The organism is Halomonas sp. KG2, from assembly GCA_030440445.1.
Taxonomy (GTDB): Bacteria; Pseudomonadota; Gammaproteobacteria; order Pseudomonadales; family Halomonadaceae; genus Vreelandella.
The window spans coordinates 1,435,916-1,666,601 of the sequence record CP098528.1 but is presented as its reverse complement, the minus strand read 5'-3'; the positions used below and the strand labels follow the sequence as shown (position 1 = coordinate 1,666,601).

Below are 230,686 nucleotides of genomic sequence, written 5' to 3'. Positions count from 1 at the left end.
GCGTAATAGCCGTGCCTTGGCTTCCGGTGAGCGCTGGGCATAGCAAGCCTCGCGCACCAGACCAACACGTTCGCCTAACCAACTAACCGCGCCCTGTTGATCACCACTGATCATTGCAACCAGATAACCTGACCCTAACAGGTGCTTCACGTTTAGCTCTGCATCGTCTACAGGTTGATCGGTCAGGTAGAACGTCGCCAGCCAGCCTGACTTATCCGCCAGCATTACCCGGGAAGCAAAAGCTAGCGTGGCCTCTTCCGCTTGGGAAGGAACATCAACCTGCTGTTTGGTCAGCCAACCGGCGCTACCTATCATCAGACATTCACCGTTTACAAGGCGAACACGGCGTCCTTCCCCGGGGAATTCATCAACGTCTTCTATGGAAGGCTGAGAGCTTTGTTGATCTTGGCCACCAGACCAGCGCGCCAATGCTTGCGCCAACGGGTGTTCGCTCCCGGCAACGGCGCGGGTGAGCTTGTGCTGCAGCGTGTGTTCATCCATGCCATCCCGCACTTGCCAGTGCAGTACCGCATGGCATCCTGTCGTTAAGGTTCCGGTTTTATCCAGCGCTACTGAACGAATACGCGCCAAGATTTCTAGCGCGGCGGGATCGCGCAGCGCGATACCTTGCTGCATAGCCTGACCGCTACCGGCAAGACTAGCCAAAGGCACCGCCAGCCCAACGGCACAGGGGCATGCCACCACGAGCACTGAGAGCGCACGCACCAGTGCATCCTCCCAGCCCAATCCAACGAGTAGCGCACCAAGCAGCGTCACTAGCGAGAGCACAAGTGCCAAAGGACTTAACCAGGCGGCAAAACGGTCGGCTAGTTTCTGCAGTTCCCCTTTTTGGGCCTGATAGCGGCGCATTTCATGACGCAGTCGATCCAATCGGCGTTTACCCACCACCGCAGTGACCTGCATTATCAGTGGCGTTGTGCCTAGGTATCGGCAGCCGGCATACACTTTCTGCCCTGCATTGAAGTGACGTGGCAAGCTTTCACCGGTCAGTGAGGCGGTATCAATCCAACCGGGAGCATCAAGAATGCCATCTAGCGTCACTAACTCCCCCGGCGCTAGCTTAACGCGCGTACCCGCAACCACATCATTAATAGGAAGTAAGACCCAGGCCCCCTTTTGCCAAGCGCTTATAGCTGCATCTGGCAACGCCAGCGCATCCAGCGCTTTCAGCCCACGGTGGCGGCACAGCGTTTCTACCAGTCGCCCAACGAGCAACAGCACAATCAGCATAACCGCCGTATCGAAATACACCTCCGCCGAGCCGCGCCACAACAACCCAGCCGATACACTCACCGCACCGATCGCGCCAAGGCTAACCAGCACATCCATCCCTGGACGTTTGGCAAGTAACGTGCGCCAGCCCGCTCGGTAGAACGGCCAGCCCGAATACACCACTACGGGTAGCGCAAAGGCACCCGATATCCACGCCACCACATGCTCTATCGATGCGCTCGGTAGCGCTCCCACATAAATAAGCAGTGATGCCAACATGGTCCACATACCGAATACGGCGCCTACTAACAACCGCAAGGTAAGGTAGCGGCTCTCCTGCTCAAGACGATCATGGGCATCATCAACGGCTTCTAATTCAGTTAGCCGATAACCCAGCCGTTTGACTACCGGCGCAAGCTCCGTCAGATCGACTGCGTCTCGCGCACCTTTCACCCACACGGTTGCCGTGGGGTAGTGGACGCTAACGTCGATGACCCCAGGCAGACGTGCTAGCGCACCCTCTACTGCCAGAGCACAGCTGGTACACCACATACCATGCAGGGTATAGAGGGGTGTGTTATGGCTAGATGTTTTATCGTCTTCTGGCCTCGAGCTAACGTGGGCGTTATGACTTATAGGCAAGGCGGCACACTGATAATCGGCATACCCGCAAACACCACACCGAAAGCGGAAAACAAATATAGCCACGCCGAGACAGTGGCATGAAAGCGCTGGCGACCTTGATGCTGCTTCGCCACTTGGCAACTCCCCCAGGCAAGCGCCGCAAGCCCTACGACAGTAATGAGACTAACACCACCTAGCGCGGCATTAAGACCTGTAAGCGCTCCCGCTTCTGGCGATGGTGGCGCCACCGCACAGGCTACTGAAAGGCCGCTATAAACGGCCACAAACCATAGGCTCCATAGCGTTAGTCCGATAATTAAGTGGATGGGATGAGTAAAATGTAGTCGTACCATCACCATTATCCTCCTATCACCCGAGGCAGTATCGCCAACGCCCCGACTAACAACCAGAATGTGACCACGTTATAGCGCCAAAGTAGTGCCACTACGGCGGGTTCAAACGGCGCCTGCGCACCCACGTAGCCATAACCAACGCGCATGCCTTGCAACACCGTTAAAATAACCGCTAGGCCACCATGAAAAAGCGCGTAAACAAGCCCCACCAACATCACCGCATCGTGGGTGGTTTGGGTTGGTGAAAGATCGGCTCGCCACAGCGCCCAGCCAGCGAGCCCCAATTGAAGTGCGCCTAACGCAGCGGCTAAATAGAGGCTTGCTCTTAACCCTGCATCACGCTGCTGACGCAGCCCGCGTACCAGCTTCTCTACCACCACGCACCCTGCTATAACCGCCCCGCCAGCCATGCCCATTATCAGCAGAGACAGCGGCGGTGTATCTGGCATTTGCCACTCAGGCGAAACAGTCCATAGATAAAACCAGCCAAACAGGTAGGAAAGAAAGAACGAACCATTGGCAATTAAAAACACCGCCATTGCCCAAAGCCCAGGGCCATCCATCGTACGCGAATGGAGCGGCGGATCGCCTGGCTTCACGCCTGCATCAGGAGCCGCATTCGGGTGTGCGCCGTTCTCCCACGACCAGCGCAGCAGAAACACACCTGCAATCACTACGAAGATGCCCGCTAGCGCATAGACTCGGGTTAATAAACTAATGCACACCACTGCCAGCGCTGCTGCGGCCAACAGCGGCCACCAGGAGTTACCAGGCAGGTGAATGATTTCGCGCACTTTGCCAGTAATCGGGTCGCTACCCCACATTTCACGTCGGCCGTGGGAAGCCACCGCTAAGCCGTGCATACCCTTCGCCATGGTATGTGGCAAATTCGGGTCATCCCACAACGGATGCCGTGTTTCTACACTAGGTAAGCTGACAAAGTTATAAGCGCTTGGGGGCATCGAGTTAGCCCATTCCAGCGTATCGGCATTCCATGGGTTCTGTTTGGCGGGTTTACCAAACCGGAAGTGCAGCGCGATATCCAGCAACACCATGGCAATACCCGCCGATAGCACAAAGCTACTGACGGATGAGAGCAGGTTATAAATCTCCCACCCGGAGCCAGCCTCATAGGTATACACACGCCTGGGCATGCCTAAAAGGCCCGTCCAATGCATAATCAAAAACGTACCGTTAAAGCCTAAAAAGGTTAGCCAGAACCCCCAACGCCCAAGGTTTTCAGATGGCATACGTCCAGAAAATAGCGGCAACCAGTAGTAAAGCCCGGCAATGAGTGGGAAGAACATGCCACCCACCAATACATAGTGCATGTGGGCCACCACAAAGTGGGTATCGTGCACCTGCCAGTTAAATGGCACTAGCGCCAACATCACCCCGGTTAAGCCACCGCAAACGAAAATAATCAAAAAGCCCATCACCCAAAGCATGGGCAGTTTCATTTTAGGTTTACCTAGCCACAGGGTCGCCAGCCAAACGAACACCTGAATCGCCGTTGGTACCGCCACCAGCATGCTAGCCGCCGAGAAAAATGCCTGAGCCAGCTGTGGGATACCCACTGTAAACATGTGGTGTACCCAAAGCCCAAAACTGATAAAGCCCATAATAGCGATGGCAGCTACCACCCACCCATAACCGACAATAGGCCGCCCGGCAAAAACCGGTATTAGCGTCGAAACAATGCCCGCGGCAGGTAGAAAGATGATGTACACCTCAGGGTGACCAAACAGCCAAAACAGATGCTGCCACAGGATGGGATCACCGCCTCCCGCAATCTGGAAAAACGGCATACCAACGGCGCGCTCAAGTTCCAGTAATACGCTGCCAAGAATCAACGGTGGAAACCCCACCACGATCATCAGCGCCATGGCCAAGATATACCAAGCGAACAACGGCATTTTATGCAGCGCCATGCCCTGAGTGCGAGTACGCAATATTGACACTACCAACTCGACACCCGCAGACACTGCGGAAATTTCCACAAACGTGATGCCTAACAGCCAAAAATCCGAGCCCAGATCAGGCGCGAACTCTTTGCTACTTAGCGGGGTGTACATAAACCAGCCGCTGGAAGGCGCCATTTCAATAATCAGGCTGGAAGTAAGAATAATCCCGCCAAATAAATAGCAGAAATAGCCAAGTGATGTTAGCCGAGGGCAGACCAGGTCCCGGGCACCAATCATCTTTGGGATAAGGTAAATCGCCAGCCCTTCCAGCATAGGAATGGCAAACAGAAACATCATCACCGTGCCATGCATGGTGGTGACCTGGTTATAAATGTCTGGCGACATAAAGTTTTGGTCGGGCATCGCTAACTGGGTCCGCACCAGCATTGCCAAAATGCCGCCAATCAGGAAAAACACCATCCCTGTGACCATAAAACGCAGGCCAAGCGTGGTGTGGTTGACGATAGTTAAGGATCTTAGACCTTTGGGGTTCCCCCAAATGGTGTGCAAGTCTTCGTGCAATTGCTGCGGGTCATGCTCAATGGCTTCTTGATTGACACTCTTCATGGTGACAAGGCCTCCAGCCAAGCACCCAGGGCATCCAAGGTGTCTGTTTCAATATCACTGTGGGTAGGCATCTTATTGCCTGGCTTTAGCATTTGGTGATGCTGCAACCAGTGGCTAACCGCTCCCTCTTCCATGGCAATCACCCCCGCGCCTAGCGTGGCGCGACCGCCCACATCTGAAAGCGTTGGCCCAATCCCCCCTTGGCTAACGCCCGCTACCTGGTGGCAGCGGGCACAATGCGTCATAAAAGCATCTCGCGCGTCGTCGTAGGTAGTATCGGCAACAGCCAGTTCGCTAAGCGTCGTTTCTTGTCTTGCAGTTAACCATGCCTCGAACTCGCTGCGCGGCAAGGCCTCCACATGCAACTGCATATGGGCGTGGCCCACGCCGCAAAGTTCGGCACACTGCGCACCAAACACCGCGGGCTCATCGGCTTGTAAACGAATTTGATTTACGCGACCCGGCAACATATCTATTTTCCCCCCCAGCCGGGGCACCCAAAACGCATGAATCACATCGGCACCGCTGACATGAAAATCCACTGGCTCTCCCGCAGGCATCACCAGTTGATTAGCGGTAACAACCTCACCGCCTTCAGCATCGGGATAGCGCACTTCCCACCACCACTGATGGCCAATCACCTCGATAACTTCTGGCGGTTCGCTCATGGGTAGCGTTAGCATCCGCTGGCCGGCGGGAACTCCAAACAGTAGCAGCGCGGTAATGCTGGCCACAGGCAACAGAATGCCGCCGCCAATAATCCATCGGCGAGCGATACGGCGCTCCTGGGCAGGTGTGCGTTCCACATTTCTTGGTTTAAAGGCGTAAAGCCAAAGTGCTGTCACCCCAATCAGTACCAGGGTGGCAAATCCGAGCATTACCCACCAAATTAGCTGCACGTCTCGCGCAGCAGGCCCAGCCGGGTCTAAGATAGATCTATCACCTGTGCAGCCTGCTAAGCTCACCAGTAAGAAAGTCCCCAGCAAGCACGCTGTTCGACGGCCCCATCGTGACGATAAATATGAAATGGTGGTGGACGTTACGCCATTACGTTCCTTCATTTGCAATTTTCCTGGCATACCGTTGGTCTGAATGACTTTTTCGCTTTGTCTAACCACAGGAAGTGACCATGACACATACTCCCCAACGCTCGATAAAAAGCCGTGCCGCGCTGGCTGGCCATCCGCTTCATCCAGTGATGATTCACTTTCCTGTGGCCGCACTTATGGCGCTGGTCGCCAGCGACCTGGCTTACTGGTATACCCAAGACCCATTCTGGCTGCGCAGCGGTTTGTGGTTGGCGGGGATAGGCGCGTTTGGCGGCTGGATTTCTTCGGTAGCGGGCATTATTGACCTGGTCACCGTGGCGCGGATCCGCCGCCTGATCACCGGCTGGAGCCACGCGATTGTGGCCGTTGTCATGCTTTCCCTGGCATCGCTTAATTGGCTTCTGCGATTTAATGAACCTGGCGCGGTACTGCCCTGGGGGCTGGCCATTTCGCTGGTCACTGCCTGCCTGATCGCGCTGGCAGGCTGGCTGGGCGGCCAGTTGGTATACGAGCATGCCGTCGGCGTCGACGTTGAGAAGTCGCCTTAACAGCGCAATGTCGGCAATAGTAGTGTTGGCACTTAAGGGAATAATCTTCATCGCATTAACTCCAAGCCAGCGGTTTGGAGAGCACAAACCCAAGCACACCCAATATCCCCGTTAACGCGAGAATTAAGGCGCATAGACTGGCAACTTTTACGCCTTTGAAAATCCCCATTTCCAGCCGCAAAATAAGCCAGCCGAAACAGCCGTGGGCAGCCACCATTAGCACCACGGCACCTAGCTTTAGAATTAACCACCCTCCGAGAAGGCCATGTAACAGAAACAGCAGCGTGCCCGACGCGATGGCGACCAGGGCAGCAGGTGTTGCAATGGAGTTGTAGAAAAATCGCGGCATCGGGGGCGTGCCTTGCGCGAATCCAGCGTCTTTACGCAGCTGGAGCGCATGCAAAAGCAGAGCGGGTAAATAGAGAAGCGCGCCGCACCAGATAACTAGCGCGGCGATGTGCAGCAGTTTTAGCCATGGCATTGAGGCTTCCTTGCGTTGCGTAAGGCGATAACGGGATTTGCCCCAGATAACCTTAGTTAACAAAAGCGACTCTAGCTAGGCAGGATAGCGAAGATAGGCAGTTATAATCAGTTAAAAGCCCGCGTTAGGAGATATAGCGAGGGCTACTCCACAGCGATTTCGTAACCGGTGAATTTACGCAGGTTGATAACCCCGGTATCAAAGATCAGGTACTGCCCTTTTACACCTTGAAGGGTACCTTCAATCAGCGGCTGTTTATCAAAGTTATGGGACGTCACTTTAGTTGGAAAAGTCGCCACGGGATAATGAAAGTCCAGTGGCGTTTCATCCAGCGTACGAATGGCATCCGCACCGTGCACGTCACGTAACTGCCCTAACCCATCGGCTAGCAGGTTAAAAAGACGGTCACGCTCTGCGCACAAATCCAATGGTTTCACTTCGCCTTTAAGCATGGCACGCCAGTTAGTTCGGTCGGCCACTTGCTCTTTAAAGAGCATTTCGACAAAACCAGACTGTTGTCGGGTATTTACCTCAAGAATAGGCAACGCCTGAATGGCCCCTTGGTCCAGCCAGCGGGTCGGCATTTGCGTTTTGCGGGTGATACCTACCTTCAAGCCGGATGAGTTCGCTAAGTAGACAATGTGTGGCTGGAAGCAGTGCTTCTCACCCCACTCGGGGTCCCGGCAGGTGCCCTGATGATAGTGGCACGTCTCGGGTTTCATGATGCAGGTATCACACTGGGCTAAACGCTTAAAGCAGGGGTAACAGTAGCCTTGAGCAAAACTTTTTTTGGTTGCCCGCCCGCAGTGGGTGCAAGCAATCGCACCGCTCCAGACAAGTTGCATCGGCGAGCCGATACGCTCATTCAGAGGCATTCGATGTTCGCCCGCGCGAAGGTGATACACCACCCGATCATCTTGGCGACTAGGCAAATCAGCCGCCATTTTTTGCAAACATCCTTGCACCGGGGATGCTACCGAGGCAAACAGATCATCAGTCACGCGTGGCATCCCGGGCAAGGCCTGCCATTTCAGGGGAAACACCGGCACCGGTCGCGCTAGCACCACAGGTACGCTGCTCCAGATAGCCAACACGGCTCTCTTCAGGAACGTTATTCTCCACCTCAAAACGCATCACCGCTTCCAGGCACAATTCGGTCTGTTCTGGCGTTAAATACCGGCCATCGGGCCATTTGCGCAACGCTACTGCCTGCTTAAGGCTTTCGTAAATAGCGGGCGTCATTTGGTTAATCATTTTATCGAAGGTCATGTCACTCATCGTAGGCACCTTTAATGTTTGCTTCGTTTGGATGAATAATACCAGCCTGTGACCAGCCCCACGAGCAGCCCGCCCAAGTGCGCTTCATTCGCTACGTTGCCAAAACCCACGCTACCGGCAATATCGGTCATGGTGAACACCATCCAGCCCAGCATGAAGACGACTAGCATCTGGGGGACGAAAAATCCGCTTTGCGGGGCACGATAAGACATCAGCCATACATGGGCCAACAGGGCGTAAACCACACCCGACATACCGCCAAACAGCACGGTGCCAGTGACATATTGCGCAATGTTAGCGCCAATACCGGCAACCAGAAGCAGTAGCAGCATGGTACGGCTACCCTGGAGCTGCTCGATTTGACGCCCGAAGTACCATACCCACATTAGGTTGAAGATCAAATGCATCCAGCCAAAGTGTAAAAACGCAGGCGACAGTAAGCGCCATACTTGGCCAGACATTATTGTGTCACTAAGGTTGCCATATACGAGCTGCCCACCTGAAACGCCCACTGGCACGATGGTCAGCCCTACAATGAGTAAGTCGCCAAATACCCCTGTTAGGGCAAAAATAACTAGGCTAATACCAATCATCAGCGCTGTAACCGGTACTTGGCGCAACATCGGTACCAAGCGAGTCATCCCGCTTCGGTGACGGGGTCGAACAGTCGTCGTAATCAGGGGCTCACCTCGCTCCCAGCGGCTCACCAACGATCTCATTTCATCATGCTGGCGCGGGTCGGCAACCCATAGCAGCTGGCCATCTGCTTCATCGGTAATGCGGTGACCAATGCGGTAGTGCCATAGCGCTTTACGCAGCTCTTTTGTGTCCGCGCCCGTGGGTAAAAGCATTACTGGATGCATGGCAGGTTCCTTTCAACCAATAAGAATCGGCGTAACATCACGCCGCGTCACCAACGGATAGACGAAAAAAATCCGGCGGAGGGGGCCGCCGGATCAAAAAGCAAGGGATCATTCAAGGGAACACTTACTCTGATAACCGACAACACCGTTAGTTCAGCTATTTTGAAAAAAATATGTAACCGAGTGTAAAGATTAACAATATCGCTATTAATCAAAATCTATTTCCCACGGTTTAGGCAGTGCACGCTCCTCTTTTGGCACTTGTATCCATACAAAATGATCAGCATTGAGCCGCGCTTCTCCGCTCCAGCGATAAGCCACTAAACGGCCAAATTTCACCGCACTATAATCCAAGCAGGCAATGTTGTGTGCTGGTAAGGCGGGAATACCCTCGCACCAGTAATGGCCGATAAATAAAGGGGGCTGTTCTGGGCCGTAATAACTAAGGCGCTGGCGTTCAGTATCGGTCAGCGTTCTGGTCTCTAGGTCACCAGGAAGGTTATCTGGCTGAAATACCACGTCCCCCCACTGCTGGGGGTTCGCTGACCAAAAGTGCGCACGAAAACTCTGCCTGGTAAAGCCATCGCCTGAGTGTATCGCAATGCCTTTTGGTAACGGTATATGAGGCCCACGGGTTAGGCGATCAAGTATACGAAAGGCTTGTGTTGAGGGGTCAGTGGACTCAACCAGAAAGTGGTTGTCCATGCAGGCGTTGGGCGCGCGCTGTTTAAGCTGTCGAATCAACTCGTCATCCCAGCAGGCATGCACCACACGAATCCCATCCAGCTCAAGGCAGAGTGGAATCGTCTTAAACCACGCCAAGGTGTCTTCCCACTCATTGGTATAATCTCGGTACTGGGCCAACGTGTCTTCAATAATACGGTTATGGCGCGGCGTATGTTCGCGCAGCCAACGTTTGTTGCTCCCAGGGGGCGCAGGATGCGTATAGGCCAGAGCATTATATTCATGGTTACCCATAACAATATATGCTTCGCCCTCTTCAACCATCCGGCGAGCGATGGTAACCGCTAGACGAATACGCGGACCACGATCAATTAAATCGCCTAAAAAAATCACTTTTCGGCGTGGGTGACGATACACCCCACCCCGCTGATGATAGCCAAGCCGTTCTAATAACGCTGCCAGTGTTGCACCACAGCCATGTACATCCCCGATTAAATCGTAGCCCTCCATATTAATCCCCTAGCCGATGGCTCCAGCCGAGTTTACTGCGCAACACTTCATAGAAGTTATGCCCAATAGGATGCACGAGCTGAACGCGCTCTGGTTTTCGTTGGATAACGAGCACATCGTCAGGTTTCGCCACGGCACGAGTTTGTCCGTCGCAACTGATATGGGGATAGGTCTGATTGGTTTCACCAATGTGGACACGGATTTCACTGGCAGCGTCAATCACAATAGGACGGCTCGACAGCGTATGGGGGAACATAGGCACCAACGTCACTACATCCAGTTTGGGGTGCATGATTGGCCCGCCGCCAGAAAGCGCATAGGCAGTTGAACCAGTGGGCGTGGCAATAATTAAGCCATCACTACGCTGGCTATACACAAACTGTCCATCAATAAACAGTTCGAACTCAATCATGCGCACCGCTTTACCGGGATGAACCACCACTTCATTGAGCGCAGCACCACTCCCCACCGCTTTACCATTTCGGTACAACACGGCATCTAGCAAGAAACGCTCTTCAACTTCAAACTCTCCCGCCAGCACTTCGCCAACCCGGCTTTCCAGCTCATCAGGGGAAATATCCGTTAAAAAGCCTAACCGCCCCCGGTTCACGCCTAACATCAACGTACCGCTAAGGCATAGCGTGCGGGCAGCCCCGAGAAGGCTACCATCCCCCCCCACAACGATGACCAAATCGCACAGCTCCCCCAACATGCGGCGGCTGGCTTCAGGCAGCCCATGGTTCGGTAGCACCGTTGCGGTCCGGTCTTCAATCAGAACTTTATAATCGTGGGCAACTAGATAGCTGACCAACCGCTTAAGCGAATCGACCACTTTGTCACTGCCTAAGCGGCCGATTAAGCCGATTGTTTTAAAGGACGTCGCTTTTTTAAGGGGCGCTTCTTCTAAAGGCTGCGTGCGTTCGGCCTGGCTCAAGGGTGCTAAACCTGACGATGGGGTGTTAGACATGGACAACTCTCGCTGGCATCAGCCCACATTATGGAGAGTATGAGGGTGTCGAGCAAATTGCCCAGCGCAACGCGAAACCGCTGGCTACTCTGGGCAAAAACAATAGCTTGAATTAGTTAGACCGGTATAGCGCGACGACGCTGCAACCACCAGTGATTTAACCACAGGGAAGCGGCCATGATAGCGGCACCCAATAGTAGCTTGCCTATATCTGCATCTCGGTTCCAAATCACCAGATTAACCACCAAACCAGCAGGCACCAGCGCATTGTTCATTATTGCCAGCGTTCCTGCATCAACCTTGGTGGCTCCTTGGTTCCAAGCGAAATAACCCACACCAGAAGCGACTAGCCCAAGCCATGCCAATACACTCCATTGCACCGGTGTACTGGGCAGCGCTGCCGTATTACCAAACAGCAAAAAGGCCGGGAGTGCCACGAGCATTGCGCCGATAAAGAACCAGCCAAACACGTTATGCCACGCCAAGGTAGGCGGCAAATCAGCCGCGAGACGACGATAGCCAACCTGACCTAACGCAAAACAGAGGTTAGCCCCCTGCACTACCAAAAAACCCAGCCAGAACCCACTATCAATACCATCGTAACGAATCACGCCTGCTCCAATCACCGCCAATAGTGCGGTCACTAGATAAATAGGCGTGAAGCGCTTAAACATTAGGTCATCTAGAAGCGCAATATAAACTGGCGTGAAAATCGTGAATAACAGAACTTCAGGAACCGATAGCAGCAAAAACGAGTGATAGAAGAAGGTGTACATGACGCCTAACTGCACCGCACCCAGCGCCATTAACGCTAAACGCTGTTTTCCACGCAGCAAACTGGGCCGTAAAAATGGCAGGAACACCAGCATGGCGAGCGTTACCCGTACAAGCACCGCAAAGTAGCTGTCTACTTGGCCTGCCAGATATACACCAATCAACGAGAATGAGAACGCCCACAGCGCCGTCACGCCAACAAGGTAGCCCATAGTAAACCCCACCCAAAAGAAAAGTTGACTGGAATTATACGCGCTTCACAACAACTGCCAATGGGCTATAGACGAAGAATCGCTAGCTTAGTGCTTTTTTAACCATATAAACGCATGCACTACGCCAGGAAGCCAGCCCAACAACGTCAACACAACACTAAGGGCAACACGTTTTGCCCCGCCCTCTGTTAGCCCAACGGCCAAAGGTGGTAGCAAAACGGCTAACGCGCGGTAGGCAAACAGAACCGATGTCGGTTGAGGCGATGCTGGCACGCCTTCAGAAGCAATGGGTGATGGGGTTTGATGCTTAAGCGCACTATCCGTCTCATTTGTTTGCGCGGTAGGCGTAAAGTGCTCTACCGCCGCTTGCGCTTGCTTAGCTTGCTGCTTCTCTTTAGCTAGTGCTTTTTGGTGAGCCTCTTTATCAATTTTCTGCTCTAGCGTTTCCGCGCCGTCTGCCAAATCGTCGTGATGGCGCTCCCAGTCTTCCCAATCATGTGGTGTACCGGATTTTGGACGCTGGCTACCTGCCCCACGAGCTCTCTCCCACGCTTTTTCTTCTAATGTGTTGGGCCGTTCAGGGTCTCTTTCTATGCCAACGCCTTTGCGATTGAGGTATTCACGTGCGTCCATACTGACTCCTTGCAGCTTCTGGAATGAAGCAAAGCGTTGAATGTATCAATAATAAGGACAACGCAGGGTGAGTTAAATCTTCTACATTAATAGAATTATAGGTCTCGTGGCTCATAGGTCTTGTGACTCATAGTTCTTGTGATTCATGGCTTTCATGCCGCAAGCGGTTATTGCTCTACTCTTCTTTAGAGTGAAACTGCGCGTATTACGTCAAGGAGTGTCAAGATGAATAATAAAACCCCCGATACCGTACGCGATGTCATGTCACGGGACTGCTACCGCGTCACTGGCCAAACCTCTATCACCAACTTAGCTCAAGGTTTGGCATTGCATCGCTTACCAGGCGCTCCAGTGGTAGATGCGTCTGATCGGCTGATTGGTTTTATATCCGAACAGGATGTGATGGGTCGCGTATTGGACAGCATCTACCACGATGATGAAGCGCCGCTGGTACGTGAGTTAATGCGCCAAGACGTGCTCACCACAACGCCCAATAAAAGTATCACCGACTTAGCGCAGGAAATGCTCGGAGCAAAACCAAAGGTTTACCCCGTTGTGGAGCAGCAACGTTTAGTGGGGATTGTCACGCGCCGCGACATCTTAATGGCGCTGCTAACGATTCGCCGACACTAACTACTGCCGTACTACGTCAGAAAAAGACCGATTGATAAGCAAAAAAAACCGCTGCTTGATAAGCAGCGGAAGCAAGGGATCGAAAACAATAGCCAGAACAACACTATTAACGACTGCTATCGCGATGTTGCCTGTACACACTCTGACACCTTGTAGGGGAAAAGTTCGCGAAACTGCAAAATTTTCGTCTTAACGAGCAGCAGGCGTATACTGTCGTGCATTGTTAAACGAATGCTGATACTGATTTTGCAGGGAGTGTAGTATGGCGCTGTACCTTTTAGTGTTTGGCGTCTGTTTGCTGGTAATAGGTGGCGTGCTGGTGATATTAATGACAGTAGGTACGCCACGCTACCGCACTGAGCCTAACGATCTGATCAATTTGTTCGACAAAGCGCTGGAAAGCAGCATCAGTGAAACGGAGTGGAATGCCATCATTGGTTACCCCATTCGCCACGATGAGTACCTAGAGAGTGTCCGCCGTCGTGCATCACATTTAATGGACACCCACGGGCGCCATTGGCAAATTGCTCGAAGCAAACCGTTACTTAACCAAGAGGGTTACGAGGAACTGAAAGCATTACGTGATCATTTAGCGGCACACACAGCGCTGCGCCAGCAGTAACAGGCCAGTCGTGTCGAGGAGACCCCATGCCGAGTACTATTCGTCAAATCCCTTTAGAAAGTGCCACAAAACATCACTCCCACGATTTTCACCAAATCGTCATTACGCTGTGCGGCTCTTCAGAATTTGAAATCGAAGGCCTCGGCGGCCGGGTAAACGCATTTTCAGGCTGCATTGTTCCCGCGAATCACGAACACTTCTATTCAGGTAATGGCTACAATCGTCAACTGATACTGGATCTACCTGAAGATGCGCCTGCTTTAACGGGCGAACACCGCGAGTTGGTAGCACTGTTTGATGCACCGCGTTTTTTTGCACTCGACAACCCATTGCGCCACTACCTTGCTTTCGTAGAAAGCGAGCTCGCCCAAGGATTTGACACGTCGGCAATGTCTTTTCAGCAGGACCGGCTTGCTGCCACGCTGTTAGGTTCATTAAAGGCTCGCCTGGGCGCCTCAGAGAGCGCATCACAACGGCGGCTCAATCTTGATCAAATCGATCGATTTATTCGCCACCACTTGGCCGATGAGCTGAGAGTAGCTGATTTAGCAAAATTGGCTTGCCTTAGTGAGGCACACTTTTCTGAACGCTTTCGCGTCCAAACGGGCCTGTCACCCTGGCAGTATGTACGACGCCAACGCCTACACGCAGCTCGGCAGCTTGTATTACAAAGCCGTCTACCACTCACTGACATAGCCATTCAAACAGGCTTTGCCAATCAAAGCGCTCTTTCGCATGCTTTTCGGCGTAGTTACGGCTTGTCTCCCCGCCAGCTACGCCAAGGAGTAGGTGCAACCAATCCGCCGCTCGATTCGGCTACCCACTTAGCGCCGTCTTCAACATCCGGTGCAACCTCGTTAGCATCTTCCGCGCCTTCTTCAGGAGCAAGCGTCAAGACTGGCGCACTCTCATTTCGCTAGTGATGAAGCAGTTAGCTTGGGCACATAACACGCTATTTTGCGTGCTGGCAGCCGTTTAGAGACTAAACTAAAGTCTTAAAAAGCGTTTCTTGCCGAGAATTTGACACGTTTTGCCATGAAAACGACATACACCTAATGGCAGCTCGCTCTACATTCGACCGTTATCTTGGGCGCAGCGCCCTACCATCGCTTTATTTCGGTTATTTGATTCAGCTTTTCGCTTTCTGTTTAGACTTATGGGGGCCTCAATGCTCAATGCCAAGAAAATGCGTGACCCTGCCATCTGGCAAACTGATCTTGATACGCTTATGGAGCGTATCAGTGATCATTATCTTGTCGATGAGGATGCCTTCGTCAGTGAATCAAGGCTCTCAACGCTGGCCCACACTACCTACAGCGTTTTGTGACTGAAAAAACAATCACCAACAGCACTGCCGGGCTGGGTGGTAACGCGTCGTTTCTGGCGCTTGGCGATAAGTGAACAGCTCAGCAATGCTGACGTGTCGACTTGCAAGGAGAACCCCATCATGAACAAAACTAATCTTAATTTGCATAGCGACGTGAGTGATCTTCGCTCACGCATCCGCAGCAACTATGACGCCGATGAAACAGCGGTGCTGCATGAGCTGATCGAACGCATCAAGCTGTCAGAGGATGACCGACGTAAAGTTGCTGCCGCCGGTGCCAACTACGTGGAGCGTGTGCGCAAAGAAAGGTCTCCCTCGATGATGGAGGCGTTCCTCGCCGAGTACGGCCTTTCCACCACCGAGGGCGTCGGCCTGATGTGTCTGGCAGAAGCCCTGCTGCGCGTGCCTGATGCGGAAACCATCGACGACTTAATCCACGATAAAATCGAGCCGTCCGACTGGGGCGCACACCTGGGGAAATCGTCCTCATCGATGGTTAATGCCTCGACCTGGGCGCTGTTGCTAACCGGTAAAGTGCTGGAAGAAGATCCCAAGGGCCCAACCCGGGCGCTACGTGGCCTAGTACGCCGCATGGGCGAGCCGGTAGTGCGTAAGGCGGTTGGTCAGTCGATGAAGATTCTCGGCCGCCAGTTCGTACTCGGCCAGACCATCGAAGAAGGCATGAAGAATGCCCGCGAGCTTGAGAAACAGGGCTACACCTACTCTTACGACATGCTTGGCGAAGCGGCTCGCACGGATGAGGATGCCGTCCGCTACCATGAGGCCTATGCCAAGGCAATCACTGCGATCGCCAAACAAGCCAAGGGCGATGTACGTGGAAGCCCTGGTATCTCGGTGAAACTATCAGCCCTGCATCCGCGTTATGAGTACACCCACCGTGACACGGTAATGGCAGAGCTCGTACCCCGTGCGTTGGAACTGGTAAAACAAGCGGCCAAAGCCAATATCGGTTTCAATATCGACGCAGAAGAGCAGGATCGACTGGATCTGTCGCTCGACGTGATCGAGGCACTGATGTCCGACCCCAGCCTCGATGGATGGGACGGTTTCGGGGTCGTTGTGCAAGCCTACGGGCGCCGCGCCGCACCGGTGATAGAAACACTTTACGAACTTGCCGAGCGGTTCGGCCGCAAGATCATGGTGCGCTTGGTCAAGGGTGCCTACTGGGATTCCGAAATCAAGCTCTCCCAAGAGATGGGCGTTAAAACCTTCCCGGTCTTCACTCGCAAGGTCAATACCGATGTCAGCTACATGGCCTGTGCCCAGATGCTGCTCGACCGGCGCGACCGGATCTATCCACAGTTCGCCACACACAACGCCCATACCTGCGCCGCCGTAGTGGCCATGGCAGGCGATGACAAGGACAGCTACGAATTTCAGCGCCTGCATGGCATGGGCGAATCGCTGCACCACATCGTTAAGGAGGCTGAGGGCACGCACTGCCGCATCTACGCCCCAGTCGGCGCTCACCGCGACCTGCTGGCCTACTTGGTGCGTCGCCTACTAGAGAATGGCGCGAACTCCTCGTTCGTCAACCAAGTGGTGGATAGCTCAATTCCCCCGAGCGAAGTATCAAGAGATCCAGTTGAAGGGTTTAAACAGCTTGGCGAGGCCATCTCAAGCCCATTGATCCGCCAGCCCGGTGAGCTGTTTTCGCCAGATCGCAAGAACTCCAAGGGTTATCGTATCAACGAACCCGCCTCGATCCTGCCGCTGCTTAATGCGCGGGAAACCTTTGCTGACAAGACCTGGACAGCAGGCCCCATGCTAGTGGGAAATCCTGCTCCCCAAGGCCCAGCTCGCGATGCAGTCTCTCCCGCCGACAGCTCGCGCATTATCGGCAAGGTGCATGAGGCCACCCCTGAGGAGGTAGCCGCCGCTCTCGACGCTGCAGAGGAAGGCTTTCGTGAGTGGTCAGCACGTCCTGTGGCCGAGCGCGCCGAAGTGCTCCGTCGTACCGCGGATCTCTATGAAGAACATATCGCTGAGCTGACCGTGATCACCACCCGCGAAGCCGGTAAGATGATGTTTGATGGCATCGCTGAAGTGCGCGAAGCGGTTGATTTCCTGCGCTACTACGCCAATGAGGGCGAGCGGCTGGAAGCAGAAGAACCCGGTAGCGCCCGCGGCATCTTCGTCTGCATCAGCCCTTGGAACTTCCCGCTGGCCATCACCACTGGGCAGATCGCCGCAGCCTTGGTGGCTGGCAACGCGGTACTTGCCAAGCCCGCCGAGCAAACACCGCTGATCGCCGCCCGCGCCGTCGAATTGATGCGTGAGGCTGGCCTCCCAGAAGCGGCACTTCAACTGCTGCCTGGCGATGGGCCCACGGTGGGTGGCCCACTGACTAGCGATCCACGTATCGCTGGAGTCTGTTTCACTGGCTCGACTCCCGTGGCACAGATTATCCACAAAGCACTGGCGCAGAACGCAGGGCCCGATGCGATACTGGTTGCCGAAACCGGCGGCCTCAACTCGATGATTGTGGACTCTACAGCGCTGACCGAGCAGGCAGTCCGCGATATCTTAATCTCCTCCTTCCAGTCGGCTGGGCAGCGTTGTTCAGCGCTACGCATGCTGTATGTGCAGGAAGAGGCGCGCGACCGGTTGCTCAACATGCTTTATGGCGCCATGGACTCGCTCACCATCGGCGATCCTTGGAATACTGACACCGACGTCTCACCAGTGATCGACGCCGACGCCCAAGCCGAGATAAGCGACTACGTAGCAGCGCACGAGAAGACAGGTAAGGTGTTGAAGAAACTGTCCGCACCGCAAACCGGCACCTTCGTCACCCCCGCGGTCATTGAGGTGGGGGGCATTGCGGATCTCGAACGCGAGATATTCGGCCCGGTTCTACACGTGGCTACTTTCAAGGCGCGAGACATCGACAATGTGGTCGACGACATCAATGGCAAAGGCTACGGACTGACCTTCGGCCTGCACACCCGCATCGATGATCGTGTGCAGCAAATCGTCGAGCGCATCCATGTCGGCAACGTTTATGTTAATCGTAACCAAATCGGCGCCATTGTTGGCTCCCAGCCATTCGGGGGCGAAGGCCTTTCGGGCACCGGGCCCAAGGCCGGTGGCCCGCTCTATGTCACGCGCTTCCGCCGCACTGCCACCGCCGAGCACCACAAGGCTCCTGAGGGGAAAACCATCTCACTCAGCGACCTCCAATCGGCTTTAGATGGGCTAGATGCACGGAACTGGGCGGTACGACCCAATCGGATCGAGGTACTCCGCAAGGCACTCTCCGGTAAAGGCGGCGTGATCCGTAAGGCCCTTAACGAGACAGCGGCCCTCGACATGACACCGCAGACGCTTCCCGGACCAACAGGGGAAAGCAACCGCTTAGCGATGTATCCAAAAGGCGCTGTTCTGTGCCTTGGGCCAACGCTGGATATCGCCGCTGCCCAAGCAGTACAGGCGCTTGGCGCGGGCTGTACGGCAGTCGTGATCGCACCAGGCGCAGCTCAAGCCGTCCAGCCGCTGGTCGATGCTGGCGCGCCCGTGATTGGGCTCGACGGTAGCATCACGGCAGATACACTAAGCGAGGTTGAAGGGATTGCCGCCGTCGCCGCGGCTGGCAAAAGTGATTGGACGCATGAACTGCGGATAGCACTCGCTAAGCGCGACGGTGCCATCGTGCCGCTCGAGACTCAGACCATTTCACCAGATCGCTACGTGGTGGAACGTCATCTGTGCATCGACACGACTGCAGCGGGTGGCAACGCCAGCTTGCTGGCAACGGCCGAATAGGCTCGCTGGCTTTGTCGGCGCCATGCTTCTCAACTAAACTTAGACGACAATAACCTCGTGTTGCCGGGAGGCGGCTAGTACAGGCGCCTCCCTAGCAAGGAATATCGAGGACCAAGCGGTAGCGCCTTGCTACACGAATAAGAAGCGGAGTTAAACATGCGTGCTACTAGCGGTTCTGCACGGCAAGCGCGCTAACCTGTCGGAGCTAGCTCCGTCCTGACAAATTGGAGAACTTTCATGGCTATCGGTGTTTGGATTAGTCTTTTTGCCTACTTTGCGCTCATGATCGCCATCGGCATCTATGCCATGCGCAAAGCGACATCTTCATCAGAAGATTACATGCTGGGGGGACGTGGCCTCAGTCCACAAGTAGCAGCGCTGTCGGCTGGCGCTTCGGACATGAGCGGCTGGCTGCTGCTTGGGTTACCCGGCGCAATGTTTGTTTCTGGTTTGGGATCAGCCTGGATCGGCATTGGCCTTCTGGTAGGTGCGTTCTTCAACTGGACCCTGGTCGCCCCCCGACTGCGTGAACAGACGGTTCACTACGGTAATGCGATTACCATTCCAGCCTTTTTGGCCAACCGATTTCCGACACGTGCGCTTTCACTGCGCACGGTGTCTGCTATCGTTATCGTCATCTTTTTCGCGGTTTACACGGCCTCAGGCCTCGTCGCTGGGGGCAAACTGTTTGAGAGCGCGTTTGCCGGTATTTTTAACATCGGCGGCATGAGCGACTACGCTATCGGCATTCTCATTACACTTGGCGTGGTACTTGTCTACACCGTTGTTGGCGGCTTTCTGGCCGTGAGTATGACCGACTTCGTGCAAGGCTGTATCATGATGCTAGCGCTAGTAATCATGCCTGCAGTGGTGCTATTTGGCGAAGGCGGCGGCGGGTTCTCCCAAGCATCGCAGACGCTCAATGAAGTTGACCCCACCCTGCTCTCCTGGACGTCAGGACTAACCTTTATTGGCTGGCTCTCTGCGGTTACCTGGGGGCTTGGCTATTTTGGCCAACCCCACATCATTGTGCGCTTTATGGCCATCCGGACGCTGAAGGATGTTCCTACTGCCCGTAATATCGGCATGAGCTGGATGCTTATCTCCCTGATTGGCGCAGTCTCGCTTGGTCTATTTGGCCGGGCCTATGCAATTCGCAATGGCATGGATATCGAGGACCCAGAAACGATCTTCATCATTCTGGCGAACCTGCTATTCCACCCGCTGGTCACCGGTTTCCTCTATGCGGCACTGCTTGCTGCGATTATGAGCACCATTTCCAGCCAGTTGTTAGTATCGTCGTCCTCATTGACCGAAGACTTCTATCGTCTGTTCCTAAGAAAAGAAGCCACCGATAAAGAGTGCGTAACAGTGGGCCGAATCTGTGTCGTACTGGTTGGTCTGGTGGCCGCTGTGATTGCGTCAAATCCAGACTCCCAAGTTCTTGGGCTAGTAAGTAACGCCTGGGCTGGCTTTGGCGCAGCATTTGGCCCGCTGATCATTCTGTCGCTAATGTGGTCTCGCACGAACGGAGCTGGCGCCATTGCAGGCATGGTAGTGGGCGCTGCTACCGTCATGATTTGGATTGCATTAGGCTGGAACGGAGAATTTATGGGTGGTCCCGGCGTGTACGAGATCATCCCAGGCTTCATCGCTTCCTTTATTGCCATCTTGGTGGTTAGTAGCATAACTGCCGATGCGGGTGAATATCAGCATATTGATCGCTAGACGAGCGTCAATGAGACACTCAGCTTAATTAAACATTTAGCTGATTATTGAGGCCTTCCCATACCACGGGAAGGCCTCTTTCACTTCTAATAGCCGCTTTTATAAGCCCATTATTTAGCGGCGGAGCTCCACTCTTTGCCCCAGGTCAATAACCTGCCTTCCTCTACCCGATACACTCTTTGCATGGTTCGCGATCATGTCGAACAACGGTTCATGTTAACCACTCACTGTAAAGACTCACATTAATGGTCAGGAGCGATGCTATGCGCCATAACTCTCTTTCAACACTGCTCACCACTGGACTTGCAGCAGCCACATTGATGGCAAGCGGCCAGGTTTTAGCTTACGGCGCTGGCGATTTCTTTACTCGCGTGGGTGTTGCCAAAGTGGAGCCAAAAAGCGACAACGGTTCATTAGCTGGCGGCGCGTTCGCGGTTGATGTTCAGGACAAAACCGATTTCGCATTTACCCTGGGCTACCGCTTCCATGACAAAATGGGCATCGAGTTACTGGCAGCCCTGCCTTTTGAGCACGATATTGCCCTGAATGGTGACAATCTCGCCTCTACCAAACACCTTCCGCCAACTCTAACGCTCCAGTACTATCCGCTAGGTGGCACTGATGCGCGCGTACAGCCTTATGTCGGCGCAGGTATTAACTACACCTTTTTCTCTGATGAAGAGCTAGCCATAGGCGAACTGGAACTGGACGACTCCTGGGGTGCCGCTGCTCAAGTGGGTATCGATTTGCTTATCGATGAGAACTGGGCACTTAACGCAGCAGCGTGGTATATCGACATCGATACTGACGCGACCGTTAACGGTGCCGCTGCAGGCACGGTAGAGATTGATCCTTTAGTGGTTATGGCAGGCTTAAGCTATCGTTTCTAACACCGCTACGGCTATGCTAGCGCCATAATCGTATGAAAAATGCCCAGTCCCGCTGCTTGCGGTGCTGGGCATTGTCTTTGCTGATACCCTCATCACACTAGGCTTCAGCTCCTCGTATTTGCGCGACCTAGCTTTCGGTAACTAGCCGATCTATCTTTTCAACGGCTCGAACAACCAGTAGCTGGTCACTGGCACGAACTTTTTCCTGCATTAGATATGCAGCTACTGCCGGCGCTACATCGCACTTGGCAGGCATAGCGGCCTGGGCATCAATCAGTGCATTTAGTCGAGCGATAAAAACAAATCGAATCCACTGAGGCAGCGACATCGTGTCGATACAGAAGGGTTGCTGACTATTAAATGCTGAAATTTCAGGCGTTGGCATACGCCATAAGTTAGCGGCCTTCATAGTGGCTTCAAGCTCAAGAAGCGCGGTTTGAAGCTGCTGATGGACGCTCATAAGCACCTTTTCCATTTGAATATGTGAACCTTTATTATCCCAGCACTGTGGGTAAGTTGCCAACCGTCTGGCAGAATCTGTGCCTTATTCACAGAAAACCTGCAAGAGGCTGTGGATAAACTATGGAAAGATGTCGCTACTGTTACTCTCATGCGGGTTACACCATGTTGTGCAATTTTTAACCATTTTGATAATAAAGCACGGATTAATCAGCGTTTGCGGCTGACAGTGACACATCAGCAAGGTAGAGTGCAGGCTTGAAATGCGGAAGGATGTCATGCAACCAATCCAGACACTTGATGAGTTTTTTACCCGAAGCGGCGCGGACGTTTCTCTCTACCATATGGGACGACGAGTAACAGACTGCCCACGAGAAACGCTGCGAGCATTTGAAAACGGCGAGATAGCCTGGCCAGAACCCTGGCAACAGCAGGCACGTCTTGGCGTAGTATTTCGTATGGGTGACATGCCTGAACCAGCCATCTGGTTTTTGGCGCTGCCGCTAGATGAACAAGGCAAGCTATCCCCCGCCCAACGAGACGGTTTCATTAATCGCTTGCTCGAAACCCTTGGGCGAAATGCTGCGCAGCTAGAAAATAAGCTAGGCCAGGCAGAAACTGCTGACGTGGACCATCTAATGAAGGATAATCCGCTCGCTTTTTCGCCTGAGATTACTTTTCAAGCAATGCTTAATGCTCAGGCCAGTTATGCATTAGAGCTTGCCGCTAGCCAACACTTAGAGCCTGTCGAGGCCTATCTTAGTGGCCAGCAGACCATTGACTGGCAAGCACTAGGGTTACAAGGCATCGCTGATTATGTGGTACGCCTCGACTTACCCACATCAGAAGCGCTAGCGCTGCGCCTTCCCCAGTTGCCCACTAGTGTCGCTCACTCGCTGTGCTATTGCCTGGAGCATAGGCCTCTTGCAGAGCCGCTGGTAAGTGCCTTACGGGCGCGTGGAGAGCAAGCAGCCATTGATGGTGATGTAGAAACCCTGTGCGCCTGCGTTCGCGCCGTGGGCTGTACTCCGTCAACTAGCGTCGGCAAATGGTACTCAAGCCTTTTAAATGACCCCGTTGCCTGCGGCCCAGATATTATCGCAGCCATCGCTGGCCGCGGATGGCTATTGTTAGAAGACGCTGAACGTTTACCGTTGCTTTTACAGCGTTTAGCAGAAGACAAACGCACTAATTTTAATGCAGTCGTACGCGACCTTGCACTGATACCCAAACTTCGCCTATTGGTTATGCTGACACTACGCGACGCGCCGCCTGACTCCGCGATTCAGCTAAGGCTAAGTGCGTTGATTAACCAAGCTAGAAGCTAGCTATTTATTTATTTATGAGACGCTAGATCGACTCATTTCTTGATGACAAACCTTCATTTGTCAGGAGTATGCCGTGAAGGAATTACCCTATCAGGCCAAAGCAGTCATCGGCCGCCGTGAAATGGTGACGTTACCTGAATTAGGGCTTCACCTTTGCTGCAAAGCCGATACTGGCGCGCGCACCTCTGCTTTGCATGCCGAAGAGATTGACACTCATGAAGATGAGGATGGGCAGCTGTGGGTAAGTTTTATTACCCATAGTGGTGGCCCGCAAACGCCTGCCCACCGCTACCAGCTCCACTTGCACGACCGGCGGCGCGTTACCAGCTCTAATGGGCACAGCGAGTGGCGTTATGTGATTCGCACCCCGATGCAATTGGGTGAACTAAATTTTCCGGTTGAACTAACCCTGACTGACCGTAGCAATATGCGCCATCCCATGCTGCTTGGGCGCCGCGCTATGCGACGCTTGCTTATAGCCCCTGGGGCTGCATTTTTGCACGGCGAGCCTTAAACTAACTTATTAGCCATATTTTTTGGCCCCGGAGCCCTGCATGCATATTGCCCTGCTTTCGCGCAATCGCAATCTATATTCTACTCGCCGCCTTATTGAGGCCGCCGAACAGCGTGGGCACACCGCTCGCGTGGTAGACACGCTGCGCTGCTATATGAGCATCGCCTCCCACCATCCGTCGATTCATTATAAAGGCGCTGAAATCGAGCCATTTGATGCCGTCATTCCTCGTATAGGGGCATCGGTTACCTTTTATGGCTGCGCCGTACTGCGTCAATTTGAAATGATGGGCACCTACGTTATAAACGACTCTGTTGCCATCACCCGTTCACGGGATAAGTTACGCTCGCTACAGCTTCTCTCAAGGAAGGGGCTGGGCTTGCCCATCACGGGTTTCGCCCACTCTCCTGATGACATTCCTGACCTTATTACCATGGTCAAGGGTGCTCCACTGGTCATCAAGTTGCTGGAAGGGACGCAAGGTATCGGCGTTGTACTTGCTGAAACCAACCAGGCAGCCGAGTCGGTTATTCAAGCGTTTATGGGCATGAAAACCAACATCATGGTGCAGGAGTATATTAAAGAGGCGCGCGGTGCCGATATTCGCTGTCTGGTGATTGGCGATAAAGTGGTTGCGTCGATGAAGCGTCAGGCAGCCGAAGGTGAATTCCGTTCAAACCTGCACCGTGGGGGCACCGCCAGCGTCATCCGCATTACCCCCGAAGAGCGCTCAACGGCCATTCGAGCGGCAAAAGCTATGGGACTGCGCGTTGCCGGTGTCGACTTACTGCGCTCAAACCATGGACCGGTGATTATGGAGGTCAACTCATCACCTGGATTACAAGGTATTGAGAATGCAACAGGCAAAGATATCGCCAGCATGATCATCGAACACATCGAAAAAAATGCCATGCCAGTGCGTAAAGCGCCACCCAAGCCTAAAGGCTAAGGCTTAATGCAAAAATAATCCGCATTAGGGGTGGCAAATTAGCGCTGCCACCCCCACAATCTGCGTCACCGAAGGAGGTAGACGCTCATGTTTCTCGACAATCGCCAAGTGGCGATGGACAGCGTGCTGGAAGCGCTGGCCGATAGCATTGATTATTTCCAGGATAATATTGAACGCCTGAGACCCACGCTGCGTGATGCACTGAAACCGCACTATACCGAGCGGTTAAACCAGATGCGTAAACTTCAGGAACTGGCCCGTGCGCACTTAAAAATGCTGCCTCGAGATGCTGACGTTGAGCGTGACGACTTTTTATGGCTATGGAGCCGTTTAAAAAGCTTTGTGGGCAACGATAGCCAGGTATTAATCAATGAGCTGTTGGAACAAGAGCGTGTACTGATGCAGGCCCTTTCAACGCTATTCACTCACCCCCTGCCCGACCCCATTGAGCCGGTAGTGGAAGAGTGCATGCAAGGTTGCCGCAAGCTAATACGCGAATTGTATAGCTTACAAAAGCGCAAAATGCATCGCTAGCCTATTGATCCCCCGCCGCCTGCTCATGTGACGTCTGCGCCGACCTCACAATGTAGTGGTAAATATCAAGTCCAACAGGGAGGCGAGACACTTCGTCGACGTTGCTACTAGCGTTTAATTCGATAGGTTCTGGAGAGCCTAGAAAGTAAGGCTCTCTTCCCCAAATATATAGATCACCTAACGTAGCGACCCGCGCCACCCATTCGCGCATTTTCAACCGCCACTCCCCAGCAGCAGATTTCTCTTCCGCTACACAGCCAGTTACATCCATTCCTAATGCGCGACCAATAAAAACCGCACGGGGAAGATGCCAACTCTGAGTAACCAGCAACGCCTTATCTAACTGAAAGACATCTCTAGCGCGCGCAAGCGTGTCATAGGTACTGAACCCAGCAAAATCCATGGTGAGCTGGTCTGCTGGCACACCGCGACGATAAAGATCACGCCACATGGCGCGAGGCTCGTTATAGGCTTGAGTACGATTATCCCCAGAGATCAATAAATGACTGACTCGCTGATCGGCAATCAGGCGCGCAGAGGTTCGCATACGGGCGTTAAAGTGTGGGTTGCGAAAGCCGCTGCGTGTCCAATTAGAGGTCCCAAACACGATCGCCACATCGGTTGGTCGGCACTCTGCAAAGCGCTCATCAATATAGCGTGCCGTACTGGCGACCACCCAAAAATTACCAACTATAAACAGCAATGTCGCCAGCAGCATAAGCGCTCCTAGCGACATCAAAAAACGTTTTATGTAACGTAATAGCAAGCTGTGCATCCAGCTCCCCATCAGGGGTTAAAACATGCCGAGCTCAAGCTTGGCTTCGTCGCTCATCATGTCACGGCTCCAGGGCGGGCTGAAGACAATTTCAGTATGTACCTTGTTAATCTGAGGCGCACCTAGGATTTTATTTCGCGCATCCGCCGCAATGACATCGCCCATTCCACAGCCTGGTGCGGTCAGCGTCATACGAATAGTGACCATCCGCTCGCCACTTATCAAGCGCTCAAGACGGCAACCATAGACCAACCCTAGATCAACAATATTAACCGGTATTTCGGGATCGAAGCAGGTACGCAACTGCTCCCAGACAAACTGTTCAATTTCTTCATCGCTGGCACTTTCAGGCAGCGTTGGGCGTGGCAATGGCTCCAGCCCCAATGCATCCAAATTACGCCCTTCAATAAGATAAAGCCGTCCTTCAAAGCCAACACTTACCGAGCTGCCCTTCGCTTGCATCACGCTGACAACGCTGTCTTCGGCCAGCGTCTCCGTTTTGCCAAACGGAATAGCAATGGCGTCAACATCACGCTGAAGCGGCAGTTTTTGACCACGTTCAAGGCTGGCCACTTGCTCAATATCCATAACGGTCCTTAAATGACGGCCTTTAACGTACCATTCCAATCACACGCTTTAGCGCTGCAACAAACGTATCTATCTCTTGAAGCGTATTATACGCCGCAAATGAGGCACGACACGTAGCATCTACGCCAAAATGATGTAGCAATGGTTGCGCACAGTGATGCCCGGTACGAATAGCGACGCCTAGCTGATCAATCAGCAGCCCAATGTCCTGGGAATGGGCGCCTTCGACCACAAACGACAGCACGCCAGCTTTATGCGGCGCCGTGCCAAGTATGCGCAAGCCATCTATTTGGCTTACCGCTGCAGTGGCATGTTCCAGCAACACGGCTTCCCAAGCGCCAATCGCCTCCACGCCTACGCCTTCTAACCACTCAATAGCGCGCCCCAAAGCAATCACCTCCGCAATCGCGGGAGTGCCAGCCTCGAATTTATGCGGAAGTGCCGCAAAGGTGGTGCCGACGTCAAAAGAGACCGTTTTAATCATCTCGCCGCCACCCTGCCAAGGCGGCATCGCTTCTAATAAGGTCTGCTTACCGTACAGTACGCCAACGCCAGTAGGGCCATAAATTTTATGCCCAGAGAACGCATAGAAATCAGCATCAATATCCTGAACATCAACCGGCTGGTGCGGCGCTGCCTGAGCACCATCCACCAGAATAAGCGCACCGTGCTGATGGGCCAGCGTGGCCATCTCTTTTACTGGGTTAATGGTGCCCAACGCATTAGAGACATGATTGACTGCCACTAGTTTAGTGCGCTCATTGAGCAGCGCGCGGTACGCCGCCATGTCTAGCGCCCCATTAGCCTCAACGGGAATGACCTTAATGGTAAAGCCGATTTCAGCCGCCAATAGCTGCCAAGGGACAATATTGGAGTGATGCTCCAACATTGAAATTAGCACTTCATCACCCGCAGCAAGCTGGGAGCGTCCCCAACTTTGCACCACTAGGTTGATTGCTTCAGTCGTGCCCCGCGTAAAGATAATCTGGCGTGCATCTTCCGCATTGAGAAACGCCTTAACGCGATGCCGTGTGGCTTCAAACGCAGCTGTCGCCTCATCTGACAAGGTGTGCAGCCCCCGGTGGATATTGGCGTTATAACGCGAGTAATAGTCGCTGAATACGTCAATAACCTGCTGGGGCGTTTGGCTTGTCGCGGCATTATCTAGATATACCAACGGCTTTCCATGCACTTCCCGTTTCAGTATCGGGAAGTCGTTGCGCAGCGCCTCAACATCAAAGGCAGCAGGGGCGAGCACGGAGGGTTTCTCAATCACGCTATGGGGCATCGATGACTCCTTGGCTAGTCGTTGAGTGCGTTAGTCGTTGAGCGCGGCCGCTGCTTCTACCAATCCAGCGAGATTGAAGCGCTCCGGCAGCTTGCCTGCTACCGCTAACTCTACTCGTTCAGCAATCACATCTAGCGCGACCTGCTCAAGCACCTCGCCAGCAAATGCAAGCGTTAACAAACCTCGCGCTGTCGCTTTGTCGATGCCGCGGGTACGCAACGCGTAGATCGCGTCTTCATCCAACTGCCCCGTGGTGGTGCCATGAGAACACTTAACGTCATCAGCATAAATTTCAAGCTCAGGCTTGGCATCAATCTGCGCGCGATCGGAAAGCAATAAGTTTTGGTTACTTTGGAAACCTTCGATCTTCTGGCTATCGCGCTTGACGTACACTTTACCGTTAAAGACGCCGTGGGCGCGGTCATCCAAAATGCCTTTGTAGTTCTCGTTCGAGAACGTCAGCGGCGCATTGTGATTAACCTTGGTGTGGTTATCCACGTGCTGGCGGCCTTGACCAAAGAACAGACCATAGAAGTTGGTTTCCGCTCCTTGGCCGTTTAAATCACTAATAAGGTCGTTGCGTACCAGCGCACCGCCCAAATTCAGATTGTAGGAGCTGTAGCGGCTATCTCGGCTCTGTTCAACATGAATACTGGCGATATGCAGGTCACCCAAGGGCGCTTCCTGCAATTTGTAGTGGTTCAGAACCGCACCGCGATCAAGCATCAGCTCGGCAACCACGTTAGTAAAGTTAGCCGCATCGGCTTCACCGATGTAGTGCTCAATTAACGTCGCTTCACTGCGCCCTGCTGCTTCCACCAAAATACGCGGATGGCACATCACGGGCGTGCCCGCGCGGGACAGAAATTGCAGTAGGATGGGCTTTTCTACCACGCTACCCGGTGCAATGCGCACCACCGCACCCTCTTCCATAAACGCGGTGTTCAGCGCTGCAAACGGCGAGAAATCCACGCCCGTTAAGCGACCCAGCGGCCCACCCACGGCTTCATGGTTATCAGCCAGAGCCTTAGAGAGCGGCATTACCTGAACGCTACTCGGCAGTGCTTCTAAGTCCGACAATGCGGCTGAGAAAACACCATCCACAAAGGTCAGTCGGTACGCATCCAACGGCAGCGTAAGCGCAGCTGCTTGTGCCTGGGAAAAGTCTGCAGTCTCAGGCAGCGCAAAGTTGCCTTGGGCAATCGCGCGTACGTCTGTGTATTTCCACTCTTCATCGCGGCGAGTAGGAAACCCCATGGCTTCAAAGCGGGCAGCTCCCGCTTGGCGGCGGGCCGCGATCCAGGTTGGCTCAACTCCGCGCTGTTGGCTACGCGCTTTCAGCGTGTCCAAAAACGTTTGCGTATCGCTCATGCCACAGACTCCTCAATGCCTTCATAGCCGTTGGCTTCCAGCTCTTTAGCAAGCTCAGCGTCGCCGCTCTTCACAATACGACCGTCGACTAAGACGTGCACTTTATCCGGCACGATATAGTCAAGCAGACGCTGATAGTGAGTGACCAGCAGAATGGCTCGCTCTTCAGCCCGCAGACTGTTAACGCCATCGGCAACGACTTTCATCGCGTCGATATCGAGACCAGAGTCAATTTCATCAAGCATGGCCAGCTTTGGCTGAAGCACCAGCATCTGAAGAATTTCGTTGCGCTTTTTCTCACCGCCAGAGAAACCTTCATTGACGGCACGCTGTAGGAAACTGGCATCCATCTTCATAAAGCCCAGCTTCTCTTTGACGAGCTTCATAAACTCCGGAGCGGGCATTTCTGCTTCACCACGTGCGGCACGCTGTGCATTAAGCGCCGACTTGAGCAGATAGATATTTTTCACTCCTGGAATTTCCACTGGGTATTGGAAACCTAATAGCAGGCCCGCTTGAGCGCGCTCTTCAATTTCCATTTCCAGCACGTCCTGCCCCTCAAAGGTAACGCTGCCCTGGGTCACTTCGTAGCCATCTTTACCGGCAATAACTGCCGACAAGGTGGATTTACCCGCGCCGTTCGGGCCCATAATGGCATGCACTTCACCGACATTGATGGTGAGCGTTAAACCTTTCAAAATTTCTTTGCCGTCGACGGTGACGTGTAAATCTTTAACTTGCAACATAGTCATAACCTTTTAAATTCTTGCGGGACGCTTGCGCGTCTCCGGTAAAATAAGTCGGGGCCGAAGTGGTTAACCCACTGCGCCTTCAAGCGTCACACTTAGAAGCGCTTCGGCTTCTACCGCGAATTCCATCGGCAGCTCTTGAAAAACGTCTTTACAGAAGCCGTTAACAATCATGCTGACCGCATCTTCTTCAGAAATCCCACGGCTTTGGCAGTAGAACAGCTGATCTTCGCCGATCTTAGACGTGGTGGCCTCATGCTCAATCGTCGCGGTGCTGTTGCCAATTTCTTGATAAGGAAAAGTATGGGCACCGCACTTGTCGCCAATTAACAACGAATCACACTGAGTGAAATTACGTGCCCCTTTGGCACGAGGGCCAATTTTGACCAAGCCACGGTACGACTGATCGCTCTTACCTGCCGAAATGCCTTTGGCAACAATATAGGAACGGGTACCTTCGCCAATGTGAATCATTTTGGTGCCAGTATCCGCTTGCTGACGACCGTTAGTCACCGCCACGGAGTAGAACTCACCGATACTGTCTTTGCCACGCAAAACACACGAAGGATATTTCCAGGTGATCGCTGAACCGGTTTCGACCTGTGTCCAACTGATGCGCGAACGTTCACCGCGACAATCACCACGTTTGGTAACGAAGTTATAAATTCCGCCTTTACCGTCTTCATCACCGGGATACCAGTTCTGAACGGTGGAATACTTAATGTAGGCATCATCCAGCGCAACGAGTTCTACGACTGCCGCGTGAAGCTGGTTTTCATCACGCATTGGCGCCGTACAGCCTTCCAAGTAAGACACCTGAGCACGGCTCTCGCAGATAATCAGGGTGCGCTCGAACTGGCCGGTGTTGGCCGCGTTAATCCGGAAATAGGTCGACAGTTCCATAGGGCACGTTACGCCTTCAGGAACAAACACAAACGACCCATCAGTAAATACAGCCGAGTTCAGTGCGGCAAAATAGTTATCAGCCACCGGAACAACCGTACCGAGATACTGTTTGATAAGGTCTGGGTAATCGCGAATTGCTTCAGAAATCGAGCAGAAAATAACGCCCGCTTCGCCTAGCTGTTTTTTAAACGTGGTTGCCACGGAAACAGAATCGAATACAGCGTCGACGGCCACACCGGCAAGCGCTGCACGCTCATGCAAAGGAATACCAAGCTTTTCATATGTTTCGAGAAGCTTAGGATCAACTTCATCGAGACTCTGAGGGCGATCTTCCGGGCGCTTGGGCGCACTGAAATAAGAGATCGATTGATAATCAATGGGCGGATAATCAAGATGCGCCCAGGACGGCTCTTTCATTTTCAACCACTGACGATAAGCATCTAGGCGCCACTCCAGCATCCATTCCGGCTCGCCTTTCTTATTAGAGATAAAGGCAATGGTGTTTTCATCAAGGCCAGGTGGCAGGGTGTCGCTTTCAATATCGGTTATAAAACCATCTTTGTATTCGCGACGAACCAACTGTTCCATTTCTTCGCTTGCCATGGTGATACCCTCCGGGCAGTTGGGTGGCGAGCCTAGCTCGCCGTCAATAGGGTTAGTCTATGTTGCACTGCCTAAGCAGATGCCAGGCTAATGCTTTGAATCGGTAACTGTACGGGTAGCTTGATTGGCGTCGTATCGGCTAGGTGCGCCAGCGTAACGCTTTCCAGTAACGTACGAATCGCCAGTGAGACTCGCTGCCAGTTATCAGCGACACCGCAGGTAGCAGCCAGATCGCACTCACCCTCCGCTTGGCTGCACTCGGTCATTGCCACTGGCCCTTCAATAGCGGCAATAATATCGGCAGCCGTAATGTGTGATGCTGGTCGCGCCAGACGATAACCACCCTGGACACCGCGTTGCGACTCCAGAAGCCCGGCTTTCACCAGCATCTTTAGCGTCTTACTAACAGTCGGATGTGGTAGCTGCACTGCATCTGCTAAATCAGCCGCCGCATGCGACGCCTGTGGATGGCGAGCAATTTGCGCCATCACAACAGCGGCATAATCTGTCAGCCGAGAAAGCTTGAGCATGTTGACTCCCATTCGCCGTTACAGTTGGCTTACCCGTTAATGGGTACCATTTTAGTCCTGTATAAATTTGATGTGAAGCCCTAGAGCAAAATCGTTATCAATTTGTGCAAAATAACAGCACGTTCGGCTCTGATAGCATCAAAAACAACAATCATTATCATTTGAAAAAGCTATCGGTGCGCTAAACGAAAAAAACCTGCGAGGATTTCGCAGGTTTTTTTAAAGAGCAGTACCTTGTGATGAGCTCGCTATGCTTTTGAGCCACTATATCTTTGAGTACTATGTCTCTGGGTACTATGTCTTTAAGTACTATGCTTTTTTGACGAACTCGGACTTAAGCTTCATGGGCCCAATACCGTCGACTTTACAATCAATATCGTGATCACCATCGACTAAACGGATATTTTTAACTTTAGTGCCTACCTTAACCACCAGTGAACTGCCTTTGACCTTGAGGTCTTTAATGACAGTGACGCTGTCACCATCTGCCAGCATATTGCCGTTAGCATCACGAATACCGGAGCCAACTGCTTCAGCGCCCTCTTCTGTTACTTTTGACCATTCGTTGCCGCATTCTGGGCAGACATATTGGATACCATCATCGTAGGTAAACTCAGAGGCACAGGCAGGACAATTGGGTAGATCACTCATGATAGGCTCCAACGCATCAGGCTAATACACAGGACTTAGTCATACACAGAACTTAGAAAGCGATGGAGCCTACACGGCTTGAGCACAATACTCCAGTTGGATCCGCCAATTTGCGCTATCAATACAGCGTATTACTACTGAACTAACTGTGCTGAATGCTGCTGCCACCACTGACGCGCGATGCGCACATTGTCAGCATTTGCCGTCGCATCTAGCACGGTGGGCAACTGTATATAGTCACCTCGAGTTCTTGCTATTAATAGCGGATCTTGGGTAGCAAGCTGAAGCGCATACAGGGCTAACATCAACTCATACTCATCGGTTGTATTGAGGCGAGCAAACAGCAAAGGCACAGCGGGCAAGCCGATTTCTCCTAACCGCTCTGCCGCAATATACCAAGTACGGGGATTGTCTTGCCCGCCATACTGCGAGACAAACCGCCTGTCTGCCAATCGGCTAACATAGTAGGCCGCCTTCTCTTCAGGGCTGGTTAACAGCGGCGGCACCCAGTCGGTTACCTGACGGTTAGTTGCGTATCCTGGCTGCGCCGCTCCTGAAGATACCTGAGCCACGTCAGGCGACACCTTCTGTGCCACGGCATCCGGTGCCTGAGAGGAGGCTGGCTGACCAGCGCATCCCACTAACATAGTAAACATTGCAAATGCTGGCACTAACCATAGAGGACACTGCTTCATGATAAATTCCCTATATCAATATCCATACTTATTCAGACCAACGCCCTTCCCGCTTCAGACGTTTTCTCACCCAGCGATCATAATACCAGCGTAACGCTGTTTTGATCCCTGGCAGGCCAATAAGCCATGCGATTGGCACAAGCAGAGGAATACGCATCATCAGCAAACGGTAGGCATCGATGCCTTCAACAAGCGTGCCATCAGCTTTTTCGATATGCAGCGAGCGTAAAGCAGCTTCTGGCGCTATCCCTTTTTCACGCAATTGCTGCTGATGCTCAGTCACATCACACCAGTTAATCCCATTACCATGCTTGCCAGCCCAACGCTCAAAAAGACGTCGATCCTTCCGACAAGCAGGGCAAACAGCATCGTAGAAAACATTGATAGAGGCATTATCAGGCATATAGGCTCTCATCGTCGTCGTACTTAGCAGTGTGACACTTTGTGCTTACTACGCAAATTTCCAGCTAACAGGGAGCGCTACAATGAAACAGCTATTAATCGTTGCCCATGCTCCATCAGTTAATACACGCACTCTGTGTGATGCCGCCCAGCGTGGCGCAAGCCAAGACGTTGTTGAGCAGGTGGCCTGCATAGTAAAAACGCCTTTCGAGGCTGGTCCTGATGATATTCGCGCCTGCGATGGCATCTTGCTGGGCACGACAGAAAACCTGGGCTATATGAGCGGTGCACTTAAGGATTTTTTTGATCGCAGTTACTACAGCATATTGGAAGAGAAACAAGGGCTGCCATGCGCGCTCTATATTCGCGCCGGGCACGACGGCACCGGCACCCGGCGGGCAGTAGAAAGCATTGTGACAGGACTACGTTGGCGCTGGGTTCAGGAACCACTAACGTTACGTGGTCAATGGCAGGACACTTTTGCAGACCAAGTAGAAGAGCTCGGCCTTTACATGGCAGCGGGACTGGATAACGGTTTATTTTAATGCCGCTCTGAACGCAAAAACGGCACCGCATGGGTGCCGTTTTGTGGGTAAGCGCGGTGTTTATTTGAGTCGTTCAAACACGGTCGCAACCCCTTGCCCCATGCCGATACACATAGTGGCAAGGCCGAGGGTAGTATCGCGCTGCTGCATAACGTTAAGTAGCGTCGTACAGATGCGCGAGCCCGAACAGCCTAGCGGGTGGCCTAGCGCAATGGCACCACCATTGAGGTTCACTTTTTCATCCATGGCATCTAGGAAGCCTAGATCTTTCAAAACGGGCAGACCTTGTGCAGCGAACGCTTCGTTAAGCTCAACCGTTTGAATATCGGCGGCCGACAAGCCTGCGGCTTTCAGCGCTTTTTTAGACGCAGGCACTGGGCCGTAACCCATGATAGAGGCATCACAGCCTGCAACACCGGTTGAAAGCACTTTTGCAATCGGCTCTAGCCCCAGCGCCTGAGCGCGCTCGTAGCTCATAACAGCCATTGCCGAAGCCCCTACCGACAATGCAGATGACGTGCCTGCAGTAACGGTACCGTTGCGAGGATCAAATACCGGCTTGAGGCTGGCCATTGACTCGATACTAGCCTCAGGACGAATCACTTCATCGTTCTTGAACAGAATTTTAAAACCGCGCTGATCGTGGCCTTCAACACCAATGATTTCGTTATCGAAATAGCCTTTTTCCATCGCAGCCTGGGCACGCTGGTGGGAACGCACGCCAAACTTATCCTGATCTTCACGAGAAATACCGTGCATTTTACCCAGCAGCTCAGCGGTCAGCCCCATCATCATGGCGGCTTTTGCGGCGTATTTACTGGCAGCGGGGTTCACATCAACACCGTGAGCCATGGGCACGTGCTCCATGTGCTCTACCCCACCGATCACGTAAAAGTCGCCCATGCCTGCTTTAATGTTGGCCGCCGCAATATGCAGTGCCGTCATCGAGGAGCCACACAGACGGTTAACCGTTTGCGCAGGCACCGAGCGCGGAATACCAGTCATGATTGCCGCATTACGCGCAATGTTCATGGACTGCTCAAGCGTCTGGTTAACACAGCCCCAGATAACATCGTCCACTTCGGACGGGTCTAAATTGGCGTTACGATCAAACAGCGCCTGCATGACCGCTGCTGACAGGTTCTCGGCGCGCACATTGCGGAATGCACCATTTTTAGCTTTCGCCATGGCGGTACGTACACCGTCAACCACCACGATATCTCTTGGGTTCAAACTCATCTTATATCTCCTTTGCGTGGTGGTTAGGCCTGAGAGCCAGAATAAAATTGCTCGTTATTTTGAGCCATCTGACGCAGCTTCTCAGTGGGCGCGTAAAGCGGGCCTAACTCTTCCGCAAGGTTTTCGGCTAGCTTCACGAATTCGGCAACACCCATCGCGTCAATGTAGCGTAGTGCGCCACCGCGGAAGGGAGGGAAACCGATGCCGTAGATTAATGCCATATCGGCTTCAGCGGGAGTTTCCACGATGCCATCTTCAAGGCAACGAACAGTTTCCAGACAAAGCGGTACCATCATGCGAGCGATAATGTCTTCATCAGAAAACTCTTTCTGCTCTTTCACGACGTCTTTCACCAGCGCGTAGGCTTGTTCGTCGGTCACTTTCTTAGGTTTGCCTTTCTTATCTTCTTCATAGGCATAGAAGCCTTTGTCGTTCTTCTGGCCCAGACGCTTATTGTCGTACATCACCTGAATCGCGGTTTTGCCGTCACGCGCCATGCGATCAGGGAAACCTTCTGCCATCACTTCATTAGCATGTACTGCAGTATCGAGACCTACTACGTCCAGCAGATAAGCAGGACCCATGGGCCAGCCAAATTTTTCCATCACTTTGTCAACGCGTTGGAAATCAGCGCCCTGCTCTACCAGGAAGCTAAAGCCACCGAAATAGGGGAACAATACGCGGTTGACCAAAAAGCCGGGGCAGTCATTCACCACAATCGGGGTTTTGCCCATTGCACGAGCGTAGGCAACTGTTGCGGCCACCGCCGCATCTGACGTCTTCTCGCCACGAATAACTTCCACCAGCGGCATACGATGCACAGGGTTAAAAAAGTGCATGCCGCAGAAGTTTTCTGGACGCTTAAGGTTTTTGGCTAGGCGATTGATAGAAATCGTCGAGGTGTTAGAAGTAAGGATGGTGTTTTCGCTCACCATGCCTTCCACTTCGGTCAGCACGGCGTCTTTGACCTTGGGATTTTCAACGACAGCTTCAACCACTAGATCGACATTGCCGAAATCACCGTAAGAAAGCGTGGGGCGAATGTTGGTCAGCTTTTCAGCCATCTGCTCAGTCGTCAGCTTTTTACGCTCTACCTGCTTAGCAAATAGCTTACGCGCCTCTTTCAGACCCAGCTCAATCGCCTCATCGTTAATATCTTTCATTATGATGGGCGTGCCTTTGCTGGCGCTCTGATAGGCGATACCACCACCCATAATGCCAGCGCCCAGCACAGCGGTCTGCTTAACTGGCTGCGATTGCTTCTCGTATTTGCTACCTTTTTTCTTCACGACTTGGTCGTTAAGGAACAAGCCAACCAAGTTAAAGGCAACACTGCTGAGTGCTAGCTTGGCAAATGCTTTTGCTTCAATCGCCTGGGCGCGGGCACGCGTCTCGCCAGCGCCTTTCTGAATCACCTTAATCGACGCTACCGGCGCGGGATAGTGCGGGCCAGCCTTGCCAGCGACAAACCCTTTGGCGGTTTCAAACGCCATCATTTGTTCAATGGCATTGAGATTAAGCGGTGCTTTCTTCTCTTCACGGCGCGCCTGGTAATCTAACTCACCGGCATTGGCACGGTCTAGAATGTCCAACGCGGCTTCTTCAAGCAGCTCGTGAGTAACGACAGCATCGACTGCGCCGACTTTCAGTGCTGCGTTAGCACGATTTTCAGTGCCGCCAGCAATCCACTCAATGGCGTTATCCGCACCAATCAAGCGGGGTAAACGTACACATCCCCCCCAACCTGGCAGAATGCCTAGCTTGGTTTCAGGCAAGCCAATTTTGGCTTTCTCACTCATTACTCGGAAATCGGTCGTCAACAGTACTTCGCAGCCACCGCCTAGTGCCAAGCCATTAATGGCCGTCACGGTTGGAAAAGGCAGGTCTTCAATCGCATTGAAGATGTCGTGAACCTTAAGGTTCATCTCAACGAGATACTCTTCGCCTTTGTCAAAAAGGCTGTGAAATTCGGTGATGTCAGCGCCGACAATAAACGCATCTTTGCCGCTGCTAATCATCAACCCCTGTAGGCCGCTTTCAGCTTGAAGCGCTTTTACTGCCTCGCCCAACTCTGCCACAACAGCACTGGACAGCTTATTAACGGACTCATCTTTCAGATCGAAAGTGAGCTTAGCGATGTCATTGCCACCTTGGGTGTCACGACGCTCCACCGTGATGGCATTGCCTTGATAGATCATCCGCGCTCTCTCCACAAGTTCGGGCTGGCACCTTTAATCGGACCCGCCACGCATTTCATACGGTCGTTTGATTGCGTAAGCTTGGTTGAGATAATGAGGAACGTCAAGCCCTGACTTTTGGCTAATGCGCTTATCTCTCAAGTGCACTTACACAAATCAACTTACAGCAGGCCCACATTTTTTGCGCTTTTTATAGGCAGGATAGGCAACGCATCGACTTTGCCGACGAATCCAACGATCATGCTGTTTTCATTTATGAGCCAACAACGCCATGGGTAGCTTCTTTACTCCCGCCCGTATAACGGCACTACAAACACGGGTTGAACGTACCGTCGAGCGCTTAAAACCCTGGAGCTGGCTGTGGCCACCTATCGCGTTTGGCGCTGGGCTAGGTAGTTTTTTTCTGGTGGACCGCCAACAGTGGCTAGGGGCGGCATTAGCGCTGGGGCTTCTTTTTGCCTGGCTGCTATTGCTTTCTGAGAGCCTCATCGGACGCTGGCTTGCTAAACGCGGCCACCCCACCTTGCCACGCGGTGTTACTACCTTTATCGCCCAAATGATCCACCAGGAAACACTTTTCTTTACGTTGCCGTTTATCCTGGTTACAACCGTGTGGAACAGTGGGCAGACACTGTTTGCGCTGTTAGTGATTGCAATGGCAATACTGTCGATCATAGATCCGCTCTATTACAAACTCGCTGGGCGCTGGCGAAGCCTCTATTTTATCTTTCATGCCCAATGTGTCTTTTTAGTGGTACTGGTTATTCTGCCGATCATGCTGCAGCTAACGACTGGCCAAAGCTTGATCCTTGCGCTAGTGATCACCATATTGGTAGCGCTGCCCAGTTTTTGGCACTTACTTAAAAAACGCTCGTTAACGCGCTGGTGCGGATTCTTTGTGCTCACTATCGTGTTGGCCTATGCGGCCTGGCTCGGCAAAATATGGGTACCTCCTGCCAGCTTATGGATGACAAACAGTGCACTTTCTCCAGCGCTGGATATTCAGAGCCGCGAGCCGCAGGGAGCCATGGCGCTTACGCCAGACGCAATTCGCTCTACCGGCCTTTACGTTTACACCGCCATTCGGGCGCCGCGTGGATTAAGCGAGACAATTCATCATGCATGGCACCACAACGGCGAATTGTTAGATGAAGTAGAACTTGCTATCAACGGTGGACGAGAACAGGGCTATCGTGCCTGGAGCCATAAGCAAAATTTCCCAGAAGCACCATCGGGAGAGTGGCGTATCGACATTATGACCGCCAGCGGACAACGGCTGGGGCTGATTCGGTTTACTGTTTCAGAAGATTTGGAAAAAGCCACGATAGCGGATAGCAAAATCCAACCTAGCGGCTTGAGTGCGCTAAATTTGCGGCGCTTTATCCCCGGAAACAGCAATTCTGAAAACGATCTGTCAACGGACGAATAACATAACGCCTTGCATTCAGCGGCGCAGCTTATGACAATTCGCCTACTTACATTTTTCGGTAGCTGTTTACTATGGCTTCAACAATTGGTTTTCGCATTGCACGTCTGCCCCACTTGTGGCGCTCTATCCTTGATCGAAGGCTGGCACCCTTGGGGTTAACACAAACACGCTGGGTGACGCTTTACCATTTATGGAAGTTAGGTGAAGGCAACCCACAGTGTGATTTAGCAAGGGTGATTGGCGTAGAAGCGCCCTCATTAGTTAGAACCCTTGGACAACTTGAGGAGCAAGGACTGGTTGAGCGACGGGCCTGCGATAATGATCGCCGAAGCAAACGACTCTATCTGACACCGGCGGCAATGCCGCTACTTGAACAAATCGACAGCGTCGTCCAGGAGGCACGCAAAGAGATGCTGGCTGGCCTAAGTGACAGTGACCTAGATCAGCTAGACAAGTGGTTAGCGCTAATAGAGTCCAATGGCATGGCGATTCAGTTAAGAGACCAAGACAGTCCCACGGCGTAAGACGTCCATCAGTGCCCTGCTGTTTCGCTAGCCCCGTTTAGCGGCTTTGCAGCAGGGCGGTCTGACAATCCGCTAAGCGCCTTTCTTAGCGTCTGAAAATCTTCTCCATAGATAGCAAAACGCTCTGCAGTTTGTGACTCCCACCACCATAGTGTTAACGCCGTCGCGTTTGACTCGACCACCAAAGCATCTTGTGGAAGGCGCTCTAGCAGGGCTTTCAAAGTAGCGCTTGCCATTTCTGGCAATGGCCGTAATGGCGCAATGCGCCAACGCCACCCAGCATGATAAAGCTCCAGCGCTTCACTTGCGTTCGATTCACGCACTAACACAAAATCAGGCCCTGGCGCGTGATGGGGAAAATACCATCGATAAGCGGGCATCGTGCCTCGAAAATTGTGCAACGGGGGCTTCTCCATCTTGATCACTACCCCGTACTTCTTGGCGGCATTCAAACGCAGCGCCATATGGCGCTTCTGCCGTGGGCTGGGCTTAAGCCACATTACCGGTGCGATAACAAACAGCGATATAAAAATAATAATAAGCCACTCCATCTAACCACTTCTCCTCGTCGCAAATACTGGCCATCAGCATGGATGTTAAAATTAGTCATACTATCGGGTTAACTTAAAAAAGCATGACATAGATCGTTGTTAAGATGGCACTTGAAGCCTAAAGTAAAGGTCATCTAACAAAGCGTTCTCTTTGTTAATTATCACGAAGGAGATAAGCCATGAGCTATCACCACATTTTAGTAGCCGTTGATTTAACTAAAGACTCCCATAAAATCTTAGAGCGTGCAGTCGCGATTGCTGCTCGCAATGACGACGCCAAGATTTCGATCATGCATACCCTTGAGCCATTGGGCTTCGCTTACGGTGGTGACATCCCGATGGATCTCACCAGCATTCAAGACCAGTTGGATGATCACGCGAAGAAGCGGCTGACTGAGATTGCTGCCCCTCATGTCGAGCCCGCTGATCAACATGTCGTCGTCGGTATGCCAGACACTGAAATTCATCGCTTTGCAGAAGAGCACAACGTCGACCTGATCGTTGTTGGCTCGCATGGGCGCCATGGCTTTGCCCTGCTGCTAGGCTCCACGTCTACCGGCGTACTTCACGGCGCGCAGTGCGACGTTTTGGCCGTTCGGGTCGGCAAAAAAGGTGAAGAGAGCGACGAGTAACCCGTGTAGAAAGGCACCCATTGGGTGCCTTTACTCATCCGCTGCGAATGTCAGTCACCGCTGGCCATCGCCTCAAGCTCCATCCAACGCTCCATTGCCGTTTCAAGCGTTTGCTGTACGTTCTCTAACGCTTGCAATTTCGCTGTAACGGCACTGGCTTCTTGCTGATAGAAAGCAGGGTCGCCAATCTCTTGCTCTAACGCCTCTACTTCATTCTCGAGGCGCTCAATCTCCGCAGGTAACGCATCTAACTCTCGCTGCACTTTGTAAGAGAGCTTAACGGTTTTTTTAACAGGCTCAGCAACCGGTTTCTCTGGCGCTTTTTCAACCGCAGCGCTGGTTGGCTCAGTGTTCTGGCGGGCAGCGCCTTCCCACGGAGCAGGCGGCAGTTTACCTCCTTGGCGAATCCAATCCGTGTAGCCACCCACGTATTCACGCACATAACCCTCGCCTTCAAAGGCCAGCATGCTGGTCACGACGTTATCCATAAATGTCCGGTCGTGAGAGACCAGGAGCAGCGTGCCATCAAAGTCGAGCAGCAGCTCTTCAAGCAGCTCAAGGGTTTCCATATCCAGGTCGTTGGTAGGCTCATCCAACACCAATACGTTGGCAGGTTGAGTAAACAACTTGGCTAACAACAGGCGGTTGGATTCGCCGCCGGAAAGGGCTTTCACCGGCTGTCGAACACGGTCAGGTGTGAATAGAAAATCCTGAAGGTAGCTCATTACGTGGCGATCTTTTCCGCCAACGGTTACCCGATCGCTGCCTTGTGCGACGTTGTCGTAGACGGTTTTTTCTAGCTCTAGACCGGCACGCAATTGATCGAAATAAGCGACCTTTAAATTGGTGCCCAACTGAACACTACCTTCCGTTGGAGCAAGCTCGCCTAGCAAGATTTTCAGCAGCGTTGTTTTACCTGCACCGTTGCGACCAAGGAAGCCAATGCGGTCGCCGCGCATCACTTCAAGATTCACATCACGCAGAATGACATCATTACCAAAGCGCTGTGTTACGCCTTTCAGCTCGACTACCCGCTTACCAGTACGCTCGCCGCTGTCGACATTGAGATTGGCAGTCCCCTGACGCTCACGTCGCTGGCTACGCTCCAAACGCATCTGCTCAAGCTCCCGCACACGCCCTTCGTTGCGGGTACGCCGCGCTTTGACGCCTTGACGAATCCAGACTTCTTCTTGGGCCAGCTTTTTATCGAAAAGCGCATTTTCTCGCGCTTCTACTTCAAGCTCGTGCTGCTTACGCTCTTGATACTCGGCATAGTTACCGGGATAACGGCCAAGCTTACCTCGGTCTAGCTCAAGGATGGTGGTGGCCAGCTTAGATAAAAAAGCACGGTCGTGGGTAATCAGTAATACCGCGCCGTTGAAGGCCAGCAGTTGCTCTTCCAACCAAGCAATCGTATCTAGATCGAGATGGTTGGTAGGCTCGTCGAGAAGCAGCAAGTCCGGCTCAGAAACCAAGGCACGCGCCAACGCAACACGGCGGCGCCAGCCACCGGAAAGCGCGCTCATTTCAGCTTCAGGGGGTAATCCCAAACGGGTGAGTACGACGTCAATGCTCTGATGGAAAGACCAACCGTCGATAGCCTCGATGCGGGTTTGCAGCTTGGCCATGCGGTTCATGTCGGGGGCTGGATCATTGATCAGGTGCTGGTATTCAGAAAGCAATTCCCCCGCTTCTGGCAGCCCCTGAGCAACCATATCAAAAATCGTCATGCCTGAGGATTCAGGCAGTTCCTGGGACAATACGCCGATCTTCAAGCCCGGAGCACGCCAAATGGAACCGTCATCGGCATGAATATCGCCCGCGACTAGCTTTAATAGCGTTGATTTACCGGTGCCGTTGCGCCCGACCAGCGCCAGCCGCTCGCCTTTTTCAACCGTTAGGTCGGCGCGGTTAAGCAGTACTTGGGTGCCGTAAGCGAGTTGCAGCTGTTCGAGTCGTAACAAGGTCACGCAGTGTCCTCCTTCATCATGAGGCGCACAGTGTAACGCATGCGCTCGCGTTAAGGAGAGCCCTTATAGAGCCAAACGACACATCGTGCTAACGTCCCACCATCACGTGATAATAACAAGGTAGCGCCAAGCTACTCGTTTAGGGCTGACATCGTGACCGTTACCGTCTCAATGCACTTTGTGAACGAACTACTGTGTGGCTTACCCGCCACTGAGCATTCCCCTGTCCGCTATCTGGAGCTTGCTGGAATTTCTCCCTTTCTACTCAGCGCACCGAACGGCCGAGTCACTGTTGAGCAGTTTGCCGAACTTTATCGCCTCCTCGCCCTTGAGCTAGATGATGAGACGCCATGCTTTTTCTCCAGACCGCTACGCTGTGGAACACTAAAGCTGCTGTGCTTGAGCTTGCTAGATGCGCCGACACTGCATGTTGCGCTTCACCGCTATACGCAGTTTTTTCGGATTCTATTAGATGATTTCGGCTACGACTTTACTATTGAAGGCGACTTTGCTCGGATGGCGCTGGAAGAACGCGCCCCGCTTCACGGCAGTCGCATATTGATTCATGAATTGATGTTGAAACTGTTTCACGGTATCGCCTCCTGGATGATCGCACGCAAAATTCCACCTATCCTGATGGAGTGCGGCTACGCCCAACCCGCTCACAGTGCTGACTATCTCTACTTCTATCCCGGCAAGCTAAAATTTGATCAACCGCAAACAGCTGTTTACTTTGATAAGGTGTTTCTAAACCACCCCATACGCCAAACGAAACAGCATCTTGGCGCATTTCTACAACGCGCACCGGCTGACTGGTTCTACGTCTCTTTTGAAGATCGTTTGATTACTCATCGCGTTCGCGAACATCTTAGCCGTCACTTACCCACCTCATGCACGGTTCAGCATGTGGCCGACGCGTTACATATGTCCGTGCGTACACTCTCAAGACACTTGAAACTTGAAGGTACCCATTTCCAGGCGGTTAAAGACGAATACCGTCGCGACTATGCTATTCAAGCACTCACTCGCAGCGCACAACCACTGACAACCATCGCAGAAAAACTAGGATTTGAAGACCTGGCTTGTCTTAGCCGAGCGTTTAAACAGTGGACGGGGAATTCACCCGCCGCTTACCGCAAGGCGCAAACGGCGGGCATAAAACGCTAGCGTTTATATCTCAGTGCGAATGCGCTTTTTATCCAGCTTACCCACACTGGTTTTAGGAATTTCATCTACGAAGCGAATCAACGATGGAATACCCCAGCGATTAATGCTGCCCTGTTCGACGAACTGCTCCATAAACGTCTGTACCTCTTCTGCCGTGGGCGGGTTATTGACATCGCTGGGAACAACGAGCGCAGCTGGACGCTCACCCCATTTATCATCCGTAACGCCAATGACCGCCACCTCAGCGACACCTGGACATTGGCTGATATAGCTTTCCAGCTCAAGTGAAGAGAGCCACTCTCCACCGGTTTTGATGACATCTTTAATACGGTCGCTAATGGCCAAGAAACCATGCTCATCAATCGAGCCAACATCACCGGTATGCAGCCATCCATCCCGCCAAAGCTCTTCACTGCGTTTCTCTTCTTTGTAGTACGCCTGGGTTAACCAGGGTGCCTGGGCACGCACTTCACCAACACTGACGCCATCATGGGGTAACGGCTCTCCATTGGCATCAACCACCTGCAATTTCACTAGGGGCACGGGTAAACCAGCTTTACACCGCCAGGGAAGCTGCATTTCAAAATCAGCCTCGGCCACATCCTGAGGTAAAATATCAGCGGTTAGCAGCGGGCAGGTTTCTGACATGCCGTAGGCACTACGTGTATCAATGCCGAGTGACCAAGCACGGCTAGCCAGGGCTTGGGTTAGCGCACTGCCGCCGACAAGCACCTTCCAACCGGTTAAATCAATTTTTTTCGATGCGATAGCGTCAGCGCTCACCACCATATTTAACAGCGTTGGCACGCAGTGGGAGAAATCGACCTTTTCGTTCACCAACAGTTTGACCAACATTTCCGGCTCATAGCGGCCAGGGTACACCTGGGTCGCTCCCATCAACGTGGCGGTGTAAGGCACTCCCCAGGCATGCACATGGAACATCGGCGTGATGGGCATGTAGACCTTGTCACGGTTGAGCAGCTCAAAACCCGGTGCTTGGAAGGTACTGGCTTCACCTAGTGTGTGCAGGACTAATTGGCGGTGGGTAAAAAACACCCCTTTCGGATTGCCGGTGGTGCCCGTCGTGTAAAACAGCGTAGCCACTGCATTTTCATCAAAAATAGGGAATTCATAATGAGTTGGCTGCTCACTTAACAACGCCTCAAACTCACCCACTAATGGCAGCGACGTGCTGACGGTGCTTTGTGTGCCTTGACTCGCCGCTTCTTGGCAAAGTAGGTAACCGCGTATATTAGGTAGTTGATCAGCCAGCGGCTCCAGTAGTGGCACAAAGTCCTCATGCACCAGCACAAAGACGTCTTCAGCGTGCTCCATCGTGTAGTGAATTTGTTCAGGCGCCAAACGCACGTTAACGGTGTGTAGCACGGCACCAATCATGGGAATGGCAAAAAAGCACTCTAAATAGCGATGGCTATCCCAGTCCAGCACCGCCACCACATCACCCGCCTGAACGCCCTGTGCTGTTAGCGTATGGGCAAGCTGGTGTACCCGCTCACGAAAACGTTGATAGTCATGACGGCTCTGGTCTCGATAAACAATCTGGTTGTTCCCCGCCATTCGAACACCGGACTCAAGTAAGTCGCTAATTAACAGCGGCGAGCTAGTCGCAGACGGCGTAGAAGGAAGTATTTTTGGCGTTATCGTAGACATAAACACACCTGTCGATTGTTATTGGAAAACCGTTTGTTATTCGCGCTCGATTAATAGCGCAATGCCCTGTCCACCGCCGATACACAGCGTGATCAAACCATAGCGGCCCTGACGTTGCTCCAATTCGTGTAAGGCTTTTAGAATCAAGATGGCGCCGGTCGCGCCGACTGGATGACCGAGCGCCACCGCACCACCATTCGGGTTTAGTTTTTCCAATGGGAAACCCAGCGTATCGGCAACCGCCATTGCTTGTGCCGCGAACGCTTCATTGGACTCAATCACATCAATATCATTGATCGTCAGCCCTGCCTGCTGGAGGCAGCGTTTCACCGCAGGGATTGGCCCTAACCCCATTACCGAAGGCTCCACACCGGCGGTGGTTGCGACGCGCAGTCGCGCCCTAACCGTTAAATTGCGCTGCTGTGCTTCATCAGCATGCGCCAGCACCAAGGTCGCCGCGCCATCGTTGATCCCAGAGGCATTGCCTGCCGTAACCACTCCCTCTTTTTTAAAGGCCGGTTTAAGGCGTGCTAAATCGCTTAACTCAACGCCTTCCCGCACATGCTCATCACGAGCAAAGGAAACCGTCTGTTTGCCTTTTGTCACCTCAACAGGCACGATTTGCGTGTCAAAATACCCTTCTGCAATGGCTTTTGCCGCTTTACGATGGCTATCCACCGCAAACTGATCTAGCTGCTCGCGACTTAAGCCATACTGCTTGGCGATATTTTCAGCGGTCATGCCCATATGTCCGCTGCCAAATGGGTCACTAAGAATGCCGAGGGTCAGATCCTGGATATTGGCATCGCCTAGGCGTATGCCATTGCGTGCTTGGGGCGGTAGTAGATAAGCACCCCGCGACATCGACTCAGCCCCACCTGCCAATGCTAAGCGGCTGTCGCCCAAAGCGATTTGCTGAGCCGCGGATATCACTGCCTGCACGCCGGAACCACATAACCGGTTAACATTAAAGGCACCGGCTTCTTTTGGCACACCCGCGCTCAACGCGATATGACGGGCAAGATAGGCATCTTCTGGGCCAGTGGTAATAATATGGCCATACACAGAGTGATCGATATCAGCGCCAGCAATGCCCGCACGGCGCAATGCTTCCTGAGCAGTGATAGTGCCTAACTCATGGGGCGCGAAAGATGAGAGCGACCCACCAAACCCGCCAATAGCGGTGCGAGCACCGCTTACAATAACAACGCTATCCAGTTGCATAATCTCTCCTTAGTAATGACGCACAGCGGAAAAGGACTTAAGAAAAGGGCTTAAGAAAAGCGCTTAAGCCACTTTGCCCAACAGCGAGCGTGCGACCACCTCTTTCATAATCTCAGAACTGCCGGCGTAAATAGTTTGCACACGGGCGTCTAAATAGAAGCGTGAAATCGGATATTCATGGGTGTAACCATAACCACCAAACAGCTGAAGGCACCGATCAACAGCACGACACTGCAGCTCGCTAAGCTGTAATTTGAGTATCGCGGCCTCGGTACTTGTCATCGTGCCGTGGCGGTACTTATTAACGCACTGATCGAAGTAGGCACGCGCGACATCCAGCTGTGCCTTGATCTCAGCCAGCGTAAAGCGGGTATTTTGAAAATCGGCCACGCGCTGACCAAACGCGTGACGTTGGGTGACGTAATCAAGCGTTAATGCCAACGCGCCCTCTACCGCGCCAAGCGCTTGCGCGCCTACGCCTAAGCGCTCCCGGGGCAGCTCTTGCATTAGGTAGCGAAACCCAGCGCCCTCTTCCCCTAATAAGGCACTGTTAGGCAGTTGCAGTTGGTCAAATGCTAGCTCTGCCGTATCGCTGGCGTGCTGGCCAATTTTCTTAATCGGCTTGCCACGGGAAAAACCGGGAAGTGACGTATCGACCAAAAACAGCGAGACCCCTTTTGCACCTGCACTGGGGTCTGTTTTTGCACAGACAATAACGAGATCGGCCACTTGGCCATTGGTAATAAACAGCTTGCTGCCGTTGAGTAGCCACCCATCGGCTGTTTTGGTGGCGCGGGTTTTCATCGCTGCCAAGTCACTGCCAGCATGCGGCTCGCTCATGGCAATCGCCCCCAACCACTCCCCGCTTGCCATGCGGGGCAGCCAGGTTTCGCGCTGTTCATCAGTGGCTAAATTTTGCAGGTAAGGCATCACGATATTGGCGTGAATGTTGTAAGCGCTGGCTAGCCCACCAAACCCTTGCCGAGACATCTCCTCCAGTGCCAATTGGGTGATGGCAATATCGGCACCTGAGCCACCATAGGTCTCATCAAGATCAATTCCCAATAGACCAGCGGCACCCAGCGCTAGCCATAAAGAGCGCGGTATTTCACCGTCCGCTTCCCACTGGTCATAGAAAGGCGCTACTTCCTGCGCTAAACAGCGGCTGATCATGTCATGAAACAGCGCTTGTGTTTGCTCGTCCATGCTCACTCCTTTAGGTCTTTGCGCAGGTGACGTTTAAGAATTTTACCTGCGGTGCTTTTTGGCAGAGCCTCTGCAAACACCACACGCTTAGGAACTTTGTAGGGGGCAATCAAGCTTTTAACATGTTGGATGAGCTCATCCTCGCTAACCACTTGCCCCTCTTTCACCACAACGACGGCGGTAATCGCTTCAATCCACTTTTCGTCAGGCAGCCCCACCACCGCTACTTCCGAAATGGCCGAGTGTTTAAACAGCGCCTCTTCCACCTCACGGCTGGCAACCAGCACGCCCCCCGTATTGATAACGTCTTTAATCCGGTCCACGACATATAAATAGCCTGCTTCATCGAAGTAGCCCACATCACCAGAGTGAAACCAGCCGCCTTGGAAAGACTCAGCGGTCATCTCCGGCTTATCCCAGTAGCCCGTCATTAACTGCGGCGAACGATGGACAATCTCGCCATGCTCACCGGGGGCCACGTCGTTCATCTCCAAATCAACAATGCGCGTTTCCACCGTAAGTATCGGCCGCCCCGCCGATGCGGGACGCTCAGCGTGCTCATCTGGGCGTAATACCGTTGCCAAGGGGGCAATTTCACTCTGCCCGTAGCAGTTATATAAACCAACGCCGGAGAAACGCTGCTGCATCTCTTCCAAAACAGGCACCGGCATAATCGAGGCACCGTAGTACGCTTTCTTGAGTGTGGTTAAATCGAACTGATCAAAGTCTGGGTGGCGCAGTAAGCTGATCCACACAGTGGGCGGCGCAAAAAAAGATACGACATTTTTTTCGGCAATCGCCGCCAAGCAGCTATCCGGTAGCGGTGCTTCAAGCAAATGAATGGGGGCGCCCAGTAGTAAAGCCGGCATCAAGAAAACATGCATTTGTGCGGAGTGGTAAAGCGGAAGAGCGGCCAACATGGCGTCACTTCCCTTGATATCCAGCTCCACCATGCAGGCCATATATTCCGCCATCAGCGCTTGGTGGGTCATCATTGCCGCTTTAGGCGCTGCGGTTGTGCCAGAGGTATAAAGCAGCTGTGCCAGACTGCTTCCCTCTACGGCGACCGCTGGCTCCCTTGTTGATGGCGAGGCTTGCGCATAAGCCAAGACATCAAAACGACCTAACTGACTATCTTGTTGATCAGCATGCAGTGTTCCATTGACCGTTAATGCTAACCCTTGGGCTGCCTGCTGCACTTTGTCAGCTAACGAACTATCGCTTAGCAATCCTTTCGCCCCTGACTGCTCAAGGATATAGCGCAGTTCATCACTACTTAGCGCAAAGTTAATAGGCACATGTACTAAGCCCGCTTTAGTGGCAGCAAGCCAGGCAATGACATAGGCATCTGAGTTTTTACCGTATACCGCCAACCGATCCCCAGGAGAAAGACCGGCCTCTAACAAGCCATTGGCCACGCTGTTTGCGGCGTCGTTAAGCGACTGATAGCTCCACACTCGCCCACCAAACGTTAGCGCGAGTTGCTGAGAATATTTGCGAGCGCTGCGGTTTAGCGCAGCGCCAATCGTATTACGGTGAATTAAGGGTGTCTGTTCCATGCCAAGTCCTTATTGTTATGTGTTGTTAGGGCTTCAGCGTTTTACGAATTGTTGACGAGTGGGCAAACGCTTTCAGAAAGTGGCCGGAATGCTTCCTCGGCGGGAATAGTGCGCACAACTCTGAAGAGGTCATCCTCATCAGCTGACTCTTCCGGTGTTTTCACTTCAACGAGATACATGTCATGCACCATACGGCCGTCCTCACGAATGTAGCCGTTCGTTGCAAAAATATCGTTAATGGGGGTATCGGCCATCTGCTGACGAACGGTTTGCGTGTCGTCTGTTCCGGCCGCCTCAATGGCTTCTAAATAGTGGCGGGTGCTGGAATAGAGCCCTGCGTGCACCATGGTCGGCATGCTGCCGGTGCGCTCACGGAAACGCTCTGCCCAAGCGCGTGTTTCATCAGTTAAGTCGTAATACCATGCCTTAGTGAACTGCAACCCTTGAGCGCTCTCCAACCCAATGCTGCGTATATCAGTACTGAACAGCACCATGCCGGCTAGAATCTGCCCGGCTTGAGTAATGCCAAATTCGCCTGCCGTTTGCACCGCATTGATGGTGTCCCCACCAGCATTATTGAGCGCAATCACATCGGCGCCCGATGCCTGGGCTTGCAGCATGAAAGAGGAAAAGTCATTGTTCGGAAAGGGGTGGCGCGCGCTACCTACTATCGTTCCACCGTTTTCGATAACCACACGCTCGACATCCGCTTCAAGTGCATGGCCAAATGAATAGTCGGCGCTGAGTAAATACCAGTTTTTATAGCCTTCCTGCGTAATTGCCTTTGCCGTACCGTTAGACATCGCCCAGGTATCGTAAACCCAGTGAATATGGTTAGGAGAGCAGTGCTCGTTAGTGACACTCGAAGAAACAGCACCGTTCACTAAGCCAAGTTTATCCGCCTCTTCTAACAAACCTACGGCTGCTAATGTAACCGATGAAGCCACTAGACCAGTGACCATGTCGACATTACGTTCATCAATCCATTCACGCACCACGCTTGAGCCAACATCAGGGCTATTGCGATCATCAGCGCTAAAGACAACAACTTGGGCACCGTGTACGCTGCCGCCAATATCCTCAATCGCCATCTCAATGGCATCTTGCCCTAATGGGCCTATTGGATCGCGATAAACGCCCGACATATCAGCTAGATAACCAATACGGATTTCATTATCTGAAATACCTTCATTGGCGGCCACGCTGGGGGCATAGCTAGCCGTAATGACCGCAGCCGATAGCGCAGAAATAGCGCAATGACGTGATAGATGCATGCTTTTCACCTGTCTATTGTTGTTATTAAAGGAGCCTTAAGCCCGATTTATTTCATGCTTCACCCTCATGTTAAAAGTAAAAACCGCTTTACTGTTTACCTATCGAGCCAGTTTTTTTGCAATTCGTGCCATTCGAATAAGATATCCATCCAGGATAGACCATTAGTCGTTGTTACTCTCCAGCGTTACAATGGCGTTTTACAGCTGGCTAAATAATTAACCAGAGCTGGCTGCTATCGAATATTTAACTGACACTGGGAGTGTGACGCTTGGCGACAAGTGCTGTGGATAGTTTTTTACCCGAGGCGCTGCAATTTCGTTCTGGTGCCCCCTTGGTGGATATCGGCGCTAACCTGACTCACGAGAGTTTTCAGCGTGATTTAGCTGATGTCATTGCCCGGGCGAAAGCGGCCAATGTAGCTACCTTAATAGTGACGGGTACTGATATTGAACACGCTGAGCAAGCCGTAGAGCTGGCTAAACAGACCCCAGGAATATATGCCACTGCCGGGGTTCACCCACACGATGCTAGCGGGTGGAGTAGTGATGTGGCGCGTCAGTTGAAAGCGCTTCATCAAAAACCTGAAGTGGTTGCCGTGGGCGAGTGTGGACTGGACTTTAATCGCAATTTTTCAACGCCTCACGAGCAAGAGCGAGCGTTTGAAGCTCAGTTGGCGCTCGCTGCTGAAAGTGGCTTACCGCTATTTTTGCACGAACGCGACGCGGGGCAACGAATGCGTGAAATGCTGCATAGCTGGCGAGACGATATCAGCCAAGCCGTTATTCACTGCTTCACCGCTGACCGAGATACGTTGCACGGCTATCTCGATTTAGATCTTCATATAGGCTTAACCGGCTGGATTTGTGATGAGCGCAGGGGGCATCACATTCGCTCAATAGTGAAAGATATTCCGTTAGAAAGGTTAATGGTAGAGACTGACTGTCCTTACCTGCTGCCTCGCAATCTTCCAGCCAAACTAAAAGGGCGCCGTCACGAGCCAGCCTTGCTACCATGGATTGTAAGGGAGATTGCCCAGTGGCATGACGTGACTGAAACCGAGCTGGGGAACGCAACAACCCGCACTGCCCAGCATTTTTTCCGCCTTGATGCGGAAGCTTAAAAGGAGCGAAGCGTGGCTGATTACCCAGGATTTATTGCCATTGAGACGGGCGAAGATGACGGCTTGCCGCTGGCTATTGCCTGGTCTCTACCTGATGGTCGCATTAAGCAAACACTCATTCAGCCTGACGATAGCTGGATCAGTGAAGACACGAACGTGATGGGTTCTTATAGCATTGAAGAGCTAGAAAGCCTCGGCGTCAGCCCTTTGGATGTCATACGTGAGCTAGAGACCGATCACTTCTCGGCTACGCTGTACACCAGCGATAACGGTGAGGATGAAGCCGCGCTGGCTCGACTCTTTGACACCTATGGCTTGGATCCTTTTGTTGAATTAGCGCCTGCACAGGTGCTTTATGAAGCGATTAGCGCGAGAGATTGGCATCGCTTACGCAGCGAAGTTTTTAACGACATGGGGCTCGAACCGATGCGGCCCGAGCACGAAATTGAAGTAATGCTAACGCTTCACAAGCAGCTTACCGAGAAAGACTAAGCCGACGCGACCAGCGCCATGTCAAGTTCTCGCTGCCCCTGTTTAAAGGCCTGCACTAAGGTATCTTGATGCTGATAATAGCGTGTCAATGCGATAAAGAAAGCGTTGGCACGCAATGGCAGCCCCTCTGCTAAGTAACGTGCCGCTCTGGCATCTACTTTGTTGGCAAACGCATCTCGATCGACCTCAACGTCCCCACCTAAATTATCGACACTAACGTGAAATGTGCGTCCGCAGGCACGCGTAAACAGCTTTTCCAGCGCCTGCGGGGCAATCTCTGCTTGTTCGAAGGCTTGCTGCTGCTGGGCGTCGCGTCCATCCGGTAAGTACCAGTATCCGTAATCTTCCAACTGCCGACGCTTCTCTCCTGCGATGCACCAGTGGCTGATCTCGTGCAGTGCACTAGCAAAAAAGCCGCGCGCAAAAATCACTTGATGATAAGGTATTTCATGGGTGGCGGGGCGATACAGGGGTTCATCGCCACCTATGATTAATCGCGTCTGATAACGTGCTAGAAACACGCCATCAAACAATGTCGTTATATCGTGAAGCGTCCAACGCTCCTGCTCTTGAGTCACCATATACCTACGTCGTCGTTCATTTCGTAAAGTATACCCGCGCCTTGTCCAGATGATAAAGAGATGGCAAATCATTAGACAGCTACCGATATCCCAGCAACTCCTGCTACTCTATCGGCTTTTGTTGGGTCACTTTGCTAAATAGGAAACATACCGTGGGCGGCTTCACTAGCAATATAAAATCCATCTATTGGCCAGAAACACGCACATTGGTAGCGTTAGCACTACCCATCTGCGGCGCTCAACTCGCACAAGCGGGCATGAGCGTGGTCGACGTCATCATGACCGGCAGGCATAACGCCACCGACTTAGCTGCCGTTTCGGTTGGCTCAAGCCTGTGGATGCCACTGATGCTGTTTATGACCGGTACGTTAATGGGCCTTACACCTATCGTGGCACACCTTTTAGGCGGCAAGAGAAATGCTGAGATTCGCCCTGCGGTTCACCAGGCATTGTGGGTCGCATTAGTACTCGGGTTCACTGCCGCTGTATTGCTGTGGACAGTCGTGACACCTATCTTCGAACTTATGGGAGTGCCCCCAGCGGTTGCAAGAGAGTCTGCTGCCTACCTCTCCGCTGTTGCCTTCGGCATGCCCGGAATCGCCTTGTTTCAGGCGCTTAGAGCCTTTTCAGATGGCATGAATCACACCCGGCCCGCGTTATGGATTAGTTTGGTGGGGCTAACCGTTAATATTCCCAGTAACTATTTACTTATCTATGGCGGTGATGGCCTAGTTAATCTATTGGGTGATGGATTACCCAGCGCTCTGCAACAGCTACCGGCACTAGGCGCATTCGGCTGCGGCATCGCCACAGCACTTTCGATGTGGACAATGGCCGTTGCGATGGCTCTCTATACCCGTAAAGGACACGCCTATCAAAGCGTCTCAATTTGGCAAACGCTGACCCCACCAACACTGTCCGGCATCCGCGAGCTTGTCGTAGTGGGTATGCCCATCGGTGTGGCTATTTTCGTGGAAGTGACGTTATTTACCCTGATAGCCTTGTTTATTGCCAGTTTCGGAGAGGTCACAGTCGGGGCTCACCAAATTGCCCTAAGCTTCACGTCTATTCTCTTTATGCTGCCGATGTCATTGAGCATGGCACTTACCGTACGTGTTGGTAATACATTGGGCCAACAACGTTCTGCTATGGCGCGCACTGTCGCTTGGAACGGTATTGTGATCAGTGTCATCGTGGCCGTCATCAACAGTACATTACTTTGGTTTACAGCAGTGCCGGTGATTGCGTTGTACACCTCTAATACCGACATCCAGGCTTTGGCGCTCACCATCATATCCCTGGCAGTCATTTTCCAGCTATCAGATTCACTTCAAGTCAACCTAGCAGGTGCATTACGAGGTTATAAAGACACCCGAATCGTGATGGTCATTACCGTACTTTCTTACTGGATTGTCGGTTTAGGCGGTGGCCACTGGCTAGGAACTCACGGCATAGGTGACATGTATGGCCCACTGGGAGTGCATGGTTACTGGATGGGACTTATTGCGGGGCTTAGCACAGCCGCACTATTACTTGCTTGGCGGTTAAAGTGGATTAGCCAATAGGAGTAAGCAATGGCGCTCTACCCTCAACCTATATTATGGCTGACTATTAGTGTCAGCTTGGTACTAGTAGGCTGCGGAGACAATGGTGCCGAACAGCCTTGGGTAGAGTATCACCAACAGCTCACTAGCGATCTTTCAATTGCCGATATTGAGCGTCACCCTCCACCTAATATTGGTAAATTTCCTGAACGTCGAGAGCGGCTATTCAATATTCCTGAAACCCGAGAAGGCATGCTCAATATCTATGCGTTGCGTGAGTGCCAGATAACATCACTCATTGCAGCACGGAACAATCAGCTGGGGCGCGTTGCTCCCCCTAGTCAGCACTGGCTTTACGAACGCGCGCTATGGCAACGCCTAAGTGCCTGCTGGAACAGTGATGTTCCTGACGGCTTAAGTGATGACAATAAAGCGCGATTGGCTGAACTAACTGAGCTCAAGACAGAACAGCTACCAGCGGTCAGCTGGAACGCCATTTTTGATTCTGAAGAGTGGGAAAAAAGTTTTTCCCGAGCAAGTACCCCCCTAAACAGCGCTGAACTACCTAATATTGACAATCAACTGGTTGCCGTTGATTACCTTGAGCGAATGGTGACGCACCAATTTAGCCAAGCATGGCAACAGGACTCTTCAGCACTTGAAAACCACCTTAAAGCGCTGCAAGAGAGGCCATTAACAGCAGAAATTTTACGCACACTGTTACTCGCCCACCAACGCTTAACGGAGGCAAACATAGCACTTGAGTCAACGCGCTTAACCACTAGCGAATGCCTGCAAGATGACCTTCCAGCAGGATTTAATCAAGTTGAGCAGATTTCCCTCAAGTGGCTTACAGCAATTAACCGACTAATCAATGCCCACCAAATAACGCCACCTGAAGCGGTTAAAAACTATCAGAACACTTGGTTATCATTGAATAATCCGCAGGCTCCCTGGCAGCAGCTCCAACAAGTAAAAGCACAACACCAAGCGCTGCGAGATCAATTTACTAGCTGCTCCGATAATTAAAAATCACAAACCCCCTTAACCTTCTGGGCAACCTGTGCTATTGGTGAACTAAGTGGTAGGCAGCATACGCTGTTTACCGATGTCGTGACCACGCAGCACAAGGAGGGACATTATGGGCGCATCCCTGTCACCCCGCTCTGCCCAGGTCATCGACCTGGAAACCGTGCGTCAGCGTCAGCAGGCGCAAAAATGTTTGATCCGCCTAGCCCCTGAGCTAGATGGGTTAGAGATGGTCTACCAGCTCGCTGCGAGTCCCGACACGTATTACGGCCTACCTATTTTGGCCTGGGGGCTGCAAGAGAACGGTAACATCATTGGCCTTGTGCCATGGATGGAAAAGCTCGCTGCTTGTCATGAACTCGACAGCCATGAAAATGGCCAGTTTATTGGCTACCGCGATCCAGAAACCGAAGAAATTTTCGCCCTTCCTCCTGATCATAAATACGACGAGCTAATGGCTTCAGCCAGTTACTTCGAGTATGAAGCGTCAGGAGAGGCGACGCTGATTCAACAGCTTCCAGACACCCTTGGCACTCATGCTTTATGCATGAATCATCCCGATGCCCCCTGGAATATGAAGCAAGTCTATGGATGGCGTCTGTATAGCGATGGAAGCGTTGAAGCCGTTCTTGCCGATGAACAGCAAGCCACGATGTCCCCCATCCTACTGGGTGATAAGTGCCTTTACGATGCCCACTCCCGCCATCGCACGGTCTACTTTTTTCAACGCCATATCGCCAACCGCATAATGGATGAAGACCCTGCGACACTGGAAGCTTTGGCGATGATGGTTGTTCCAAATAAAGAGGGGTGATCTTAAATAAGCGCTTGCGAGGCTACCCAATCAAAGCCAGAGCCTAAAGCCAATATTAATGGCTAGCCTCGCATAGCTGCAGAAGCTTTACGCTAGGCGAATAAAATACACGTAGTGGTCATCAGACTCCTCTTGCTGCAGTAGCTGGTGTCCCAAAAATTGACAAAATTTTGGCACATCGCGAGTCGTTGCGGGGTCTGTTGCTATTACCTTCAACACCTGCCCTGGCGTCATATCACGCACCTTGTTATGCATTAACATAATAGGTTCAGGGCAATATAAACCCGTTGTGTCTAACGATGCATCAAAGGCACTTGGGTCATACGTATTATCAGTCATCTACAATCTCGTTTAGGAAACAGACAGCATGATCAAAGTAATCATTGAACGGCGTATTATGCCTGGCCTGGAAGAAGAATATGAACTGGCTGCCCGCGAAGCAATGCGCGTTTCACTTGGCGTACGAGGATTTGTCGGTGGAGAAACGCTCGTCGAACTTGGCCATACAGATCGCCGCCTGATGATTACCAAATGGCGCAATCTTCGCGCTTGGAAAGAGTGGCATTCAAGTGAAGCACGTGCAGCGGCCATGCAGAGCATCCTACCTCTATTAACAGAAGACGAAACTATCCGCGTATACGAACCAGGCTATTAACACCCTTACGCGACTCCGCCTACCTTTAAATTAGTGAGCGAGCCTTACATGAACCGTCACTTCTTCCCGATCATGGTAGAGGTGGCGGCATGTAATCGTAGCGCGCACTCCCGCCGTTTCCAACGCATCTTCCAACGTGCTAATACAGCGATTAACCTCGTCCCAGCGTTTCTTCATGGGCAGTTTTAAATTAAAAATTGCCTCTCGACACCATTTGCGGGTTAACCATCTTTCCACCATTGCCAACACGCGCACAGGCTTATCGACAATATCACAAACTAGCCAATCCATTCGTTGCGGCGGCTCCCAAGTAAATCCATCTTCTTTAAGATGATCTATCTGTCCCGTAGCCATTAGCTGCTTGTCCATTTGCCCATTATCAATGGCATAAACATACATGCCACGCTGGACTAACTGCCAAGTCCAACCACCTGGGGCGGCCCCTAAATCCGCTGCCTGCATATGATCCGCAAGCCGTGTATCCCACTCTTCTCGTGGAATAAACTCATGCCATGCCTCTTCTAACTTCAGCGTTGATCGGCTTGGTGCACGAGATGGAAAACGTAGGCGGCGTATACCATTAATCAGCTCACTTCGATTGTCAGGAAAACTCATACCCAACTGAACACGATCACCATCCGTCCAGAAAATATGTAAACGACGTGCACCGGCTTTACCGCGCAATGCGCCGCGTTTTTTTAGCATACTCTGCAATGGCTTCGTCAGTGCTTTAATTAAGCCTGCCAATGCTTTGCCATCATTGGTATCTGGCGTTTCGTGCCAAATTTCTTCAAAACTCCAACGACTTGACTTTATTTGATCGAGAATAGCCGTAAGCCTATCATCTCGGGACAGCGTGAGCGCAGGCAGTGCAGCTAGACTTTGGCGAGCAAAAATAAGTTGCTTAAACGCCGCTTTACGGTGCAAATCATTAATCGGCTCTTTATCTAAGCGCGTTAAACTCACCCAACCTTCGCCCTGTGCAGGTTCGCAACTCACCTCGTGCTGTTTGGCGTGGTGTTGCATTTCAGCTAGTGCGTCGCTTTCAAACCCTGGGCGGCAATAGACAAGCCACGATGTGGGTACTGTTTCACTCACCCTTTCACCTCGAAAGTAATTTCATGTCATAGGTGAACATCTATTCAGAATAAAATGCCCCCGCTAATCGCCGCATCATAGCACTTTCTTTCAAATGCTTTCTAAGTAGTGAGATTAGTAGCGATAATTTATCTGCTTGATGCGCTTAAAACATTATCAGCACCCCCCAGCTTCAGTTGAAGCTGGGGGTTCACAGGCGGCTGCAGACCAAGGTCAAGATGGATTCCCGATAACCCCACTCGGGAATGACGGTGTGGTGACTCGGGAATGATGGTGCGGTGCACGCTTCGGGAGGTGGCCTCTTTGTGATAGGGGGCAAAGGGTGCTTTTTTCTTCCGCACAAACAAAAAACCCAGCCGGTTGGCTGGGTTCTTTGTTCAATAAGTGCCTGACGATGACCTACTCTCGCATGGGGAGACCCCACACTACCATCGGCGCTAAGCGGTTTCACTTCTGAGTTCGGCATGGGATCAGGTGGTTCACGCGTGCTATGGTCGTCAGGCGTAACTTGTCATGTATATCATGCTGATGTGTTTTGTGGCGTCTCTCGTCTCCTGTCACTGACAGGAAGCGCGTATCCGGTTTTCGTTATCACTGCGACCAGACCCCTTGGGTGTTATAGGGTCAAGCCTCACGGGCCATTAGTACACGTTAGCTCAACGCCTTGCAGCGCTTCCACACCGTGCCTATCAACCAGCTGGTCTCGCTGGGCCCTTCAGGAGGCTCTAGGCCTCAGGGATGTCTCATCTTGAAGGGGGCTTCCCGCTTAGATGCTTTCAGCGGTTATCCCGTCCGCACATAGCTACCCGGCAATGCCACTGGCGTGACAACCGGAACACCAGAGGTGCGTCCACTCCGGTCCTCTCGTACTAGGAGCAGCCCTTCTCAAACATCCAACGCCCACGGCAGATAGGGACCGAACTGTCTCACGACGTTCTAAACCCAGCTCGCGTACCACTTTAAATGGCGAACAGCCATACCCTTGGGACCGACTTCAGCCCCAGGATGTGATGAGCCGACATCGAGGTGCCAAACACCGCCGTCGATGTGAACTCTTGGGCGGTATCAGCCTGTTATCCCCGGAGTACCTTTTATCCGTTGAGCGATGGCCCTTCCATACAGAACCACCGGATCACTAGAACCTGCTTTCGCACCTGCTCGACGTGTCTGTCTCGCAGTCAAGCACCCTTATGCTCTTGCACTCACTGCACGATGTCCGACCGTGCTGAGGGTACCTTCGTGCTCCTCCGTTACTCTTTGGGAGGAGACCGCCCCAGTCAAACTACCCACCACACACTGTCCTCGATCCGGATAACGGACCTGAGTGAGAACGCCAATGATGCCAGGCTGGTATTTCAAGGTTGGCTCCCCTCGAACTGGCGTCCGAGATTCAAAGCCTCCCAGCTATCCTACACAGGCAACATCAGCGTCCAGTGTGAAGCTATAGTAAAGGTTCACGGGGTCTTTCCGTCTAGCCGCGGGTACACCGCATCTTCACGGCGATTTCAATTTCACTGAGTCTCGGGTGGAGACAGCGTGGCCATCATTACGCCATTCGTGCAGGTCGGAACTTACCCGACAAGGAATTTCGCTACCTTAGGACCGTTATAGTTACGGCCGCCGTTTACCGGGGCTTCAATCAAGAGCTTCGGACGAATCCTAACACCATCATTTAACCTTCCGGCACCGGGCAGGCGTCACACCCTATACGTCCGCTTGCGCGTTAGCAGAGTGCTGTGTTTTTACTAAACAGTTGCAGCCACCTGGTATCTTCGACCGGTTCGGGCTTAGAGAGCAAGTCTCGTCACCCTACGCCGGCGTGCCTTCTCCCGAAGTTACGGCACCATTTTGCCTAGTTCCTTCACCCGAGTTCTCTCAAGCGCCTTGGGATTCTCACCCTGACCACCTGTGTCGGTTTGGGGTACGGTCGCACATGATCTGAAGCTTAGAGGCTTTTCCTGGAAGCGTGGCATCAATGACTTCCTGACCGTAGTCAGTTCGTTTCGTGTCTCGGCCTTAAAGGGTCCCGGATTTACCTAAGACCCAAGCCTACTCACTTTCACCAGGACAACCAACGCCTGGCTCACCTAGCCTTCTCCGTCCCCCCATCGCAATCATGTCCGGTACAGGAATATTGACCTGTTTCCCATCGACTACGCCTTTCGGCCTCGCCTTAGGGGCCGACTCACTCTGCTCCGATTAGCGTCGAACAGAAACCCTTGGTCTTCCGGCGAGGGAGTTTTTCACTCCCTTTATCGTTACTCATGTCAGCATTCGCACTCGTGATACCTCCAGCAGACTTCTCAATCCACCTTCATTGGCTTACACGACGCTCCTCTACCGCTCACACATAGTGTGAACCCGTAGCTTCGGTACCTGGTTTAGCCCCGTTACATCTTCCGCGCAGGCCGACTCGACTAGTGAGCTATTACGCTTTCTTTAAAGGATGGCTGCTTCTAAGCCAACCTCCTAGCTGTCTGAGCCTTCCCACATCGTTTCCCACTTAACCAGGATTTCGGGACCTTAGCTGACGGTCTGGGTTGTTTCCCTTTTCACGACGGACGTTAGCACCCGCCGTGTGTCTCCCACGCTTGCACTCACCGGTATTCGGAGTTTGCCTCGGGTTGGTAAGTCGGGATGACCCCCTAGCCGAAACAGTGCTCTACCCCCGGCGGTGATACGTGAGGCGCTACCTAAATAGCTTTCGAGGAGAACCAGCTATCTCCGAGCTTGATTAGCCTTTCACTCCGATCCACAAGTCATCCAAATCTTTTTCAACAGATCCTGGTTCGGTCCTCCAATTGATGTTACTCAATCTTCAACCTGCTCATGGATAGATCGCTCGGTTTCGGGTCTATATCCAGCGACTGTGTCGCCCAGTTAAGACTCGGTTTCCCTACGGCTCCCCTAAACGGTTAACCTCGCCACTGAATATAAGTCGCTGACCCATTATACAAAAGGTACGCAGTCACAGAACAAGTCTGCTCCTACTGCTTGTACGCACACGGTTTCAGGATCTATTTCACTCCCCTCTCCGGGGTTCTTTTCGCCTTTCCCTCACGGTACTGGTTCACTATCGGTCAGCCAGGAGTATTTAGCCTTGGAGGATGGTCCCCCCGTCTTCAGTCAAGGTTTCTCGTGCCCCGACCTACTCGATTTCACATGATCAGATTTTCGACTACGGGGCTATCACCCACTATGGCCGCGCTTCCCAGCGCATTCGCCTAATCAGTCACATGCTTAAGGGCTGGTCCCCGTTCGCTCGCCGCTACTAGGGGAATCTCGGTTGATTTCTTTTCCTCAGGGTACTTAGATGTTTCAGTTCCCCTGGTTCGCCTCTTACGCCTATATATTCAGCGCAAGATACTCATCTTATGATGAGTGGGTTTCCCCATTCAGAGATGCCCGGGTCACAGGTTGTTTGCCACCTCGCCGAGCCTTATCGCAGGCTTCCACGTCTTTCATCGCCTCTGGCTGCCTAGGCATCCACCGTGTGCGCTTCATTGCTTGACCCTATAACCCGAAGGAGTCTGGTATCTCGCAATGATAACGATTGCCGGATACGCTTGAGACGTATCACAAAACAATTACGTATAAACGTTTTAAAACGTTTATGTCAGCATGATATACATTGTTAAAGAGCGACTGCTATGCGCAGTGATAAGCGAGTGCTTTTCACATTAAAAGGAAAAGAGAGGTCTTTTAAATAAGATCTTAAAAAAGGTCTTTTCTCTTCTTTCAACATGAAGAAAACGCTTATCACTGCGTATCAACAGCATTCTGATCAGGTAATTCATTGTGAGCGCTTACCGCGAGGAGTGATGCATCGTTTAAGGAGGTGATCCAGCCGCAGGTTCCCCTACGGCTACCTTGTTACGACTTCACCCCAGTCATGAACCACACCGTGGTGATCGCTTTCCCGAAGGTTAAGCTAACCACTTCTGGTGCAGTCCACTCCCATGGTGTGACGGGCGGTGTGTACAAGGCCCGGGAACGTATTCACCGTGACATTCTGATTCACGATTACTAGCGATTCCGACTTCACGGAGTCGAGTTGCAGACTCCGATCCGGACTGAGACCGGCTTTTCGGGATTAGCTGACTCTCGCGAGCTCGCAACCCTTTGTACCGGCCATTGTAGCACGTGTGTAGCCCTACTCGTAAGGGCCATGATGACTTGACGTCGTCCCCACCTTCCTCCGGTTTGTCACCGGCAGTCTCCTTAGAGTTCCCGGCATTACCCGCTGGCAAATAAGGACAAGGGTTGCGCTCGTTACGGGACTTAACCCAACATTTCACAACACGAGCTGACGACAGCCATGCAGCACCTGTCTCTGCGTTCCCGAAGGCACCAAGTGATCTCTCACAAGTTCGCAGGATGTCAAGAGTAGGTAAGGTTCTTCGCGTTGCATCGAATTAAACCACATGCTCCACCGCTTGTGCGGGCCCCCGTCAATTCATTTGAGTTTTAACCTTGCGGCCGTACTCCCCAGGCGGTCGACTTATCGCGTTAACTTCGCCACAAAGTGCGCTAGGCACCCAACGGCTGGTCGACATCGTTTACGGCGTGGACTACCAGGGTATCTAATCCTGTTTGCTACCCACGCTTTCGCACCTCAGTGTCAGTGTCAGTCCAGAAGGCCGCCTTCGCCACTGGTATTCCTCCCGATCTCTACGCATTTCACCGCTACACCGGGAATTCTACCTTCCTCTCCTGCACTCTAGCTTGACAGTTCCGGATGCCGTTCCCAGGTTGAGCCCGGGGCTTTCACAACCGGCTTATCAAGCCACCTACGCGCGCTTTACGCCCAGTAATTCCGATTAACGCTTGCACCCTCCGTATTACCGCGGCTGCTGGCACGGAGTTAGCCGGTGCTTCTTCTGCGAGTGATGTCTTTCCTAATGGGTATTAACCACTAGGCGTTCTTCCTCGCTGAAAGTGCTTTACAACCCGAGGGCCTTCTTCACACACGCGGCATGGCTGGATCAGGCTTTCGCCCATTGTCCAATATTCCCCACTGCTGCCTCCCGTAGGAGTTCGGGCCGTGTCTCAGTCCCGATGTGGCTGATCATCCTCTCAGACCAGCTACGGATCGTTGCCTTGGTGAGCCATTACCTCACCAACTAGCTAATCCGACATAGGCTCATCCAATAGCGGGAGCCGGAGCCCCCTTTCTCCCGTAGGACGTATGCGGTATTAGCCTGGGTTTCCCCAGGTTATCCCCCACTATCGGGCAGATTCCTATGCATTACTCACCCGTCCGCCGCTCGTCAGCGGGTAGCAAGCTACCCCTGTTACCGCTCGACTTGCATGTGTTAGGCCTGCCGCCAGCGTTCAATCTGAGCCATGATCAAACTCTTCAGTTTAAAATCATTGTGATGCTTACTCGTCACCCGAAGGTAACAAAAGCGCATCAAACTTGGCTCAAGGTTCAAACGAATTCATTCAAACTTTCGTTCTCATGACCGCTTGCCTTGATATTTGGTGATTTATCACCCTCATCGGCAAGCGCCCACATGAATTACCTGATCAAATTGTTAAAGAGCTGTTTTCGCTGCTGAACTTCCGAAGAAGTGACTGGCTAGCCGATGAACTGGCTTGCCTCAGCGAGGAAGGCGTATTCTACGCATTTCCTGGTGTTTGTCAATCACTGTTTTGAGTGAGTGAAGCGAGTGAGCGAAGAAAGCGTGATAACGATGCTTTCTGGCGTGGCTCGTTTCAAAAAGGGTTGGAAGACATCGCAACGCATTGTTGCCGAGTTCTTCTAACTCTCTGACAAACCGAAGGTTTTCACCTTCAATCACCGCTGGTAACGCTGTGCGTCCCCGGCAGCGGATGCGTACTTTACGGATTCGCTGCCGACTTGGCAAGGGCTATTGGAAAATAAATTGAAATAAAAAAGCGGCAGGTGTTGTTCTAAGAACAAGCCTGCCGCAAACCACCGATCAGTCCCCTGACCAGAGAGTGCTCAGTTAAGCCTACAGATGAATCTGCTTTTGCAGAATAACCACTCCTGTTGAGCTAAATCTCAAAAGCTTAAATCTCAAAGCCCAAGCCAAAATCTTCGCTCGACATCGCCATAAGGCTTCCCGCACCCGCTTGAATCATCTGAGCATGTGCTTTAGTACGCGGCAGCAGGCGCTGGTAATAGAAACGAGCAGTATTCAACTTAGCCGCGTAAAACGCCTTATCGTCACCCTCTAATTCCACCAACGACTGCTTAGCTGCGCGGGCAAAAAGGTACGCCAAGGTGACATAGCCGGAGTACATGAGGTAGTCGACGCTGGCCGCCCCCACTTCTTCACGGTCTTGCATGGCTTTCATACCCACGCCCATCGTTAACTCGCCCCACTCAGCATTCAGCTTCGCTAGCGGCTCAACAAACTCTTTTAGAGCAGGGTTATCAGCTTCCGCCTTACAGAACTTATGGATCTCTTTGGTGAATACTTTTAGCGATTCACCCTGGCTCATCAACACCTTTCGGCCAAGCAGGTCTAACGCTTGAATGCCGGTAGTACCTTCATAGAGACGGGTAATACGCGCATCACGCACCAGCTGTTCCATTCCCCACTCTTTAATGAAGCCGTGACCACCAAAAATCTGCACGCCTTCATTGGTGCACTCAAAACCAACTTCAGTGAGAAACGCTTTCACGATAGGCGTTAATAGACCAAGCAGAGTTTCAGCCTGCTCTTTCTCTTCGCCAGGCTTACCGTGTTCAACGATATCTAACATTTGAGCGGTGTATAGCACCAGCATGCGACCACCCTCGGCGAACGCCTTCTGGGTTAGCAGCATACGGCGCACATCCGGATGAACAATAATCGGGTCTGCTACTTTTTCAGGGGCTTGAGCACCAGAAAGGGCACGCATTTGTAACCGGTCACGAGCGTAACTGAGCGAGTTTTGGAAACTGGCTTCGATTAAGCCTAAGCCTTGAATGCCCACCCCAAGGCGTGCGGCATTCATCATAGTGAACATGCACGCTAAGCCTTTGTTGGGCGCTCCAACTAAATAGCCCGTCGCACCATCAAAGTTCATCACACAAGTCGCATTACCGTGGATGCCCATTTTGTGCTCGAGCGAGCCACAGGAAACGCCATTACGATCGCCGGGATTGCCTTGAGCATCTGGCATAAACTTAGGTACAACAAATAGAGAAATACCCTTCGAGCCCTCAGGAGCGCCGGGCAGTTTGGCTAATACGAGGTGTACAATGTTTTCTGCCAGATTATGGTCGCCAGCAGAAATAAAGATCTTAGTACCCGTAATGGAGTAGGCACCACTTTCATTAGGCACCGCACGCGTCTTAATTAACCCGAGATCAGTACCACAGTGTGGCTCGGTGAGACACATAGTGCCCGTCCAAACGCCTTCAACCAGCTTGGTAAGATAGGTTTCCTTTTGCTCATCAGTACCATGGTGCCGAAGTGCATCGGCCGCACCATGGGAAAGCCCTGGATACATACCCCACGCTAAGTTAGTTGCGCAGATCATTTCAGACAGCATCATCGCCAATGAGGGCGGAAGACCCTGGCCGCCCTGTTCAGGATCTGCTGCTAGGCTTGGCCAGCCACCTTCAACATATTGCTGATACGCTTCTTTAAAACCTTGCGGCGCTTTAACTTCGCCACCTTCTAACAAGCACCCCTCTTCATCGCCACTTTGATTGAGCGGAAGCAGCACATCACGGGCAAAGCGCGCGCCCTCTTCAAGAATCGCATTCACGACGTCTGGAGACGCTTCATCACCACAGGGTAGCGCTGCATAGTGGCTGGGATAGTCAAACATTTCGTCCATAACGAAACGCATATCACGTAAGGGGGCTTGATAGCTGGGCATGTCACTTCTCCTGAGCTGGGGGCTGAAAGCGGCTTACATTTTTAGTACGGTCTGGATTTCAAAAAAACCGCTTTCAAACACATGTTTGAAAACTAGCGCGCAGCCGCATCATAGTCAAGCGGTCGTTTGAATATAACACCCAAAACCGCTACAACTTTGGTCGACTAACCGGTAAAAATTTGATCTATAAACAAAAAAACCTGCCAGCAAAAGTGCTGACAGGCTATTAGACGCCACTAATTTTCCAGCCTATTTACTGCATTCGAATGCCGCCATCCAGCCGAATCACTTCACCATTCAACATTGGGTTAGTGATAATTTGCTCGGCCAGCTGAGCAAACTCATCTGGCTTGCCCAACCGCTTGGGGAAAGGCACCGCAGCGGCTAGGGCTTGAGCCGCCTCGTCAGGAATCTCACTCATCATGGGCGTTTCAAAAACGCCAGGCGCAATCGCCATAACGCGAATAGCATGACGCGATAGCTCTCTAGCAGCAGGCAAACTCATTCCAACAACACCGGCTTTCGACGCACTGTAAGCACACTGCCCCACCTGCCCATCGAATGCTGCGATAGAAGCCGTATTAATAATTACGCCCCGCTCACCGCTCTCATTGGGCGTATTTTTGGCCATGGCGGCTGCCGCCAAACGCATCACATTAAACGTACCCACTAAATTAATGTTGATCGTTTTTGCATAGCTTTCCAGGTCTGCGGGGTTGCCATTACGGTCAACCAGCTTGGCCACGCTGACGACGCCAGCGCAGTGAATAACACCCGAAAGGCCGCTGCCACCTCCCAACGCAATCGCTTCGTCAATCGCCTGCTGCATTTGCTCGGCAGAGGTGATATCAGCTATGCAGGCCACTGCACGATCACCTAAGCGTTTAGCATGGTCCGACACGCTATTATTCATGTCACACAATACAACGCTCCCACCGGCAGCTATTAGGCGCTCTGCTGTTGCCGCACCTAGCCCTGAAGCAGCACCAGTAATTAAAAACGTACAATCCTTCACCTGCATTTCAACTTTCCTTTGATTATTTGTCGTTGCGTGCTTGCTCAGTCGCTTGGGCACGAAGTTTGAAGCGCTGAATCTTGCCGCTAGGCGTTTTGGGCAGCTCATCGACGAATTCGATAACCCGGGGGAACGCATGAGTAGAAAGACGCTCACGCACTTGCTGGCGGATCTCATCAGCAAGCGTTTCACTAGCCTCATACCCTTCACGCAGTACGATATAAGATTTAATGACCTCGCCACGAATCTCGTCTGGCTGGCCAACCGCTGCGGATTCGGCAACCGCAGGGTGGGTCATGACACTGTTTTCAACATCCGTAGGGCCAACCCGGTAGCCTGCGGTGGTAATAATGTCGTCATCGCGTCCGGCAAACTGAAACGAGCCGTCTTCATTGCGGATAACGACATCGCCAGTTAGGTAGTAACCGTTCACAAAGGGGTCTTTTTCTTGCCAGGTATACCCTTGGAAGAAGTGGGCGGGTGAGTTTTTGATATCAACCGCAAGCACCCCCGGCTCACCGGGCGGCAGTTCGTTATACTCGGCGCCTAAGATAGCCAAGCGGTAGCCCGGCATTGGCACGCCCATCGCTCCCACATGTTTAGGGTGATCAAGGGAGTGATGGTTATTACAGGTCATGCCGGTTTCTGTTTGACCATAGTGATCCATGACCGGACAGCCTAACGACTTCTCCACCCAGGTCACTACTTCTGTGTTTAGAGGCTCCCCTGCAGAGCTTGCCGCGCGAAGCTCTAAGGTTTGGTGGGCGTCATCGAACAGTCCTGACGCTTTCATTAAGCGATACGCCGTGGGCGCCGCGGCGAAGTTAGTAATATGATGGCGCTTCATGAACGCCAAGGCACCTTCTGCACTGAAACCTGCCTCGCAGAAGTGCGTGGTAACACCGAGCAGCAGCGGCCCAGTAATCGCGTAATAAAGCCCATATGCCCAACCCGGGTCAGCCATATTCCAAAAGCGATCATCGTCGCGAAGATCGACTGCCAGTTCCATATAGAGAGCAAACGCTGTCATACCGGAAAGCGGCACAGCTACTCCCTTTGGCTTGCCTACCGTGCCCGACGTAAACATCTGAAGAAAAGGTTTTTCAGGGGCAAGACGAGGTGGCTTTTCGCTCATTGACGTATGCGTCAACGCAGCCTGCCAATCATGATCATTAGGATGCTCGCTCGTGGCCCCACCGACGGCCAAAACAGGTGGGCATTGGCTTAGTCCATCAAACTTAAAGCGATTAGCATGATCGGTAATAACCAGCTTGGTGTCAGCGCGCCCTAGGCGATAATCCACCGCGTCAGGACCGAACGCGGTAAATAACGGCTGATAAACCGCACCAACTCGCCAGGTGGCAAGAACCGCCACTAACAGCGCTGCTGAGCGCGGCAGCATGCAGGCAATACGGTCCCCTTCACCAAGCCCTTGGGCCTTAAACCAGCCAGCAAGTTTGCCACTCTGCTCGTCTAGTTCTGCATACGTCAGCGTATGGGTTTGTCCATTGATATCTTCCTGCACGAGCGCCAGCACATCGCCTCGCCCCTGGCGCACATGACGACCACAGCATGCCTCAAAGGCATTAAGGCAACCATCCTGATGGTCGTCCAGCCTGGCAATCATGGTGTCAACCGTAAAGCCTTCTAGGAAGGTGGAATATGTGGGTAGTGACGCTGATGTTGCTGTCATGATGGCTCTCTTATGTTGTTAGTCGTGAGCTGTTGTACGCAAACAGACAAGCCAGGTTTCGATCTTACGTTTTATTTTTGTCCGTTTACGTTAACGGAAACCTTGCAATTAAACTAACGCTAAAAGCATTTACGCGGGAGCGCAAGCAATCAGCGTCGTAAACGGATTAGACGTTGGTCGAGAAGGGGTATTAACGGGCCATGATCATCGCGACCAGTTCATCGGCTAAATCATCGGGTGTGCGCGGCCCACTGGGGTCGTACCAGCGCACCGTCCAATTCAGTGCGCCTAATATAAACCGCGACACCAGAAAGCGGTCACCGTGAATAAGCTCTGCTGCCAGCGCATCGTCGATAACCTCTACCCACAGCGCTTCGTAGGCATCCCGCAGATGGCTTAAATGGGCACTCGCATCTGGATCTAACCGTCGCCATTCAAATAACGCGACCACATGGGCATTACGATCAGCGAAAAGCGTCTCTAAGTGCGCTCGGGCCATAGCATGCAGCCGCGCCTCAGGATCATTGTCGCACTCTTGAAGCGCTGCTTTAGCAATGCTGAGAGCATTCTGGGTACCCTCCTCGATTACCGCAGCTAAGATTTCCTGCTTATCTTTGAAGTGATGGAACAAGCTGCCAGACTTGATACCCATTTCTTGCGCCAGCATACGCACCGTGGTGCGGTCAAAGCCTTCTTGGACGAATAGCTGAGCCGCTAAACGTGTCAATTCCTTGCGGCGAGGGGAAGCATTCATTACATTCATGTCATTTACACTAGCGCTTGCTTGGTTACTTAGGAGAAGACCACAGCCCCGCCAACGGGTCAACGCATCACTAAGCTTACAGCAAGATAATCACAAGAAATCCGACAGGAGACGCACAAATGAGTAATGCCACCGAGGTTGTATTTTTATCTGCCACCCGCACGCCAATGGGCGGCATGATGGGTAGTCTTTCCAGCATGACAGCTCCCGAGCTCGCGGCCGTTGCAATCCGCGCTGCCATAGAGCGAGCGGGTATCGAAGCATCCGTTATTGAAGAAGGCATCATGGGTTGTGTACTACCCGCCGGCGTAAAACAAGGGCCAGCCCGCCAGGCCATGCGTCAGGCTGGCATTCCCGATGCCAATGGTGCGACTACGATCAATAAACTGTGTGGTTCTGGCATGAAAGCCACCATGCTAGCCCACGATTTGATCAAAGCCGGGACGGGGGAAGTGCTGCTCGCTGGCGGCATGGAATCGATGTCTAATGCCCCTCACGTGCTCACTAAAGCGCGTGGTGGTTACCGTCTAGGTCATGGCGAGCTAAAGGACCACATGTTCCTTGACGGCTTAGAAGATGCCGAAACCGGCAAATTGATGGGCGTTTTCGCTCAGGATGTTGCCTCAGAGCGCGGCTATACGCGCGAGCGCCTGGATGATTTTGCTATTGCATCCCTAGAGCGTGCTATGGACGCAACCAATAACGGCCACTTAGCGGCTGAAATGGCACCGGTAACAGTCACCACTCGCCAAGGTGAAACGCTGGTCGAACATGATGAACAGCCCTTCCAAGCGAAGCTAGATAAAATTCGCCAGTTGCGGCCGGCGTTTGCCAAAGACGGTACCATTACTGCTGCCAATGCTAGCTCAATTTCCGACGGTGCATCCGCACTTATTTTGGCCAGCCATGAAGCCGCGAAGCGCCATGGTGTGAAGCCACTAGCCAAAATGCTTGGCCATACCACCCACTCCCGCCATCCAAGTGAATTCACCATTGCGCCAGTCGGTGCCATTGAAAAGCTGATGAAAAAGCTTGGCTGGGGCGTTAACGACGTTGATCTGTTTGAGATTAACGAAGCGTTCGCTGTCGTTACGTTAATGGCAATGGATGACTTGGGGCTACCCCACGAGAAAGTCAACGTGTTTGGCGGCGCTTGTGCCCAAGGGCACCCAATTGGCTCAACAGGTTCACGCGTCATTGCGACGCTTATTCACGCCCTACGCACCAAAGGCGGCAAACGTGGTATTGCCAGCCTGTGCATTGGTGGTGGCGAAGCCACCGCTGTGGCCGTTGAGCTAATCGACTAATATAATCACCCCACCCGCGCCTTGCCATACTGATCATGCCAAGGCGCGCCTATCCTGCCTATCGCCACACTTTTCTGAAGTGGCCAATGTTTGCCAGTCCAACGACTTGAGCGCCCCTGTAGCTTCACTGATATCATCCTGATTATTGCTAAGCTGATCCTCAACCATGCGAAATTGACCAGCATATTCACGCATTTTCAGAGCTTCTTGAGTTAGTCCTTCAGCACTTTGTGCCGCGTAATTGACCAACTTCAGCGTATCTTGGGTTGTCATATCAATTTGCGTGACCGCCCTATTCACTTCCTCAATACCACGACGCTGCTCTTCCGACGCGCTGGCTATCCTTGCCATCAACTGCTCTACCTGAGTGGCAGACTGCATAATATCGCGCGTATGCTCACCCGCTTGCTGAGATAACTCACTCCCTTCCTCAACACTCTGGCGAGATGCTTCAATACGCGACCGAATCTCATGTGCCGCATCAGCACTGCGCGTTGCTAACGCCCGCACTTCGCTGGCCACCACCGCAAAACCACGCCCGTGCTCACCCGCTCGCGCTGCCTCAACAGAAGCATTCAAAGCCAGGATATTCGTTTGGAAGGCAATACTTTCAATCATGGAAATAATGCTTTGTATTTCTTCGGAGTGCTTGTTAATAGCCTGCATAGTCGCTATGAACTGGGCAATTACCTGATCACCTTGCTGCGCTTTATGAGCGACACCCGTCGTCGCTTGACTCACATGCGCCGCACTTTCTGCATTCTGATTTACGGTTGCGGTTAACTGCTTGAGACTTGCCGCCATTTGCACGAGCGCGGCTACTTGCGAGTCAGTTTGCCCCGCCAATTGTTGGTTTTGAGCTGCCATTACTTGGCTATCGGTATAAACCTGTTGGCTGCTGTTGTTAAGATGGTTCACCGTCGACGTCAGCGAATGCTGCATGTTTGCCAATTCGCTAAACAACAGACCAATTTCATTAGCGGCATGGGCTTCGATTGGCGTTGATAAATCGCCTTTGGCGATGCGTTTAAAGTGCTGCGTTATTACACGCAAAGGCTGCAAAACATTGTTACGCACGCCCCATACCACTAACGCGATGACCAGCATTGCCACAACAATAACGCCAAGCACTCCCCAAAATAGTAGCGACGATACTTTTTGAAAGCGATCAAGCAGCCCAGCGCCACGGGAGACCGAATAACTGTAGAAAGCTTCTGCAGCACTCACAAACTGCTGACTACTCTCATCCACGCGAGACTCGCCAGATAGGAAGCCTCGAACATCGCGCTCTTCCAGCATCATCATTTGCAAACTTAAATTGTTATTAACCAGTGAGTGGAAATCATTCGCCAACTGGTCCACAAGCTCAAGCCGCTCATTCTCAGCAAAACTCGAGTGGAAAGCGTTAAAGCGGGCTGAAGCCGTATTCAATAAGCTCCCGGCTTCCTCTAACAAAGGTTCTGGACGCTCAAAAGAGGGAGTGCGAATTAGCTCAGCAGCTCGATTCATTTGTATACGAGCACGCAGCAACTGGGTATAGGCTCCGTTAAGCTCACGTACCTGATTCATATCTCGTTGCTGCAGCGACGTAAACGCTTCACGGCCAAAGTGATTGGCAAATAACCCCAGCCCGCCAATCGCCAATATGAGACAGGTGAAGGTCACTAACACCAGCGCCCAGCTCGCTTTAACGCTTAAACTATTCACCATACGCATAAATTCTTTCAACCACGCGGCTGATCATGATCATGCAGGGACAGCCATAACTGCAGACGCCGACGAATCTCTAAGAGCGCTTGCTCGTATGCATCTAATTTACTAATCAGCCTCGGATCACGAATATCCCAGAAAAGCACTTCTCTGGCGCGCCCCTGCCAGTCTCTGCAAACCTGTTGCGCCTTGTCGCAGAGGACAATGACAAAATCGAAGTAGTCATCCTCAAACTCATCCAGGACCTTACTACGCAACCCTTCCGTAGCAAGCCCTTGTTTATGCAGTGCCTCTAACGTTAGCGCATGGGGTTCATCGGGCTCGGAACCTGCGCTAAAAGCATCAAAGCGATCACTGGCCATCTGGCGAAGCAGCGCTTCTCCCATCAAAGACCGTGCAGAGTTAGCATTACAAAGGAACAGCACGCGGCGCTTTGGCATAAATAAATGACCTCTTGATGGGTATAATCCGGCAATTTACGCCTTCAAGATGACGTCTTTATTGCAGCCTGCTAGTTACCGGTACAAATATACGAAAAAACATATATCATAACGACCAACAACCACTTCTCCGGCATAAAGGGGCCACCGCCAATGGCATTGCTTGACGATTTACCCAACGTAGACAGCAGCCTGTTTGAAGCTCCCAATCATGAAACATTGAGGCTTCCCGCTAGTGACCAGCCTGCACCCAAAATCCTGCTGCTTTACGGTTCACTGCGAGAACGCTCATTCAGCCGATTAGCCGTTGAAGAAGCTGCTCGGCTACTCAATGCAATGGGGGCAAGTACAGAGATTTTTGATCCTAGTGGCTTGCCCCTGCCGGATGCGGAAGATTCAAGCCATCCTAAAGTGGATGAGCTGCGCACGCTGGCACAGTGGGCCGATGGCATGGTGTGGTGCTCACCTGAACGCCACGGTGCAATGACTGGCATTATGAAAGCACAAATTGACTGGATTCCTCTTGCCTTAGGCGGCGTTCGCCCCACTCAGGGTAAAACGCTTGCAGTAATGCAGGTGTGCGGTGGCTCCCAGTCGTTTAACACGGTAAATCAATTGCGTATTTTAGGGCGCTGGATGCGCATGGTGACAATTCCAAATCAGTCATCGGTACCTAAGGCCTTTATGGAGTTTGATGACAACGGTCGCATGAAGCCTTCTCCATTTTATGACCGCATTGTTGATGTTATGGAAGAACTAGTGAAGTTCACACTGCTGGTTCGTGAACGCAGTGATTTACTAACCGACCGCTACTCTGAACGCAAAGAGAGCGCTGAAGAAGTCTCCAAGCGCGTCAACCAACGCGCCATTTGATCAGGGAGTGGTTTATGACGACCCAGAGCAACTCATCCCCCACCAGTGCCGATATGGGGCTGTTTGAACGCTACCTTTCCGTATGGGTAGCAATTGCCATTGTTACCGGGATTACACTTGGGCAGTTCGCCCCTGCCGTGCCAGAGGTGTTATCACGGTTTGAGTATGCCCAGGTCTCCATTCCGATTGCCGTATTAATCTGGGCGATGATTTTTCCCATGATGGCGCAGATTGATTTCAGTGCGATTGCAGGAGTGCGCCGCCAGCCAAAGGGCTTGACCATTACCACCACGGTCAACTGGCTGATTAAACCCTTCACAATGTTCGCTTTGGCCTGGTTGTTTTTCATGGTGATTTTTCGGCCATTTATTACTGAGGAGCTGGCCAGCCAATACCTAGCGGGCGCCATACTGCTGGGGGCAGCACCCTGCACCGCGATGGTATTTGTATGGAGCTACCTGACCCGAGGCGACGCGGCTTACACGCTGGTTCAAGTAGCTTTGAATGACTTGATTATGCTGTTTGCCTTTGCGCCGCTTGTGGTGCTGTTACTAGGAATCTCAAATATCCAAGTGCCCTGGGACACGGTTATTTTATCGGTGGTGCTGTACATCGTGATTCCACTTGCGGCCGGCTACATCACCCGTAAAACATTGATCGCCAAGCGCGGTGCCGAATGGTACGACAACGTGTTCATGAAGCGCGTTGGCCCCATCACGCCCATCGGGTTAATCATCACTCTAGTACTTCTATTCGCCTTCCAAGGCGACGTCATTCTGAACAATCCGCTGCATATCATATTGATCGCTATTCCACTGATTATTCAAACGTTCTTGATCTTTTTTATTGCCTACGGTTGGGCTAAAGCATGGCGCGTGCCGCACAACATCGCTGCTCCAGGTGCAATGATCGGTGCCAGCAACTTTTTTGAGCTAGCGGTCGCAGCCGCCATTGCACTGTTTGGCTTACAATCAGGCGCCGCGCTAGCCACAGTAGTGGGTGTTTTAGTTGAAGTACCGCTTATGCTCGCACTGGTACGCATTGCCAACAACACGCGTCAGCATTTTCCTTCACCTATTCATTAGCATAACCTGAGAGGCTCCCCCTGAATGGTCACCATCTACCACAACCCTAACTGCAGTAATTCGCGCAATACACTGGCAATGATCAAGGCGTCGGGCGAAGACCCCGAGGTAATCCATTACTTGGAAACACCGCCCAATCGAGAGCAGCTAGTAGCGCTACTGGCGATAATGAAGATGTCACCACGAGAACTGCTGCGCCAAAAGGGCGCGCCTTTTGATGAGCTCAAATTGCATGACTCTTCGCTAGACGATGATCAGCTGATTGACGCCATGCTAGCGCACCCGATTCTGATCAATCGTCCTATCGTCATTAGCCCAAAAGGCGCGCGCCTGTGTCGCCCACCCGAACGAGTATTGGAGCTGCTTGAGCAACCCGTTGCACACTTTACCAAAGAGAATGGCGAAACCGTCTACTATCCAGCGAGCTAATATAGGAACCACATGCCAGGACAATAGTACGGAGTGAACAATGAGCCATGTAATTGATATCGACAGCAACGCAGTGGCGTTCATTAAACAACAAGGCGGAAGCGTCACTGTTCGGCTTTCTCCTCGCCACGGCTGCTGCGGGGGGCTCGCTAAGCTAGCGGTAGCCGAAGCGCACCATCCAGAAGATACCCAACACTATCAGCACCATATTCAAGATAGTGTTTCGATCTATATTGATCCCGACCTTGCCAACCAAGGACTGCGTATTGGCGTGGAAGGCTGGTGGAAATTGCGCCACCTTTATGTGGATGGTGCGGCGTTATCAGCAGGCTAGAAATTGGCCTTTAAGCAGCTTGTCTAGGCAACGCCAGTGCCATCACGGAACTGGCTGCCACTAAGGCCGCCGATACCCAAAGACAGGCGCTCAACCCGTAAGCCATATACAACCAGCCTGACAGTAGCGTTCCTACCAAACGGCCCATGGCGTTGGCCATATAGTAAAAGCCGACATCCATCGAGACGCCATCAGCACGAGCGTAATGAACGATCAGGTAACTATGCCAGCTGGAGTTAATCGCAAATAGCACACCAAACGCTAGAAGCCCGACCACCAGCCAACTCACCTGCGCCAGCGGTAGTAACGCCAACACAATCGCTAGTACCGCTAAAGCGGCTGCCCACCCTGCGGTTAGCGCGCGGGCATCCCCTTTAATCAACTGAGTCAGTTTAGGTGCCTGGGTTTGTACCCCGCCATAACCAATAATCCACGCCGCCAGCAACCCGCCTACCGTCCAGTGGCTCCAGCCGTGCTGATCATATAAAAACACCGGCAGTGCCACTACAAACCAGACATCCCTGGATGCAAACAGGCAAAAGCGCGCCGCTGAAAGCACGTTAATCGCGCGGGACTTGGAGAAGATTTCCGAAAACTTGGGCTTTACCTTTTGGCGTCCTAAGTCTGCTTTTAAGCGCCATAAAGAGACCAGTAGCACCGCGCTAAGCATTACCGCCATGGCAATCACCGCACCACGGAAACCAATCAGCGTCAGCAGTACTCCCCCAATAAAAAAGCCTAAGCCTTTCAGCGCATTTTTAGAGCCGGTCAGCATCGCTACCCAACGGTAGAGCGCGCTATTGGCGTTGGCACTGTCTTTAGGCACCAATACTTTGACCGCACTTTTAGCACTCATTTTATTTAAGTCTTTGGCAATGCCAGACAACGCCTGCGCCGCCATCACCCAAACAACCGTGAGCATCCCTGCAGGCACCATCAGCATGGCAAGCGCAACAATTTGCAGCCCCAACCCCACATTCATCGTGCGGTTCAAGCCTAGCCGCGCGCCAAGCCAGCCGCCGACCAAGTTGGTCACTACCCCAAACGCTTCATAGAACAGAAACAGCATGGCGATTTGCAGCGGCGAGTAACCTAGCTGGTGGAAATACATCACTACCAGCATGCGCAGCGCGCCGTCGGTAATGGTAAACGCCCAGTAGTTGCCAGTGATCAGCATGTATTGGCGCACCTCAAAAGGTAACGCCTTTACGCGCGCGAACACCTTTAGCGGCGACGAATCAGCCACGGTCCTTCTGCTCTTTAACTGTCTTCTCACCAGCTACCATTAGCGCCAACTCGGCCGTGCGGTTGGCGTAGCCCCACTCATTGTCATACCAGGCGTATAGCTTAAGCTGGGTACCGTTGACCACCATGGTAGAAAGCGCATCGATAATGGAGCTGCGTGGATCAGTGCGATAATCAATGGAGACCAGCGGGCGCTCCTCATAGCCTAAAATACCGGTAAGCTCTCCCTCCGCGGCGGCTTTCAGCGCCTGATTAACCTCTTCCACCGTGACCTCACGCTCAAGCTCAAACACCATGTCGGTGAGCGATGCATTGGCCAGCGGCACGCGAATGGCATGACCATTCAGCTTGCCTTCCAGTTCGGGAAAGATGGCAGTGATTGCTTTCGCAGAGCCCGTTGTCGTTGGAATCAAACTCATACCACAGGCGCGAGCGCGACGTAGGTCTTTGTGCGGCGCATCTAGAATCGTCTGAGTATTGGTGATGTCATGCACGGTGGTCATCGAACCATGGCGAATACCAAAGGTTTCCTGAATCACTTTAACCACCGGGGCTAAGCAGTTGGTGGTACAGCTAGCGGCCGTTACGATTCGGTGCTGAGTGGGGTCATACAGATGATCGTTGACACCTACCACCACGTTCAGCACGCCCTCCTCTTTAATCGGTGCACTCACCACTACGCGCGCAACGCCTTGATCAAGGTACGCCTGGAGCTTAGTGGTTTCTTTCATTTTACCCGAGCACTCGATGACCACGTCACAGGCAGACCAGTCACTGTCGGCAATCGCTTTATTGGCGCTAAACGCAACCGTTTTACCATCTACAACAATCGCATCGTCGCAAGCGACAATCCCTTCACCTGGAGACCAGTGGCCATGCACCGAATCAAACTCAAGCAGATGAGCAAACGTTGCCGAATCACCGCCAGGGTCGTTAATACGCACAAGCTCTACTGCCCCAGCGTCAACCTCAGTCCATAAGCTTCGCAGTGCCAATCGACCAATACGACCAAAGCCGTTAATACCGATACGTAATGTCATGGGGCCTCCTATTTAGATAAACGTATGCATAAACGTCTAAATAAATGAATAGATGAACAGTGCAAAAATCGTAATGCAAACATACGAAAAAACATATATGAAAAACTAAAAAAATGCCTGTAGGTTAGCTTGGCGCTAGCCTGCAGGCAGTCTTGGTTAACCGTAACGACCGGAGATATAGTCTTCGGTTTTTTTCTGTGCCGGGGTTGAGAACATCACTTTGGTATCGTTGTACTCGATGATCTCTCCCAGATGGAAAAATGCTGTGTAGTCGGCTACCCGTGCGGCCTGCTGCATATTATGCGTCACGGTAATAATGGTGAACTGCTCTTTCAGCTTATCCATCAAATCTTCGATGGTTGCAGTCGAGATCGGGTCAAGCGCCGACGTCGGTTCATCCATTAAAATCACATCTGGCTGAACTGCAATCGCTCGGGCAATACACAAACGCTGTTGTTGACCACCAGAGAGAGAGGTACCTGGCTCATGCAGCTTGTCTTTCACCTCGTTCCACAGCCCGGCGTCGCGCAGCGCTTTTTCAACCAACTCTTCCTGCTCGGCTTTACGACTGACCAAATCGTGCATGCGTGGTGCGTAAGCGATATTTTCAAAGATCGACTTAGGAAACGGATTGGGCTTTTGGAATACCATGCCCACCCGGCGACGCAGCGCCACTTCATCCATTTTAGGCGCATTAACATCTAACCCATCCATCTCAACCAAACCTTCGACTCGTACGCTAGGAATCAAGTCGTTCATGCGGTTCAAGCAGCGTAAAAACGTCGACTTACCACACCCCGAAGGGCCAATCAGTGCCGTCACATTTTTCTGAAATAGATCAATATTCAGATTATTCAACGCTTGGTTTTTGCCATACCACAGATTCAAATCGCGAACCTTGAAGCTCAGGTCGTGGCACGCAGCGTCGTTTCGTGTGTAGGGTTGCCCAGCCGCAGGGACTTGCTGGCCATTCATTACAGATGCTTGGCTATTCATTACAGATGCTTGGCTATTCATTACAGGTGCTTGGCTATTCATAATCATGTCCTCTATCGCGCTGGCCTACCAGCGACGCTCAAATTTCTTACGTAACACAACGGCAAAGGCGTTGAGTGAGATGAGTATGGTGAGTAGCACCAAAATACCGCCGGCGGTTTTTTCTACAAACGCCTGCTCTGGCTCACCTGACCAGGTAAATATTTGAGCAGGCATGACGGTGGCTGCTTCGGTAAATGAAGCCCCCACATCGGGGATAAAAGCCACCATACCCACGATAATCAACGGTGCTGTTTCACCCATCGCTTGCGCCAAGCCAATAATAGAGCCGGTCATAATACCTGGCATAGCTAACGGTAAAACGTGATCCCGCACCACTTGCCAGCGCGAACACCCCACCCCAAAGCCAGCATGGCGGATGGATTCCGGCACGCTACGCAGCGCAGTACGTGTTGAGATAATAATAACGGGGAGCGTCATCAGCGCCAGCGTCATACCACCCGCTAACGGCGACGAACGCGGCACCCCAAAGAAGTTAATAAAGATCGCAAGACCCAGCAGACCAAATAGAATCGAGGGAATCGCAGCAAGGTTGTTGATATTAATTTCAATGAGCTGAGTAAAGCGGTTGTCTGGAGCAAACTCCTCCAGATAAATCGCCGTCATGACGCCGATAGGGAACGAGATAGCCAGGGTGACGATCATTGTCATCACGGTACCGACAACGGCCGAGAGGATACCTGCATTCTCGGCAATTTTTGAATCACCCGAACCAAAGAAGGTGCTATTGAAGCGAAGATCGACCTGACCCGCTTCAACCAGGGCATCAATAGCCGCCTGTTCTTCTTCACTTAAACGATGTCGGTGACCTTTCAGATACTGATCCACCCCACTGGTCGCTAGCACCCACTGGGTTTCGCTGGTACCAATCATGTCAGGATTATTGCGAAGTTCCATCGGGATCACGCGCACTACCGTGCGGCTGATAATGGGCAGCAGCTCTTCATCAAACGCCTGCCGCCCATCGGTCTCGGCTTCTTCGGTATAGTTGATTTCGACTTGTATATACGCTTGCTGAAAAGCAGGCAGACCTTTAGTCAGCATGTCTGCAAAAAACAGCACCAGGAACAAGCCTGCCAGCCCTAACGACCCCATGGTTATCCATTTGAGGCGGGCAGACTTCCGGTGGCGCTTTTTAAGCTGCTGGCTGATTTCGTCAAAAGTATGGCTCATCGAAACAGTTCCTCGACGTTATAGGTTATTCACGCGATATTTTTCGCGGAAACGACGGATCATCAGAACCGACACCAAATTAAGCACAAGCGTAACAACGAACAGCACAAGCCCTAACGCGAAAGCCGATAGCGTTTCAGCACTTGCAAACTCTTGGTCGCCAGTTAATGCCGCCACAATGCGCACGGTGACCGTGGTCATATCTTCCAGAGGATTGGCGGTTAAGTTGGGACGCATACCCGCGGCCATCACCACAATCATGGTTTCACCCATCGCACGCGACATACCTAAGAGCGCAGCAGAGATAATCCCTGGCATTGCAGCGGGCACCACCACATCACGAATGGTTTCCCCTTTAGTCATACCCAGTGCCAGCGACCCTTGGCGCATGCTATCAGGCACCGAGTTGATCACGTCGTCAGACAGCGATGAGATAAACGGTATGATCATAATGCCCATCACAATGCCAGGCGCCAGCGCATTGTTATAAGAAGCGTCGAGCCCCAAAAAACCAGCGATATTAACGATAATCGGCGCTACGGTGATGGCGGCAAAAAAGCCGTAAACCACGGTAGGAATACCCGCCAAAACCTCTAACACCGGCTTGGCAACGGTGCGCACTCTACTTGGCGCAAATTCGGACATGTAAATTGCTGAGAGCAAACCGACAGGCACCGCCACCAGCATGGCGATGGCAGTAATCATAAAGGTGCCAGCGAACAGCGGTACCGAGCCAAACTCAGCGCCGCCACCATCACCGCGACCCGCTGCAGCTAAAAAGCTTGCACCCGGGTTCCAGGTGGTGCCGGTAATAAATTCCCAGAAGCTGTGCATTTGAAAAAAGCGCAGCGCCTCGGAAATGATCGAGAACAAAATACCAAAGGTAGTGAAAATCGAAATTAATGCTGCCCCAGCCAAAACTTTACCGATTACCGACTCTATGGCTTGACGGGCATGAAAATCGGGCTTCACTTGGTTAAGGCTCACCATTAGCCCTATGGCTGCCACTACCAAACTCGCCGCAAATAAATAGAGCGTGGGGATATTTGCCCCCATTAATAGCAGTGCAAATGCTCCTAGCGCACTAACCAGTACCGCAGGCCCGGCGGTAGAGAGCACGGTAAACCAGGCGTATTGATCTGGCTGAGCAAACATAGCCGTGCCCGCGCTACGGAACCGAGTGGCTTTTGAACGGCCAGCAAAAAAAGCCAGCAGCCCCAGCAGCAATAGTGCAGCACAAAAAATCAGTAGAAGCTGGTTGGTCTGCATCGCATCTCTCTCACGTCGTCACCGGTTAAGAAACCTTTCAACAATAATGGGCCGACAGCTTGCGCTGCCGGCCACTTTTACACCTGACCTACCAACTTACTTAAGAACGTCTGCTGTCATTGTCGTGCGGTCAGCGACACTTTGGCGCCACTCTTCACGCTCAGCTTCTGGCAAAACGATCAAGCCGATATCACGCAGATAGCCATCGTTGCCAATCATCATTTCGCTCATAAACATATCGACGTAGTCGTACATCGGCGATACTTCTTCAGCATGCTGATTCTTCACGTAGAACCACAGTGAGCGTGCTACCGGGTACTCACCTGAACTGATCGCGTCAGCCTCAGGCTCAACGCCATCAATGCTGGCAGCGCTGATAGTGTCAGCATTCTCTTCGAGGAAAGAGTAGCCGAAGATACCAAAGGCACCGGTGTCTTCTGAAAGGCGCTGAACGATCAGGTTGTCGTTTTCACCGGCATCGATGTAAACACCGTCAGAGCGAATATCGGTGTAGGCTTCATCGCCGTAAACATCCATACCCTCAGACGCAGCTTCCATTACCAGCTCTTCAAATGCATCGCGGGTACCAGAAGTCGTGGGCGGTCCATAAATGGAGATTTCGCGGTCTGGCAGCGAAGAGTCGATCTCGCTCCAGTTGGTGTAGGGGTTTTCAACCAATTCGCCATCAACAGGCACCATGGCAGCTACCGCCATGAAAATCTGTTCACGGGTTAAAGCAACGTCATCATTTTCGCTTGATTGGCCCAATACGATGCCGTCAGAACCGATTTTAGCTTCGGTGATGTCGGTAACGCCGTTCTCTTCACAACGCTCAAACTCGGAAGCCTTCATGCGGCGAGAAGCGTTGGTGATATCCGGCGTACCTTCGCCAATACCATTACAGAACAGGCGCAAACCGCCGCCCGAACCAGTTGATTCAATAACAGGCGTCGGATTGCCGGTAGTGGCACCGAACTCTTCAGTAACGTAGCTGGCAAATGGATAAACGGTACTGGAACCTACGATGCGGATCTGGTCACGTGCCTGAGCAACACCGGCAACGCTCATTACTGCAGCCGCGATAACGGTGGTTTTTAGAATACGGTTCATGCGAAATACTCCTGTCGATGTCGGGTTCTGGCCTTCGCAAGACGTACTTTGCACCGTTTCGATGACAACTTTATGACACTCTAAGTCATCGGAATGATTTTTCAGTTAAGAGTGCTGCATTGCGCAAGTGCTACATTAATAAGCCCAATGCGGCTAACGTACATAGCCCAAGCGAGACTCCCTGCAGCAACCGCCTATCCAACCGGTGGGCGACCACATCTGCCAGCGCATTCCCGATTAGCACGGCAGGTAGAAACGTCAACGCCAATTTAAAATGCCAAGCGGACACCTGGCCCGCGAGCGATAGCGTTATAAGCGTTAGAAGAGATGTCAGAATAAAGAAGGCAGCCAAATTACCGCGCAGGCGATCAGGTGGAAAGCCGTGCATTAGCAGGACGATTGGAGGACCACCGATGGCGGCCACCGTGCCAAAAACGCCTGACAGCACACCTGCCAGGAACAGCGTCACACGGTTGACGGGAGGATGAAAACGAAACAGCGTTACTATCACAGCAAACAACACGATAGCGGCGATCAGTTTTTCGAGCACCACCAACGGAGCAGTTAACAATAACCAAATGCCCAGCGCATTCCCTGGCAAGCGGCCAATCAAGGCAATGCCGATCGCGTCCAGGCGTATTTCTTGCCAGTAGTGGCGTACCATCAGCAATGAAACAGTAAACCCAAACAACACGAGTACTACCGGCACCAAACGTGGTTCTAGCATCAACAGTAGTGGCGCCCCGACTACTGCCAAACCGAAACCTGTCGCACGCTGTACGAAAGCACCCAGCATTAATACGGCAGAACAGGCTAGCCACACGCCAAGTGGCATGTCTATCCATGGCAACGAGTTATTCATTTAAATCAATCATCCGCACAAAGCATCAGTACGAATCATCGTAGGCGGGCTTTCTTGTCAGCTTTCGGACGCCGATATTACCCAGCAACGCGGCCCCCAGCATAGTAAGCACCATCGGCCATAGGTGCTCTACCTGGAACAAGCCCACCAGCACCCCAGCAATTGCGCCACAACTAAACTGGATGCCACCTAGTAGTGCAGTCGCCGTGGCACTGATATGTCCAAAATGGTCCAATAACGCAGAAATGGCATTAGGCGTGATCAAACCAATCATGCCGGTAAACAGCATGACTAGAGGCACCACCACATACAGCGACGCAAAATTAAGCGCTGTCGCGATAACCAGCCCCAGTGCTGCAATTAACTGAATCGTTAACCCTAGTCGTAAATTCTGTTGTGGTGAACGCTTACGCAGCAAATGAATATTGACGCGATTAGACAGCGCAATCACCAGAACATTGACGCCAAATACCATTGGGTAAACGCTAGGCGATAGTGAGAAGTAGTCTAAGTATAAAAATGGAGAGGCGGTTACAAAAGCAAACAGCCCAGCGAATGAAGCTGCGACAGCGCAAATGTAGCCCATCCCCTCTTTGTGTCGCAGCACACTGACATAGTTACGTACGACTTGACGTGGCGAAGCAGCAGGCAAGTTAGTATCTCGTGTTTCGGGTAAACGAGTACCTAGCAGCCAAAGCAAGAACCCTGCATAAGCGGCCAAAAACACAAATATCAGCCACCATCCCGCAATGTGCAACAAGAGGCTACCCACGGCAGGTGCCACCAACGGCGCAAGCATCATGATCATGGCCATCGTCGACATGACTTTAGCGGCTTCACGTCCGCTAAAACAGTCACGCACAATCGCCGCAGAGTTAACCACGCAAGCGCCGCCACCCAATGCTTGAATGAATCGCCATACCAGCAAAGACGGCAAGCTATCAACGGTGGTGATCATTAGGCTTGCGAGCATAAACACCACTAAGCCACTGAGCAAAACAGGTTTACGCCCCACCCTGTCTGACAGCGGCCCAAAGCACAGCTGACCGATTGCGAAGCCAAATAAAAACATACTGATTGAGAGTTCAGTATGATGAATACTCGCATTGATGTTTTCTGCCAGTACCCCAATGGCTGGTAAGTAAGCATCAATCGCAAACGGCGCAAGCGCTGTGTTGGCCGCCACCAACAGCGCCACCCGACGAGGATTAAGTTCCATAAACATCCTTGAAGTTGGCATTATTCAGCAGAGAATGCCGCTGAATAGATAGGCCGCTAATAATAATCGATTTCAATTCATTTGTCGGTCTCTGTTCGCCACGCAATGCCCTTGCTAAAGTACCCCAACGACAACTATCTCAACGACGACAAGGAAGGATGCATGGCCACTAGCCTACTAACTCAATTAAAAGAGATGACCACGGTTGTCGCTGACACCGGCGACCTTGACGCTATCCGCCGCTTTAAGCCACAAGATGCCACGACTAACCCCTCGCTCATTTTGCAAGCTGCTCAGCAGGAAGAGCGACGTGCACGACTCGCCAGTATTGCTAAACAAAGCACCGACCTGGAAGATGCCGTAGATCGAGTAGCCGTTGATATCGGCAGCGAAATCAGCGAGCTGGTACCCGGCTACGTGTCGACGGAAGTCAGTGCCCGACTATCGTTTGATCGTGATGCCACCATTGCCAAGGCACACTCGCTGATTGAGCGATACGCCCAGCAGGGCGTGGGCCCAGAGCGTATTTTGATCAAGATGGCATCGACCTGGGAAGGCATCCAAGCCGCTCGCCAACTTGAACGTGACGGCATTCGCACTAACTTAACCCTATTATTTGGCTTTGCCCAAGCACAGGCCTGTGCAGATGCTGGTGCAACGCTCATTTCACCGTTCGTAGGCCGTATTCTCGATTGGCATAAAGCCAAAGCCCCTGACACAGATTTTAGCGGTGCCAACGACCCAGGCGTGCAGTCTGTTAAGCGCATTTACGACTACTACAAAGGCCATGGCTACCCCACCATCGTCATGGGCGCAAGTTTCAGAAACGTGGGTGAAATTCAGGCGCTCGCTGGCTGTGATCGCTTGACGATATCCCCTGCACTACTCAACGAACTAGACGAACTTCAAGGAGAGTTGCCGCAACAACTCATTCCCAAAGCAGCCAGCAGCGCACCGAGTGAAGCGTTAGCGCAGGCAGATTTCCGCTGGGCAATGAACGAAGATGAAATGGCGACGGATAAACTGGCAGAAGGTATTCGCAAGTTTATGGCTGACCAGCGCAAGCTCGAAGAATTGCTTAGCAAGCTTCGCAGCAGCTAATTCGATTGCTGACTCCGCTGCATCGCTAACACCGATATAGGCGGCAGCAGAAGCCAAAAGGCCCTCCAGGATGTTTATCTCAGGAGGGCCTTGTCTAGTATATACTTGAAACCTACCTACAGATGACGTGCGCTGCTAGTGGGCCGTCGAATTTTGCGCTTCGAGCATTTCCACAAGCGGTTGAAACTGTTCGCGGTTGTGCTCGTTCATATGCATCAGAATTCGATGGGCCTCTAAAATACGTTCACGTAGCCCCTCTTCGTCAGCGGGTTCAGCCGGCAAGTCTTCTAGGGCCGATGCTAGTGTCGACGCTTGCTGTAAGGGTGCTTCCATCAGCGTAAAAAAACGTGCAAAACCCATTACATCCAGCATTTTGCGTACATCTGGATTATCAGCAATGATGGTGGGTGGGTGCTCTAAGCGCCCTTTTACCGCCATAGCAACTTTGGCCAGAAAACCCAGCGCCGTCGAATCAACATTCGTCGCTTCGCGCAGGTCGATCATTACCGCCGTTAGCCCAGGCGTTTCCGCTAGGCGCTGAGCCTGAGAATCAAGCGTAGCGCACAACGTCAACCGCACGTCGCCGCATAATTTTAAAACAAAAACACCGGAGTCGAACGCCGCTTTAATGCGGCCTTCTTCAATCAGCATGACCAAATCCGCTCACCATCATGATTGTCAGGTCATCGGGTAAAGCATCGCGGTCCTGGTTCGCCTCATTGTCCGCATCACCTTCTATAAGAAGGGAGTTGGTGTTAGCTAGCCGGTCGCGCAACTGCTCAAGCGTGACACTTTCACTTACTAATTGCTCAAGTTCCTTGAGCCGCGTGTCGAGTGTCTTACCCGGCAAGCATTCCAATACACCGTCTGAACACAGCCATAAATGAAAATCGGCCGGTAAAGTACAGCTGAGCGAAGGATACTCTACATCTGGAAAAAGACCTACTGGCATTCCCTCTCCTGCCAGACGCACTAGCTTACCACCAGACACTAGCAATGGCATAGGAAGCTGTGCACCGAGCGAATAGTGAAGCGTCCGCTCCTGGTGGTCAATGACACCAACAAACAAGGTCGCGTGTTTGCCAATATCAGTGTCCTGCAACTCTCGGTTTAATGCCGCCAACCAGTTTGGTGCCAACTGTTCTGGCGATTGGCCATCCCACTCATTAAGCCACCGGTTACATAGATACTTGAGCAGTACGGTAACAAACGCAGAGGACGCCCCATGCCCAGACACATCGGCAAAATAGAACGCGCTGTAGCGATCGTTATAGCGCTGATAGTCAAGGAAGTCTCCCGACAAATACAGCGAAGGTGCGAACCAGTAATCGTAGTACACACCATTGATGATTTTGGGATGAATAGGCAATAAACGGCGCTGAATATGACCACCGCTCTGTTGGTCCATACGCAGCAAGGCTAAATGCGTTTCCAAGCTTTCGTTTAATTCGGCCAGCCGCTCTCGGTCTCGGTCTCGCTCCTGAGCCAATGTGTGAAGCTCAATGGCTTTGCGAATCATCCGGCGCAACAGTTCTGCGTGGCGTAGCGGGTGAACAATATAGTCAACTAAACCAACATCAACTGCCTTAATTAGGTCCGCGTCCTGACGAGAATCACTGACAACCAAGGTAGGCAAACGATGTGTCAGCTGCGACCACTGCTGGCGCGGCACTGCCCTTGCATGTGCAACGATAAGCGCTGTGTCGGCAGGCAAATTATCAATATTATCTGCTGCAAATACCCACAAGCCATCGCACGTAATCGCTTCTGCTAGCGCATCACGCTCTTGCCCTGGCTCATCGATCACTGCGATCAACTGCTTGGAATGATCCATATTAAGCCTCAATCGGCGAAATCGTCGTCACCAAAATCGGTATCGTCGAATTCAAAATCGTCCATAGCAAATGGGTCATCCCCAAGCTCACCATCACTAATCTCAAACTGACGGCGTTGTAAGAAGGCATCACGAACAAAGCTATAACGGTCGCCACTAATCAAGTCTTCTTGATCAAGTAGCCCTGCGCGAATATGAATAATATCCAGTGCCGTTAAACCAGCCCTTAGCGTATGGTCATCCATATAGGTAAGCGGATGAGCTGCAATATCAAAAGGAAGCCCAGTGGTATCCCTAAGTGTTCTAGGACCGAGCAACGGTAGCACTAAATAGCGCGAGTCATCCCACCCCCACACCGCCAGCGTTTGTCCGAAATCCTCCTTATCAGCATTGATTTCCATCAACGTCGCGTAATCCAACAACCCGCCTATACCCACCGTCGAGTTAATTAAAAAGCGTGAAGTAGCAAGCCCCGCATTAGCGGGCTTACCTTGGAGTAAACTATTTAACGCGGTACGCACGTCGCTAAGGTTAGCGAAAAAGTTACCTACCCCAGTTTGCACAGGATCGGGGGTAACCGTCTGGTACCCTTTAGCGATGGGCTTTAACGTGTAACGGTCTAGCACGTCATTAAAAGCAAACACGCGACGGTTAAACCCTTCCCAAGGATCTTCAAGGTGGACTTGCTCGCCAACATTCCCCCCTGAACTGGCACACCCACTCATGCTTAATACGGCTAGCAGCAAGACAGGCAATCCCTTGTAGCACCAACTAAACGCGCTTTTTGGCTTTGCTAACAACCCAAGCATGATAGCTCCTTTCTCAACATGTGTGGCGTGCGGCTCGGCGCATTTCACGCCTGAAAACAATTAACCAAAAGCACTGTCATTGACGACGTATAACAACACTACCGGCGCTGTAACCTGCGCCAAACGAACAAATCACACCAATATCACCACTTTCTAACTGTTCACGATGCAGGTGAAAGGCGATGATCGATCCCGCTGAGCTGGTATTAGCATAGCGATCAAGAATAATGGGCGCTTGCGTTTTACTAGGCTCCTCACCTAGCACTTTCCGCGCAATCAGGTCGTTCATGTGCTGATTAGCCTGATGCAGCCACATGCGCTTCAAGTCGCTTCCAGAAAGTTCTAGAGAGGCTAAATGGCTCGAAATCAGTTGAGCAACCATGGGGCACACTTCTCGAAACACCCGCCGCCCTTCTTGTACAAATAACTTATCCAGCGCCAGCGGGTCACTGTCGGTGACGCGATTTAGGAAGCCTGCGTTATTACGAATCGCATTAGAGAACTTCGTCACTAAACGCGTACCTAATATTTCATACTGCTCATCTGCCACAGCGCAATCACTGCTTTCCAGTACCATTGCTGTACAAGCATCGCCAAAAATAAAGTGACTATCGCGATCTGTAAAGTTGAGATGTGCCGAACAGATCTCTGGGTTGACAATCAGAGCCCGCTTTACGCTACCAGATGCAATCGCATTGGCCGCTGTTTCAAGCGCAAACGTTGCTGAGCTACAGGCTACATTCATATCGAAACCGTAACCGCTGGTGCCTAACGCCTGCTGAACTTCGACGGCCACGGCTGGGTAAGCGCGCTCTAGGTTTGAGCACGCCACGATGACAAGCTCAATATCAGCAGCATCGACGTTAGCCGCTGCCAATGCTTGTTGTGCCGCCTGGGTCGCCATACCACACTGAATAGACGGTTCATCATTACTACGCTGTGGCAGTTTAGGTCGCATCCGCGCTGGGTCAAGAATTCCTGAGGCATCCAACACATAACGACTTTTAATGCCGGATGCCTTTTCAATAAACTCGCTACTGGAGTGTGACAACGGCTCTCGTTCACCACGTGAGATTGCATCAGCATGCCGAGCATTTTGGCTGTCTACCCACGCGTTAAATGCTTTCACCAACGACGCGTTATCAATGGCGTGTTCCGGCGTGTAAAGTCCTGTACCGGTAATCACCACATGTGTCATGCCTTTCTCCTTTTAGCGGCTTACTGAGAGTCGCTGGCTGTCAATCGATGTTGTCATCTTGGTGCATTGGCTTAACGACGTAAGCCTATTATCGTATTACGACAAGCGTTAAACGCTAATAAGCTCTTCCCAACGCTTTTCTAGGCGCTTCACAGAAACGGGCATTTTAGTCCCCAACTGCTGGGCAAACAGAGACACCCGGAGCTCCTGAATCCACCAACCAAATGCCACTAACTCTGGGTCTTCCGCGTCGCCTCTGCGTTCGCTTTTACGGCGCGCATCAAAACGCGTTTCCAATGCTTGGACATCGTGCATCAGCATTTGGTCGCGCCCTCGCTCGCGCGCGGCTTTTTCCAAGCGGATTAACGCAGCCTCTGTATAACGAGGATACTCCGTTAACCACTCTCCTGCATCGCGAATGAAACCAGGGTAAACCAATCGTTTCATCTGTGCGCTGACATCACTGTAAACAAGCGCTAACGCAAAATTGAGCTTCCCTTTTAAAATTTTGGTCACTGCTAAGTGCCCTTTCAGCGCCGCCTCAACATGCGTTAACAGTGTTTGTGCATGCGCTAACAAGCTTTCTTCAGAAGTTTGCAAGCGCTGCTTAAGGGCTTGCTCCGAGCGTGGCAGAGGATGCGCAGCCACTACTTGAGTAAACACCGCCAGTAAAAGATCATCAACCAGCTCATTTTTGCTCCCAACCTTGGCAAACAACAACGCGCATTTTTCCACCCCCGGCAAACGCTTAATCGCTTTCACCTGATCCGGCTGTTGTGAGATCGCCAAACGCGCCACACCCATTTGATGCGCTGCCGCTGCCTTGGCGGGATGATCGAAAAGTGCCACTTTGAAGCGTGCATCTTCTGCCACCAGTGCCGGGTAAGCTTCAACACGGATACCCGCCTGAGTCGTCACTCGAGACTCAGGGAGCGGCTCACTAGGCAGACCTTCAAGCGCCGGAGCCTGATTAGCCTGCTCCGCTAACGCCTGAGCTCCCCTACTGGCGGCTTCTTCGAAGCGCCTTTCCAGGGCACGTACGTCACGCCCTTGGCCCAGCGTTTTACCAGCGTGATCGACAACGCGCACATTCATGATTAAATGTGGTGCTAGCAGGTCTAGCCGCCAGTCATCTGGGTGTACCCGCGTACCCGTTCGCCGCCGAATAAACTCGCCAAGCGCCTCGGTCAGTGGGCGGTTATCAGGCACGAGCATTTCCAGCGCCGCATCGACCCAGTCGGGAATGGGGACCACTTGGCGGCGAATACTTTTCGGCAGGGATTTAAGTAGCGCAATACACTTTTCGCGCAGCAACCCCGGCACTAACCACTCAAGGGCATGCACGGGCAACTGAGGCAACATCGCGGCAGGCACGGTTAGCGTAACACCATCATCTTCTGCATCAGGATCAAAGTGATAGCTAACCGGATAGGCAACCCCTGCCAACGTCAGGTGATCAGGGTACTGCGCCTGAGTCACGTCGTTGGCATCCCGTGCTTTCAGTGCCTCAATATCGAATTTTAATAAGTCAGGAGACTCACGCTCCACTTGCTTGCGCCAGTGCTCAAATCCTTTGCCATTAACGATATCGTGAGGGAGCCGTTCATCATAAAAAGCAAACAACGTCTCTTCATCGACCAGAATATCGCGCCGACGCGCACGATCTTCGAGCGCTTCGACCTCTTCAATCAGCGCTCGGTTATGGGCAAAAAACTCACCCTTCGTCTGAAATTCGCCTTCCACTAGCGCACGGCGAATAAACAGCTCCCGGGACTCTTGGGGAGCAATAGGACCATAATGCACGCGGCGACGAGCAACGATAGGCAGACCAAACAGGGTTACTTGCTCGAACGCAACTACCTGGGCACGCTTCATTTCCCAGTGCGGCTCGCTATAGCTGCTTTTTATCAAGTGCTGCGCTTGAGGCTCAATCCACTGGGGGTCAATTTTCGCCACTGTACGGGCGAACAATTTAGTGGTTTCAATCAGCTCAAACGCCATTACCCACTTCGGCGTTTTTTTCGCCAGTCCTGAACCAGGATGAATCATAAACTTACGATTACGCGCACCGAGATATTCACGATTTTCCAGCAGTGTTCCCAGGTTAGAAAGCAGCCCAGATAACAGCGCTTGGTGCAGTTTTCCTGACGTTTTACGACGTGCTTGCTTGGCTTGCTCTTCGCTTTCGTGTTCATCTCTGGGCAGCGGTGCAGGCACGTCGATGTCCATATCGCGCAGCAACTGACGCAATTGACGGAACGTGTCATGCCATTCGCGCATGCGCAGATAGTTAATATAGTGCTCGCGACACCAGCGACGTAGTTGGTTGCCTGAGAGAGCCTCGCGGGCATTTTCGATGCCATGCCATAAGTTTAACAACGCAACAAAATCAGAATCGGGATCATGCCAGCGCTGGTGCGCTTGATCCGCCGCTTGGCGTTTGTCAGCAGGTCGATCTCTAGGGTCTTGTATCGCCAGAGCCGATACCACAATCAACACATCCCGCAGGCTGCCTCGTTCGGCACCTGCCAACACCATGCGCGCTAGCCGTGGGTCGATGGGTAGCTTAGCTAGCTTGCGGCCCAGCGGGGTCAGGCGCTGCTGGTCGTCTACCGCCCCCAGCTCAAACAGCAAACGAAAGCCATCTTTTACGAATCGGCTATCGGGCGGGTCGACAAAGGGAAAAGCTTCAATACTGCCAAGTTTCAGCGCCAGCATGGAAAGGATGACTGACGCTAAATTGGTGCGCTGGATTTCTGGGTCGGTAAACGCTGGCCGCGACAGGAAATCCTCTTCATCATAAAGGCGAACACACACCCCTTCCGCCACACGTCCACAGCGGCCTTTACGCTGATTAGCACTGGCCTGGCTAATCGGCTCAATCGGTAGCCGCTGTATTTTCGCTCGGTAGCTGTAGCGGCTGATACGCACCAAGCCAGGGTCAATAACGTAGCGAATGCCCGGTACCGTGAGCGAGGTTTCAGCAACGTTAGTCGCCAGCACAATTCGCCGCCCTTTGTGAGCAGCGAAGACACGATTTTGCTCTTCGTTGGAAAGCCGCGCATAGAGAGGCAATATTTCGGTGCCGGTTAAGTCAGCCCGTCGCAGCGTATCGGCTGTCTCACGAATCTCACGCTCCCCGGGTAAAAACACCAGCACATCGCGTGGACCATGCAGCCAGCCCTTCTCACGCTCGATGGTTTCGATTTCGCGCACTGCGTGCAAAATACCTTCTTGCAGTGTCCGGTCATCTTCATCCTCTTCGCTACGCGCCAGCGGTCGGTAATGCACATCGACGGGAAAAGTGCGGCCAGAGACTTCAACCACCGGCGCAGGCGCGTTGGTACTGCCGAAGTGGGCAGCAAAACGATCTACATCAATGGTGGCTGAAGTAATAATGACTTTTAGATCAGGACGTTTCGGCAGCAGGCGTTTTAAATAACCCAGCAAAAAGTCGATGTTAAGGCTGCGCTCGTGCGCCTCATCAATAATCAGCGTGTCGTAACGCAGCAGCAAAGGATCGTGCTGGGTTTCTGCCAGCAGGATACCGTCCGTCATCAGCTTTACGAGCGTATTCGGGGAGCTTTGATCATTGAAGCGCACTTGGTAGCCGACCTGCTCACCTAGCGGCACACTCATCTCTTCTGCCAACCGCCCGGCAACGCTACGCGCTGCCAGTCGGCGTGGCTGGGTATGTCCAATCACCCCTTTACGCCCGCGGCCAAGCTCTAGACATATTTTAGGCAACTGAGTGGTTTTACCCGACCCTGTCTCCCCCGCTACGACGACGACTTGATGGTCGCGGATAGCGTTTAGGATATCCTCTCGTCGTTCTACTACAGGCAACTCGGCAGGATAATCCAGCGCCACCTTCAGTGCTTCACGATTAGCCAGCAGGCGCTTAGCTTTTTCCAGGTCGCGCTGCACTTGCTGGACACCGTGGTCAATCGGTTTTCTGTCTCGTTGACGCCGCTTAAGGCCTGCCACACGACGCGCTAGCTGCTGTGCATCACGCAGCATAACGTGCCTTATCTCCTCATCTAATACGGTGAGTGGATAAGTGTTCTGGGCGTCAGCATGGGAAGTTTGCGTGTCGGTGGTCACGTTAGGCTCGGTTTCCATCTCAGAATAAAATCGGCCCACTGCATGAGTGGGCCGACTATTGTAACGCCTTCGATAACAGGACGCCTAACAGCCACCTAATAGCGAACTGATTAAGCGCTTAAGCGTTGTTTGTTTCCTGATCGCGGAGCTGTCGACGCAGTACCTTGCCAACGTTGGTTTTGGGAAGCTCATCACGGAACTCTACGTACTTCGGAACTTTGTAGCCGGTTAGCTCTTTTTTGCACCACTTGCGCAGCGTCTCAGCGTCTAACTCACTGTTTTTGGAAACAACGAATAGCTTGATGGCTTCTCCAGCACCTTCATCTGGCACACCCACTGCTGCAGACTCCAACACATCTGGATGCGCTGCCACGACATCTTCGATTTCATTGGGGTAGACATTAAAGCCAGATACTAAAATCATATCTTTTTTACGATCAACGATCTTGATGTAGCCATCATCTTGCAACACGGCAATATCGCCCGTATGGAACCAGCCGTTTTCATCAATAGAATTGCGGGTTTCATCTTCGCGCTGCCAGTAACCTTTCATCACCTGAGGCCCTTGCACGCAAAGTTCACCAGGCTCGCCCATGGGAACATCATTACCGTCTGCATCTATCACTTTCACAGCGGTACCAGCCACTGGCTTGCCAATGGTGCCCAGCTGTATAGCGTTTGTGGGGTTAAAGCTAACAATGGGCGATGTTTCCGTTAGCCCGTAGCCCTCAGCAATCGGGCACCCCGTTGTCTCTTCCCAACGCTGAGCCGCCGCTTTAGTCAGTGCCATACCGCCGGAAATGGTCAGCTTTAGCTTTGAGAAATCGAGCTGCTTAAAGTCATCTCGGTTACACAGCGCATTAAACAGCGTGTTCAGGCCAATAAACCCGGTAAACGGCAAGCCTTTAAGCTCTTTGACAAAGCTAGCTAAGTCGCGAGGATTAGTAATCAATAGCGAGTGGTTGCCTGTTTCCATCAGGAATAAACAGTTAACGGTAAACGTATAGATGTGATAAACCGGCAATGGCGCAATTACCAGCTCTTCGCCATCGGTCAAGTGTTCACCGATAGCGGCACGCGCCTGAAGCATATTGGCCACTAGGTTCTGGTGGGTCAGCATCGCGCCTTTAGGCATACCGGTGGTGCCACCGGTGTATTGCAGTGCAGCCACATCATCCATGGTGCGCTGCACCTCGGTATGATGTAACGACGCGCCTTTTTTCAGTGCATCGCGGAAGCCAACAGCGTTGGGTAGCGAGTAGGCAGGCACCATCTTTTTAACGTGCTTAACAACGGCGTTAATTAGCCAACGCTTCGGCACATCGTGCATATCGGCAAGCTGGGTAACCAAGACGTGTTGGATATCCGTTTTACCCAGCACTTTCTCAAGCTTATCCGCCATATTGGCCAAAATCACAATGGCTTTGGCATTTGAGTCTTTGAACTGGTGCGCCATCTCCCGCTCGGTGTAAAGCGGGTTGGTATTAACGACCACGAGCCCCGCCCTTAGCGCACCAAACACCGCCACAGGAAACTGCAGCACGTTAGGTAACTGAATGGCGATTCGGTCGCCAGGAACCAAGTCGGTTTCATGCTGCAACCAAGCTGCAAAGTTAGCAGACAGACGATCAAGATCGGCAAACGTTAGGGTTTTGCCCATGCAGCTAAATGCCGGCTTGTTGGCAAAACGTTTAACCGCTGAATGAAAGACATCCGTGACTGAGTTGTACTGATCCAAGCCTTCAAGCGCTGGGCCACGTAGTACGTGGGCATTGGCGTTTTCGCTCATGGGCAATCTCCGCTATCCGTGTCGATATTTGACCGACCTTGTTATTGTGCGTGACTAACTAGCAAGCCTAAAAGAGCCAACCATATACGACAGGCAGCACGCTGTAAAACGATCGATTGAAACTGGCGTTTCAACTTTAGCTTAAAGCACTGCCCTGTTGCTGTCGCTCACGCCGTGTCACCACACTATTTGCTATGACCGTAACTCGCTTTGATCTCTCCCTCGCGCCATACCAATAATTCACCAGGAACCATTCGCTGCCACGCTTCATTTTGAGTAAGTGGCTCTGTAGCAATCACAGAGACAATATCGTTAGGCGTCGTATGCTCGATAAAGTTAACCGTTAACTCTGCATCGGAAAGCTCCGCCTCGCCAAAGGGCGCGCGGCGAGTAATATGAGCCAATTTAGTCGAGCAGTAGCTGTATAAGTAAACGCCATCAGATAACAGTAGGTTAAAAACGCCTAGCCCGCGCAACTCTTCACATAGCCCGTGCAACCGCTCCCACAATGATTCAGGAAACGCAGGTGGCGTGGGGAAGCAACGACGCAGTTCGCCCATTAACCAGCAGAAAGCATGTTCACTGTCTGTATTACCTACCGGGGTGTACGTACCTAATGGCAACTGCTGCCAATCACTCAATTGGCCATTATGGGCGTAGCACCAAGGCCGCCCCCACATTTCACGGGTAAATGGGTGGGTATTTGCCAGCCGTACGCCGCCTACATTCGCTTGGCGAATGTGGCTAATCACGACATTGGACTTGATAGGATATTCACAGATTAAGCGGGCTATCGGGGAATTAACCGAGGGATGAGGGTCACGAAACTCACGGTACCCCCCTTCCTCGTAAAATGCGATGCCCCACCCATCGCGGTGAGGCCCAGTGCCCCCACCGCGGTGTAAAAAGCCGGAAAAGCTGAAACAAATATCGGTAGGAACATTGGCGCTCATGCCTAGTAACTCACACATCGGCTAGCTCCATCATCGCGCCTTGTACTCGCATTAGTTAATCACTGGTTCTCGGCGCCGGGTTGGCTGAGGATCTTCTTCCTGGGGCTGATGCTGAGACACATCGTCATAAGGTTCTGGCCTACGCCACCACCACAGGGCAATGCCAACACATGCGCCTAAGGCAATGCCTAAAATCAGCCACAGCAAACCACCACGTAGTGCACTGGCGCTATGCTCAAGAAAAGCAACCGCAGACACCATGGCAGCCGGTGCCCAGCCGGTATAAAACTCACCCTCTTCTACTAACGGTAACTGATACCCTGCAGGTATCCACATCGCTCCCGCCACACACCAGGTAATCACCAAGCGCGGTAGGCGAGGCAAGAATGCTAGTGCAAAGTAGACAGCAACCAGCACAACCAGTGAAAGAACGTAATAACTTGACCACAGCAGTGACATTGAGTCTTCAAACAGCATAATACCCCTCATGTGGGTGGAGACACCCGACGTTGATTTCCCGTTATGGTACCTATCAATTTATGAAAGCACAGCCTGATAAGCACGAAGGCTCGCCTGTCACACATTATTATCGCGCTAATTCTCCAGAATGGCACTGGTTAGAAGAGCGTGATGCGCCTGACGTATCGCTTTTTTTAGAAGCCGCGAACCATCAGCATGATGAATGGTTTGCTCCTTTACGGCCGCTTGCTGAAACACTTTATCAAAGCCACTTAGCGCGTCGTGAATTGGCAATAACCAGCCTTAAGACAGCGCTTGACCACTTTACGTTCTGGAGCAATACCGCCGCCGAGGATGATTACCCTTGCTGGTGGCGCCACCCTAACAACCAGCCCGATGCTCACGAGTGCTTTCTTGACGTACGTGAGCGTGCCGCCGACCAGCCTTTTTATGACATGGGCGACATGGCACTTTCCCCGAATGAGCAGTGGCTTGCCTGGACGGAAGATACCCAAGGCGACGAGCGCTTCACACTGTGGTTAAAAGCACTACCCGACGGGAAACCTCAGCAACTACTAAGCGATATTGGCGCTAGTGTATGCTGGGCAGAGGATGAGACAACCAACGGTGCAACGCTGCTATTTACACGCTTTGATGACACTCAGCGTCCGGATTCCATCTGGCGTGTGTGGATACCGTTTTCAACGCCAGAGCGCCTTGCAGAACCAACCTTAGTAATGCGTGAGAACGATCCGGAGTTCTGGATTGGGATTGGCAAAACGCGCTCGAAAGCATGGCTTTTGATTGAAAGCGGTTCAAAAGATACAACAGAAATCCATGCCGTGCCGGCAGATCAGCCTCATACCTCCCCATTGTGCCTACATACCCGTCAGGCAGGGGTTGAAGTGAGTATTGATCACCGCCCTGGTACGTTTTATCGCTTACAAAATCTCGCAGGCCCACATTTTCAGCTCGACTTCACAAGCACTGCTCAGCACAGTAACCCTGCTGCCGAGTGGAAGTCGCTGATAGCTCACCGTGAAGACACTACCCTAGAAGGGATCGATGCGTTTGCATGGGGGCTAATCATTGCCGAGCGAAGCCATCGTGATGCCCAGGTTATGTTACGCCGCTTAGTGCTGGATAAAGACCACAACCTCACACTAGATAAGCATATAGAACTACCTGAAACGCCCTGCTCTCAGCTGCTAGAAGATTCGCCACACTTCGATGCCAATACCGTCCATCTACGCGAAGAGTCGTTCACTCGCCCTCCCAGCTGGTATGCGCTAAACCTGGATAGCGGTGAACGTACGTTGCTAAAGCAAGTCCCCGTTTACGGCCAACTGCTGCCTGATCAACTAGTCAGCCAGCGCATATGGGCAACCAGCGCTGACGGCGAACGCGTGCCAGTATCCATTGTCATGCGCGCTGACTTAGCCGGCCAACCACTGCCCACGCTGCTGTATGGTTACGGCGCCTATGGTGAAGCGCTTGACCCCTGGTTCTCGATTGCTCGGCTCGAACTACTGGAGCGTGGCGCAGCCTTTGCAGTCGCCCACGTACGCGGCGGCGGTGAGCGAGGCGAACCGTGGTATCTAAAGGGCAAAATGGCTTATAAAGAGAATAGCTTTAACGACTTCTTAGCGGCTCGAGAGGCGCTAGTAAACGAGGGACTTAGCCAGCCAGACCGGATAGTGGCTTGCGGGGCAAGCGCAGGCGGCTTACTAGTCGGCACCTGCATCAATCGTAAACCTGAGGCATTTTGCGCAGCGGTATTGGAGGTGCCGTTTCTGGATGTGCTCCGTACCATGCAGAACCCAGAGTTACCGCTTACCACCGCCGAATATAGTGAGTGGGGCAATCCTGAAGACCCAGAAGTCGCTGAGCGTATCGCTGGCTACTCACCTATCGACAACATACGCGCCCAGCACTACCCAGCGCTATGGATAGAGGGCAACTGGTTTGATACTCGCGTTAGTTACTGGGAGCCTGCCAAGTTTTATGCCCGCGTTACCGAGGCACAGCAAGGCAATGCTCCTGTACTGCTTCACACCGACATGACCAGCGGCCACGGCGGCGCATCCGGCAGGTTCAAAGCTTGGCGAGATACGGCTCGCCAAGACGCGTTTATCCTGTGGGCACTCGGACTAACCCCTGAGGATGCAGCAAAGTAAGCATAATAGTTGCTTATCAAGAAACAGCCGACAGCTCCAAAATAACATTCAAGCAGCGCCCAGGCGCTGCTTTTTTTGTGAAAAAACATTTTATGGAAAACATTTCCATAAAGTATTTTTTACGTCATACTACCTATAAGTTTTATAGACAAACGTCTAGCTCACAAAATCAGGAGCACACCATGCGCTATCAGGAACAGTTTCCAACAATTTGGGATACCCCGCTAAAGACAACAGCGCCAACCGATCAAGCGGCGACGCGAAAAGCCACAGCGAAGCCACAGCCCTCACCGTTTAAAGAAGCGTTTTTAACCATTTGGGATAGTACAAAAAGCAAAACCGCCAGCTAACGTTATTACCGTTAGCCAGCGGTTAGTGAACACGCCAGGGAGGGCGACGGTTTGGTTTAGGACATCGGCAATACAGCGATAATATGCTCTTCCAAAAGGCGCTCGGGCACGTCATCTTGGGAAACCGCAAAGCTTCTTACGCTTACGCCCTTCCGGTGAACGCGCTCAGCATCGTTACTCAGCAGCGGATGCCACCCCGCTAGCTTGCGCCCTTCAGCAACACGCCGATAGCCACATGTGTGCGGCAGCCAGGTAAACTCTTTGACGAGCTCAGGCGTCAGTTGCGTACAGTCGGGGACGCTATCGAAGCGATTTTCATAGTCACTGCACTGGCAACTGTGAATATCCAGCAACCGACAGGCAACGTTAAGCACTGCCAATTCTTGCGTTTCATCGTCGTGGAGCTTCAACAAGCAACACTGGCCGCAGCCATCGCATAGCGCCTCCCACTCTTGGGGCGTTAATTCTTCTAGCGAGTATCTTTCCCAGAAGCGCTCACGCATGGCCGCCACCATCATTGATTCCCTTTACTTTCAACATGTCTGAATAACCCCCACCCTCCGCAGTACCACCGCTGCTGGTTAGTGTGGCACGACACTCTCGCCATAACACTGCGAAGTCGGCCGCTAAGCATGGATAGTCTTGGTAAAGCCAAGGCACTAACTCTGCTAAGCGGTTCGGCCCCGATAGCCGCTGACCAATGCCTGCTACTGCACGACAAGTAAAGTCAAAATCAGCGTAACGGTGCAGCCAATCATGCTTAATCATCAACGGCATCATGGTAGACAACCGTTGCGGTGCAGGCCAAGCCTGTAACAGCTGATAGCAGCGCTCGATTAACTGGTGCTGCTGCTCTCCCGCCTGTTGACGGGCAAGAAAATGATCCCACACGATATCTAACGCGATACCGACATAACGCCGCTGAGCATGTGGCGCGCGCCGCTTTGCCTCTAAAACGCGTGGGTGCCGATCAATCCAGGCATCCACGCGGCGATGATGACGTATGCCGCTAGCAACATCTGGCGACCAAGCCGTTAAGTCTTGCCCCTTCACACCGTCAGCAATCAGATTTCCGTACAGAAACTCATCACTGCCAGGATGGGCAAGCCAAGCATGGGCAAGAAAGTTCATGGCAAAACGCTCATGACAGAACGTTCATGGTAAGAAGCTCATAACGCTCATTCGCGGTTAGCCGCCTGAGCGCGATGAACATCCAGCAAATAGGCTTCTTTCGCAGGCGGCATCTGCAGGTAATAGCCTTGCTCTTGGATTGCATCCATCACATCGGCAGCATTCACCCGAGCCAGCTTTTTATCGGCGGTCAGTATCATTGTCAGCACCGGCACTGGCTTACCGAAGGTATCCATCAATGCGTCGGGCACGGATGACAACCCTTTCTGTTTGTCTATGTAAAGATACATCTCGTCTTTGCGTGAGCTTTTTAAAATCTCACAAAGCAGTTTCTCGCTCATTACGATAACTCCTCAAGCGCTTGATGAATTTCTTGAGTTAAATAGGCATCACGCCAGCCGCCAGGAGTGGTTAATGGCTGATTAGCAAGCTGCTGCATCACAAGCGCCTCAATATCTCGCCGCCGCAGCAACATCTCGGGCGCTATTTGTAGCTCAGCAGCCTTCTCAGTCACTACTTTCTTAAGTGCTTTAAAGCGCCGCTTAAACACAGGATTCATCGGGTCTGGCCAGCGCGCCGGCAAATCACCTTCAGGGCAATGCTGCGCCTGTTTAACCAGCGACAGCAGCGTATCGCCTTCTTTTTTAACCAGGGGTGGCTTAACCCCTTCAATTTCTGCTAGCTCATAACGATTTTTAGGCATTTTTTCAGCCACCGCGAACAGCAGCTTATCGCTAACCAACCAATTGCGCGGCAAATCCCGACGGCGGGTTTCCCCTTCCCGCCAAATGGTCATTAAGCGGTAGGCTTCAAGCTGGCGAGGATCAAGGCGCCACAACTGCCGCTGGCGCGTATACCATTGGCCATCGCTCTCTACGCTGCGGCCTGCCTGCTCGATAAGACTGGCACACTCATCGTTAAGCCATTCGCGCCGCCCCAGTTGTTCAAGCTTCTCCGCTTGAAGCCCCCAGACCTTCAGCAAATAGATAACATCTAATGCCGCATATTCGCACTGGGAGGGCGTTAAGGGGCGCTCTAACCAGTTGGAACGCGTCTCTTCTTTTGGCAGCGTTTCCCCCATCCAGTGCTCTACCAATTTTTGATAGCCCATGCCGGGAGTTTCCCCCAAAAAAGCCTGAGCGACTTGCGTATCGATAAGCGGGACTGGCAATACGCCGGCCCAGTGCTGAAAAACCTCGAGGTCTTCGCTGCAGGCATGCAGTAATTTGATGGCACTATTCTGCAACAAATCACGAAAAGCAGCGGTGCAAGGCGTGCTCAACGGGTCCACTAAATACGCCATGTCACCGGTGGTGAACTGAATAAGCGCTGGCACCGGAAAAAACGTGTTTTCACGGAAAAATTCAGTATCTAGGGCAATTACACTGGCACCGGCGACTTGCTCGCATGCAGCATCTAAGGCGTCGGCACTATCAATCCATTGATACAACGAGGGGGCTAAAGAGGACAAAGCAAACTTCCGGGTTGGCACAATCGCAAAAGCGCTTGCGTTTTTTATAAGGGTCAATCGCTGGCGAAAGGCTGGCGACCATTAAAGGCGCGGCTTAGCGTACCACCGTCTACATACTCAAGCTCCCCTCCCATGGGCACACCATAGGCGAGTCGCGAAAAAGAGACACCATAGTGAGCAAGCTGGGCGGCAATGAAGTGCGCTGTCGCTTCGCCTTCTACCGTGGGATTGGTGGCAAGCACTACTTCGCGAATATTGCCTTCTGCTACGCGGCTTTCCAATAGATCCAATCCAATGGCATCTGGGCCAATGCCGTCCAGCGGAGAAAGATGACCATGCAATACAAAGTAACGCCCCTGAAAGCCACCCGCTTCTTCAATAGCAAGCTGATCAGCAGGCGACTCGACTACACACAGCAGCGCATCATCACGACGGGGACTTTCGCACAGCGCGCAGATATCCGCTTCGGTCAACGTACGGCAGCGCTGACAATAACCGACCTCTTCAATGGCCTGCTGAATCACCGCTGCCAACCGCTGCCCTCCTGGGCGCTCGCGTTCTAACAGGTGCATGGCCATACGTTGGGCCGTTTTTGGCCCAACGCCCGGCAACACGCGAAAAGCGTCCATCAGTTGCTCAACAAGCGGGGAGAAGCGCATGTTTAGAACGGCATCTTAAAGCCGGGCGGCAAGTTCAAGCCTGCCGTCGCTTCTTCCATCTTCGCTTTGGAGTTTGCTTCCACTTTTCGAACAGCATCATTCACGGCAGCGGCGAGCAAATCTTCCAGCAGCTCTTTGTCTTCTTCAAGAACGCTGGGGTCGATAGTGACATTGGTAACATCGTGACGGCCGTTCATGGTGATTTTCACCATACCGGCGCCCGCTTCGCCATGGACTTCCGCTTTAGCAGCTTCTTCTTGAATCTGCTGCATCTTTTCCTGCATCTCTTGGGCTTGCTTCATTATGTTGCCCATTCCACCTTTAAACATGCGGTTATCTCCTGAAGGAATAAAAAATAAGCATCGCGAGTCAATCGTCAGCGGCTAAGAACGCTTGTCAGACGCGGGTTTAACGGTTGACTCAATGAGAGTAGCCCCAAATGCCTGCTGTAGCTTCTGTATATTGGGGTCGCGGTGTAATAGATCAACAGCCAGCGAGTGGCGCTCTTTCTGCTGACGCTCTTCCTGCTGGCGGGGCGTTTCAAGATCAGACGCTAAGTCAGCCACCGTAAACTCGATACGCCGCGGCAGCCCATAACTACTTAGCGCGCGCTCAATACGGCCATTGTGAACATCGGCCTGCATAGCGGATTGCCCAGGGTCAAGCCGCAGCACCACCGTGTGGCCATCATCGCTTTCAAGCTGACAGTGCGCTGCCAAATTACGGGTAAGCCCGCCTAACCCAAGGGCACTGAAGCATGCCAGCCAGCCAGCATGGTCTAAACGAACGTCAGAAGTGACTTGGCTGCTGGCAGCATTGGCTGGCACCTCACTGGAAACTGGCTCTGGCTCTGGCTCTGGCTCTGGCTCTGGCTCTGGCTCTGGCTCTGGCTCTGGCTCTGGCTCTGGCTCTGGCTCTGGCTCTGGCTCTGGCTCTGGCTCTGGCTCTGGCTCTGGCTCTGAAAGCATGGCGGCACTCTCCACCTCGTCAAGCGACCAGGGTGGTGCTTGCTCTGATGAAACAGCGTCAGGCGCGCTTAACTCTTCAGTTGCATCCGGAGCAGCACTCGCCTGCACCGCGGCTGAGTCAGGCATTGTTGCCTGATTGCTCGGCAGCGCAGGCTCAGGCTTTTTTGCCGCTGGCTCATGAGCAGAGACTGGTTCAGGTGCGTCGCTATCCTCAGAGACAGCGACCTGAGCAGCAGGTTCGTGAGAAACAGGCTCATGCGACACCGCTGCTTGGGAAACAGTGTCATTGGAAGGTTCGCGGCGCAGCGGAAGCGGCGTGGCAGCAGGCTTTGGCACGCCCTGGGGGCGAAACGCCAGCATTCGCAACAGCGTCATTTCCAGCGCACTGCGCAGATCAGGCGCATGCACCATGTCGCCGCGCCCTTGAATGCCGATCTGGTAATAGAGCTGAATATCCTCGGCAGTAAAGCGGCTCGCCAGCTGTTGAATAAGCGCTCGATCACCGTGGCTATTATCAACGGCATCAGGCACCATCTGCGCCACCGCCAAGCGATGCAGAACCGCACTTAATTCATCCAATACTGCTGCAAAATCAGGCCCCTGCTCCGATAACTGAGCAACCTCGGCTAGCAGTCGCTGAACATCAACATCCGCCAGGGCTTCTACCAGCGCCAACACATGGCGATGATCCAAGGTGCCCAGCATGGCAGCAACATCCGCATGGCGAATCGCCCCCTGGCCAAAGGCAATGGCTTGATCAGTCAGGCTCATTGCATCGCGCATAGAGCCTTCCGCGGCCTTCCCTAGCAGCCACAAGGCGCTCTCATCATACTCGACCCCTTCCTCTCCCAACACATAGGTTAGGTGCTCTACCACCCGCTCAGGGGGCATATGCTTAAGCGTGAACTGAAGACAGCGGGATAGGACGGTGGCAGGCAGCTTTTGCGGATCGGTGGTGGCCAACAGAAACTTCACATGGGGCGGCGGCTCTTCCAGCGTTTTAAGCAACGCATTGAAACTGCTGGTCGACAGCATGTGCACCTCGTCAATCAGGTACACCTTATAGCGCCCTTGCGTTGGCGCATACTGCACGTTATCGAGCAGCTCTCGGGTATCTTCAACCTTTGTCCGCGAAGCAGCATCGACCTCGATCAAGTCAACGAATCGACCTTCATCAATCGCGCGACAGCTGTCGCACTGACCGCAAGGCGTCGAGGTGATTCCCTCATCACCACGGCCATTTGCGGTACAGTTAAGGCATTTAGCCAGGATACGCGCCAGGGTGGTCTTGCCCACCCCGCGAGTCCCCGTAAATAGGTAGGCATGGTGAAGACGGCCTTGGTCGAGCGCATTGACCAAGGCGCGCTGAACATGGGCCTGGCCCACGAGCTCGTGGAATGTACGCGGCCGCCATTTGCGGGCCAGAACCTGATAGCTCATTGAGCATTACTTCCTTTGGCGGGCTAACTGTCGATGCGAAAAGGACACCATTCTAGCGGCTGCGCTGCAGCCCGCCAACCGCTCAGCCCAATAGACCAGTAGCCCACCAGACCAAGCGGCATTGGGCAATAAACGTTAAGCGTTGTTGTCGCTTTCAGCAGCGCCAGCACGCTGGGCAGCTTCTTTGATTAGCTTTTCGAGCTCACCACTTTGATGCATCTCGATCACGATATCGCAGCCGCCAACCAATTCACCTTCCACCCAAAGCTGCGGGAAAGTCGGCCAGTTAGCAATTTTTGGCAGCTCAGCGCGAATATCTGGATTATCCAGCACATTAACAAAGGCAAAACGCTCACCGCAGCCCATCAGCGCCTGCACTGTTTGTGCAGAAAAACCACACTGGGGCAGCTGGGGGGTACCTTTCATGTAGATAAGAATGGGATTTTCACTAATTTGGCGCTGAATATTTTCGGCAGTCGTACTCATGATGTGCTCCTAAAACAAGTGATGTTATCTCGCCAGTTTACGCAATTCGTTAACTCGCTTTAACCCTTAAAGCCGAAGATTACCTTTTGTTGCTGTGCAACCTAATACTTGAGCAAACTACTCGGCCTTACCATGTGGGTCGTCATTCTACGCATGCCGAGCGCGTTGCGCATCCCCCGCCGCATCGCTAGGATAGTGTTTTTGCGCGGAGAGATATCATCATGGCGACACGCCATTTCTTAACCTTGCTGGATTTAACCCCAGATGAGCTGGCGTACCTGATTCAGCGTGCGATTAAGATCAAAACCGAGCTCAAGGCTAACGGCCCCATCTATACGCCGCTGCCTAACCGCACGCTGGCGATGATTTTTGAAAAATCATCGACTCGCACCCGTGTGTCGTTTGAAACCGGCATGGCGCAGTTCGGCGGTCACGCCCTCTTTCTCTCTCCCCGCGACACCCAGCTAGGGCGTGGAGAGCCGATTGAAGACACCGCCCGCGTACTGTCCGAAATGGTTGATGCGGTAATGATTCGGACCTTTTCACACGCAGGTTTAGAAGTCTATGCCAACGCCAGCAGCGTGCCTGTGATTAACGCGTTAAGTGACGATTATCATCCTTGCCAATTACTAGCAGACGTGATGACCTGGACCGAGCTGCGTGGCAGTGTAGAAGGACGCACGGCTGTTTGGATAGGTGATGGCAATAACATGTGTCACTCCTGGATTAATGCCGCCCGTCAGTTTGGTTTCAAACTGCGTGTTTGTTGCCCAAAAGGCTACGAACCACGCGCTGACATTATGGAAGCTGCTGGGGACTGCGTAACGCTGCTTCACAACCCCCACGAGGCTGCCAAAGACGCCGACTTGATCACGACAGATGTGTGGGCATCCATGGGGCAGGAAGAGGAACAGGCTAAGCGCGAAGCAGACTTTGCAGATTTCCAGGTCACTGAGGCAATGCTTGATAGCGCACAACCTGATGTGCTTTTCCTACACTGCCTGCCTGCCCACCGCGGCGAAGAGATCAGCACTACCTTATTGGACGATCCGCGCGCTGTCGTGTGGCAAGAAGCGGGGAATCGACTGCATGCACAAAAGGCGCTAATCGAATTTTTACTGCTTGGCAAAATTGCCCACGCGTAGCGCCTAAGGGGGACGTGCTTTTTAACACAGGCTTTCAGTCACGTGAACGCCCAACAGCATGCTCTCTTGCACGTACCCTCGCACGAACTATCAATTGAAAATGATAAGCATAAAAAATGCCCCGTTACTGGTAACGGGGCATTTTTTTGGATTCTGTGGGTCTGTAAAATGGTGGAGCCTAGCGGGATCGAACCGCTGACCTCAACACTGCCAGTGTTGCGCTCTCCCAGCTGAGCTAAGGCCCCACATAGTTTCACATGCCGCTTTTTCAAACCACTCATTGAGCAGCGGCAAGATACTACGCCAGTAATTTGCTTAGCGTCAAGCTAATCATGAACAACTATCAACTAAATTCTCCTTTGTTTAGAGCTGTGGCACTCTATATCATGCAACGCGGCTTACGCCCACCACTACGATGATTTCATGCAGGAGCCTGCACCTTGATCAAAGTTTTAATCGCCGATGATCATCACTTAGTGAGAACCAGCATTGCTCATCTGCTAAACGAAGAGTGCGATATTAAAGTCGTAGGTGAGGTCGACGATGGCGAAAGCGCAGTGGCTCAATGCCGTCGTTTAAAACCTGACATTGTCGTGATGGATATTCGCATGCCGGGCATTGGCGGACTCGAAGCTACTCGCCGCATCCATAGAACAATGGAAGACGTCAAAGTACTCATATTAACCGCTCACATTGAAGATAGTGCGTTACGGCTCATGCTGGAAGCGGGTGCGATTGGCTTTCTCAGCAAAGGGGCTGACACGTCAGAAATGACCGACGCTATCCGCCAAGTCTTTCACGGAAAGCGCTATGTCAGCCAAGAAATCGCCCAGCGGTTAGCGCTTTCCCATTTTACTGACGAAGACAATCCGTTTAGACACCTATCGCATCGTGAGTTACAAATCGCCCTGATGATTGTAAATTGCCAGCGCGTCCAGGATATTTCAGACCGCTTGCACCTTAGCCCCAAAACAGTGAACACCTATCGCTATCGGCTATTTGACAAACTAGAGGTCGCTACCGATGTAGAGCTTACCCACCTGGCACTACGCCACGGTTTAGTTGAGGGCTTTGACGCCATGCTGGGATAGACCTACCATCGCAGCTTCCGTTGCCTAGAAGCGCCGATATCCAGCCATGACTTTTGATGCCAAGCAATTTTTAAGCTCTGTCAGTGCCTCGCCCGGTGTTTATAGGATGCTGGACGAGCACAGCAACACTCTCTATGTCGGCAAAGCCAAGCGCCTGAAAGCTCGACTTGCTAGCTATTTCCGTGGCCAGCTTAATGCCAAAACCCAGGCGATGGTGGCACGAATTGCCGATATCCAAATTACTGTCACCCGTAGCGAAACAGAGGCCCTGCTGCTAGAGCAGACGCTGATAAAAGAACTGCGTCCGCCCTATAACATCCTGCTAAGAGACGACAAGTCTTACCCCTTCGTATTTGTGACCGATCAACACGCTTACCCTGCGCTTGAGTATAAACGCGCGCGACAGCGTCGAGGAGATGGCCGCTATTTAGGTCCTTATCCAAGTAGCGGAGCGGTGAAAGAAAGCCTAGCGCTGATGCAGAAAATTTTTCGCATACGTAACTGTGAAGATAGCGTGTTTGCCCACCGCTCTCGGCCATGCCTGCAATACCAAATTCAGCGCTGTAGCGCGCCTTGCGTTGACTTCATTTCGGAAGCAGATTACCGACGCGATGTTGAGCATGCAGTGATGTGCCTTGAAGGTAAAAGCGAACACGTTACCCAGCTTCTTAGCGAGGAGATGGAAACGGCCAGCCGCGCTTTAAATTTTGAAGAAGCAGCAAGGTTGCGTGACCAAATACAGCAGCTACGCCAGTTACAGCAACGCCAGTTTGTCGACAATGAAAGTGGTGATGCCGACGTCTTTGCGCTGGCCCAACGCCCTGGCGCGCTAGGCATATCAATACTTAGCGTTCGCGATGGCCGCTTACTGGGCGCTCGCCATCACACGCCTAAAAACGACCTCGACCTGCCACCGGACATGCTGCTGACGGAAGTCGTTAGCCAGTACTACTTTGGTCAACCCCACAACGTACCTAGTGAAGTAATTACCAGCCACCCACTGGAAGATAGCCCACTGATTGCCGATGCACTTTCACAGCAAGCGGGTAAACGCGTTCGCGTCACCAGCCAAGTCCGGGGGCATCGCGCCCAGTGGCAGCATCTAGCCATGACCAATGCCGAGCAACAGCTTGCTTCACAGCTAGCTAACAAAACCCAGCTCACTCAGCGATTTGAAGCCCTCCAGAAAGCGCTCGCATTGGACAAAATACCCCAGCGCCTTGAGTGCTTTGACATTAGCCACAGCCATGGGGAAGCAACCGTTGCTTCCTGTGTCGTATTTGACCATCAGGGCCCACGCAAGAGCGATTACCGCCACTTCCGCATCGAAGGCGTCGCCGCAGGCGATGATTATGCAGCCATGCAACAAGCACTAACACGCCGCCTTAAACGGGTAAAAAGCGGCGAGGCAGTGGCGCCTGATATTTTGATCGTCGATGGCGGCAAAGGTCAGTTGAACATGGCTCGCGGTGTGTTAACCGAGCTAGCGGTTACCGACATCATTTTGCTCGGCGTTGCTAAAGGCACCACCCGTAAAGCAGGCCTGGAAACGCTCTTCCTAGAAACCACCGATAATCCCTTACCTCTTGACCCCGCGTCGCCAGCATTACATTTAATTCAGCATATACGCGATGAATCTCACCGTTTTGCCATTGCCGGCCACCGCGCCCAACGTGACAAAGCACGCCGCACCTCTACGCTTCAAGACATTCCCGGCATAGGCCCTAAAAGACGGCGCGAACTATTACGCTTCTTCGGCGGTTTGCAGGGCGTTCAGAAAGCTAGCCGCGAGGAGTTGGCGCGCGTACCTGGCATTAATGCCTCGCTCGCTGAGACAATTTACCAATCTCTAAATGGATAAACCTACTGTTAACATGGATGCTAAGCACCAAGGGGGATAGAATATCCCCCACTACACTCCGTCTTCCATGACTCTCCGGCAAGGATCGCGCCCCGCGATGAATATACCCAACATACTTACTCTGGCAAGAATCGTTTTTATTCCACTGTTAGTAGTGCTTTTTTACCTACCTTTCAGTTGGAGTATGCCAGTCGCTGCAGGCTTATTTGCACTAGCATCCATCACCGACTGGCTAGATGGCTACTTAGCCCGCCGCTGGAATCAATCAACGCCGTTTGGCGCGTTTCTCGATCCTGTGGCTGATAAATTGATGGTCGCTGTTGCACTGGCGCTACTCATTGAGCGCTTTGACACACTGGTATTAACACTGCCCGCATTGGTCATTATCGGCCGCGAAATCGTCATTTCGGCACTTCGTGAGTGGATGGCCGAAATGGGCAAGCGAGGTATGGTTGCGGTGTCCTGGATCGGTAAGCTTAAAACAACACTGCAGATGGTTGCCTTGCTCATACTTCTGGCCTTCCCTCCAGGACATGAGTTTGCGCTAATGGGTGTGGTTGTTCTTTACGCTGCAGCCATTCTTACGCTGTGGTCCATGGCGCAGTACCTTAAAGCGGCCTGGCCTCACTTGAGTCGTTCCATGTGATCGGCTCTCTAGACGACTGAACCTTCAGACAAATTCATTAATTGACAAGCGCGTAGCGATGCGTATAATTCGCCCTCGAGTCGAGCGGGAATAGCTCAGTGGTAGAGCATCGCCTTGCCAAGGCGAGGGTCGGGAGTTCGAATCTCCTTTCCCGCTCCAACTTGGATAGCGCAGCAAAGCAAGAGAAGGTCGTGAGCTGGAACACCAGTCCGATCGAATCTACTTTCTCGCTCCAACGACTTGTTAGGCTGGATGGCAGAGTGGTTATGCAGCGGACTGCAACTCCGTGTACGCCGGTTCGATTCCGACTCCAGCCTCCATTTAAGTGTGGCGATGAATAGCAATATTCCTGCGATGCACTGCCCGGATGGCGAAATTGGTAGACGCAAGAGACTTAAAATCTCTCGGAGGCAACTCCGTGCCGGTTCAAGTCCGGCTCCGGGCACCATATCTAATTAGCATCTCCCCTTCTTTCAGCAGTAAACGTTTTCCATCTTGTTTTAAGAGCGCTAGAGAAGCGTTTTTTTGTGCTTCTTACAAGGCTCTTCAATTTTTTGATTACCCTGTCTTTTGCCTCTCCTGTTTTATCCGATCATCAAATAGCCCCCACCTCCTGACTATCGCATTAGAGCGCTTAGCCGCTATCTCTATGCGCTGAAAGCAATTTTTCACAGCCCCTCATCGCCAAGTGGCAACAGTCACGCTATGATGCCCTCCCCTGCTGTCTACAGCGTGCAAAAAAGCACCTACCGCGTTTGAATGTAAAAGAGGATCCGGCCCATGAGCTCGCCAACATCCGACGTACTTGTCATCGGCGGCGGCGTCGCCGGCCTAACCTTAGCCCTTGAAGTTGCTGACCACCTTTCGGTAACCCTGGTTAGGCCCGCTCTGGATGACCAGGGAGCCAGCCGCTGGGCGCAAGGGGGAATAGCCGCCGTACTCTCGCCAGACGACGACCTAGACGCCCATGTGCGAGATACGCTCATTGCTGGCGATGGTCTATGTGACGAAGAGGCTGTTCGATTTACCGTGACACACGGCCCAGATGCCATTCAGTGGCTAATCGACAACGGCGTCCCCTTTACACCGGATCCAGACCCAAGCGCCCGCTACCCTTATCATTTAACACGGGAAGGCGGCCACAACGCGCGCCGTATTATTCATGCTGACGATGCAACTGGACGCGCGGTAGTCGACACGCTGTACGAAAAAGTCACTTCTCACCCCAATATTACTCAGCGCAGTGACTTAACCATCCTGCACTTAATCAGCGATACCACAGGCCGCTGTATTGGCGCGGAAGGCGTAGATCAACAGCAGCATCAACAAACACTGCTTGCCAAGCACATCGTACTAGCAACAGGCGGTGCAAGTGGCCTTTATCGACACACCACCACTCCATCACCAAGCAGTGGGGAAGGCATGGTGATGGCTGCTGAACTGGGCGCAAAACTGATGAATCTCGAGTTTCAGCAGTTTCATCCTACCTGTCTGTTTGACCCAGAAGGACCTGCTTTTTTAATTAGCGAAGCCGTACGAGGAGAAGGCGGGCACCTGCTAAATGAGGCCGGCCATCGGTTTATGCCCGATATCGATTCTCGCGCTGAGCTGGCTCCCAGAGACGTCGTTGCTCGAGCTATCGATTCGCAAATCCAACAAAGCAGCCAAGGGCATGTGTGGCTAGATATCAGCCACCTTGGAGCAGCCGCTATTCGCCATCACTTCCCGACTATTTTGGCACACTGCGCCTCCCGGGGAATTGATATAACCCGCCAACCCATTCCAGTAGTGCCTGCCGCTCATTACAGCTGTGGCGGTGTTGCCACAGACCAGCGCGGTGCAACTCACGTCACTAATCTCTATGCGGTTGGTGAGCTTGCTTACACAGGCCTACATGGCGCCAATCGCATGGCTAGCAACTCACTACTGGAGTGTCTGGTATACGCCAGAAGCTGCGCAAAGCACTTACTCAAGCAGGAAAAATGCGCACAGACACGGCCAGTTGCACCTAAAGAGACTCTTAGCGATACCCCCGATGCAATGCCACTGCCAGGCCAGCAGTGGTCATCCACTTCCTTGGAAGCCCTGACGACTATACGTAGCGAACTGCGGGCAACAATGAGCCAGCATGTTTCGATTGTTCGTAGCAATCAGGGGTTAACTATCGCTCACCATAAGCTGAACGAACTTGAGACGCAGCTTAACGACATTCTAAACGACCGTCTTGACGGTGTTGCTGACAGCGCTAAGAAAGGCTCTAACAACGCTTTTGAAAGCACCGCTGGCAAGCGCAGACACCCTGAAGGCGTGCGTTTACAGCAAGCGCTGTGGCTTGCAAAGTTGACGGTATTGGCGGCACTTCAGAGACATGAATCACGGGGACTGCATTACTCTATCGACTGGCCTAAGCACCAGGAGAATACAGCGGCTTCCGAGATGTCACTTGATCAGCTAGCGCCCGGGACGATGGCATAAACGCCGCAACGAACGCTGACTGTGTGCAGGCAAACTATCGGGCCACAACCAAAGCCGCTGCGGCCCGACACGGAGCCCGATTAACCAAGGGCCCACGTAATCAGCATTAACAGGCTGTTCGTTTTCAAGCTCACCCTCTTCCGATAACCACTGCGCACTTAAGTGATGGCCGTTTTTTGAAACTCTTAACTCTCCCATGGGTTGATAGCGATACTCACGGCTCAGCAACAGCATCGCGATTACTGCCGCAAGCAACGCTATCCATGGGCTAATAAGCCACGCCGTCACCGCACACAACCCAAATGCCAAGAATGCGTGAAAAGCGCACTGAATCTTAGAGCGTGCGATAAGCAGAGTTATCGGTATTTTCTGCATGCTCTACGATCATCTGAACAATGCGCTTTAATGATGGCTCCTCGGGCCATTCACGACGCATCAACCATCCAAAGAGATCTTGATCCTCTTCCTCAATTAAGCGCTGATAGGCTAGCTGCTCATCTTCACTCAGTTCATCAAAGCGGTGCTCAAGAAACGGTATCAGCAGCAGGTCAAGCTCCCACATGCCACGGCGAGAGTGCCAATAAAGCCGTTTACGCAATATGGCTGCAGGGGAAGTATCGTCGTTCAACGTCAGCCTCTCCAGTTACAAAATGAGTCGCCAGTATACCTAAGCCACAGGGTCGCGCCAGCGCCTCACTTCGCCTATGCTGATATTCATTCTAGTACCTTGTTTTATCTGAATTGTTTTATCCTGTTATGCGCAGTATGCTGACTCTGTTGTTATCGAGGTCGCAAGCGCGTCACGGCCATTAAAGTTCGCAGGGAGCCAACCGATGACCAAATCTGAACTAATCGAACAAATTGCGATGCGTCAACCGGAGCTATCCGCCAAAGAAGTAGAAACGGCGGTGCGTATTATTTTAGACGATATGACCGATGCTCTTGCTAGCGGGGGACGGGTTGAGATCCGGGGGTTCGGCAGCTTTTCGCTACACTACCGAGAGCCTCGTGTCGGGCGCAACCCTAAAACAGGAGACCCGGTCGACTTGGACGGCAAGTATGTGCCGCACTTCAAACCGGGCAAAGAGTTGCGCGAACAGGTAGATGCAAGCCGCGCACTTGGCTATTAATGAGCTAATCGAGGCTACACAACCTCGGCGTTGCCAATAGCAAGGCTCTTTTGATCTTGTTATCCGACTTTATGTGGGATGACGCCGCGCCACGACTCATACACAATAGAGCCATTATGAACGTCACTGACTAGGAAACTCTCATGCGTTGGATCAAAGGGCTGATTCTGGCCGTCATATTGCTGGTTGTTCTACTGGTGGGCATTTTATTTGCCGTCAACAACCAACAAACCATTGCCTTAAACCTAATTTGGGCAGAACTGCCGCCTGTGTCACTCTCTGTCTGGCTGCTTGCTACGTTAACTTTCGGCGTTATCTTAGGCATGCTTGCCATGCTAGGTGTTTACGTACGCCTTAAAGCGCAGCTAGCACGAAGTGAGCGACACAATAAGCAACAGCGCAAAGAGCTAGACCGCCTACGCACTCAGGAGCTTAAGGAACTGGCTTAAATGTATGATGCCGTGCTGCTAGGCGTTCTACTGGCAGCCATTGCCATCGGCTTTGGCCTGGGTGTTCGTCACGCTTCCCGCCGCCGCCAGCGCACTCACGACTCTCGCCCATCTGGTTTATCGAGAGAGTACTTTGTCGGGCTGAATTACCTGCTCAATGAGCAGCCCGACGAAGCTATCAATACGTTTGTCAATGCACTGGATGTTAATAGCGATACGGTGGAAACCCACATAGCGCTAGGCAAGCTGTTTCGCGCACGCGGTGAAGCAGACAAAGCCGTTAGCATTCATCAAAACCTACTTGCTCGCCCCGCCCTATCCACCAGCACTAACGAACATGTGCAGCTTGAGCTAGCACGTGATTTTATGGCGTTAGGCGTTCACGACAGAGCCCAGCGAATGCTGAGAGCGCTGCTGGATAAATCAGACAATGACATCTACCGCCAGGAAGCCAAGCGGCTACTGATTGATTTACTTGAGCGCGAAAAAGACTGGCAAGAAGCACTCGACGTGGCTCAATCACTGTTTAAGCAACAGCCCGGCATGCAACGTCCTGCTGCTCACTGGCTATGTGAACTTGCCCAGCAGGAGATACAACAAGCAAGTCGAGCGATCGCCCGCAAGCACTTAAAAAAAGCGCTTCAGTTGGATGAACGATGCGTCCGTGCGACGTTACTACTTGCTGAGCTGGAGATGGATAATGGGCATTACACACGTGCCATTGAGCGCCTAAACCATATTCCCCAGCAGGATATTGCTCACATTCCCACCATGCTGCCCACCCTTCAGCATGCCTATGAGCGTAATAACGACATTCAAGGGTTTGAAACGCATCTTTATCGACTGCTGGGACAAGCACCGTACACCAGCATTATTATCGCCCTCGGAGAGCTCGTTCATCAAAGAGATGGCGTAGATAGCGCTATTGAGCAAACGGGCGAGTGGCTAAGGGAGGCACCCAGCCTGGGGGGGCTCGATTACCTAGTCGACCTTTATCATGAAAGCCAACGTTTGAGTGGAAAAACTCCGCCAGACACGCGTTTGCTGTTACTTAAGCACCATACCAATGCCCTTTTAGAGGGCAAAGCCCGCCATCGCTGCCGCCGCTGCGGCTTTGCCAGCGACAGCCTGGCGTGGCAGTGCCCTAGCTGCCGCCGCTGGGGTACCATTAAGCCTATTACCGGAGTCGATGGCGAGTAAGCGCTGATTACCGTCAGTCAGCCAGCTCAGCTTCTATGGCGGCTAGCGCCATCATTGGCTCTTGCGCCTGTGTTACCGGTCGCCCAATCACTAAGTGCGTACTGCCAACACGCATCGCATCACTGGGTGTCATAATACGCTGTTGGTCATTAGCCGCAGCAAAGCTAGGGCGTATCCCAGGAGTTACCTTCAAAAAGTCGTTGCCACAGAGCGCCTTGATTTGCGCCGCCTCTTGGGCTGAACAGACAACACCACCTAATCCGCTCTGCTGAGTTAATGCGGCTAAACGCAATACATGCTCCTCCGGCGTAGCAGCTATGCCTACCTCATGCAGATCCTCAGCTTGCATGCTGGTTAGCACCGTAACGGCAATAAGATGTGTACTTAGCCCATGATCATCTAAACGCTTAGCAGCCGCTTCCATCATCTTGCGCCCGCCCGAAGCATGCACGTTAACCATCCATACGCCTTGCTCAGCTGCCGCCTGCACCGCGCCTGCCACCGTATTGGGAATGTCATGAAATTTTAAGTCTAGAAAAATTTCAAAACCACGACCATGCAAGGCTTCCAGTACCGCAGGGCCACTGCGCGTAAACAACTCTTTACCCACCTTTACCCGACAGCGCTTAGGGTCAAGCTGATCTGCCATGCATAAAGCCGCATCAAGAGAGGAATAATCCAGCGCGATAATCAACGGGGTATCAGTAGACACTGTATTTAACTCCATTTTTCATTTGACAGCATTATAACAGCCATCCCGACCCGGCTGTGTAAGTGATTAACCATTATCAGAGAGCAAAAATCTTACAAACACCATCGTTAATGTCTTACAGCTCACCCCCTATAAACGTATTAGTTTAATTAAGGCAAAAGGTATTGAAGAAACAGTAAACCTTTTTGCATGCGCAAACCGCCACAACCTATCACTCCCAAGTACAACAACCGATGGGAAAGGCGGCTTTAAGGAAATCTATGAGGATATTAACAATGAAAACAGCGCTAAAAGGACTATTGGCTGCACTGCTATTGAGCCTAAGCTTAGGGGTTTCGGGCCTTGCATTGGCACAAGACATCGCGCCTATTAATGTGAACACAGCGGATGCCGAGCTGCTTGCCGAGTTACCTGGCATTGGACCCAGCCGTGCGGCCGCGATTATAGAAGAGCGCGAAAATAATGGCGTATTTGCTAATGTAGATGACCTCACCCGCGTTAGCGGCATTGGCCCCGCCACTGTTGATCGTATGCGCGATCAAGTAGCGATTGAAGAGTAAACCGCTAAAGCAAAGATAAGTATAAAACTCACATCACTCTAGGCTGAAGCCGCCGTTTAGGGCATTCCCAAAACGGCGGCAAGGCGTCACCTAGTCAAATGCTGCTTAAAAGCCACCCCCTCAAACATTCTTGAAAGCCCACGCGAATACTCTTTAAAAGCTATCACCGGGTATGCGTACACAACCTTCCATTAACACCCGCGCGCTACGGCTCATGACAGCTTGATCAATCTGCCAGCGCCCATCAGTCAGGCTGGCTTTTGCACCTACCCGCAACGAGCCAGAAGGATGCCCGAAGGTCACCGCTTCACGCTCCTCACCACCTGCGGCTAAATTTACTAGCGTGCCTTGAATAGCGGCTGCCGCGCCGATAGCAACCGCTGCGGTACCCATCATTGCGTGGTGCAGTTTACCCATGGAAAGCGCCCTTACCACAAGATCGATGTTTTCCGCACTCACCGCTTTACCACTGGACGCCGTATAGCTGGCTGGCGGGGCAACGAAAGCCACCTTCGGCGTGTGCTGTCGGCCGGCCGCTTCATCAACATGCTTAATCAACCCCATCCGCACCGCAGCATGGGCACGAATGGTCTCGAACATGGCGAGTGCTTTGGCATCGCTGTTAATCGCTTCCTGCAGCTCGCAACCGGTATAGCCTATGTCCTGGGCGTTAACAAATACGGTGGGAATACCCGCATTAATCAGCGTCGCTTTTAAAACGCCAACCCCGGGCACTTCCAAGTCATCAACCAAGTTCCCGGTTGGGAAAATTGCCCCCTCACCATCCGCAGGATCCATAAAGGCCACAGGAATCTCAGCGGCAGGAAAGGTCACACCATCTAGTTCAAAATCGCCTGTCTCCTGCACCTGTCCATTAACAATAGGCACTTGAGAGACAATGGTTTTACTGATATTGACCTGCCAAATACGTACTTCAGCGACACCGTTTTGCGGTATTTTGGCGGGGTCAACTAACCCATTAGCAATCGCATAAGGACCTACTGCTGCCGATAAGTTGCCGCAGTTGCCGCTCCAATCCACAAACGGCTTATCAATTGAAACCTGGCCAAACAGGTAGTCCACGTCGTGATCTGGCGACTCACTCTTGGAAAGAATCACTGTTTTACTGGTACTTGAGGTTGCCCCTCCCATCCCATCGATCTGCTTTTCATAGGGGTCTGGGCTACCAATCACCCTCATCAGCAGCTTATCTCGCGCCTCTCCCGGCACTCTCGCCGCCTCGGGCAAGTTGTCCAAGGTGAAAAACACCCCCTTACTGGTGCCACCGCGCATATACGTCGCAGGAATACTAATTTGTCCAACATGAGACATAAATAACGCTCCCTAACCATTTTCAATGACGATGCCTGAACACTTTCAATGTCGATTATCAATAACTATGTTCACTAATCGCATGCCGAAAAAAGAGCCCGGCGCTTAACGACGGGCTCTTTCATTAATCGCCTTGGCGCTGCGTTACACGCCAATTTGGCTACGCCGTGGTGGACTCAAGAAAGTCCTGAGCGAAACGCTGCAAGACCCCACCGGCAGAGTAAATCGTGACCTCTTCGGCGGTATCAATACGGCAGACCACCGGCACGCATTCAGTGGTACCACTTTGACGATGAATAACCAGCGTCAGCGTGGCTCGGGGCTGAGGAGTGCCTTCTACGTCGAAGACTTCCGTACCGTCCAGCGCCAAGGTTTTACGTGTGGTGCCCTCTTCAAACTGCAGCGGCATCACGCCCATACCAATTAAATTGGTCCGGTGAATACGCTCAAAGCCTTCGGCCACAATGGCTTCAACACCCGCTAGCGCAACACCTTTCGCCGCCCAGTCACGCGAAGAACCCTGGCCATAATCCGCACCGGCAATAATAATTAGCGGCTGTTTACGTGCCATATACGTTTCAATGGCTTCCCACATCCGCGTCACGGTGCCTTCTGGCTCAACACGTGCCAACGACCCCTGCAGCACTTTGCCCTGCTCGTCGTGGACCATTTCATTAAACAGCTTAGGGTTCGCCAAAGTCGCCCGCTGGGCAGTTAAATGATCGCCACGGTGGGTCGCGTAGGAGTTAAAGTCTTCCTCAGGCAGGCCCATCTTGTGCAGATACTCACCTGCCGCGCTGTCCAGCATAATCGCATTAGAAGGCGACAAATGGTCGGTGGTGATATTGTCCGGCAAAATCGCCAACGGACGCATACCTTTCAAACCACGTTCGGCAGCCATATTGCCTTCCCAGTAGGGAGGCCGGCGAATATAGGTGCTCTGAGGCCGCCACTCGTAAAGCGGGCTGACCTGAACGCGCGCGCTCTTGTCGAGGTCAAACATCGGGATATAAGTCTGACGGAACTGCTCCGGCTTCACAGAGGCCTTCACAATCGCATCGATTTCGCTATCGTCGGGCCAGATATCTTTTAGCGTAACTGGGTTTCCATCATGGTCGGTGCCCAGTACGTCTTTCTCAATATCAAAGCGAATCGTGCCAGCAATTGCGTAGGCAACCACTAAGGGCGGCGATGCCAGAAATGCCTGCTTTGCATAGGGGTGAATGCGCCCGTCAAAGTTACGGTTACCGGAAAGTACCGCCGTGGCGTATAGATCACGGTCGATAATTTCTTTCTGGATGACCGGATCTAACGCCCCGGACATGCCGTTACAGGTCGTACAGGCGTACGCCACGACACCAAAGCCAAGTGTTTCCAACTCATCCATCAGCTTGGCTTCTTCCAGATACATCTTGACGGTTTTCGACCCCGGCGCCAGCGACGACTTAACCCATGGTTTGCGAGTTAACCCTAAGCGGTTAGCATTACGAGCAATTAAGCCAGCTGCCACCATATTGCGCGGGTTAGAGGTATTCGTACAGCTGGTAATCGCGGCGATAATCACCGCACCATCCGGCATTCTACCCGCTTGCTCGTCAGCCCTTGCTTTATCCAAGTCGATCGCGATCCCACGCTGGGCCAGCTCCGAGGTGGGCAAATGAGCATGAGGGTTGGAAGGCCCTGCCAAGGTGCGATTAACGCTGGAAAGATCAAAGCGCAGTATCCGCTCATACTCAGCAGTTTTTAGACTATCAGCCCATAGCCCTGTGTGCTTGGCATAGGCTTCAACCAGAGCAACCTGCTCATCCTCACGGCCCGTGAGCTTGAGGTAGTCAATGGTTTGGTTGTCGATGTAGAACATCGCCGCCGTGGCGCCGTACTCTGGCGTCATGTTGGAAATGGTCGCCCGGTCGCCTACGGTTAACGCGTCGGCACCTTCTCCGTAAAACTCCAGGTAGGCACCTACCACACGCTCTTTACGTAGAAACTCGGTAATCGCCAACACCATATCGGTGCTGGTAATGCCTGGCTGCAGTTTGCCAGAGAGTTCTACACCAACAATATCCGGCAGGCGCATCATCGAAGCACGGCCCAGCATCACACTTTCGGCTTCAAGACCACCCACACCAACGGAAATAACACCCAGCGCATCGACCATCGGCGTGTGGCTGTCGGTACCCACACAGGTGTCTGGGTAAGCAATACGCACGCCTTGCTCATCAGGGCGGCACTGCACCACCGGCGACATTTTTTCCAGATTGATCTGGTGCATAATGCCGTTGCCCGGAGGAATCACATCGACGTTCTCAAATGCCACTTTGGTCCAGTTAATGAAATGGAAGCGGTCATCGTTACGGCGATCTTCCACCTGGCGGTTTTTTTCGAACGCATCTTTCTCAAACCCAGCGTGTTCAACGGCCAATGAGTGGTCAACAATCAGCTGTGTAGGCACCACAGGATTCACTTTAGCCGGATCACCGCCCTTCTCAGCGATGGCATCCCTTAGGCCAGCAAGGTCGACTAACGCGGTCTGCCCCAGGATGTCATGGCACACAACGCGTGCTGGGTACCAAGGAAAATCCAAATCTTGCTTGCGCTCGATGAGCTGTTTCAGTGCGTCGGTTAACAGCGCTGGATCGCAGCGGCGTACCAACTGCTCAGCCAACACTCTGGACGTATAGGGCAGCGTCGCGTAGGCGCCGGGCTTGATATCTTCAACGGCTTGGTGCGCGTCGAAGTAATCTACCGGAGCACCCTCTGCCGTCACGCCTGGCAGCGGCTTACGATAATTCGTGTTCATAATGCCTCTCACTTAATCACGGCCCGTTAAGGGTTAGTCACGCGCTTCGATGGGCACCCACTCGCTCTTCTCAGGACCAGTGTAGTCGGCGCTGGGGCGAATAATGCGGTTATTGGCGCGCTGCTCAAACACATGCGCTGCCCATCCCGTTAAACGGGACATGACGAAGATTGGCGTGAACAGTTTGGTCGGAATATCCATGAAGTGGTAAGCACTGGCATGGAAGAAGTCCGCATTGCAGAAAAGCTTCTTCTCGCGCCACATAACTTCTTCACAGCGCACAGAAACGGGGTAAAGCACGCTGTCGCCAACGTCTTCAGAAAGCTTCTTCGACCACTCTTTGATAATTTCATTACGCGGGTCAGACTCGCGATAAATGGCATGGCCAAAGCCCATGATCTTCTCTTTGCGCTCAAGCATACCGAGCATTTCACGCTCAGCTTCTTCCGGCGACGCCCAGTTCTCGATCATCGCCATGGCCGCTTCGTTAGCACCGCCATGCAGCGGGCCCCGCAACGAACCAATCGCGCCGGTAACACAGGAGTGCATATCGGAAAGCGTCGAGGCGCAAACCCGCGCCGTGAACGTTGACGCATTGAACTCATGCTCGGCGTATAGAATCAGCGATACGTTCATAACCCGCGCATGCAGCTCAGAAGCGGGCTCGCCACGCAGCATATGCAAGAAGTGACCACCTACCGAGGCATCGTCGGTTTCAGTATCAATACGAACGCCGTCATGGCTAAAGCGGTACCAGTAGCAAATAATCGAGGGCAGTACCGCTAGCAGCCGATCAGAGACATCCTGCTGCTGGTCAAAACTCTCTTCTGTCTCCAGGTTACCCAGCATGGAGGTACCGGTGCGCATAACATCCATCGGGTGCGCATCTTTGGGAATTTGCTCCAGTACGGTTTTCAAAGCATCGGGTAAGCCACGCAGCCCCTTCAGCTTGGTAATGTAGCTATCAAGCTCGGCTTGGTTGGGCAGCTTGCCTTTCAGTAATAAATACGCGACTTCTTCAAACTTCGCCTTCTCGGCCAGCTCTTTGATATCAAAACCACGGTAGGTTAATCCGGAACCCGTTTTACCCACCGTACACAGCGCTGTAGTACCGGCGCTTTGACCACGGAGTCCTGCGCTGTTTTGCGGTTTATCAGCCATGTCGTGTCTCCTGTTAGCTCTTTTTATATGTTTTAGTATTGATAGCTATTAAGCGTCTTTCTGCTCAGCAAATAGCGCGTCGAGCTTTTGCTCGAAATCGTGATAATTCAAAAAGTCGTACAGCTCATCGCGAGTCTGCATGGTATCGACCACCTCTTTTTGATGACCGTTATCTAAAATGCTCTGATACACCTTCAATGCGGCAGCATTCATAGCGCGGAAGGCAGACAGCGGATAGAGCACCATGCGACAGCCCACCTCGCCCAGCTCCTGCTGAGAGAACAGCGGCGTTGCGCCAAACTCAGTGATGTTGGCCAGTATTGGCGCATTCACGCGCGAACAGAACGCACGATAATCATCCAGGGTATGCACGGCTTCGGCGAAGATTGCATCCGCACCCGCTTCCACACAGGCATTAGCACGTTCGATGGCGGCGTCTAAGCCCTCTTTCTGGAACGCATCGGTACGCGCAACCAGATAGAAATCGGGATCAAGCTTGGCATCTGCCGCGGCTTTGATGCGGTCAACCATTTCCTGCTGGGAGACAATGGCTTTATTCGGGCGGTGGCCGCAGCGCTTTTGAGCTACTTGGTCTTCCAGGTGAACGGCAGCAACGCCTGCGCGCTGCATCTCTTTAACGGTACGTGAAATATTAAAAGCACCGCCCCAGCCCGTATCGATATCTACCAGCAGCGGCAGGTCAGTAGCGCCGCAGATACGATGTGCATCTTCCACCACGTCGTTCATGCTGGTCATACCCAAGTCCGGCAAGCCAAAAGACGCGTTAGCCACGCCGCCGCCCGACAGATAAATCGCTTGGTGACCTACTCGCTCGGCCATCATCGCGGTATACGCGTTAATCGTGCCTAGAATCGGTAGAGGGCGGTTCGCGTCTAGCGCAGCACGAAAGCGAGCACCTGGCGTGAGAGTAGATGAACTGGACATTGGCATTGCTCCTTTAAAAGGCTTGGCGGATAGGCGTAACGAGCTAATCCGCTGATGGCGTTGATTGTTGTTCAAGAACAGCAGCGTAACGGTCGGCGACGTTGGCTCGGGAAGCGCTAACGTGGCGGCGCATCAGCAACTCTGCTAGCTCGGCATCTCCGGCTTCAATAGCATCTACAATGCGGTGGTGCTCGACAAAGGCGAGCTGGGGCCGCTTACCGCTGGCGCTGAACTGAGTACGGTAAAGACGCACTAAGTAGTAGAGATCGTCGCAAAGCAGGTTCATCAGCATTTTGTTATGGCTGCCTTGAACAATGCGATAGTGGAAGTCAAGATCGCCTTCGCGCTGATAGTAAGCTTCGCCACGCTTGAGATCTGCCTGGCCTTCGTGAAGGGCCAACACCTCGCGCAGCCCTTTAATCTCCTCGGCAGACATATGCTCAGCGGCCAAGCGGGCTGCCATGCTCTCAAGCGCTTCGCGCACATCAAACAACTCAAGCAGCTCTTTCATAGAGAGTTTGACGACGCGAGCGCCAACGTGAGGTACGCGTTCAATTAGACGGTGCGCTTCTAAACGCCGCATGGCTTCACGCAACGGACCGCGAGAGATACCGTACGTTTTAGAAAGCCCCGGCTCGGTAATTTTGCTGCCCGGCGCCAGCTCTCCACGTACAATAGCGTCTTGAAGCTGGTGAAAGACCCGCTCAGCCAGCGTTCGGACTTCTGGCGAGGTCTGATCACTGGGCGAATCAGCTTTAGAACGAGAAAGAGTAGCAAGTGAGGTCATGGCTAATTGTCGACAATTATGAGGTAGGAGAACTTTAGCCCGCCACATTTGTGCCGTCAACTAGTCAAAATGGTCGATTTTATTCACCTTTCGTGTAACCCAGCTATTTATCCTTGGGTTAATGTCAACAATCATGCTCTTTCCGTTAACCGTGTTTAATCTACCGTGAGAAAGGCGTCAGTGGTTAGCACTGGTGTCATCAATTAACGACCTCTAGAATGCGTTGCCTTCCATTGGCCTGGCGTTTGCTCCATGACATCGGCGTTGACCATTAAAGCCCTGCCCTACTCTCCTACTCCACTGGAGATCTTTGCTCACCTGCGAAAGCGTCATGGTGCGGTATTACTTGATAGCGGCCGCCCCACAGCAAACGGGCGCTACGACATTATCAGCAGTGATCCGTTAGCTACGCTAGAAGTCATGCCTGATGGACAAACTCACTTCACTTCAACGCAGCTGGACCTTCCTTCGGCACTCGCTGGAGATATGACCGCCCAGCAGCAATGGATGCTTGAACAGCTACCCAGCACAGATTTCCCCAGCGAGCTGCCTTTTTTAGGCGGCCTGATGGGTTATTGGAGTTATGATCTAGGACGTAATAACCTCGCGATTCCCAGCCGCCACCCCAGTGTTACTAATCTGCCATTGGCACGTTTGGGGCTTTACGACTGGTGCATTACCTTTGATCACGAAAAGCAGGCAACATGGCTCATTGCAACAGCAACTCGCCAACAGCAGGTCATGAAATGGCTCGCTCAGCCACCTGCCAGTGTTGCTAAAGACTTCCACTTAACCAGCCCCTTCCAGGGCGAGCTAAGCCAAGCAGATTACACCGAACGCTTTAACACTGTTCAGCACTACATTCGCGCAGGCGACTGCTATCAAATTAACCTTGCTCAGCGGTTTACAGCGAGCTATGAAGGCGATGAATGGCAGGCTTATTTACGCCTTCGCAAGGCAACACCGACGCCCTTCTCAGGTTTCATGGCATGGGGAAGAAACCAAGCGGTACTCTCGCTTTCCCCAGAACGCTTTATCCAGTGTAAAGACGGGCGAGTGGAAACGCGCCCAATCAAAGGCACGCGACCACGAGGTAAGTCGCCGGAGGAGGATATCGCCCTAGCGGAACAATTATTAAGCAGCACGAAAGACCGTGCGGAAAATGTCATGATTGTTGACTTGCTGCGCAATGACTTGGGACGCGTATGCGCTCCTGGGTCTATTCGCGTACCGCAGCTATGTCAGTTAGAGAGCTATCCCAACGTGCATCACCTGGTAAGCGTGGTTCAAGGTCAGCTCGCCAAACATCGTTCACCGCTATCTCTGCTGACAGCGGCGTTTCCTGGCGGCTCTATTACTGGCGCGCCTAAAATACGCGCCATGCAAATTATCGACGAGTTGGAGCCTTGCCAACGCAGTGTCTATTGCGGAAGCCTGGGGTACATCGATAAACGGGGCAGCATGGACACATCAATTGCGATACGCACCATGGTGGCAGATGCAGGCAAGCTACATGTTTGGGGCGGCGGGGGGTTAGTCGCCGACTCTAGAGCAGACGAGGAGTACACAGAAACGCTGGATAAAATCCGTCATCTAATCGGCGCTTTGGAATAAATAACAAAATTCTTAAATCAAAAAGGAATATAAAAGCCAAACCAAACGGTATTGGGGCTAAGCCCCCTCTCTTTGATAGCCTAGTGTCATACTCGACCTTATGACAGGAGGCAGCATGTCTTCAGCGCTTGACAGCATTAACCGTGATTTTGCCAATAATCCCCAAGACCTTATCAAGTGGGCGCTTAGCCAAGGCGAGCGTCCTATTTGCACGACCAATTTCCGGCCGTTTGAAGCGGTAATTCTGCATATGGTCACTCAGGCACGTCCAGACATCCCTATCGTATGGATGGATAGTGGCTATAACACTGAGGCTACTTACCAATTCGCCGATGCCTTAATCCAGCGGCTGAACCTAAACATGGTCAGCTTTATTCCGCAGCGAACCCGTGCTCATCGTGAAGCACTAGAGGGGGCAATGCCCAGCATTGACGACCCACGTCACGCAGCCTTCACTCAAGAAGTAAAGATTGAGCCGTTTGAGCGTGCCCTGCGGGAAATGCAGCCGGATGTCTGGTTCACCGCCCTACGGGCAGAGGACACCCCAGAGCGGGCTAAAATGCAGCCTGCCAGCCGTAACAGCGATGGCTTATTAAAAATTGCCCCGCTGCTGCAGTGGACAGCAAAAGATATGTACTACTATCTTGAGGCACACGATCTGCCCAACAACTTTGACTACTTCGACCCCACCAAAGTAGAAGACAAACGTGAGTGTGGCCTGCATTTACAGCACTGAAAATGAAATGTAGGTGGTAAATGGTGAATAGCGCGCAAGCTCAACCACGCTAATGCGCTATTCACCCACTATCTCACCCACTATTCGATGCTGCTAATGCTCAGGAAGCTCTACTCCCTCAAACAACTCATGCTCAAAACGTGGGCCAGCCAGCAAGGCTTCGTCTACCAAGTCCCGAGTGAGATGAGGTGCAAAGCGTACGAGGAAATCGTACATATAGCCGCGCATGAAGGTGCCACGACGAATCCCAATCTTAGTCGTAGAACTCGCGAAAAGATGACTGGCGTCCAGCGCGACTAAATCTTCATCTAACACTGGATCAACCGCCATTTGGGCGACAATACCAACCCCCATGCCCAGTCGCACATAGGTTTTAATCACATCAGCATCAGCGGCCGTTAACACCACATTTGGCGTAAGTCCTTGTGCTTTAAACGCATCATCTAATTGCGAGCGGCCGGTAAACCCAAACACATAAGTGACGAGAGGATGTTCGCCCAACGCTTCAAGCGTCAGTGGCTTGTCTATCGATGCCAGTGGGTGGTCTTTAGGTACTAAAGCGCAGCGATTCCAGCGGTAGCAAGGTAACAACACCAAGTCAGTGAACAGCTCTAGCGATTCAGTAGCAATTGCAAAATCGGCCTGACCTTCGCTAACCATCTGAGCGATTTGCTTGGGTGTGCCCTGCTGCATATGTAGGGCAACATCAGGGTACTTAAGAGTAAACTCGCTGATGATAGGAGGTAGTGCATAGCGCGCCTGAGTATGAGTGGTAGCAATCGACAAACTACCCCGGCGCTCGTCGCTGTGTTCTTGGGCGACTTGTTTGATGTTTTCTGTCAGCTTCAACACCTGACCTGCCAGCTCAATGATAGACAGCCCTGCTGGCGTTACGCGAGTAAGGTGCTTTCCGCTGCGTGCAAAAATCTCAACACCTAGCTCATCTTCAAGCAAGCGTATTTGCTTGGAAATCCCCGGCTGCGAGGTAAACAAACTCTGCGCGGTGGCTGACACATTCAGGTTGTGTCGATTGACTTCCCAGATATAGCGAAGTTGCTGTAGCTTCATATCCTCACCTTATTATCTATGCAGGAAGCACGTTGAAGCGCATCCTCGCGCCGCTGCTAACTTGCACCACCCGCGCAGCACTTAAAGGTGCAATACGTGGGGGCGACACGCCTCATACATACAATTTTGAATAAAAAATCATCTTATAATTCACTTATAGTATAAAAAATAGCCGTTACGAACACCCATTAATTTTTCATAATGGCTGTCGAAACGTCATAGGAAATTTGCCAGCACCTTCTGCGCCCGCTAACATCTGCCAACTTGGCGCGGTGAAAGTGCGCTAGTAAAACGCGTAATGACCGTTGCTCCATTTGAGGCAACGAAACAGCAAGAGCAACGCAAACGGGAGAAACAGATGGCTAACAATGTTGATGTCACCAACGCCAATTTTGAGCAAGAAGTCCTCAACGCCGAACAGCCAGTCCTACTGAAGTTTTGGGCCCCCTGGTGCGGTCCCTGTAAAGTAATGGCACCTGTGGTTGATGAAGTTGCTGCTGAACGTGGTGACAATCTGAAAGTGGTTAGTGTGAACGTTGACGATGCGCCTGAAATTGCTGCAGAACAAGGCGTGCGCGGCGTTCCGACAGTGATGCTATTTAAGTCCGGTACGAAAGTGGCGTCGCTGGTAGGTGCACAGTCTAAATCCCAGCTGACCCAATTTATCGATCAAAACGCCTAACTCGCGCTAACGTTACCGCTGGCACTGCCAGCGGTAACTTTCTGCACTTCCGGTCCCAAACGCCTCCTTCTACTCTCGACGCTTCCAAGGTGGACGGCGTGCATCGCCAAGGCGCGTTCGACGCTGCCCTCCCGGCCCCAGCAAATGAGCAATCCAGCGAGTTTGAGGATGGCTGTCCAAGGCGATTTTTAACGTCATCGTCAATACGACCGACAACAACATCCCCGCAGCACCAAAGATCCACCCCCACACAACCAACGAAAGAAACGCCACAAACGTCGATAGCCCCAAGGCCTGTCCCATCACTCGCGGCTCAATCAAGTTACCCAAAACGAAATTAATCACCAAATAGGCAGATGCGAGTAACAGCGCCTGCAATACTCCACCATCTTGGGATACCAGCAATAGCAGCACAGGAGGAATCGCCGCCAAGGCCGAGCCGATATTAGGAATAAAGTTAAGGGCAAAAGCCAACACCCCCCACAGCAACGGAAACTCCACTCCCACTATCAAGCAAGAGAGCCATACGAGTGCCCCGGTGGCCAAGCTAATAACGGTCTTCACTGCTAGGTAGCGCTTCAGCGTTAAACTAAACTCGCTAAACCGCTTTAGGCTTGGCGCTGGGTTCTCAAGAGCGCGGGACACTTTATCTCGGAAGTTAAGCGTTTCGAACAGCATGAAAATAACTAACAGCCCGATAATACTGCCTTGCATAAAGAGATTACCGAGTTCGCCTAGCAACGTTGTCACCCACGACCCGTCGTCTTCCATAGCAAGCATATTGCTGAGCTGATCAGGATTAATGGCTAGCCCACGGCTAGAGAGTGCGTTCAGCAAATCCCAATAGTGCTCATACAAACGCGACTCGATATCCGGCAGCACCTGAACAAAGGTGCTAAAGCTGTTGACCACCAGCAAGCCAATTAAGGAAATAAAACCCAGCAGCACCATCAATGTTAAAAAAGCAGAGGCTCCTCTACTGAGTCCACAGCGGTGCAGCCACTGCACAGGCGACGTACATACAACAGCAATAAAGACTGACAGTAACAGAGGAACCAGAAGATCCGCCCCGGCCTTCATACCCGCAACAATAACAACGAGTGCGGCAAGCGCCAGGGTCGCATTTAAAGGGATACTACGATAATCCTCATCCGATAATTTCGACATTGCCCTTTCCTTAGCGTGTTATCCACATATCATGGCCGCTCGCGCAATATTGCACAAACCATGACAACATTAAGCAATTGCTTTGCATCGACTCTTAGCCAGTGAACTTTATTGCGCTTTGCCCTTCCAAGCAGCGTCACAGTATAAATTAGTTAACATTAATCATTGGCTCGATCAGTAAGGAAGTGACCTATGACTCCAGCAACACCACATCTAAAACGCTTGCGCTACGGCGTGCTTGGCAGCGCACTTCTCGCCCTTCTGGCAACGTCTACGGCTCACGCCGCGCCCCCCACCCCGCCAAGTTTACATGTCCAAGCCCAATCATGGGTGGAAGTAGAGCCCGACAAAGCCACACTGTCTGCACGGCTGTGGGAAAACACCCCAGCGGTTTCCACGCTAGAAGATACCGACAGTGACGAGCTGAGCGACGCACGCGAGCGACTGGAAAATCGTGCCAGCGAGCTCATTAAAGCCATGGAAGACATCGGCATTGAGCAACGTGCCATCAATGCAGGGTCACTCAATGTCTATCCTGAGCACGTCGCGGGGCCGCGCAACGATGATGGTGAACACGAAACGTTAATGCGCACCCGCTTAGAGCGCCCCTTCAGTATTGAGCTTACCAATATAGATCAATTGGGCGAGGTGTTTGACGCGATGATAAGTGCTGGCGTGAACACGCTGGACGGCGTTCAGTTTGATCTTCAAGACCGCGACGCCGCTACCGATGAAGCGCTTACTAAAGCACTAGAAAAAGCCCGCCATAAAGCGGACCTAATGGCCAGCACACTAGGCGTAAGGCTTGGCCAAGTACAGCGCATTGAAGAAGCCCAAGCCCCCATATTCCAGCCCCGCATGATGGCCATGCGCGCTGAGAGCGATGCCATGGGCAGTGGTTCCGCTAGCGACTATCGCCCCGGCACCATTCGTATCGATGCCGAGGTCAACGTCGAGTGGGCAATTAGAGGGCAAGACGCTCAAGGCCGCCCAGGTAGGGTTGCAGAGGCGCAGGAACAGTAATAGAGCCATCTGCCTGCTGGTGGTTTTCAAGCACCGCCAGCAGGCAACGCCCCACCGCTAGGCCTGAACCATTCAGTGTATGCAGCAATTGTGGCTTTTTCGCGTCTGGGTGGCGGAAGCGGGCTTGCATGCGCCGCGCCTGGAAATCTTCGCAGTTAGAGACTGAAGAAATTTCCCGATACGTTTCTTGGCTAGGCAACCAAACTTCTAAATCGTAGGTCTTCGCCGCTCCAAAGCCCATATCGCCGGTACACAGCGTTACTACGCGGTATGGCAACTCCAGCGCCTGCAGAATTGCTTCAGCATGGCCACGCATCTCTTCCAGTGCTTCATAACTCTTTTCTGGCTCGACAATCTGCACCATTTCGACTTTATCGAACTGATGCTGACGAATCATGCCGCGGGTATCGCGCCCATGAGAACCCGCTTCGCTGCGGAAACAAGGCGTGTGAGCAGTCAACTTCATTGGCAACGCAGCCTGATCGACAATCTCATCACGCACAAAGTTAGTTAGTGGCACTTCCGACGTCGGAATCAGATGGTATTCCCGTTCGTCGTTAAGTTTAAACAGATCTTCGCCAAACTTTGGCAGTTGCCCGGTGCCCATCAGCGAATCGCGATTCACCATGTACGGCACATAGCACTCTTCGTAACCATGCTGCTGAGTTTGCGTATCCAGCATAAATTGCGCCAGCGCCCGATGCAGACGCGCAATCGGCCCACGCATTACCGCAAAGCGAGCGCCGGTCAGCTTAGCTGCCAGTTCAAAATCGAGATAACCCGATTTCTTACCAAGATCCACGTGATCCAACACCTCAAAATCAAACTCACGCGGCGTACCCCAGCGGTGAAGCTCAACATTGTCGTCTTCGCTTTTGCCTTCAGGCACGCTTTCATGAGGAAGGTTGGGAATACCACTGATAGCGTCATCCCACTCTTCCTGCACCTCGGCCAGTTCTTTCTTGGCTTTATCCAGGCGCTCGCCTAAATCGCTCACTTCATCCAGCAACGGTTGAATATCTTCACCGCTAGCCTTCGCCTTACCAATCGCTTTTGAACGCATATTGCGCTCGTTTTGCAGCTGCTCGGTCTGGGTTTGCAACTCACGACGGCGCGATTCCAGCGCTTGCAATGCCGCTTTATCAAGTTCGAAGCCCCGCCGGGCCAGTTGTTGCGCAGCCGCATCAAGATCACCGCGCAGCAGTTTCGGATCGAGCATGAGTTATCCCTTGGCCTGAAATCAGTGAAACACGGCGTACATCGCCCGTGATGAAAGAAGCCTATTGTAGGCAAAAGCACGGCGGGGAGCTATGGGTGGCCTCAGGGACTAAGCAATAGCTTGTGCAGTGTAAGCATTCAGCTATAGAAAAAGGGGATGCTTTAAGGCTAAGGTGACTAAATATTAATCATATTGAGCCATGCAAATGCCACCTAAATCGTCGCGCTTTTACGCTCACTCACTCCCAGAAACTGGCAAGCAAGCCTGGCAAACACTAGACGATCATTTAAAGTGTGTCGCCGAAATGGCGGCAAGACGCGCTGAACGCTTTGGTATGGCAGATGCTGGGTATGCAGCGGGTCTTTTGCATGACTTAGGCAAATACAGCGCGCCTTTTCAGCGGCGGCTGGAAGGCTCTCCGGAGCGTGTTGATCACTCCACTGCAGGCGCTATTGTCGCTAAACAACGCTTCAAAGGAGGGGTTGGCGACTTGCTGGCCTACTGCATTGCAGGCCATCATGCAGGGCTTGCCAATGGCCGTGATTCAGGCGAACGCTCCCCGCTGAGTGAACGCCTTAAAGCGGATATCCCTGCAATAGATAACACTTGGCAAGATGCGCTTACGCTTCCACAGGAGCTATGTCCTCCTGGTACATTTACCCAACGTCCAGAACGGGGTTTCTTTCAACTCGCGTTTCTCACCAGAATGCTTTTTTCATGCTTGGTCGATGCAGACTATATCGATACTGAAACCTTCTACGCCCAACATGAGACCGGCTTAGCACGGCAACGCGGTGGCGGCGCTTCGCTAACGCTTCTTCGCGAAGCGCTCAATCAATACCTAGAAACCTTCGACACCGAAAAAGGCATTAACCAATTACGTGGGCATATCCTGCGTGAGGTACGTAATAAAGCAGGAATGAGACCCGGCTGTTTCAGCCTCACAGTACCCACTGGCGGAGGAAAAACCCTGGCCTCCCTCGCCTTCGCCCTGGATCACGCCATCACCCACAACATGGATCACGTTATCTACGTTATCCCCTTTACCAGCATCGTCGAACAGAACGCTGCAGTATTTCGGAAGGCGTTGGGCAAATACGGTGCTGAAGCAGTGCTCGAACACCACAGCACCTTTGATGCTGAAAAAGCGTCAAAAGGCGACAAGGATAGTCTTGATAAACTCAGACGCGACAGTGAGAACTGGGACGCACCGATTATCGTGACAACATCGGTGCAGTTCCTTGAAAGCCTCTTTGCCGCTAAAACATCACGCTGCCGCAAATTACATAATATTGCCCGCAGCGTCGTCATTCTGGATGAAGCACAAACAGTGCCCCTACCCTTGCTACGGCCAAGTGTTGCCGCACTGGATGAACTCGCGCTGAATTATCACGCCAGCATTGTGCTCTGTACCGCTACCCAACCCGCCCTGCTTGAAACTAATGACGCAGCCCGCAGCTTCACAGGCGGTTTCAAAGACGTTGAGGAGCTAGCCCCCGATCCAAGAAACCTGTATCGAGCGTTAAAACGGGTGACGGTAAAGCATATTGGCTGCTTAGATGACGACCAGTTGCGCGATGAAATCCTGGACGTCAATCAGGTTCTGTGCATCGTCAATAACCGCCGCCACGCCAGAGCCTTGTATGAATCCATCGCCGATCAGCCAGGCGCTTTTCATCTGACCACCGCCATGTGCGCCGTTCATCGGCGACAGGTATTACAGCATATTCGCGAAACACTTACAGAAGGCAAACCATGCCGGGTTGTGTCTACTTCATTAATAGAAGCGGGCGTCGATGTGGACTTTCCAAGAGTGCTGCGCGCCGAAGCGGGGCTAGACTCTATCGCCCAGGCCGCAGGGCGCTGTAACCGTGAAGGCAAACGAACCGCCGAAGAGAGCGAAGTGCGTATTTTTGCAACTGCCAATGAAGAGTGGGCGCCGCCGCCCGAGCTAAAACAGTTCGCCCAAGCCACCCGCGAAGTACTACGCCAGCACGGTCACGACCCACTCTCGCTGGAAGCGATAGAGGCGTATTTCACGCTACTTTACTGGCAGCAAGGGCCTAACCAACTCGACAAGCACCAACTGCTCTCGCTGATTGAAAAAGGGCGGCTTGACGGCCTGCCCTTTGAAACCCTCGAGCAGAAATTTCGCCTCATCGACAACAAACAACGCAGTGTCATTATCCCCAGAGACGATGAAGCTCGCAAAGCGATTAAAGATCTCGCCTTTGCCACAAGCCCTGGCGGCATCGCCCGAAAATTGCAGCTCTATACAGTGCAAGTGCCTCATAACGGCTTTAGAGCCCTAGAAAAAGTCGGTGCCATTGCGTCTATCGAGCCGGATAAATTTAATGACCAATTCATGCTGCTGGTCAATGAAGACCTCTACGATGATGCGCTAGGGTTGAACTGGAGCGACCCAACCTTTATGCGAGCCGAAAGCTTACAGTGGTGAACATACAACATTAATAGGGAGCCATTATGTCATACGGAGTTCGACTGCATATCTGGGGTGACAGGGCCTGCTTTACGCGGCCAGAGATGAAAGTAGAGCGTGTATCCTATGATGTGATCACACCCTCGGCAGCACGCGGCATACTGGAAGCCATCCACTGGAAACCCGCCATTCGCTGGTGCGTAGACCGTATCCATGTACTCAAGCCCATCCAATTTGAGTCGCTGCGGCGCAATGAAGTCGGCGGCAAGCTCTCAGCCGCCTCTGTAACAAAGGCCATGAAAGCGGGGCGCGTTGATGATGTGGCCTATTTTGTTGACCAGAATCGCCAACAGCGGGCCGCCACCATTTTACGCAATGTAGCCTACGTGATTGAGGCGCACTTTGAATTTACCTCACGTGCGGATGATAGCGACACCCCCGGCAAACACCTGGATATTTTCAATCGCCGCGCCCGCCAAGGCCAATGCTTCCACACTCCCTGCATGGGTACCCGCGAATTTCCGGCGAATTTTGCGCTCATTGAACCTGAGCAGCCCCTCCCCTCTTTTGACCCAGCATTAACCGGTGAAAAAGACCTTGGCTACATGCTGCACGATATTGATTTTGCAAACGGCAAAACATCGCGATTTTTCCGCGCCAAGATGCAAGATGGCGTGATTGAAGTGCCTCCCTTCCAGGAGACACTCGCATGATACTGACCGCCCTCAATGACTATTATCAGCGGCTATCCAAGGAAAACAAAGTACCGCAGCCAGGCTTTAGTACAGAAAAAATCAGCTTTGCCCTGGCATTCGATCAGAATGGCTGTCCGCAGCAGATTGATGATCTGCGTGACACCTCAGGCAAAAAGCCCCGCGCCCGCCCTTATCAGGTACCCGTTGATAAGCGACGCACATCAGGTATTCACGCCTACCCGCTTTGGGATAAAACTGCGTACGCATTAGGGGTAACAGCCGGAGAAGGCAAACGCTTAAGCGATGAACATGCCGCCTTCAAAGCCCGCCAATTTGACCTTTTCCGTGACAGTGATGACACATCACTCCTGGCCTTTTTGAAGTTCTTAGATCAATGGCACCCTGAGAAACTATCCTCGCTGCCCGGTTACAGCGAGGAGGTACTGGATAGCAATATTATTTTTCGGCTAGACGGACAACAACAATATCTACATGAAAACGACGGTGCTCGCCGTATCTGGGGTGCTGCACTCGAAGAAAATACCGGTATTTTCGGGCAATGCTTAATCACTGGGGAAGACGCCATACTGGGCACTGACCACCCTGCCATTAAAGGCGTTAGAGACGCACAATCGTCGGGTGCCTCGCTAGTTTCGTTTAATAGCGAGGCCTACGAGTCCTACGGCTTTCGTAAAAATCAAAACGCGGCTATCTCCACATCAGCGATTTTTGGCTACACAACGGCGCTTAACTATTTACTGCGTGGCGATGCAGACAACCAACAACGCCTGCAAATAGGCGATACCACGCTGGTTTTCTGGGCAACTGCGCAAACAGCAAAGGCGGCGCAAGCGGCGGAAAGCTTTTTCGCGGTACTCAACCAACCACCCAGCGATGAACAGGAAGCCAGCAAACTAGGCTCTCTACTTGCCCAGGTAGCTGATGGCCGCCCGCTAAAGGAGGTCGCCCCGGAGCTAGAACCCGAAACGCAATTTTACGTACTGGGCCTTGCTCCCAATGCCGCTCGTCTATCCGTTCGTTTTTGGCTGGTTGATAGCCTGGAGCACTTAACTAAACATTATGCCCAGCATTACCGAGATCTAGATATCCAGCCTGCACCTTGGAAAGGTATTGCCCCCAGCGTTTGGTGGTTAACCTTGCAAACAGCGCCTATTCATGGCGCACGGCCAAAATCAGAAGACGTACTGCCCCAGCTCGCTGGCGAAATGATACGCGCCATTATCACGGGGCAGCGCTACCCCCGACCACTGCTTACCAGTGTTGTTATGCGTTTTCGCAGTGATGGCAATATCAATGGCTTGCGCGTCGCGCTTTGCAAGGCAGTGTTAGCCCGAGAGGCTCGCTTGACCACGCACTTAAACTCGAACAAACAGGAGGTTTCCGTGAGTCTTGATAAAAGCTCCACCCATCCAGGTTACTTATTGGGCCGCTTATTTGCCGAATTAGAAAACGCCCAACGTGGCGCACTTGGTAGAGAGTTGAATGCCACTATTAAGGATCGCTACTACGGTGCCGCGTCCGCCACTCCCGCTAGTGTGTTCCCTATGCTGCTGCGCAATGTGCAGAACCACCTTTCATCCATGCGTAAAAAAGACAAAGGCGGTATTGCATACACTATTGAAAGTGAAATCAGTCAAATTATTGACGGGCTGGGCGACACCTTCCCGCGCAGCCTGCGCATCGAAGAACAAGGGCGATTTGCCATTGGTTACTACCATCAATCACAAACGCGATTCGCTAAAAAAGATAACGCGAATAGCGATGAACCATCTGAACAGGGAGACTCAGAATGAGCACCATTGCTAACCGCTACGAATTTGTCCTTTTATTTGATGTAACCAACGGCAACCCCAACGGCGACCCTGATGCAGGCAACCTGCCCCGGCTCGACCCAGAGACCAACCAGGGGCTTATCACGGATGTTTGCCTAAAACGTAAAATTCGTAACTACGTCGCTCTCGAAAAAGAACACGACGCTGGCTATGCCATCTATATGCAAGAAAAGTCAGTGCTCAACAACCAGCATAAAAAAGCCTATGAAGCGTTAGACATTAAACCTGAATCTAAAAAGCTTCCCAAAGAAGCGGAAAAAGCGCGCCAAGTAACCGAATGGATGTGCAATAACTTTTTCGACGTGCGCACCTTCGGCGCAGTCATGACAACCGAGGTAAACTCCGGCCAAGTACGCGGCCCTGTCCAGGTGGCCTTTGCCAGCTCTATCGATCCCGTCATACCCATGGAAGTCTCCATTACCCGTATGGCGGTTACCAACGAAAAGGATCTTGAAAAAGAGCGCACCATGGGGCGCAAGCACATCATTCCTTATGGCCTATACCGCGTACATGGCTACGTCTCTGCAAAACTAGCTGAACGTACCGGTTTTTCAGAAGATGACTTAGCCCTTCTATGGCGCTCTCTAATCAATATGTTTGAACACGACCGCTCTGCCGCGCGTGGTGAGATGTCCACCCGCAAACTTGTTGTTTTCAAACACGATCACCCAATGGGTAACGCGCCCGCCCATGTGCTCTTCGATAGCGTTCAAGTGAAACGTGTTGAAGGGAAAGAAGATACACCGGCACGCCACTACAGCGACTATCAAGTCAGCATCGCCAGCGAGTCACTGCCGTCTGGTGTTACGGTGGAAGAACACTTATAGGTGAGACGCCATGGAAGAAGAGGCACGCCCTATTCCGCTTTCGGCTCTGCAGCATACGCTGTTCTGCCCACGCCAATGCGCGCTGATCCATGTAGAGCAGCAATGGGCCGAAAACCGTTATACCGCTGAAGGCCGTTTATTACACGAACGCGCGGACCAGTTGGGGCATCAGCGTCGCCGGGGCATACACACTTCCATGGCCTTGCCTTTGGCAAGTGAACAGCTGGGCTTGAGCGGTATTGCCGATGTAGTGGAGTTTGATGAAAGCCAATCCGCTTTAGTGGTACGCCCTATTGAGTACAAACGCGGGCGACCCAAAGCGCACCGTGCGGATGAGGTGCAGCTTTGTGCTCAGGCGCTCTGTCTGGAAGAAATGCTAGATATCCACATCGACTCTGGCGCCCTCTTTTATGGCAAAACGCGACGGCGCAAAGAGGTGGCGTTTGATGACACTCTACGCACGTTAACTCATCGTATTATTGAGCAAACCCGCGCTATTTTTGATGAGCAGCAGACTCCTCCTGCTATTTACAATGCAAAAAAGTGTGATCACTGCTCCCTTGTCGATATTTGCCAACCTCAAGTGTTTAACAAACAGCGCTCCGCAAGCCGATGGCTGACCCGGCAACTTGATGCCCTGGATGAGTAACGCCCATGCGACGACAATTAAACTCGCTGTATATCACCACAGAAGGTGCTTGGCTTAAAAAAGAAGGCGCCAACATTGTCATGCAGGTAGAAGGGAAAGAGCGCGCCAGGCTTCCCATTCATATGCTGGAGTCCCTTGTATGCTTTGGGCGTGTGCTTGTATCCCCGCCGTTAATGGGATTCTGCGCCGAACAAGGCGTTACCATCACCCACCTGTCACCGAACGGGAAATTCTTGGCGCGTATTGAAGGCCCCGTCTCTGGCAATGTATTACTCAGACGCACCCAATATCGTGTCAGTGATAACGAAGACTCCTGTTCGAGCCTAGTCAGTAGCCTTTTGGTTGGTAAAGTCCATAACCAGCGCGCTGTTCTCGCTCGGGGCATTCGCGATTATGGCAGCAAGATGCCACTTCAATATCGCCAGCGCCTGGAAGCGGCTCGTGACCGGCTAAGTCGCATCGCACGTAATTTACTGCAACCTGCCACAACCAATGAGCTACGCGGCCTAGAAGGCGAAGCCGCCCAAGTATATTTCAGCGTCTTCAATTTACTAGTGCGCCAAGAAGGTGATGCCTTTGAGTTTAAAGGCCGCAATCGCCGCCCACCGAGAGACCGTATTAATGCGTTATTGTCGTTTTTGTATACGCTGCTCACCCACGACTGCCGCTCAGCACTAGAGAGCGTCGGCTTAGACCCCGCCGTAGGCTTTTTACACCGGGATCGCCCAGGCCGCCCAAGTCTTGCGCTTGACCTTGCAGAAGAGTTTCGCCCTTTGTTGGGTGATCGACTAGCCCTGTCGCTCATCAACCGTCGTCAGTTACGCGAGAAAGACTTTAACATTACTGAAAGCAATGGCGTCGTTATGACCGATGATGCCCGCAAGCTGGTGCTGACTGCTTACCAAGAGCGAAAGCGTGAAGAGTTGTTGCATACATTTATAGATGAAAAAGCACCTATAGGCATGCTGCCCATACTGCAAGCTCAATTAATGGCACGTCACCTGCGGGGGGACTTAGATGCTTACCCACCTTTCCTTTGGAAATAGCACACTGAGGGCAATATCATGATGGTACTGGTCAGTTACGATGTCAGCACCTCTTCAGAGGGCGGTGAAGGCAGGCTGAGGCGAGTAGCAAAAGCATGTCGAGATGTAGGGCAGCGGGTACAATTTTCCGTGTTTGAAATTGAAGTAGATCCCGATCAATGGGTACGCTTTCGTCAACGCTTGATCGACTTGATTGATGACGAGGTGGACAGCTTACGCTTTTACTTCTTAGGCCGAAATTGGAAAAACCGCATCGAACATATTGGCGCCAAGCCCGCCTTAGATATGAATGGCCCTTTAGTTTTTTAATGTTTCTCTTGTTTGCGAACCCCAAGCGTCTTGCCAAACCCCGTCAGGTTCGCAGCTCTTTAATAAATTGATTTTAATAATAAATTCTTTCGCCCACTCCTTTGTACCAAGCAAAATCGGTTAATGCTCAGTGTTTCGCAAAAGCATGTCTTTTTGCTTTTATTTTTCATGATGTTATAAACAGAACAGTCGCGCCCCGCCCGGGGCGTGCGGATAGAAACGTCAAGTAATGACGCGGGGTATTGAGCAGGGGCTGTCGCGCCCCGCCCGGGGCGTGCGGATAGAAACATTAAAGACGCTGCGCAAGTTAGTCATCGACAAAGTCGCGCCCCGCCCGGGGCGTGCGGATAGAAACGGTTGAAGATATAGACATTGGTAGTCTTGCTTTGTCGCGCCCCGCCCGGGGCGTGCGGATAGAAACCCTGAAGTGCTACGCCAAGAGATGCTATGGCTAGTCGCGCCCCGCCCGGGGCGTGCGGATAGAAACCGCACAATATAATAGGTTTTTGAGAAAGCAGAATGGGTCGCGCCCCGCCCGGGGCGTGCGGATAGAAACTTTGGTAAATGGCACTGCTTGGCCTTGGTCATCAAGTCGCGCCCCGCCCGGGGCGTGCGGATAGAAACTATTGCCAGCTTTACCCATAGTCTGTTGACTTCGGTCGCGCCCCGCCCGGGGCGTGCGGATAGAAACAATAGGCGCCCATTTGTGTTCGGCGTCTAGCTCTTGTCGCGCCCCGCCCGGGGCGTGCGGATAGAAACAAATACTGCGCAAGTACGATTGCGCCGTGGCGCATGTCGCGCCCCGCCCGGGGCGTGCGGATAGAAACCCCGAATTCACCAGCTTCATCGCCGGTGACGTAAACGTCGCGCCCCGCCCGGGGCGTGCGGATAGAAACGCCAACCTCTATTGCGCGATACAAGTCACAGGACGTCGCGCCCCGCCCGGGGCGTGCGGATAGAAACGCGAGCGCTCCATTGCGTGCCACGCAATCCTGATCGTCGCGCCCCGCCCGGGGCGTGCGGATAGAAACGCGTTGAGCGGCTGCTAAGCATCAGTGATAAAGATGTCGCGCCCCGCCCGGGGCGTGCGGATAGAAACGTCTATAAGCACACGCGCAACAGCCTGCGCCAGGTCGCGCCCCGCCCGGGGCGTGCGGATAGAAACAGTCAGGCAGCCTGCTGATGCCTAAATCTTTGTGGGTCGCGCCCCGCCCGGGGCGTGCGGATAGAAACACTTACAACGAGATAAGCCGCCGTTACGTAGACGAGTCGCGCCCCGCCCGGGGCGTGCGGATAGAAACTGCGTACCCTAACCTCTGGCGTTATCGCGCTGGGTCGCGCCCCGCCCGGGGCGTGCGGATAGAAACTACACCCGCGACAGATTCCCCAGGCTCAAAAAAGTCGCGCCCCGCCCGGGGCGTGCGGATAGAAACAATGCCTGCTGGCAAACGGCAAGGGCCGTGGTGGGTCGCGCCCCGCCCGGGGCGTGCGGATAGAAACAAGGAGGCCGCGCTGGCACAGGTCTTCTTGGTGTGTCGCGCCCCGCCCGGGGCGTGCGGATAGAAACAACATGCCCGCCATGAGCAAAAGCAAGGGCCAAGTGTCGCGCCCCGCCCGGGGCGTGCGGATAGAAACCGTGGCACTTAGGCCCAGGCCAGGAGCCATTGATCGTCGCGCCCCGCCCGGGGCGTGCGGATAGAAACTGCAAGCTGCGTGGCCGGATCAATGGCGTCTTTGGTCGCGCCCCGCCCGGGGCGTGCGGATAGAAACACTGACTTCGATCAGATGGCCGCCAATACCGCTGAGTCGCGCCCCGCCCGGGGCGTGCGGATAGAAACCGAAGCCAATTATCTCAGGTGGCAACGGCTCGGAAGTCGCGCCCCGCCCGGGGCGTGCGGATAGAAACAACCGTGATGGAATCTGCCGTTGTAGTAACGATTGTCGCGCCCCGCCCGGGGCGTGCGGATAGAAACAATGTCAGCGCCAGTACCCGCCGCGCCTATACTGGTCGCGCCCCGCCCGGGGCGTGCGGATAGAAACGTTAGGTGCGGCGGTAGATCCGCGTGATTCATGTGTCGCGCCCCGCCCGGGGCGTGCGGATAGAAACATCCGTTAGCCTGCCGCGTTGTGTGATTGAGTTTCGTCGCGCCCCGCCCGGGGCGTGCGGATAGAAACCGCCAGTAGATGACGTGCTGCTCTATCCCCCCCCAGGTCGCGCCCCGCCCGGGGCGTGCGGATAGAAACATCCGCGTTTGGGCGGCTTCCAAGTCCATGAAAGCGTCGCGCCCCGCCCGGGGCGTGCGGATAGAAACGTCAAAGTTCTTGGTGTTGTCATCACGATCTAATGGGTCGCGCCCCGCCCGGGGCGTGCGGATAGAAACTACATGGCTACGCGCCCATGCAGCCGTATCAGACGCGTCGCGCCCCGCCCGGGGCGTGCGGATAGAAACATTCGATTATTGGGATTATTTATCCCAGAATTCGAAGTCGCGCCCCGCCCGGGGCGTGCGGATAGAAACCAGATCCCAGCGCGGCGCTCAGTGGCGGCAGTCCAGGTCGCGCCCCGCCCGGGGCGTGCGGATAGAAACAATCGCTGGCGGGCAAGGGGCAAGCAATGAGCCTAGTCGCGCCCCGCCCGGGGCGTGCGGATAGAAACTCCATGCTGCCCGCAAGGCGCTCCATTGTGCTTGGTCGCGCCCCGCCCGGGGCGTGCGGATAGAAACCTGGACACCGAGACCGACACGCCGACTCGGGTCGTCGCGCCCCGCCCGGGGCGTGCGGATAGAAACAGGCCTGCGCAGCACTACCTCAGCAGGCCCAGCCTGTCGCGCCCCGCCCGGGGCGTGCGGATAGAAACCCCAGTCAGTCCTACAAGCAGTTCATTGCTACCGGTCGCGCCCCGCCCGGGGCGTGCGGATAGAAACCACTAAAGGTGGTCGTCATGAACGAACAAGAATGTCGCGCCCCGCCCGGGGCGTGCGGATAGAAACTCCCGTTCCGTGCGACATGCAGCGGACATAAGTGTGTCGCGCCCCGCCCGGGGCGTGCGGATAGAAACAGGTTCTCGGTGGTCATGTTGGTAGCGATGATCGGTCGCGCCCCGCCCGGGGCGTGCGGATAGAAACCGGTGAATATAACTCGCTCATTGTGCGCGCCCCCGGTCGCGCCCCGCCCGGGGCGTGCGGATAGAAACTAGTGATGTAAGCGCACGCTTAATCGTCTCTGGCGTCGCGCCCCGCCCGGGGCGTGCGGATAGAAACTGCACATGGACGGCCACCATATGGCATCCAGCCAGGTCGCGCCCCGCCCGGGGCGTGCGGATAGAAACTTCCGGCGGTGCCGCTTGCTCCGGCGGGGTGGTCTGTCGCGCCCCGCCCGGGGCGTGCGGATAGAAACCCTTGAATTAGTGGCGTTGGCGGACTGCTTTTGGGCGTCGCGCCCCGCCCGGGGCGTGCGGATAGAAACACTTCGTACAGGGCGCGACCCCGTCCCGTGATTTTGTCGCGCCCCGCCCGGGGCGTGCGGATAGAAACATGACCATCGACGTGCAGAAAACGCGCCTCGAATGTCGCGCCCCGCTCGGGGCGTGCGGATAGAAACGTGACGCTCTCACGCCCTACATAGACCGCATTGCGTCGCGCCCCGCCCGGGGCGTGCGGATAGAAACAGGCATAGGAATAGAGCGCCGGATCGGTGACAACGTCGCGCCCCGCCCGGGGCGTGCGGATAGAAACAGCATTGACATCTCAAGCCACGCTTCAAACACAGTCGCGCCCCGCCCGGGGCGTGCGGATAGAAACCACACACACACACACACACACACACGTCGCGCCCCGCCCGGGGCGTGCGGATAGAAACATTGATCGGATGACCGCCGTACTCCTGATCCATCGTCGCGCCCCGCCCGGGGCGTGCGGATAGAAACGACTAATGCGCTTAACGTACTTGGGGCCGTTGGACGTCGCGCCCCGCCCGGGGCGTGCGGATAGAAACCATAGCGCGGTGACGCCGGTGTACGCATCACGCTCGGTCGCGCCCCGCCCGGGGCGTGCGGATAGAAACAATGCGGGTGCCGTCTGGGTACCAGCGTCCGATCAAGTCGCGCCCCGCCCGGGGCGTGCGGATAGAAACCGCCGCTATTTTGGCATGGAGATCCTCGACCACTCGTCGCGCCCCGCCCGGGGCGTGCGGATAGAAACAGCGCATCCACGCTGATGCCGGTCAGTATTCTGACGTCGCGCCCCGCCCGGGGCGTGCGGATAGAAACCAGGTGAACTCGGTGTTAGCCGCTGCATCTGTGACGTCGCGCCCCGCCCGGGGCGTGCGGATAGAAACCTTTAGCACTTTGCGCTGCTCTGGCGTCATGTCGCGTCGCGCCCCGCCCGGGGCGTGCGGATAGAAACTTTTTGCTCATTGGGGAACAGCTCTCCTTGTCCTAGTCGCGCCCCGCCCGGGGCGTGCGGATAGAAACAAAGCGTCAGGGCTTTGCGCCTCGCTGACCATCGGTCGCGCCCCGCCCGGGGCGTGCGGATAGAAACCCTAGTTGGATGAAGCCGTTGGATAAGGTTCCTGATGTCGCGCCCCGCCCGGGGCGTGCGGATAGAAACTATAGTCTACGCTTTTTTCCGCCTTCTAGCATTGGTCGCGCCCCGCCCGGGGCGTGCGGATAGAAACAAGCCCTACCGCCATTTGCTCGGGTGCAAAACGACGTCGCGCCCCGCCCGGGGCGTGCGGATAGAAACTCTGAGCGCCCTACTGGCGAGAAGTCGGCGCGCGGTCGCGCCCCGCCCGGGGCGTGCGGATAGAAACAATCGCTGAACCGTGATAAGAGTCGCGCCCAGCTGGTCGCGCCCCGCCCGGGGCGTGCGGATAGAAACATTGGCGACCACGAATGCGCCTACCCTATGCCGCTAGTCGCGCCCCGCCCGGGGCGTGCGGATAGAAACAACGCTGAAGGCGATGGCCTGCAAGCTCGTATTACGTCGCGCCCCGCCCGGGGCGTGCGGATAGAAACGTAGTCTTGGGGTTCGGTCATCTTGGAGCCAGGGTGTCGCGCCCCGCCCGGGGCGTGCGGATAGAAACGCTATAGCGCTGCAGTTGCACTGGCTCAAATAGGCGTCGCGCCCCGCCCGGAGCGTGCGGATAGAAACGACAACGCCCGCCAGTTTTTGGAAACCATCGCCGGTCGCGCCCCGCCCAGGGCGTGCGGATAGAAACAGCGCGCATAAAATCAATTTCCTCCCAGCGCCCCTGTCGCGCCCCGCCCGGGGCGTGCGGATAGAAACTGCAGGGCATAGTGATGTGCGTCCTGGGATCGTGTCGCGCCCCGCTCGGGGCGTGCGGATAGAAACGTCAATCGCGGTGTCCACCTGCTCATCAAGCCCCAAGTCGCGCCCCGTTCGGGGCGTGCGGATAGAAACAGCGCTCAGCGCCTTCGGCAGATCCTTCAGCGCATGTCGCGCCCCGCTCGGGGCGTGCGGATAGAAACTCTTTGAACTCGGGCAGCTCCCAACGCAGGATCGGGTCGCGCCCCGCCCGGGGCGTGCGGATAGAAACTTAAACGGTTTGTCGTGAGGTTCCCACTTTTTCACCGCCGAGCAGGCAGCTCACAATAAAGAAACAAAATTAAATCAGCGCTCTATTTCTAGTGCCGCCGGTTACGCAGCGTGTGGTAAGCCTACGGTGAACCCGCGAATGCAGCGCGTAGCGCTGCTTAGATACTCGGCAGCAGCGACTGGTTATGCACTATTCGTAGTGGCTCCAAAGCCGGAGCACTTTAATTATCCCTTCGTCTTCAAGCACTTGGTAAACCAAACGATGTTGAATATTGATGCGCCGTGAATAAGCCCCCGCAAGATCACCGATGAGCTTCTCAAACGGAGGCGGTTTCCGATACGGATCTTCTGCGATTAGTGCTAGCAGCTCCTGCGCCTTTGGCTTCAAGCCACTGGAGGCTAACTTCTTCGCATCTTTCTGAGCGTGTTTGGTGTAAACCAGCTTCCATGTCACCAGTCCAACTCCTCGTCGCACTCATCCACTGGAGCCTCCATTCCCTCACGAACAGACTCTCGCATCCCTGGCACAGAAAGCAGGAAAAGCGTCTCTTGAATGGCAGACCAGTCCTCTTCTGCCACCAGAACAGCTTTATTCCGCTTGCCCATAATGACAATCGGCTGATGAGACTCTGCAGTCTCATCAATCAACCGATAAAGGTTACTGCGTGCCTCTGTTGCAGATATTCCGGTCATAACACACCTCTAATTTATCCCGCATTACATGATTGTACGCCATGCAGTACGTACGTCAAAACGAACGTAATATTTAATCCTTTGGGCTCGAATTAAACCACCACGATTTCTGATTGTTGTGCTCCAAAATAGCTGTAGCGTGAACTCTAAACCTCAAGTGCGCATGGTATGCCGGTGGCTGAGCAGCATCGAACTTTCGAATCTAACGCATACGCTATTACCAATCGGCATAAAAACCTTGGCTCACTAGCCCAAAGTGATAGAGTGCCCGCCGATTTGCAGCGCGAATCACTAATAATGGATGTTAAACGGGAGAAACGTAGTGCAGGAAACAGCAAAAAAGGGAAAGTTTTCTTGGTGGAGTAGCATCGCGCTGTGGAAAAAAATTCTGGCGGGGTTGGCACTGGGGATATTAGCCGGTGCGTTACTAGGTGAAACCGCCAGTGTCTTTAAGCCGCTCGGCGATATTTTCATTAATGCCATAATGATGCTGATTGTGCCGCTAGTATTCTCGACGCTGGTAGTGGGTATTACCTCAATGCGTGACCCGCAAAAAATGGGCCGCATTGGTGCGCGCACTATTACCTTGTATTTGGTGACGACGGCCTTTGCGATCAGCATTGGTCTACTGCTTTCTACCCTGTTACAGCCAGGAGTAGGCGTCGATTTAAGCTTCGATACAGAAGTAACTGCCAACGAAGCTCCCTCTCTGATTTCTATTCTGGTCAACTTAGTGCCGCGCAACCCCCTCGATGCCCTGGCGAATGGCAACATTATGCAGATCATTGTATTTGCCATTGGCTTAGGTATTTCGCTAACGCTGATTGGCGAAAAAGGCGAGCCGGTTATGAAGGTTTTCGATAGCTTTGCTGAAGCTATGTACAAGCTCACCGGCATTGTGATGGCCTTTGCGCCCTTTGGTGTATTTGGCTTAATCGCCCATGTCTCAGGCCAATACGGCTTAGAAATCCTGCTGCCGCTGGCCAAGCTGATTGGCGTGGTATATCTCGCCTGCATTCTGCATGTGTTGGTAATTTACTCTGGGTTTATTTCACTACTTGGCCGCTTGAACCCTGTGCGCTACCTCCAAGGCAGCTTGGATGCCATTGTGGTGGCGTTCTCCTCTGCCTCGTCTGCTGGCACGCTACCGGTGTCGATTCGCTGTGCGCAAAAAAACCTAGGGGTTTCAGAGGGCGTTTCTGGCTTTGTGCTACCCGTGGGCGCGACGATTAATATGGACGGCACGGCGCTTTACCAAGGCGTAGTCGTGCTGTTTATTGCCCAGATGACCGGCACCGATCTAACCATGATGGATTACGGCATGATTGTGGCCACCGGCACGCTGGCCTCAATTGGCACCGCGGGCGTTCCCGGCGCGGGTCTCATAATGCTGTCGATTGTAATGGCACAAATTGGCCTGCCTCTGGAAGCGATTGCGGTGGTTGCCGGTATCGACCGTATTCTGGATATGGCCCGCACCAGCGTAAACGTGGCGGGTGATTTGATGGTCACGACCCTGGTGGGTAAAAGCGAAGGCGAACTAAACGAAGAGGTTTATAACAACAACCGCGCATAGATTTTTTTATGAATGTTACTTTAGCGCTTGCTGCCTTTGCGCAGCGGGCGCTTTTTTTATGGCCTGGCGCTAACCTGCTAGCATATTGTTAATCCCCCCTAACCATGCGAGCTCTTATGCCCTCTGCGTTTGAACAAACTCTAACGGCCATTGATGCGCTTCACGCCCAAGATCCGCGCCAAACCACCCTTGCCGATGGCACACCCCTGCCCCAGGAGCTTGCCTACGCCCAGCGCATGAGCCATTGGTTAGCACAGCTGCAATCTGCCCCTGCCGAACTGCTGCGTTTGGCGGTACGCGCCCAGCATCTCCAGCGCTGGCTTGTGCCGCGCAGCGATTACCCTGAAGGGCGCATAGGCTATTTAACCTGGCGCCGCGATCAGGGTGAGCGCGCGGGCGATACCGCTGCTCAACTGATGCGTGACGCTGGCTATAGCGCAGCAGACGCCGAACGAACCGCAACGCTTATCCGTAAGAAAGGTCTTGGCCGCGACTCCGATGTGCAAGCGCTGGAAGATTGCGCTTGCCTAGTGTTCTTGGAAAATTACTTTGCAGATTTCTCCCGCAAGGTCGAGCACGACCATATGGTGCGTATTGTGCAAAAAACCTGGGGCAAGATGTCCCCCCAAGCACATGCACTTGCTCTGGCACTACCCATGAACGCGACCAGCGCAGCGCTGGTAAAAGAGGCGCTTGGCAGCGCATAAGACGCGCCATCAAGATGCAGAGCCGCGGTAGCTGCGGTAAAGTAGCGTATCCCCTATCCGCTCCCAGCAGTGACGGCTTGATCAACTATGATTGCATCTTTGGATTCTCGTACGGCCCCGTTTAAACGCCTAAGCACTCATTATGTGCGTTTCCTCGACGCCTTGCGCGCCCGTGGCTTCGAAGGCGAGATAGCCCCTGACTATGCCAACCGCACGGTGCTGGCAACGGATAATTCGATTTACCAGCGCCTGCCCCAGGCGGCGGTGTTTCCTAAGCACGCGGAAGACCTTGAGCGCCTTGCCAAGCTAGCTGCCGAGCTGCCCCACCGCGATGTCGTGCTCACGCCTCGCGGCGGCGGCACCGGTACCAACGGCCAGTCGTTGACCGACGGCATTGTGGTGGACGTTTCCCGCCATATGAACCAGATCCTCGAGATCGATGTAGAGGCACGGCGGGTACGCGTTCAGGCGGGCGTGGTGAAAGATCAGCTCAACGCGGCGCTGAAGCCCCATGGGCTGTTTTTTGCCCCAGAGCTGTCGACCTCTAACCGCGCCACCATCGGCGGCATGATCTCCACCGATGCCAGCGGCCAGGGTAGCTGCGAGTACGGTAAAACCCGCGACCATGTGCTGGAACTGGATACGGTTCTGCTGGGAGGCCAGCATCTGCAGAGCCGCCCGCTTAGCGCGGACGAGGAGCAGCAGGCCGTTGCCCAATCCGGCCTTCTCGGCCAGGTGCATACCACCGCCGCTGAGATTATTGACCAACAGCGCGGGCTGATTGAGGCGAAATTTCCGCCGCTCAACCGCTGCTTAACCGGCTACGATCTGGCGCATCTGCGGGAAGCAGAAGGCCAACTGAACCTGAACAGCCTGCTGTGTGGCTCGGAAGGCACGCTGGGCTTTTTGAATGAAGCGGTACTCAATGTGCTGCCGATTCCCAAGCACGCCACGCTGGTCAATGTGCGTTACGCCAGCTTTATGGACGCGCTGCGCGATGCCAAGGCATTGATGACGACCAGCGCGCGCCCCACCTCGATTGAAACTATCGACGACACCGTGCTGCAGCTGGCCATGGAGGACTTTGTCTGGGACAGCGTGGCGACGTTTTTCCCCGCCACCGGCAGCACGCCAATTCGTGGCATTAACCTGATCGAGTTTAATGACGATGATCCTGAGCGCTTGGCAGAACGGGTGCGGGCGTTCACGGACCATTTGAGCCAAGACCCCACGGTAGCGCGCTTAGGCTACACCCTGGCGGAAGGCCGTCCGCAGATCCAAAAAGTTTACGCCATGCGCAAACGCTCGGTGGGCTTGCTGGGCAATGTGCAGGGCGAAAAGCGCCCAATTGCGTTTGTCGAAGATACCGCCGTACCACCGCAGCACTTGGCTGACTTTATTACTGAGTTTCGCGCCGCACTGGATGCCCGTAAGCTCTCCTACGGTATGTTTGGCCATGTCGATGCGGGGGTACTGCACGTGCGCCCGGCGCTGGATATGAAAGATCCCGAACAGGAAAAACTGATTCGTGAGATTTCTGATCAAGTGGCTGACCTAACCCAGAAGTACGGCGGGCTGTTATGGGGCGAGCATGGCAAAGGCGTGCGCTCGGAGTACGGCCCCAAATTCTTTGGTGAGTTATACCCCAGCCTGCAGCGCGTTAAAGCCGCGTTTGATCCGCATAACCAGCTAAACCCCGGCAAGATTGCGTCGCCCGCCGAAGGCAGCGAACTAATCGCCAAAGACAGTGACCCTGAGCTATTAACGATCGATGGCGTCCCCCTGCGCGGTCAGTTGGATCGCACCATTGATGAACGGGCGTGGCAGGCCTACGACGCGGCGGTGTACTGCAACGGCAATGGCGCCTGCTACAACTATGATGTTGATGACCCCATGTGCCCTTCCTGGAAGGCCACTCGTGACCGTGTGCATTCGCCCAAAGGCCGTGCCAGCTTGATGCGTGAGTGGTTGCGTCTGCAGTCCCAGGCAGGGATCGACGTAGTGGAAGAGTCGCGCAAAAAGAAAGCCGAAAACGGCTGGGGCTTTATTAAAAGCTTTCCGCTACGCGTCGCCAATACGCTCAGCCGCAAGCAACACCACGACTATTCTCACCAAGTTTACGACGCCATGGCGGGCTGCTTGGCGTGTAAATCCTGTGCCGGCCAGTGCCCAATTAAGGTCAACGTGCCGCAGTTCCGTTCGCAGTTTTTAGAGGTCTACCACGGCCGCTATTTACGCCCGCTGCGCGATTACCTGATCGGTGGCACCGAGTTCATGCTGCCTACGCTTGCCAAGGTGGCGCCGCTGTATAACGCCCTACTCAACCAGCGCTGGGTCGATAGCCTAATGCGTAAAGGGCTGGGAATGAGCGACTCCCCGCCGCTTTCCCGCGCCAGCGTGAAAAAGCAGCTGCGTGCCTGGGGCGTGGCCGAAGCCACGCCCACCTCGCTTGCGCTGCTGACTGAACAGCAGCGTGCCAACAGCGTGATCATTGTCCAGGATGCCTTCACCAGCCACTTTGAAGCCACACTGGTGATGGATGTGGTGGAGCTACTGTCGCGGCTGAATCTGCGGGTGTTCGTGATGCCATTTTCTGCCAACGGCAAACCGCTGCAGGTGCAAGGCTTTTTAGGCGCCTTTGAGCGCACGGCGGAAAAACAGGCCAAGCGCCTGCGGGCGTTGGCAGAGTTCGACGTACCGATGGTGGGGATCGACCCCGCCATGACGCTGACCTACCGCCAAGAGTACGTCAAAGCCTTAGGTGTCGGGCAAGTGCCCGAGGTGTTGATGCTGCAAGAGTGGTTGGCCACGCGTATGAACACGCTAGCGCCTCGCCAGCTGAACTTAACTGATCCTGGCTTTAAGCTGCTATCTCACTGCACCGAAAAGACCAACGCCCCAGGCAGCCCAAAGGCCTGGCAGCAGGTGTTTGCCGCATTTGGTTTAGAGCTTGAGCTGATGGCGACCGGCTGCTGTGGTATGTCCGGCACCTACGGCCATGAAACCCGTAATGTCGCAACCTCCAAAACCATTTATGCCCAATCCTGGCAGCCCCAGGTGGAAGCCGGCGAAAACACAGGCAAGCTGCTCGCCACCGGCTACTCCTGCCGCAGCCAGGTGAAGCGCTACTCAGCACAAACGTTGCACCACCCGCTTCAGGCGCTACTTACGTGCCTCAAGCGGGCAAGTTAATCAACGCAACACCGTCGATTAAAAGAACAGCTGTTTGAGGGCTTGGCCAGGGTCCTCTTCACGCATAAAGGCTTCACCAACCAAGAAACCGTTCACCTCATGGTCACGCATTAGCTCCACGTCATCGCGGGTATGGATACCGGATTCAGTGATGACCGTAACGCCTTCAGGAATGCGCGGCAGAAGGTCTAATGTGGTGTTCAGGCTGGTCTCGAAGGTATGCAAATTACGGTTATTAATGCCCACCAGTTTCAAATCCAGCGCCAAAGCACGCTCTAACTCAACAGCGTCATGCACTTCTACCAGTACATCCATGCCTAACGCATTGGCTTGCTGGTGCAGATCGCGCAGCTGAGTGTCGTCTAGGGCAGCAACAATCAGCAAGATGCAGTCTGCACCGATGGCACGCGCCTCGGTTACCTGATAGCTATGGGTAATAAAATCTTTACGAATAACGGGAAGGTCACAGGCATCGCGGGCAGCGATCAGGAAGTCTTCATGTCCCTGGAAGAAATCGGCATCCGTTAATACTGACAAGCAGGCTGCGCCGCCCTCTGCATAACGCTTAGCGATATCGTCAGGATGAAAGTCCTCACGTATCACGCCCCTGGAAGGCGAAGCTTTTTTCACCTCAGCGATAACCGCTGCGTCACCAGCGGCAATACGCGCATTCAGTGCAGCAATAAAGCCACGGGGGGCGCTTTGCTTGTCAGCCAACGCCAGCAGTTCTGCTTCAGAAACCGCCTGTCGGCGCTCAGCTACTTCTTCGTCTTTACGAGCCAAAATACGCGTTAAAATTGTTGGCGTTGCCTGGTCAGTCATTAGATAGTCTACCCTTTAAAGACGCTAGTGAAGTGTGAAAGCTCTCGGAGCTTCTCTAACGGCAGCTTGGAAGCCTGTGCATCCTGAGCCACCATTACGCCCTCTTTTAAGCTATCGGCCACACCTGAACAGTAAAGCGCGGCGCCCGCATTAAGTGCCACTATATCTGCCGCTGCACCTTCACCACTCAATGCGGCTTTTACCAATCGTAAGCTGTCTTCAGCGCTGGCTGCTTTAAGCGTAGCTAAGCTTTGTCGCTCAATACCCAACTCTTCTGGAGTGATGGTGTACTCGGTAATTTCGCCATCTTTTAGTTCAGCCACCCGCGTCGGTGCCGCCAAGGAAATTTCATCCAAGCCATCTTCAGAGCACACCACTAACACGTGGCGACTGCCGAGCTTGCGGAGCACTTCAGCCATCAACGGCACTAATTCCGGAGAATAAACCCCCAGCACTTGGTTACGTGCACTTGCTGGGTTAGTCAACGGGCCAAGGATGTTAAACAGCGTGCGCACGCCCATTTCCCGGCGCGGCCCGATAGCGTAGCGCATGGCCGGGTGGTGGTTGGGGGCAAACATAAAGCCCACGCCAACCTGTTCGATACAGCGTGCTACCTGTTCAGGCTTAAGATCAAGGTAAATGCCAGCGATATCAAAAAGGTCTGCACTGCCCGACGAAGAAGAAACGCTGCGGTTACCATGCTTGGCGACATGAGCGCCCCCAGCAGCCGCCACAAAGCTAGCCGCCGTAGAAACATTAAACAGGTTCGCACCATCACCGCCGGTGCCGACAATATCCACTACGTTATCGGTGTGCAGTTCAACACGCTTCATGAGTTCGCGCATAACCTGTGCCGCCGCGCTAATTTCCTCGGCGCTCTCGCCTTTCATGGCAAGCCCCACTAGCAGGCCACCAATTTGCGCATCGGAGGCTTCGCCGGTCATGATCTGGCGCATTAGCGCGTGCATCGCATTGAAAGAGAGGTCTTCGCGGCGCATCACCGCGTTAATTGCATCTCGCATTTGCATGAACAGAAAAGCCCCTAAAGCGTATAAATTTGGCAATCAGCCGCGTTTTAAAAAGTTAGCCAATAACGCATGGCCTTGGCGCGTGAGTATTGACTCAGGGTGAAACTGTACCCCTTCAACATCCAAGCTGCGATGACGAAAACCCATTATCAGCCCTGGCGTAACGTCATCGTCTGCGGTCCAAGCAGTGACTTCAAAACACTCCGGTAAGCTTGTTTTTTCTACCACGAGTGAATGATAACGGGTCACTTCTAACGGGTTTTCAAGCCCGCTAAAAACACCCTGCCCACTATGTACAACGGCAGATGTTTTACCATGCATCACCTGGGGCGCTCGCACCACTTTACCACCGTAGACTTGTCCAATCGCCTGATGCCCAAGACAAACCCCCAAAATAGGCAATTTACCCGCGAAGTGGCCAATCGCCGCCAGCGATATGCCCGCCTCGTTGGGGGTGCATGGCCCCGGTGAAATGACTAAATGGGTAGGCGCTAAGGCGTCAATTTGTTCAAGGGTAAGCTCATCGTTGCGATAGGTCATTACCTCGGCACCCAGCTCCCCCAGATACTGGACGATATTGAACGTGAAACTGTCGTAGTTATCGATCATCAATACACGTTGCACTACCTGCACTTGCGCCATCGCCGCAGTTACTCCATCACATTAATCAAACCACTTGGTAGGGATGATACCCCAACCCAAGCACCACTTGCAGGGCCAAGGGTCGACTAAAACATTCGCACTTTTAATACTCTGGTAATTTTTAGTGAGGAACCAACGCTGAGTTTATCAGTAAAGTGTGAGGGGCTTTTCAAGGTAATCAAAAACCCTGAAAGCGACTGGCTAACCCTTCATGCTAGGTTTAAACAACTTGACAGCATAACGAAACTGGCAACAGGCCTTGACTGTCTTTATCATCTGCCGACTTTTTAATGCGTTAGGAGCGTGACATGGACAATCGAGCCCCCTGGATAATAACGCTCGTATTGATGACGACTGTCAGCAGCACTCACGCGCTGGGAGACACCTCGTTTAACGTCATCGCTTCGTTTTCAGTCATTAAAGATTTAGTGAAGCGTGTCGCGGGCGACAGCATCAGCATTACAACTATTGTGCCCATAGGTGAAGATGTGCACCGCTGGGAGCTTCAACCGCCAAATGCCCTGGCTGTCGAGGAAGCTGACATTGTTTTCTACAACGGGTATGGGTTAGAGCCATGGATACGACATATTGAAGCCATGGCAGACGACACACTAACGCTGACAGCACTTGCAGAAAGTGCCGACTATGAGCCGCTAGCGATTCCGGTAGGCCAATATAAGGACAGCGCTGATCCGCATATGTGGATGGACCCCAAAGGGGCAGCCGCTTATGTTGATGTGATAGAAAAAACGCTTATTGAGCACTATCCCGAGCAGGCTGATGCATTTACCTCGCGTGCCGCTGAAACTCGTGAAGCACTGGCGCTGTTAGATCATCAACTCAGGGAGCGCTTGGAAGGCATTCCGCAAACGAATCGCATGCTCACTACCAGCGAAGCCTCCATGGCTTACTTTGCCCGTGCCTACGGTTTTGAGTACGCCGCCATTTGGGGGATTGGTAGTGAGACAATTGGTAGCGCGCAGGCGATGGAAGCAATGAGCATGCAGCTTTCACAAAAACGCCCGCCTGCACTGTTCTATGAAAGTACCTCACCCTATATCCACATGGATGCACATGCCCGAGCAACGGAGCTTTCGCTGGCAGGGCCTTTATACGTAGATACCTTGAGTGATACTGACGGCCCCGCCTATAACTACCCTGCTATGTTGCGCCATAACACTGAATTACTGCATGAATACCTAGGCGGCGCACGGGCAGAAAAGCAGCCCTAGAAAAACAGCCCCATCACCGACTGTTTTACTCCGTCAGCGCCAGCAATGAGCTAATGATCACGTCAGGCTGGCTATGCTCAATCGGCTCGCCATGGTTATAGCCGTAAGGTAACGCCACAGTAGTAAAGCCAGCAGCTTTGCCCGCGGCGATGTCGTGGCGTGAATCGCCTACCATGACACTTGCCGAAGGTGGGATATCCAGCTGTTGGGCTACATGGAGTAGCGGCAGCGGGCTGGGTTTTTTCTCGGCAAGCGTGTCACCGCCAATACAGTGCGCAAATAGCGCCAATAGCTCAAAATGGCTCAAAATTGGCGCAATAAAGCGCTCAGGCTTGTTGGTAATCAGCACCAGCAGATAGCCTGCTTTGTGCAAATCATGCAGCGCTGTTCGCGCGCCAGGATAGAGCCGGGTTAGCGCATTGGGGGCAGCACCGTAATGGCGCATAAAAGCGTCATAGGCGGTGGTTTGCAATACCTGTCCTGGCGCATCAGCGAGCGCCCAGGTTAGCGCTCTTTCAATAAGTACCTGCGCACCATTACCCACCCAGTTACGCACATGCTCTTCACTGGGCACAGGCAGCCCAACATCGCTGAGCGCGCGCTGAACCGCTATCGTTAGATCCGGGACCGAATCAATCAAAGTGCCATCTAAATCAAATGCAATTAACCGTTTACCCTGCAAAATGGCATGCACGCTCTCTCTCCCTAGGCTAGGTAAAAATATTTTTCAAAAAATGGCCGTTAGTAAACGTAATCGCCGTTAATTCTTTTATCCTACCGACTTAGCACGTCGCCAACCACGCCCGAAAGCTCTATGCTGTGATCATCTTATCCGAGGAGAAAGTAATGACCATCCCCCGAATTGTGATCGTCGGCGGTGGCGCTGGCGGACTTGCTCTAGCAACACGCTTAGGACGCACGCTGGGCAAAAAAAAGCGCGCCGAGATTGTCCTGCTAGACCGCAATGCCACCCATGTATGGAAACCACTTTTACACGAACTCGCTACCGGAGTATTGAACTCCAGCATGGATGAAGTGGATTACCGCGGCCACTCTTCCGCGCACCACTACCGTTACCAGCGCGGCTCTTTAAATGGCCTCGATCGCGCACAAAAAGTCATTCACCTAGCACCCATCAAAGATGAAGACGGCGTTGAAGTCCTTCCCTCTCGAAAACTAACCTACGATTATTTAGTAATAGCGCTCGGCAGTATTTCCAATGATTTTGGCACGACGGGCGTTGCTGAGCACTGCCACTTTATTGATTCGCCTCAGCAGGCCAAAGCGTTTCAGCGCGATATGATCAATACCTTTTTGCGTTATACCGATCCAACGCTGCGCCAAAACGCTGAACTGACCATTGGCATAGTGGGTGGCGGCGCAACCGGCGTAGAGCTTTCTGCCGAGCTTCTAGATGCTTCGCGCTTGCTTAACGCCTACGGCGTAACCGCTGTTGACCACCAAACGATTAGCGTACACCTCATCGAAGCTGCCCCCCGCCTGCTGCCCGGCTTGTCAGAGCGTATTAGCGAAACAGTGCAGCAAGAACTGGAAAGTATGGGGGTCACCGTTCACGTCGGTACCGCTATTCAAGAAGCTCAACAGTATCAATTGGTAACCGGCGATGGCGAGGTTATCGAAACGGATCTGAACGTGTGGGCAGCGGGCATCAAAGCACCGCCATTTTTGGCTGAATTAGACCTAACCACTAATAAGAAAAATCAAATTAACGTCCACCAAACGCTTCAAAGCGTCGATGATCCTTATATTTTTGCCATGGGCGACTGCGCCGACTGCCCTCAGGGCGAAGGCAGCTCCGTACCACCCCGCGCCCAGGCTGCTCATCAACAGGCAACGTTACTCGCCAAAAACCTGATGCACTGCCTGGATAGCAAACCACTACAAAGCTTTACTTATCGTGACCACGGTTCGCTAGTGTCGCTCGCCCGCTACGATGCTGTCGGAAATTTGATGCGCAGCTCCGCGTCTCGTGGACTATTTCTAGAGGGTTGGTTAGCGCGCCAAGCCTACGCTTCACTTTATCGAATGCATCAGCTGTCTATTCATGGCGCGCCCAAAACGGGACTCGCATGGCTGGTTGATAAGCTAAACCGCTACTTAAAGCCCCGCATGAAATTGCATTAAGCTGTTCGCTTAGCCGTTATCCTTTGCCAACTCGGCGCGCATTTGCTGGATAACGCTATCGTAACCGTGCGGGTCGCTTGACTGGTGAGCGTTAAAAATAGCTGAACCAGCGACGAAGGTGTCGGCACCCGCAGCGGCGATATCAGCAATGTTATCTACCTTAACGCCACCGTCGATTTCTAAGCGGATCGGGCGACCTGAGGCATCGATACGTGCCCGCGCCTCACGCAATTTATCCAGCGTGCCGGGAATGAATGACTGACCGCCAAAGCCCGGGTTAACGCTCATCAACAGCACCATATCAATTTTGTCCATGACATAATCGAGATACGAAAGCGGTGTTGCCGGATTAAATACCAGCCCTGCTTTACAGCCGCTATCGCGTATTAGCTGTAGCGAGCGATCAACATGCTCAGAAGCTTCCGGGTGAAACGTAATGTAACTCGCCCCAGCCTCACTAAAATCGCCAATCATACGATCTACGGGCTTAACCATTAAGTGGACGTCTATGGGCGCCGTCACGCCGTGCTGGCGCAGAGCTTTGCAGACCATCGGCCCAATCGTCAGGTTCGGCACATAGTGATTATCCATGACATCGAAATGGACAATATCGGCTCCAGCGGCCAACACATTGTCGACCTCTTCACCAAGACGCGCGAAATTAGCGGAAAGAATCGAAGGGGCAATCAGGAAGTCCTGCTCAGCGCTCATAGTGCATTCCTAGGTTAACAGGGGAAAGGAAGGCACCTATCTTACCAGAGCCACCTAAGAAGCCCCATCTCCCTGCCGTTAAAGCTCAGCCGACAATGAATGCATATCTTTAAATACATATTTCCAAATAGAATATAAAACATAATTGTAATTCCACAATCACAGGTTTAACCTTATCCTCATTGCGATTAAATCGCCCCCAGATGTAAGGAGCCTGTAATGACGCGATCTACTTTTTTCCGTACTGGCCTGCGCCGCAGCCTTATAGCCACCGCTGTTGGCGCTACTATGGCTGCCACAGCTGTTTCAAACACGGCGATGGCGCAAGAGCGCGAGTTACTGAACTCCTCTTACGATATTGCCCGTGAACTGTTTTCAGCTATCAACCCGGAATTCCAAGCGTGGTGGCAAGAAGAGCACGGTGAAGAGATTGCCATTAGCCAATCCCACGGCGGCTCTTCAGCGCAAGCGCGCGCGATTATGCAAGGAATGCGTGCGGATGTCGTTACCTTTAACCAAGTAACGGATGTTCAAGTACTTGCGGATGCAGGCCTAGTGGCCGAAGACTGGCAAGACGCATTCGACAATAATGCATCCCCTTACTACTCCACTACGGCGTTTTTGGTGCGTAAAGGCAACCCGAAAGGTATTGAGAGCTGGGATGACTTGGTCAAAGAAGACGTACAAATGGTCTTCCCTAACCCCAAAACATCCGGCAACGGCCGCTATACCTATCTAGCAGCCTGGGGCTTTGCGGAAAATGAATTCGACGGTGATGAAGAAAAGATTCAAGACTTCATGCGCACCTTCCTGCGCAATGTTGCGGTGTTTGATACCGGCGGCCGAGGTGCCACCACGAGCTTTATCGAACGCGGCATTGGTGACGTATTGATCAGCTTTGAATCAGAAGTAAACAACATCCGTGGCGAATACGGCAGCGACGACTACGAGGTCATCGTGCCGCCGGTCAGCATTCTGGCAGAGTTCCCCGTTGCGGTAGTGGGTGAAAATGCTGAGCGCAATGGCAACAGTGACCTTGCCCAGAGTTACCTTGAGTATCTCTACCGTGAAGACACCCAGCGCTTGCTGGCAGGCTTTAACTATCGCGTTCACGATGAAACGGTTGTGGCCGAATTTGCCGATCAATTCCCCGATACCGAACTTCTTGAAGTTGAAGATGTGTTTGGTAGCTGGGAAGAAGCAATGGAAAACCACTTTGAAGGCGGCGCCCTACTTGATCAACTGCAACGTCGTTAACGGAACCCCATGAGCCAGCTAGCATTATGGCGGTCCGGCAGCGCACGCGTGCTGCCGGGCTTTGGCCTATCTATGGGGATCAGCGTCCTGTTTATTTCGCTGGTCCTTCTTCTCCCAATCACCGGGCTATTTGGCCAGTTGGCAGGGCTTAGCCTTGCCGAATACTGGGCCATTATTACCGAAGGCCGTGTGGTAGCCAGTTACATGGTCACCATAGGAGCAGCGGCTGTCGCGGCGCTGGTTAATGCAGTATTTGGCTTACTACTTGCTTGGGTACTGGTTCGCTATGAATTTCCCGGCAAGCGCCTGCTAGATGCCTTAATGGACCTGCCCTTTGCGCTTCCCACAGCGGTAGCCGGTATTACCCTCGCTACGCTGTATGCGAGTAACGGCTGGATGGGCAGCTTATTAGAGCCGCTAGGGTTCCAGGTAGCTTATACCTGGGTAGGCATTGCACTGGCCATGGCGTTTACCAGCATTCCGTTTGTGGTGCGCACCGTACAGCCGGTGCTAGAGGATTTACCCGCAGAAGTTGATGAAGCAGCGATGTCTCTTGGCGCAACCGATGGCGTGGCGTTCCGGCGTGTGATTATGCCGCACCTGTGGCCAGCACTCGTTACTGGCACCGGGCTAGCCTTTGTGCGCTCGTTAGGTGAATTCGGGGCGATTATTTTTATCGCGGGTAATATGCCCTACGAAACCGAGATCACTGCGCTGATGATTTTCGTCAAACTGCAGGAGTATGACTACGCGGGTGCCTCCGCAATTGCCTCGGTCGTGCTCTTTGTGTCACTGGCCCTACTGCTGGCGATCAATATTTGGCAAGGCCGCTTTGTGCGCCGCTTGCATGGAGGAACAGGCTAATGCGCCGGATTGGTGATGCACCCGCTGTGCGGCGTTTACTGATTGGCGCCGCTCTGTTGCTGTCAGCGCTATTTTTGCTGCTACCTTTGGTGGCAATTTTTGCCCAAGCCTTTTCCCAGGGCGTGATGGTCTTTTGGGCCAACGTTAGCGATACGTTCACCCTGCACGCGATTGGCCTGACGCTCGTCATTGCGTTATTAACCATACCGATTTGCCTAGTATTTGGTGTCGCCTTGGCGTGGCTGGTTACCCGCTTCAGTTTCCCGGGTCGGCGTATTTTACAAACGCTGATCGATATTCCATTTGCCGTTTCCCCCGTAGTTGCCGGGCTTATCTATCTGTTGCTATATGGCCGTAATGGCTGGATTGGCAGTTGGCTAGACACCCACGATATTCAACTGATGTTCGCTTGGCCCGGCATTTTGATGGTAACTATTTTCGTGACCTGCCCGTTTGTGGCACGTGAACTTATTCCGCTCATGCAGGCCCAAGGTTCCCGAGAAGAAGAAGCCGCCGTGACCCTCGGCGCTGGCGGCTGGACCACCTTTCGGCGTGTCACGCTACCCAACATTCGCTGGGCACTGCTCTACGGGATCATCCTCACTAACGCGCGTGCCGTGGGTGAATTTGGTGCCGTTTCGGTGGTCGCCGGAGCTATTCGAGGAAAGACCAACACCTTACCGCTGCATCTAGAGCAGCTTTATCAGGATTACAACGCGGTGGGCGCGTTTGCTAGCGCCGCGCTACTGGCCCTTATTGCCCTGTTAACCCTTGCGGCCAAGGCAGGTCTGGAATGGCGCGCAGCGCGCCAGGAGGCATTTTTATGAGCATTCGCCTACAGAACATCGCCAAGCACTTTGCCAATACCCAAGCGCTTGAGCCGATCAATCTAGACATCCATGAAGGCGAACTAGTCGGCCTGCTTGGCCCGTCTGGCTCAGGAAAAACCACACTGCTGCGTATTATTGCCGGCTTAGAGAGCGCTGACCGCTCTCCTCAACCCGGTAAAATACTGTTCGGCGACCGCGATGTGACCAATGTTCACGTTCGCGATCGCCGCATTGGATTTGTTTTCCAGCACTACGCCCTGTTTCGCCATATGAGCGTGTACGACAATGTAGCCTTTGGGCTAACCGTGATGCCCAAAAAGCGCCGCCCATCCAACGGCGAGATTCGCGCCCGCGTCTTTAGGCTGTTGGAAATGGTTCAGCTGCAGCATTTAGCTAACCGTTTGCCTGCCCAGCTCTCTGGCGGCCAGCAGCAACGTGTTTCTCTCGCCCGCGCCTTGGCCGTTGAGCCTGACGTATTGCTTTTGGATGAGCCATTTGGCGCGCTGGATGCCAAGGTGCGCCAGGATCTACGACGCTGGTTACGCCGCCTGCATGAAGAGCTTAACTTTACCAGCGTGTTTGTTACCCACGATCAAGAAGAAGCGCTGGAACTGTCTGACCGTGTGGTGGTGATGAGCAACGGACGTATCGAGCAAATTGATACGCCTGAAACGCTCTACCGTTCGCCCAAAAATCGTTTTGTATTTGAATTCCTTGGCGACGTTAACCACTTGGAAGGCAAGGTACACCAAGGTGTGCTCACCTGCGGTGACGCCCATCTCAATGTTGACTTGCCTGACGGTAACGAAGAGCTATTGCTACGTCCTCATGAAGTGCGCCTTGCCCAGCAGCCTAGTGCAGAGAGCCATCTGCCGGTGACGGTTACGGCCATTTCACCGGTAGGTGCTGAAGTGCGTGTTGAGCTGGAAGCCGACTGGTTGGCTAAGCCGTGGCTGGCAACAGTGCGCCATGCTGATTTTGAGCAGCTTGAGATGCGCCGTGGACAACGCCTCTTCGTCCATCCACGGCAATGGCACCGCTTCCCCGCAACAGAGTCAAAAGTGACAGAGCAAAGCCGCGCCGCTTAGGGCATGCCAACAACGGCACAAGCAGAGGGCAGCTTTAGTTCGCGACCGATTTAGAGCTGCCACCTCCTATCTTTCTTTGACTCGCGACAGATAAGCTATCAGCCTGTATCAACAGTTGGTTAGCGCATTTGCCTAAACGTGAGGCTCACCCGCGGCTCGCAATCTTTCTTGGTTTTAGGCAGGCTATGTAGCCAGTTTTGCTGCGTGGCACCTTTCATCACCAACAGACTACCGTGCTCTAGATTAAGCGATAGACTCTCCCCTGTTTGTTTATGTTTAAACGAAAATCTCCTTTCGCCACCTAGGCTCAACGCGCCAATCACACCATTCTCAACCAGATCTTTTTCAGCATCACTGTGCCAACTCATACCTTCCGCGCCTGAACTATAGAAGTTACACAAGCACGAATTAAATACGTCACCGCAGTTACTCTCCACTACCTGCTTAATCTCTTGTAAAAAACCAGGCCACACTGACGCCATCTTGGTATATCCAGAGTAGGTATAAGAGACCGGCACATCTGCATACCAGGCTATTTTCCTCTTGGTAACGATCTCTTTTCCGTAAATAAACGCTCGATCATGCTCCCAACTTAGTTCGTCCCGACATTTAGCTAGATACATATCGGCAATAGCCGTCTCTAGAAGTTTGCCGTAGTAATAGACCGCCCCATCTTGTGGAAGCAGGTTAATCAACTTCATATCGTCGTTTTCAAACAGATCTGTAAACGTCATAGCGACGCCTATTTTGTACCGACTACAAAGACAGCAAGAAACGGGTTTCTCCCATGTCCCAAAGGCGGCAATACTGAGCCACACGAGGCTAACCCTAGGGCTTGTTGACTAATAGAAAACCTTAAAATGGGGAATAAAATGAAAGCAATCGACTATATACGACTCCTATCATTAGCCGCTATCTGGGGAGCTAGCTTTCTTTTCATGCGCATCGCCTCCCCAGCGATAGGGCCAATCAACACAGCATTTTTTAGAGTCTTTTTTGGCCTACTGGGTTTAGCTTTTATCATCTTAATCATACGCAAAAGCCTGGAATTCAGAGGTAAACTAGGCAAGGTTTTGATATTGGGCGCTATCAACTCAGGCATTCCTTTTCTAATGTACAGCATAGCAGCAACATTATTACCTGCTGGATACTCCGCTATTTTAAATGCCACAACGCCTTTAACGGGTGCAATGATTGGCTTATTTATCTTTGGCGAGCGTTTATCGTTAAGAAAATGGATAGGTGTCACATTAGGTATTATCGGTATTACGGTCATTACTACGGTGGGTGATTCAAATATCGTCGGCAATATATACATTGGCGTGGCGGCTTGTATCATAGCCACTATTGGTTACGGCTTTGCGGGGTTTCTCACCCGAAAGTGGATAACCCAACAGGGCGGCCTGGATTCAACGCTGGTAGCGTTTGGCAGTCAAATAGGCGCGACCGCTTTTCTCAGTCCCTTTTTGATCTGGAATATTTCATATGGCCCTAGCATCGATTGGCTTCAAGGTGATGTGTGGATCAGTCTGTTAGCCGTCGGCTTTTTATGCACCTCTCTCGCTTATATCCTCTATTTTAGATTGATCGCCGACATCGGGCCTTTACGGTCGCTCACCGTCACCTTCTTAGTACCACCCTTCGCTGTGCTATGGGGCTTTTTAGTGCTTGATGAAACGATTTCCAGCGGATTCCTATCAGGGTCTGCCGTCATTTTATTGTCCGTCTGGTTAATCCTTGGTCCTGATTCCAAAAAACAGCCTAGCTAACCATCGTAATGCAGCCCATAGTTGTCATAAGATGAATCTTTATTCGTATCTATAGATAGATGTAAGTAAAAAGCTTCTCTTTATACAGAAGAGAAGCTTTCCAACAGAATCATGAACTCGAAACAACTTCAGCTACGGACGTTGCTACTCGGTAGTCCACATCACCTAACGCTTTAAAGTGAGCTTCTCCACATAAGATTTTCAAATTTTCCTCTACGCGACGTTTATTGCTATCATGAGTCGTTTTTGTTTCACGGATCAAGTATACCTTTCGATCCTCTTCTAATACGACTGCCCAATCGGGGTTGTATTCACCAACCGGTGTAGGAATAGTAAACCAACGCGGCAGTTTACAGAAAAATTTGACGTTCTCAGCGCCATCTAAAGCATGGGCAGTCTTTCGTTCTATTTGGGAATCACACTCAATATAGTCATACGGTGTTTGAACTGGGCTGCCTTGATTACCATGAAGCACTTGGTAAGAGCGATCCAAGTAGGTTTCCAGCTCCGGCTCGTCGAACAACTCCATTTTGTAGTGCTCACCGCCAAGCTTCTCGTAGCGTATTCCATCTACCAGAAGCTCATCGAGTGCTTTCTTAATTTGTTTAGCGGACTCGGTAATAAAACCCTGAGGATTCGTTTTAAACTCTCCCAGCCGATTACAATTACGAATTATGGTGAGTAACGTATCTCGTGTTAGATCAGTTCTCTCCTGCAAAATTCCAACCAAATCCGGTAATGTTTCATGGGAGCTTACATAACGTTCTTTAGGGGTTGATATTTGCCGATCGCTTCCGAATCCAGCATTGGTTAGTTTAGTTTGAGTATGACCTACCGTTAGCGTAACTGGTTTTACTACTGGCATATTCTTAAGCTTGTGACTGGCTAGATTCACCAGTTGCTGAGTATCAAAATGGATGGCGTAACGGGTTTTTTGGCTGATTTTATCCCACAGCGCCTTGAAGTCAGGATTTAATTCTACCCTCTTGTTATACGTTACAGTCGTACGTCCTCTAGCATCCTTCACCCTCCCTGCGAACATAAAGCCACGTAGACGGTCAATAATCTCGTTTTCGATCGACTGGAAGTCGCTTGGCACCTGCAGTTCAAAATAAAGATCATCCGGTTTAAACTTAGCAGTCAAGTCTCCTTTGGCATCTAGATAGCCTTCTGTCTTTAATGCCTGCCACAGGTGTCGGGATTTTTCCTGACCTAGTGTTTCAGAGTCATTAATCGATAAAGCCGCAAACGCAATTGTCGGTACTCGCCCAAACTTGAAGCCACCGCCAATGTCTTTTTCCATCTCTGTTTGCAGGTTCTTCGCGTACTCCTCAAAGGATTCGCTGGCTATGACCGTTAGACGATTCACCTGTGGATCATAAACGCGGTCACCGTTGGCATCTACAGCCAAGCGCAGGCCACGTCCTAAGGTTTGTCGTCGCTCCTTTTCACTACCGAATTCCCGTAAAGAGCATATTTGAAATACATTAGGGTTATCCCAGCCCTCTTTAAGAGCGGAATGGCTAAAAATAAAACGCAGCGGCACAGCGTCATCCAACAGCCATTCTTTGCGTTTCATAATCAGTTCGTATACTTCAGCATCGCTAGCCGTGTTGCCACTAGTATCCTTCAGCTCGACCACCTTGCCGCGCTTTTTGACTTCTGCGAAATAGCCATTGTGCACCTGCTCTACGTCTCGCTTAGGCAGGTCATTAAATAATGAGCTAGCGGCAAACTCTTGATAGGCTTCTTCAAACCAGCGGGCGATCTTACCTTTCTGGACATTGCCATGCTCATCGTAGTAGCGATAGTTTGCCACCTTGTCGATGAAAAACAGTGAAAGAACCTTCACTTTCACACCCTGCTTTTGCAGGTTGCGCTCTTTCTTAAAGTGCTCCTCTACCGTCTGACGGATCTGCTCTTTAATGACATCATCATGAATACCATCTTTTTCTTGCTCTGGCTCTAGAATAATGTTGTTGGCAAAACGAACGTACTCAGCGCCTGGCTCAGCATAGATTTCGTCTACCACGTATCCCTGATAGCCTGATCGATTAGTATGGTCAGACAAATCCGTACCCTGCTTAAGTTTGACGGACTTCTCTTTGGTACCATTGGGCTTGTCTTCAAATATCACTACTGAGGCAGAAGGCATTTTGGCCTTGCCTACATAGCCTATTTTACTTAACTTTAAGTACGCCTGATTAACATTGCATTGAGATTGGATTGACGCCACTGAAATTTGCTTTACCAGCTTCATATCATAAGCCTTAACCGGGCCAAGCTGGTAAATCACGTTGTAGGGGTTACGGTGGGTCGCTGAGTAGCGTAGTGCAAAAAGAGGCTTTAAGTGATTGACTGCACGACGCGCTTTAGCGGTATTGTCTACCGATTGAGGTTCATCAATGATAAGGACTGGTCTGACATCTTGGATAAACTCAATAGGCTTTGCTCCAGACATACGATCCTGTTCCCGATGAATGACCGAGAGCTTTTTGATCTGATCCTGTGTCAAGTTGTCGTAGTTTTCCACATCCCCAGCATCTCGCTGAAAAGCCTGGATGTTAATCACCATAATTTGTAGCGTATTAGCGGTGGCAAACTGCCGCACTTTAGATAAGTCTTTGGCGCTATATACATAGTGGTCAAAGGGCACATTGTCATACAAATTACGAAAATGCGTTTTCATCAATTTAAGAGAAGAAAGCACGCCTTCACGGATAGCGACCGATGGCACCACGATAATAAACTTACGCAGCCCCAGCTGTTGGTTCAGCTCGAAAATGCTGCGCAGGTACACATACGTTTTGCCAGTACCCGTCTCCATCTCCACCGAGAAATTTGGGAACGGATAATCGTCGCTAGCACCAAACAGGCTATTCGATTTCTCGATAAAGTTATATTCCTGCACACGATGCAGGTTTTCTAGCAGCATATCTGGGTTAAGTGTTAACGTGTTGGCGATGCCCAGCTTGCGATAGGGTTCACCAGCCGTAGAGAGATTATCAAAAACTGCCAAGGTAGATTCGATGGCATCCCGCTGATAACCCAGATCGGGGTTGAATTTCAGTTTCATACTCAGCCCCCTTATACCGTCTTAAAATCGATTTGATCGATTTTTTCTTTGCCTTGATTAAACGCTGCAAAAATTTTTACAGCGTTCGTTTTGAGCTGGTCATTGCGATGGAACGCTTTATCCAAACAAATGAATTGGCTGGGTGCTATCGCCAATACGGCATCAATGAGCGCTTGGTCGATAACATCGTCCAGATGAATCAACAGAGTGTCATCAGCCACTGAAAACAGCGTGTGATTTGCAAGTTCAATCTGCTCAACCTTTTCTGTCGGCATCACGCCCGCCTTGATCAAAAGCTCATAAAGCAGGTCTTCCTGGCTAGCGTTAGGGTCTATATGGTCTACATTGAGCTCCATCTGTTTAAGCAATTCGTCTTCGGAAATATCTTTGCTAGGCGCTTGCCATAGTTTGAAGTTGCTTTTATCAAGCTTTAGAACTTTAAAGCCCAGATCCCGGTTCAGCGAATCTTCAAAAATAAGCTTACCTACAGCTTCTTCTCGTATTTTTTTTGCCACTCGACGGATTCTTTCTTTGGCTATGTCCGCGATAGTGTTAAGGCCTATTTTTTGCGCTTCACTTCCCTCTTCACAAGGCTCGGCAGTTGAATCAATACAAAGCGAGTACTTGAACCAGTTAAGTTTTCGCGATAAACAGCTTCTCCTAGTGACCCAGATCCAGAGAAAAAATCAACTACGACCCCTGGATTAGCTGAGAGCTTTAACAATGTCTGCAACAGCTGAACAGGCTTAGGAGTCTCAAAAGCAGCTATACCATCAAATAGTTCTTTTATCTTATTCTTAGCAACCTCGGTAGTTCCAACTTCTTCAGCAAAAAATATGGTTTCTGGGGTTAACCTTCTATCTTTAGCTTTGAGATATGTCTTTATTCTTGGAACTCCATTGCCATCTTTTCCAAACCATATACGATTTTCTTCTATAGCCTGATTCATTGATTTTTCTGTGTACAGCCAGCACCTACCACTCTCTAACTGATGAATTTTTCCATTAGGCGCAACTAAGTCGTAGAATTGACTTTTTGTACCATGGCCTGCTTGAGCAGTAGCTGGGTCAGACTTCCACAACCCTCTAAAATCATTGTCAGGGTTTTTATAGCTTGCTAAAGCCTTTTCATTCATAGGCAACTGAGATATAGGCCTATCACTTTCCCACGCATTCCGTGAATAACAAAGTATGTAATCATGACGTGTAGATACAATTTTTCTATTTTCTCGATTTGTTCTTTTTTCCCAAATAAATTGTGCTACAAAATTTTCTTCTCCAAAAATCTCATCACAGATCCTGCGCAGGTTTTCCACTTCATTGTCATCAATAGAAATAAAGATCACCCCATCCTCACGCAGCAGGTTACGGGCAAGATATAGGCGGGGATACATCATGTTGAGCCACTTGGTGTGAAATCGGCCTTCATTCGCACTGTTCGTTGAGAAATTTCGGCCTTCACTATCTTTTAAACCAGCGTATTGTAAGTAGGTGTCCAGGCTTTCGCTGAAGTTATCCGGATAGATAAACTCTTTGCCAGTATTGTAGGGCGGATCGATATAGATCATCTTGACACTGCCGTAGTAGCCTTTTTGCAGAAGCTTTAGCACCTCAAGATTATCGCCTTCGATGAATAAATTTTCAGTGGTATCGAAGTCTACCGACTCTTCTCGGCAAGGCTTAAGAGTGGCAGTTGAAGGCTGTTGGATCAACCGTAGGCAGTTGCGTTTTCCCGGCCAATCCATACCATACCGTTCGCGGCGGTTGTCATAAATATCTGTTAACTCGCCTAACTCAGCTTTTAAACGCTCAAAATCAAGCGACTCAACGACCTCCCCTTTATCATTACAGGTCTCGGTAAAGGCACTGGGGAAAAGCTGTTTAAGCTCAACGCGACGTTGTTGGGTTATATCCAATGATTCGCCTGCTAGGCGCGTATTCTGGTCACTCATATAAAAATGTAAATCCCAAATAATTTTGACTATAAATGTTTTTTAACATCAGTCGATATAGTTATCTTTACTCGCAGCATAAATTGTTAACAGCAGTTCGCTATCATCTACCATGCGGTATGTTGGCTCCACGCCACTTAATTCGTGGCTGCGGTTAATAATTTTGGGGACACCTTCCCCCCTCCGCTCAATCAGTGCTTGGCGGCCTGCTTCTTCTCTCGCTTGGTAATAGCGGCTTAACAAGTTAACCAACGCTTCATTACGGGTAACTGTGTTTTCCATTAAACCGTCAATTGTAAGACTGTTGGAGAGCTGGCCGGGACTGAAGAGCTCCAGCCGGTCTGCAAACATATGCAGGCGAATACGCCGACCAGTCATGGAATAGTCACGGTGGGCAATGGCATTCACAACCGCTTCAAATACAGCGCCAAGATCGTATTGAGGAATATCAATACGCCCCAGCTCTTTCTTAGCAGCTACTCGCAAATTGCGCTTCACAAAATCTACTGCGCCATTGATCTGTTGATCTACTGGCCCGGTGTAATCCTGAGCATCCAGCTGATCTTGGGCATCACGTTCAGTGCCGCTATAAAATACGCACTGCACATAGGCGTTGGTAAGCCACTGTGTAGGATCTGAAGTGAGTAACAATACACCGCACACGGACAAACCTTCGTCGTAGTCGTCCCGAGCAGTGAGGTGTAGTTTAAAAAGCTGCTCCCGCTCCGAAGTGTCTGGCTTGAGAAAACGCTGCTTCAACGTCTTATCAACATTATTCAGGGCCGTGCCGGGAACCAGGGATTCATCAAACCGTATTAGCCTCGCTTGGGAGCGCTGCTGAAATAAGCGCGCAAGCACTTCGGGTTTCATTTCTTGCTTGGTCGAGCCTACTCGCTGGTAGTAGCGACCTGCACTCTGATGTACTGAGATGCTGCGAGAAATATCAACGCAAATGACTGTTTTAAGATCCCCATGGTGGTTAGGTAGTTGCACGAGATGTGTATCTAAACGGACTGGTGGAGCGATGCTGTTTTGGCTGATGTTGACGATCCATTCTTCAGTTTTGGCAACCTTTTCGTCGTCAATTCCTACCACCTCTCGGGTACCATCTACAACGCCCAGGATAATCCTGCCGCCCTGACCATTGGCAAAGGCAGCGATTTCATGGGCCATTTTGTCTCGGTTAGGATCTTTAGGGCGATCCCCATCATAAGTAACGGCTTTGAATTCAATACTGGAATCCTCGCCCAGGCGAATATGAAATAAAAGGTCTTTAACGAGCTTTTCCCGATCCATGTTGCAATCTCGCAGAAGCTTAGTGTTTAAGTGTCCAGCGTACGGTGAACAGTTCTTTGATCTCGAGGGTCAGCTCAAGCTTTTCGCTGACCTCATCCAGCAAGCGATCCTCTTCCTGTTCAATCTGTTTTTTCGACTGGTGATATTCGGCCAGAGCGTCATCCCGCTTTCGCTCCAGTTTACGCAACTCCTTTTTCGCCTGGATTTTCTCTACCGTGGACGCCAACTGCCGGGCTTCTTTTTTGTAAAGCCGGATTTGTTCATCCAACTCTTCAACTGTTGCCATCAACGCTTTTCGACGATCCTGGGCCCAACGTTCAAGTTTTTCAGACTCTTGCTCTAAATAGGTATCTAGTTCCTCTTCGGTTTGAGCTTGAGTCTCTTCAACGATTTTTGAACGCCAATCATCAAATAATCCCGACGGTAACGTACCGGTGAGTGCTTGCTCTGAGGCTGGGATATACAGCAGGTGATCGCTATTTTCCAAGCTCAACCGCTGGCCATCATCCGTCTGTGCTAACACAATCAGCCGGGTATTCTGCGTCTTACCGCGATTGTAAGAGAAGCGGAGCTCAAAGGAGGTCAAAACTCCAGACTGACCGATGTAGTCCTTCAGCGCTGCAAACTGTCCTTGCAATTGATCATAATGAAACTTCAGATGCGCAGGCTCCAGAGAGTAGGACTTGGCTTTATGCACTAGCTCCCATGCCAAAAAGTGTTCATTGGCCTGTAAGCGGAAAAATTCTGAATTATTTTCTTCAGCCAGTGGCCAGCTTAGGTCATAACGCTGGTCATTCAGATAAAAATGATTAGTATTAAATACAGCGGCAGGAAGCTCAGCTCTTGCCAAGTCCATCAGTACCTGCTCATACTCCTGAAGAAAGTCATTACTCTGATCCCTACGGGTTTTAAGTGTCGATACAACGTCTCGATCAAAGTTATTCAACAGCGTCTCTCGAGCAGCGGTTTCTCTGACTACAAGGGTCTCTTCCAGCGTTTTTTGGAGCTGGTCAAACTCGTACTCAATCTCTAGGTCAGTACGGCACTTTTGGTAGATTTCGTAGATACGCTTTTCAATATCGATATTACCTTCAATCGCACCCAGCACCTCGTCTGACGCACCAAAAACGCCTTCGAAGAGCTTTAGCTTTTCATTCAGTAATTGAAACACACGACGGTCAGCCGGGTTTTTACGATTGACAAAATTGGCAACTACCACATCGTTCTTCTGTCCATAGCGATGTACGCGACCGATGCGTTGCTCTACTTTCTGCGGGTTCCAGGGCAAATCGTAATTAATCAAAACCGAGCAGAACTGAAGGTTGATACCTTCTCCGCCCGCTTCAGTGGAAATGAGGATATCAGCTTTGTCACTGCGAAAACGGTCAACCAAGGCTGCCTTCATATCAGAAGCTTTGGAGCCACTGACGCGGGCAGATCCCTTATGATTTTGGAGCCATTCTTGGTAAATCGCTTTAGAGCGAGGGTCATTATTGGAACCGTTTAGTAATACCGTCCGGCCCTGATAGCCATGTTCTTCTAACAGCGCTTGTAAGTATTGCTGAGTACGGCAGGACTCGGTAAATACTACCGCTTTGCGTTGCCCTCCAAGGTTTTCTGTCATTGCCAATGCCTTCTCAAGCATCGTTAGCAAGGCCTGCCCTTTGGCATTAGAGGTGATACTTTGGGCTAGATCCCGAAACTCCTTAAGCTTAGCTATTTCTTGGTGAAGCGCATCACTCGAGCTCGCAGTTTGCTCACTGAAAGCATCCTCATTACTCTCGTTTTGCTGCGTTTCCAGCCAATCATCCATCTCTTCAATATCTGATAACGCATCTTCGTTCAGCAATTGCTGCGCTTCTAACCGTTCAATCATACCCTTAAGCGTTTCGGCAACTGCGAAAGAGGATGAAGCCAATATTTTACGCAGCCCCATGCTTACCAGGTGGCGAGCACGGAAATTAATAGCCTGATTATTGGGCTGTTGGAGATAATGTGAAAGGTTTTGGTATAGCTCCCACTCTGCAGGCAGCGGTGTAAAGTCCTGTGTAATTGAATAGCGGTTAGTGAAATTTATGCCACCCTCTTCCTGCACCTGCCTCCTTAACGTTCTGTGGGTGAGCGGACGGATACGCTGTTTTAAGTCTTCAAGCGCCTTATCGTTCTTCTGACGATTAACATAAAGGGATCGAAATGATTTCTCATCACCAAAAAAATGAGGGTCAATTACCTGACTCAGGCCATACAATTCCATCAGGTTATTTTGAATCGGCGTAGCAGATAGCAGCACACGGCTATCGGCAAACTCTGTTGCTTCCACCAACGAACGGGCACGTTTACTACCCTTCTTTTGATAGAGATTGCGAAGTTTGTGGGCTTCGTCAAACACTACCAAATTCCAGCTTACCAAACGGATAGCATCTTTCTGGCGCGATGCATATTCATATGAGCAAATGACGATTTTATCTTGGTGATCAAACGGGTTGCTTATCCCCCCTTTTTTAAGTTCCAAAGCTACTTTGCCATCAATAATGATTGATGGAAGCTCAAACTTATCCTGTAGCTCTTGGTTCCACTGCTTACGCAACGATGCTGGAACGACCAAAAGGATATGACGCTTCGCCTCAGCCCATTTTTGAGCCATCACCAAGCTAGCCTCGATGGTTTTACCCAACCCAACCTCATCCGCGAGCAAAACCCCTTTTTCTAATGGTGATTTTAGAGCAAAGCAGGCTGCATCAATCTGGTGCGGATTCATATCTACACGCGCTGACGCCATGGCTCGTGAGATTTGATTCTCAATTTTGCCGGACTGCGTCAACCAGTGAGCAAAGTAAGCGCTCTGATGGCGGGTGAACATCATCCATCCTTTTCCATAGCTAGGAACAACAGTTAGTTGGTTTGCTCGTGCACAAAGTATCTTGCTGCATTCTTCTTGACCCCATAAGCATTAGATTATCATCTAGAGTCAATTTTTGTGCTCTTCGTCGAATAAGACGAGTCATCATTATTTGCAGCACCTAATTTTACCTCTTAATGTTACTGCCGTTATACTGTAATCCCAATCAGTCCCATTGGGCATGAATGCTAAAAAGGATACGAGTTATGCGTCGGCGCCATTTTTTACACCTCTCTGGTGCGCTGCTTACCAGCGTTTTGCTAGCGGCCTGCGCTAGCCCTCAGTACCTACAGCTTAGCCCAGAGCGCAGCTCCAGCGTGCCGCAGACAGGCTCTGGCCAACAAGTCACCGTGATAACTGCTGATGCCAGAGAAAGTGAAGTGATTGGAACACGCTCAGGTGGCAGTATGTCGACCGCGCAGATTACCGTGAGCAGTCATGAGCTCATTCCGCAGCTGCAAGCCGAAGCAGAACGCGCTGTGCGCGATATGGGGTTCACCCCTACTCGCGATGCTGCCCAAGGCCGCCCTAGCATTACTCTTGAACTCGCTGGCCTTAACTATGCCAAAGGTGAAAGCGGCCAACCGCTGATCGACGAAGCGCGTATTGAAGGAGTTTTCCGAGCGATTGCCCAGAACAAAGGCACGACGTATACCGGCACTTACACCTCGCGACGCACCCAAGGCTATGCCATCAAGCCCAGCGAAGATGCCAATGCACGCATGCTAAACGATTTGTTAAGTGATGGTTTAAATCGTGCGTTTAGTGACCCAGAGTTGGGCCGCTTACTCGCTCGCTAAACCGTTTTATCCTGATAGCTTATTCTGAGAACATCTGCCCGCTTTGCGGGCAGATTTATACGTGCGGGCCACGACGCTCCAGCACCCAAATGCTTTCGCTGCGGCCCCGTTCATCAGCCTCTCTATTCTCAACCAATTCAACGCGGAAGTTGGGCATAAACAAATGCTCAATTTCGCCGTTGGGCACACTGTAAGGTGGGCCTGCATTGTCTTCATCGTGGGTTAACCCCACTAATAACCCTTTAGCACCAGGCGGCACTAACTGGGCAAGGTGGAAGGCATAGCGCTCTCGGGTAGCCGGAGGCAGTGCAATTAATGAAGCGCGGTCATAAAATGCGCCCACTTCCGCTGCCTGCTTGATGTGCAAGTGGAAAAAGTCACCGCACCACACTTCAACGCTACCCTGGCGTGAGACATTAAAACCTGCCTGAGTATAGCGCGATACACTCGCATTGCGCTGAGCCAGAAACTGCTCGATTGCTTCAGGAGCCAACTCAATGCCCAGCACGGGGTGCCCTGCATCTGCTAGCCAACGCATATCCAGGCTTTTTCCGCATAACGGCACAAGTACTTTGGCCCCAGGCGTCACATTAAGCGTAGGCCAGTACTGGACAAGCGCCGGGTGCGTATCAGACAAATGAAAGCCAATACGTCCCTCTTGCCAACGTTGGCGCCAGGGGTTTTCCATTGCGGCCACCTCGTACTCGAAATTTATACGAAACGCTTATTTTTTAACGTCGCTTTAAAACCAGCGGTCTCTCTTTTTACGACGACGCGGCAAATGGGGAACAATCAGACCCACTAATAACCCAGCACCGGCAACCCCACCACCGTACATGAAATAGCGCATCAGCAGATCTTCTTCCTGTGTTTCTAGGCGCGCCTGCAAGGCACGCACCTGCTGGCGAGACTGCTCTGCTTCACTATCAAGCTCGTGGTTACGCGCTTCTAACTCGACGATCCGCTTTTCACGGATATCAAGTGTTTCCGTCATAGAAGAAATGCGCTGCTCCCAAGTATCGTTAATGCCATCCAATTCTTGGGTAAGCTCATCGACTTGGGCTTGTAGTACGGGTAACTGTTGACGGGCACTCGGATCTTGCTGTAGCTCGCTACTGAGCACCCACACCGTATCGCCGCTATTGCTACGTACGCGAGTATAATCACCGCTTGTTTCAAGCGCCTCGACCTGCTCACCCGCATTTAACGTTCCCACAATACGATAACCATCAGTGGGGCCACTACGCACATACGTGCTTAACTCATCGCTTACCCAAGCTTGGTTATCAGACTGAGCAAATGCAGGAGCTCCTCCAATACTCAACAACACGCCAACGGCAGTGGCGTAACAACTACTACGAAGTTTATTTACTTGCATGACGTCATGTCCTGATTGTAAAAACGCGCGAGGCAGACGAAGCCATCGCGCGTATCGCTCAAAGCGGTGCGCTTGTCTAGGCGCTTACCCTTCTCCACGAGGCGGCAATGGAAAGGGACGAGGAAACTCTGCGACGCGGGCATCGCTTTTAACTGCTTTCAAAGGGCCTTCACGTTCTACTTCATCAATACGCACAATGGCGTTAAGCGGCAGATAACTGCGCTTAACACCGTCAAAGGTACGCTGTAGCTTTTCCGCCCCTGGATCAACAACAACCCGCGACGCATCGTCAAAGACAAACTCCTCGACTTCAATAAAGCCCCAGAGTTCGCTTTGAAAGATTTCTCTGACGTATAAATCCCATATTTCACCCTGCTGGTGAACCACCACACGGTAGATCGGCTTGGCCGCCATCTTGGCCTATTCCTCTTGCCACTTGAACATAATGTTAAGGAGCCTAGCCTAACATACTCAGGGGTTTGCTCTTTAGTATGTCACCCTCAAAAGCGCTTATTTTTGACTACTTTCACCGTCAGTGGCTGCTAATTAGCCGACGGAAGGCCCTATCGTGTATGGTGAAGTAAGTGGTATGGCAACTTTATTCACTCACCCATAGGAGTCACCGACATGCAAAAGGATACCAATAAGGGCTATATCGCCCTACTAGGTTGGAGCCTCAATGCGATTGAAGCGGCTGAGAATTTTGACCGCCGCTACATCGTGGTTGCACCCGACTGGGCCGAGGAGTACTGCCAGAAACATGATATCCCCTACGTTCCCTGGAATTTTGAGCGTCTCAATGATCACTCCATCGAAATTGCTGAAACGCTGAAAGAAAAAGGTGTCGACGTCGCTATCCCGCTTTATGAGGAAACCGTTGAGTGGGCTGGCGCTATTAATTCTGTGCTACTCGACAATCCACGTATTTACGGTCAATCACTGTTGCTTCGCGACAAAGCATTGATGAAGCGCCGCGCCCAACTTGGCGGCATTCGCGTGGGTATTTTCGAAGAAGCCCACGATAAAGATGACGTAGTACGCTTTCTTAAACGCGTTAATCAGACGCTACTCAAGCTGGATGGCGACCCCAACGACCCTATCCACCTGAAGGCGTTCGATAAGGCTGGCTGTCTTGGCCACCGCGTTATTCGCACACCGGATGAAGTCGATACTATTCCGGACGAAGAGTTCCCTGTGCTGATGGAATCTCACTTAGACGGCTGGGAATTCGCCGTAGAAGCGTGGATTCACGATGGCAAGATCGCTTTCCTGAATATTTCAGAGTACGTCACACTTGGCTACTCAGTATTTGTGCCCGCGTCTCCAGAGCTTGAAAAATACCGCGAACAGATTACGGCACAAATCGAAAAGCTGATCAAAGCGTTTGATATTGAATTCGGTCTTATTCATCCCGAGTACTTTGTCACCAGCGACGGGGAAATGTACTTTGGCGAAGTCGCTTATCGCCCACCCGGCTTTAAAGTCTTCGAACTTCTTGAGCGGGTTTATGGATTTAACGCCTATCAGGCATCAATGCTGGTATTCGATCCTAAAAGCACAAAAGAAGAAGTCGCTGCTTTCTTTCCCAAAGAAGTAGTGGACGCAGATGGGTTCGCGGGCTGCTTTGGCGTTTATCCCCGCCGCCGGGTTGTTAGCCGCCTGGAGATTCCTGAAGAAACAGAGGATCACCCCTATTTTGAATCCCACGAGCTGACATCACCGGTTGAAGAAACCGTCACTAAACGTACGGCGTTTGGTACCCACTGGGGCTTGGTCTACTTTAAAGGCGAAGACGCACATACACTGCGTGATCTGCTTAAACGCCAAGAAGACCTCGACTTCTATGTATAATCCCTGCCTCGGCTGGGATAAGGAGTCAATGTGACGATCAATCAAGAGGCATCTTCAACTGAAGATGGCAAGCTCAATGGATTGCTGAGCAAATTTGATGATGCGGTGCGCCTGCTTTCGCAGGCGCCTGCTTTTTCTAAACCGGCGAAACTGCCCCGCGTAATGGATACTGCGCGCCGAATCTTGATGCAGGAGGGTGGCTGCGCTGCCCTCGAAGCACGCGCGGCGGATTTTGAATCCGCCGGTGTGTTTGCAGGTTCAGACTGGGAAACCCCACAGTTCCTAGTACCTACTCTCACTACGTTCTCTCTGAAAAGCCCTGACGCCAATGTGGTCGTTATTGAGGCACTGAGTGAACTGCGACTTTTAGCAGTCGCCAAAGGTGATTACTTACATGCTCTGGTATCCCAAGAGCATGCACACCACTATTTAACCCAAGTAATGGCCATCAATCTGTGGCTGTTATTTAACGCACCTAGCGAAGCCGAGCGGGAAACCCAGGGTCGATTAGCAACTATTCCCCGGCAACTGTTTCAACACCTAGCCGACCGAATTGGCTACGAACACGTTATTGATCAGCTAATTGATGAAATATGGCGCATTTTAAAACAGCGCCCTATTCAAGTTGATGCCATAAAACAGATGATCACCCAAATTGCGCTGTGCCAAGTTAATCCAGCAATTGATTTGGGAGCAAGTGGTCAAGGGGCAGACAGGCTGGTTAGTTCACTTTTCGGACCGACCCAAGCTTGTCGAGAAGACCCCGGCGTTGAGCTATACCGTGAACGACTGGAGCGTATGGATAACGCGGCTTTGCAAGCGGAATCCACAGGCTTCGCCCGTGCAATGCATGACACAGGGCTGGTGTCGCCCTATCACACGATACTGATGCGCTATTTACTCGAAGAGGGCGACCACCTTCTATCAGAGGCACTGGGTCTCTCGTCGACGGGGCGCGACTGCCTACTCTGCTATCGCGAGCTAGTGCATGCACTGATTCGCGGTGGTGTTTATCCCGCCACAGCCCAAGCGGTGTATGGCTTGGCACTGCTACTGGAGCGGGGCATTCTCTATCAACCCCCGGTTGCCCCAGCGATGTGGCGGCAGCTAAATCTAAAGCTTTCAGAGTGGTCAGAAGCACGCTTGAACCTTGCTTATGGTGAAGATGCATCACCCCGCGCACGTTTAATTGAAGGTGTGCTTTGCATGTTAGGACTGCCGCTGGGTGTAGGACAGGGCAACAACCCTACCTGCCAGTCAGCGAGAGCGCTTTCTATGTGGGCTTATAACGACCCTGACTATCTACTGCAAATGGTGGCTTGGGCTGCGCGTGATGATGAAATCATTATGCATTTCGAGGGTCAGCCAATCTCTTCAATGGAGAGCGCCTCAGGCGTTGCCTCCGAGCTTCCGATGGACCTCGACCCAGCCTCGTTGATCGTTGTCCCCCATCTTGACCGTATTTACGCTGAGATGGGCAGGCGCTGCATTGGCCGCGAAGGCGATCCCCACCGCTGGGTTAACCCAGAATTTCACGGATGGTGGTCAGGTCGGGGCTTTAGCATCAACGTTGATGTTGCCTCCGGCCAACTTAGCGGCGTAGATAGTTTTATTCGTCACTTCTACGCCAGCTATCACCCTTACTACAATGGCAACCAACCGCTAATTCATCCTCAGCCTGCTGGCATTGCCGTCACTGACAGTGCTGCCCGGTTTATTGGTTGGCATGCAATTACCATTTTGCGCGCTTCGTTAGATCCCAACGATGTGATGAGGATCTATTTTTACAACCCCAATAACGACAGCGGCCAAGATTGGGGAGACGGCGTTAAAGTTAGCACCTCAGGTAACGGAGAACGCTTTGGCGAAGCCTCGCTCCCCTTCGCACAGTTCACGTCTCGATTATATATTTACCACTTTGATCCGTTGGAGCGTGGCGAGTTAGCCACAGTAACGGAAGAAGAACTTGAATCTGTAAAAGGCTATCTGCATCGCAGCTGGGGAGCTAGCCGCTTATCCCCCACCGAACTGCAGGCAGACAAAGGGCCACATACTCCGTAGCGAGACTCGCTAGTAGCGTTTAATAACCGCCATATTGACGACAATGACTCAACTAACACGATTAGACCAATTATTGGTCAGCCAAGGGCTGGCCAGTTCACGTACACGCGCGCAGCGATTAATTCGCAACGGTCGCGTGTTTCTTCAAGATGGCACGCCACTCGTAAAACCATCCGAAAAATGGCCGCTGGATACTCCACTTCATATTGATGAAGACCCTGAGGAACGTTACGTTTCCCGTGCAGGATTAAAATTAGAGGGCGTTCTTAACGCTCTAAACATGCGCCTGGAAGGGTGCATCGTGTTAGACGTTGGCCAATCAACGGGAGGTTTTACCGATTGCTCACTTCAATTTGGCGCCCGACATGTTATCGGTGTTGAAGTCGGGCATACCCAGTTAGCCGAGTGCTTACGTGATGACCCGAGAGTCACGTGTCTTGAAGGCTTAAATGCTCGTCACATGGCATCATCGACAGCCCTTCAACACGCCGTGGCTAAACACCCTATCGATATAGCCGTGATGGACGTTTCGTTCATCTCGCAAACCCTGATTTTGCCTGAGATCGCCGCCCTTCTTCCCATTGGGGGGCAACTACTCTCATTAGTAAAGCCACAGTTTGAGTTAGCACCAGGCGCACTGGATAAGCGTGGCATTGTGCGTAACGCTAGCCGCTATACAGAGGTAGAACAAAAGATACGCGATGCTTGCACAGAGTGTGGCCTAGTCATTAGCCACTGGCAGGAAAGTCCGATTACCGGTGGTGACGGTAATCGGGAGTTTTTACTGTTCGCCACCAAACATGAAGAACCAAGCGTTTAAAAACCAGTACTTAAACACAAGCCCCTCGATGCTAACCTAGTCATTAGCTTAGGTTATCAGGAGGCAGCCGGTTAGCTGACTGCACTTTAACTGACTCGCCTCGGTCGCGGTGCAGCCACACGTCCATCTGCTCGAAGGCCACCCTAACGCCCGCTTCACGGAACAGCTCGTCGATCCGGCAGTTAACTTCGTCAGCAGCAAACAAGCGGTCAAGCAAATCGTTAACGAAAATGCGCAGCTCAAAATTTAGGCTGTGCGGCCCGTAGTTCAGGCAGAAAACCTGAGGTTCTGGGTCTTCTAACACTCGTTCATTTTCGTCGGCAGCCTGGCGCAGCAATGTATGCACTAAAGGCAGATCAGACCCATGAGCAACACCGTAAGTCAGCACCACGCGGGTCACGTTATCCGAAAGTGACCAATTGATGAGCTGATCCGTCACAAACGTTTTGTTCGGAATGATAATTTCTTTTCGGTCAAAGTCGGTCACGGTAGTCGCTCGGATGCGAATCCGACTGACCGTGCCATGAAGATTACCCAGCGTGATGGTGTCACCAATGCGAATTGGGCGCTCAAACAGAATGATCAAACCAGAAATAAAGTTGGCAAATATTTCCTGAAGACCAAAGCCTAAGCCCACGCTCAGCGCCGCCACCAGCCACTGCAATTTATTCCAAGAAACGCCCAGCGTGGCCAATGCCATCACTACGCCAGTACCAACAATGGTATAAGAAAGCAGCGAGCTAATGGCATAAGCACTACCCTGCTTTAAGGACAAGCGTGAAAGCACCATTACTTCCAACAAGCCAGGCAAGTTACGCGCCATAATAAACGTGATGGCAATCACAAGTAGCGAGGTAAACACATCGGAAATCGATAGTGCGTCTCCGACCAAGTCCCCCTCTTGTGCATCCCATATTGACACTTGGTCTAAATAACTCAGCACCGCCAGCAGGTCTGACCACACCAGATACAACAGGGCACTGAAGCCAATCAACAAAATCAACTTTGATAGGCGTAACGACTGAGAGTTAATTTTCTCCATATCCAAAGGTGGCTCTTCAACGACCTCCAGCCCACCTTCTGCGCCCTCTTGTACTTGAGCACGACGCCTGGCGAGCGCACGCCGGTAAGCTAGCCGCCGTGCTGCAACGGCTAAACTACGTACGACAGTAGCCTCAACGACGACCCACAAGCCCAACAGGTAAAGGGTGATTGCAAAGCGAGCAACCAGCTGCAACGCCGTATACTCATATCCCCACACCACAAGTCCAAGGAGTACTAGCGGTACTGAAGCCATCGCTAGACCTAACACCAACCGGAAGAGTCGCACTCCGAAAAATGGCACATGGGCCAGGATTAATAGTGCCAACCACCAGCTCATTGCCACCAGGCCCGCGGCAAACAGCCCTATCGCCACTGGGCGCAACGCCAGCGGTGTTTCCATTTGCCCAGAGAGCGCGGCAATAACAACCACGGGCGCTAACGCCAGTCCGAAACCACCCAGCAGCTTACGCAACCGCGCTGTATAAGCAGGTGCCCAGGTGAAATGGCGCTCAGCAACCCCATCATGAACGAGGAGCCGACGGCCCCAAGCCACGACAGCCCAGCTAAGCGCCAGTTGCAGCAGCGCTGGCGAAACACTACTTGCCAGTGCGCCTTCAGCCTCACTTAGGCCTATGCCAATACCTGCCAACCCCAACGGCCCTGGCAACGCAAGAAGAGCGTTTAGCAACACCGCCTTGGTGGTATGCAGCTGAGTATCACTTTTCAGTCGACCAATTTGTGAGTGAATGAGCGCAAGCCGTGCTTTAATTCGCCGACGCAGCCCAACCAGAACCACGCCAAGCAAAATAAACGGCGTGCCAATCAGCATTTTCCAAGAAAAACCTTCCCACTGGGAGGGCAAAACCGCCCGCCACTCACCTTCTCGCCACTCCAGTTGAAGGTTGTGGGGAATTTGTCGTAACCAATTGAAATCTAGAGGACGGCTATTAGCTACCCAGAATAGCTGTTCATCAATGGTCGCCCGTAAATCGCGCGTCGTCTCTAATAGCTGTTGTTGATTAAGTTGAAGTTCAATAGCGGCACTCAGCAGGCTTCCGTAAGATTGCTCAAGCTGCTCTACCAATTCACGACGCGACTGATAAAGGCGTGTTAGGGAGTCCACCAATCCAGGCGTGACGTCAACCCCTGCTTCCTGCAAGCGCTGGGTCGCTAAGCGATCGCTTTGGCGCAACTGATCACGCTGCCGAATCAAATCAAACTGTTTGAGACGCAAATCAGCAATTTCATCTTGTAAATCACGCCTTGGCGCGACTAACGGTAACGACTGGCGCTGCTCTCGAAGAATACGCGACAACAATTGGCTACCACGAATAGCATCAATTTGTTCGTTCAGGCTACGCTGAAGTTGCCGTACATGATCTAACTGACGCTGGGCTTCAATATTCTCACGTATAATGCCATTCGCTCTATCCGTTGTTCGCAACAGTTCAAGGCTCAGTGCTTGGTTCGCTTGCTGAGCATTGAGCACCACAGGGTGCCCTTCAGCGATCAGTGGATCATTCTTTGCGGCGTCAGCAATTGCCTGCTCAGATTGTAGCCGCCGCTGACGATCAATGACGCCTTGCAATAAATTAAGCTGCTGCTCCTGCTGGTCTATTTGCAGCTCAATGAGTTCCCGGCGCTCCTGGGCCAACTCTCGCAGCCGACTGTTGGCACTTAGTTCACGCTGGTTAAGGTTTACTTCCTGCTCTGCAAGGGCTCGCTCAATGCGCCACTGAATTAACTGTGCATCGTGGCGTGCCGATAGTTGCCGATCACCCAGCAAGGCTTCTCGCTCATCAGACTGACGGCGTAAACTTTCAGTGCGCTGTAACGCATCTGAAATTGCTTGCTGAGCGCGCTCAGGCAGTGTTTGCGCGGCCAACAGCTGGGAGTTAACTTCGGCTAATTGGCTTTGAAGCCGCTGAAGCTCCACGACAGCCTCTGCTTGCTGCGCTTCCAGCTGATTCAGTGGCATATCACTAAGGTTATCCACCGACAACTGTCGGCTTTGTTCCTCCGCTTCGTTCAGCTCACGCTCTAGACGAAGCAATATTTCGGGCGCTTGGACAACCCGTTGCTCTAATGCCTCAATGCGCTCTTCAACCGCGTGCAGGCGCTCATAGCCTTGTAGCGCAGCCGTCAACGCTTCTTTGACCTGAGTTTGCTCGGTGGTTAGCTCGCTTTCTTGCGACTCAAGCTCGGCTAATCGCTCAGATAGCTGCTCCTCAGAAGGGACCTGATCAAGCAACGCAGCCTGCGCGTATACGGCACCAGCAGTCGTAAACAATAGATAAATAAAGCAGAGCTTGAGGAGTGCCTTCAGTGCATTTTTGACCACGTTAGATATGCCTCATCGACATGGATACTACTCCAATCAGGAAGACTGCTATTGTCAGCCGTTCTGGCTTCTTACGCAATCTAGCGCGTTTGACGAACGGGAGGAGTTGACTTACGCGATGAGCGTGTATAGAAGAGACTCTGATAACTGCCTTTTATTTATTTGCGAGCCATTTTGATGGTCATTCGAAAACTGTTGCTAGCTAGTTTAATTGTCTTGTTAGGCACTGAAAGCGCCTTTGCAGAGACACGTGAGGAAATTGAGGCTCGTATACGCGCACTCAGCACTGAACTTTATCAGTTGCGTCAACAGCTGCAACAGGTTGAAGATCCTACAGAAAGTGAGTCAACGCCCCCCTCAAAACTGCTCCCAGAAGAGATGGCGCTTGAGGATCTCAGTGAACGCCGCCAATTCGAGCACGAGTCGTCACGCAATCCGTTTGCGATTACGACTCACCGAACTAATTATCTTTTCCCAATTAGCTATAGCACCAACCAGAACAGCGAAAACTTTCGTAGCATTTCCGCAGACTCTCCACCTAACGACGTCGAAGTGAAATTTCAGTTTAGCGCTAAATTCAACCTCGCAGAGGATGTGTTTGGCGACATTGGCGATGTCTATTTTGCCTACACCCAGCGCAGCTGGTGGCAGGCCTATAATACCGATGCTTCTTCCCCCTTCCGGGAAACTAACTATGAACCTGAAATTTTTATTGATTTTGATAACGCCTGGAGCGCATTAGGCTGGGTAAATACGCGCAATCGCCTCTCCTTCATTCATCAGTCTAACGGCCGTTCAGACCCGCTTTCACGCAGTTGGAACAGAGTTTATCTGGAAAGCACGTTCCAACGCGGTGACTGGGCACTGTCACTCGCTCCTCATTGGCGCGTACCTGAGTCCAGCGGCGACGATGACAACCCAGACATAGAACGCTTTGTCGGTTATGGCGATATCCGCCTGGCAAAACGACTCAATGGCAACCACGAGGTCGCGGGGCAGCTGCGTGGCAACCCAAGCGCGGGTAACTATGGCACTCAAATAGACTACAGCTGGCCTGCATTTAACAATGTGCGTGCCCATCTTCAGTACTACTACGGCTACGGAGAGAGCATGATTGACTACAACAATCGCGTGCATCGTCTCAGCATCGGCTTTAGCTTAAACCCTCTGTTCAGTACGTCAGGGCTGAACCGATAGCGCCTAAGGTTGTCTTATGATTAACGGCTGCTATGCTGGAGTTGACACTTATTCATATTCACTCGTCAAAGGATGACATCATGGCTAAACGTAATACTGATACCTCTGCTCGTGCTGACCAGTTGAAGGAAGATCTCCGCCACCTGAGTGAAACCGTCGAAGAGTTAATGAATGCCACGTCAAAAGATGCAAGTGGCGAGATGCGCGACCTTCGTGAACGCGCAGAAAAACGACTGAAAGACACCCGAGCGCGCTTAGAAGCTCGCGGCGAACGACTTTACGAAGACACGCGTGAAACGCTGTCTCAGCAAGTTGATTGCTGCGATCGTTACGTGCACGAAAACCCCTGGGCTAGTATTGGTATTGGTGCCGCTGCTGGTCTAGTGGTGGGTATGCTTCTCGGTCGTCGCTAATGGCTTTAGGGCCAACACAACGCGTCTTCTCTGCCGCCAAACGTCTGCTGAAATCATTAATCGCTAATGGTGAGACTCGACTTCGTTTGGCGGTTTTAGAATTAGAAGAGGAGCGCGCTCGTTTATTGACCCTGCTTTTGTTAGCAGGGGCTAGCCTTTTGTTGCTGTTGTTAGGCGTCGCGACACTTACCGCATTGATAGTAGTACTGTTTTGGGACACTTATCGGCTTACTGCGATTGGCGTGAGTGCAGGCGTTCTTATTGCCTTAAGTTTTTTACTAGCGGTTATTGCTATTCGGCAAGCCAAGCAACATACGCTGTTAAAAGAAACGCTTAAACAACTCTCCGCTGACCGAGCCTTGTTGGAGGTGAATGAGGATGACTCAACCCAACACCGTCAATAAGCCTCCCAGTCGAGCCGAACGCAAAGCCGCCTTGTTAGCGGAGCTAGAGCAACAGCGTATCGATATATTGGTTGATAGCGATACGCTTACTAAGGCAGCCTCACCGCTAGACAAGAATTGGCGCAGCCTTAAAATACCTTTGTATGTAATTGGTGGCGTCGCTGCTTTGCGTATTTTGCGCCATCCAGGTGGCGCAATGGCGGTTGGCAGAAAAGCACTGGCTAGCTACATGTTGATACGAAAGCTGAAGCTGCTAGCAAAAGTGGCTAGTTAGCAAGTTACTAGCGATATTTTCTGAGAACGACACTGGGCCATTTTTTTATAAACGCTAATTTTGAATGCTCTACGTGTTTACGGCCCAGTTCTTTACACTCATCAGCATGCCTGCCCGCAAGCAACACCACTTGCCCAAGCCCACTGAAAGTTGTACCCCCCCAATTCCCCCGTCACATCTAGCACTTCACCGATAAGCCTAAGCTGCGGTAGGTCTTTCACTGCAAATGTTTTTGATGAAATCGCTTCCGTACTTACCCCGCCCATCGTTACCTCAGCTGTTCGCCACCCTTCTGTACCTGACGGTTTTAACTGCCACTGGTTTAGCCGCTGAGCCCAGTGATCAAGCGCATCATTACTGTACTCAGCCAGAGGGCTGGTAAGATTGACGTCTGGGTACCACTCTAGCAACGCTTGGGCAAAGCGCTTTGGAAAACGCTCTCCCAGCCAAGTGGACAGCTGACGCTTAGGGGTCGCATGACGTGCATGACGTAACACGTCAGCAGCCTGTTCACTTGGTAGTAAATTAATAGTGATCGTGTCGCCAGGTTGCCAAACGCTGGAAATTTGCAGCATCGATGGGCCTGACAGGCCACGATGAGTAAATAGCATTGGCTCTTTAAAACGCCTCCCATTGCAGCCAACCTCGCATGGCACACTGACCCCAGAAAGTGCTGCTGCGCGCTCTTTCCAACTATCGCTCAAGGTAAACGGCACCAAGCCTGGGCGGGTAGGCAGAACATCTAAGCCAAACTGACGGGCAATATCATAACCAAACCCTGTCGCTCCCATCGTGGGTATCGAAAGTCCTCCCGTCGCAATCACTACCGTACCTGCGTCTATGCTTCCCAACGACGTGGCTAAGCGCATGCTATCCCCCATTCGCTCCAGCCTAGAAATTGACGTGCTGAGCGACACCTCGACGCCGGCCCATTCACACTCGGTGAGTAAGACGCTAACAATATCTTTAGCGGAGCTCGCACAAAAGAGCTGGCCTGGGGCTTTTTCCACATACTCAACACCATGCCGTTCTATCAACGACACAAAATGCTCAGGACGGTAACGCTTTAACGCAGAAATGCAAAAATACGGATTTTCCGAGTAAAAATTCTGAGGCGTAGTCGCAAGATTGGTAAAATTGCAGCGTCCTCCTCCCGACATCAATATTTTCTTGCCCGCCTTGTTGGCATGGTCCACTAACAGTACACGACGCCCCGCGTAACCCGCTTGAGCCGCACACATTAAACCAGCGGCTCCTGCACCAATGACGACGACGTCGTAGACCATAAAATTAGGCTCCCAGGATGAAAAAATGAGAGGCATTTTAACAGGTAAATAGCTCAAAATTACTGTACATTAAAAATATAACGTACAAATAACGTATATCTTTTTAACAAAATATCACTGTAGACACTTCACCCTCTAACACGGTGATCCCCTAAGTGGTATTACTAGGCATTTTGATAACACTGAGACGCTCATGCTTGTTTGTAAACGTATCTTTCTCTTCTGGTTGTTTACCCTGATATGGGCTAGTCCGCTGTTGGCACAGTCGCCCCCTCCAGTTATTGGGCACTACGCCGCCATAACGACTTGGTCTGATCCGCTTGAAGCATTAGGGACACTGAGTGCAGATGAAAGCGTGACACTTTCTGCCACGGTGACCGATACGATTGCCGAGATCAATTTTGAAGATGGCGAACAAGTAGAGCGCGGAAGGCTATTAATTCGTTTAGAAGATGCTGAAGAACAGGCTCAGCTAAGGGCTGCGCAAGCCCTCAATGATGAACGTCGCAATGCGCTAGGCCGAGCCACCCAGTTGCAACAACGCAACCTCGCTCCGCGTGCAGACGTAGAAGACACCCAGGCTCGTTTACGCCAATCACAAGCCGACGCACAAGCGTTAGAGGCCAGGTTGTCAAATTATCGCTTACATGCCCCTTTTAGCGGGCGGGTTGGCTTTCGTAACGTCAGTATCGGTGCATTAGTAACACCCGGCATGGAGCTTGTTACGCTTGATAAGCTAGATGTCATGAAGCTCGACTTTACCGTACCTGAAGTATTTTTAGGGCGTTTATCCAACGGCCTAAAGCTTAGTGCTACTACAGCGGCATTCCCAGACGAGGTCTTCAGCGGTGAGATCTCTAGCATTGGCACCCGCATTGACCCCATCACCCGCAGTGTTAACGTTCGCGCTGAAATGGTAAACCCTGGGCTTCGTCTACGGCCTGGGATGTTAATGGAGGTCGTGGTTCAACAGCGAGTTCGCAACACCCTGGTACTTCCTGAAGCAGCGATCGAACCCAGTGGCAACCGCCACTTTGCGATGCTGATCAACCAACAGGACGACACCTCTCGATTAGAGCGGCGAGAAGTCATCATTGGCGAACGACGAAGTGGTGAAGTAGAGGTGCTGGAGGGTATCAATGCAGGCGACCTAATCGTGATTCACGGATTACAACTCGCACGAGATGGCCAGCAAGTCAGGCTGCTAGGTATCGCTGATGAAGAAACGGATATTCGCACGCTACTGGAGGCTGATCGCTAATGCGTTTATCCGACATCTCAGTTCAGCGGCCCGTGCTGGCGATGGTGATTGCTACGCTGATTATCGCGTTTGGTTTACTGGCACTCAACCGGCTGCCCCTACAAGAATACCCAACGGTTGATCCGCCTATCGTTAGTATTGATACCCGCTATCCTGGCGCATCAGCAAGCGTTGTAGAGACACGCATTACCCAAGTGCTCGAAGACCGTATCGCCGGCGTGGAAGGCATTGAGTTAATTACCTCGCAAAGCGAGGATGGTCGTTCGCGAGTGGAAATCGAGTTCGCCATCACCATGGATATCAATGCTGCCGCCAACGATATCCGCGATCGTATTTCAGGAGCACTGCGCAACCTTCCAGATGATGCCGATAATCCTGAGGTCACTAAAGCCGACAGTAGTGAGACGATTGTCGTGTGGCTAAGCCTCTCTGGTGCGGATTACTCCATTACCGAACTGACCGATTATGCCAATCGCTTTCTGGTGGACAGCCTTTCGGTACAACCCGGCGTTGCAAGGGTGCGCGTGGGTGGTGGACGTGACTACGCGATGCGAGTTTGGCTAGACCGCAATGCAATCGCCGCACGGGGGCTAACCGTCGGTGATATTGAGGATGCTCTACGTGCTGAGAACGTTGAGTTGCCAGCGGGCTCAATTGAATCCGAAGATCGCCAATTTATTGTCCGTTTGCCGCGCAGCTTCGCGACCGCGGATGATTTTAAGCAGATTGCTTTAATTGAAGGCAGTAACGGGTATCTAGTACGCCTGGGCGATGTAGCGCGTGTCGAGATAGGCTCGGTAGAGGACCGATCTGTGTTTCGTGCCAATGGCATCCCGATGGTGGGGCTGGGCATGATCATGCAATCAACGGCTAACGTAGTAGAGCTATCGGAAGCCGTTCGACAAGAACTTGATCGGCTTCAAGGCACCTTGCCGGAGGGGATGTCACTCAGCCTTAACTATGATGCGTCAGTATTCGTTTCAGGCGCTATCGAACAAGTCGTGATGACGCTGTTTATCGCCATGGGGCTAGTCGTCGTGGTGATGTTTATGTTCTTAGGTAATCTGCGCACCACATTAGTGCCTGCAGTGACGGTGCCGATTGCCGTCATTGGGGCATTTACCGCCCTAGCCGCTATGAACTTTTCGATTAATCTACTCACGCTATTGGCGCTGGTGCTGGCGATTGGGTTGATTGTTGATGACGCGATTGTAGTGCTTGAAAATATCAATCGGCGTATGCACGACTACGGAGAAACACCTCTGGTCGCAGCATTTCGAGGCACACGGCAAATCGCTTTTGCGGTGATTGCTACCACGCTGGTGCTAGTGGCAGTCTTCGTTCCCCTCAGCATGCTGCAGGGGGATATTGGTCGGCTATTTTCAGAGTTCGCACTTACCATGGCGGCAGCGGTTGTTGTCTCAACCCTACTAGCCCTTACCCTCACCCCGATGATGGCTTCTAAAATTCTCAAGCCGGGCATGCATGATAGCCGGCTTAGCCAAGCCGTTCAGTGGCTGCTAACGGGCACCCAACGTCGTTACCAGCGCGCATTAGAAATCGTACTCACATTAAAGTGGCTGATCGTTGCCCTGTTTTTCTTGTTGATAGCCGCTACCGCCTGGCTGGCAACCGAGCTGCCCAATGAATACACCCCGCAAGAAGATCGAGGCAATTTCATTATCCTTGTCAACGGCCCAGAAGGCGCAACGTTTGACTATATGATGGACTATATGGATGAGATAGAGGCCAGATTGACGCCTTTTGTGGACAATGGTGAGCTTGAACGCATTGTGGTTCGTGCACCACGTGGCTTTGGTAATATCGAAAATTTCAACAGCGGTTTTATTATCGTCAACATGGCTGACTGGGGAAGCCGTCGTAGCGCTTGGGAAATCATGGCCGAGATTCGTCAGCAGCTACGAACACTGCCGGGTGTTCAGGCCTTTCCAGTGATGAGACAAGGTTTTGGACAGCGCACTCAAAAACCTGTGCAATTCGTGCTCGGAGGCGGTACTTACGAGGATTTAGCGCGTTGGCGGGATAGGTTGGTTACTCATGTACGTGAAAACAATCCACGTATTACCGCTATCGAAAGTAATTATGATGAGACCCAGCCCCAGTTACGCGTGGATATCAATTATGAGCGCGCGGCAGCGTTGGGCGTCACGGTGACAGAGATAGGTCGAACGCTGGAAGTGCTACTCGGTGGGCGTAACGTCACGCGCTATGTAGATGACGGGGAAGAGTACGATGTCATCCTTGAAGGTGACCGCAGCGGTCAAAACAGTCCTGCTGCGCTAAACAATATTCAAGTGCGCTCAGCACGTTCAGGAGAGCTGATTCCGCTAGCCAGCCTGGTAACGCTCTCTGACTTCGCGGGTGCTAGCACATTGAACCGCTTTGATCGCGTTCGCGCCATTACGATTGAAGCCAATCTAGCCGATGGTTATCCCCTTGGTGAAGCATTGGAATACTTACAACAAGCCGCCGACAAAGTATTGCCTGAAGAGGTACAAACAAACCTTGCCGGGCCTTCTCGCGATTTTCAACAGGCCAGTGGCGCTACCATGTTCTTATTAGTGCTCGGTGCCGTAGTGGTTTACTTAGTACTTGCGGCCCAGTTTGAAAGCTTAATTCACCCGTTTGTTATCATGCTGACCGTCCCGCTAGCCATGATCGGCGCCCTGCTTGCTCTGCTGCTTAGCGGACAATCACTCAATATCTATAGCCAAGTAGGCTTAGTACTACTGATTGGCCTTGCCGCTAAAAATGGCATTCTGATTGTTGAGTTTGCCAACCAGCTTCGCGATGAGGGCCAAGCGTTTCGCTCTGCCTTGATTGAAGCGTCGGTAACACGCCTGCGACCGATTCTAATGACTGCGGTCACTACAATGGCGGGTGCAATACCGCTGATACTATCAAGCGGTCCAGGTGCGGAATCACGACTCGTTATTGGCACTGTCATTATGGCGGGTGTTGGCTCCGCGACCGTGTTTACGCTGTTTGTCGTCCCAGTAGCCTACGACCTGCTTGCGCGTTACTCAGGCTCGCCTGGGGCCGTTAAACGCCAATTAGAAGAAGAGATAGCCAGCGCTCCTATCGCTCATCATACGCCGCTTAATACCCCCGAGCGCTAACATGAACCATTGAGAAAGGTCATATAGCGGCCTTGGCACTAAGCAAAAGGCGCCACACAGGCGCCTTTTGTTTTAGGTCATGAAGATACGCTAACTGCCGTCTTATTCGCAGTTACCAATACGCTCGCCTTCAATCACTGTATTCATGGTCAGCTCGCCCATCGGCGATTGGGTGAATATATCCACGTTGCCTTCGATCTTCTCACCCATAAAACGCATTTCGCCATCAATAGTCGCTTCACCGCCATCGGCACGGCAAATCATGCTGTAGGAAAGGCCATCGGCATTCATATCCTGGCTGAGCAACTCGCAGCCCTCTTCCTCTTCAATGAAGCCAAACTCAGCGCTATCCAGCTCTTCTTGAGTGATGCACTGACGTTCGGTTTCCGTTTGATCGGGAATTTGCATGTCACCACTCATGCTGGTCACGCTGACAAACTCCCACTCGCCAGGCGTGACGTTCGGGGTTTCTGCCTGGGCGACCATCGGGAAGGCCAAAAAGGCCGCTACTGCCATGTGTCGTATCATCATCGCACTCATCTCTAGGTGGCTTTAAGGAATACGTTATTATCCTACCTGATTCATTACTTACATGTCCTACCGGACAGGCTCACTGCTACACTATTATCTTCAGAGTTGCTCATTTTCAGGGCTTTTCGATAAAAGGGCGCTAGCGATCACATTAAGGGGAAATAGCCATGCAGGATGACGCACTAGTCAATTATGACTTTTACTGCCCCTACTGCGATACACCACTCACGTTTCTTATCGACACCTCTCAAGGTAGCCACGATACCTGGGAGGATTGCCACCAGTGCTGTGCACCGATTCAATTACACATCATTGTCTCGCTAATAACCGGTGAGCTAGAAGCCGTGCTCACCGGGCGAGACGACGATGTGCTTTAGCGCCCGTCGCTAAGCACTCTCGGCTTGTCGCAGCAGTGCTTTTCGTTTTGCTTCACCCCGACGCATAAAGAACCACGCCAATAGCGTCGTCAGCGATACCGCCAGAATAATCAGCGTAGCCAGCGCATTGATCTTAGGCGACACCCCCATCCGCACCGACGAAAACACCACCATTGGCAACGTGTTGGCACCAGGGCCAGAGACGAAGCTGGCAATAACCAAGTCATCTAGTGACAGCGTGAATGCCAGCAACCACCCCGCTGCTAATGCAGGCGAAATAACCGGCAGCGTAATAAAGAAGAAGGTCTTCACCGGTGGCGAGCCTAAATCCATGGCAGCTTCTTCAATAGAGCGATCAATTTCACGCAAGCGGGCTGCCACAACCACCGCAACATACGCACTGCAAAACGTTGTGTGAGCAATCCAAATAGTCGCCATGCCACGATCAGCCGGCCAGCCAATCAGTTGAGCCATCTGCACGAATAGTAATAGTAGCGACAGTCCCGTAATAACTTCCGGCATTACCAGCGGCGCGGTAACCATACTCGACAGTGCCGTCTTGCCGCGAAAATGGCCATAACGCGTCATTACAAAAGCGGCCACTGTACCCAAGCATACCGCCATGCTGGCGGCAAAAAAGGCAATTTTCAGACTGGTCCACACCGCCGACAGGATCTGTTGATCACGAAATAGTTCGCCATACCATTGTGTAGAGAAGCCTGCCCACACGGTCACCAGTCGTGAGGCATTGAAGGAGTAGACCACCAATACCGCCATCGGCAAATAAAGAAACAACAGACCCAACACCAACATCACGGAGGTAAAGCGTGGACGTCTACGCAGTCTCATCATTATTCAAGCTCCCGTGACTGGTAGCGATGGAACAGCACAATGGGAATTAACAGCAGCAATAGCATTACCATGGCTAACGCCGAAGCCACCGGCCAGTCGCGGTTTAAGAAGAACTCTTCCCACAACACTTTGCCAATCATCAGCGTATCCGGTCCCCCGAGCAGTTCAGGGATCACAAACTCACCGACGGCGGGAATAAATACCAGCATAGAGCCCGCGATGATTCCACCCATAGAGAGCGGCAGCGTGACTTTGATAAAGGTATTAAGCTTGCGTGAACCTAGATCAGACGCCGCTTCTAGCAGCGAGTTATCCAACCGCGTTAGATGGGCATAAAGCGGTAGCACCATAAACGGCAGATAGGCATAAACAATGCCGATAATGACAGCAAACTGGGTGTTCATCATGCGTAGCGGTGAGTCGATCAGCCCCATTCCCAGCAATACGTTATTGATTAACCCGCTATTACTTAAAATACCCATCCATGCATAGACGCGAATCAAAAACGACGTCCACGACGGCAGCATCACCAACAGCAGCAAAATAAGTTGCCAGCGCCCCGGAGCACGCGCCATCGCATACGCCATCGGATAGCCAATCAACAGGCATATCGCTGTCGCTACAAATGCGGTTTTTATCGAGCCCCAGTAGGCCGCCACATAGAGAGAATCTGACAACAAAAACAAATAGTTGCCCAGATTCAAAAAGATATTGAGTGTTTGATCAGCATACTCCACCAGCGGCCCATAGGGTGGAATAGCAATTGCTGCTTGCGAAAGACTAATCTTTAGGACCAGCGCAAACGGCAACAAAAAGAACAGCGTAAGCCACAAAAGCGGAAGCGCGATAACTGCGCGACGACCTAATTGCAACCGCTTTACGAAGCCTGCAATGCGAGATGGCATCACGATAGACGATCTCCTGTCAGCCACTGAGGCATTAGCGGTTCAGCACGATAGCGCTATGGTCTTCCCAATAGACATAAACACTATCCTCCCAGGTTGGACGATCACCACGCCGCTCAGTATTGGCCATACTCACTTTAATCATTTGCCCAGAAGCAGTACGCACGTAGTAAAGCGAGTAGCCGCCCAAGTAAGCAATATCATCAACCTTGCCTGCTTCCCAGTTATACTCTGCGGATGGCTGCTCACGGGTTAGCCAAATTTTCTCCGGGCGCAGCGCAGCCCACACGCGGCGATCTACCGCCTGGGTCGTAATGCCATGATCAATATAGATCGGTCGAGATAGGGCGGGTGATGCAATGCGACAGTGGTCCGCAGCGTCTTCGATGATTTCGCCTTCGAACAGATTCACCGTACCGACAAATTCCGCCACCATTCGGCTGGCCGGGCTTTCATAAATATCGACCGGCGAACCCACCTGCTCTATCCAGCCGTCGGCCATAATCGCCACGCGGTCCGCCATGGTCATGGCTTCTTCTTGGTCGTGGGTAACCATGATGCAGGTCACTCCTACCTGCTCAATGATCTCGACAACCTCAAGCTGCATTTCAGTGCGCAGTTTTTTATCCAACGCCCCCATCGGCTCATCCAGCAACAGCAGCTTGGGACGTTTGGCCAGTGAACGGGCAAGCGCTACCCGCTGGCGCTGTCCGCCGGAAAGCTGATGCGGTTTACGCTTAGCAAAACGTTCCATATGCACTAGTTTGAGCATTTGCGCGACACGGGCATCGACATCGGCCTTAGCTAGCTTGTCCTGCTTGAGCCCAAAAGCGATGTTTTGCGCTACCGTCATGTGGGGAAATAACGCGTAGGATTGAAACATCATATTGATTTGACGCTTATGTGGCGGCATAGAGGTGATATCTTCGTCGCCTAGCAGAATCCGCCCTTCGCTGGGCGTTTCAAACCCCGCCAACATACGCAACAACGTCGACTTGCCTGATCCTGACCCACCTAGCAAGGCGAAAATTTCGCCGCGCTTTACCTGTAAATTAACATCATCGACCGCAAGCGCATCGTCGAAGCGCTTACTTAAGCGCTTTACCTCAAGCACACTATCTTCTGCAAACCTTGGCGTTTTTCCCTGAGCGCGCTGAGCGGCGAGAGGAGTTACCGCAGGAGAGGATGACGGCTCGTTCGACAGGGGCGTAGTGACCATTCGCCACTCCCATCAAAAGGCCCGGAAACCGGGCGTTAAAAAAGTAACAGCGAGCCCAGCATTCGCTTGGCTCGCTGTTAGGCGATGACTAAATTAACGACCTGATTTGACGCGATTCCAGATACGCGTACGTGCGCGCAGAACGTCTTGAGGTTTTTCAGCCTGCAAATAGAGGTTTTCCATCACCTCGGCTTCAGGGTAAATAGCCGGGTCATTGATAATTTCATCCGAGAGATATTCATTAGCCGCCGCATTAGGGTTGGCATAACGCACGTACTCGGTAATTTCAGCGGCGATTTCCGGATCAAGAATAAAATTAATGAAGGCGTGGGCATTTTCAGAATTCGGCGCATCCGCGGGCACTGCCATCATATCAAACCACAGCGCAGCCCCCTCTTTGGGAATGCTGTAGCCAATTTTGAAGTCACGGCCAGCTTCTTCGGCACGATCAGCCGCCTGAAAAACATCGCCGGAATAGCCTGCGGCCACACAAATGTCACCGTTCGCTAAGTCGGAAACGTAACGAGAAGAGTGGAAATAGGTTATGTCATCACGAACACTGGCAATAAGTTCACCAGCAGCTTCCAGGTCTTCGATATTTTCACTGCGCGGATCAAACCCTAGATAGGCCATGGCGGGAGATAGCATTTCATCAGCAGAATCCAACATAGACAGCCCACAGCCGGCCTCGCTCAACGCGGCGGTAATTTCAGGATCAAAGAGCAGCGCCCAGCTATTCAGTGGCGCGTCATCGCCTAAAATGTCTGTCACACGATCAACATTATAACCAATGCCGTTGGTACCCCACATATAGGGCACCGAGTATTCACTACCCGAATCGATCTCTTCCAGGCTGGCCATCAATTCAGGATTAAGGTTATCTAAATTAGGCAATAGCTCATGATTGAGGGGCTGGAAAACACCGGCCTTCACCTGGCGGGTAAAATAATAAGTAGAAGGAACCACAACATCGTAGCCAGAACGGCCAGACAAAAGCGCAGCGTCTAATATTTCATTGCTGTCATAAACATCATAGGTCACTTCAATACCGGTGCGCTCAGTAAACTTTTCTAGCGTTTCAGGGGCGATATAGTCGGACCAGTTGTAAACTCGCACTTCATTCGCTTGTGCATTAGCAGCCGCTACGGCAAAAGATAGGGCCGTAACGGCCACTGAAAGTTTGTGAATATTGCCCATCTCACTACTCCTTATATCGCTAAGAATATTTCGTTAACTGCCAAGTCACTCAAACGTCAAGCTTACGCTAAAACATTGAAAACAGCTGTGGCTACTATGCCAGATAAGCGAATTTTGCGGTGCAGCGACATCTATCGCAAGCCCATGGGGAAAATTCTTGTATTCTGCTTAATGCGACCCCACTTGTAGGGTAGCCAACTCTGAAAAACACACATTGATAGCCCAATACTATTGCTTAGATGCATTTTTACAATTTTAGCTATTGGTCGTAGTTGGTTACCATGAGCAATAACTTTTTCCACCACCACTCACTTATTTTGGAGACGTTCTGAATGTCCTTGATCAATACTGAAGTAAAACCGTTTAAAGCGACTGCCTACCTGAACGGCGAATTTATCGACGTCACTGAAGCAGACTTGCAAGGTAAATGGTCTATTTTCTTCTTTTATCCTGCTGATTTCACCTTTGTCTGCCCGACAGAGCTTGGCGACTTGGCTGACAACTACGCTGAATTTAAAAAGCTAGGTGTTGAAATCTACAGCGTGTCTACTGATACCCACTTTACTCACAAAGCTTGGCACGACAGCTCTGAAACCATCGGCAAGCTGCAGTACCCGATGATTGCTGACCCGACCTTACAGATCTCTCGCAACTTCGAGGTATTGATTGAAGAAGCAGGTCTTGCAGAGCGCGGTACCTTCGTTGTTGATCCCGACGGCAAAATTCAGATCGTCGAAATCAACGCTGGCAACATCGGCCGTAACGCTGAAGAGCTACTGCGCAAAGTGAAAGCTGCCCAGTACGTTCGCGCGAACCCAAACGAAGTATGCCCGGCTAAATGGAAAGAAGGCGAAGAGACTCTTGCTCCGTCTCTGGACCTCGTAGGCAAAATCTAAACGGCCTACCGCTGCCGTTCAGGGTTGCCCCTTAAGGCAGCACGACACCCGGGCATACCCCGGGTGTCCTTTTTTTGAGTACCCGTTTTTGAGTACCCGTGTTAACGCAACCATCGTTCTCCCTATCGCTGATGCTGCGGTCTTTCAACAGCAGCAAGCGTGTTAGGTTGAGAACTCATTACTGCTGACTGCGAGGAAGCCACTGTCATGCTGGACGCCAATTTAAAAAATCAGTTGAAAGCTTATTTAGAAAAAGTGACTCAACCGTTCGAGATCGTTGCGTCCCTCGATGACGGTGCCAAGTCACGTGAATTGCTTGGTTTGCTCGAAGACATCAGCGGCCTAAGCGACAAGATTACACTGCAAACTGACGGCCAAGATAATCGCACGCCGTCATTTGCCATTAACCGCCCCGGCGAAGAAACCGGTGTGGTGTTTGCGGGCATCCCGATGGGGCACGAGTTCACCTCGCTAGTGCTGGCACTGCTACAAGTGGGTGGGCATCCCCCAAAAACGTCCGAAGAACTACTAAATCAAATCAAAGCGCTCGACGGCGAAATGCTGTTCGAGACGTATTACTCGCTCTCCTGCCAGAACTGCCCAGATGTTGTTCAAGCGCTCAACTTGATGGCAATTTTCAACCCCAATATTCGCCACGTGGCCATTGATGGTGCCCTGTTCCAGGATGAAGTCGAAGCGCGGGAAGTTATGTCGGTTCCCAGCATCTATTTAAACGGTAAGCCGTTTGACCAGGGACGTATGACCTTAGAGCAGATTCTAGCCAAGGTTGATACGGGGGCAGCTGAACGAGAAGCGCAAAAACTTGGCGAAAAAGCCGCCTTTGACACGCTGGTAATTGGCGGTGGCCCTGCAGGTGCCTCAGCAGCAATCTACTCTGCCCGTAAAGGGATCAACACAGGCGTTGCTGCTGAGCGTTTCGGTGGACAGGTGGCAGACACCATGGGCATTGAAAACTTCATCTCCGTCAGCCATACCGAAGGCCCTAAACTGGTGAGCGCTCTGGAAGAGCATGTTAAAGAGTATGATGTTGACGTTATGAACCTTCAGCGCGCCACGTCGTTTAAAGCCGCTGAAAACGAAGGTGATTTACATGAAATAACCTTCGAGTCGGGCGCCAAGCTGAAGAGTAAAACGCTCGTCCTGGCAACCGGTGCGCGGTGGCGCGAGATGAATGTGCCTGGCGAACAACAGTACCGCAACAAAGGTGTTGCTTACTGCCCCCACTGCGATGGCCCGCTATTTAAAGGCAAGCGCGTAGCAGTGATTGGCGGAGGTAACTCTGGCGTTGAAGCCGCTATCGATCTGGCCGGTATTGTGGGCCACGTCACCCTAGTCGAGTTTATGGGTGAGATGCGTGCAGACGCCGTGCTACAGAAAAAGCTTAAGAGCTTGCCTAACGTCGACATTATCTTAAACGCTGAAACCACAGAAGTGACTGGCGACGGAAGCCGAGTTAACGGCTTAGCCTACAAAGACCGCAATACCGATGAGCTTAAAACCATCGCATTAGAAGGTATCTTTGTTCAAATTGGCTTAGTGCCTAATACCGAGTGGCTGAAAGGCTCACCAATTGAAATGACGCCACGCGGCGAAATCATTGTCGATGCCCATGGCATGACGTCGGTTCCAGGCGTATTTGCCGCAGGCGACGTGACTACCGTGCCATACAAGCAAATTATTATCGCCATGGGCGAGGGTGCAAAAGCATCACTGGGTGCATTTGACTATTTGATTCGCCACTAATCTGATTCGACATTAGCTAGCCTGCTGGGCGGATCCCCTGCCGCCCTTTAGGCTGTTTCCTTTGACGTAAAAGACCGTGACGTCACGCCCGCTGCCCTGCGGGCGTTTTTTTGTTCGTAGGGTTAATCAGTGTGCCCACACACTGAGCAAGCAGGATCACGCGGCACCTGGAAATGACGCCACTGCCCACTTAAGCCTTCAAAAGTGGCGAGCCCTTGATGCGGTTTTCCTGCGCCGCTCAACAGCTTAAAAGCTTCTATCGCTTGAAAACAGCCAATCAACCCCACCAGTGGCGCCATGACACCACTTTCGGCACAGCTCAAGGCTTCATCTTCGCTATCGCCAGGAGGATAAAGGCACGCATAACAGGGGCATGCCGAATCACGAGGATCAAAGACGGCTAACTGTCCAGAAAAACGAATTGCCGCTCCAGAGACCAGAGGCACACCGGCTTGCTGAGCAGCCGCGTTAATCGCATAACGGCTTGAAAAACGATCGGTGCAATCCAGCACCACATCTGCCGACGCTACCAGCACCTCGAGCGCCTGACCATCCGCATGTTGCTCCAAGGCGATCACATGGCACTCAGGGTTAAGTGCCTGCATGCTCGCTTTTGCTGAACGTGCCTTATTGGTGCCGATACTCGCCTGCTGGTGAGCAATCTGGCGCTGCAGGTTTGACAACTCTACCGTGTCAGCATCGGCAATCGTGATTTTGCCCACGCCAGCGGCCGCTAAGTAAAGCGCCACGGGAGACCCAAGCCCACCTGCACCGACAATCAGAGCATGAGCATTTCTCAGATGCTCCTGCCCCTCAATATCAACCTCGGGTAGCATAATTTGGCGGCTATAGCGCAGCAGCGCCTGATCATCCATCATGGGATTACTTATCCTCAAATTCCTCGAAATCGGGTATGTGTAAGTTGAAGCTCTCTTTCACTTCTTCCATTACCACATAGCTTTTGGACTCTTTTACCCCAGGCAGCGTCAGTACGACATCGCCTAGTAGCTGCCGATAGGCGGACATCTCAGGAATGCGGCATTTTAAAATATAATCAAACTGACCAGACACCAAGTGACACTCTTGGATTTGCGGCAGCTTCTCGACCGCCCGACGAAACTCATCAAACACAGCAGGGGATTGAGTTTCCAGGCTAATCTCCACAAAGACTAACAAGTTAGCTTTCAGTGCCTGCGGATCAAGAATGGCTTGATAACCGCGAATGATACCCGCACGCTCAAGGCGCTTAACACGCTCTAAACAAGGGGTTGTGGATAAGCCGACTTCAGCGGCAAGGTCAACATAGGAAATTCGCGCATTTTCCTGCAGACAGCGCAAAATTTTAAGATCGATCCGGTCCAGCGTTCTATTTTTTGGTTTCATGGCAGGATCCAATACTGATGAATCAGGCAGTTATTAAAGGTGACCCAGGGTAACCCGTTCATGACCTCCAACGTCTAGTACACTTTCAACGTTTTGGAAGCCAGCACGCACTAGCGCAGTGCGTACGTTGGCCGCTTGCGTATAACCATGCTCTAAGGCAAGCCAGCCACCATCGGAAAGATAGCCACGAGCGGTACAAATCAAATGCAGCAAATCCGCCATTCCGTCAGCATCAGCTACTAGTGCCGATAATGGCTCAAAGCGCACATCACCCAGGCGCAAATGTGGGTCGTCGGCAGCGATATAGGGCGGGTTACTAACAATAATATCGAATGCAACCGCTTGTGGGGGCTGAACAAACGCGCTAAACCAATCGCTAATTACGAACTGAGCATTGTCGATCTTCAGCGCTTGTGCATTGCGCGTTGCGAGCGCCACTGCTTCTGGGCGAATATCCGCCCCGATTACTTGCCAGTTAGGCTTCTCGCTGGCAAACGCAAGTGCAATAGCGCCAGTGCCGGTGCCAAGATCCAGCAATCTTCCTACCCTCGCCTTGGCACGCATCAGGACAGCCTCAACCAGGGTTTCGGTATCAGGACGTGGAATCAGCGTTTCTGGCGATGTCGCCAGCCGCAGTCCCCAAAATTCTCGTTCACCGGTCAGATAGGCAATTGGCGCCCCCTGGGCACGCGCAGCCACCAACGCATCAAATCGTGCTTGCTCCCAGAGGGGGCACTGACGATCTCCCCAGGTATACAGCCAAGTACGGTCATGCCCTGTTGCGTGACTGAGCAGCACCTCGGCATCAATTCTAGGGGAAGGCGAACCTAGCGCTTGCAGCCGAGTCGCCGCTCGTCGCAAAAGCGCATCGAACGTCACAACATCAAAACTCATTAGGCGTCCTGAAGGGCCGAAAGCTGCTCTGCTTGATATTCGTGAATGAGCGGTTCAATGACATCATCAAGCTGCTCACCTGTAATGACTTCCGTTAGTTTGTAGAGTGTCAGGTTAATACGGTGGTCGGTAATCCGGCCCTGAGGAAAATTGTAAGTACGGATTCGTTCACTGCGGTCCCCTGAGCCTACCAATGAGCGGCGAGCGTCTGCTTGCTCTTGGCGCTGCGAGTCAACCGCATTGCGTTTGAGTTTGGCTGCCAGCAACGACATCGCCTTTGCACGGTTTTTATGCTGACTACGCTCTTCCTGGCACTCCACCACCACGCCTGTAGGCAGGTGAGTAATACGAATAGCGGAATCTGTGGTGTTTACGTGCTGGCCGCCCGCGCCACTGGAACGATAGGTGTCAACGCGCAAATCCGCGGGGTTAATATCGATATCGCCCACGTCGTCTACCTCTGGCATGACTGCCACCGTGCAGGCGGACGTGTGTATCCGGCCTTGCGATTCCGTCGCGGGCACGCGCTGTACGCGGTGCGCACCAGACTCAAATTTCAAGCGTGCATAGACGCCGTCGCCTTTCACACGAGAAATAACTTCTTTGTAACCGCCCTGCTCACCGTGACTTGCGCTGACAACTTCAACGCGCCAGCCACGTTTTTCCGCATAACGTGAGTACATGCGAAACAGATCACCAGCAAAGATCGCAGCTTCATCCCCGCCCGTACCAGCACGCACTTCCAAGAACACGCCGCGGCCATCATCGGGGTCTTTAGGCACCAGCAGGCGTTTCAGCTCACTATCCAGGGCTTCGAGTTTCTCACGCCCCTCACTGATTTCCATTTCCGCCAGCTCGCGCATATCGGGGTCGCTGTCGCGACTTAACTGCACGGCTTCTTCGATGCTTTTTTCTACCTCGCCGTAGCGCTGCCAAGCGGCGACCAGCTCTTCTAATTCCGCGTACTCACGGGAGTAGTCACGAAAACGCTGCTGATTATTAATCACTTCAGGGTCAGACAGCAGCATTGCCAGCTCTTCAAAACGGTCGGAAAAGCTATCTAGACGTTGGCGCAAAGTCTCTTTCATGCGGGTGTATCATCCTTCTGGCATTTTACCGCGGCCACTGGTTGCTCAAAGGCAGGCTTAGCAGGCAGTAGTATATTGGGCGCGGCATTCAGCAACTCGTTATTTTCTTGGGATGCAGCGTCGCGCAAGGCAAGCGTGGGCTGATGCATTAACCGATTCGCCAATTGGTGAGCTAGACGTTCAATCACCTTGGCAGGATCTTCACCCTTGGCTAATCGCTCAAGCGCTTGCTCACGCGAATGGTCTCGAATGGCCTCTCCGTGACGTCGATAGTCGCGAATAATTTCGCCGCCATTGCGGATTCGACGCTCATGCTGCCAACTACCCACCCCGTGCTCGATGAGAGATTCAGCCTGATCAGCGGCAACTTGACGGTGACGACGATTCTCTTCAATGACCTCTTGCAAATCATCAACGGTATAAAGGAAGACATCGGCAAGCTCACCCACCTCTGGCTCGATATCACGGGGCACCGCGATATCCACCATAAACACTGGTCGGTGGCGGCGCTTTTTCAGCGCACGCTCTACCATCCCCTTCCCTAGAATCGGCAGCGGAGAAGCCGTGGAGGAGATGACAATATCGGCCTGCTCTAACGCCTCCGGTATTTCTGGCAGGGTAATAGCAGAACCACCCAGAGGGGCAGACACTAGCTCAGCGCGTTCCCGGGTACGATTGGCTACCGTTAGATGCCGCACGCCGGCTTCATGAAGATGACGCGCTACCAGTTCAATGGTTTCTCCCGCCCCGATTAAAAGCGCTCTGGCACGACTAAAGTCATCAAAAATACGGCTAGCCATACTGACAGCAGCATACGCCACCGACACTGGATTTTTGCCAATGCCCGTTTCCGTGCGCACCTGTTTGGCTACCGCGAAGGTGTGTTGGAATAACCGCTCCAATTCACCACCCAACCCATTGGCTTGGCGGGCCTGCTGATAAGCATCTTTTAACTGACCGAGTATTTGTGGTTCGCCCAGCACCATAGAGTCCAGGCCAACGGCGACACGCATCAGATGACGCGCAGCATCGTTGTCAAGATAATGATAGGCACAGCGGGAAAGGTCTTCGATGCGCAAATTATGAAAGCGCCCAAGCCAATCCAGCACGGCATGCTCACCGGCGGCATCCGTCACGCAATAAAGCTCGGTACGGTTACACGTCGAAAGCACAGCCGCTTCGCTGATTTGTGGCAGGTTACGCAGTTCCGTCAACGCGCTTTCCAGCTGCGTTGGCGTAAATGCAACCTGCTCACGTACGGCCACGCTGGCGGTACGATGATTTATTCCCAGGGCAAGAAGCGTCATGCGTTATGCGTCTTCGCTAGTGGATCGGTCGTCACGTCACTTGTCGATCTGAATGTCTGGAGCTTGCTATAGCAAGTCTATAAGGGTGGGTAGATACGATGAACTATTAGTAAATACTATGAGTAGATACCATGGATTGCACCACCCCACCCCGTTTTCAAGGTGTAATATTCTATCACAGCACAGCATGTTCTGGCGCACACCACTTTGCCGCAGGCAACCAAGCCGCTATGCTGAGCACTCGGCCACCTGATCGAGAGACGCATGCCCCTTCGAGCGACACTACTGGGTCACCCCCTATCGTTACCGGGTTTACCCTTACTGCCCTTGGCCACAACGCTACTACTGGGCGGCTGCCAGCTTTCCCCGTCTTCATTTGAGACCGGGGTTCAAAATGATGCTTATGATCCCATGCAATCAGCGCCGCCGATTACTCGCGGGCTGGATGCTGAGGGTCTTCGCTCGTTGCTGGCAGCAGAACTTGCTGGCCAACGGGGCGATTATCGCTACGCCAGCCAAGGCTATCTGGAAGCGTCACGGCGCTATCGCAACCCCGCGTTAGCCGAGCGCGCTACCTTTGCAGCACGCTTTGGCAATGATGTCGCTTTAATGGAAGCCTCCGCGATACGCTGGCGTGAATTAGCACCTCAAGCAGAAATGCCGAATAGGTTGCTGGCAACACTTTCATTACAGCGCGGAGACTGGCTGGACAGCTTAGAGCAGCGTCTGGCGATCGCTGAAGCAGGAGGCAATGGCGAAATAGCGGCTTTTTCAGAGGCGGCGGTGGCCGAAGAAGCGCCACTGAACCTATTAATCCAGCCATTGCGCGATTATCTTGCCCAGCCTGGCGCCCAGCAAAATGAATTCCACAGCGATGTTTTACTTGGCGCCGCACTGATTGAGTCCGCACTGGGGCAAACGCGTCAAGCGCAACAGTATCTGGATCAAGTAACGCAGCTATCGCCTGAATCTGCCGCTTTGTGGCTTGCTAAGGCGCGCCTAGCATTAGAGACGGGAGATCATCGTGGTGCTCAGCGCGCTGCGCAAAGGGGGCTGGATTTAGCACCCGACGATGTCCGTTTCATATTAATGTTAGCCCAAGCTGAAATTCGCCTGAATAATATTACCGCTGCGGAAGCACACACCAATACGTTGCTAGAAACCCATGGTGGTAACGAAGAATTACGCATTGCTCTCGCCCAACTCTATTTGGAAGAAGGCCATAGCGAGCCAGCATATCGATTACTGCAACCTCTGATTGGTCAGGACCGCGTACCTAACACTGCCTACTTCTTATTGGGAGCCATTGCCCAGTCTCAAGGAGAAGTCGATAACGCGCTGCTTTATTATCGGCAAGTACAAGACGGCAACGAATTCCTTCCGGCCCGAGCCGCCGCGGCACGTATGCTGATTGAAAATGATCGCCTGCTAGATGCTCGCGCTATGCTGCGTGTTGAGCGAATGCGCCATGACGACTACTTCGGTGAGCTGGTAATGCTAGAAATACAGCTACTGGATGAATTTAATCTGCAAGAAGATGCCATGGCGCTACTCGATAGAGAGCTGGCTCGTACGCCAGATGACACCAGCCTGCTTTATTTAAGGGCAATGCGCGCATGGGAAATGGGCGATGTTGAAGCGATGGAGCGCGACCTGCGCCAAATACTACATACCGAACCTGATAATGCAGATGCATTAAACGCATTAGGCTACACGCTTGCCGACTTGAACCTCCAGGGGCGCCTTGAAGAAGCACGCGATTTGATTGAGCGTGCCTATGAAGCAGATCCCAGCAACCCTGCCATACTCGACAGCATGGGCTGGGTCTATTTTCGGCTCGGCCAGCCTGACAATGCACTTGCGTGGTTAGAGAGCGCCTACGCACAAGTACCTGATCAAGAAATTGCCGCTCATTTAGCCGAGGTTCTTCATGCCCTAGGGCGCAGCGAAGAAGCACGCCAGCTTATTGAGCGCATTCTTCAGCGGGCAAGCTATCACCCGCAAATTGATGACTTACTTGAGCGCCACCCTGAACTAACACCGTTAAGCGCGCCCTAACATGGCATGCCCTTATAAAAGCATGCCCTTATAAAAGACAGTTTACGCAGTACTGACATGGAGCCAGTTTATGTTGACCAATTCCCTGCCCGCGAGCCGTTTATCAATCTGCAGTCGCTCAACTCGCTTGTTACTGGCCGGCATTGCCCTGTTAACGTTGGCGGGGTGCGCCACCCAAGCGCCTGTAGACGATGGCGGACGCCAGGCTGGGCAATGGGAACGCCAGCAAGCCAACGTTGAAGCCTTCGATACCTGGACTCTCGTGGGCAAAGCAGGACTTCGCACTCCCCAGGAAAATACCAGCGCCAATCTAGACTGGAATCAACATCCCCACTATTTCCGCATGCTGATCAGTGGCCCCTTTGGCGGCGGGCGCAGTGTGCTAGAAGGTCGTGAAGGGCGCTTTTCGCTAACCACTAGCGATGGTCGCTTTGAAGCCGAGACGCCGGAAGCATTAATGGAAGAGCAACTTGGTTGGTCATTGCCGGTTCGCGCCATGCCTGACTGGGTGCGAGGCCTGCCGGGCGAGCACGCCAGCTACCAGTTGGAATCAGACGAACTCGGCTTCCCTAACCACTTACAGCAAGATGGCTGGGAGATCGACTACCGTGATTGGGAGCAAGTAGAGGGCATGTGGCTACCGCGTCGACTAGTGATGAACTATGGTGACCTGCGCATCACCCTGGTGGTCAATCAGTGGCAATCCACTAACTCGGACTCCTAGATCAGTAGAGAGATCACATGCCTGCAACACCCTCGGCGTTGACACTACCTGCTCCCGCTAAGCTAAACCGCATGTTGCATATCGTAGGCCGTCGTCAAGACGGCTATCACGAGCTGCAAACGCTTTTTCAGTTTATCGATTTGTGTGATTACCTTACCTTCACGCCACGCACTGACAGCACCATTACACTTTCCAACACGCTTAGTGGCGTTGCCCATAACGACAATTTAATTGTCCGCGCAGCACACCTATTGCAACAGGCAAGCGGCATTCAGCAAGGCGTCTCAGTCGCCATCGAAAAGAATCTGCCGATGGGAGGCGGTCTTGGCGGTGGCAGCTCTAATGCAGCGACCACCCTGGTCGGGTTGAATCACCTGTGGCAACTGGGACTAAGTAGCGAAGCGCTTGCAAAACTAGGGCTGACGCTAGGTGCCGATGTCCCAGTATTCGTTCACGGTCACAGCGCTTGGGCGGAAGGCGTTGGCGAAAAGCTGACTTCAGTCACGCTAGATACGCCCTGGTTCGTGGTCATCCATCCAGGCGTTAGCGTCTCAACACCAGCAATCTTCCAAGACCCGGAATTGACACGCGACAGCCTCCCCATTACTATGGCGCGCGCACTGCAGGGGGGAGCGCCGGAGTGGCGTAACGACTGCGAAGCTATCGTCAAAAAACGCTATCCGCCAATTGCGGAAGCATTGGACTGGCTCACGCAGCATGCACCTAGTCGGTTGACCGGTACCGGCGCCTGCTTGTTTGCGGCTTTCGATTCACAGCAAGCCGCGCAAGCCGTCGCACATATGGCAGGTCAACATTGGCATTCATGGGTAGCGCGCGGACTCAACACCTCTCCCCTACAAGATGCTCTGGGCCGCTGAAAGCGCCCGGTCATCGCATTAGGTTTATTGCTGGGGTATCGCCAAGTGGTAAGGCACCGGTTTTTGGTATCGGCATTCCCAGGTTCGAATCCTGGTACCCCAGCCAACCTAATTATGATCTGCGTTTTCTCCCCTGATCCCCAACACTGCAAAGGTGGCTGCGCGTGTCAAAATTGATGGTTTTCACCGGGAATGCCAATCCCGAACTCGCTCAAAAGATTGCCGAGAGCTTAGACAGCCGTATGGGTAATGCTACGGTCGGTCAATTTAGCGACGGCGAAATCGCGGTCGAGATCAATGAGAACGTGCGTGGTAAGGATGTGTTCATCCTGCAATCCACCTGTGCCCCCACGAACGATAACCTGATGGAACTGATTCTGATGGTGGACGCCCTGCGTCGCGCCTCAGCTGCCCGTATTACGGCAGTCGTTCCCTATTTTGGCTATGCACGCCAGGATCGTCGCGTCCGCTCAGCCCGCGTTCCCATCTCAGCAAAAGTTGTGGCTGATATGATGGTGAAAGCTGGCGTTGATCGCGTCATGACGATGGATCTGCACGCTGACCAAATTCAAGGTTTCTTCGACGTACCGGTTGACAACGTTTACGGCTCACCCATTTTGCTGGACGACATCGAGCGCCAGAACTACGACGACCTCGTAGTGGTTTCTCCCGATGTCGGCGGCGTTGTGCGCGCTCGCGCTATCGCCAAACAGCTTAACGCTGATCTTGCCATTATTGATAAGCGTCGCCCCCAGGCCAATCAGGCTCAAGTGATGCACATCATCGGTGAAATCGAAGGCCGCACCTGTGTGGTTGTCGATGACATGATCGATACCGCTGGCACGCTCTGCAAAGCCGGCGAAGCGTTAAAAGATCACGGCGCAGCACGCGTTGTCGCTTATGCAACACACCCGATTTTGTCCGGCCCTGCGGTCGACAACATCACCAACTCGGTGCTGGACGAGGTTGTCGTGACCGACACCATTCCGCTTTCCGACACTGCCCGTCGCAGCGGAAAAATTCGCCAGCTGAGCGTTGCCGGACTCATCGCGGAAGCCATCCGTCGAGTCAGCAACGAAGAATCCGTTAGCGCGATGTTCCATTAATCGCCTGACGTAGTAGCCCCCTACTGGGGCCCTGGAAGCGTCGTCGTCTGGTCGCGGTCGGCGGCGTTTCCTTACTTAAACTAAGAGGCAAATTCCATGTCTGATTTTATCCTGAAAGCCAGCGTTCGTAACGACCTGGGGAAAGGTGCGAGCCGCCGCCTGCGTCGTGCGAACCAACAAGTTCCGGCCGTTATTTACGGCGGTGAGAAAGGCGCTCAGTCTATCTCTGTAGAAAAAACTGCTTTCTACAAAGCGATTGAAGACGAGTCCTTCTTCTCCTCAGTGATCAAGCTGGTCATCGACGGCGCTGAAGAGCAAGTGGTTGTTCGTGACCTACAGCGTCACCCGTTCAAGCCACTGCTCACCCACGCCGACTTCCTGCGTGTTGATGCCACTCACGAAATCACCATGAACGTGCCGCTGCACGTCGTTGGCGAAGAGACGTGTGTCGGCATCAAAGACCAAGGCGGCGAACTGCACGTCCTGGCCAATGAAGTAGCCATTAGCTGCTTGCCGAAAGATCTTCCGGACTTCTTGGAAGTGGACATCAGCGCCATTGAGCTAGGCACTACGCTTCACTTGTCTGACCTGAACCTACCTGCTGGCGTCACGTCGGTTGATCTGGCCCATGGCGAAGATCACGACAACGCGGTTCTAAGCATTACCAAAGTAAAAGTACGCGGCGGTGATGACGAAGAGAGCGAAGGTGAAGGCGAAGAAGAGTCCAGCGCTGAGTAAAGCGCTAGCTCTCGGCGCTGCCAGCTGATGCTTTTCAGTGCCACCTGGGTCATGCCTGCATGGCCTAGGAATGATAAAATCAAGCGCTTCGGCGCTTGATTTTTTTTTGCGGCCTGACATGACGTCGAAAATTTCGTCTAGAAATTTTTATGAGGTGGGACAATGAGCCAGGTAACGGCCATTATTGGCCTGGGAAACCCCGGTGCAGAATACGATGCAACTCGCCATAATGCGGGCTTTTGGCTGGTAGACGCCATTGCTCGCAGTGCGCACACAGAGCTTCGCTCGGAAAAGAAATTTTTGGGCCTGTACGCCAAAGCACGTGTTGGCGACCATGAACTGCACCTTCTCAATCCCACTACTTTTATGAATCGTAGCGGTGCTGCCGTTGCAGCACTTGCACAGTTTTTCAAACTAACGCCTGACAATTTACTGGTTGCTCATGATGAGCTAGACCTTCCCCCAGGACAGGCACGCTACAAGACCGGCGGTGGCCATGGCGGTCATAACGGCCTGCGAGACATCATTAGCGCCTTAGGCAACCAGAAGCAGTTTCATCGGGTAAGAATTGGCATTGGCCACCCAGGAGAAGCACGTCAGGTCGTTAACTATGTGCTAGGCCGACCCGGCAAAGCCGAACGGGAAGCCATTGAAAGCGCTTTGGATGAGTGTCTGGCTACACTACCACTTGCACTCTCTGGCGACTGGGCTAAAGCCATGAACCGCCTTCATAGCGTAAAATAGCAGCACACTTTATAAACACCCTTAGAATCAGGCGTTCCAGCACGCCTTTTTTTCAATATTGGCAGACGCTTCCCTTGTTGCGCTGCCCTAGCGGCCAGGAAGTAATTTATGGGCTTTAACTGCGGTATCGTCGGCCTACCTAATGTAGGCAAATCCACGCTTTTTAATGCGCTGACCAAATCAGGTATTGATGCAGAAAACTTCCCATTCTGCACCATTGAGCCGAACGTAGGCATCGTACCAATGCCAGACCCGCGACTTGATAAGCTTGCGGAGATCGTCAAGCCACAAAAAGTGCTGCCGACAACAATGGAATTTGTCGATATCGCAGGCTTAGTCGCCGGAGCATCCAAAGGCGAAGGCTTGGGCAACAAGTTCTTGGCCAATATTCGCGAAACCCAGGCGATCGCCCATGTCGTACGCTGCTTTGATAACGACAACGTAATCCACGTTGCCAACCAAGTGGACCCACGGGCAGATATTGAAACCATCAACCTGGAACTGGCACTTGCCGACCTGGATACCGTTGAAAAAGCCAGCCAACGCCTCGTTCGTGCAGTGAAAGGCGGCGACAAAGATGCCACCGCCACCAAGGCCATTCTTGACCGCATTCAGCCACACCTCGCTGAAGGTATGCCGCTGCGCAGTTTTGGTCTTGATGACGATGAGAAGCGCCAGATTAAGAGCTTTGGCTTCTTAACGCTCAAGCCCACCATGTACATTGCCAACGTTAACGAAGATGGCTTCGAGAACAATCCCTACCTAGACATCGTTAATGAGATTGCGGCAGAAGAAGGCGCCGCAGTGGTGCCGGTATGCAACCAGCTAGAAGCTGAGATTGCCGAGCTGGATGACGAAGAGCGCAGCATGTTCCTATCAGAAATGGGCATGGAAGAACCAGGGCTTGATCGCGTCATTCGTGCAGGCTATGCCCTGCTTGGCCTACAAACATATTTCACCGCTGGCGTTAAAGAAGTCCGCGCCTGGACAGTAAAAGAAGGCGCCAGCGCCCCTGAAGCCGCTGGCGTGATTCACACCGATTTCCAGAAAGGTTTTATCCGCGCGGAAGTGGTTGCTTACGAAGACTTTGTCGCACTCAATGGCGAGCAAGGGGCTAAAGATGCTGGCAAATGGCGCTTAGAAGGTAAGGATTACATCGTTAAAGATGGCGATGTTATTCATTTCCGTTTTAACGTCTGACCAGCTGCCGCTTGATAAACAAAAAAGAAACACTTGACGAACGGCGGGCTACTGAGTAATATTCGCCCCCGTTGAATGGCTACGTAGCTCAGCTGGTTAGAGCACATCACTCATAATGATGGGGTCCCCTGTTCAAATCAGGGCGTAGCCACCACACGAATATTAAAAGCCCGCTGACTCAGTTAGCGGGCTTTTTTCGTTATTGACCAGCAATGTACTCAGCACAACTCAGAACGATTCAAAAACACCGTCAACGCTCGGGTCAAATAATCAACATCGCGTGTTCCTGCTGTTTCACGTACAGAATGCATTGCCCACTGGGGAAGCCCTACATCAATCGTCGGCACCCCCACCTCAGTCGCCGTAATCGGTCCAATAGTGCTACCACACCCCATATCTGAACGAGTAACAAACGACTGCACGGGCACATCGGCCTCACGACACACATCCCGAAACAGCGCCCCCGTTACACTGTTAGTGGCATAACGCTGATTAGCATTTACCTTAATAACTGGACCACCATTGATAGCAGGGCCATGACGTTCATCGTGTTTATCTTGGAAATTAGGGTGTAAAGCGTGAGCGTTATCGCATGAAATCATAAGCGATGACTGAATCAACTGGATCAGCGATTCTTCAGTCGCACCACCTACTTGGGCATTTAAACGCTTCAGTACATCACCCAAGAAAGGTCCCTGAGCACCGCAGGCGCTGGCACTACCCACCTCTTCATGGTCGTTGGCCACCAGCAAGGCTCCCTGACTAGCATCACACGCTAGCATCGCCTCGAGTCCCACAAAACACGACAACAAGTTGTCTAGCCGCGCACTGGCGACCAACTCCTGACGCAACCCTACCAACGATGGCGGCTGTACGTCATAAAACCCCAACTCAAAGTCAACAACTTCCACAGCACGTAAGCCATGCTGCTCTTCCAACCAATCAGCCAATAAGTCGCTAAGCTGCGCGCTATCACTCTGCATCACAACAGGCGACATTTGCGTTTGCGGGTTAATAACACGTCCAGCATTAACATCGCGGTCTAAATGAATCGCCAAACTAGGCACCATGGCAATCGGCCGGTCCACATTTAGTAGCACACTTTCTAAATGACCATCGGCGTGACGTACATGCACACGCCCTGCCAACCCCAAGTCGCGATCAAACCACGGGGCTAACAACACACCACCATATACTTGCACCCCCAACTGCATCCATCCCGCGGCATACTGGGTGGCGTTGGGCTTTAAACGCAGCCCTGGGCTGTCCGTGTGCGCACCTAACATGCGCAGGCTGGTTAACTTATCAGCAGGCAGTTGAAATGCAATCACTGACGAATCATTGCGCGTCACGTAATAACGCTTGCCCGGCTCAAGCTGCCAGTTAGCCGTCTCTTCAAGACGCACAAAGCCCGCCTGCTCCAAACGCTCCGCCATACAGCGAGTCGCATGCCAGGGCGTAGGCGATTGGTGCAGAAAATCACATAGCCGCGTTACACGGTCCGCGTTGAAAGCTTCGGACATAGAAATCCTCATAACAGTAATGATTGAGTATCACAGGGTAAATGACCTGCTACAATGCTCCCTCGGCCTACGCAACTCATAGGCTATCTGCGGGTCTAGGGAAGAATAAGTGTACACAAATCCGGGAGAGCTTGACTGATGAGCTTGTTTGCAACGTTTTCGCGCTCGGTCGCCCTTGCTGTGATGCTGGTCATTGCCAGCCCAGCAGCGCTGGCGCAACTTGAGCCGACCGACGAACAACGCCAAGCGGCAGAGGAAATAGCGGACTCACTCCGCTATGGGCATTATGCCGATATTAACTTCGACGAGCAGTGGTCAGCGGAAGCTTTCCAACGCTATCTAGACATTCTGGACGGCCAACGCTCCTACCTATTGAACCGCGATATAGAGCCTTACCGCCATTTAGAGCGCGACATGGCTGAAGCACTTTTCGATGGTGATCTTGACGATGCATTTGCACTTTATAATCGTCTCAGCGAACGCCACACTGCCCGCCTAGAGTGGTTGCTAGAACGCCTTGATGAAGGCCTTTCATTCGAATTCGATAGCGACGAGCGCTTAGAAGTCGATCGCGAAGATGCACCATGGGCAACCCGCGAAAGTGAATTAGACGAACTATGGCGTAAACGACTCAAAAACGATGCACTGACGCTTGCTCTAACCGACCAAAATAACGAGCAGATAGAAAGCAATCTACGCCAGCGCTATGAAGGGCAACTATCCCGCTTACGTCAGTCAGAGTCTGAGGACGTCTTTGGGTTAATCATGGCGGCAGCCTCCGGCACTATCGACCCTCACACCAGCTACCTCTCCCCTCGCCAAAGCGAATCGTTTGATATTCAAATGAGCCTTTCACTTGAAGGTATCGGCGCACTACTTCAAGCCGATGGCGAATACGTCAAGGTCGCCAGCCTGGTTCCCGGTGGCCCTGCCGATCGAGCGGGCGTACTTGAGCCCGCCGACCGCATTATCGCCGTGGGCCAAGAAGAAGGCGGCATGGTCAATGTGGTAGGCATGCGCCTGGACAACGTCGTCGACCTGATTCGCGGCCCTAAAGGCTCCGTTGTACGTCTGGACGTGGTGCCTGCCCAAGCAGTGGACATGACCCGCTCTCAAATTGTTGAAATTACTCGCGATACCGTCAGCCTGGAAGATCAGGCAGCGCATAGCGAAGTGATAAACATTGAGCGAGACGGCCAACCTCATCGCATTGGCGTAATTGACGTTCCGACGTTCTACGTCGACTTCGATGCCTGGCAAGCCGGTGAAGATGAGTATCGCAGCACCACCCGCGACGTCGCTCGAGAAATTGAAAGTCTCAAGAAAGAAGGCATTGAAGGTATTGTCCTAGATCTTCGTAACAATGGCGGTGGCGCACTTCAAGAAGCCAACTCCTTGATAGGCCTGTTTATTGACCGAGGCCCCACCGTACAGGTTCGCGATGCTCAAGGCCGCATTCAGCTCTACGGCGACACCGACGCAGGCACGACTTACGACGGGCCACTCACCGTACTGGTTAACCGTCTTTCCGCTTCAGCATCGGAGATTTTTGCTGGCGCTATTCAAGATTATGGCCGTGGCATAGTGGTAGGCGCCCCCACCTTTGGCAAAGGCACTGTGCAAACGCTCAATGATCTTAGTCATGGTCAAATCAAGCTTACCCGTGCCAAGTTTTACCGCATTTCAGGTGATAGCACCCAAAACCGCGGTGTTGAGCCCGACATTATATTCCCCAGCCTGATTGACCCTGAACGCATTGGTGAAAGCAGTCTAGATAATGCTCTTGCTTGGGATACCGTGCAGAACGTTCAGTACCGCCGCTACGGCGCTCCGGAGAACAGCCTCGCTGCCCTGACCTCTCAACACCAAGAACGTGCCAATGAGAATCCTAACTTCCGCTATCTAGAGCGCCAGTCCACTCTGGCTCGCCAGCTACGCGAACAGCACACCAGCGTTAGCCTGAACCGCGAACAGCGTCAACGAGAGCTAGAAGCTCAAGAAGCTGAACAGCTTTCGCTTGAAAACCAACGCCGTCGCGCCTTAAACCTGCCAGAGCTGGATGAGTGGATGGATGCGCGCAGTGATAACTCGCAGTCCGAAGGTAGTGATGCAGACGCTGCCAACGAGGAGGATAAGGATGAAGACATGCCGGTTGATCGCGCCCATGTACTAGAAGCCGCCGAAATCTTACTCGACTACGCCCACCTCCAGGGCGCACAGCGCATGGCGAAATACTGAGACCCCACCAATGAATGTACCAGTCCATTTTCTGGACTGGTACATTCACACATACTCTTCAAAAAGCTTCTTGAGACGGCTTCTGAGTAGATATTACGCTACCCTTGTTGCGCCAAAACTCTCTTTAAAACCCTCTTTGCCGAAGCACTGACTGTCAGCTATTTTGGCTGTGTGCTCGTCTGAAGGCCCACCAGGCGCGACAGCAGGATCACCGTATATAGCACGCCAATCATTGCCTCGAAGATCGCAAACGACTGGGCGTAGAACCCTTGCGGGGTAATATCACCGTAGCCCACTGTTGTTAGCGTGACATAACTATAATAAAACAGTTGCTGCCAGCTGATCGGTACCCCTGACGACACTACAAAAGAGCCTGGCGCGATCCACTCAATTAGCGAAAAAATTGCAGTAAAGCCTGATCCAATCACCAGATATATCGAAGCGGCAGCCACTAGCACATCGGACATCATCTCTGTCGCGCGGAAGATATAAAGTGCCAGCACTACGCCGATGACAAGATGGTAGGCGATGGAGGTGAGATAAACCGCCAGAGTGGTATAAGCACCGGGAGTATAGGAGTTCGCCAGTCCAGCCACGATCACAGCCGCTCCACTGACAACCGCCAGCGCGCGCAAGCGGCGGTCAGCCAACAGCAAGAAGGTCGCTACGACGAAGATAGAGCCATAAAAAAGATAAAACAGCGCAGGCCAAACACCCTCCGCACCCGATAATGGATAGGTCAAATTGTGCAACAAAATTGCCACTAAAAGGCCAATTGTTACCCGCAAACCGCCAAGCCGAGAGGGAGCACTAGTCATACTGCCGCCCCTTCGCGATGAGCGGTTGCTGCCAGGGTGATCATCACGACCAACACCCCGCCTCCTAACCACAGGCCATTAAGATGCATTGTTAATACCAGCCAGGCCCAAGCCGCAAGAGCTACCCCGGCAAGCAGATAGCAGACGGGCAGTTTCGAGGCCATGGTGCGATGAAACATTGCCGATCCCACCAAAAAGATCGTTGGACCAGCGAAAGCGAACAACGCCGTTGGGGCATGAATGGCATCATGCGGATGGGCAACAATCAGCTCGATAGCGACAGCCACCACAATAGCACCGCAGACCATCACTCCATGGGCATAGGCCAGGCCCGCCCGAGCCAGCCGCGTATGATCAGCCGCATGTTCAAAGCTGTGCTCGCCTGCTTCAGCAAGATGCACGAAATAGATCCACCATAGTGTAATAATCAATAAAAAGCCGATAGCCGCAGCAGCGATGACACCCGCCCCCAAAGATTGACTAACGAGCAAGCCTCCCAAAAGCAGGATGGATTCACCAAGCGCAATAATGAAGACTTGCTGGTTACGCTCCAAAAGATGCAGGCCGCGCAAAGGCCAGCTATCCATTGGCGTGGCTCCTTTACCAGGTAACCAAAAACCAGCATAGGGCGCGGAATAGTCGATGACTACAGCGATGATCCACAACTCTAATCTAGCGCTTGGAAACACAACGCCAGCAATCCAGAACACGCCCGAGATCGCACTCCATGCGCAAAGCTGTGCATAGTTTCGCCCCATCTGTTCGCCACGAAAAACGATGGACATATAGCCCGCGCGTATCAGCGCCATGGCAACATAAGCACCCACGAAAAGGCCTGCACGAGAGGAGAAAGCATGCGGGATCGCAATCGCCATTAGCAGTGCGCAAGCCATGAGCACAATCATCAGAACGCGCCCACTGGCATGATCCGGGTCAAGCCAGTTGGTCGCCCATGACGTGTAATTCCACGCCCACCACGCCGCCGCAAAAAGCGTAACGGCCTCAAGCGCGCCTACCCAATTGTCGTGGGCTAATAGGAAATGCGAAAGCTGAATAATTGCAAATACATAGACCAGGTCGAAGAACAGCTCAACATTGGTCACACGCGGAGTTTCGCCCGGACCAATATTGCGCAACGCAGCCTTTGGCGCGAGATTGTGAAAAATTGTTGCTTTCATGAAACATTCCCTCTATATTCAATAGCAGCAATTCGCGGCGCTCCTCCCTCAGTTTCTCCGCGACCACAAAATAGCAACCAGCGCAGGTACAGTAAAAACGATCAACAAGAACGGCAGCTCCTGCATTACGCTGTAGCCCGCCTGACTGACACCAATCCACATATTGGTAGCAGTACAAATTAACCAGACTACGAGATAAGCAGGCAGAAGCCGCGCGAATCGGATTGAAGCAATACGAGCAAAGACGACAAAAACCGCCAGCAATACCAATCCAGCGAGGATGATCATAACCGTATGCATGAAACGTCTCCTTTGAATCTAAAAAGGTAGCCAGCGGCGATGTTCGTCAGCCCCCAAATAAATTTATTTGGTGGTATAGCCACCATTGACAAGTATTGTCTGACCCGTCATCCACCAACCATCAGATACCATGAAGAGAATCCAAGGGGCGATGTCTTCAATATCAGTCAGACCGGTTTTTGAGAAAGGCGAAAGTGCTGCAGCTGTCTTATGGTAGGCAACCGCATCCTCTCCTTCAGCAGGGTAAAAGAAAGGCGTATCCATCGGCCCTGGCCCAATCGCAGTAACAGAAATACCCCGCTCCCCAAGCTCTTTTGATGCCGCCCGAGTAAAGTGCTCGACGGGCGCTTTTAACCCTTCATAAGCCGCATAAAATGGCGTGTAAGCCCCTAGGAGCGATGTCACTAGGGTACAGATCTTACCATGATCGTTAACGTAGTTACCTGCCTCCTTCAGGAAAAAGAACGCCGCCTTAACATTGACTGCGCACGACTGATCAAAAGCCTCTTCGGTCACTTCTGCCATTGGCCGCTTAACCACCATACCAACGGTATTGATGGCAATATCGGGCCTACCCACTGCGGCAACGGTATCTTGAAAGAGTTTTTCCATGGCTGCCGCACTAGTGAGATCAGCCTGGAATGCGACCGCCTCGGCTCCTGCCGCCCGAATTGATGCCAGGGTTTGCTCAGCAGCCTGCTTAGCAGAATCACTGTTGTAGTGAATCGCTACAGCTTTGGCCCCCGCTTTTGCAAATTCTTGCGCGAGCAAGCCACCTAAGTTCTTCGCACCACCAGCGATCAGAACTACTTTACCTTCAATACTATTATTAGACATCGCTCATCCCTCACGTTAAGTATCATCACCGTTCAGCAGAACGGCTTACGGATAAGATGACGCGTTGTGTGATCATGATAAACATGCGAATATCGACAAGACCTGTCGGAATATACGAACAATAGCAATGGATCGCATCAGGCAAATGCAAATCTTCATCCAAGTGATGGAGAGTGGAAATTTCACGCGGGCAGCTGAGACACTGGCTATACCGCGCTCTACTGTCTCAACGGAAATCCAAGCATTGGAAGACCGGCTGCAAACGCAGCTTTTGTTCCGCAGCACTCGTAAGGTCGTTCCAACCCAGGATGGTAGGCGGTTTCTTGAAACGGCACAGAATATCGTCGATGCAGTAACTACCTCCGAGCAGATGTTCCTGCCAGGCAATCTATGTCTAAGCGGTCGACTTCGCGTCGACATTCCTAGTCGCATCGCTCGCAGGCTCGTCCTCCCTGCATTATCAGACTTTATAGCCCAGCACCCTCACCTGACGATTGACATAAGTGCAAGCGATAGGAAAGTAGACCTGGTCGCTGATGGCGTCGACTGCGTGCTGCGGCTCGGGGTACTTCTGGACTCAGACCTTGTTTGCCGCCCTCTTGGCGAAGTGGATTTCGTGACCTGTGCCAGCCCCGCTTATTTGGCTCGCCACGGGCTACCAAAGAAGCTTGATGACCTGAGCTCTCATTTACTGATCAACTACTCTCCCCAGCTTCCAGCCTCAAACGCGACGCTGGAATTCCAGCAGGGCGAGCACTTGATAGAAATCAAAATGCGCAGCGCCATTACCGTCGACGGAGCCGAAGCCTATGTCGCGGCGGCTTTATCTGGGCTGGGCTTAATTCAGGTGCCCGCCTATGATGTACGTCATCTTCTTGAAAGAGGTGAACTCAAGGAGATACTGCCTGACACACCGCCACCATCAATCCCACTCTCCTTTCTATTCACCAAACGACGCAACTTATCCCCCAAAGTGCGCGTTTTTTTACTCTGGCTGGAAAGCGTACTTGAGAGGCACGGCGTTATTTCGCAAAGCCCTACACAAAGAGAGAGCATTGACAAGTCAGCATAGCGCTGCCCGCCGCGTCGGCCGATCACCCATCTTAACTAATCGCTGAATAAGCGTATTCAACCGCACCGCACTGCCTTCAGCGCCTGCATGAATAATATCTTGCGCCCATCCAGGTAGTTGAGGCGACAAACGATAATAAACCCACTGCCCCTCTCGCTGATCGAATAGCAAGCCACACTGACGCAACTGGGCCAAATGACGCGACACTTTAGGCTGCGACTCCTCTAGCGCATAGGTCATTTCACACACGCACAGCGATTGCTCTTGGGCGATCAAGAGCACCAGCATTAACCGCGTCTCATCACTTAGGCACTTGAACACCTGCAATGCATTCAGGCTGGCAGCTTTTCCCACGGACACCTTCCAAAAAATGAGTAGCCAAAACAGTTTATACCCCCCTAACCGGTAGGCACAAAAAATCACCCAGGATGCCTTAGAACATTGAGCAAGGGCATTGAGTGTTATTATAAACAGGTTGTAGGGATGCGAAATGGTCGTTTTAGGCTAGCAACTACGTAGAGATTGCTTACTAGAAAGGTGGGACTGAAAGGCAAGAAAAAACAGAATGGCTCCCCGAGCAGGAGCTTAACAAAAGCCCCAAGCAATTAATTTAAAAGAAAACACTTAGTCATTGAAAAATAGAATATACCTCCCTGTATACCATTTCAGTTTTGGAGAGGCCGTAATCTTAGACATATATCTGGATTTGACGCATCTCTTTTCTAAGAATGGTTACGCCAAGAGGAGCAGACATATATCTCCATCAGTTTCTACAGCTAGCAGTGAATAAATTTGCTTATACTGCGAGGGCCAACTGCGCTTGATCTTGAGCTGGAGCTACAGCTCGACGCCAGAGCCAGGCGTCAAACTCTCGACGGGGTAGTGAGAGGAGGTCAGCAGCGTAGCAAAAGGTCTCACGAAGGTATTGGTAGTCATCATTATCGACACTAACCGCTTTCGCGAATGCGCGAACGTGACGATCAACTGCGATAGTGTCGAGACCAACTAGACAAGCCATGTAATCTACTGTCTTAGGTCCAATGCCGTTTACGGTTTGAATTGCACAACAAAATTCATCTGTCCCCAATTCTGCACGCAAATCTTCTGCATTTTCAATACCCCAGCCATGGAGGAAAATTACCAAAGCCTCGAAACGGCTTATTTTCTCATGATGGCGCCAATTCAAAAATGCTCCCGAACCTCCATTCTGAATAACTGAGATCAGTGAGGAAATAGTAAGGCACTCTGGATGAGTACGCAGAATGTCTAAGACCCGCGGGCGCACGACTGTCGTGTAATTGAGCCCAGCTTGAAGGACTGAATCCGCCAGAACGGCCCCAAGGTGATCACAGGTAAGACGCGCTTTTCTCTCACCCAAGAGCACGCCTTCATCTTTCGCATAATTTGCGATGCGTCGTGCTATGAGCAGCATCTCAATGGCGGGGCTGGTCATACTAATTTTGCCTCTTTCAATGCGTTCAGGCGCTCCACACAATTTGGACAGGCACCGCAAGGAAAATTTGCGGCTGCTTGGCATGAATATGTGCGTCCAATAGGTACACCAAGTTCAGCAGCAGTACTGGCTACTTCAGCCTTTGACCAATACCGAAACGGTGAATGAAAACGAACGGGGCCGATGCTTGAAGTAAGTCCGTCGAGGCTATCCATAAACTCAGCAGTACAGTCAATTTCTTTAGCATGATTACTATTTATAAAACCTGTATAAACATCCAATATTCCAACGGTTTGCGCGCGAGCCGCGGCGGCGGCGAAGAATATCATTGTTCTGTAGGGAATGTACAAGTCGTCATCTTTGACTTCTTCAGTCCAAAGATCTGCTTCACGAATCAGTCGCGACGACGACCCCCGGAAGATGCTCGATATGTCAAAGCGCTCAGGTGGCCGCATGCTAGAGGGCAGAACTTCGTTCACCCGACTCCATTCAACGTCTACACAATGCTGTCCATAATCGAAAAAAATTGGTGTGACATCTACATCTGCAGAAACAAGCTGGTATGCAACAGTTGTTGAATCCAACCCACCTGAGGCTAGTAAAAGTGCCTGTCTCATAGCGATTTAGCCCTAAGTGCTGCAATAACCTCGAAAGTGCCGTTGAGACACGCGTCAAGATCCGTGGAGTAAACTGAACTTCCAGAGATCACCATAGTGTTTTCATTTTCGCGCCGAGGGTCATAGGTGATAACCGGTTTTCCCATCTCAATGGCCATCCCAAGCTCAACAAGCGTGCCAGGATCACGGTCTAGAGGAATCGAGAAGACCGCATCGCATTCCTTCAATAGCTTGTAGTCCAGCTGATATGTTCGCTGCAGATCAGCCTCACTTGCAGGTCGCTTTAACTCTCCATTTTCCAAAATGGGACGTCTCACTTTGAAATTGTGATATGTGAGGCTGTCTATAGCATGGTCGAGCTCCGGCTTTGATACATACGAGAAATCAGGACCGGCAAGATAGATTGAGTATGTTTGCCGGTCATGCCAAGGGAGCACCGTCCCACCAAGTGCTTGCAGCATCTCCACTGACAGTAGGAATCCCCGCTGTATATCGCGCTTGATATCGTCGGGAAACGTAGTCTGGGAGTACACAGTGGCAGCTTGGCTTCCACGCCACGCTGCTTCGGACCAGCCTTTGTAAGAGAGCCCCACCATTACACTGGAATAGACATCACCAACGCCGACTGAATTGACAGTTTGACTCAACTTAGCCGGTATTTCTTCGAAGCCACCATCTCGCATATAAAAGAGTCGGCTGCCGCCACGATTTTCTTTGAGCAGAAACACTTTCGGCGAAAGCGTGTTTACTTCATCTAACAGTTCTTCGACATTTCCCGCCCCTAGCCTCATAAAAAGGGAAGACGACGTTGAGATAATGATAGCTTCTAAGCGACCTCTGAGCGCTTTGAGTGATGAGAGATCCTCAACATCGTATGCAATGTCAATAGAGAACTGAGTATTTTCAGTAAACAAGCTGGCTAGGGTGTTGATATCAAACTTACCAGGAAAAACAACGACCTTCTGATAAGTGTCGAGTTTCGGTAGCGTGTTGTGAAAATTCACTACCTTGGTATCACGCATCAAATCTTCGTAACCTTGATGCGAAACCTCTGCCACATCACCGATAAGGATTACGTTAGGGGCACCAACCACATCACCAAGCCAGATGAACTCTTTGCATCCGAACTCAAAGAGATAGCTTTTTGCTTCATCAATCAGGTATCGCGGACAGAAAGCTGCCACCGAGTATTCAATCTTTGAAGCCCATAGCCCCCTCGCAGCGTGGCAGATGCCTCCTAAGCGTAGCTTACACATCGCACCATTCTGGGAGAGCGTATAATCCACTACCAATTCACCAACGACTAATAGGGCCTGGTCACTGTTGGCCATAATCATTTCGCCACAAAGTCAGCAGCTACAGTTGGAACGGGTGATACTGCGGAAGAGCTCACTACTCCGACATAACTCACCCCATCTTCCATACACTCAACTAGATAATTGAATGATGTGGGGAGCGCGCCAACTTTCACACCATTCACATCAAGTGCAAAAACACGGCTCTTATCAAAGCGAATTACCAACTGATCGCCAATAGCCGGAACATTACTGAATTTCGAATAAAAATCACTATTGCCTACATCTTCGAGCAGCACCTGAAATGCTTGCTGGCATTTATCTACGCCGCTAGTGCCACCAGCTACACCTGTTCCATCTCCATCAACTTCTCTGGTTTTAGTGCCAGGATAATCTGAAAAACGACCTGAACCAGAGCTTCCCATAGCATTCCCTCCTACGCAGTTAGTTTGATACTGAGGCCTGTTCCAAAAGCTTGATGATGCCGGATTACCCACCCTGGACAGAAATTTCTATAATTTCTGATGGCTTGCAATAAAAGTATTTAAAAGCAGATTGGTATATATCAAAGTATTCTAAATTGTAATTATTCTTCAGACATCATCACCTATCTCACCACGATAAGACTATCTTTTTGCCTACTACTTTAGGCCATGCGATACCGTCTTTTTAAGAACTACTCGTCATGCTGAGGTACTGCTCGGCATGTAAATTTTACTCATCTTCCACACAAGTGCTTAACGACATAGCTTTCTCCGCGCAATTCTTCAATAGCTGTAAAATTCCGCAAGATTTCGCATGACTTCCATGCACCCAAATCCCGCCTACAGCCCAGCAACAGCGGGCTTTGGCTTATTTTGAGGGTGCATGAAGAATTAGCCCACAAGCGAACACCGCAGGCGGGTGGGGGACAACGCGCCGTAGGGTGCGGCGGCCTGGGGGGCCTCCCCCTTGGCAACCAGCCTATATAGTCCCTGTGTGCCGCTGTAAGCCTCGCTCGTGCCTTGAAACGAGAAAGCCCCGCACAAGGGCGGGGCTTTGGCTTAAGGGGCGTGATCGAGCGCTAGGCGGCGGTATCGTCGCTATCCAGTTCTTCCATGGTGGGTACGTAGCCCATTTGGGCTTCCAGTTCCTTCAACTCTCGCGGGAAGCGGATAGGTGAGTAGTAACCACCATCGTCATAGTCTTCAAAAGCTAGGCGCTCTGGCACCTCCGTACCCGGGATGGTCATTTTTTTCTTATTGATCGGTATACGGCTTAGGAACAGCTCTCCAAGCGCTGCCTTTTGACGCTTAGTAATTTCGTGGCTCAACTGTACCGTGTCGTCTCTACTCAGTACCGCAAAGTATGCCTGCCCTTTCTGCATGCCGGCATCAATCCCTAACGTGGCCATCAGGCCATGATCGTTACAGGTATCTGTGGCGATACGATCTAGCAGGTTAGGAACTACCTCCGCTAGCTGAGCCATACAATCTGTGTTTTGAGATAGTTCATCTAAGGCAGAGATGAGTCGATTGTGTGCCGTCAGTTCTAGCAAGCGCCCTCGCACCTCCACCAGGTATTTACGAGCCAGATAAGTATGCATTTTGAGCCACTGCGCTTGTGGCTCTAGCAGTGCAATCATTTCTCGGATTTGCTCTGCCTCAAGCTTTGATTGAGCTTTCTGTTTGATCTTGTCACGTACAGTTTTGCTCTGCTTCCCGAACCCTTTTACAAAACTAAGCTTCCACTGCCCATCTGCCTCTTTTTCCTGCTGCTCCAAGGCACTTAGCGTTTTTTTGAGTCGGTCAAGCTCGCTGCATGTTTCTGTTAATTTTCGGCGTCGCGTATTGTAGCTTTTTTGTTGCTTTTCGAGGCTCAGACTCAACTCTTCTTCTGAGGTTATTCCAACAATGTCAGGCGGCGAAAAATAGTTAAATGTGCGTCCAGGGACTTTTCCCCCTTTAGCGGGTGCTTGTGCTTCCGGTTGTGCTGTTTCCATGGTCTGGCCCTCGCTGCTGGCACGGTCGGACTGTTGAGATGTAGTTGCTGGCTGGTTCATAAAGCCCTCCATTGGGCGTTAGGGGTGCAGGGTGAAGACGTGGAGCCAAGGCCCCACTGGTGGGAAAACAGAAGTAAGGAAAAAAGCGCCTGCCAGGAAGGGGGAAGGGTCGCGGCGCTGAGACGGTCAACCAATGTTCGGATGACGAACAAAGTCTCCCCCCTATAATTCCCCTGACTGTTTTCAAAAAAGCGGGCAACGTGGCAACAGCGGTAACACCATTGATTTAGTTGATATTTTTTTTGGAAACCTGTAGCCGCTTTTTTAAAACGGCAACGCACAGAATCAGGGGTTATATAGATATAAAGATATGTGTTGCCTTTGTAGCCACCTCTCTTATTAATAGGCAACACCTGTAACCCGCATGGTTGCTGGGCGTAGCCGTTGTAGCCAGTGTTGCCACAGAAACTAGGTTCACGCGTAAAAAGCCCCTGCATCATTCGCCCCCTCGCTCACCGTCCAGCTTGTCGGGATCAATGACGAAAAAGCGCGTGCTCCCTCCTCCTGGCAGGCGGTAGTTTTTCTGGCGGCGGCCACTGTCGGTTTTAGCGAGCACGTTGTAGGTTTCTAGGGTGCGTATCACGCGGTCACGGCCATAACCTGCCGCGGCCTCGGTCAGCGAGGCACGGTTGAACAGATACAGGCGTTTTCTGTCCTCTATCTCGTAGTAACCCGCACGGTGCTTGATGCCTGGATTAGGCAGCTCAGCTGCGATGTTGGAAAAGCGGCTATCACCGTGCATAGCGATGAAGTCCGATAGCGCGCTAAGTATTTGCCGATCTTCCGCGTTCCCGTCACCTACCCTGGCGACCCACTCGCGGAATAGCTGACGGCTTGCATTAGCTGCGGTCCCTTCTTCCCACGGCAAAATCCCGTAGGTGGTCGCCAGCTCTCCTGCTAGTCCAATGATGGCGAAGCGATCCGCCACCCTGCCCGCCTGGGGGCCATCAGAGTTGAATCCGTCGCGTACCTCAGCGAACCGCCGATAAAAGTAATCGGGGTCGGTTTCTTTGAGTAAATGCGCCACAAAGGTTGGGCCAATCATGCCAAAGTGGTGCGCTGTGGCCGTGGTCAGCTTTCTGTGGAAGGTGGCTCCGCTCATGCCGTGTACATCGTCAAAGGCACGGTAGGTACGCGTACCCGCGTTGACGTCCACCATGCGTAGTTCTGCCCCGGCATGGGCAGCATTGCCAGAAATGGCCGCATGTTCAGACAGCGAGCGTTCACCACTGGAAAGCGCCAAAACACGCCAATAGAGTTTGGGCCGCCCTTCCCGCTCACGGGTCATGGTGCCCTTACCCGTGCCGTTAGCGATGGCGTAGGCCATTTCTTGTACCCGCTTGGGGTCGGCGCGTTTGATCTCGTCCAGAATCAACACCGTGTCATTGCGTGACGATGCCTCAATCTCGATACCGCCTCGCGACATATCCCAAGAGGCGGCAAAGCGGCTGGGGTCGCCCCATACCGTGGCGGCGAGTGCCTGGGCGAGTGATTTACCACTTGAGGAGTCGCCCACCAGATGCACGCCGCCACCATTGACGCCTACTTTTGAAAGCAACGGGCCAGCAAGTGCGCAGCAAACGGATAGGATCAGTACCGGGTTGCCCTGGCAGTAGTAAGCCAGCTCGCTTTTCCAGCCTTCCAAGGTGCCCCGCTCTGAGAACAGCAGTGCGCCTTTGCCGCTGTCCTGATAGCGCACATCTTCACCGCCTAAAACCCGGCTAGGCAGCACAAAAGCTCCGCTGCGCTCGTGCCACCCTGGCTTGGTGGTGGTGGCCAAAATGCGTGTTAAGCCGTGGTGGCTAGCAATGTAAGCAGGCACATAGCGGCGCTGGTGGTAGTCCACCTCTAGCCCTTGGCGTAGCAGGGCTTTCAGCACCTCCTCCCCTTTGCCTGCCAAGGCTTCCATGGGCATGACGTACTCAATGGCATGGCCGCGATGCTTGAAGCGCAGCAGGCGGCCAACGCTGCCATCGTCGCTGTTGATCGTTTCCGCTTTGACGTACAGCGGCGCGCATAGCCAGAGGTCGAACGGCTGGCCTGCCTCGTCGCTGTTGGTGTGCTTGATCCCGTGGTACCACGTGCCCGCCCGGTACTGCTTGCCTTCCACCATGGTGGGGCCTTCGTACACCGCATAGCTGGGGCGCTCTAAGGTATCGATCTTGGGCGCCGTGGGCTTGCCCACCAGGGAGAGGTGGGCTTGCTGTTCGCGTGTGATTTGCTCGCTCATGTGGCGTTCCTTTGCTGGCGATACCAGCGAGCTAAGTCGTTAAAGTCGCTGAGTGTGGTGGGGGCGTCTTGTGGCCATACGGGAAACAGCACCAGGGCACCCACGGCCAGCGCTGCTGCATTGGCGGCGGTGCGGCCTGGGTTGCCGGGGGTTAAGCGGTCGTCATCCCCGGCTATCACTAGGTCCAGGGCGTCGTATCGTTCGCGTAAGGTTTCGGCCACGGCGGCGAGGTTGCCCGCGTTCATGGCGCAGGCCACGGGTTCGCGGGTGTGGGCGTGAAGGGTTGCGCCAGTGGCCCATCCCTCACAGATAAAAAGCTGGCGGCCTGCCTGCACCTTGCCAAGGGGCGCATACGCGCCCCGTACCCGACCACCTTTCAAAAAGCGCTTGTGGCCGTGTTGGTCGATGCATTGCAGGTTGACCAGCTGCCCTTCTGCATAAAGCGGTACCAACAGTTGCCCCTGGGCAGATTGGCGAAGGTGGTACGGCTTGATCCCCTTTTCCACTAAATAAGGGTGCGCTGGGTTAGCGGGGCCTGCCGAGTGCCAAAGCCGCTGTGCGGCCTGGGCGGTGCGCTCTTGAGTCGCTAGGCGCTCGGCTTCTGCTTGCTGGCTAAGCTGGCTTTTGGTGGGTACCTCACAGGGTTTGGGTAGCGGCGCGTTAGACGCGCCTGAACGTTGGAAGATGCCTAGCCCAAGCTGCTCATCAATCAACATGGCGGCTTCAAGCTGTCGGCAGCCACGCAGGTAGCTCAGCAAGGAAACCAGATCCCCGCCGTGGGCATCTTGGTCAGCAAAGTCGTTCCACTTGCCAGACACCAGCGACACGCCAAACGAGCCAGGGCAGGCATCGGCGCGGGCTGTATTGCGGGCGACCCACTCGCGGCCCTGGCGCTGCCCATCAGGCAGCCACTCAGCCAGCAGAGTTTCGGCGCTGTTCAGCGCGACTGCCGCCACTTGCTGGATTTTTTGAACGGTCGTCTTAGCCATGTGCGCCCCCTTTCCTGGCAGGCGTTGCTTGGCCTTTGGCTACTCGGCGGGCAGCCATGAGCAAATCGAGTGAATCGGCTAACAACAAGCGGGAAGATAGCGCGACGTGAGCTAGATCACGTGCATCGGCGCAAGCGCCCGGCGCGTCGAGCATGCTTAACGTCATCATCAGATTGCTGGCCGCTTCCAGGCGGGTTTCGCACTGGTCGAATAGATCTTCTGCTTTGGCACGAGGGTCAATCAGCAGGCATTCGGCCTCAGTCAGGCAAAGCGCATCTTCAAGGCGTGGGGTGGTGGATGAATTAAGCATTACCCACCCCCTCAACGCATAGGCGTTCTAGCTCGATCAGGAGTTGGTCATATTCTTGGTAAGAGAGGAGTTTTAGCGCGGTGGCCATGCGTGCCATGCCCAACAACTGGTGAAGCTGTTCAGGCTTACGGTTAACACGGTAGGCAATCAGTTTTGCACCGATTAGCGCAGTAGCAATATGCGAGGGGGAAATTTGGGTGTGCGTAGACGCACCTTGGCTGTGATTGGCCATGGGTAAGACTCCTATTTGTTCCTTGGAGTCACCACGATCCTTCCTACGGGATTGGGTGGCGACCGTACGCGGGGTAGGAAACCGGTCAAATAGGAAACCGGCCACGCCGAAACGTGCCCACGTACAGCCGCCATAACGACACACTACAGGCGGAAAAAAAGCGCCTGCAATGGTAGGGGCGCTGTAGCGCCTATTTGAACTCGGGTTCCTACGCCCGACCGTAGATTTTGCTACGGCACAGACATGATAAGCATTCCCGAGTGTTCCTCGCAAGCTTTTGAGGCAGCAAATGACGCTTAATTTGATACGCTTCATGTGATCCCTTTCATATTGCTTCGCTTTGGCTCCATCGCTCCCCCAGCTTTGGAGCCTTTTTCGTTTTTTGGGCAAAACTTCCCCCTACCCGCTGAGCATTAGCCCAGCAGCGTTACCGCTTGCGGAAAGGGTTTAGGGGGTTAGCAGTCGGTTTCGACGATGCCCATAGAGGATTGCTTGCTGAAACGTTGGGCACTTCCACTCTGGTTATTCACCAACTTGGCGAATATGTTTCCTGTAGAGCCCCTACGAAAGGTTTTCTCGCTGGGGGTACGCATTGCGTCCATCATGGCGGTAGACATGGCCGCCACATCCTCAGCAGTCAGTTTCAGCGTGGTGCCGTTAATGGTGACTTCAAACTGGTTCATGCGCGTTGCTCCTGCGGTTGGGTAGTCATGCGTAGCGGTGTAGGGCAGTTTTCCAGGCGATGGCGCTTGCGCTCCTCCAGGCAGTGGGCAATCCAGCTATCCACCTCCTCTTCAAGCCACGCCACGCTCTTACCGCCGATGGGCACCGGGGCGGGAAAGGTGCCCTGGCGAATACCGTCATAAATGGCTGAACGGCTCTTTCCGGTTTTCTGCTCCACGTCTTTACGGCGCAACAGGCGATTGCCTAGCGGGATCTTGGTCACCGTTTTGAAGGTGGGTTGGTGTGTGGTGTCAGTCATGGGTTTATGTCCTCGTTTTTCAGTCCGAGCAAATGCTCCAATAGCCGGACTAAGCTTGACGCCCATGCCAAAACCTTTCCATCAGCGCTCGGTGTAAGTAGCCCTATTTACACCGAGGCAAAAAATTAGGGCTTGCAAACGCAAAAAGCCGCTGCGGGAGCAGCGGCTTTCAACTAAACATAAACTACGACTAAATCATCATTATCTATTACTAAAACACATGTCTATTAAACACGGACTAGTTTCATCAAAGGTTCAAAGGAATACATTGCTGGCCGTCGTCCTGATGCCTCCTCAACTGTACGTATTATGTCATTATCTAACATAATTCTAGTAAATCTTGCAGCAGTAGCTGCAGGAATACCACTTTGTGAAGTAAATTTATTATTACGAAAAACAGGGTTAGTGAAAACAAAATCTAATGCAGTAACACTCCATTTTGAAGACAATAACTCAGCAAATAATATTTTCATTTCTTCATATAACAACCTTATATTTTCAGCAATAGTTAAATTCCGTATTGCCTGTTGCTCTACCGCCTCTAGAAAAAAAGAACACCATTCATCCCAATCCCCTGTCTCTGATACTCTCCTCATCGTATCAATGTACTCATCCTTATTTTCCTCAAAGTATCCACTAATGTAAAAATGAGGTGCTGAAATAGTTCCATACTTCCATAACATCAAAGTTATCAACATCCTCCCAATTCTTCCATTACCATCCTTAAACGGATGTAATGCCTCAAACTCTATATGCGCCAACGCTGCTTTAACGAGGGTGGGACTAGGGTCTTCATTGATATACTTGAACAATACATCTAAACCATCCTGCAGCCGCTCCGGGCTAACGGGAATGAAAAGTATTTTCTTTTTATTTCTATCAGCTAAATAATTTTGCTCAACCTTAAACTCCCCTGGTGACTTTGATGCCCCTCTGCCAAATGATAAAAGACGTTGGTGTATCCCTTTAAGCAGCGACTGAGAAATTGGATACCCATCATTTAGAGCTTTTTGAGCGGCCTTCAACGCCCTTTGATAAAGTATTGTTTCAATAACTTCAGACCTTACACTAAGTGTACTAGCCGTCTCATTTTCATGATCAGCTTCATATTGCAATATTTCATCCATAGTACTAACAGTTCCCTCCATTCTAGAGGAAATAACTGCTTCTTGATTCCTTAATGGTGCAAGCAATATTTCGCTATTGTGCATATTTTTTAGCATTTGATCATAGCGTGCAATTGCATCTGTAGCCTTTATAAGCTTGTCTACGAATTTGCCATAATCTACTTTTTGAGGTGGAAATTCATCGTAGTGATAATTCACAGCTTCATCTAAATTTAACTCCATCCCCATTGCCTCTCAAATTCTGTATTTTTTTCACACCAACTATTTGTATATCATATTTATATTTTTTTGAGAGTCAACTCCTTGATTGCAATCTAGAGAACTGGCAAATGCGCCTAAAAATACGTTGTGATATTTCTATATAAAAATCATA

At 52.4% G+C, this 230,686-nt stretch carries 205 protein-coding genes, 6 tRNA genes, 3 rRNA genes and 1 CRISPR repeat array (1 of these 215 only partly in view); of the genes, 88 read left to right on the top strand and 126 right to left on the bottom strand.

Translation table 11 applies throughout. The features are described from left to right. The 4 genes from NDQ72_07705 to coxB all read right to left on the bottom strand — a co-directional run. Positions 1-1,785: the 5' portion of a cation-translocating P-type ATPase gene (locus NDQ72_07705; GenBank protein WKD30361.1), read on the bottom strand. It extends 357 nt beyond the left edge of the window; only the first 1,785 of its 2,142 coding nucleotides appear in the window; it begins with the start codon at positions 1,783-1,785; the stop codon falls past the left edge of the window. Between the two features lie 80 nt (positions 1,786-1,865). Next, positions 1,866-2,210: a hypothetical protein gene (locus tag NDQ72_07700; GenBank protein WKD29815.1), complete on the bottom strand. Its 345-nt coding sequence runs from the start codon at positions 2,208-2,210 to the stop codon at positions 1,866-1,868. Between the two features lie 5 nt (positions 2,211-2,215). After that, complete coding sequence (gene ctaD / locus NDQ72_07695; GenBank protein WKD29814.1) at positions 2,216-4,741, bottom strand: cytochrome c oxidase subunit I; 2,526 nt, start codon at positions 4,739-4,741, stop codon at positions 2,216-2,218. Continuing rightward, positions 4,738-5,802: a cytochrome c oxidase subunit II gene (gene coxB, locus NDQ72_07690; protein WKD29813.1), complete on the bottom strand. Its 1,065-nt coding sequence runs from the start codon at positions 5,800-5,802 to the stop codon at positions 4,738-4,740. The genes ctaD and coxB overlap by 4 nt, the downstream gene beginning before the upstream one ends. A 68-nt stretch (positions 5,803-5,870) precedes the next feature. Here coxB and NDQ72_07685 point away from each other — a divergent pair, with 68 nt between their 5' ends. Then, on the top strand, positions 5,871-6,338 hold the full coding sequence (locus NDQ72_07685; GenBank protein WKD29812.1) for a DUF2231 domain-containing protein: 468 nt from the start codon (positions 5,871-5,873) through the stop codon (positions 6,336-6,338). Between the two features lie 55 nt (positions 6,339-6,393). Here the strand turns inward: NDQ72_07685 and NDQ72_07680 are convergent, their stop codons facing one another. The 8 genes from NDQ72_07680 to NDQ72_07645 form a co-directional block, all read right to left on the bottom strand. Continuing rightward, positions 6,394-6,819 (bottom strand): CopD family protein, encoded by a 426-nt coding sequence (locus tag NDQ72_07680; GenBank protein WKD29811.1) that lies wholly within the window; start codon positions 6,817-6,819, stop codon positions 6,394-6,396. 143 nt (positions 6,820-6,962) lie between these two features. Beyond that, positions 6,963-7,829, bottom strand: coding sequence for a DUF2797 domain-containing protein (locus tag NDQ72_07675; GenBank protein ID WKD29810.1), 867 nt, complete (start codon positions 7,827-7,829; stop codon positions 6,963-6,965). Beyond that, positions 7,813-8,097 carry a DUF1315 family protein gene (locus NDQ72_07670; protein WKD29809.1) on the bottom strand — a complete coding sequence of 95 codons (285 nt, stop codon included), beginning with the start codon at positions 8,095-8,097 and terminating at the stop codon, positions 7,813-7,815. Before NDQ72_07670 ends, NDQ72_07675 begins: the two co-directional genes overlap by 17 nt. An 11-nt stretch (positions 8,098-8,108) precedes the next feature. Next, a complete protein-coding gene (locus NDQ72_07665) occupies positions 8,109-8,960 on the bottom strand; it encodes a rhomboid family intramembrane serine protease (GenBank protein WKD29808.1) in 852 nt (283 codons plus the stop codon). A gap of 207 nt (positions 8,961-9,167) precedes the next feature. After that, positions 9,168-10,154: a metallophosphoesterase gene (locus tag NDQ72_07660; protein WKD29807.1), complete on the bottom strand. Its 987-nt coding sequence runs from the start codon at positions 10,152-10,154 to the stop codon at positions 9,168-9,170. 1 nt (position 10,155) lies between these two features. Next, positions 10,156-11,121 (bottom strand): NAD(+) kinase, encoded by a 966-nt coding sequence (locus NDQ72_07655; GenBank protein WKD29806.1) that lies wholly within the window; start codon positions 11,119-11,121, stop codon positions 10,156-10,158. A gap of 116 nt (positions 11,122-11,237) precedes the next feature. Next, complete coding sequence (locus tag NDQ72_07650) at positions 11,238-12,107, bottom strand: carboxylate/amino acid/amine transporter (protein ID WKD29805.1); 870 nt, start codon at positions 12,105-12,107, stop codon at positions 11,238-11,240. A gap of 87 nt (positions 12,108-12,194) precedes the next feature. Continuing rightward, on the bottom strand, positions 12,195-12,740 hold the full coding sequence (locus tag NDQ72_07645) for a YqaE/Pmp3 family membrane protein (protein WKD29804.1): 546 nt from the start codon (positions 12,738-12,740) through the stop codon (positions 12,195-12,197). Between the two features lie 225 nt (positions 12,741-12,965). On the opposite strand from NDQ72_07645, the gene NDQ72_07640 reads away from it, so the two are divergent. The 7 genes from NDQ72_07640 to NDQ72_07610 all read left to right on the top strand — a co-directional run bounded on the left by NDQ72_07640 (position 12,966) and on the right by NDQ72_07610 (position 21,726). After that, positions 12,966-13,373 carry a CBS domain-containing protein gene (locus NDQ72_07640; protein ID WKD29803.1) on the top strand — a complete coding sequence of 136 codons (408 nt, stop codon included), beginning with the start codon at positions 12,966-12,968 and terminating at the stop codon, positions 13,371-13,373. Positions 13,374-13,635: 262 nt separating this feature from the next. After that, complete coding sequence (locus tag NDQ72_07635) at positions 13,636-13,995, top strand: hypothetical protein (GenBank protein WKD29802.1); 360 nt, start codon at positions 13,636-13,638, stop codon at positions 13,993-13,995. 26 nt (positions 13,996-14,021) lie between these two features. Continuing rightward, the gene (locus tag NDQ72_07630; protein WKD29801.1) at positions 14,022-14,915 is read left to right on the top strand and encodes an AraC family transcriptional regulator; all 894 of its coding nucleotides are present in this window, start codon (positions 14,022-14,024) and stop codon (positions 14,913-14,915) included. 248 nt (positions 14,916-15,163) lie between these two features. Further along, a complete protein-coding gene (locus NDQ72_07625) occupies positions 15,164-15,322 on the top strand; it encodes a hypothetical protein (GenBank protein ID WKD29800.1) in 159 nt (52 codons plus the stop codon). A 120-nt stretch (positions 15,323-15,442) separates the two neighbouring features. Continuing rightward, on the top strand, positions 15,443-19,108 hold the full coding sequence (gene putA, locus NDQ72_07620) for a bifunctional proline dehydrogenase/L-glutamate gamma-semialdehyde dehydrogenase PutA (GenBank protein ID WKD29799.1): 3,666 nt from the start codon (positions 15,443-15,445) through the stop codon (positions 19,106-19,108). Between the two features lie 237 nt (positions 19,109-19,345). Next, positions 19,346-20,836 carry a sodium/proline symporter PutP gene (gene putP, locus NDQ72_07615; GenBank protein ID WKD29798.1) on the top strand — a complete coding sequence of 497 codons (1,491 nt, stop codon included), beginning with the start codon at positions 19,346-19,348 and terminating at the stop codon, positions 20,834-20,836. Positions 20,837-21,099: 263 nt separating this feature from the next. Next, positions 21,100-21,726 (top strand): outer membrane beta-barrel protein, encoded by a 627-nt coding sequence (locus NDQ72_07610; protein ID WKD29797.1) that lies wholly within the window; start codon positions 21,100-21,102, stop codon positions 21,724-21,726. 127 nt (positions 21,727-21,853) lie between these two features. On the opposite strand, the gene NDQ72_07605 is transcribed toward NDQ72_07610, so the two are convergent. Next, positions 21,854-22,186, bottom strand: a complete 333-nt coding sequence (locus NDQ72_07605) for a YqcC family protein (GenBank protein ID WKD29796.1) — start codon at positions 22,184-22,186, stop codon at positions 21,854-21,856. A gap of 277 nt (positions 22,187-22,463) precedes the next feature. Here NDQ72_07605 and NDQ72_07600 point away from each other — a divergent pair, with 277 nt between their 5' ends. The 4 genes from NDQ72_07600 (at position 22,464) to NDQ72_07585 (ending at position 25,510) form a co-directional block, all read left to right on the top strand. Continuing rightward, positions 22,464-23,513: a DUF3549 family protein gene (locus NDQ72_07600; GenBank protein WKD29795.1), complete on the top strand. Its 1,050-nt coding sequence runs from the start codon at positions 22,464-22,466 to the stop codon at positions 23,511-23,513. A gap of 73 nt (positions 23,514-23,586) precedes the next feature. After that, a complete protein-coding gene (locus NDQ72_07595) occupies positions 23,587-24,027 on the top strand; it encodes a RimK/LysX family protein (protein WKD29794.1) in 441 nt (146 codons plus the stop codon). Between the two features lie 40 nt (positions 24,028-24,067). Further along, positions 24,068-24,976 carry a 30S ribosomal protein S6--L-glutamate ligase gene (gene rimK, locus NDQ72_07590; protein WKD29793.1) on the top strand — a complete coding sequence of 303 codons (909 nt, stop codon included), beginning with the start codon at positions 24,068-24,070 and terminating at the stop codon, positions 24,974-24,976. Positions 24,977-25,063: 87 nt separating this feature from the next. Next, positions 25,064-25,510, top strand: coding sequence for a hypothetical protein (locus tag NDQ72_07585; protein WKD29792.1), 447 nt, complete (start codon positions 25,064-25,066; stop codon positions 25,508-25,510). 1 nt (position 25,511) lies between these two features. On the opposite strand, the gene NDQ72_07580 is transcribed toward NDQ72_07585, so the two are convergent. The 10 genes from NDQ72_07580 to NDQ72_07535 form a co-directional block, all read right to left on the bottom strand. Then, positions 25,512-26,285, bottom strand: a complete 774-nt coding sequence (locus NDQ72_07580; GenBank protein ID WKD29791.1) for a YdcF family protein — start codon at positions 26,283-26,285, stop codon at positions 25,512-25,514. Positions 26,286-26,303: 18 nt separating this feature from the next. Further along, complete coding sequence (gene sufT, locus NDQ72_07575) at positions 26,304-26,873, bottom strand: putative Fe-S cluster assembly protein SufT (protein WKD29790.1); 570 nt, start codon at positions 26,871-26,873, stop codon at positions 26,304-26,306. A gap of 22 nt (positions 26,874-26,895) precedes the next feature. Next, a complete protein-coding gene (locus NDQ72_07570; protein WKD29789.1) occupies positions 26,896-28,161 on the bottom strand; it encodes a cysteine desulfurase in 1,266 nt (421 codons plus the stop codon). A gap of 30 nt (positions 28,162-28,191) precedes the next feature. After that, a complete protein-coding gene (gene sufD, locus NDQ72_07565) occupies positions 28,192-29,532 on the bottom strand; it encodes a Fe-S cluster assembly protein SufD (GenBank protein ID WKD29788.1) in 1,341 nt (446 codons plus the stop codon). Continuing rightward, positions 29,529-30,278 carry a Fe-S cluster assembly ATPase SufC gene (gene sufC, locus NDQ72_07560; protein ID WKD29787.1) on the bottom strand — a complete coding sequence of 250 codons (750 nt, stop codon included), beginning with the start codon at positions 30,276-30,278 and terminating at the stop codon, positions 29,529-29,531. Before sufC ends, sufD begins: the two co-directional genes overlap by 4 nt. Positions 30,279-30,347: 69 nt before the next feature. Next, positions 30,348-31,790 (bottom strand): Fe-S cluster assembly protein SufB, encoded by a 1,443-nt coding sequence (gene sufB, locus NDQ72_07555; GenBank protein ID WKD29786.1) that lies wholly within the window; start codon positions 31,788-31,790, stop codon positions 30,348-30,350. A 71-nt stretch (positions 31,791-31,861) separates the two neighbouring features. After that, positions 31,862-32,320: an SUF system Fe-S cluster assembly regulator gene (locus NDQ72_07550; protein ID WKD29785.1), complete on the bottom strand. Its 459-nt coding sequence runs from the start codon at positions 32,318-32,320 to the stop codon at positions 31,862-31,864. Positions 32,321-32,629: 309 nt separating this feature from the next. Then, positions 32,630-32,971, bottom strand: a complete 342-nt coding sequence (locus NDQ72_07545; protein WKD29784.1) for a zinc ribbon domain-containing protein YjdM — start codon at positions 32,969-32,971, stop codon at positions 32,630-32,632. Positions 32,972-33,105: 134 nt separating this feature from the next. Beyond that, on the bottom strand, positions 33,106-33,666 hold the full coding sequence (locus NDQ72_07540; GenBank protein ID WKD29783.1) for a hypothetical protein: 561 nt from the start codon (positions 33,664-33,666) through the stop codon (positions 33,106-33,108). 28 nt (positions 33,667-33,694) lie between these two features. After that, positions 33,695-34,069: a DUF393 domain-containing protein gene (locus tag NDQ72_07535; GenBank protein ID WKD29782.1), complete on the bottom strand. Its 375-nt coding sequence runs from the start codon at positions 34,067-34,069 to the stop codon at positions 33,695-33,697. A gap of 82 nt (positions 34,070-34,151) precedes the next feature. Between NDQ72_07535 and NDQ72_07530 the strand changes: the two genes are divergently transcribed. Further along, on the top strand, positions 34,152-34,613 hold the full coding sequence (locus NDQ72_07530; GenBank protein ID WKD29781.1) for a flavodoxin family protein: 462 nt from the start codon (positions 34,152-34,154) through the stop codon (positions 34,611-34,613). Between the two features lie 60 nt (positions 34,614-34,673). Here NDQ72_07530 and fadA read toward each other — a convergent pair whose 3' ends face one another. Both fadA and fadB read right to left on the bottom strand, forming a co-directional pair. Then, the gene (gene fadA, locus NDQ72_07525) at positions 34,674-35,852 is read right to left on the bottom strand and encodes an acetyl-CoA C-acyltransferase FadA (protein WKD29780.1); all 1,179 of its coding nucleotides are present in this window, start codon (positions 35,850-35,852) and stop codon (positions 34,674-34,676) included. Positions 35,853-35,875: 23 nt separating this feature from the next. Next, positions 35,876-38,050, bottom strand: coding sequence for a fatty acid oxidation complex subunit alpha FadB (fadB, locus tag NDQ72_07520; GenBank protein WKD29779.1), 2,175 nt, complete (start codon positions 38,048-38,050; stop codon positions 35,876-35,878). Between the two features lie 271 nt (positions 38,051-38,321). Between fadB and NDQ72_07515 the strand changes: the two genes are divergently transcribed. After that, positions 38,322-39,479: a DUF2914 domain-containing protein gene (locus NDQ72_07515; GenBank protein ID WKD29778.1), complete on the top strand. Its 1,158-nt coding sequence runs from the start codon at positions 38,322-38,324 to the stop codon at positions 39,477-39,479. A gap of 71 nt (positions 39,480-39,550) precedes the next feature. Continuing rightward, a complete protein-coding gene (gene slyA / locus NDQ72_07510; GenBank protein ID WKD29777.1) occupies positions 39,551-40,003 on the top strand; it encodes a transcriptional regulator SlyA in 453 nt (150 codons plus the stop codon). Positions 40,004-40,011: 8 nt separating this feature from the next. On the opposite strand, the gene NDQ72_07505 is transcribed toward slyA, so the two are convergent. Next, entirely contained in the window at positions 40,012-40,554 is a 543-nt protein-coding gene (locus tag NDQ72_07505) for a preprotein translocase subunit YajC (protein WKD29776.1), read from the bottom strand. Between the two features lie 179 nt (positions 40,555-40,733). Here NDQ72_07505 and NDQ72_07500 point away from each other — a divergent pair, with 179 nt between their 5' ends. Further along, positions 40,734-41,186: a universal stress protein gene (locus tag NDQ72_07500; protein WKD29775.1), complete on the top strand. Its 453-nt coding sequence runs from the start codon at positions 40,734-40,736 to the stop codon at positions 41,184-41,186. Between the two features lie 50 nt (positions 41,187-41,236). On the opposite strand, the gene NDQ72_07495 is transcribed toward NDQ72_07500, so the two are convergent. Then, positions 41,237-43,156 carry an ATP-binding cassette domain-containing protein gene (locus tag NDQ72_07495; protein WKD29774.1) on the bottom strand — a complete coding sequence of 640 codons (1,920 nt, stop codon included), beginning with the start codon at positions 43,154-43,156 and terminating at the stop codon, positions 41,237-41,239. A gap of 153 nt (positions 43,157-43,309) precedes the next feature. Between NDQ72_07495 and NDQ72_07490 the strand changes: the two genes are divergently transcribed. After that, entirely contained in the window at positions 43,310-44,323 is a 1,014-nt protein-coding gene (locus NDQ72_07490; GenBank protein WKD29773.1) for an AraC family transcriptional regulator, read from the top strand. Between the two features lie 3 nt (positions 44,324-44,326). Here NDQ72_07490 and NDQ72_07485 read toward each other — a convergent pair whose 3' ends face one another. The 5 genes from NDQ72_07485 to NDQ72_07465 all read right to left on the bottom strand — a co-directional run bounded on the left by NDQ72_07485 (position 44,327) and on the right by NDQ72_07465 (position 51,257). Then, the gene (locus NDQ72_07485; protein WKD29772.1) at positions 44,327-45,994 is read right to left on the bottom strand and encodes a fatty acid--CoA ligase; all 1,668 of its coding nucleotides are present in this window, start codon (positions 45,992-45,994) and stop codon (positions 44,327-44,329) included. Between the two features lie 36 nt (positions 45,995-46,030). Then, positions 46,031-47,218, bottom strand: a complete 1,188-nt coding sequence (gene bktB / locus NDQ72_07480) for a beta-ketothiolase BktB (GenBank protein WKD29771.1) — start codon at positions 47,216-47,218, stop codon at positions 46,031-46,033. Positions 47,219-47,281: 63 nt separating this feature from the next. Next, positions 47,282-48,424: an acyl-CoA dehydrogenase family protein gene (locus NDQ72_07475; GenBank protein ID WKD29770.1), complete on the bottom strand. Its 1,143-nt coding sequence runs from the start codon at positions 48,422-48,424 to the stop codon at positions 47,282-47,284. 2 nt (positions 48,425-48,426) lie between these two features. After that, on the bottom strand, positions 48,427-49,983 hold the full coding sequence (locus NDQ72_07470) for a fatty acyl-CoA synthetase (protein ID WKD29769.1): 1,557 nt from the start codon (positions 49,981-49,983) through the stop codon (positions 48,427-48,429). Between the two features lie 41 nt (positions 49,984-50,024). Continuing rightward, positions 50,025-51,257 carry an ABC transporter substrate-binding protein gene (locus tag NDQ72_07465; GenBank protein ID WKD29768.1) on the bottom strand — a complete coding sequence of 411 codons (1,233 nt, stop codon included), beginning with the start codon at positions 51,255-51,257 and terminating at the stop codon, positions 50,025-50,027. Between the two features lie 269 nt (positions 51,258-51,526). Between NDQ72_07465 and NDQ72_07460 the strand changes: the two genes are divergently transcribed. Together NDQ72_07460 and NDQ72_07455 are read left to right on the top strand one after the other, a co-directional pair. Next, complete coding sequence (locus NDQ72_07460) at positions 51,527-52,378, top strand: TatD family hydrolase (protein WKD29767.1); 852 nt, start codon at positions 51,527-51,529, stop codon at positions 52,376-52,378. A 12-nt stretch (positions 52,379-52,390) separates the two neighbouring features. Further along, a complete protein-coding gene (locus NDQ72_07455) occupies positions 52,391-52,870 on the top strand; it encodes a hypothetical protein (GenBank protein ID WKD29766.1) in 480 nt (159 codons plus the stop codon). Here the strand turns inward: NDQ72_07455 and NDQ72_07450 are convergent. Further along, positions 52,867-53,451: an elongation factor P hydroxylase gene (locus tag NDQ72_07450; GenBank protein ID WKD29765.1), complete on the bottom strand. Its 585-nt coding sequence runs from the start codon at positions 53,449-53,451 to the stop codon at positions 52,867-52,869. The genes NDQ72_07455 and NDQ72_07450 overlap by 4 nt on opposite strands. Before the next feature lie 152 nt (positions 53,452-53,603). On the opposite strand from NDQ72_07450, the gene NDQ72_07445 reads away from it, so the two are divergent. From NDQ72_07445 to NDQ72_07435, 3 genes are all read left to right on the top strand, one after another. After that, a complete protein-coding gene (locus tag NDQ72_07445) occupies positions 53,604-55,016 on the top strand; it encodes an MATE family efflux transporter (protein ID WKD29764.1) in 1,413 nt (470 codons plus the stop codon). 9 nt (positions 55,017-55,025) lie between these two features. After that, positions 55,026-56,024 (top strand): DUF3080 domain-containing protein, encoded by a 999-nt coding sequence (locus tag NDQ72_07440; protein WKD29763.1) that lies wholly within the window; start codon positions 55,026-55,028, stop codon positions 56,022-56,024. 112 nt (positions 56,025-56,136) lie between these two features. After that, entirely contained in the window at positions 56,137-56,838 is a 702-nt protein-coding gene (locus NDQ72_07435; protein ID WKD29762.1) for a hypothetical protein, read from the top strand. An 87-nt stretch (positions 56,839-56,925) separates the two neighbouring features. On the opposite strand, the gene tusA is transcribed toward NDQ72_07435, so the two are convergent. Next, positions 56,926-57,177, bottom strand: coding sequence for a sulfurtransferase TusA (gene tusA / locus NDQ72_07430; GenBank protein ID WKD29761.1), 252 nt, complete (start codon positions 57,175-57,177; stop codon positions 56,926-56,928). A gap of 28 nt (positions 57,178-57,205) precedes the next feature. Between tusA and NDQ72_07425 the strand changes: the two genes are divergently transcribed. Continuing rightward, on the top strand, positions 57,206-57,493 hold the full coding sequence (locus NDQ72_07425) for an antibiotic biosynthesis monooxygenase (protein WKD29760.1): 288 nt from the start codon (positions 57,206-57,208) through the stop codon (positions 57,491-57,493). Positions 57,494-57,523: 30 nt separating this feature from the next. Here NDQ72_07425 and rlmM read toward each other — a convergent pair whose 3' ends face one another. From rlmM to NDQ72_07385, 8 genes are all read right to left on the bottom strand, one after another. Beyond that, positions 57,524-58,591 (bottom strand): 23S rRNA (cytidine(2498)-2'-O)-methyltransferase RlmM, encoded by a 1,068-nt coding sequence (gene rlmM, locus NDQ72_07420; GenBank protein ID WKD29759.1) that lies wholly within the window; start codon positions 58,589-58,591, stop codon positions 57,524-57,526. Positions 58,592-58,977: 386 nt separating this feature from the next. Then, positions 58,978-59,093 (bottom strand): 5S ribosomal RNA (rrf, locus tag NDQ72_07415). Between the two features lie 118 nt (positions 59,094-59,211). Further along, positions 59,212-62,104 (bottom strand): 23S ribosomal RNA (locus NDQ72_07410). Between the two features lie 318 nt (positions 62,105-62,422). Continuing rightward, a 16S ribosomal RNA gene (locus NDQ72_07405) occupies positions 62,423-63,957 on the bottom strand. The 16S, 23S and 5S rRNA genes sit together here, the layout of an rRNA operon. A 670-nt stretch (positions 63,958-64,627) precedes the next feature. After that, positions 64,628-66,433 (bottom strand): acyl-CoA dehydrogenase C-terminal domain-containing protein, encoded by a 1,806-nt coding sequence (locus NDQ72_07400; GenBank protein WKD29758.1) that lies wholly within the window; start codon positions 66,431-66,433, stop codon positions 64,628-64,630. 253 nt (positions 66,434-66,686) lie between these two features. Then, positions 66,687-67,454 carry an SDR family NAD(P)-dependent oxidoreductase gene (locus NDQ72_07395; GenBank protein ID WKD29757.1) on the bottom strand — a complete coding sequence of 256 codons (768 nt, stop codon included), beginning with the start codon at positions 67,452-67,454 and terminating at the stop codon, positions 66,687-66,689. Positions 67,455-67,470: 16 nt separating this feature from the next. Then, positions 67,471-69,141, bottom strand: coding sequence for an AMP-binding protein (locus NDQ72_07390; protein ID WKD29756.1), 1,671 nt, complete (start codon positions 69,139-69,141; stop codon positions 67,471-67,473). A gap of 190 nt (positions 69,142-69,331) precedes the next feature. Then, on the bottom strand, positions 69,332-69,895 hold the full coding sequence (locus NDQ72_07385; protein ID WKD29755.1) for a TetR/AcrR family transcriptional regulator: 564 nt from the start codon (positions 69,893-69,895) through the stop codon (positions 69,332-69,334). Between the two features lie 128 nt (positions 69,896-70,023). On the opposite strand from NDQ72_07385, the gene NDQ72_07380 reads away from it, so the two are divergent. Then, positions 70,024-71,211 carry an acetyl-CoA C-acyltransferase gene (locus NDQ72_07380; protein ID WKD29754.1) on the top strand — a complete coding sequence of 396 codons (1,188 nt, stop codon included), beginning with the start codon at positions 70,024-70,026 and terminating at the stop codon, positions 71,209-71,211. Positions 71,212-71,244: 33 nt separating this feature from the next. Here NDQ72_07380 and NDQ72_07375 read toward each other — a convergent pair whose 3' ends face one another. Both NDQ72_07375 and NDQ72_07370 read right to left on the bottom strand, forming a co-directional pair. Continuing rightward, positions 71,245-72,921, bottom strand: coding sequence for a methyl-accepting chemotaxis protein (locus NDQ72_07375; protein ID WKD29753.1), 1,677 nt, complete (start codon positions 72,919-72,921; stop codon positions 71,245-71,247). A gap of 14 nt (positions 72,922-72,935) precedes the next feature. Beyond that, positions 72,936-73,361 carry an arsenate reductase ArsC gene (locus tag NDQ72_07370; GenBank protein ID WKD29752.1) on the bottom strand — a complete coding sequence of 142 codons (426 nt, stop codon included), beginning with the start codon at positions 73,359-73,361 and terminating at the stop codon, positions 72,936-72,938. Between the two features lie 153 nt (positions 73,362-73,514). Between NDQ72_07370 and arsH the strand changes: the two genes are divergently transcribed. From arsH to NDQ72_07350, 4 genes are read left to right on the top strand one after another with little or no spacing between them, the layout of a single operon-like run. Continuing rightward, complete coding sequence (gene arsH / locus NDQ72_07365; protein ID WKD29751.1) at positions 73,515-74,234, top strand: arsenical resistance protein ArsH; 720 nt, start codon at positions 73,515-73,517, stop codon at positions 74,232-74,234. 14 nt (positions 74,235-74,248) lie between these two features. Beyond that, positions 74,249-75,319 (top strand): ACR3 family arsenite efflux transporter, encoded by a 1,071-nt coding sequence (gene arsB, locus NDQ72_07360; GenBank protein WKD29750.1) that lies wholly within the window; start codon positions 74,249-74,251, stop codon positions 75,317-75,319. 24 nt (positions 75,320-75,343) lie between these two features. Next, entirely contained in the window at positions 75,344-75,748 is a 405-nt protein-coding gene (arsC, locus tag NDQ72_07355) for an arsenate reductase (glutaredoxin) (GenBank protein ID WKD29749.1), read from the top strand. Between the two features lie 40 nt (positions 75,749-75,788). After that, entirely contained in the window at positions 75,789-76,082 is a 294-nt protein-coding gene (locus tag NDQ72_07350) for a hypothetical protein (protein ID WKD29748.1), read from the top strand. A gap of 10 nt (positions 76,083-76,092) precedes the next feature. Here the strand turns inward: NDQ72_07350 and arsJ are convergent, their stop codons facing one another. The 8 genes from arsJ to NDQ72_07310 form a co-directional block, all read right to left on the bottom strand. Continuing rightward, positions 76,093-77,328, bottom strand: coding sequence for an organoarsenical effux MFS transporter ArsJ (arsJ, locus tag NDQ72_07345; protein WKD29747.1), 1,236 nt, complete (start codon positions 77,326-77,328; stop codon positions 76,093-76,095). Then, positions 77,321-78,367, bottom strand: a complete 1,047-nt coding sequence (locus NDQ72_07340) for an ArsJ-associated glyceraldehyde-3-phosphate dehydrogenase (GenBank protein ID WKD29746.1) — start codon at positions 78,365-78,367, stop codon at positions 77,321-77,323. The genes arsJ and NDQ72_07340 overlap by 8 nt, the downstream gene beginning before the upstream one ends. A 156-nt stretch (positions 78,368-78,523) precedes the next feature. Further along, on the bottom strand, positions 78,524-79,363 hold the full coding sequence (pstB, locus tag NDQ72_07335; GenBank protein ID WKD30360.1) for a phosphate ABC transporter ATP-binding protein PstB: 840 nt from the start codon (positions 79,361-79,363) through the stop codon (positions 78,524-78,526). 66 nt (positions 79,364-79,429) lie between these two features. Continuing rightward, positions 79,430-80,596: a phosphate ABC transporter permease PstA gene (pstA, locus tag NDQ72_07330; GenBank protein WKD29745.1), complete on the bottom strand. Its 1,167-nt coding sequence runs from the start codon at positions 80,594-80,596 to the stop codon at positions 79,430-79,432. A gap of 18 nt (positions 80,597-80,614) precedes the next feature. Further along, on the bottom strand, positions 80,615-81,865 hold the full coding sequence (pstC, locus tag NDQ72_07325; protein ID WKD29744.1) for a phosphate ABC transporter permease subunit PstC: 1,251 nt from the start codon (positions 81,863-81,865) through the stop codon (positions 80,615-80,617). 96 nt (positions 81,866-81,961) lie between these two features. Continuing rightward, the gene (locus NDQ72_07320) at positions 81,962-82,975 is read right to left on the bottom strand and encodes a substrate-binding domain-containing protein (GenBank protein WKD29743.1); all 1,014 of its coding nucleotides are present in this window, start codon (positions 82,973-82,975) and stop codon (positions 81,962-81,964) included. A gap of 130 nt (positions 82,976-83,105) precedes the next feature. Continuing rightward, positions 83,106-83,837 carry a sulfite exporter TauE/SafE family protein gene (locus tag NDQ72_07315; GenBank protein WKD29742.1) on the bottom strand — a complete coding sequence of 244 codons (732 nt, stop codon included), beginning with the start codon at positions 83,835-83,837 and terminating at the stop codon, positions 83,106-83,108. A 25-nt stretch (positions 83,838-83,862) separates the two neighbouring features. Further along, on the bottom strand, positions 83,863-85,056 hold the full coding sequence (locus NDQ72_07310; GenBank protein WKD29741.1) for a multidrug effflux MFS transporter: 1,194 nt from the start codon (positions 85,054-85,056) through the stop codon (positions 83,863-83,865). A gap of 162 nt (positions 85,057-85,218) precedes the next feature. Here NDQ72_07310 and tal point away from each other — a divergent pair, with 162 nt between their 5' ends. Then, positions 85,219-86,157 (top strand): transaldolase, encoded by a 939-nt coding sequence (gene tal, locus NDQ72_07305; protein WKD29740.1) that lies wholly within the window; start codon positions 85,219-85,221, stop codon positions 86,155-86,157. A gap of 135 nt (positions 86,158-86,292) precedes the next feature. Here the strand turns inward: tal and NDQ72_07300 are convergent, their stop codons facing one another. From NDQ72_07300 to NDQ72_07265, 8 genes are all read right to left on the bottom strand, one after another. Further along, entirely contained in the window at positions 86,293-86,808 is a 516-nt protein-coding gene (locus NDQ72_07300) for an STAS domain-containing protein (protein WKD29739.1), read from the bottom strand. Continuing rightward, positions 86,798-87,991 (bottom strand): SpoIIE family protein phosphatase, encoded by a 1,194-nt coding sequence (locus tag NDQ72_07295; GenBank protein WKD29738.1) that lies wholly within the window; start codon positions 87,989-87,991, stop codon positions 86,798-86,800. Before NDQ72_07295 ends, NDQ72_07300 begins: the two co-directional genes overlap by 11 nt. 8 nt (positions 87,992-87,999) lie before the next feature. Next, complete coding sequence (locus NDQ72_07290; GenBank protein ID WKD29737.1) at positions 88,000-88,800, bottom strand: VacJ family lipoprotein; 801 nt, start codon at positions 88,798-88,800, stop codon at positions 88,000-88,002. Positions 88,801-88,876: 76 nt separating this feature from the next. Continuing rightward, on the bottom strand, positions 88,877-89,998 hold the full coding sequence (locus tag NDQ72_07285) for a beta-ketoacyl-ACP synthase III (protein ID WKD29736.1): 1,122 nt from the start codon (positions 89,996-89,998) through the stop codon (positions 88,877-88,879). A gap of 108 nt (positions 89,999-90,106) precedes the next feature. Further along, positions 90,107-94,120, bottom strand: coding sequence for an ATP-dependent RNA helicase HrpA (gene hrpA / locus NDQ72_07280; protein ID WKD29735.1), 4,014 nt, complete (start codon positions 94,118-94,120; stop codon positions 90,107-90,109). Positions 94,121-94,220: 100 nt separating this feature from the next. Beyond that, positions 94,221-95,891 (bottom strand): AMP-binding protein, encoded by a 1,671-nt coding sequence (locus tag NDQ72_07275; protein ID WKD29734.1) that lies wholly within the window; start codon positions 95,889-95,891, stop codon positions 94,221-94,223. 185 nt (positions 95,892-96,076) lie between these two features. After that, entirely contained in the window at positions 96,077-96,862 is a 786-nt protein-coding gene (locus NDQ72_07270; GenBank protein ID WKD29733.1) for a class II glutamine amidotransferase, read from the bottom strand. A 33-nt stretch (positions 96,863-96,895) separates the two neighbouring features. After that, entirely contained in the window at positions 96,896-97,321 is a 426-nt protein-coding gene (locus NDQ72_07265) for a hypothetical protein (protein WKD29732.1), read from the bottom strand. Positions 97,322-97,383: 62 nt separating this feature from the next. Here NDQ72_07265 and NDQ72_07260 point away from each other — a divergent pair, with 62 nt between their 5' ends. After that, on the top strand, positions 97,384-99,480 hold the full coding sequence (locus NDQ72_07260; protein ID WKD29731.1) for a prolyl oligopeptidase family serine peptidase: 2,097 nt from the start codon (positions 97,384-97,386) through the stop codon (positions 99,478-99,480). Between the two features lie 77 nt (positions 99,481-99,557). Further along, positions 99,558-99,830 (top strand): hypothetical protein, encoded by a 273-nt coding sequence (locus NDQ72_07255; protein WKD29730.1) that lies wholly within the window; start codon positions 99,558-99,560, stop codon positions 99,828-99,830. A 56-nt stretch (positions 99,831-99,886) separates the two neighbouring features. Here the strand turns inward: NDQ72_07255 and NDQ72_07250 are convergent, their stop codons facing one another. The 8 genes from NDQ72_07250 to grxD form a co-directional block, all read right to left on the bottom strand. Next, the gene (locus tag NDQ72_07250; GenBank protein ID WKD30359.1) at positions 99,887-100,345 is read right to left on the bottom strand and encodes a YcgN family cysteine cluster protein; all 459 of its coding nucleotides are present in this window, start codon (positions 100,343-100,345) and stop codon (positions 99,887-99,889) included. Then, positions 100,326-100,961 (bottom strand): ACP phosphodiesterase, encoded by a 636-nt coding sequence (locus tag NDQ72_07245; GenBank protein WKD29729.1) that lies wholly within the window; start codon positions 100,959-100,961, stop codon positions 100,326-100,328. The genes NDQ72_07250 and NDQ72_07245 overlap by 20 nt, the downstream gene beginning before the upstream one ends. A 47-nt stretch (positions 100,962-101,008) precedes the next feature. Beyond that, positions 101,009-101,302 (bottom strand): YcgL domain-containing protein, encoded by a 294-nt coding sequence (locus NDQ72_07240; GenBank protein ID WKD29728.1) that lies wholly within the window; start codon positions 101,300-101,302, stop codon positions 101,009-101,011. Further along, positions 101,302-102,432 (bottom strand): ribonuclease D, encoded by a 1,131-nt coding sequence (gene rnd, locus NDQ72_07235; GenBank protein ID WKD29727.1) that lies wholly within the window; start codon positions 102,430-102,432, stop codon positions 101,302-101,304. The genes NDQ72_07240 and rnd overlap by 1 nt, the downstream gene beginning before the upstream one ends. A gap of 53 nt (positions 102,433-102,485) precedes the next feature. Beyond that, complete coding sequence (gene recR / locus NDQ72_07230) at positions 102,486-103,091, bottom strand: recombination mediator RecR (GenBank protein ID WKD29726.1); 606 nt, start codon at positions 103,089-103,091, stop codon at positions 102,486-102,488. 2 nt (positions 103,092-103,093) lie between these two features. Then, on the bottom strand, positions 103,094-103,420 hold the full coding sequence (locus NDQ72_07225) for a YbaB/EbfC family nucleoid-associated protein (protein ID WKD29725.1): 327 nt from the start codon (positions 103,418-103,420) through the stop codon (positions 103,094-103,096). 54 nt (positions 103,421-103,474) lie between these two features. Next, positions 103,475-105,499, bottom strand: coding sequence for a DNA polymerase III subunit gamma/tau (dnaX, locus tag NDQ72_07220; GenBank protein ID WKD29724.1), 2,025 nt, complete (start codon positions 105,497-105,499; stop codon positions 103,475-103,477). A gap of 135 nt (positions 105,500-105,634) precedes the next feature. Next, the gene (gene grxD, locus NDQ72_07215) at positions 105,635-105,985 is read right to left on the bottom strand and encodes a Grx4 family monothiol glutaredoxin (protein WKD29723.1); all 351 of its coding nucleotides are present in this window, start codon (positions 105,983-105,985) and stop codon (positions 105,635-105,637) included. 221 nt (positions 105,986-106,206) lie between these two features. On the opposite strand from grxD, the gene argF reads away from it, so the two are divergent. Continuing rightward, positions 106,207-107,130, top strand: a complete 924-nt coding sequence (argF, locus tag NDQ72_07210) for an ornithine carbamoyltransferase (GenBank protein ID WKD29722.1) — start codon at positions 106,207-106,209, stop codon at positions 107,128-107,130. 169 nt (positions 107,131-107,299) lie between these two features. Here argF and NDQ72_07205 read toward each other — a convergent pair. Further along, positions 107,300-107,375 (bottom strand) — tRNA-Ala (locus NDQ72_07205). Positions 107,376-107,570: 195 nt separating this feature from the next. On the opposite strand from NDQ72_07205, the gene uvrY reads away from it, so the two are divergent. The 7 genes from uvrY to nadB all read left to right on the top strand — a co-directional run bounded on the left by uvrY (position 107,571) and on the right by nadB (position 113,203). Next, complete coding sequence (gene uvrY / locus NDQ72_07200) at positions 107,571-108,221, top strand: UvrY/SirA/GacA family response regulator transcription factor (protein ID WKD29721.1); 651 nt, start codon at positions 107,571-107,573, stop codon at positions 108,219-108,221. Between the two features lie 46 nt (positions 108,222-108,267). Next, positions 108,268-110,082 (top strand): excinuclease ABC subunit UvrC, encoded by a 1,815-nt coding sequence (gene uvrC, locus NDQ72_07195; GenBank protein WKD29720.1) that lies wholly within the window; start codon positions 108,268-108,270, stop codon positions 110,080-110,082. A gap of 97 nt (positions 110,083-110,179) precedes the next feature. Continuing rightward, a complete protein-coding gene (gene pgsA / locus NDQ72_07190; GenBank protein WKD29719.1) occupies positions 110,180-110,728 on the top strand; it encodes a CDP-diacylglycerol--glycerol-3-phosphate 3-phosphatidyltransferase in 549 nt (182 codons plus the stop codon). A gap of 84 nt (positions 110,729-110,812) precedes the next feature. After that, positions 110,813-110,887 (top strand) — tRNA-Gly (locus NDQ72_07185). An 87-nt stretch (positions 110,888-110,974) separates the two neighbouring features. Continuing rightward, positions 110,975-111,048: transfer RNA gene (locus NDQ72_07180), tRNA-Cys, on the top strand. A 41-nt stretch (positions 111,049-111,089) separates the two neighbouring features. Then, positions 111,090-111,176 (top strand) — tRNA-Leu (locus tag NDQ72_07175). A gap of 332 nt (positions 111,177-111,508) precedes the next feature. After that, positions 111,509-113,203: an L-aspartate oxidase gene (nadB, locus tag NDQ72_07170; GenBank protein WKD29718.1), complete on the top strand. Its 1,695-nt coding sequence runs from the start codon at positions 111,509-111,511 to the stop codon at positions 113,201-113,203. Here nadB and NDQ72_07165 read toward each other — a convergent pair. Next, positions 113,180-113,491, bottom strand: coding sequence for a hypothetical protein (locus tag NDQ72_07165; GenBank protein WKD29717.1), 312 nt, complete (start codon positions 113,489-113,491; stop codon positions 113,180-113,182). The two genes, nadB and NDQ72_07165, sit on opposite strands and share 24 nt — an antisense overlap. A 46-nt stretch (positions 113,492-113,537) precedes the next feature. Then, positions 113,538-113,831 carry a succinate dehydrogenase assembly factor 2 gene (locus NDQ72_07160; protein WKD29716.1) on the bottom strand — a complete coding sequence of 98 codons (294 nt, stop codon included), beginning with the start codon at positions 113,829-113,831 and terminating at the stop codon, positions 113,538-113,540. 205 nt (positions 113,832-114,036) lie between these two features. Here NDQ72_07160 and NDQ72_07155 point away from each other — a divergent pair, with 205 nt between their 5' ends. The 3 genes from NDQ72_07155 (at position 114,037) to lapB (ending at position 115,982) form a co-directional block, all read left to right on the top strand. Further along, positions 114,037-114,333 carry an integration host factor subunit beta gene (locus tag NDQ72_07155; protein WKD29715.1) on the top strand — a complete coding sequence of 99 codons (297 nt, stop codon included), beginning with the start codon at positions 114,037-114,039 and terminating at the stop codon, positions 114,331-114,333. A gap of 143 nt (positions 114,334-114,476) precedes the next feature. Next, entirely contained in the window at positions 114,477-114,782 is a 306-nt protein-coding gene (locus tag NDQ72_07150; protein ID WKD29714.1) for a LapA family protein, read from the top strand. Further along, positions 114,783-115,982 (top strand): lipopolysaccharide assembly protein LapB, encoded by a 1,200-nt coding sequence (lapB, locus tag NDQ72_07145; protein WKD29713.1) that lies wholly within the window; start codon positions 114,783-114,785, stop codon positions 115,980-115,982. It abuts the gene before it with no gap. A gap of 13 nt (positions 115,983-115,995) precedes the next feature. On the opposite strand, the gene pyrF is transcribed toward lapB, so the two are convergent. Then, positions 115,996-116,694 carry an orotidine-5'-phosphate decarboxylase gene (gene pyrF, locus NDQ72_07140; GenBank protein ID WKD29712.1) on the bottom strand — a complete coding sequence of 233 codons (699 nt, stop codon included), beginning with the start codon at positions 116,692-116,694 and terminating at the stop codon, positions 115,996-115,998. Positions 116,695-116,969: 275 nt separating this feature from the next. Here pyrF and NDQ72_07135 point away from each other — a divergent pair, with 275 nt between their 5' ends. Further along, a complete protein-coding gene (locus tag NDQ72_07135) occupies positions 116,970-117,254 on the top strand; it encodes a ComEA family DNA-binding protein (protein ID WKD29711.1) in 285 nt (94 codons plus the stop codon). A 153-nt stretch (positions 117,255-117,407) separates the two neighbouring features. Here the strand turns inward: NDQ72_07135 and prpF are convergent, their stop codons facing one another. From prpF to NDQ72_07110, 5 genes are all read right to left on the bottom strand, one after another. Next, positions 117,408-118,586 (bottom strand): 2-methylaconitate cis-trans isomerase PrpF, encoded by a 1,179-nt coding sequence (gene prpF, locus NDQ72_07130; GenBank protein ID WKD29710.1) that lies wholly within the window; start codon positions 118,584-118,586, stop codon positions 117,408-117,410. Positions 118,587-118,746: 160 nt separating this feature from the next. After that, positions 118,747-121,386, bottom strand: coding sequence for a Fe/S-dependent 2-methylisocitrate dehydratase AcnD (acnD, locus tag NDQ72_07125; protein ID WKD29709.1), 2,640 nt, complete (start codon positions 121,384-121,386; stop codon positions 118,747-118,749). Positions 121,387-121,419: 33 nt separating this feature from the next. Then, positions 121,420-122,547: a 2-methylcitrate synthase gene (gene prpC, locus NDQ72_07120; GenBank protein ID WKD29708.1), complete on the bottom strand. Its 1,128-nt coding sequence runs from the start codon at positions 122,545-122,547 to the stop codon at positions 121,420-121,422. A gap of 48 nt (positions 122,548-122,595) precedes the next feature. Then, positions 122,596-123,492 (bottom strand): methylisocitrate lyase, encoded by an 897-nt coding sequence (prpB, locus tag NDQ72_07115; protein WKD29707.1) that lies wholly within the window; start codon positions 123,490-123,492, stop codon positions 122,596-122,598. 43 nt (positions 123,493-123,535) lie between these two features. Continuing rightward, the gene (locus tag NDQ72_07110) at positions 123,536-124,279 is read right to left on the bottom strand and encodes a GntR family transcriptional regulator (protein ID WKD29706.1); all 744 of its coding nucleotides are present in this window, start codon (positions 124,277-124,279) and stop codon (positions 123,536-123,538) included. 252 nt (positions 124,280-124,531) lie between these two features. Here NDQ72_07110 and pabB point away from each other — a divergent pair, with 252 nt between their 5' ends. Both pabB and NDQ72_07100 read left to right on the top strand, forming a co-directional pair. Continuing rightward, positions 124,532-125,893 (top strand): aminodeoxychorismate synthase component I, encoded by a 1,362-nt coding sequence (pabB, locus tag NDQ72_07105; protein WKD29705.1) that lies wholly within the window; start codon positions 124,532-124,534, stop codon positions 125,891-125,893. A gap of 115 nt (positions 125,894-126,008) precedes the next feature. After that, positions 126,009-126,629 carry a phosphoadenosine phosphosulfate reductase family protein gene (locus NDQ72_07100; GenBank protein WKD29704.1) on the top strand — a complete coding sequence of 207 codons (621 nt, stop codon included), beginning with the start codon at positions 126,009-126,011 and terminating at the stop codon, positions 126,627-126,629. Between the two features lie 93 nt (positions 126,630-126,722). On the opposite strand, the gene cysB is transcribed toward NDQ72_07100, so the two are convergent. Continuing rightward, complete coding sequence (gene cysB / locus NDQ72_07095; GenBank protein WKD29703.1) at positions 126,723-127,697, bottom strand: HTH-type transcriptional regulator CysB; 975 nt, start codon at positions 127,695-127,697, stop codon at positions 126,723-126,725. Positions 127,698-128,055: 358 nt separating this feature from the next. Here cysB and trxA point away from each other — a divergent pair, with 358 nt between their 5' ends. Further along, positions 128,056-128,379, top strand: coding sequence for a thioredoxin (gene trxA / locus NDQ72_07090; protein ID WKD29702.1), 324 nt, complete (start codon positions 128,056-128,058; stop codon positions 128,377-128,379). A 69-nt stretch (positions 128,380-128,448) separates the two neighbouring features. Here the strand turns inward: trxA and NDQ72_07085 are convergent, their stop codons facing one another. Further along, positions 128,449-129,546 (bottom strand): AI-2E family transporter, encoded by a 1,098-nt coding sequence (locus tag NDQ72_07085; GenBank protein ID WKD29701.1) that lies wholly within the window; start codon positions 129,544-129,546, stop codon positions 128,449-128,451. 192 nt (positions 129,547-129,738) lie between these two features. Here NDQ72_07085 and NDQ72_07080 point away from each other — a divergent pair, with 192 nt between their 5' ends. Then, the gene (locus tag NDQ72_07080; GenBank protein ID WKD29700.1) at positions 129,739-130,569 is read left to right on the top strand and encodes an SIMPL domain-containing protein; all 831 of its coding nucleotides are present in this window, start codon (positions 129,739-129,741) and stop codon (positions 130,567-130,569) included. Here the strand turns inward: NDQ72_07080 and serS are convergent. Next, a complete protein-coding gene (gene serS, locus NDQ72_07075; protein WKD29699.1) occupies positions 130,511-131,788 on the bottom strand; it encodes a serine--tRNA ligase in 1,278 nt (425 codons plus the stop codon). The genes NDQ72_07080 and serS overlap by 59 nt on opposite strands. 205 nt (positions 131,789-131,993) lie before the next feature. Between serS and NDQ72_07070 the strand changes: the two genes are divergently transcribed. Genes NDQ72_07070 through cas2 form a run of 7 tightly spaced genes read left to right on the top strand, consistent with a single transcriptional unit; the run spans position 131,994 to position 139,607 of the window. After that, positions 131,994-134,246, top strand: a complete 2,253-nt coding sequence (locus tag NDQ72_07070; GenBank protein ID WKD29698.1) for a CRISPR-associated endonuclease Cas3'' — start codon at positions 131,994-131,996, stop codon at positions 134,244-134,246. A gap of 26 nt (positions 134,247-134,272) precedes the next feature. Next, complete coding sequence (gene cas5c, locus NDQ72_07065) at positions 134,273-134,941, top strand: type I-C CRISPR-associated protein Cas5c (protein ID WKD29697.1); 669 nt, start codon at positions 134,273-134,275, stop codon at positions 134,939-134,941. Next, positions 134,938-136,737, top strand: a complete 1,800-nt coding sequence (gene cas8c / locus NDQ72_07060) for a type I-C CRISPR-associated protein Cas8c/Csd1 (GenBank protein WKD29696.1) — start codon at positions 134,938-134,940, stop codon at positions 136,735-136,737. The genes cas5c and cas8c overlap by 4 nt, the downstream gene beginning before the upstream one ends. Next, on the top strand, positions 136,734-137,603 hold the full coding sequence (cas7c, locus tag NDQ72_07055) for a type I-C CRISPR-associated protein Cas7/Csd2 (protein ID WKD29695.1): 870 nt from the start codon (positions 136,734-136,736) through the stop codon (positions 137,601-137,603). Before cas8c ends, cas7c begins: the two co-directional genes overlap by 4 nt. A gap of 10 nt (positions 137,604-137,613) precedes the next feature. Then, positions 137,614-138,252 (top strand): CRISPR-associated protein Cas4, encoded by a 639-nt coding sequence (gene cas4, locus NDQ72_07050; GenBank protein WKD29694.1) that lies wholly within the window; start codon positions 137,614-137,616, stop codon positions 138,250-138,252. 5 nt (positions 138,253-138,257) lie between these two features. Continuing rightward, the gene (gene cas1c / locus NDQ72_07045) at positions 138,258-139,298 is read left to right on the top strand and encodes a type I-C CRISPR-associated endonuclease Cas1c (GenBank protein WKD29693.1); all 1,041 of its coding nucleotides are present in this window, start codon (positions 138,258-138,260) and stop codon (positions 139,296-139,298) included. 18 nt (positions 139,299-139,316) lie between these two features. Beyond that, positions 139,317-139,607 (top strand): CRISPR-associated endonuclease Cas2, encoded by a 291-nt coding sequence (gene cas2, locus NDQ72_07040; GenBank protein ID WKD29692.1) that lies wholly within the window; start codon positions 139,317-139,319, stop codon positions 139,605-139,607. 188 nt (positions 139,608-139,795) lie between these two features. Next, a CRISPR array of direct repeats spans positions 139,796-145,163; the repeat unit is 33 nt; unit sequence GTCGCGCCCCGCCCGGGGCGTGCGGATAGAAAC. Between the two features lie 189 nt (positions 145,164-145,352). Here cas2 and NDQ72_07035 read toward each other — a convergent pair. Then, positions 145,353-145,616: a Txe/YoeB family addiction module toxin gene (locus NDQ72_07035; GenBank protein ID WKD29691.1), complete on the bottom strand. Its 264-nt coding sequence runs from the start codon at positions 145,614-145,616 to the stop codon at positions 145,353-145,355. Then, positions 145,613-145,855, bottom strand: a complete 243-nt coding sequence (locus tag NDQ72_07030) for a type II toxin-antitoxin system Phd/YefM family antitoxin (GenBank protein ID WKD29690.1) — start codon at positions 145,853-145,855, stop codon at positions 145,613-145,615. The genes NDQ72_07035 and NDQ72_07030 overlap by 4 nt, the downstream gene beginning before the upstream one ends. 322 nt (positions 145,856-146,177) lie before the next feature. Here NDQ72_07030 and NDQ72_07025 point away from each other — a divergent pair, with 322 nt between their 5' ends. The 3 genes from NDQ72_07025 to NDQ72_07015 all read left to right on the top strand — a co-directional run bounded on the left by NDQ72_07025 (position 146,178) and on the right by NDQ72_07015 (position 151,330). After that, positions 146,178-147,431: a dicarboxylate/amino acid:cation symporter gene (locus tag NDQ72_07025; GenBank protein WKD29689.1), complete on the top strand. Its 1,254-nt coding sequence runs from the start codon at positions 146,178-146,180 to the stop codon at positions 147,429-147,431. Between the two features lie 116 nt (positions 147,432-147,547). Further along, positions 147,548-148,138 (top strand): DUF4202 domain-containing protein, encoded by a 591-nt coding sequence (locus NDQ72_07020; protein WKD29688.1) that lies wholly within the window; start codon positions 147,548-147,550, stop codon positions 148,136-148,138. A gap of 87 nt (positions 148,139-148,225) precedes the next feature. Continuing rightward, complete coding sequence (locus NDQ72_07015) at positions 148,226-151,330, top strand: FAD-binding oxidoreductase (GenBank protein WKD29687.1); 3,105 nt, start codon at positions 148,226-148,228, stop codon at positions 151,328-151,330. 18 nt (positions 151,331-151,348) lie between these two features. Here the strand turns inward: NDQ72_07015 and trpC are convergent, their stop codons facing one another. The 3 genes from trpC to NDQ72_07000 are packed head-to-tail and all read right to left on the bottom strand — an operon-like array spanning position 151,349 to position 153,822. Next, positions 151,349-152,152 (bottom strand): indole-3-glycerol phosphate synthase TrpC, encoded by an 804-nt coding sequence (gene trpC, locus NDQ72_07010; protein ID WKD29686.1) that lies wholly within the window; start codon positions 152,150-152,152, stop codon positions 151,349-151,351. Positions 152,153-152,160: 8 nt separating this feature from the next. Beyond that, entirely contained in the window at positions 152,161-153,180 is a 1,020-nt protein-coding gene (gene trpD, locus NDQ72_07005) for an anthranilate phosphoribosyltransferase (protein ID WKD29685.1), read from the bottom strand. 36 nt (positions 153,181-153,216) lie between these two features. Further along, on the bottom strand, positions 153,217-153,822 hold the full coding sequence (locus tag NDQ72_07000; GenBank protein ID WKD29684.1) for an aminodeoxychorismate/anthranilate synthase component II: 606 nt from the start codon (positions 153,820-153,822) through the stop codon (positions 153,217-153,219). 308 nt (positions 153,823-154,130) lie between these two features. Between NDQ72_07000 and NDQ72_06995 the strand changes: the two genes are divergently transcribed. Next, positions 154,131-155,054, top strand: coding sequence for a zinc ABC transporter substrate-binding protein (locus NDQ72_06995; protein WKD29683.1), 924 nt, complete (start codon positions 154,131-154,133; stop codon positions 155,052-155,054). Between the two features lie 25 nt (positions 155,055-155,079). Here the strand turns inward: NDQ72_06995 and NDQ72_06990 are convergent, their stop codons facing one another. Then, complete coding sequence (locus NDQ72_06990) at positions 155,080-155,748, bottom strand: phosphoglycolate phosphatase (protein ID WKD29682.1); 669 nt, start codon at positions 155,746-155,748, stop codon at positions 155,080-155,082. A 152-nt stretch (positions 155,749-155,900) separates the two neighbouring features. Here NDQ72_06990 and NDQ72_06985 point away from each other — a divergent pair, with 152 nt between their 5' ends. Further along, positions 155,901-157,199, top strand: a complete 1,299-nt coding sequence (locus tag NDQ72_06985) for an NAD(P)/FAD-dependent oxidoreductase (protein WKD29681.1) — start codon at positions 155,901-155,903, stop codon at positions 157,197-157,199. Positions 157,200-157,208: 9 nt separating this feature from the next. On the opposite strand, the gene rpe is transcribed toward NDQ72_06985, so the two are convergent. Then, on the bottom strand, positions 157,209-157,910 hold the full coding sequence (rpe, locus tag NDQ72_06980) for a ribulose-phosphate 3-epimerase (protein WKD29680.1): 702 nt from the start codon (positions 157,908-157,910) through the stop codon (positions 157,209-157,211). A 219-nt stretch (positions 157,911-158,129) separates the two neighbouring features. Between rpe and cysP the strand changes: the two genes are divergently transcribed. Genes cysP through NDQ72_06960 form a run of 4 tightly spaced genes read left to right on the top strand, consistent with a single transcriptional unit; the run spans position 158,130 to position 161,949 of the window. After that, on the top strand, positions 158,130-159,167 hold the full coding sequence (gene cysP, locus NDQ72_06975; GenBank protein WKD29679.1) for a thiosulfate ABC transporter substrate-binding protein CysP: 1,038 nt from the start codon (positions 158,130-158,132) through the stop codon (positions 159,165-159,167). A 9-nt stretch (positions 159,168-159,176) separates the two neighbouring features. Next, the gene (gene cysT, locus NDQ72_06970) at positions 159,177-160,031 is read left to right on the top strand and encodes a sulfate ABC transporter permease subunit CysT (GenBank protein WKD29678.1); all 855 of its coding nucleotides are present in this window, start codon (positions 159,177-159,179) and stop codon (positions 160,029-160,031) included. Next, entirely contained in the window at positions 160,031-160,858 is an 828-nt protein-coding gene (gene cysW, locus NDQ72_06965; protein ID WKD29677.1) for a sulfate ABC transporter permease subunit CysW, read from the top strand. The genes cysT and cysW overlap by 1 nt, the downstream gene beginning before the upstream one ends. After that, entirely contained in the window at positions 160,855-161,949 is a 1,095-nt protein-coding gene (locus NDQ72_06960) for a TOBE-like domain-containing protein (GenBank protein ID WKD29676.1), read from the top strand. Before cysW ends, NDQ72_06960 begins: the two co-directional genes overlap by 4 nt. A gap of 119 nt (positions 161,950-162,068) precedes the next feature. Here NDQ72_06960 and NDQ72_06955 read toward each other — a convergent pair whose 3' ends face one another. Then, complete coding sequence (locus NDQ72_06955; GenBank protein ID WKD29675.1) at positions 162,069-162,683, bottom strand: alpha-ketoglutarate-dependent dioxygenase AlkB; 615 nt, start codon at positions 162,681-162,683, stop codon at positions 162,069-162,071. Positions 162,684-162,821: 138 nt separating this feature from the next. On the opposite strand from NDQ72_06955, the gene NDQ72_06950 reads away from it, so the two are divergent. Beyond that, positions 162,822-163,718, top strand: a complete 897-nt coding sequence (locus NDQ72_06950; GenBank protein ID WKD29674.1) for a DMT family transporter — start codon at positions 162,822-162,824, stop codon at positions 163,716-163,718. Between the two features lie 109 nt (positions 163,719-163,827). On the opposite strand, the gene NDQ72_06945 is transcribed toward NDQ72_06950, so the two are convergent. The 5 genes from NDQ72_06945 to NDQ72_06925 are packed head-to-tail and all read right to left on the bottom strand — an operon-like array spanning position 163,828 to position 172,799. Further along, the gene (locus NDQ72_06945; protein WKD29673.1) at positions 163,828-166,794 is read right to left on the bottom strand and encodes a DEAD/DEAH box helicase family protein; all 2,967 of its coding nucleotides are present in this window, start codon (positions 166,792-166,794) and stop codon (positions 163,828-163,830) included. Between the two features lie 11 nt (positions 166,795-166,805). Continuing rightward, entirely contained in the window at positions 166,806-167,309 is a 504-nt protein-coding gene (locus tag NDQ72_06940) for a hypothetical protein (protein ID WKD29672.1), read from the bottom strand. Positions 167,310-167,353: 44 nt separating this feature from the next. Continuing rightward, a complete protein-coding gene (locus NDQ72_06935) occupies positions 167,354-168,745 on the bottom strand; it encodes a site-specific DNA-methyltransferase (protein ID WKD29671.1) in 1,392 nt (463 codons plus the stop codon). Between the two features lie 48 nt (positions 168,746-168,793). Then, positions 168,794-170,041: a putative DNA binding domain-containing protein gene (locus NDQ72_06930; protein ID WKD29670.1), complete on the bottom strand. Its 1,248-nt coding sequence runs from the start codon at positions 170,039-170,041 to the stop codon at positions 168,794-168,796. A 19-nt stretch (positions 170,042-170,060) separates the two neighbouring features. Then, the gene (locus NDQ72_06925) at positions 170,061-172,799 is read right to left on the bottom strand and encodes an SNF2-related protein (GenBank protein WKD29669.1); all 2,739 of its coding nucleotides are present in this window, start codon (positions 172,797-172,799) and stop codon (positions 170,061-170,063) included. Positions 172,800-173,146: 347 nt separating this feature from the next. Between NDQ72_06925 and NDQ72_06920 the strand changes: the two genes are divergently transcribed. Beyond that, the gene (locus tag NDQ72_06920; protein WKD29668.1) at positions 173,147-173,740 is read left to right on the top strand and encodes a YajG family lipoprotein; all 594 of its coding nucleotides are present in this window, start codon (positions 173,147-173,149) and stop codon (positions 173,738-173,740) included. A 55-nt stretch (positions 173,741-173,795) separates the two neighbouring features. Here the strand turns inward: NDQ72_06920 and NDQ72_06915 are convergent, their stop codons facing one another. From NDQ72_06915 to NDQ72_06905, 3 genes are all read right to left on the bottom strand, one after another. Beyond that, positions 173,796-174,428 (bottom strand): thiopurine S-methyltransferase, encoded by a 633-nt coding sequence (locus NDQ72_06915; protein ID WKD29667.1) that lies wholly within the window; start codon positions 174,426-174,428, stop codon positions 173,796-173,798. Between the two features lie 54 nt (positions 174,429-174,482). Next, positions 174,483-175,118 carry a TIGR04211 family SH3 domain-containing protein gene (locus NDQ72_06910; GenBank protein WKD29666.1) on the bottom strand — a complete coding sequence of 212 codons (636 nt, stop codon included), beginning with the start codon at positions 175,116-175,118 and terminating at the stop codon, positions 174,483-174,485. Positions 175,119-175,202: 84 nt separating this feature from the next. After that, the gene (locus NDQ72_06905) at positions 175,203-175,532 is read right to left on the bottom strand and encodes a DUF1820 family protein (protein ID WKD29665.1); all 330 of its coding nucleotides are present in this window, start codon (positions 175,530-175,532) and stop codon (positions 175,203-175,205) included. Positions 175,533-175,745: 213 nt separating this feature from the next. Here NDQ72_06905 and NDQ72_06900 point away from each other — a divergent pair, with 213 nt between their 5' ends. From NDQ72_06900 to NDQ72_06890, 3 genes are read left to right on the top strand one after another with little or no spacing between them, the layout of a single operon-like run. Further along, positions 175,746-176,969 (top strand): carboxylate--amine ligase, encoded by a 1,224-nt coding sequence (locus NDQ72_06900; GenBank protein ID WKD29664.1) that lies wholly within the window; start codon positions 175,746-175,748, stop codon positions 176,967-176,969. A 30-nt stretch (positions 176,970-176,999) separates the two neighbouring features. Next, positions 177,000-179,030: a hypothetical protein gene (locus NDQ72_06895; GenBank protein WKD29663.1), complete on the top strand. Its 2,031-nt coding sequence runs from the start codon at positions 177,000-177,002 to the stop codon at positions 179,028-179,030. Positions 179,031-179,073: 43 nt separating this feature from the next. Next, on the top strand, positions 179,074-179,850 hold the full coding sequence (locus NDQ72_06890; protein ID WKD29662.1) for a TlyA family RNA methyltransferase: 777 nt from the start codon (positions 179,074-179,076) through the stop codon (positions 179,848-179,850). A 43-nt stretch (positions 179,851-179,893) separates the two neighbouring features. On the opposite strand, the gene mscK is transcribed toward NDQ72_06890, so the two are convergent. Further along, the gene (mscK, locus tag NDQ72_06885; protein WKD29661.1) at positions 179,894-183,235 is read right to left on the bottom strand and encodes a mechanosensitive channel MscK; all 3,342 of its coding nucleotides are present in this window, start codon (positions 183,233-183,235) and stop codon (positions 179,894-179,896) included. A 177-nt stretch (positions 183,236-183,412) separates the two neighbouring features. Here mscK and NDQ72_06880 point away from each other — a divergent pair, with 177 nt between their 5' ends. The 4 genes from NDQ72_06880 to NDQ72_06865 all read left to right on the top strand — a co-directional run bounded on the left by NDQ72_06880 (position 183,413) and on the right by NDQ72_06865 (position 185,523). Beyond that, positions 183,413-184,432 carry a phospholipase A gene (locus NDQ72_06880; GenBank protein ID WKD29660.1) on the top strand — a complete coding sequence of 340 codons (1,020 nt, stop codon included), beginning with the start codon at positions 183,413-183,415 and terminating at the stop codon, positions 184,430-184,432. 80 nt (positions 184,433-184,512) lie between these two features. After that, positions 184,513-184,845: a DUF883 family protein gene (locus NDQ72_06875; protein ID WKD29659.1), complete on the top strand. Its 333-nt coding sequence runs from the start codon at positions 184,513-184,515 to the stop codon at positions 184,843-184,845. Further along, positions 184,845-185,249 carry a phage holin family protein gene (locus tag NDQ72_06870; protein ID WKD29658.1) on the top strand — a complete coding sequence of 135 codons (405 nt, stop codon included), beginning with the start codon at positions 184,845-184,847 and terminating at the stop codon, positions 185,247-185,249. The genes NDQ72_06875 and NDQ72_06870 overlap by 1 nt, the downstream gene beginning before the upstream one ends. Further along, positions 185,224-185,523 carry a YqjK-like family protein gene (locus tag NDQ72_06865; protein ID WKD29657.1) on the top strand — a complete coding sequence of 100 codons (300 nt, stop codon included), beginning with the start codon at positions 185,224-185,226 and terminating at the stop codon, positions 185,521-185,523. The genes NDQ72_06870 and NDQ72_06865 overlap by 26 nt, the downstream gene beginning before the upstream one ends. Before the next feature lie 101 nt (positions 185,524-185,624). Here the strand turns inward: NDQ72_06865 and NDQ72_06860 are convergent, their stop codons facing one another. Further along, entirely contained in the window at positions 185,625-186,809 is a 1,185-nt protein-coding gene (locus NDQ72_06860; GenBank protein WKD29656.1) for an NAD(P)/FAD-dependent oxidoreductase, read from the bottom strand. A 193-nt stretch (positions 186,810-187,002) separates the two neighbouring features. Between NDQ72_06860 and NDQ72_06855 the strand changes: the two genes are divergently transcribed. Both NDQ72_06855 and NDQ72_06850 read left to right on the top strand, forming a co-directional pair. Continuing rightward, positions 187,003-188,070 (top strand): efflux RND transporter periplasmic adaptor subunit, encoded by a 1,068-nt coding sequence (locus NDQ72_06855; GenBank protein ID WKD29655.1) that lies wholly within the window; start codon positions 187,003-187,005, stop codon positions 188,068-188,070. Next, entirely contained in the window at positions 188,070-191,210 is a 3,141-nt protein-coding gene (locus NDQ72_06850) for an efflux RND transporter permease subunit (GenBank protein ID WKD29654.1), read from the top strand. Before NDQ72_06855 ends, NDQ72_06850 begins: the two co-directional genes overlap by 1 nt. A 102-nt stretch (positions 191,211-191,312) precedes the next feature. Here NDQ72_06850 and NDQ72_06845 read toward each other — a convergent pair whose 3' ends face one another. Then, the gene (locus tag NDQ72_06845) at positions 191,313-191,741 is read right to left on the bottom strand and encodes a DUF3617 domain-containing protein (protein WKD29653.1); all 429 of its coding nucleotides are present in this window, start codon (positions 191,739-191,741) and stop codon (positions 191,313-191,315) included. A gap of 167 nt (positions 191,742-191,908) precedes the next feature. Between NDQ72_06845 and NDQ72_06840 the strand changes: the two genes are divergently transcribed. Then, complete coding sequence (locus tag NDQ72_06840; protein ID WKD29652.1) at positions 191,909-192,118, top strand: CPXCG motif-containing cysteine-rich protein; 210 nt, start codon at positions 191,909-191,911, stop codon at positions 192,116-192,118. A 9-nt stretch (positions 192,119-192,127) separates the two neighbouring features. On the opposite strand, the gene NDQ72_06835 is transcribed toward NDQ72_06840, so the two are convergent. The 4 genes from NDQ72_06835 to NDQ72_06820 all read right to left on the bottom strand — a co-directional run bounded on the left by NDQ72_06835 (position 192,128) and on the right by NDQ72_06820 (position 196,291). Further along, complete coding sequence (locus tag NDQ72_06835) at positions 192,128-192,970, bottom strand: ABC transporter permease subunit (protein WKD29651.1); 843 nt, start codon at positions 192,968-192,970, stop codon at positions 192,128-192,130. Beyond that, a complete protein-coding gene (locus tag NDQ72_06830) occupies positions 192,970-193,878 on the bottom strand; it encodes an ABC transporter permease subunit (GenBank protein ID WKD29650.1) in 909 nt (302 codons plus the stop codon). The genes NDQ72_06835 and NDQ72_06830 overlap by 1 nt, the downstream gene beginning before the upstream one ends. A gap of 31 nt (positions 193,879-193,909) precedes the next feature. Next, the gene (gene potA, locus NDQ72_06825) at positions 193,910-195,094 is read right to left on the bottom strand and encodes a polyamine ABC transporter ATP-binding protein (GenBank protein WKD29649.1); all 1,185 of its coding nucleotides are present in this window, start codon (positions 195,092-195,094) and stop codon (positions 193,910-193,912) included. Positions 195,095-195,187: 93 nt separating this feature from the next. Then, a complete protein-coding gene (locus tag NDQ72_06820; GenBank protein ID WKD29648.1) occupies positions 195,188-196,291 on the bottom strand; it encodes a polyamine ABC transporter substrate-binding protein in 1,104 nt (367 codons plus the stop codon). Positions 196,292-196,623: 332 nt separating this feature from the next. Between NDQ72_06820 and ahpC the strand changes: the two genes are divergently transcribed. Beyond that, positions 196,624-197,187, top strand: a complete 564-nt coding sequence (ahpC, locus tag NDQ72_06815; GenBank protein ID WKD29647.1) for an alkyl hydroperoxide reductase subunit C — start codon at positions 196,624-196,626, stop codon at positions 197,185-197,187. A gap of 207 nt (positions 197,188-197,394) precedes the next feature. Continuing rightward, entirely contained in the window at positions 197,395-198,951 is a 1,557-nt protein-coding gene (ahpF, locus tag NDQ72_06810) for an alkyl hydroperoxide reductase subunit F (protein WKD29646.1), read from the top strand. Positions 198,952-199,073: 122 nt separating this feature from the next. On the opposite strand, the gene moeB is transcribed toward ahpF, so the two are convergent. The 5 genes from moeB to hemA are packed head-to-tail and all read right to left on the bottom strand — an operon-like array spanning position 199,074 to position 203,623. After that, positions 199,074-199,829 (bottom strand): molybdopterin-synthase adenylyltransferase MoeB, encoded by a 756-nt coding sequence (moeB, locus tag NDQ72_06805; GenBank protein ID WKD29645.1) that lies wholly within the window; start codon positions 199,827-199,829, stop codon positions 199,074-199,076. A gap of 4 nt (positions 199,830-199,833) precedes the next feature. After that, complete coding sequence (locus NDQ72_06800; GenBank protein WKD29644.1) at positions 199,834-200,334, bottom strand: Lrp/AsnC ligand binding domain-containing protein; 501 nt, start codon at positions 200,332-200,334, stop codon at positions 199,834-199,836. Positions 200,335-200,367: 33 nt separating this feature from the next. Beyond that, a complete protein-coding gene (prmC, locus tag NDQ72_06795) occupies positions 200,368-201,228 on the bottom strand; it encodes a peptide chain release factor N(5)-glutamine methyltransferase (GenBank protein WKD29643.1) in 861 nt (286 codons plus the stop codon). Further along, entirely contained in the window at positions 201,228-202,316 is a 1,089-nt protein-coding gene (gene prfA, locus NDQ72_06790; GenBank protein WKD29642.1) for a peptide chain release factor 1, read from the bottom strand. The genes prmC and prfA overlap by 1 nt, the downstream gene beginning before the upstream one ends. Next, positions 202,313-203,623: a glutamyl-tRNA reductase gene (gene hemA / locus NDQ72_06785; protein ID WKD29641.1), complete on the bottom strand. Its 1,311-nt coding sequence runs from the start codon at positions 203,621-203,623 to the stop codon at positions 202,313-202,315. Before hemA ends, prfA begins: the two co-directional genes overlap by 4 nt. A 264-nt stretch (positions 203,624-203,887) precedes the next feature. Between hemA and NDQ72_06780 the strand changes: the two genes are divergently transcribed. The 9 genes from NDQ72_06780 to NDQ72_06740 all read left to right on the top strand — a co-directional run bounded on the left by NDQ72_06780 (position 203,888) and on the right by NDQ72_06740 (position 211,225). Continuing rightward, a complete protein-coding gene (locus NDQ72_06780) occupies positions 203,888-205,681 on the top strand; it encodes a tetratricopeptide repeat protein (protein WKD29640.1) in 1,794 nt (597 codons plus the stop codon). A gap of 70 nt (positions 205,682-205,751) precedes the next feature. Further along, positions 205,752-206,405 (top strand): lipoprotein insertase outer membrane protein LolB, encoded by a 654-nt coding sequence (gene lolB / locus NDQ72_06775; protein WKD29639.1) that lies wholly within the window; start codon positions 205,752-205,754, stop codon positions 206,403-206,405. A gap of 17 nt (positions 206,406-206,422) precedes the next feature. Next, entirely contained in the window at positions 206,423-207,283 is an 861-nt protein-coding gene (gene ispE, locus NDQ72_06770) for a 4-(cytidine 5'-diphospho)-2-C-methyl-D-erythritol kinase (protein ID WKD29638.1), read from the top strand. 31 nt (positions 207,284-207,314) lie between these two features. Next, positions 207,315-207,389: transfer RNA gene (locus NDQ72_06765), tRNA-Gln, on the top strand. Positions 207,390-207,447: 58 nt separating this feature from the next. Then, positions 207,448-208,389, top strand: coding sequence for a ribose-phosphate pyrophosphokinase (locus tag NDQ72_06760; GenBank protein ID WKD29637.1), 942 nt, complete (start codon positions 207,448-207,450; stop codon positions 208,387-208,389). Between the two features lie 96 nt (positions 208,390-208,485). After that, the gene (locus NDQ72_06755; GenBank protein ID WKD29636.1) at positions 208,486-209,127 is read left to right on the top strand and encodes a 50S ribosomal protein L25/general stress protein Ctc; all 642 of its coding nucleotides are present in this window, start codon (positions 208,486-208,488) and stop codon (positions 209,125-209,127) included. Positions 209,128-209,289: 162 nt separating this feature from the next. Next, on the top strand, positions 209,290-209,871 hold the full coding sequence (gene pth / locus NDQ72_06750) for an aminoacyl-tRNA hydrolase (protein WKD29635.1): 582 nt from the start codon (positions 209,290-209,292) through the stop codon (positions 209,869-209,871). A 108-nt stretch (positions 209,872-209,979) separates the two neighbouring features. Next, on the top strand, positions 209,980-211,071 hold the full coding sequence (ychF, locus tag NDQ72_06745; protein ID WKD29634.1) for a redox-regulated ATPase YchF: 1,092 nt from the start codon (positions 209,980-209,982) through the stop codon (positions 211,069-211,071). A 77-nt stretch (positions 211,072-211,148) separates the two neighbouring features. Next, positions 211,149-211,225, top strand: a tRNA-Met gene (locus NDQ72_06740). Between the two features lie 64 nt (positions 211,226-211,289). Here the strand turns inward: NDQ72_06740 and NDQ72_06735 are convergent. Next, on the bottom strand, positions 211,290-212,594 hold the full coding sequence (locus NDQ72_06735; GenBank protein ID WKD29633.1) for a M18 family aminopeptidase: 1,305 nt from the start codon (positions 212,592-212,594) through the stop codon (positions 211,290-211,292). A gap of 138 nt (positions 212,595-212,732) precedes the next feature. Here NDQ72_06735 and NDQ72_06730 point away from each other — a divergent pair, with 138 nt between their 5' ends. After that, entirely contained in the window at positions 212,733-214,832 is a 2,100-nt protein-coding gene (locus NDQ72_06730) for a carboxy terminal-processing peptidase (GenBank protein ID WKD29632.1), read from the top strand. 158 nt (positions 214,833-214,990) lie between these two features. On the opposite strand, the gene NDQ72_06725 is transcribed toward NDQ72_06730, so the two are convergent. The 4 genes from NDQ72_06725 to NDQ72_06710 form a co-directional block, all read right to left on the bottom strand. Beyond that, entirely contained in the window at positions 214,991-215,650 is a 660-nt protein-coding gene (locus tag NDQ72_06725) for a potassium channel family protein (protein ID WKD29631.1), read from the bottom strand. Continuing rightward, positions 215,647-216,828: a low temperature requirement protein A gene (locus tag NDQ72_06720; GenBank protein WKD29630.1), complete on the bottom strand. Its 1,182-nt coding sequence runs from the start codon at positions 216,826-216,828 to the stop codon at positions 215,647-215,649. The genes NDQ72_06725 and NDQ72_06720 overlap by 4 nt, the downstream gene beginning before the upstream one ends. Before the next feature lie 48 nt (positions 216,829-216,876). Further along, a complete protein-coding gene (locus NDQ72_06715) occupies positions 216,877-217,128 on the bottom strand; it encodes a hypothetical protein (protein ID WKD29629.1) in 252 nt (83 codons plus the stop codon). 63 nt (positions 217,129-217,191) lie between these two features. After that, entirely contained in the window at positions 217,192-217,965 is a 774-nt protein-coding gene (locus NDQ72_06710; protein WKD29628.1) for an SDR family oxidoreductase, read from the bottom strand. A 127-nt stretch (positions 217,966-218,092) separates the two neighbouring features. Between NDQ72_06710 and NDQ72_06705 the strand changes: the two genes are divergently transcribed. Next, a complete protein-coding gene (locus NDQ72_06705; GenBank protein ID WKD29627.1) occupies positions 218,093-219,037 on the top strand; it encodes a LysR family transcriptional regulator in 945 nt (314 codons plus the stop codon). Here NDQ72_06705 and NDQ72_06700 read toward each other — a convergent pair. From NDQ72_06700 to NDQ72_06640, 13 genes are all read right to left on the bottom strand, one after another. Next, positions 219,029-219,391 (bottom strand): metalloregulator ArsR/SmtB family transcription factor, encoded by a 363-nt coding sequence (locus NDQ72_06700; protein ID WKD29626.1) that lies wholly within the window; start codon positions 219,389-219,391, stop codon positions 219,029-219,031. The two genes, NDQ72_06705 and NDQ72_06700, sit on opposite strands and share 9 nt — an antisense overlap. 442 nt (positions 219,392-219,833) lie before the next feature. Further along, a complete protein-coding gene (locus tag NDQ72_06695; protein WKD29625.1) occupies positions 219,834-220,490 on the bottom strand; it encodes a hypothetical protein in 657 nt (218 codons plus the stop codon). Next, entirely contained in the window at positions 220,487-221,107 is a 621-nt protein-coding gene (locus NDQ72_06690; GenBank protein ID WKD29624.1) for a 7-cyano-7-deazaguanine synthase, read from the bottom strand. The genes NDQ72_06695 and NDQ72_06690 overlap by 4 nt, the downstream gene beginning before the upstream one ends. Next, the gene (locus NDQ72_06685) at positions 221,104-222,438 is read right to left on the bottom strand and encodes a nucleoside 2-deoxyribosyltransferase (GenBank protein WKD29623.1); all 1,335 of its coding nucleotides are present in this window, start codon (positions 222,436-222,438) and stop codon (positions 221,104-221,106) included. The genes NDQ72_06690 and NDQ72_06685 overlap by 4 nt, the downstream gene beginning before the upstream one ends. A 2-nt stretch (positions 222,439-222,440) precedes the next feature. Beyond that, a complete protein-coding gene (locus NDQ72_06680) occupies positions 222,441-222,827 on the bottom strand; it encodes a hypothetical protein (protein ID WKD29622.1) in 387 nt (128 codons plus the stop codon). A 638-nt stretch (positions 222,828-223,465) separates the two neighbouring features. Beyond that, positions 223,466-224,443 (bottom strand): DUF3110 domain-containing protein, encoded by a 978-nt coding sequence (locus NDQ72_06675; GenBank protein WKD29621.1) that lies wholly within the window; start codon positions 224,441-224,443, stop codon positions 223,466-223,468. A gap of 436 nt (positions 224,444-224,879) precedes the next feature. Beyond that, positions 224,880-226,673 carry a DUF927 domain-containing protein gene (locus NDQ72_06670; GenBank protein WKD29620.1) on the bottom strand — a complete coding sequence of 598 codons (1,794 nt, stop codon included), beginning with the start codon at positions 226,671-226,673 and terminating at the stop codon, positions 224,880-224,882. Next, positions 226,670-227,662: a toprim domain-containing protein gene (locus NDQ72_06665; protein WKD29619.1), complete on the bottom strand. Its 993-nt coding sequence runs from the start codon at positions 227,660-227,662 to the stop codon at positions 226,670-226,672. The genes NDQ72_06670 and NDQ72_06665 overlap by 4 nt, the downstream gene beginning before the upstream one ends. After that, positions 227,655-227,972: a hypothetical protein gene (locus tag NDQ72_06660; protein WKD29618.1), complete on the bottom strand. Its 318-nt coding sequence runs from the start codon at positions 227,970-227,972 to the stop codon at positions 227,655-227,657. The genes NDQ72_06665 and NDQ72_06660 overlap by 8 nt, the downstream gene beginning before the upstream one ends. Further along, positions 227,965-228,204, bottom strand: a complete 240-nt coding sequence (locus tag NDQ72_06655; GenBank protein ID WKD29617.1) for a hypothetical protein — start codon at positions 228,202-228,204, stop codon at positions 227,965-227,967. The genes NDQ72_06660 and NDQ72_06655 overlap by 8 nt, the downstream gene beginning before the upstream one ends. Before the next feature lie 455 nt (positions 228,205-228,659). Continuing rightward, positions 228,660-228,887 (bottom strand): hypothetical protein, encoded by a 228-nt coding sequence (locus NDQ72_06650; protein WKD29616.1) that lies wholly within the window; start codon positions 228,885-228,887, stop codon positions 228,660-228,662. Then, positions 228,884-229,186 carry an AlpA family transcriptional regulator gene (locus tag NDQ72_06645; GenBank protein WKD29615.1) on the bottom strand — a complete coding sequence of 101 codons (303 nt, stop codon included), beginning with the start codon at positions 229,184-229,186 and terminating at the stop codon, positions 228,884-228,886. The genes NDQ72_06650 and NDQ72_06645 overlap by 4 nt, the downstream gene beginning before the upstream one ends. A 227-nt stretch (positions 229,187-229,413) precedes the next feature. Beyond that, the gene (locus NDQ72_06640) at positions 229,414-230,541 is read right to left on the bottom strand and encodes a Fic family protein (protein ID WKD29614.1); all 1,128 of its coding nucleotides are present in this window, start codon (positions 230,539-230,541) and stop codon (positions 229,414-229,416) included. Positions 230,542-230,686 lie beyond the last annotated feature (145 nt).

Bases quoted from the DNA above. Each gene is read 5' to 3' on its own strand.
- NDQ72_06995 (WKD29683.1), top strand. From the start codon at position 154,131: ATGGACAATCGAGCCCCCTGGATAATAACGCTCGTATTGATGACGACT.
- NDQ72_06845 (WKD29653.1), bottom strand. From the start codon at position 191,741: ATGATGATACGACACATGGCAGTAGCGGCCTTTTTGGCCTTCCCGATG.
- NDQ72_07285 (WKD29736.1), bottom strand. From the start codon at position 89,998: ATGACACATGTGGTGATTACCGGTACAGGACTTTACACGCCGGAACAC.
- cas2 (WKD29692.1), top strand. From the start codon at position 139,317: ATGATGGTACTGGTCAGTTACGATGTCAGCACCTCTTCAGAGGGCGGT.
- cas1c (WKD29693.1), top strand. From the start codon at position 138,258: ATGCGACGACAATTAAACTCGCTGTATATCACCACAGAAGGTGCTTGG.
- NDQ72_07300 (WKD29739.1), bottom strand. From the start codon at position 86,808: ATGCTGATTGAAGAAGGCCGCATTAAAGCGGCGTTCGACTCCGGTGTT.
- slyA (WKD29777.1), top strand. From the start codon at position 39,551: ATGGCTTCAACAATTGGTTTTCGCATTGCACGTCTGCCCCACTTGTGG.
- NDQ72_06960 (WKD29676.1), top strand. From the start codon at position 160,855: ATGAGCATTCGCCTACAGAACATCGCCAAGCACTTTGCCAATACCCAA.
- NDQ72_07475 (WKD29770.1), bottom strand. From the start codon at position 48,424: ATGGACGAGCAAACACAAGCGCTGTTTCATGACATGATCAGCCGCTGT.
- NDQ72_06925 (WKD29669.1), bottom strand. From the start codon at position 172,799: ATGAATCCGCACCAGATTGATGCAGCCTGCTTTGCTCTAAAATCACCA.
- NDQ72_07470 (WKD29769.1), bottom strand. From the start codon at position 49,983: ATGGAACAGACACCCTTAATTCACCGTAATACGATTGGCGCTGCGCTA.
- argF (WKD29722.1), top strand. From the start codon at position 106,207: ATGGCGACACGCCATTTCTTAACCTTGCTGGATTTAACCCCAGATGAG.
- NDQ72_06665 (WKD29619.1), bottom strand. From the start codon at position 227,662: ATGGCTAAGACGACCGTTCAAAAAATCCAGCAAGTGGCGGCAGTCGCG.
- NDQ72_07320 (WKD29743.1), bottom strand. From the start codon at position 82,975: ATGAACCGTATTCTAAAAACCACCGTTATCGCGGCTGCAGTAATGAGC.
- arsH (WKD29751.1), top strand. From the start codon at position 73,515: ATGGCATTGCTTGACGATTTACCCAACGTAGACAGCAGCCTGTTTGAA.
- pstB (WKD30360.1), bottom strand. From the start codon at position 79,363: ATGAATAGCCAAGCATCTGTAATGAATGGCCAGCAAGTCCCTGCGGCT.
- NDQ72_06835 (WKD29651.1), bottom strand. From the start codon at position 192,970: ATGATGAGACTGCGTAGACGTCCACGCTTTACCTCCGTGATGTTGGTG.
- NDQ72_06725 (WKD29631.1), bottom strand. From the start codon at position 215,650: ATGACTAGTGCTCCCTCTCGGCTTGGCGGTTTGCGGGTAACAATTGGC.
- NDQ72_07265 (WKD29732.1), bottom strand. From the start codon at position 97,321: ATGCTGTTTGAAGACTCAATGTCACTGCTGTGGTCAAGTTATTACGTT.
- NDQ72_06730 (WKD29632.1), top strand. From the start codon at position 212,733: ATGAGCTTGTTTGCAACGTTTTCGCGCTCGGTCGCCCTTGCTGTGATG.
- NDQ72_07425 (WKD29760.1), top strand. From the start codon at position 57,206: ATGATCAAAGTAATCATTGAACGGCGTATTATGCCTGGCCTGGAAGAA.
- uvrC (WKD29720.1), top strand. From the start codon at position 108,268: ATGACTTTTGATGCCAAGCAATTTTTAAGCTCTGTCAGTGCCTCGCCC.
- NDQ72_06675 (WKD29621.1), bottom strand. From the start codon at position 224,443: ATGAACCAGCCAGCAACTACATCTCAACAGTCCGACCGTGCCAGCAGC.
- NDQ72_06905 (WKD29665.1), bottom strand. From the start codon at position 175,532: ATGGCGGCCAAGCCGATCTACCGTGTGGTGGTTCACCAGCAGGGTGAA.
- NDQ72_07515 (WKD29778.1), top strand. From the start codon at position 38,322: ATGGGTAGCTTCTTTACTCCCGCCCGTATAACGGCACTACAAACACGG.
- NDQ72_06915 (WKD29667.1), bottom strand. From the start codon at position 174,428: ATGGAAAACCCCTGGCGCCAACGTTGGCAAGAGGGACGTATTGGCTTT.
- acnD (WKD29709.1), bottom strand. From the start codon at position 121,386: ATGAACACGAATTATCGTAAGCCGCTGCCAGGCGTGACGGCAGAGGGT.
- ahpF (WKD29646.1), top strand. From the start codon at position 197,395: ATGCTGGACGCCAATTTAAAAAATCAGTTGAAAGCTTATTTAGAAAAA.
- NDQ72_06705 (WKD29627.1), top strand. From the start codon at position 218,093: ATGGATCGCATCAGGCAAATGCAAATCTTCATCCAAGTGATGGAGAGT.
- potA (WKD29649.1), bottom strand. From the start codon at position 195,094: ATGGTCACTACGCCCCTGTCGAACGAGCCGTCATCCTCTCCTGCGGTA.
- NDQ72_07100 (WKD29704.1), top strand. From the start codon at position 126,009: ATGTCTTCAGCGCTTGACAGCATTAACCGTGATTTTGCCAATAATCCC.
- NDQ72_07505 (WKD29776.1), bottom strand. From the start codon at position 40,554: ATGGAGTGGCTTATTATTATTTTTATATCGCTGTTTGTTATCGCACCG.
- NDQ72_06860 (WKD29656.1), bottom strand. From the start codon at position 186,809: ATGGTCTACGACGTCGTCGTCATTGGTGCAGGAGCCGCTGGTTTAATG.
- prmC (WKD29643.1), bottom strand. From the start codon at position 201,228: ATGAGTTTTGATGTTGTGACGTTCGATGCGCTTTTGCGACGAGCGGCG.
- arsC (WKD29749.1), top strand. From the start codon at position 75,344: ATGGTCACCATCTACCACAACCCTAACTGCAGTAATTCGCGCAATACA.
- NDQ72_07375 (WKD29753.1), bottom strand. From the start codon at position 72,921: ATGGTGAATAGTTTAAGCGTTAAAGCGAGCTGGGCGCTGGTGTTAGTG.
- arsB (WKD29750.1), top strand. From the start codon at position 74,249: ATGACGACCCAGAGCAACTCATCCCCCACCAGTGCCGATATGGGGCTG.
- NDQ72_06710 (WKD29628.1), bottom strand. From the start codon at position 217,965: ATGTCTAATAATAGTATTGAAGGTAAAGTAGTTCTGATCGCTGGTGGT.
- NDQ72_07020 (WKD29688.1), top strand. From the start codon at position 147,548: ATGCCCTCTGCGTTTGAACAAACTCTAACGGCCATTGATGCGCTTCAC.
- pstC (WKD29744.1), bottom strand. From the start codon at position 81,865: ATGCAGACCAACCAGCTTCTACTGATTTTTTGTGCTGCACTATTGCTG.
- NDQ72_06735 (WKD29633.1), bottom strand. From the start codon at position 212,594: ATGTCCGAAGCTTTCAACGCGGACCGTGTAACGCGGCTATGTGATTTT.
- trpD (WKD29685.1), bottom strand. From the start codon at position 153,180: ATGCAAATGCGAGATGCAATTAACGCGGTGATGCGCCGCGAAGACCTC.
- prfA (WKD29642.1), bottom strand. From the start codon at position 202,316: ATGAAAGAGACTTTGCGCCAACGTCTAGATAGCTTTTCCGACCGTTTT.
- NDQ72_06930 (WKD29670.1), bottom strand. From the start codon at position 170,041: ATGGATCGGGAAAAGCTCGTTAAAGACCTTTTATTTCATATTCGCCTG.
- NDQ72_07635 (WKD29802.1), top strand. From the start codon at position 13,636: ATGGCGCTGTACCTTTTAGTGTTTGGCGTCTGTTTGCTGGTAATAGGT.
- NDQ72_07070 (WKD29698.1), top strand. From the start codon at position 131,994: ATGCCACCTAAATCGTCGCGCTTTTACGCTCACTCACTCCCAGAAACT.
- lolB (WKD29639.1), top strand. From the start codon at position 205,752: ATGTTGACCAATTCCCTGCCCGCGAGCCGTTTATCAATCTGCAGTCGC.
- NDQ72_07370 (WKD29752.1), bottom strand. From the start codon at position 73,361: ATGCCAAAGCGCCGCGTGCTGTTCCTTTGTAATGCTAACTCTGCACGG.
- pgsA (WKD29719.1), top strand. From the start codon at position 110,180: ATGAATATACCCAACATACTTACTCTGGCAAGAATCGTTTTTATTCCA.
- NDQ72_07290 (WKD29737.1), bottom strand. From the start codon at position 88,800: ATGCTTGGGTTGTTAGCAAAGCCAAAAAGCGCGTTTAGTTGGTGCTAC.
- cas8c (WKD29696.1), top strand. From the start codon at position 134,938: ATGATACTGACCGCCCTCAATGACTATTATCAGCGGCTATCCAAGGAA.
- cysT (WKD29678.1), top strand. From the start codon at position 159,177: ATGAGCCAGCTAGCATTATGGCGGTCCGGCAGCGCACGCGTGCTGCCG.
- ctaD (WKD29814.1), bottom strand. From the start codon at position 4,741: ATGAAGAGTGTCAATCAAGAAGCCATTGAGCATGACCCGCAGCAATTG.
- NDQ72_06695 (WKD29625.1), bottom strand. From the start codon at position 220,490: ATGACCAGCCCCGCCATTGAGATGCTGCTCATAGCACGACGCATCGCA.
- NDQ72_07150 (WKD29714.1), top strand. From the start codon at position 114,477: ATGCGTTGGATCAAAGGGCTGATTCTGGCCGTCATATTGCTGGTTGTT.
- NDQ72_07600 (WKD29795.1), top strand. From the start codon at position 22,464: ATGCAACCAATCCAGACACTTGATGAGTTTTTTACCCGAAGCGGCGCG.
- rimK (WKD29793.1), top strand. From the start codon at position 24,068: ATGCATATTGCCCTGCTTTCGCGCAATCGCAATCTATATTCTACTCGC.
- cysB (WKD29703.1), bottom strand. From the start codon at position 127,697: ATGAAGCTACAGCAACTTCGCTATATCTGGGAAGTCAATCGACACAAC.
- NDQ72_07500 (WKD29775.1), top strand. From the start codon at position 40,734: ATGAGCTATCACCACATTTTAGTAGCCGTTGATTTAACTAAAGACTCC.
- NDQ72_06950 (WKD29674.1), top strand. From the start codon at position 162,822: ATGAAAGCAATCGACTATATACGACTCCTATCATTAGCCGCTATCTGG.
- NDQ72_06670 (WKD29620.1), bottom strand. From the start codon at position 226,673: ATGAGCGAGCAAATCACACGCGAACAGCAAGCCCACCTCTCCCTGGTG.
- NDQ72_07585 (WKD29792.1), top strand. From the start codon at position 25,064: ATGTTTCTCGACAATCGCCAAGTGGCGATGGACAGCGTGCTGGAAGCG.
- NDQ72_06910 (WKD29666.1), bottom strand. From the start codon at position 175,118: ATGCAAGTAAATAAACTTCGTAGTAGTTGTTACGCCACTGCCGTTGGC.
- NDQ72_06780 (WKD29640.1), top strand. From the start codon at position 203,888: ATGCCCCTTCGAGCGACACTACTGGGTCACCCCCTATCGTTACCGGGT.
- trxA (WKD29702.1), top strand. From the start codon at position 128,056: ATGGCTAACAATGTTGATGTCACCAACGCCAATTTTGAGCAAGAAGTC.
- nadB (WKD29718.1), top strand. From the start codon at position 111,509: ATGAGCTCGCCAACATCCGACGTACTTGTCATCGGCGGCGGCGTCGCC.
- NDQ72_07570 (WKD29789.1), bottom strand. From the start codon at position 28,161: ATGCCCCATAGCGTGATTGAGAAACCCTCCGTGCTCGCCCCTGCTGCC.
- trpC (WKD29686.1), bottom strand. From the start codon at position 152,152: ATGACTGACCAGGCAACGCCAACAATTTTAACGCGTATTTTGGCTCGT.
- NDQ72_06945 (WKD29673.1), bottom strand. From the start codon at position 166,794: ATGAAACTGAAATTCAACCCCGATCTGGGTTATCAGCGGGATGCCATC.
- NDQ72_07350 (WKD29748.1), top strand. From the start codon at position 75,789: ATGAGCCATGTAATTGATATCGACAGCAACGCAGTGGCGTTCATTAAA.
- dnaX (WKD29724.1), bottom strand. From the start codon at position 105,499: ATGAGCTATCAGGTTCTGGCCCGCAAATGGCGGCCGCGTACATTCCAC.
- lapB (WKD29713.1), top strand. From the start codon at position 114,783: ATGTATGATGCCGTGCTGCTAGGCGTTCTACTGGCAGCCATTGCCATC.
- NDQ72_07395 (WKD29757.1), bottom strand. From the start codon at position 67,454: ATGCAGGTGAAGGATTGTACGTTTTTAATTACTGGTGCTGCTTCAGGG.
- NDQ72_06685 (WKD29623.1), bottom strand. From the start codon at position 222,438: ATGGCCAACAGTGACCAGGCCCTATTAGTCGTTGGTGAATTGGTAGTG.
- putA (WKD29799.1), top strand. From the start codon at position 15,443: ATGAACAAAACTAATCTTAATTTGCATAGCGACGTGAGTGATCTTCGC.
- NDQ72_07645 (WKD29804.1), bottom strand. From the start codon at position 12,740: ATGGACGCACGTGAATACCTCAATCGCAAAGGCGTTGGCATAGAAAGA.
- NDQ72_07675 (WKD29810.1), bottom strand. From the start codon at position 7,829: ATGCCACGCGTGACTGATGATCTGTTTGCCTCGGTAGCATCCCCGGTG.
- NDQ72_07400 (WKD29758.1), bottom strand. From the start codon at position 66,433: ATGCCCAGCTATCAAGCCCCCTTACGTGATATGCGTTTCGTTATGGAC.
- NDQ72_07240 (WKD29728.1), bottom strand. From the start codon at position 101,302: ATGAGCGAGAAACTGCTTTGTGAGATTTTAAAAAGCTCACGCAAAGAC.
- NDQ72_07450 (WKD29765.1), bottom strand. From the start codon at position 53,451: ATGGTGACTCAAGAGCAGGAGCGTTGGACGCTTCACGATATAACGACA.
- NDQ72_07310 (WKD29741.1), bottom strand. From the start codon at position 85,056: ATGGAACTTAATCCTCGTCGGGTGGCGCTGTTGGTGGCGGCCAACACA.
- ychF (WKD29634.1), top strand. From the start codon at position 209,980: ATGGGCTTTAACTGCGGTATCGTCGGCCTACCTAATGTAGGCAAATCC.
- NDQ72_07260 (WKD29731.1), top strand. From the start codon at position 97,384: ATGAAAGCACAGCCTGATAAGCACGAAGGCTCGCCTGTCACACATTAT.
- putP (WKD29798.1), top strand. From the start codon at position 19,346: ATGGCTATCGGTGTTTGGATTAGTCTTTTTGCCTACTTTGCGCTCATG.
- NDQ72_07385 (WKD29755.1), bottom strand. From the start codon at position 69,895: ATGAATGCTTCCCCTCGCCGCAAGGAATTGACACGTTTAGCGGCTCAG.
- NDQ72_06865 (WKD29657.1), top strand. From the start codon at position 185,224: ATGACTCAACCCAACACCGTCAATAAGCCTCCCAGTCGAGCCGAACGC.
- NDQ72_07535 (WKD29782.1), bottom strand. From the start codon at position 34,069: ATGCCTGATAATGCCTCTATCAATGTTTTCTACGATGCTGTTTGCCCT.
- hemA (WKD29641.1), bottom strand. From the start codon at position 203,623: ATGACGCTTCTTGCCCTGGGAATAAATCATCGTACCGCCAGCGTGGCC.
- NDQ72_06655 (WKD29617.1), bottom strand. From the start codon at position 228,204: ATGGCCAATCACAGCCAAGGTGCGTCTACGCACACCCAAATTTCCCCC.
- NDQ72_07440 (WKD29763.1), top strand. From the start codon at position 55,026: ATGGCGCTCTACCCTCAACCTATATTATGGCTGACTATTAGTGTCAGC.
- prpC (WKD29708.1), bottom strand. From the start codon at position 122,547: ATGGCTGATAAACCGCAAAACAGCGCAGGACTCCGTGGTCAAAGCGCC.
- NDQ72_07390 (WKD29756.1), bottom strand. From the start codon at position 69,141: ATGACAGCAACATCAGCGTCACTACCCACATATTCCACCTTCCTAGAA.
- NDQ72_07000 (WKD29684.1), bottom strand. From the start codon at position 153,822: ATGGCGCAAGTGCAGGTAGTGCAACGTGTATTGATGATCGATAACTAC.
- bktB (WKD29771.1), bottom strand. From the start codon at position 47,218: ATGCAACTGGATAGCGTTGTTATTGTAAGCGGTGCTCGCACCGCTATT.
- NDQ72_07465 (WKD29768.1), bottom strand. From the start codon at position 51,257: ATGCATCTATCACGTCATTGCGCTATTTCTGCGCTATCGGCTGCGGTC.
- NDQ72_07030 (WKD29690.1), bottom strand. From the start codon at position 145,855: ATGACCGGAATATCTGCAACAGAGGCACGCAGTAACCTTTATCGGTTG.
- NDQ72_07650 (WKD29805.1), bottom strand. From the start codon at position 12,107: ATGGGCTACCTTGTTGGCGTGACGGCGCTGTGGGCGTTCTCATTCTCG.
- NDQ72_06890 (WKD29662.1), top strand. From the start codon at position 179,074: ATGACTCAACTAACACGATTAGACCAATTATTGGTCAGCCAAGGGCTG.
- cas4 (WKD29694.1), top strand. From the start codon at position 137,614: ATGGAAGAAGAGGCACGCCCTATTCCGCTTTCGGCTCTGCAGCATACG.
- NDQ72_07630 (WKD29801.1), top strand. From the start codon at position 14,022: ATGCCGAGTACTATTCGTCAAATCCCTTTAGAAAGTGCCACAAAACAT.
- NDQ72_06900 (WKD29664.1), top strand. From the start codon at position 175,746: ATGCAAAAGGATACCAATAAGGGCTATATCGCCCTACTAGGTTGGAGC.
- NDQ72_07245 (WKD29729.1), bottom strand. From the start codon at position 100,961: ATGAACTTTCTTGCCCATGCTTGGCTTGCCCATCCTGGCAGTGATGAG.
- NDQ72_07340 (WKD29746.1), bottom strand. From the start codon at position 78,367: ATGACATTACGTATCGGTATTAACGGCTTTGGTCGTATTGGTCGATTG.
- NDQ72_07080 (WKD29700.1), top strand. From the start codon at position 129,739: ATGACTCCAGCAACACCACATCTAAAACGCTTGCGCTACGGCGTGCTT.
- moeB (WKD29645.1), bottom strand. From the start codon at position 199,829: ATGATGGATGATCAGGCGCTGCTGCGCTATAGCCGCCAAATTATGCTA.
- NDQ72_06875 (WKD29659.1), top strand. From the start codon at position 184,513: ATGGCTAAACGTAATACTGATACCTCTGCTCGTGCTGACCAGTTGAAG.
- NDQ72_07545 (WKD29784.1), bottom strand. From the start codon at position 32,971: ATGAGTGATCTACCCAATTGTCCTGCCTGTGCCTCTGAGTTTACCTAC.
- NDQ72_07110 (WKD29706.1), bottom strand. From the start codon at position 124,279: ATGACCTCACTTGCTACTCTTTCTCGTTCTAAAGCTGATTCGCCCAGT.
- NDQ72_06680 (WKD29622.1), bottom strand. From the start codon at position 222,827: ATGGGAAGCTCTGGTTCAGGTCGTTTTTCAGATTATCCTGGCACTAAA.
- NDQ72_07315 (WKD29742.1), bottom strand. From the start codon at position 83,837: ATGAATAACTCGTTGCCATGGATAGACATGCCACTTGGCGTGTGGCTA.
- NDQ72_06955 (WKD29675.1), bottom strand. From the start codon at position 162,683: ATGACGTTTACAGATCTGTTTGAAAACGACGATATGAAGTTGATTAAC.
- NDQ72_07700 (WKD29815.1), bottom strand. From the start codon at position 2,210: ATGGTACGACTACATTTTACTCATCCCATCCACTTAATTATCGGACTA.
- NDQ72_06850 (WKD29654.1), top strand. From the start codon at position 188,070: ATGCGTTTATCCGACATCTCAGTTCAGCGGCCCGTGCTGGCGATGGTG.
- NDQ72_07085 (WKD29701.1), bottom strand. From the start codon at position 129,546: ATGTCGAAATTATCGGATGAGGATTATCGTAGTATCCCTTTAAATGCG.
- NDQ72_07670 (WKD29809.1), bottom strand. From the start codon at position 8,097: ATGAGTGACATGACCTTCGATAAAATGATTAACCAAATGACGCCCGCT.
- NDQ72_07155 (WKD29715.1), top strand. From the start codon at position 114,037: ATGACCAAATCTGAACTAATCGAACAAATTGCGATGCGTCAACCGGAG.
- ispE (WKD29638.1), top strand. From the start codon at position 206,423: ATGCCTGCAACACCCTCGGCGTTGACACTACCTGCTCCCGCTAAGCTA.
- fadB (WKD29779.1), bottom strand. From the start codon at position 38,050: ATGATCTATCAAGGCAATGCCATCACGGTGGAGCGTCGTGACACCCAA.
- NDQ72_07295 (WKD29738.1), bottom strand. From the start codon at position 87,991: ATGGATCATTCCAAGCAGTTGATCGCAGTGATCGATGAGCCAGGGCAA.
- sufT (WKD29790.1), bottom strand. From the start codon at position 26,873: ATGGATATTGAGCAAGTGGCCAGCCTTGAACGTGGTCAAAAACTGCCG.
- NDQ72_07380 (WKD29754.1), top strand. From the start codon at position 70,024: ATGAGTAATGCCACCGAGGTTGTATTTTTATCTGCCACCCGCACGCCA.
- NDQ72_07225 (WKD29725.1), bottom strand. From the start codon at position 103,420: ATGTTTAAAGGTGGAATGGGCAACATAATGAAGCAAGCCCAAGAGATG.
- NDQ72_07135 (WKD29711.1), top strand. From the start codon at position 116,970: ATGAAAACAGCGCTAAAAGGACTATTGGCTGCACTGCTATTGAGCCTA.
- NDQ72_06645 (WKD29615.1), bottom strand. From the start codon at position 229,186: ATGACTGACACCACACACCAACCCACCTTCAAAACGGTGACCAAGATC.
- ahpC (WKD29647.1), top strand. From the start codon at position 196,624: ATGTCCTTGATCAATACTGAAGTAAAACCGTTTAAAGCGACTGCCTAC.
- serS (WKD29699.1), bottom strand. From the start codon at position 131,788: ATGCTCGATCCGAAACTGCTGCGCGGTGATCTTGATGCGGCTGCGCAA.
- pstA (WKD29745.1), bottom strand. From the start codon at position 80,596: ATGAGCCATACTTTTGACGAAATCAGCCAGCAGCTTAAAAAGCGCCAC.
- NDQ72_06920 (WKD29668.1), top strand. From the start codon at position 173,147: ATGCGTCGGCGCCATTTTTTACACCTCTCTGGTGCGCTGCTTACCAGC.
- NDQ72_07610 (WKD29797.1), top strand. From the start codon at position 21,100: ATGCGCCATAACTCTCTTTCAACACTGCTCACCACTGGACTTGCAGCA.
- NDQ72_06870 (WKD29658.1), top strand. From the start codon at position 184,845: ATGGCTTTAGGGCCAACACAACGCGTCTTCTCTGCCGCCAAACGTCTG.
- NDQ72_07270 (WKD29733.1), bottom strand. From the start codon at position 96,862: ATGTGTGAGTTACTAGGCATGAGCGCCAATGTTCCTACCGATATTTGT.
- NDQ72_07680 (WKD29811.1), bottom strand. From the start codon at position 6,819: ATGCCATGGCTAAAACTGCTGCACATCGCCGCGCTAGTTATCTGGTGC.
- NDQ72_07665 (WKD29808.1), bottom strand. From the start codon at position 8,960: ATGCATCCAGTAATGCTTTTACCCACGGGCGCGGACACAAAAGAGCTG.
- NDQ72_06985 (WKD29681.1), top strand. From the start codon at position 155,901: ATGACCATCCCCCGAATTGTGATCGTCGGCGGTGGCGCTGGCGGACTT.
- NDQ72_07625 (WKD29800.1), top strand. From the start codon at position 15,164: ATGCTCAATGCCAAGAAAATGCGTGACCCTGCCATCTGGCAAACTGAT.
- cas5c (WKD29697.1), top strand. From the start codon at position 134,273: ATGTCATACGGAGTTCGACTGCATATCTGGGGTGACAGGGCCTGCTTT.
- NDQ72_07435 (WKD29762.1), top strand. From the start codon at position 56,137: ATGGGCGCATCCCTGTCACCCCGCTCTGCCCAGGTCATCGACCTGGAA.
- NDQ72_07275 (WKD29734.1), bottom strand. From the start codon at position 95,891: ATGAGCGAAAACGCCAATGCCCACGTACTACGTGGCCCAGCGCTTGAA.
- cas7c (WKD29695.1), top strand. From the start codon at position 136,734: ATGAGCACCATTGCTAACCGCTACGAATTTGTCCTTTTATTTGATGTA.
- NDQ72_07250 (WKD30359.1), bottom strand. From the start codon at position 100,345: ATGGTGGCGGCCATGCGTGAGCGCTTCTGGGAAAGATACTCGCTAGAA.
- NDQ72_07685 (WKD29812.1), top strand. From the start codon at position 5,871: ATGACACATACTCCCCAACGCTCGATAAAAAGCCGTGCCGCGCTGGCT.
- tusA (WKD29761.1), bottom strand. From the start codon at position 57,177: ATGACTGATAATACGTATGACCCAAGTGCCTTTGATGCATCGTTAGAC.
- NDQ72_06660 (WKD29618.1), bottom strand. From the start codon at position 227,972: ATGCTTAATTCATCCACCACCCCACGCCTTGAAGATGCGCTTTGCCTG.
- NDQ72_07655 (WKD29806.1), bottom strand. From the start codon at position 11,121: ATGTCTAACACCCCATCGTCAGGTTTAGCACCCTTGAGCCAGGCCGAA.
- NDQ72_06650 (WKD29616.1), bottom strand. From the start codon at position 228,887: ATGAACCAGTTTGAAGTCACCATTAACGGCACCACGCTGAAACTGACT.
- NDQ72_06935 (WKD29671.1), bottom strand. From the start codon at position 168,745: ATGAGTGACCAGAATACGCGCCTAGCAGGCGAATCATTGGATATAACC.
- sufB (WKD29786.1), bottom strand. From the start codon at position 31,790: ATGGCAAGCGAAGAAATGGAACAGTTGGTTCGTCGCGAATACAAAGAT.
- sufD (WKD29788.1), bottom strand. From the start codon at position 29,532: ATGAGCGATACGCAAACGTTTTTGGACACGCTGAAAGCGCGTAGCCAA.
- NDQ72_07540 (WKD29783.1), bottom strand. From the start codon at position 33,666: ATGAAGCAGTGTCCTCTATGGTTAGTGCCAGCATTTGCAATGTTTACT.
- NDQ72_07015 (WKD29687.1), top strand. From the start codon at position 148,226: ATGATTGCATCTTTGGATTCTCGTACGGCCCCGTTTAAACGCCTAAGC.
- cysP (WKD29679.1), top strand. From the start codon at position 158,130: ATGACGCGATCTACTTTTTTCCGTACTGGCCTGCGCCGCAGCCTTATA.
- grxD (WKD29723.1), bottom strand. From the start codon at position 105,985: ATGAGTACGACTGCCGAAAATATTCAGCGCCAAATTAGTGAAAATCCC.
- tal (WKD29740.1), top strand. From the start codon at position 85,219: ATGGCCACTAGCCTACTAACTCAATTAAAAGAGATGACCACGGTTGTC.
- prpB (WKD29707.1), bottom strand. From the start codon at position 123,492: ATGTCCAGTTCATCTACTCTCACGCCAGGTGCTCGCTTTCGTGCTGCG.
- NDQ72_07530 (WKD29781.1), top strand. From the start codon at position 34,152: ATGAAACAGCTATTAATCGTTGCCCATGCTCCATCAGTTAATACACGC.
- NDQ72_06640 (WKD29614.1), bottom strand. From the start codon at position 230,541: ATGGGGATGGAGTTAAATTTAGATGAAGCTGTGAATTATCACTACGAT.
- fadA (WKD29780.1), bottom strand. From the start codon at position 35,852: ATGAGTTTGAACCCAAGAGATATCGTGGTGGTTGACGGTGTACGTACC.
- NDQ72_06800 (WKD29644.1), bottom strand. From the start codon at position 200,334: ATGAAACCAAAAAATAGAACGCTGGACCGGATCGATCTTAAAATTTTG.
- NDQ72_07485 (WKD29772.1), bottom strand. From the start codon at position 45,994: ATGTCTACGATAACGCCAAAAATACTTCCTTCTACGCCGTCTGCGACT.
- NDQ72_06715 (WKD29629.1), bottom strand. From the start codon at position 217,128: ATGCATACGGTTATGATCATCCTCGCTGGATTGGTATTGCTGGCGGTT.
- hrpA (WKD29735.1), bottom strand. From the start codon at position 94,120: ATGGAAACCGAGCCTAACGTGACCACCGACACGCAAACTTCCCATGCT.
- coxB (WKD29813.1), bottom strand. From the start codon at position 5,802: ATGAAGGAACGTAATGGCGTAACGTCCACCACCATTTCATATTTATCG.
- NDQ72_06755 (WKD29636.1), top strand. From the start codon at position 208,486: ATGTCTGATTTTATCCTGAAAGCCAGCGTTCGTAACGACCTGGGGAAA.
- NDQ72_06840 (WKD29652.1), top strand. From the start codon at position 191,909: ATGCAGGATGACGCACTAGTCAATTATGACTTTTACTGCCCCTACTGC.
- sufC (WKD29787.1), bottom strand. From the start codon at position 30,278: ATGTTGCAAGTTAAAGATTTACACGTCACCGTCGACGGCAAAGAAATT.
- NDQ72_07660 (WKD29807.1), bottom strand. From the start codon at position 10,154: ATGGAGGGCTACGATTTAATCGGGGATGTACATGGCTGTGGTGCAACA.
- NDQ72_07550 (WKD29785.1), bottom strand. From the start codon at position 32,320: ATGCTCAAGCTTTCTCGGCTGACAGATTATGCCGCTGTTGTGATGGCG.
- NDQ72_06690 (WKD29624.1), bottom strand. From the start codon at position 221,107: ATGAGACAGGCACTTTTACTAGCCTCAGGTGGGTTGGATTCAACAACT.
- NDQ72_07605 (WKD29796.1), bottom strand. From the start codon at position 22,186: ATGAGCGTCCATCAGCAGCTTCAAACCGCGCTTCTTGAGCTTGAAGCC.
- NDQ72_06820 (WKD29648.1), bottom strand. From the start codon at position 196,291: ATGGGCAATATTCACAAACTTTCAGTGGCCGTTACGGCCCTATCTTTT.
- cysW (WKD29677.1), top strand. From the start codon at position 160,031: ATGCGCCGGATTGGTGATGCACCCGCTGTGCGGCGTTTACTGATTGGC.
- pabB (WKD29705.1), top strand. From the start codon at position 124,532: ATGACATCGGCGTTGACCATTAAAGCCCTGCCCTACTCTCCTACTCCA.
- rpe (WKD29680.1), bottom strand. From the start codon at position 157,910: ATGAGCGCTGAGCAGGACTTCCTGATTGCCCCTTCGATTCTTTCCGCT.
- pth (WKD29635.1), top strand. From the start codon at position 209,290: ATGAGCCAGGTAACGGCCATTATTGGCCTGGGAAACCCCGGTGCAGAA.
- NDQ72_06855 (WKD29655.1), top strand. From the start codon at position 187,003: ATGCTTGTTTGTAAACGTATCTTTCTCTTCTGGTTGTTTACCCTGATA.
- recR (WKD29726.1), bottom strand. From the start codon at position 103,091: ATGCGCTTCTCCCCGCTTGTTGAGCAACTGATGGACGCTTTTCGCGTG.
- NDQ72_07640 (WKD29803.1), top strand. From the start codon at position 12,966: ATGAATAATAAAACCCCCGATACCGTACGCGATGTCATGTCACGGGAC.
- prpF (WKD29710.1), bottom strand. From the start codon at position 118,586: ATGTCTCATGTTGGACAAATTAGTATTCCTGCGACGTATATGCGCGGT.
- NDQ72_07580 (WKD29791.1), bottom strand. From the start codon at position 26,285: ATGCACAGCTTGCTATTACGTTACATAAAACGTTTTTTGATGTCGCTA.
- NDQ72_06720 (WKD29630.1), bottom strand. From the start codon at position 216,828: ATGAAAGCAACAATTTTTCACAATCTCGCGCCAAAGGCTGCGTTGCGC.
- NDQ72_06880 (WKD29660.1), top strand. From the start codon at position 183,413: ATGGTCATTCGAAAACTGTTGCTAGCTAGTTTAATTGTCTTGTTAGGC.